This is a genomic window from Bradyrhizobium sp. CB1717, from assembly GCF_029714325.1.
Taxonomy (GTDB): Bacteria; Pseudomonadota; Alphaproteobacteria; order Rhizobiales; family Xanthobacteraceae; genus Bradyrhizobium.
The window spans coordinates 5,209,140-5,430,123 of record NZ_CP121666.1 but is presented as its reverse complement, the minus strand read 5'-3'; the positions used below and the strand labels follow the sequence as shown (position 1 = coordinate 5,430,123).

The 220,984-nt window shown below is 65.1% G+C and carries 227 protein-coding genes, 2 tRNA genes and 3 pseudogenes (1 of these 232 running past the window's edge); 124 read left to right on the top strand and 108 right to left on the bottom strand.

The features are described from left to right. Positions 1-17: 17 nt before the first annotated feature. Together QA649_RS25890 and QA649_RS25885 are read left to right on the top strand one after the other, a co-directional pair. Positions 18-572 carry a MarR family transcriptional regulator gene (locus QA649_RS25890; RefSeq protein ID WP_283019668.1) on the top strand — a complete coding sequence of 185 codons (555 nt, stop codon included), beginning with the start codon at positions 18-20 and terminating at the stop codon, positions 570-572. A gap of 177 nt (positions 573-749) precedes the next feature. Further along, positions 750-1,841 carry a substrate-binding domain-containing protein gene (locus tag QA649_RS25885; protein ID WP_018644682.1) on the top strand — a complete coding sequence of 364 codons (1,092 nt, stop codon included), beginning with the start codon at positions 750-752 and terminating at the stop codon, positions 1,839-1,841. 229 nt (positions 1,842-2,070) lie between these two features. On the opposite strand, the gene QA649_RS25880 is transcribed toward QA649_RS25885, so the two are convergent. The 6 genes from QA649_RS25880 to QA649_RS25855 all read right to left on the bottom strand — a co-directional run bounded on the left by QA649_RS25880 (position 2,071) and on the right by QA649_RS25855 (position 7,279). Next, the gene (locus QA649_RS25880; protein ID WP_283019667.1) at positions 2,071-2,859 is read right to left on the bottom strand and encodes an ABC transporter ATP-binding protein; all 789 of its coding nucleotides are present in this window, start codon (positions 2,857-2,859) and stop codon (positions 2,071-2,073) included. Continuing rightward, positions 2,847-3,902 (bottom strand): dihydrodipicolinate synthase family protein, encoded by a 1,056-nt coding sequence (locus QA649_RS25875; RefSeq protein ID WP_283019666.1) that lies wholly within the window; start codon positions 3,900-3,902, stop codon positions 2,847-2,849. Before QA649_RS25875 ends, QA649_RS25880 begins: the two co-directional genes overlap by 13 nt. Positions 3,903-3,908: 6 nt before the next feature. Beyond that, entirely contained in the window at positions 3,909-4,730 is an 822-nt protein-coding gene (locus tag QA649_RS25870; RefSeq protein ID WP_283019665.1) for a GNAT family N-acetyltransferase, read from the bottom strand. Continuing rightward, the gene (locus tag QA649_RS25865) at positions 4,717-5,754 is read right to left on the bottom strand and encodes an NAD(P)-dependent oxidoreductase (protein WP_283019664.1); all 1,038 of its coding nucleotides are present in this window, start codon (positions 5,752-5,754) and stop codon (positions 4,717-4,719) included. Before QA649_RS25865 ends, QA649_RS25870 begins: the two co-directional genes overlap by 14 nt. Before the next feature lie 26 nt (positions 5,755-5,780). Then, a complete protein-coding gene (locus QA649_RS25860) occupies positions 5,781-6,551 on the bottom strand; it encodes an ABC transporter permease (RefSeq protein WP_283019663.1) in 771 nt (256 codons plus the stop codon). A gap of 65 nt (positions 6,552-6,616) precedes the next feature. Beyond that, positions 6,617-7,279, bottom strand: a complete 663-nt coding sequence (locus QA649_RS25855) for a TetR/AcrR family transcriptional regulator (RefSeq protein WP_283019662.1) — start codon at positions 7,277-7,279, stop codon at positions 6,617-6,619. 100 nt (positions 7,280-7,379) lie between these two features. Here QA649_RS25855 and QA649_RS25850 point away from each other — a divergent pair, with 100 nt between their 5' ends. The 5 genes from QA649_RS25850 to QA649_RS25830 all read left to right on the top strand — a co-directional run bounded on the left by QA649_RS25850 (position 7,380) and on the right by QA649_RS25830 (position 10,946). After that, positions 7,380-8,384, top strand: a complete 1,005-nt coding sequence (locus tag QA649_RS25850; RefSeq protein ID WP_283019661.1) for an ABC transporter substrate-binding protein — start codon at positions 7,380-7,382, stop codon at positions 8,382-8,384. A 391-nt stretch (positions 8,385-8,775) separates the two neighbouring features. Continuing rightward, positions 8,776-9,474: a septum site-determining protein MinC gene (gene minC, locus QA649_RS25845; RefSeq protein ID WP_283019660.1), complete on the top strand. Its 699-nt coding sequence runs from the start codon at positions 8,776-8,778 to the stop codon at positions 9,472-9,474. A 21-nt stretch (positions 9,475-9,495) separates the two neighbouring features. Beyond that, entirely contained in the window at positions 9,496-10,311 is an 816-nt protein-coding gene (gene minD / locus QA649_RS25840; RefSeq protein ID WP_018644673.1) for a septum site-determining protein MinD, read from the top strand. After that, complete coding sequence (gene minE / locus QA649_RS25835; RefSeq protein WP_018644672.1) at positions 10,308-10,589, top strand: cell division topological specificity factor MinE; 282 nt, start codon at positions 10,308-10,310, stop codon at positions 10,587-10,589. The genes minD and minE overlap by 4 nt, the downstream gene beginning before the upstream one ends. A gap of 171 nt (positions 10,590-10,760) precedes the next feature. Then, positions 10,761-10,946, top strand: coding sequence for a hypothetical protein (locus QA649_RS25830; RefSeq protein WP_283019659.1), 186 nt, complete (start codon positions 10,761-10,763; stop codon positions 10,944-10,946). An 18-nt stretch (positions 10,947-10,964) separates the two neighbouring features. Here the strand turns inward: QA649_RS25830 and QA649_RS25825 are convergent, their stop codons facing one another. The 3 genes from QA649_RS25825 to QA649_RS25815 all read right to left on the bottom strand — a co-directional run bounded on the left by QA649_RS25825 (position 10,965) and on the right by QA649_RS25815 (position 12,922). Then, entirely contained in the window at positions 10,965-11,216 is a 252-nt protein-coding gene (locus tag QA649_RS25825) for a hypothetical protein (protein ID WP_283019658.1), read from the bottom strand. Between the two features lie 98 nt (positions 11,217-11,314). Then, complete coding sequence (locus QA649_RS25820) at positions 11,315-12,409, bottom strand: hypothetical protein (protein ID WP_283019657.1); 1,095 nt, start codon at positions 12,407-12,409, stop codon at positions 11,315-11,317. 120 nt (positions 12,410-12,529) lie between these two features. Continuing rightward, complete coding sequence (locus tag QA649_RS25815) at positions 12,530-12,922, bottom strand: hypothetical protein (RefSeq protein WP_212337043.1); 393 nt, start codon at positions 12,920-12,922, stop codon at positions 12,530-12,532. 127 nt (positions 12,923-13,049) lie between these two features. Between QA649_RS25815 and QA649_RS25810 the strand changes: the two genes are divergently transcribed. Then, positions 13,050-13,841 carry an SDR family oxidoreductase gene (locus tag QA649_RS25810; RefSeq protein WP_283019656.1) on the top strand — a complete coding sequence of 264 codons (792 nt, stop codon included), beginning with the start codon at positions 13,050-13,052 and terminating at the stop codon, positions 13,839-13,841. A 43-nt stretch (positions 13,842-13,884) separates the two neighbouring features. Here QA649_RS25810 and QA649_RS25805 read toward each other — a convergent pair whose 3' ends face one another. Then, complete coding sequence (locus QA649_RS25805; protein WP_183239465.1) at positions 13,885-14,115, bottom strand: hypothetical protein; 231 nt, start codon at positions 14,113-14,115, stop codon at positions 13,885-13,887. A gap of 415 nt (positions 14,116-14,530) precedes the next feature. Further along, positions 14,531-15,583: a hypothetical protein gene (locus QA649_RS25800; RefSeq protein ID WP_283019655.1), complete on the bottom strand. Its 1,053-nt coding sequence runs from the start codon at positions 15,581-15,583 to the stop codon at positions 14,531-14,533. A gap of 344 nt (positions 15,584-15,927) precedes the next feature. On the opposite strand from QA649_RS25800, the gene QA649_RS25795 reads away from it, so the two are divergent. Then, positions 15,928-16,524 carry a L,D-transpeptidase gene (locus tag QA649_RS25795; RefSeq protein ID WP_283026098.1) on the top strand — a complete coding sequence of 199 codons (597 nt, stop codon included), beginning with the start codon at positions 15,928-15,930 and terminating at the stop codon, positions 16,522-16,524. Positions 16,525-16,659: 135 nt separating this feature from the next. Continuing rightward, positions 16,660-16,875, top strand: coding sequence for a hypothetical protein (locus QA649_RS25790; RefSeq protein WP_260384184.1), 216 nt, complete (start codon positions 16,660-16,662; stop codon positions 16,873-16,875). On the opposite strand, the gene QA649_RS25785 is transcribed toward QA649_RS25790, so the two are convergent. Beyond that, on the bottom strand, positions 16,872-17,306 hold the full coding sequence (locus QA649_RS25785; protein ID WP_283019654.1) for a hypothetical protein: 435 nt from the start codon (positions 17,304-17,306) through the stop codon (positions 16,872-16,874). The genes QA649_RS25790 and QA649_RS25785 overlap by 4 nt on opposite strands. Positions 17,307-17,423: 117 nt before the next feature. Further along, a complete protein-coding gene (locus QA649_RS25780) occupies positions 17,424-17,879 on the bottom strand; it encodes a MarR family transcriptional regulator (protein WP_283019653.1) in 456 nt (151 codons plus the stop codon). 102 nt (positions 17,880-17,981) lie between these two features. On the opposite strand from QA649_RS25780, the gene QA649_RS25775 reads away from it, so the two are divergent. The 3 genes from QA649_RS25775 to QA649_RS25765 all read left to right on the top strand — a co-directional run bounded on the left by QA649_RS25775 (position 17,982) and on the right by QA649_RS25765 (position 21,544). Next, positions 17,982-19,904: an FAD-binding monooxygenase gene (locus tag QA649_RS25775; RefSeq protein ID WP_283019652.1), complete on the top strand. Its 1,923-nt coding sequence runs from the start codon at positions 17,982-17,984 to the stop codon at positions 19,902-19,904. A 153-nt stretch (positions 19,905-20,057) separates the two neighbouring features. Then, positions 20,058-21,095 (top strand): SH3 domain-containing protein, encoded by a 1,038-nt coding sequence (locus tag QA649_RS25770; RefSeq protein WP_283019651.1) that lies wholly within the window; start codon positions 20,058-20,060, stop codon positions 21,093-21,095. A 170-nt stretch (positions 21,096-21,265) separates the two neighbouring features. Next, entirely contained in the window at positions 21,266-21,544 is a 279-nt protein-coding gene (locus tag QA649_RS25765) for a hypothetical protein (RefSeq protein ID WP_026312244.1), read from the top strand. Positions 21,545-21,563: 19 nt separating this feature from the next. Here the strand turns inward: QA649_RS25765 and QA649_RS25760 are convergent. Next, positions 21,564-21,820, bottom strand: a pseudogene (locus tag QA649_RS25760) (DUF3551 domain-containing protein). 148 nt (positions 21,821-21,968) lie between these two features. Between QA649_RS25760 and QA649_RS25755 the strand changes: the two are divergent. From QA649_RS25755 to QA649_RS25745, 3 genes are all read left to right on the top strand, one after another. Further along, the gene (locus QA649_RS25755) at positions 21,969-22,148 is read left to right on the top strand and encodes a hypothetical protein (protein WP_283019650.1); all 180 of its coding nucleotides are present in this window, start codon (positions 21,969-21,971) and stop codon (positions 22,146-22,148) included. A 133-nt stretch (positions 22,149-22,281) separates the two neighbouring features. Further along, positions 22,282-22,602 (top strand): hypothetical protein, encoded by a 321-nt coding sequence (locus tag QA649_RS25750; RefSeq protein WP_283026097.1) that lies wholly within the window; start codon positions 22,282-22,284, stop codon positions 22,600-22,602. Between the two features lie 1,041 nt (positions 22,603-23,643). After that, positions 23,644-24,414 (top strand): hypothetical protein, encoded by a 771-nt coding sequence (locus QA649_RS25745; RefSeq protein WP_283019649.1) that lies wholly within the window; start codon positions 23,644-23,646, stop codon positions 24,412-24,414. Between the two features lie 26 nt (positions 24,415-24,440). On the opposite strand, the gene QA649_RS25740 is transcribed toward QA649_RS25745, so the two are convergent. The 3 genes from QA649_RS25740 to QA649_RS25730 all read right to left on the bottom strand — a co-directional run bounded on the left by QA649_RS25740 (position 24,441) and on the right by QA649_RS25730 (position 26,208). Continuing rightward, positions 24,441-25,010 (bottom strand): TetR family transcriptional regulator, encoded by a 570-nt coding sequence (locus QA649_RS25740; RefSeq protein WP_283019648.1) that lies wholly within the window; start codon positions 25,008-25,010, stop codon positions 24,441-24,443. Next, complete coding sequence (locus tag QA649_RS25735) at positions 25,010-25,354, bottom strand: multidrug efflux SMR transporter (protein ID WP_018644652.1); 345 nt, start codon at positions 25,352-25,354, stop codon at positions 25,010-25,012. The genes QA649_RS25740 and QA649_RS25735 overlap by 1 nt, the downstream gene beginning before the upstream one ends. Positions 25,355-25,542: 188 nt before the next feature. Next, on the bottom strand, positions 25,543-26,208 hold the full coding sequence (locus QA649_RS25730) for a class I SAM-dependent methyltransferase (protein ID WP_283019647.1): 666 nt from the start codon (positions 26,206-26,208) through the stop codon (positions 25,543-25,545). A gap of 97 nt (positions 26,209-26,305) precedes the next feature. Between QA649_RS25730 and QA649_RS25725 the strand changes: the two genes are divergently transcribed. The 3 genes from QA649_RS25725 to pdxY all read left to right on the top strand — a co-directional run bounded on the left by QA649_RS25725 (position 26,306) and on the right by pdxY (position 28,552). Next, a complete protein-coding gene (locus QA649_RS25725; RefSeq protein WP_283019646.1) occupies positions 26,306-26,950 on the top strand; it encodes a TetR family transcriptional regulator in 645 nt (214 codons plus the stop codon). Positions 26,951-27,043: 93 nt separating this feature from the next. After that, positions 27,044-27,685, top strand: a complete 642-nt coding sequence (locus tag QA649_RS25720) for an FMN-binding negative transcriptional regulator (RefSeq protein WP_283019645.1) — start codon at positions 27,044-27,046, stop codon at positions 27,683-27,685. Positions 27,686-27,733: 48 nt separating this feature from the next. Further along, complete coding sequence (gene pdxY / locus QA649_RS25715) at positions 27,734-28,552, top strand: pyridoxal kinase (protein ID WP_283019644.1); 819 nt, start codon at positions 27,734-27,736, stop codon at positions 28,550-28,552. Positions 28,553-28,556: 4 nt separating this feature from the next. On the opposite strand, the gene QA649_RS25710 is transcribed toward pdxY, so the two are convergent. Then, positions 28,557-29,852, bottom strand: a complete 1,296-nt coding sequence (locus QA649_RS25710) for a hypothetical protein (RefSeq protein WP_283019643.1) — start codon at positions 29,850-29,852, stop codon at positions 28,557-28,559. 254 nt (positions 29,853-30,106) lie between these two features. On the opposite strand from QA649_RS25710, the gene QA649_RS25705 reads away from it, so the two are divergent. Next, positions 30,107-30,310, top strand: coding sequence for a hypothetical protein (locus tag QA649_RS25705; RefSeq protein WP_283019642.1), 204 nt, complete (start codon positions 30,107-30,109; stop codon positions 30,308-30,310). Positions 30,311-30,460: 150 nt separating this feature from the next. Next, positions 30,461-30,709: a hypothetical protein gene (locus QA649_RS25700; RefSeq protein WP_283019641.1), complete on the top strand. Its 249-nt coding sequence runs from the start codon at positions 30,461-30,463 to the stop codon at positions 30,707-30,709. Between the two features lie 462 nt (positions 30,710-31,171). Here the strand turns inward: QA649_RS25700 and QA649_RS25695 are convergent. After that, positions 31,172-31,551, bottom strand: a pseudogene (locus tag QA649_RS25695) (helix-turn-helix domain-containing protein); the annotation flags it as partial. Positions 31,552-31,679: 128 nt separating this feature from the next. Here QA649_RS25695 and QA649_RS25690 point away from each other — a divergent pair. Both QA649_RS25690 and QA649_RS25685 read left to right on the top strand, forming a co-directional pair. Next, positions 31,680-32,096: a nuclear transport factor 2 family protein gene (locus QA649_RS25690; protein WP_283019640.1), complete on the top strand. Its 417-nt coding sequence runs from the start codon at positions 31,680-31,682 to the stop codon at positions 32,094-32,096. 65 nt (positions 32,097-32,161) lie between these two features. Beyond that, the gene (locus QA649_RS25685; RefSeq protein WP_283019639.1) at positions 32,162-33,082 is read left to right on the top strand and encodes a DMT family transporter; all 921 of its coding nucleotides are present in this window, start codon (positions 32,162-32,164) and stop codon (positions 33,080-33,082) included. A gap of 235 nt (positions 33,083-33,317) precedes the next feature. Here QA649_RS25685 and QA649_RS25680 read toward each other — a convergent pair whose 3' ends face one another. Both QA649_RS25680 and QA649_RS25675 read right to left on the bottom strand, forming a co-directional pair. Continuing rightward, the gene (locus QA649_RS25680; RefSeq protein WP_283019638.1) at positions 33,318-33,668 is read right to left on the bottom strand and encodes a zinc ribbon domain-containing protein YjdM; all 351 of its coding nucleotides are present in this window, start codon (positions 33,666-33,668) and stop codon (positions 33,318-33,320) included. 110 nt (positions 33,669-33,778) lie between these two features. Continuing rightward, entirely contained in the window at positions 33,779-33,952 is a 174-nt protein-coding gene (locus tag QA649_RS25675; RefSeq protein WP_018644642.1) for a hypothetical protein, read from the bottom strand. Positions 33,953-34,290: 338 nt separating this feature from the next. Between QA649_RS25675 and QA649_RS25670 the strand changes: the two genes are divergently transcribed. The 5 genes from QA649_RS25670 (at position 34,291) to QA649_RS25650 (ending at position 37,448) form a co-directional block, all read left to right on the top strand. Further along, positions 34,291-34,926, top strand: coding sequence for a cell envelope biogenesis protein TolA (locus QA649_RS25670; protein ID WP_283019637.1), 636 nt, complete (start codon positions 34,291-34,293; stop codon positions 34,924-34,926). 92 nt (positions 34,927-35,018) lie between these two features. Next, complete coding sequence (locus QA649_RS25665; RefSeq protein ID WP_283019636.1) at positions 35,019-35,615, top strand: hypothetical protein; 597 nt, start codon at positions 35,019-35,021, stop codon at positions 35,613-35,615. 16 nt (positions 35,616-35,631) lie between these two features. Continuing rightward, positions 35,632-36,120 carry a hypothetical protein gene (locus QA649_RS25660; RefSeq protein ID WP_283019635.1) on the top strand — a complete coding sequence of 163 codons (489 nt, stop codon included), beginning with the start codon at positions 35,632-35,634 and terminating at the stop codon, positions 36,118-36,120. 89 nt (positions 36,121-36,209) lie between these two features. Further along, positions 36,210-36,494, top strand: coding sequence for a hypothetical protein (locus QA649_RS25655; protein WP_260384169.1), 285 nt, complete (start codon positions 36,210-36,212; stop codon positions 36,492-36,494). A 447-nt stretch (positions 36,495-36,941) separates the two neighbouring features. Then, on the top strand, positions 36,942-37,448 hold the full coding sequence (locus QA649_RS25650) for a hypothetical protein (protein WP_283019634.1): 507 nt from the start codon (positions 36,942-36,944) through the stop codon (positions 37,446-37,448). Positions 37,449-37,757: 309 nt separating this feature from the next. Here the strand turns inward: QA649_RS25650 and QA649_RS25645 are convergent, their stop codons facing one another. Further along, entirely contained in the window at positions 37,758-38,780 is a 1,023-nt protein-coding gene (locus tag QA649_RS25645) for a hypothetical protein (RefSeq protein WP_283026096.1), read from the bottom strand. 374 nt (positions 38,781-39,154) lie between these two features. Here QA649_RS25645 and QA649_RS25640 point away from each other — a divergent pair, with 374 nt between their 5' ends. The 3 genes from QA649_RS25640 to QA649_RS25630 all read left to right on the top strand — a co-directional run bounded on the left by QA649_RS25640 (position 39,155) and on the right by QA649_RS25630 (position 40,127). After that, a complete protein-coding gene (locus QA649_RS25640; RefSeq protein WP_244635820.1) occupies positions 39,155-39,367 on the top strand; it encodes a hypothetical protein in 213 nt (70 codons plus the stop codon). 18 nt (positions 39,368-39,385) lie between these two features. Next, positions 39,386-39,682 carry a hypothetical protein gene (locus QA649_RS25635; protein WP_018644635.1) on the top strand — a complete coding sequence of 99 codons (297 nt, stop codon included), beginning with the start codon at positions 39,386-39,388 and terminating at the stop codon, positions 39,680-39,682. A 163-nt stretch (positions 39,683-39,845) separates the two neighbouring features. Continuing rightward, complete coding sequence (locus QA649_RS25630) at positions 39,846-40,127, top strand: hypothetical protein (protein ID WP_283019633.1); 282 nt, start codon at positions 39,846-39,848, stop codon at positions 40,125-40,127. A gap of 111 nt (positions 40,128-40,238) precedes the next feature. On the opposite strand, the gene QA649_RS25625 is transcribed toward QA649_RS25630, so the two are convergent. Together QA649_RS25625 and QA649_RS25620 are read right to left on the bottom strand one after the other, a co-directional pair. Continuing rightward, complete coding sequence (locus tag QA649_RS25625) at positions 40,239-40,928, bottom strand: phasin family protein (protein ID WP_283019632.1); 690 nt, start codon at positions 40,926-40,928, stop codon at positions 40,239-40,241. A 106-nt stretch (positions 40,929-41,034) separates the two neighbouring features. Then, complete coding sequence (locus tag QA649_RS25620) at positions 41,035-41,829, bottom strand: transglycosylase SLT domain-containing protein (RefSeq protein WP_283019631.1); 795 nt, start codon at positions 41,827-41,829, stop codon at positions 41,035-41,037. 131 nt (positions 41,830-41,960) lie between these two features. Between QA649_RS25620 and QA649_RS25615 the strand changes: the two genes are divergently transcribed. Continuing rightward, the gene (locus tag QA649_RS25615; protein WP_283019630.1) at positions 41,961-42,293 is read left to right on the top strand and encodes a hypothetical protein; all 333 of its coding nucleotides are present in this window, start codon (positions 41,961-41,963) and stop codon (positions 42,291-42,293) included. After that, complete coding sequence (locus QA649_RS25610; protein WP_283019629.1) at positions 42,217-42,903, top strand: nucleotidyl transferase AbiEii/AbiGii toxin family protein; 687 nt, start codon at positions 42,217-42,219, stop codon at positions 42,901-42,903. Before QA649_RS25615 ends, QA649_RS25610 begins: the two co-directional genes overlap by 77 nt. A gap of 339 nt (positions 42,904-43,242) precedes the next feature. Here QA649_RS25610 and QA649_RS25605 read toward each other — a convergent pair whose 3' ends face one another. Beyond that, positions 43,243-47,013, bottom strand: coding sequence for a vitamin B12-dependent ribonucleotide reductase (locus QA649_RS25605; protein ID WP_283019628.1), 3,771 nt, complete (start codon positions 47,011-47,013; stop codon positions 43,243-43,245). Between the two features lie 765 nt (positions 47,014-47,778). Between QA649_RS25605 and QA649_RS25600 the strand changes: the two genes are divergently transcribed. Next, positions 47,779-48,675: a DMT family transporter gene (locus QA649_RS25600; protein ID WP_283019627.1), complete on the top strand. Its 897-nt coding sequence runs from the start codon at positions 47,779-47,781 to the stop codon at positions 48,673-48,675. A 19-nt stretch (positions 48,676-48,694) separates the two neighbouring features. On the opposite strand, the gene QA649_RS25595 is transcribed toward QA649_RS25600, so the two are convergent. Continuing rightward, a complete protein-coding gene (locus QA649_RS25595; protein WP_283019626.1) occupies positions 48,695-50,494 on the bottom strand; it encodes an adenylate/guanylate cyclase domain-containing protein in 1,800 nt (599 codons plus the stop codon). Between the two features lie 8 nt (positions 50,495-50,502). Beyond that, the gene (locus QA649_RS25590; protein WP_283019625.1) at positions 50,503-51,474 is read right to left on the bottom strand and encodes an ABC transporter substrate-binding protein; all 972 of its coding nucleotides are present in this window, start codon (positions 51,472-51,474) and stop codon (positions 50,503-50,505) included. A 521-nt stretch (positions 51,475-51,995) separates the two neighbouring features. On the opposite strand from QA649_RS25590, the gene QA649_RS25585 reads away from it, so the two are divergent. After that, positions 51,996-53,003 (top strand): methyltransferase, encoded by a 1,008-nt coding sequence (locus tag QA649_RS25585; RefSeq protein WP_283019624.1) that lies wholly within the window; start codon positions 51,996-51,998, stop codon positions 53,001-53,003. A gap of 164 nt (positions 53,004-53,167) precedes the next feature. Here QA649_RS25585 and QA649_RS25580 read toward each other — a convergent pair whose 3' ends face one another. The 3 genes from QA649_RS25580 to QA649_RS25570 all read right to left on the bottom strand — a co-directional run bounded on the left by QA649_RS25580 (position 53,168) and on the right by QA649_RS25570 (position 56,760). Further along, on the bottom strand, positions 53,168-55,426 hold the full coding sequence (locus QA649_RS25580; RefSeq protein WP_283019623.1) for a CHASE3 domain-containing protein: 2,259 nt from the start codon (positions 55,424-55,426) through the stop codon (positions 53,168-53,170). Further along, positions 55,423-55,833 carry a response regulator gene (locus QA649_RS25575; protein ID WP_018647517.1) on the bottom strand — a complete coding sequence of 137 codons (411 nt, stop codon included), beginning with the start codon at positions 55,831-55,833 and terminating at the stop codon, positions 55,423-55,425. Before QA649_RS25575 ends, QA649_RS25580 begins: the two co-directional genes overlap by 4 nt. A 246-nt stretch (positions 55,834-56,079) precedes the next feature. After that, complete coding sequence (locus QA649_RS25570) at positions 56,080-56,760, bottom strand: BA14K family protein (RefSeq protein WP_283019622.1); 681 nt, start codon at positions 56,758-56,760, stop codon at positions 56,080-56,082. A 240-nt stretch (positions 56,761-57,000) separates the two neighbouring features. Between QA649_RS25570 and QA649_RS25565 the strand changes: the two genes are divergently transcribed. Further along, positions 57,001-57,408, top strand: a complete 408-nt coding sequence (locus QA649_RS25565; RefSeq protein WP_026312721.1) for an NADH:ubiquinone oxidoreductase subunit NDUFA12 — start codon at positions 57,001-57,003, stop codon at positions 57,406-57,408. A gap of 355 nt (positions 57,409-57,763) precedes the next feature. Here QA649_RS25565 and QA649_RS25560 read toward each other — a convergent pair whose 3' ends face one another. Together QA649_RS25560 and QA649_RS25555 are read right to left on the bottom strand one after the other, a co-directional pair. Continuing rightward, positions 57,764-58,483: a DUF899 family protein gene (locus QA649_RS25560; protein WP_283019621.1), complete on the bottom strand. Its 720-nt coding sequence runs from the start codon at positions 58,481-58,483 to the stop codon at positions 57,764-57,766. An 82-nt stretch (positions 58,484-58,565) separates the two neighbouring features. After that, complete coding sequence (locus QA649_RS25555; RefSeq protein ID WP_283019620.1) at positions 58,566-59,252, bottom strand: DJ-1/PfpI family protein; 687 nt, start codon at positions 59,250-59,252, stop codon at positions 58,566-58,568. A gap of 104 nt (positions 59,253-59,356) precedes the next feature. On the opposite strand from QA649_RS25555, the gene QA649_RS25550 reads away from it, so the two are divergent. The 3 genes from QA649_RS25550 to QA649_RS25540 are packed head-to-tail and all read left to right on the top strand — an operon-like array spanning position 59,357 to position 61,124. Beyond that, positions 59,357-60,295: a GlxA family transcriptional regulator gene (locus QA649_RS25550; RefSeq protein WP_283019619.1), complete on the top strand. Its 939-nt coding sequence runs from the start codon at positions 59,357-59,359 to the stop codon at positions 60,293-60,295. A 23-nt stretch (positions 60,296-60,318) separates the two neighbouring features. Then, a complete protein-coding gene (locus QA649_RS25545) occupies positions 60,319-60,723 on the top strand; it encodes a methyltransferase domain-containing protein (RefSeq protein WP_283019618.1) in 405 nt (134 codons plus the stop codon). Then, the gene (locus tag QA649_RS25540; RefSeq protein ID WP_283019617.1) at positions 60,678-61,124 is read left to right on the top strand and encodes a hypothetical protein; all 447 of its coding nucleotides are present in this window, start codon (positions 60,678-60,680) and stop codon (positions 61,122-61,124) included. Before QA649_RS25545 ends, QA649_RS25540 begins: the two co-directional genes overlap by 46 nt. A gap of 7 nt (positions 61,125-61,131) precedes the next feature. On the opposite strand, the gene QA649_RS25535 is transcribed toward QA649_RS25540, so the two are convergent. Together QA649_RS25535 and QA649_RS25530 are read right to left on the bottom strand one after the other, a co-directional pair. After that, positions 61,132-62,139: a Na+-dependent transporter gene (locus QA649_RS25535; RefSeq protein WP_283019616.1), complete on the bottom strand. Its 1,008-nt coding sequence runs from the start codon at positions 62,137-62,139 to the stop codon at positions 61,132-61,134. A gap of 32 nt (positions 62,140-62,171) precedes the next feature. Next, on the bottom strand, positions 62,172-63,119 hold the full coding sequence (locus QA649_RS25530; protein WP_283019615.1) for an alpha/beta hydrolase: 948 nt from the start codon (positions 63,117-63,119) through the stop codon (positions 62,172-62,174). A gap of 220 nt (positions 63,120-63,339) precedes the next feature. Here QA649_RS25530 and QA649_RS25525 point away from each other — a divergent pair, with 220 nt between their 5' ends. Next, positions 63,340-64,377 (top strand): DUF2155 domain-containing protein, encoded by a 1,038-nt coding sequence (locus QA649_RS25525; RefSeq protein WP_283019614.1) that lies wholly within the window; start codon positions 63,340-63,342, stop codon positions 64,375-64,377. 10 nt (positions 64,378-64,387) lie between these two features. Here the strand turns inward: QA649_RS25525 and aat are convergent, their stop codons facing one another. The 10 genes from aat to QA649_RS25475 form a co-directional block, all read right to left on the bottom strand. Continuing rightward, positions 64,388-65,068, bottom strand: coding sequence for a leucyl/phenylalanyl-tRNA--protein transferase (gene aat, locus QA649_RS25520; RefSeq protein ID WP_283019613.1), 681 nt, complete (start codon positions 65,066-65,068; stop codon positions 64,388-64,390). Between the two features lie 47 nt (positions 65,069-65,115). Then, entirely contained in the window at positions 65,116-66,219 is a 1,104-nt protein-coding gene (locus tag QA649_RS25515; protein WP_283019612.1) for a histidine kinase dimerization/phosphoacceptor domain -containing protein, read from the bottom strand. Then, the gene (locus QA649_RS25510) at positions 66,216-66,656 is read right to left on the bottom strand and encodes a response regulator (RefSeq protein ID WP_283019611.1); all 441 of its coding nucleotides are present in this window, start codon (positions 66,654-66,656) and stop codon (positions 66,216-66,218) included. Before QA649_RS25510 ends, QA649_RS25515 begins: the two co-directional genes overlap by 4 nt. Next, positions 66,653-68,170, bottom strand: coding sequence for a CHASE3 domain-containing protein (locus QA649_RS25505; RefSeq protein ID WP_283019610.1), 1,518 nt, complete (start codon positions 68,168-68,170; stop codon positions 66,653-66,655). Before QA649_RS25505 ends, QA649_RS25510 begins: the two co-directional genes overlap by 4 nt. 107 nt (positions 68,171-68,277) lie before the next feature. Beyond that, positions 68,278-69,636: an acetyl-CoA carboxylase biotin carboxylase subunit gene (accC, locus tag QA649_RS25500; RefSeq protein ID WP_260424242.1), complete on the bottom strand. Its 1,359-nt coding sequence runs from the start codon at positions 69,634-69,636 to the stop codon at positions 68,278-68,280. A gap of 60 nt (positions 69,637-69,696) precedes the next feature. Continuing rightward, positions 69,697-70,191: an acetyl-CoA carboxylase biotin carboxyl carrier protein gene (accB, locus tag QA649_RS25495; protein WP_283019609.1), complete on the bottom strand. Its 495-nt coding sequence runs from the start codon at positions 70,189-70,191 to the stop codon at positions 69,697-69,699. 35 nt (positions 70,192-70,226) lie between these two features. Further along, positions 70,227-70,694: a type II 3-dehydroquinate dehydratase gene (gene aroQ / locus QA649_RS25490; RefSeq protein WP_018646964.1), complete on the bottom strand. Its 468-nt coding sequence runs from the start codon at positions 70,692-70,694 to the stop codon at positions 70,227-70,229. A gap of 225 nt (positions 70,695-70,919) precedes the next feature. After that, a complete protein-coding gene (locus QA649_RS25485; RefSeq protein WP_283019608.1) occupies positions 70,920-71,714 on the bottom strand; it encodes a DUF1236 domain-containing protein in 795 nt (264 codons plus the stop codon). A 215-nt stretch (positions 71,715-71,929) separates the two neighbouring features. After that, the gene (locus QA649_RS25480) at positions 71,930-72,697 is read right to left on the bottom strand and encodes a DsbA family protein (protein WP_283019607.1); all 768 of its coding nucleotides are present in this window, start codon (positions 72,695-72,697) and stop codon (positions 71,930-71,932) included. 98 nt (positions 72,698-72,795) lie between these two features. Continuing rightward, positions 72,796-74,199, bottom strand: coding sequence for a M48 family metalloprotease (locus QA649_RS25475; protein ID WP_283019606.1), 1,404 nt, complete (start codon positions 74,197-74,199; stop codon positions 72,796-72,798). A gap of 206 nt (positions 74,200-74,405) precedes the next feature. On the opposite strand from QA649_RS25475, the gene QA649_RS25470 reads away from it, so the two are divergent. From QA649_RS25470 to QA649_RS25460, 3 genes are all read left to right on the top strand, one after another. Then, positions 74,406-75,593 carry an aminotransferase class I/II-fold pyridoxal phosphate-dependent enzyme gene (locus QA649_RS25470; protein ID WP_283019605.1) on the top strand — a complete coding sequence of 396 codons (1,188 nt, stop codon included), beginning with the start codon at positions 74,406-74,408 and terminating at the stop codon, positions 75,591-75,593. A gap of 87 nt (positions 75,594-75,680) precedes the next feature. Continuing rightward, positions 75,681-76,238, top strand: coding sequence for a biotin transporter BioY (locus tag QA649_RS25465; protein ID WP_283026095.1), 558 nt, complete (start codon positions 75,681-75,683; stop codon positions 76,236-76,238). Between the two features lie 84 nt (positions 76,239-76,322). Next, positions 76,323-77,657 carry a dicarboxylate/amino acid:cation symporter gene (locus QA649_RS25460; protein WP_283019604.1) on the top strand — a complete coding sequence of 445 codons (1,335 nt, stop codon included), beginning with the start codon at positions 76,323-76,325 and terminating at the stop codon, positions 77,655-77,657. Positions 77,658-77,677: 20 nt separating this feature from the next. Here the strand turns inward: QA649_RS25460 and QA649_RS25455 are convergent, their stop codons facing one another. Continuing rightward, complete coding sequence (locus QA649_RS25455) at positions 77,678-78,562, bottom strand: SDR family oxidoreductase (protein ID WP_283019603.1); 885 nt, start codon at positions 78,560-78,562, stop codon at positions 77,678-77,680. A 92-nt stretch (positions 78,563-78,654) separates the two neighbouring features. Between QA649_RS25455 and QA649_RS25450 the strand changes: the two genes are divergently transcribed. Further along, positions 78,655-79,491: a helix-turn-helix transcriptional regulator gene (locus QA649_RS25450; RefSeq protein WP_283019602.1), complete on the top strand. Its 837-nt coding sequence runs from the start codon at positions 78,655-78,657 to the stop codon at positions 79,489-79,491. Between the two features lie 48 nt (positions 79,492-79,539). Further along, complete coding sequence (locus tag QA649_RS25445; RefSeq protein ID WP_283019601.1) at positions 79,540-81,633, top strand: tetratricopeptide repeat protein; 2,094 nt, start codon at positions 79,540-79,542, stop codon at positions 81,631-81,633. Here QA649_RS25445 and QA649_RS25440 read toward each other — a convergent pair. Further along, positions 81,630-82,862, bottom strand: a complete 1,233-nt coding sequence (locus QA649_RS25440) for an FAD-binding oxidoreductase (protein WP_283019600.1) — start codon at positions 82,860-82,862, stop codon at positions 81,630-81,632. The two genes, QA649_RS25445 and QA649_RS25440, sit on opposite strands and share 4 nt — an antisense overlap. Before the next feature lie 27 nt (positions 82,863-82,889). Next, positions 82,890-84,386 (bottom strand): amidase family protein, encoded by a 1,497-nt coding sequence (locus QA649_RS25435; protein WP_283019599.1) that lies wholly within the window; start codon positions 84,384-84,386, stop codon positions 82,890-82,892. A 208-nt stretch (positions 84,387-84,594) separates the two neighbouring features. Here QA649_RS25435 and QA649_RS25430 point away from each other — a divergent pair, with 208 nt between their 5' ends. Further along, positions 84,595-85,275 (top strand): XRE family transcriptional regulator, encoded by a 681-nt coding sequence (locus QA649_RS25430; protein WP_260384138.1) that lies wholly within the window; start codon positions 84,595-84,597, stop codon positions 85,273-85,275. A gap of 62 nt (positions 85,276-85,337) precedes the next feature. Here the strand turns inward: QA649_RS25430 and QA649_RS25425 are convergent, their stop codons facing one another. After that, the gene (locus QA649_RS25425; RefSeq protein WP_283019598.1) at positions 85,338-88,433 is read right to left on the bottom strand and encodes a ribonuclease E/G; all 3,096 of its coding nucleotides are present in this window, start codon (positions 88,431-88,433) and stop codon (positions 85,338-85,340) included. A 701-nt stretch (positions 88,434-89,134) separates the two neighbouring features. On the opposite strand from QA649_RS25425, the gene QA649_RS25420 reads away from it, so the two are divergent. From QA649_RS25420 to QA649_RS25390, 7 genes are all read left to right on the top strand, one after another. After that, positions 89,135-90,433, top strand: coding sequence for an N-acetylmuramoyl-L-alanine amidase (locus QA649_RS25420; protein ID WP_283026094.1), 1,299 nt, complete (start codon positions 89,135-89,137; stop codon positions 90,431-90,433). A gap of 245 nt (positions 90,434-90,678) precedes the next feature. Then, positions 90,679-93,186 carry a penicillin-binding protein 1A gene (locus tag QA649_RS25415; RefSeq protein WP_283019597.1) on the top strand — a complete coding sequence of 836 codons (2,508 nt, stop codon included), beginning with the start codon at positions 90,679-90,681 and terminating at the stop codon, positions 93,184-93,186. Between the two features lie 106 nt (positions 93,187-93,292). Next, positions 93,293-94,424, top strand: a protein-coding gene (prfB, locus tag QA649_RS25410) for a peptide chain release factor 2 (RefSeq protein WP_100234372.1) whose coding sequence is annotated in 2 segments (ribosomal slippage) — positions 93,293-93,361 and positions 93,363-94,424 — 1,131 coding nt in all. Because the reading frame shifts where the segments join, the coding sequence is not laid out codon by codon here. Positions 94,425-94,426: 2 nt separating this feature from the next. After that, positions 94,427-95,308: an NAD(P)-dependent oxidoreductase gene (locus tag QA649_RS25405; RefSeq protein WP_283019596.1), complete on the top strand. Its 882-nt coding sequence runs from the start codon at positions 94,427-94,429 to the stop codon at positions 95,306-95,308. Positions 95,309-95,321: 13 nt separating this feature from the next. After that, positions 95,322-95,615, top strand: a complete 294-nt coding sequence (locus QA649_RS25400; protein ID WP_283019595.1) for a hypothetical protein — start codon at positions 95,322-95,324, stop codon at positions 95,613-95,615. A 57-nt stretch (positions 95,616-95,672) separates the two neighbouring features. Then, positions 95,673-96,593: a DMT family transporter gene (locus QA649_RS25395; RefSeq protein WP_283019594.1), complete on the top strand. Its 921-nt coding sequence runs from the start codon at positions 95,673-95,675 to the stop codon at positions 96,591-96,593. Between the two features lie 106 nt (positions 96,594-96,699). Continuing rightward, entirely contained in the window at positions 96,700-97,935 is a 1,236-nt protein-coding gene (locus QA649_RS25390; RefSeq protein ID WP_283019593.1) for an ABC transporter substrate-binding protein, read from the top strand. On the opposite strand, the gene QA649_RS25385 is transcribed toward QA649_RS25390, so the two are convergent. From QA649_RS25385 to QA649_RS25365, 5 genes are read right to left on the bottom strand one after another with little or no spacing between them, the layout of a single operon-like run. Then, on the bottom strand, positions 97,936-99,216 hold the full coding sequence (locus QA649_RS25385) for an O-antigen ligase family protein (RefSeq protein ID WP_283019592.1): 1,281 nt from the start codon (positions 99,214-99,216) through the stop codon (positions 97,936-97,938). Beyond that, a complete protein-coding gene (locus QA649_RS25380) occupies positions 99,213-100,607 on the bottom strand; it encodes a glycosyltransferase family 1 protein (protein ID WP_283019591.1) in 1,395 nt (464 codons plus the stop codon). The genes QA649_RS25385 and QA649_RS25380 overlap by 4 nt, the downstream gene beginning before the upstream one ends. Further along, entirely contained in the window at positions 100,604-101,344 is a 741-nt protein-coding gene (locus tag QA649_RS25375) for an ABC transporter ATP-binding protein (protein ID WP_283019590.1), read from the bottom strand. The genes QA649_RS25380 and QA649_RS25375 overlap by 4 nt, the downstream gene beginning before the upstream one ends. A 3-nt stretch (positions 101,345-101,347) precedes the next feature. After that, positions 101,348-103,276 carry a glycosyltransferase gene (locus QA649_RS25370; RefSeq protein WP_283019589.1) on the bottom strand — a complete coding sequence of 643 codons (1,929 nt, stop codon included), beginning with the start codon at positions 103,274-103,276 and terminating at the stop codon, positions 101,348-101,350. Between the two features lie 8 nt (positions 103,277-103,284). Then, a complete protein-coding gene (locus tag QA649_RS25365) occupies positions 103,285-103,446 on the bottom strand; it encodes a hypothetical protein (protein WP_283019588.1) in 162 nt (53 codons plus the stop codon). Positions 103,447-103,573: 127 nt separating this feature from the next. Between QA649_RS25365 and QA649_RS25360 the strand changes: the two genes are divergently transcribed. Together QA649_RS25360 and QA649_RS25355 are read left to right on the top strand one after the other, a co-directional pair. After that, complete coding sequence (locus QA649_RS25360) at positions 103,574-104,470, top strand: DUF6502 family protein (RefSeq protein ID WP_283019587.1); 897 nt, start codon at positions 103,574-103,576, stop codon at positions 104,468-104,470. Next, complete coding sequence (locus tag QA649_RS25355; RefSeq protein ID WP_283019586.1) at positions 104,467-105,660, top strand: DUF5666 domain-containing protein; 1,194 nt, start codon at positions 104,467-104,469, stop codon at positions 105,658-105,660. Before QA649_RS25360 ends, QA649_RS25355 begins: the two co-directional genes overlap by 4 nt. 36 nt (positions 105,661-105,696) lie before the next feature. On the opposite strand, the gene QA649_RS25350 is transcribed toward QA649_RS25355, so the two are convergent. Beyond that, positions 105,697-107,064: a peptidoglycan DD-metalloendopeptidase family protein gene (locus QA649_RS25350; protein WP_283019585.1), complete on the bottom strand. Its 1,368-nt coding sequence runs from the start codon at positions 107,062-107,064 to the stop codon at positions 105,697-105,699. 112 nt (positions 107,065-107,176) lie between these two features. Continuing rightward, positions 107,177-107,857, bottom strand: coding sequence for a peroxiredoxin (locus tag QA649_RS25345; protein ID WP_283019584.1), 681 nt, complete (start codon positions 107,855-107,857; stop codon positions 107,177-107,179). Positions 107,858-108,052: 195 nt separating this feature from the next. On the opposite strand from QA649_RS25345, the gene QA649_RS25340 reads away from it, so the two are divergent. Then, entirely contained in the window at positions 108,053-111,859 is a 3,807-nt protein-coding gene (locus QA649_RS25340; protein ID WP_283019583.1) for a DUF3971 domain-containing protein, read from the top strand. Between the two features lie 57 nt (positions 111,860-111,916). On the opposite strand, the gene QA649_RS25335 is transcribed toward QA649_RS25340, so the two are convergent. The 5 genes from QA649_RS25335 to tyrS form a co-directional block, all read right to left on the bottom strand. Further along, positions 111,917-113,611 (bottom strand): methyl-accepting chemotaxis protein, encoded by a 1,695-nt coding sequence (locus QA649_RS25335; protein ID WP_283019582.1) that lies wholly within the window; start codon positions 113,609-113,611, stop codon positions 111,917-111,919. A gap of 270 nt (positions 113,612-113,881) precedes the next feature. Beyond that, entirely contained in the window at positions 113,882-115,576 is a 1,695-nt protein-coding gene (locus QA649_RS25330) for a methyl-accepting chemotaxis protein (protein ID WP_283019581.1), read from the bottom strand. 359 nt (positions 115,577-115,935) lie between these two features. Beyond that, positions 115,936-116,379, bottom strand: coding sequence for a DoxX family protein (locus QA649_RS25325; RefSeq protein WP_283019580.1), 444 nt, complete (start codon positions 116,377-116,379; stop codon positions 115,936-115,938). A 219-nt stretch (positions 116,380-116,598) separates the two neighbouring features. Beyond that, positions 116,599-117,858, bottom strand: coding sequence for an MFS transporter (locus QA649_RS25320; RefSeq protein WP_283019579.1), 1,260 nt, complete (start codon positions 117,856-117,858; stop codon positions 116,599-116,601). A 56-nt stretch (positions 117,859-117,914) separates the two neighbouring features. Beyond that, positions 117,915-119,168 (bottom strand): tyrosine--tRNA ligase, encoded by a 1,254-nt coding sequence (tyrS, locus tag QA649_RS25315; RefSeq protein ID WP_283019578.1) that lies wholly within the window; start codon positions 119,166-119,168, stop codon positions 117,915-117,917. A gap of 165 nt (positions 119,169-119,333) precedes the next feature. On the opposite strand from tyrS, the gene QA649_RS25310 reads away from it, so the two are divergent. The 3 genes from QA649_RS25310 (at position 119,334) to QA649_RS25300 (ending at position 121,544) form a co-directional block, all read left to right on the top strand. Continuing rightward, the gene (locus tag QA649_RS25310) at positions 119,334-120,437 is read left to right on the top strand and encodes an anhydro-N-acetylmuramic acid kinase (RefSeq protein WP_283019577.1); all 1,104 of its coding nucleotides are present in this window, start codon (positions 119,334-119,336) and stop codon (positions 120,435-120,437) included. Positions 120,438-120,532: 95 nt separating this feature from the next. Then, positions 120,533-121,210 carry a glutathione S-transferase family protein gene (locus QA649_RS25305; protein ID WP_283019576.1) on the top strand — a complete coding sequence of 226 codons (678 nt, stop codon included), beginning with the start codon at positions 120,533-120,535 and terminating at the stop codon, positions 121,208-121,210. Between the two features lie 10 nt (positions 121,211-121,220). Continuing rightward, positions 121,221-121,544, top strand: a complete 324-nt coding sequence (locus QA649_RS25300) for a multidrug efflux SMR transporter (protein WP_283019575.1) — start codon at positions 121,221-121,223, stop codon at positions 121,542-121,544. 102 nt (positions 121,545-121,646) lie between these two features. On the opposite strand, the gene QA649_RS25295 is transcribed toward QA649_RS25300, so the two are convergent. Then, the gene (locus tag QA649_RS25295) at positions 121,647-122,294 is read right to left on the bottom strand and encodes an alpha/beta hydrolase (RefSeq protein WP_018641706.1); all 648 of its coding nucleotides are present in this window, start codon (positions 122,292-122,294) and stop codon (positions 121,647-121,649) included. A 339-nt stretch (positions 122,295-122,633) separates the two neighbouring features. On the opposite strand from QA649_RS25295, the gene QA649_RS25290 reads away from it, so the two are divergent. From QA649_RS25290 to QA649_RS25255, 8 genes are all read left to right on the top strand, one after another. Beyond that, entirely contained in the window at positions 122,634-123,773 is a 1,140-nt protein-coding gene (locus tag QA649_RS25290) for a cysteine desulfurase family protein (protein ID WP_283026093.1), read from the top strand. 113 nt (positions 123,774-123,886) lie between these two features. Further along, entirely contained in the window at positions 123,887-125,383 is a 1,497-nt protein-coding gene (gene sufB, locus QA649_RS25285) for a Fe-S cluster assembly protein SufB (RefSeq protein WP_260384116.1), read from the top strand. A gap of 61 nt (positions 125,384-125,444) precedes the next feature. Next, positions 125,445-126,197 carry a Fe-S cluster assembly ATPase SufC gene (gene sufC / locus QA649_RS25280; protein WP_018641709.1) on the top strand — a complete coding sequence of 251 codons (753 nt, stop codon included), beginning with the start codon at positions 125,445-125,447 and terminating at the stop codon, positions 126,195-126,197. Positions 126,198-126,208: 11 nt separating this feature from the next. Then, positions 126,209-127,531 carry a Fe-S cluster assembly protein SufD gene (gene sufD, locus QA649_RS25275; protein WP_283019574.1) on the top strand — a complete coding sequence of 441 codons (1,323 nt, stop codon included), beginning with the start codon at positions 126,209-126,211 and terminating at the stop codon, positions 127,529-127,531. Beyond that, positions 127,528-128,775, top strand: a complete 1,248-nt coding sequence (locus QA649_RS25270) for a cysteine desulfurase (RefSeq protein ID WP_283019573.1) — start codon at positions 127,528-127,530, stop codon at positions 128,773-128,775. The genes sufD and QA649_RS25270 overlap by 4 nt, the downstream gene beginning before the upstream one ends. Further along, positions 128,772-129,143, top strand: a complete 372-nt coding sequence (locus tag QA649_RS25265) for an SUF system Fe-S cluster assembly protein (protein WP_018641712.1) — start codon at positions 128,772-128,774, stop codon at positions 129,141-129,143. Before QA649_RS25270 ends, QA649_RS25265 begins: the two co-directional genes overlap by 4 nt. Before the next feature lie 49 nt (positions 129,144-129,192). Further along, positions 129,193-129,591: an iron-sulfur cluster assembly accessory protein gene (locus tag QA649_RS25260; protein ID WP_026311794.1), complete on the top strand. Its 399-nt coding sequence runs from the start codon at positions 129,193-129,195 to the stop codon at positions 129,589-129,591. A gap of 181 nt (positions 129,592-129,772) precedes the next feature. Continuing rightward, positions 129,773-130,207: a TfoX/Sxy family protein gene (locus tag QA649_RS25255; protein ID WP_283019572.1), complete on the top strand. Its 435-nt coding sequence runs from the start codon at positions 129,773-129,775 to the stop codon at positions 130,205-130,207. 98 nt (positions 130,208-130,305) lie between these two features. Here the strand turns inward: QA649_RS25255 and fabA are convergent. The 4 genes and pseudogenes from fabA to QA649_RS25235 all read right to left on the bottom strand — a co-directional run bounded on the left by fabA (position 130,306) and on the right by QA649_RS25235 (position 135,062). Then, a pseudogene (gene fabA, locus QA649_RS25250) lies at positions 130,306-130,700 on the bottom strand (bifunctional 3-hydroxydecanoyl-ACP dehydratase/trans-2-decenoyl-ACP isomerase). A 326-nt stretch (positions 130,701-131,026) separates the two neighbouring features. Further along, a complete protein-coding gene (locus tag QA649_RS25245) occupies positions 131,027-132,094 on the bottom strand; it encodes a GGDEF domain-containing protein (RefSeq protein WP_283019571.1) in 1,068 nt (355 codons plus the stop codon). Positions 132,095-132,257: 163 nt separating this feature from the next. Beyond that, the gene (locus tag QA649_RS25240) at positions 132,258-133,775 is read right to left on the bottom strand and encodes a DEAD/DEAH box helicase (RefSeq protein WP_283019570.1); all 1,518 of its coding nucleotides are present in this window, start codon (positions 133,773-133,775) and stop codon (positions 132,258-132,260) included. A 300-nt stretch (positions 133,776-134,075) separates the two neighbouring features. Beyond that, complete coding sequence (locus tag QA649_RS25235; RefSeq protein WP_283019569.1) at positions 134,076-135,062, bottom strand: helix-turn-helix transcriptional regulator; 987 nt, start codon at positions 135,060-135,062, stop codon at positions 134,076-134,078. A 187-nt stretch (positions 135,063-135,249) separates the two neighbouring features. Here QA649_RS25235 and QA649_RS25230 point away from each other — a divergent pair, with 187 nt between their 5' ends. Then, positions 135,250-136,764 carry a caspase family protein gene (locus tag QA649_RS25230; protein WP_283019568.1) on the top strand — a complete coding sequence of 505 codons (1,515 nt, stop codon included), beginning with the start codon at positions 135,250-135,252 and terminating at the stop codon, positions 136,762-136,764. Between the two features lie 33 nt (positions 136,765-136,797). Here QA649_RS25230 and QA649_RS25225 read toward each other — a convergent pair whose 3' ends face one another. After that, positions 136,798-137,082, bottom strand: coding sequence for a hypothetical protein (locus QA649_RS25225; RefSeq protein ID WP_283019567.1), 285 nt, complete (start codon positions 137,080-137,082; stop codon positions 136,798-136,800). Positions 137,083-137,262: 180 nt separating this feature from the next. Between QA649_RS25225 and QA649_RS25220 the strand changes: the two genes are divergently transcribed. Both QA649_RS25220 and QA649_RS25215 read left to right on the top strand, forming a co-directional pair. Next, the gene (locus QA649_RS25220) at positions 137,263-138,435 is read left to right on the top strand and encodes an FAD-dependent oxidoreductase (protein ID WP_283026092.1); all 1,173 of its coding nucleotides are present in this window, start codon (positions 137,263-137,265) and stop codon (positions 138,433-138,435) included. A 180-nt stretch (positions 138,436-138,615) separates the two neighbouring features. After that, entirely contained in the window at positions 138,616-139,377 is a 762-nt protein-coding gene (locus tag QA649_RS25215) for an outer membrane beta-barrel protein (protein ID WP_283019565.1), read from the top strand. A 97-nt stretch (positions 139,378-139,474) separates the two neighbouring features. Here the strand turns inward: QA649_RS25215 and QA649_RS25210 are convergent, their stop codons facing one another. The 4 genes from QA649_RS25210 to parE all read right to left on the bottom strand — a co-directional run bounded on the left by QA649_RS25210 (position 139,475) and on the right by parE (position 143,901). Then, positions 139,475-140,245: a glucose 1-dehydrogenase gene (locus tag QA649_RS25210; protein WP_283019564.1), complete on the bottom strand. Its 771-nt coding sequence runs from the start codon at positions 140,243-140,245 to the stop codon at positions 139,475-139,477. A 20-nt stretch (positions 140,246-140,265) separates the two neighbouring features. Then, positions 140,266-140,451 (bottom strand): hypothetical protein, encoded by a 186-nt coding sequence (locus tag QA649_RS25205; RefSeq protein ID WP_061026783.1) that lies wholly within the window; start codon positions 140,449-140,451, stop codon positions 140,266-140,268. A 216-nt stretch (positions 140,452-140,667) separates the two neighbouring features. Further along, complete coding sequence (locus QA649_RS25200; RefSeq protein ID WP_283019563.1) at positions 140,668-141,450, bottom strand: porin family protein; 783 nt, start codon at positions 141,448-141,450, stop codon at positions 140,668-140,670. Positions 141,451-141,855: 405 nt separating this feature from the next. Beyond that, positions 141,856-143,901 carry a DNA topoisomerase IV subunit B gene (gene parE / locus QA649_RS25195; RefSeq protein ID WP_283019562.1) on the bottom strand — a complete coding sequence of 682 codons (2,046 nt, stop codon included), beginning with the start codon at positions 143,899-143,901 and terminating at the stop codon, positions 141,856-141,858. 275 nt (positions 143,902-144,176) lie between these two features. On the opposite strand from parE, the gene QA649_RS25190 reads away from it, so the two are divergent. From QA649_RS25190 to argC, 3 genes are all read left to right on the top strand, one after another. Continuing rightward, positions 144,177-144,707: a DedA family protein gene (locus QA649_RS25190; protein ID WP_283019561.1), complete on the top strand. Its 531-nt coding sequence runs from the start codon at positions 144,177-144,179 to the stop codon at positions 144,705-144,707. 326 nt (positions 144,708-145,033) lie between these two features. Then, positions 145,034-145,702: an FMN-binding negative transcriptional regulator gene (locus tag QA649_RS25185; protein ID WP_283019560.1), complete on the top strand. Its 669-nt coding sequence runs from the start codon at positions 145,034-145,036 to the stop codon at positions 145,700-145,702. Then, positions 145,699-146,682, top strand: a complete 984-nt coding sequence (gene argC, locus QA649_RS25180; protein WP_283019559.1) for an N-acetyl-gamma-glutamyl-phosphate reductase — start codon at positions 145,699-145,701, stop codon at positions 146,680-146,682. The genes QA649_RS25185 and argC overlap by 4 nt, the downstream gene beginning before the upstream one ends. Before the next feature lie 88 nt (positions 146,683-146,770). On the opposite strand, the gene QA649_RS25175 is transcribed toward argC, so the two are convergent. The 3 genes from QA649_RS25175 to phaC form a co-directional block, all read right to left on the bottom strand. After that, positions 146,771-147,094, bottom strand: coding sequence for a hypothetical protein (locus tag QA649_RS25175; RefSeq protein ID WP_283019558.1), 324 nt, complete (start codon positions 147,092-147,094; stop codon positions 146,771-146,773). A 105-nt stretch (positions 147,095-147,199) separates the two neighbouring features. Next, positions 147,200-147,598, bottom strand: coding sequence for an MAPEG family protein (locus tag QA649_RS25170; protein WP_018641729.1), 399 nt, complete (start codon positions 147,596-147,598; stop codon positions 147,200-147,202). A gap of 64 nt (positions 147,599-147,662) precedes the next feature. After that, positions 147,663-149,486 (bottom strand): class I poly(R)-hydroxyalkanoic acid synthase, encoded by a 1,824-nt coding sequence (phaC, locus tag QA649_RS25165; RefSeq protein ID WP_283019557.1) that lies wholly within the window; start codon positions 149,484-149,486, stop codon positions 147,663-147,665. On the opposite strand from phaC, the gene QA649_RS25160 reads away from it, so the two are divergent. The 7 genes from QA649_RS25160 to QA649_RS25130 all read left to right on the top strand — a co-directional run bounded on the left by QA649_RS25160 (position 149,485) and on the right by QA649_RS25130 (position 155,979). Next, positions 149,485-149,673, top strand: a complete 189-nt coding sequence (locus QA649_RS25160; RefSeq protein WP_283019556.1) for a hypothetical protein — start codon at positions 149,485-149,487, stop codon at positions 149,671-149,673. The genes phaC and QA649_RS25160 overlap by 2 nt on opposite strands. 65 nt (positions 149,674-149,738) lie before the next feature. Next, a complete protein-coding gene (locus tag QA649_RS25155) occupies positions 149,739-150,014 on the top strand; it encodes a hypothetical protein (RefSeq protein ID WP_026311798.1) in 276 nt (91 codons plus the stop codon). A 214-nt stretch (positions 150,015-150,228) separates the two neighbouring features. After that, positions 150,229-151,449 (top strand): LL-diaminopimelate aminotransferase, encoded by a 1,221-nt coding sequence (locus QA649_RS25150; protein WP_283019555.1) that lies wholly within the window; start codon positions 150,229-150,231, stop codon positions 151,447-151,449. A gap of 29 nt (positions 151,450-151,478) precedes the next feature. Continuing rightward, complete coding sequence (locus tag QA649_RS25145) at positions 151,479-152,795, top strand: homoserine dehydrogenase (protein WP_283019554.1); 1,317 nt, start codon at positions 151,479-151,481, stop codon at positions 152,793-152,795. An 81-nt stretch (positions 152,796-152,876) separates the two neighbouring features. Next, positions 152,877-153,878 (top strand): class II fructose-bisphosphatase, encoded by a 1,002-nt coding sequence (gene glpX, locus QA649_RS25140; protein WP_211406282.1) that lies wholly within the window; start codon positions 152,877-152,879, stop codon positions 153,876-153,878. Between the two features lie 143 nt (positions 153,879-154,021). After that, a complete protein-coding gene (locus QA649_RS25135) occupies positions 154,022-154,741 on the top strand; it encodes a haloacid dehalogenase type II (protein ID WP_283019553.1) in 720 nt (239 codons plus the stop codon). A gap of 479 nt (positions 154,742-155,220) precedes the next feature. Beyond that, the gene (locus QA649_RS25130; RefSeq protein WP_283019552.1) at positions 155,221-155,979 is read left to right on the top strand and encodes a sulfite exporter TauE/SafE family protein; all 759 of its coding nucleotides are present in this window, start codon (positions 155,221-155,223) and stop codon (positions 155,977-155,979) included. Here the strand turns inward: QA649_RS25130 and QA649_RS25125 are convergent. Beyond that, a complete protein-coding gene (locus QA649_RS25125; protein WP_283019551.1) occupies positions 155,967-156,629 on the bottom strand; it encodes a TetR/AcrR family transcriptional regulator in 663 nt (220 codons plus the stop codon). The two genes, QA649_RS25130 and QA649_RS25125, sit on opposite strands and share 13 nt — an antisense overlap. A gap of 197 nt (positions 156,630-156,826) precedes the next feature. On the opposite strand from QA649_RS25125, the gene QA649_RS25120 reads away from it, so the two are divergent. Then, on the top strand, positions 156,827-158,032 hold the full coding sequence (locus tag QA649_RS25120; RefSeq protein ID WP_283019550.1) for an efflux RND transporter periplasmic adaptor subunit: 1,206 nt from the start codon (positions 156,827-156,829) through the stop codon (positions 158,030-158,032). A 5-nt stretch (positions 158,033-158,037) separates the two neighbouring features. Beyond that, a complete protein-coding gene (locus QA649_RS25115) occupies positions 158,038-161,181 on the top strand; it encodes an efflux RND transporter permease subunit (RefSeq protein WP_283019549.1) in 3,144 nt (1,047 codons plus the stop codon). A 6-nt stretch (positions 161,182-161,187) separates the two neighbouring features. Here QA649_RS25115 and QA649_RS25110 read toward each other — a convergent pair whose 3' ends face one another. The 4 genes from QA649_RS25110 to QA649_RS25095 form a co-directional block, all read right to left on the bottom strand. Beyond that, positions 161,188-161,610 (bottom strand): cupin domain-containing protein, encoded by a 423-nt coding sequence (locus QA649_RS25110; protein ID WP_283019548.1) that lies wholly within the window; start codon positions 161,608-161,610, stop codon positions 161,188-161,190. A gap of 42 nt (positions 161,611-161,652) precedes the next feature. Further along, the gene (locus tag QA649_RS25105) at positions 161,653-162,396 is read right to left on the bottom strand and encodes an SDR family oxidoreductase (RefSeq protein ID WP_283019547.1); all 744 of its coding nucleotides are present in this window, start codon (positions 162,394-162,396) and stop codon (positions 161,653-161,655) included. Between the two features lie 250 nt (positions 162,397-162,646). Further along, complete coding sequence (locus QA649_RS25100; RefSeq protein ID WP_283019546.1) at positions 162,647-163,618, bottom strand: MBL fold metallo-hydrolase; 972 nt, start codon at positions 163,616-163,618, stop codon at positions 162,647-162,649. 193 nt (positions 163,619-163,811) lie between these two features. Next, entirely contained in the window at positions 163,812-164,477 is a 666-nt protein-coding gene (locus tag QA649_RS25095) for a GntR family transcriptional regulator (RefSeq protein ID WP_283019545.1), read from the bottom strand. A gap of 119 nt (positions 164,478-164,596) precedes the next feature. Here QA649_RS25095 and QA649_RS25090 point away from each other — a divergent pair, with 119 nt between their 5' ends. The 8 genes from QA649_RS25090 to QA649_RS25055 all read left to right on the top strand — a co-directional run bounded on the left by QA649_RS25090 (position 164,597) and on the right by QA649_RS25055 (position 172,606). After that, positions 164,597-165,391 carry an enoyl-CoA hydratase/isomerase family protein gene (locus QA649_RS25090; RefSeq protein WP_283019544.1) on the top strand — a complete coding sequence of 265 codons (795 nt, stop codon included), beginning with the start codon at positions 164,597-164,599 and terminating at the stop codon, positions 165,389-165,391. A 10-nt stretch (positions 165,392-165,401) separates the two neighbouring features. Next, on the top strand, positions 165,402-166,655 hold the full coding sequence (locus QA649_RS25085; RefSeq protein WP_283019543.1) for a CoA transferase: 1,254 nt from the start codon (positions 165,402-165,404) through the stop codon (positions 166,653-166,655). A gap of 51 nt (positions 166,656-166,706) precedes the next feature. Then, the gene (locus QA649_RS25080; RefSeq protein WP_283019542.1) at positions 166,707-167,699 is read left to right on the top strand and encodes a tripartite tricarboxylate transporter substrate-binding protein; all 993 of its coding nucleotides are present in this window, start codon (positions 166,707-166,709) and stop codon (positions 167,697-167,699) included. A gap of 253 nt (positions 167,700-167,952) precedes the next feature. Next, the gene (locus tag QA649_RS25075; protein WP_283019541.1) at positions 167,953-168,435 is read left to right on the top strand and encodes a tripartite tricarboxylate transporter TctB family protein; all 483 of its coding nucleotides are present in this window, start codon (positions 167,953-167,955) and stop codon (positions 168,433-168,435) included. A gap of 11 nt (positions 168,436-168,446) precedes the next feature. Beyond that, positions 168,447-169,985: a tripartite tricarboxylate transporter permease gene (locus QA649_RS25070; protein WP_283019540.1), complete on the top strand. Its 1,539-nt coding sequence runs from the start codon at positions 168,447-168,449 to the stop codon at positions 169,983-169,985. Then, positions 169,982-170,980, top strand: a complete 999-nt coding sequence (locus tag QA649_RS25065; protein WP_283019539.1) for a 4-hydroxythreonine-4-phosphate dehydrogenase PdxA — start codon at positions 169,982-169,984, stop codon at positions 170,978-170,980. The genes QA649_RS25070 and QA649_RS25065 overlap by 4 nt, the downstream gene beginning before the upstream one ends. Positions 170,981-171,115: 135 nt before the next feature. After that, positions 171,116-171,331, top strand: a complete 216-nt coding sequence (locus tag QA649_RS25060; protein ID WP_283019538.1) for a hypothetical protein — start codon at positions 171,116-171,118, stop codon at positions 171,329-171,331. A 276-nt stretch (positions 171,332-171,607) separates the two neighbouring features. Beyond that, entirely contained in the window at positions 171,608-172,606 is a 999-nt protein-coding gene (locus tag QA649_RS25055; protein ID WP_283019537.1) for a L,D-transpeptidase family protein, read from the top strand. A 47-nt stretch (positions 172,607-172,653) separates the two neighbouring features. Here QA649_RS25055 and QA649_RS25050 read toward each other — a convergent pair whose 3' ends face one another. Together QA649_RS25050 and QA649_RS25045 are read right to left on the bottom strand one after the other, a co-directional pair. After that, a complete protein-coding gene (locus QA649_RS25050) occupies positions 172,654-174,003 on the bottom strand; it encodes a TAXI family TRAP transporter solute-binding subunit (protein ID WP_283019536.1) in 1,350 nt (449 codons plus the stop codon). 214 nt (positions 174,004-174,217) lie between these two features. Beyond that, positions 174,218-175,294 carry a methyl-accepting chemotaxis protein gene (locus QA649_RS25045; RefSeq protein ID WP_283019535.1) on the bottom strand — a complete coding sequence of 359 codons (1,077 nt, stop codon included), beginning with the start codon at positions 175,292-175,294 and terminating at the stop codon, positions 174,218-174,220. 287 nt (positions 175,295-175,581) lie between these two features. On the opposite strand from QA649_RS25045, the gene recJ reads away from it, so the two are divergent. The 3 genes from recJ to QA649_RS25030 all read left to right on the top strand — a co-directional run bounded on the left by recJ (position 175,582) and on the right by QA649_RS25030 (position 179,192). Beyond that, entirely contained in the window at positions 175,582-177,423 is a 1,842-nt protein-coding gene (gene recJ / locus QA649_RS25040) for a single-stranded-DNA-specific exonuclease RecJ (protein ID WP_283019534.1), read from the top strand. Between the two features lie 65 nt (positions 177,424-177,488). After that, on the top strand, positions 177,489-178,298 hold the full coding sequence (locus QA649_RS25035) for a glucose 1-dehydrogenase (protein ID WP_283019533.1): 810 nt from the start codon (positions 177,489-177,491) through the stop codon (positions 178,296-178,298). Between the two features lie 96 nt (positions 178,299-178,394). Continuing rightward, a complete protein-coding gene (locus tag QA649_RS25030; RefSeq protein WP_283019532.1) occupies positions 178,395-179,192 on the top strand; it encodes an aldolase in 798 nt (265 codons plus the stop codon). A gap of 101 nt (positions 179,193-179,293) precedes the next feature. Here the strand turns inward: QA649_RS25030 and QA649_RS25025 are convergent, their stop codons facing one another. Further along, positions 179,294-180,523, bottom strand: coding sequence for a lytic murein transglycosylase (locus QA649_RS25025; protein WP_283019531.1), 1,230 nt, complete (start codon positions 180,521-180,523; stop codon positions 179,294-179,296). A gap of 147 nt (positions 180,524-180,670) precedes the next feature. Between QA649_RS25025 and QA649_RS25020 the strand changes: the two genes are divergently transcribed. Beyond that, on the top strand, positions 180,671-180,922 hold the full coding sequence (locus QA649_RS25020) for a hypothetical protein (RefSeq protein WP_283019530.1): 252 nt from the start codon (positions 180,671-180,673) through the stop codon (positions 180,920-180,922). Positions 180,923-181,006: 84 nt separating this feature from the next. Continuing rightward, a complete protein-coding gene (locus QA649_RS25015) occupies positions 181,007-181,189 on the top strand; it encodes a hypothetical protein (RefSeq protein WP_283019529.1) in 183 nt (60 codons plus the stop codon). Between the two features lie 6 nt (positions 181,190-181,195). On the opposite strand, the gene QA649_RS25010 is transcribed toward QA649_RS25015, so the two are convergent. Then, positions 181,196-181,726: a MarR family transcriptional regulator gene (locus QA649_RS25010; RefSeq protein WP_283019528.1), complete on the bottom strand. Its 531-nt coding sequence runs from the start codon at positions 181,724-181,726 to the stop codon at positions 181,196-181,198. 54 nt (positions 181,727-181,780) lie between these two features. On the opposite strand from QA649_RS25010, the gene QA649_RS25005 reads away from it, so the two are divergent. Both QA649_RS25005 and QA649_RS25000 read left to right on the top strand, forming a co-directional pair. Continuing rightward, the gene (locus QA649_RS25005) at positions 181,781-182,260 is read left to right on the top strand and encodes a carboxymuconolactone decarboxylase family protein (RefSeq protein WP_283019527.1); all 480 of its coding nucleotides are present in this window, start codon (positions 181,781-181,783) and stop codon (positions 182,258-182,260) included. A 20-nt stretch (positions 182,261-182,280) separates the two neighbouring features. After that, on the top strand, positions 182,281-182,784 hold the full coding sequence (locus QA649_RS25000) for a cupin domain-containing protein (protein ID WP_283019526.1): 504 nt from the start codon (positions 182,281-182,283) through the stop codon (positions 182,782-182,784). Between the two features lie 41 nt (positions 182,785-182,825). On the opposite strand, the gene QA649_RS24995 is transcribed toward QA649_RS25000, so the two are convergent. From QA649_RS24995 to efp, 3 genes are all read right to left on the bottom strand, one after another. Continuing rightward, positions 182,826-183,812: a DUF808 domain-containing protein gene (locus QA649_RS24995; protein WP_283019525.1), complete on the bottom strand. Its 987-nt coding sequence runs from the start codon at positions 183,810-183,812 to the stop codon at positions 182,826-182,828. Between the two features lie 78 nt (positions 183,813-183,890). Continuing rightward, positions 183,891-185,513 carry a M23 family peptidase gene (locus QA649_RS24990; protein WP_283019524.1) on the bottom strand — a complete coding sequence of 541 codons (1,623 nt, stop codon included), beginning with the start codon at positions 185,511-185,513 and terminating at the stop codon, positions 183,891-183,893. Between the two features lie 25 nt (positions 185,514-185,538). Continuing rightward, entirely contained in the window at positions 185,539-186,105 is a 567-nt protein-coding gene (efp, locus tag QA649_RS24985; protein ID WP_283019523.1) for an elongation factor P, read from the bottom strand. A 162-nt stretch (positions 186,106-186,267) separates the two neighbouring features. On the opposite strand from efp, the gene epmA reads away from it, so the two are divergent. From epmA to QA649_RS24970, 3 genes are read left to right on the top strand one after another with little or no spacing between them, the layout of a single operon-like run. Beyond that, a complete protein-coding gene (gene epmA / locus QA649_RS24980; RefSeq protein WP_283019522.1) occupies positions 186,268-187,320 on the top strand; it encodes an EF-P lysine aminoacylase EpmA in 1,053 nt (350 codons plus the stop codon). Further along, on the top strand, positions 187,317-188,411 hold the full coding sequence (locus QA649_RS24975; RefSeq protein WP_283019521.1) for a lysine-2,3-aminomutase-like protein: 1,095 nt from the start codon (positions 187,317-187,319) through the stop codon (positions 188,409-188,411). Before epmA ends, QA649_RS24975 begins: the two co-directional genes overlap by 4 nt. Before the next feature lie 43 nt (positions 188,412-188,454). Continuing rightward, positions 188,455-188,709 (top strand): hypothetical protein, encoded by a 255-nt coding sequence (locus tag QA649_RS24970; RefSeq protein WP_018641769.1) that lies wholly within the window; start codon positions 188,455-188,457, stop codon positions 188,707-188,709. 54 nt (positions 188,710-188,763) lie between these two features. Here QA649_RS24970 and QA649_RS24965 read toward each other — a convergent pair whose 3' ends face one another. The 9 genes from QA649_RS24965 to QA649_RS24925 all read right to left on the bottom strand — a co-directional run bounded on the left by QA649_RS24965 (position 188,764) and on the right by QA649_RS24925 (position 195,473). Beyond that, positions 188,764-189,849 (bottom strand): 3-deoxy-7-phosphoheptulonate synthase, encoded by a 1,086-nt coding sequence (locus QA649_RS24965; protein ID WP_283019520.1) that lies wholly within the window; start codon positions 189,847-189,849, stop codon positions 188,764-188,766. Positions 189,850-190,082: 233 nt separating this feature from the next. Then, positions 190,083-190,661 carry an HdeD family acid-resistance protein gene (locus QA649_RS24960; protein WP_018641771.1) on the bottom strand — a complete coding sequence of 193 codons (579 nt, stop codon included), beginning with the start codon at positions 190,659-190,661 and terminating at the stop codon, positions 190,083-190,085. Positions 190,662-190,731: 70 nt separating this feature from the next. Beyond that, positions 190,732-191,772, bottom strand: coding sequence for a PrsW family glutamic-type intramembrane protease (locus tag QA649_RS24955; protein WP_283019519.1), 1,041 nt, complete (start codon positions 191,770-191,772; stop codon positions 190,732-190,734). 313 nt (positions 191,773-192,085) lie between these two features. Continuing rightward, the gene (locus QA649_RS24950) at positions 192,086-192,241 is read right to left on the bottom strand and encodes a hypothetical protein (RefSeq protein WP_283019517.1); all 156 of its coding nucleotides are present in this window, start codon (positions 192,239-192,241) and stop codon (positions 192,086-192,088) included. Between the two features lie 100 nt (positions 192,242-192,341). Next, positions 192,342-192,584 carry a hypothetical protein gene (locus QA649_RS24945; RefSeq protein ID WP_283019516.1) on the bottom strand — a complete coding sequence of 81 codons (243 nt, stop codon included), beginning with the start codon at positions 192,582-192,584 and terminating at the stop codon, positions 192,342-192,344. A gap of 135 nt (positions 192,585-192,719) precedes the next feature. Next, positions 192,720-193,715 carry an acyl-CoA desaturase gene (locus QA649_RS24940; protein WP_283019515.1) on the bottom strand — a complete coding sequence of 332 codons (996 nt, stop codon included), beginning with the start codon at positions 193,713-193,715 and terminating at the stop codon, positions 192,720-192,722. Positions 193,716-193,837: 122 nt separating this feature from the next. After that, positions 193,838-194,467, bottom strand: a complete 630-nt coding sequence (locus QA649_RS24935) for a PilZ domain-containing protein (RefSeq protein ID WP_283019514.1) — start codon at positions 194,465-194,467, stop codon at positions 193,838-193,840. Between the two features lie 181 nt (positions 194,468-194,648). Then, complete coding sequence (locus QA649_RS24930) at positions 194,649-195,293, bottom strand: hypothetical protein (RefSeq protein WP_283019513.1); 645 nt, start codon at positions 195,291-195,293, stop codon at positions 194,649-194,651. Between the two features lie 105 nt (positions 195,294-195,398). Continuing rightward, a tRNA-Glu gene (locus QA649_RS24925) sits at positions 195,399-195,473 on the bottom strand. A gap of 226 nt (positions 195,474-195,699) precedes the next feature. Between QA649_RS24925 and QA649_RS24920 the strand changes: the two genes are divergently transcribed. Genes QA649_RS24920 through QA649_RS24910 form a run of 3 tightly spaced genes read left to right on the top strand, consistent with a single transcriptional unit; the run spans position 195,700 to position 196,421 of the window. After that, the gene (locus QA649_RS24920; protein WP_018641780.1) at positions 195,700-195,954 is read left to right on the top strand and encodes a PilZ domain-containing protein; all 255 of its coding nucleotides are present in this window, start codon (positions 195,700-195,702) and stop codon (positions 195,952-195,954) included. Between the two features lie 54 nt (positions 195,955-196,008). Then, complete coding sequence (locus QA649_RS24915) at positions 196,009-196,254, top strand: hypothetical protein (RefSeq protein ID WP_283019512.1); 246 nt, start codon at positions 196,009-196,011, stop codon at positions 196,252-196,254. A 5-nt stretch (positions 196,255-196,259) separates the two neighbouring features. Continuing rightward, positions 196,260-196,421: a hypothetical protein gene (locus tag QA649_RS24910; RefSeq protein WP_130367159.1), complete on the top strand. Its 162-nt coding sequence runs from the start codon at positions 196,260-196,262 to the stop codon at positions 196,419-196,421. 134 nt (positions 196,422-196,555) lie between these two features. Here QA649_RS24910 and QA649_RS24905 read toward each other — a convergent pair whose 3' ends face one another. Continuing rightward, entirely contained in the window at positions 196,556-197,194 is a 639-nt protein-coding gene (locus tag QA649_RS24905) for a glutathione S-transferase (RefSeq protein WP_283019511.1), read from the bottom strand. 393 nt (positions 197,195-197,587) lie between these two features. Continuing rightward, positions 197,588-198,040 carry a VOC family protein gene (locus QA649_RS24900; protein WP_283019510.1) on the bottom strand — a complete coding sequence of 151 codons (453 nt, stop codon included), beginning with the start codon at positions 198,038-198,040 and terminating at the stop codon, positions 197,588-197,590. Positions 198,041-198,234: 194 nt separating this feature from the next. Here QA649_RS24900 and QA649_RS24895 point away from each other — a divergent pair, with 194 nt between their 5' ends. From QA649_RS24895 to QA649_RS24880, 4 genes are all read left to right on the top strand, one after another. After that, positions 198,235-198,816 carry a hypothetical protein gene (locus tag QA649_RS24895; RefSeq protein WP_283019509.1) on the top strand — a complete coding sequence of 194 codons (582 nt, stop codon included), beginning with the start codon at positions 198,235-198,237 and terminating at the stop codon, positions 198,814-198,816. 487 nt (positions 198,817-199,303) lie between these two features. Further along, positions 199,304-199,504 carry a hypothetical protein gene (locus tag QA649_RS24890; RefSeq protein ID WP_283019508.1) on the top strand — a complete coding sequence of 67 codons (201 nt, stop codon included), beginning with the start codon at positions 199,304-199,306 and terminating at the stop codon, positions 199,502-199,504. Beyond that, a complete protein-coding gene (locus QA649_RS24885) occupies positions 199,504-199,767 on the top strand; it encodes a hypothetical protein (RefSeq protein WP_283019507.1) in 264 nt (87 codons plus the stop codon). The genes QA649_RS24890 and QA649_RS24885 overlap by 1 nt, the downstream gene beginning before the upstream one ends. Then, the gene (locus tag QA649_RS24880) at positions 199,764-200,021 is read left to right on the top strand and encodes a hypothetical protein (RefSeq protein WP_283019506.1); all 258 of its coding nucleotides are present in this window, start codon (positions 199,764-199,766) and stop codon (positions 200,019-200,021) included. Before QA649_RS24885 ends, QA649_RS24880 begins: the two co-directional genes overlap by 4 nt. A gap of 41 nt (positions 200,022-200,062) precedes the next feature. On the opposite strand, the gene QA649_RS24875 is transcribed toward QA649_RS24880, so the two are convergent. Both QA649_RS24875 and QA649_RS24870 read right to left on the bottom strand, forming a co-directional pair. Then, complete coding sequence (locus QA649_RS24875; RefSeq protein WP_283019505.1) at positions 200,063-200,557, bottom strand: hypothetical protein; 495 nt, start codon at positions 200,555-200,557, stop codon at positions 200,063-200,065. A 171-nt stretch (positions 200,558-200,728) separates the two neighbouring features. After that, entirely contained in the window at positions 200,729-201,001 is a 273-nt protein-coding gene (locus QA649_RS24870; RefSeq protein ID WP_283019504.1) for a hypothetical protein, read from the bottom strand. Positions 201,002-201,312: 311 nt separating this feature from the next. Here QA649_RS24870 and QA649_RS24865 point away from each other — a divergent pair, with 311 nt between their 5' ends. Further along, entirely contained in the window at positions 201,313-201,648 is a 336-nt protein-coding gene (locus tag QA649_RS24865; protein WP_283019503.1) for a GYD domain-containing protein, read from the top strand. Positions 201,649-201,771: 123 nt separating this feature from the next. Here the strand turns inward: QA649_RS24865 and QA649_RS24860 are convergent, their stop codons facing one another. Further along, positions 201,772-202,074: a hypothetical protein gene (locus tag QA649_RS24860; protein ID WP_018641797.1), complete on the bottom strand. Its 303-nt coding sequence runs from the start codon at positions 202,072-202,074 to the stop codon at positions 201,772-201,774. 88 nt (positions 202,075-202,162) lie between these two features. Next, a complete protein-coding gene (locus QA649_RS24855; RefSeq protein ID WP_283019502.1) occupies positions 202,163-203,710 on the bottom strand; it encodes a carboxylesterase family protein in 1,548 nt (515 codons plus the stop codon). Positions 203,711-203,806: 96 nt separating this feature from the next. Between QA649_RS24855 and QA649_RS24850 the strand changes: the two genes are divergently transcribed. Together QA649_RS24850 and QA649_RS24845 are read left to right on the top strand one after the other, a co-directional pair. Beyond that, positions 203,807-204,616, top strand: coding sequence for a helix-turn-helix transcriptional regulator (locus QA649_RS24850; RefSeq protein ID WP_283019501.1), 810 nt, complete (start codon positions 203,807-203,809; stop codon positions 204,614-204,616). 152 nt (positions 204,617-204,768) lie between these two features. After that, positions 204,769-205,065: an HU family DNA-binding protein gene (locus tag QA649_RS24845; protein WP_018323108.1), complete on the top strand. Its 297-nt coding sequence runs from the start codon at positions 204,769-204,771 to the stop codon at positions 205,063-205,065. Positions 205,066-205,668: 603 nt separating this feature from the next. On the opposite strand, the gene QA649_RS24840 is transcribed toward QA649_RS24845, so the two are convergent. Then, the gene (locus QA649_RS24840) at positions 205,669-206,202 is read right to left on the bottom strand and encodes a hypothetical protein (protein WP_283026254.1); all 534 of its coding nucleotides are present in this window, start codon (positions 206,200-206,202) and stop codon (positions 205,669-205,671) included. 503 nt (positions 206,203-206,705) lie between these two features. On the opposite strand from QA649_RS24840, the gene QA649_RS24835 reads away from it, so the two are divergent. Beyond that, positions 206,706-206,903, top strand: a complete 198-nt coding sequence (locus tag QA649_RS24835) for a hypothetical protein (protein WP_018641804.1) — start codon at positions 206,706-206,708, stop codon at positions 206,901-206,903. Here QA649_RS24835 and QA649_RS24830 read toward each other — a convergent pair. Next, positions 206,900-207,025 (bottom strand): hypothetical protein, encoded by a 126-nt coding sequence (locus QA649_RS24830; RefSeq protein WP_283019500.1) that lies wholly within the window; start codon positions 207,023-207,025, stop codon positions 206,900-206,902. The genes QA649_RS24835 and QA649_RS24830 overlap by 4 nt on opposite strands. 77 nt (positions 207,026-207,102) lie before the next feature. After that, on the bottom strand, positions 207,103-207,318 hold the full coding sequence (locus QA649_RS24825) for a hypothetical protein (RefSeq protein ID WP_283019499.1): 216 nt from the start codon (positions 207,316-207,318) through the stop codon (positions 207,103-207,105). A gap of 294 nt (positions 207,319-207,612) precedes the next feature. On the opposite strand from QA649_RS24825, the gene QA649_RS24820 reads away from it, so the two are divergent. Further along, positions 207,613-207,897, top strand: coding sequence for a hypothetical protein (locus QA649_RS24820; protein WP_283019498.1), 285 nt, complete (start codon positions 207,613-207,615; stop codon positions 207,895-207,897). 70 nt (positions 207,898-207,967) lie between these two features. On the opposite strand, the gene QA649_RS24815 is transcribed toward QA649_RS24820, so the two are convergent. Continuing rightward, a complete protein-coding gene (locus QA649_RS24815) occupies positions 207,968-208,138 on the bottom strand; it encodes a hypothetical protein (protein ID WP_018641808.1) in 171 nt (56 codons plus the stop codon). A 378-nt stretch (positions 208,139-208,516) separates the two neighbouring features. On the opposite strand from QA649_RS24815, the gene QA649_RS24810 reads away from it, so the two are divergent. The 4 genes from QA649_RS24810 to QA649_RS24795 all read left to right on the top strand — a co-directional run bounded on the left by QA649_RS24810 (position 208,517) and on the right by QA649_RS24795 (position 210,912). Continuing rightward, positions 208,517-209,278 (top strand): Sir2 family NAD-dependent protein deacetylase, encoded by a 762-nt coding sequence (locus QA649_RS24810; RefSeq protein ID WP_283019497.1) that lies wholly within the window; start codon positions 208,517-208,519, stop codon positions 209,276-209,278. A gap of 198 nt (positions 209,279-209,476) precedes the next feature. After that, positions 209,477-210,139, top strand: a complete 663-nt coding sequence (locus QA649_RS24805; protein WP_283019496.1) for a cold-shock protein — start codon at positions 209,477-209,479, stop codon at positions 210,137-210,139. Positions 210,140-210,256: 117 nt separating this feature from the next. After that, positions 210,257-210,739 carry a DUF192 domain-containing protein gene (locus tag QA649_RS24800; RefSeq protein WP_283019495.1) on the top strand — a complete coding sequence of 161 codons (483 nt, stop codon included), beginning with the start codon at positions 210,257-210,259 and terminating at the stop codon, positions 210,737-210,739. Between the two features lie 96 nt (positions 210,740-210,835). Beyond that, positions 210,836-210,912 (top strand) — tRNA-Pro (locus QA649_RS24795). 52 nt (positions 210,913-210,964) lie between these two features. Here the strand turns inward: QA649_RS24795 and QA649_RS24790 are convergent. Continuing rightward, complete coding sequence (locus QA649_RS24790) at positions 210,965-211,186, bottom strand: RNA-binding protein (RefSeq protein WP_283019494.1); 222 nt, start codon at positions 211,184-211,186, stop codon at positions 210,965-210,967. Positions 211,187-211,337: 151 nt separating this feature from the next. On the opposite strand from QA649_RS24790, the gene QA649_RS24785 reads away from it, so the two are divergent. Next, positions 211,338-211,853, top strand: coding sequence for a hypothetical protein (locus tag QA649_RS24785; protein ID WP_283019493.1), 516 nt, complete (start codon positions 211,338-211,340; stop codon positions 211,851-211,853). A 162-nt stretch (positions 211,854-212,015) separates the two neighbouring features. Here QA649_RS24785 and QA649_RS24780 read toward each other — a convergent pair whose 3' ends face one another. Continuing rightward, complete coding sequence (locus QA649_RS24780) at positions 212,016-212,297, bottom strand: hypothetical protein (protein ID WP_283019492.1); 282 nt, start codon at positions 212,295-212,297, stop codon at positions 212,016-212,018. 323 nt (positions 212,298-212,620) lie between these two features. On the opposite strand from QA649_RS24780, the gene QA649_RS24775 reads away from it, so the two are divergent. Next, positions 212,621-212,815: a hypothetical protein gene (locus QA649_RS24775; protein ID WP_283019491.1), complete on the top strand. Its 195-nt coding sequence runs from the start codon at positions 212,621-212,623 to the stop codon at positions 212,813-212,815. A 12-nt stretch (positions 212,816-212,827) separates the two neighbouring features. On the opposite strand, the gene QA649_RS24770 is transcribed toward QA649_RS24775, so the two are convergent. After that, positions 212,828-214,000, bottom strand: a complete 1,173-nt coding sequence (locus QA649_RS24770; RefSeq protein ID WP_283019490.1) for an OpgC domain-containing protein — start codon at positions 213,998-214,000, stop codon at positions 212,828-212,830. A 253-nt stretch (positions 214,001-214,253) separates the two neighbouring features. Between QA649_RS24770 and QA649_RS24765 the strand changes: the two genes are divergently transcribed. From QA649_RS24765 to QA649_RS24755, 3 genes are all read left to right on the top strand, one after another. Continuing rightward, positions 214,254-214,559 (top strand): ETC complex I subunit, encoded by a 306-nt coding sequence (locus tag QA649_RS24765; protein ID WP_283019489.1) that lies wholly within the window; start codon positions 214,254-214,256, stop codon positions 214,557-214,559. 346 nt (positions 214,560-214,905) lie between these two features. Beyond that, positions 214,906-215,394 (top strand): Lrp/AsnC family transcriptional regulator, encoded by a 489-nt coding sequence (locus tag QA649_RS24760; RefSeq protein ID WP_283019488.1) that lies wholly within the window; start codon positions 214,906-214,908, stop codon positions 215,392-215,394. A 219-nt stretch (positions 215,395-215,613) separates the two neighbouring features. Continuing rightward, the gene (locus QA649_RS24755; RefSeq protein ID WP_283019487.1) at positions 215,614-215,901 is read left to right on the top strand and encodes a DUF3551 domain-containing protein; all 288 of its coding nucleotides are present in this window, start codon (positions 215,614-215,616) and stop codon (positions 215,899-215,901) included. Between the two features lie 91 nt (positions 215,902-215,992). On the opposite strand, the gene QA649_RS24750 is transcribed toward QA649_RS24755, so the two are convergent. Continuing rightward, the gene (locus QA649_RS24750; RefSeq protein WP_283019486.1) at positions 215,993-217,021 is read right to left on the bottom strand and encodes an AraC family transcriptional regulator; all 1,029 of its coding nucleotides are present in this window, start codon (positions 217,019-217,021) and stop codon (positions 215,993-215,995) included. 109 nt (positions 217,022-217,130) lie between these two features. Here QA649_RS24750 and QA649_RS24745 point away from each other — a divergent pair, with 109 nt between their 5' ends. From QA649_RS24745 to QA649_RS24735, 3 genes are all read left to right on the top strand, one after another. Next, complete coding sequence (locus QA649_RS24745; protein WP_349254030.1) at positions 217,131-218,303, top strand: isovaleryl-CoA dehydrogenase; 1,173 nt, start codon at positions 217,131-217,133, stop codon at positions 218,301-218,303. An 80-nt stretch (positions 218,304-218,383) separates the two neighbouring features. Continuing rightward, complete coding sequence (locus tag QA649_RS24740; RefSeq protein WP_283019485.1) at positions 218,384-219,988, top strand: carboxyl transferase domain-containing protein; 1,605 nt, start codon at positions 218,384-218,386, stop codon at positions 219,986-219,988. Positions 219,989-219,992: 4 nt separating this feature from the next. Continuing rightward, positions 219,993-220,984: the 5' portion of an acetyl/propionyl/methylcrotonyl-CoA carboxylase subunit alpha gene (locus QA649_RS24735; protein WP_283019484.1), read on the top strand. 1,012 nt of this gene lie beyond the right edge of the window; 992 of the gene's 2,004 nt are visible here — the first part of the coding sequence; it begins with the start codon at positions 219,993-219,995; its stop codon lies off the right edge, out of view.

The window sequence follows — 220,984 nt, the reverse complement described above, 5'->3', positions numbered from 1 at the left end:
GCGAAAGATCATCGTCGATGGGGCCGGAGAAAGCGGGCGTCAGGAAGCGATCGTCCAAGGGCGGGCAACGCCGCGCGCCGGTTGCAAAGCCGCCGCGGTCCGCGCCGCGCGCTGCGGCGGCCGCAAAGCCCGTCCGGCCCAAGTTGCTCGCCTCCGACGATCTGTCCCGTTCGCTCGGCTATCGCATCCGGCGCGCCCAGCTCTGGGTCTTCAAGGACGTCAGCCGGCGGCTCGCCGCTTTCGACATCAGTGCGGCACAGTTCTCCGTCCTGTCGGTGATCGAGGCCAATCCGGGTGTCAATCAGCTCGCCATTGCGCAATCGCTGTCGATCGAGCGGGCCGGGCTCGGGCGCCTCGTGGATCATCTGGAGCGGCGGGGGCTCGTGCAGCGGTCGGCCTCCGCGATCAACCGCCGCTATTACGTGCTGTATCTGACGCAGGCCGGGGCCGCGCTGCTGGGTCGGTTGCGCCCGGCGATTGCCGAGAGCGAGAAGACGCTTGCAGCCAAGATCGGACCGCGCGCGTTCAAGGAATTGCAGCGGGCGCTCTCGGTCTTTCTCGAGGACGCCTGAGGCCTTCGGCAAGCCCTTGGTTCGGCGCGCCGTTTTGGCGGCCGATGGCCGCGGCGCCATGCATTCTGGCAGCTTGAACTCTGCGCCAGGAACAGGCAAACGGTCCGCCAAGGCCGTGGCCAAAGCCGGTTCACAAGGCCACCCATCTCGAGCCTGACTTCAAGGGAGAGCCCCATCATGAAACGCCGTACATTCCTCAAGGGCGGCGCGGTCGCCGGCGCGACGACGCTGGTTGCAGCACCCGCGATTGCGCAAAGCGCGCCCGAGATCAAATGGCGCCTGACCTCGAGCTTCCCGAAGTCGCTCGACACCATCTACGGCACGGCGCAGACCTTCGCGAAATATGTTGCCGAGGCCACCGACAACAAATTCCAGATCCAGACCTTTGCTGCGGGTGAGCTCGTCCCCGGCCTGCAGGCGCTCGACGCGGTCAGCGTCGCCTCGGTCGAGATGGCGCAGACGCCGCTCTATTTCTACATCGGCAAGGAGCCGGCGCTGGCTTACGCCACCGGTGCGCCGTTCGGCATGAACCATCGCCATCAGGAGTCATGGTGGCATTTCGGCGGCGGCGCCGACCTCACCAACGAGGCGCTGAAGCCGTTCAAGGCGCACGCCATCCTGTGCGGCAATTCCGGCACGCAGATGGGCGGCTGGTTCCGCAAGGAGATCAAGACCGTCGACGATCTCAAGGGTCTCAAATTCCGTATCGCCGGCATGGGCGGCCATGTGCTGGCGCGGCTCGGCGTCGTTCCGCAGCAGCTCGCCGGCGGCGACGTCTATTCGGCGCTGGAGAAAGGTTCGATCGACGCCGCCGAATTCGTCGGCCCCTATGACGACGAGAAGCTCGGCTTCCAGAAGGTCGCAAAGTACTACTACTTCCCCGGCTGGTGGGAAGGCGGCGCCATGCTGCACATGATCGTCAACGACGAGAAGTGGGCGTCGTTGCCGAAGCAATATCAGGCCATTCTCAACCAGGCCGGCTCCGCGGCCGGCGCCTGGATGCTGGAGAAGTACGACAGCGTGAACCCGGCGGCGCTGAAGCGGCTGATTGCCAACGGCGCCGAGCTGAAGGCATTCCCGCAGCCGGTGCTGGAGGCCTGCTACAACGCGACCCAGGAACATCTGAACGAGCTCGCCGGCAAGAGCGATCTGTTCAAGCGCACCAAGGACAGCCACGACGCGTATATGAAGGAACTGCTGTTCTACACGCAGATCGCGGAGAATTTTTACGACAACTACCTGCTCAGCAAGATGCGCAATAAGAGCTGATGGTGATGAGGGGCGCGGTGCTTGCGCCGCGCCCGGCTCTCGTAGGGTGGGCAAAGGCGCCCTTGCGCCGTGCCCACGTTCTTTGCGTCACGTGCACTGGTGGGCACGCTTCGCTTTGCCCACCCTACGGGTTCTGAGTGTGTAGCGCGTAGCCCGGATGGAGCGCAGCGTAATCCGGGACCTCGCACGTCAACGGCACCGTCCCGGATTGCGCTTCGCTCCATCCGGGCTACGGGACTGCCGCGCCCAGCCCCAGCTTCGCATAAATCCGCCTCGCATACGCGCCGAATGCGTCCGTGGTCTTCAACGGCAGATCGCGCGGGAAGGGCAGGTCGATCGGGAAATAGTCGGCCATCTTGGCCGGGCCCGCGGTCAGCACCGCGCAATGCGAGGACAGGAACACCGCTTCCTGGATCGAGTGCGTGACGAAGATGATGGTCTTGCCGCTCTCGCGCCAGATCCGCAGCATCTCCAGATTCATCTGCTCGCGCGTCAGCGCATCGAGTGCGCCGAACGGCTCGTCCATCAGGATCAGCTTGGGATCGTGGATGAAGGCGCGCGCGATGGCGGTGCGCTGCTGCATGCCGCCGGAGAGCTCTCGCGGATATTTCCGCTCGTAGCCGGCAAGCCCGACCAGGTTGAGCAGGTCGCGCGCCCGCTCGCGCGCGGCTTTCATCGGCAGGCCGACGATCTCCGCCGGCAGCAGCACGTTGTCCAGGATGGTGCGCCACTTCAAGAGCAGCGCCTGCTGGAACACCATGCCGATGTCGCGGGTCGGATCGAACGGGCTCTTGGCGTTTCCTATTCTGACGGTGCCGCCGTCGGCGCCGTGCAGGCCGGCAAGAATCTTCATTACCGTGGTCTTACCGCAGCCGGAGGGGCCGACCAGCGAGACGAGCTCACCTTCCTGCACGTCCATGGTGACGTCGGACACCGCGAGAAACTCCGCGCCGCCGCTGCGATAGACTTTTCGCACGCCTCGCAGGCTGATGAAGGGCTCCGCCGTCATGCCAGCCATTTATCCAGATTGGCGGCGACGAAGGAATCGTCGCTGAGGTCGGCGTGCTCGCGGCAGACGCGGTCGATCTCCTCCTTCTGACCGGGGCTGAGATCCTCGCTCGGATCGAGGCACCACAGGCCCCGCATCAGGCCCTGGCGCCGCAGCACCTCGTGGCAGCCGGCGATGCAGCCGTGAAAATCGTTGGCGACGTCGAAGAAGGCGCTGTTGCAATCGGTGACACGGGCATCGAGCGCGAGCAGATCGGCCGGCACGCTGTCCTTGTGCCGCGCCGCCTTGCAGCGGTCGAACTGCTTGATGGCGCTCGCGGTCCAGACCGACCAGTGGCCGAGCAGGCCGCCTTTGAAATAGGTGCGCGTGGTAACGCCCTTGTCGCGCAGGTCGAACGGCAGCATCAGGTCGAGCAGGATGTGGTCGTCATTGCCGGTGTAAAGCGCGACGCGGTCGAGCGCACCGGCCGCCGCGACGCCGCGCAGCACGTCGAGGGTGCGGTAGCGGTTGAACGGCGCGATCTTGATCGCGATGACGTTGTCGATCGCTGCAAAACGCTGCCAGAACCGGCTCGACAGGATGACGCCGCCGACGGCGGGCTGAAGGTAGAAGCCGACCAGCGGGATCTCGGCGGCGACCGCCGTGCAATGCGCGATGATCTCGTCCTCGGAAGCGCTCTTCATCGCGGCAAGGCTCAGCAGGCCGGCGTGATAGCCGATGTCGCGCGCGGTGCGGGCTTCAGTCATTGCCTGCCGGGTCGGGCCGGCGAGGCCCGCAACCATCGCCAGCGGACGTTTTGTCCAATTCGCGGCGGTCTCGGCGGCAAGCTCGAGCACGGGACGATAGAGGCCGACGTCGCGGATCGCGAATTGCGTCGTGTGCACGCCGACGGCAAGGCCGCCAGAGCCGGCGTCGATGTAGTACCGCGTCAGCGCGCGCTGATGCTGTTTGTCGAGCTGGCGTTCGGCGGTGAGGGCGAGGGGATGGGCCGGCAGCACGGTGCCCTCGGCGATCAGCTTGCGGACGTCTGCGTTGATCTGGCTGTGGTGCATGATGTTCTATCCGAATTCGGGGCCGGCGACGGCGAATGGCAATTCCTCGGCCATGGTGGTGGCGGGGCCGAAGCGCATGCGCTGGAACGGACGCTCGATGGTCCAGCCCGAGACCGTCAATCCTTCCAGGAACGCAGCTTGCGACGCAACGGCGTCGATCAGGAGAGGGGCGGTCTCGGAGCGTACGATCGCGTGAACCAGGGCCAGCGCTTCGGCGGCATGATCGGCAAACAGCGGGCCGATATGGCGGGCGGTTCTGCCGTCGCGGACCAGCGCGATGGCGCCATGCGCGGCGACGATGCGCGAGCCGGAGCGCTGCGCGAAGGCGGAGAGGAGCGCAGTTCGATCGAAGCCGGTGGCGCGCCGGTCCCGCGTACGAAGCGCGTCGATGCCCGCCGATGACGATGGCGGCGCGTCGGCCCGCGCGGGCTTCACCAGCCTCAAGCGGCGCAATTGCAGCGTCGGCGTGAACCCGAGCGGCCCGTAGACGGCTGCACCATCAGGCGTGGCGTCGAGCCAGCTGGTCAGGTCGTTCTTGCGCGCAGTTTCCAGGCAGGCATCGACGAGACGGGTGGCGAGGCCGCGGCGGCGATGCGTGGCCGAGACCAGCACCATGCTGATCCAGGCGTTGTTGCCGGAATAGGGCAGCAGCGCCGCGGTTGCGACCAGCCGCTTGCCGTCGCGAATGCCGAACACGACGCCGTCGCGCAGGAAGATGCGCCAGTCCTCTTCGGTCTGGTTCCAGTGCGCCTCCGTCGACAGCGCGAGCCCGGGGATCGCGTCGTCGGCGCCAAGCTTGAGGATGGGCGGATCGTCAGTAGCGTCCATCGCGCACCTCGTATTTGGTGGGCTTGCCGAGGCTCGGCATGGCGCGGGACACCCAATCGGCGGTCCAGGCGATCAGCTGCTCTGTACCGACCACCGGCAGGCCGAACAGCTCGACGGCTTTCGAGGTGTCGGTGAGCCACGCGGTCGGCTGCTCCTCGCCTGTCAGCACTGGTGCGCGGCCGAAGCGGGCGCCGAACTTTTGCGCGAGATCGCGCACGGCGAGGACGTCATGGCCGCTGACGTTGATCGGCGAGGTCGGCGCGGTGCAATGCGCCAGGCACCGCAGCGCCTGCGCTGAGGCATCGCCCTGCCAGATGAAGTTGACATGACCGATGCCGACGTCGATCGGCGAACCGTTGAGGACCTTCGTGGCGATGTCGTGCAGCACGCCGTAGCGCATGTCGATCGCGTAATTGAGCCGGAACAGCCGGCCTGGCGTCGCAAATTTGTGCGAGAAATATTCGAACATGCGCTCGCGGCCGACGCAGGACTGGGCGTATTCGCCGGGCGGGTTCGGCGCCATCTCCTCGGTCGAGCCCTTGCCGTCGACGGGCACGAAGGGATAGACGCAGCCGGTCGAGAACGCCACGATCCGCGACGAGGAGAAGGCCTGCGCCACCAGCGCCGGCACATGCGCGTTCATTGCCCAGGTCAGCGACAGATCGCCCTCGGCGCCGAACTTGCGCCCGGCCATGAACACGATGTTCGGCGCCTTCGGCAGCGCGTTGATCGCGGCCTCATCCAGCAGGTCGCAATTGATGGTCTCGACGCCGCGCGCGTCCAGCCAGTCCTTCACACTCGCGTCGCTGAAGCGGGCGACGCCGATGACGCGGCGATCCGGCGCGGCAGCTTTCGCCAGCCCCGCCAGCGTCGGGCCCATCTTGCCGGCGACGCCGAGGACCATGATGTCGCCCTCGACCTTGTTGAGGTCGTCGATCAGCGCCTGCGTCGGCCGGCACAGGAGATCGTCGAGGGCTGCGATATCGGGAATCGTCTTCGGCAGCGTCTGGCGGGTGAGGAGCATGAGCTGGTCCTTCAGGTTTGCCGTTCTTAGGTTTGTCTTGCGTCGCCCACGACGAACATGCGTTCGAGGGCGAGCACGAGGCCGTAGAGGGCGACGCCGAGCAGCGTCAGCAGCACCACGGCCATCACCATCGCGGGCGTGTCGAGCGAGGATTGCACCTGGATCATGAGGTAGCCGAGCCCGCGCTCGGAGGCGATGAACTCACCGACGATGGCGCCGGCGACGGCGAGGATGGCGCCGACCTTCATGCCGGAGAACACGTAGGGCAGCGATCCCGGCAGCTGGATCTTGCGGAACAGCGTCCAGCGCGAGCCGCGCAGCGATTTGACGAGGTCGAGCAGGTCGGGCTCGACCTCGCGCAGGCCCCGCGCGGTGGTGAGCAGGATCGGGAAGAAGCAGATGCTGAAGGCGATCAGGATGTTCGGCACGATGCCGTAGGAGAACCAGACGATGAAGAGCGGGCCGAGCGCGACCTTCGGGATCATGTTCAGCGTCACGAACAGCGGCAGCAGCACGAGGCTGAGCAGCGGCGCCCAGCTGAAGATCACCGCGAGCGCGACGCCGACGAAGGCGCCGAGCGCAAAGCCGCCGAGGATCTCGACCGCGGTGACCAGCGTGTTGGCACCCCAGGCGTAGCTCGCGGTTCCCAGTGTCTGCACCGTCGCGAGCGGCGAGGGCAGGATGAATTTCGGCACGTGGAAGGCATCGACCGCGACCTGCCAGAGCACGAGCACGGCCAGATGCACGATCAGGACGATCGCAAAGCTGCGCGCAGTGCGTGCCCCGCCGGCTGCCACGGTCTGCTCCCTGTTGTTCGCGGCTCTTCGCCACGATGTCAGCCTAGCCGGCCTTGAGGCAAGTTTCAACCAGTTGGTTGATTAGGCCGGAGCGATTGCAGCACGAGGTCGACCACATGCCGGCGCCGGGCGCGGCGCTGGGCGCGGCTCGACAGGTCCTTGCCGAAGATGGCCGACAGCGTCGGCGTGTTGGAGAAGAAGAAATAGCTGAGGCCCGCGATGGAGATGTAGAGCTGGACGGGGTCGATCCCCTTGCGGAAAAGACCGCTGCGCACGCCTTCATGGAGGATGTGGGAGACGCTCTTGACCAGCGGCGAATGCATTGCCTCGAGCCGGGTGGAACCGCGAACGTGGCGGGCGCCGCCGCGGTTCTCGTCGTTCAGGAGCACGATGAAATCAGGGTTTGCCGCGAGGTGGTCGAACGAGGCCTCGATCAGCCGGCGGATCGCCTTGTCCGGCGGCAGGCCTTCGAGATTGAGCTTGCGCTCCTGCTCGCGAATGTCCTCATAGACCCATTCGAGCACGGCGAGGTACAGCGCGTCCTTGTCGCCGAAATAATGATACACCAGTTGCTTGTTGACGGCCGCGCGCTCGGCGATCTCGTCGACGCGGGCACCGGCCAGGCCGTGCCGTGCGAATTCCAGGCGCGCCGCGGTGAGCAGCTTCTTGCGGGTGGCGACGGGATCGCGCCGCTGCGGCACGGTGTCGCCAGATCGTTTTGCAGGCATTTCCAACCAAACAGTTGACAAGCGGGAGGCGGACTTGTTGCATTGGTATCCTCACAAGGGGAGAGCGACAAGCCGGGTCGCTGGCAATGAGGAGGATGCGATGAAGCGTTTTCAGGCGGCTTTTGTGGCCCTGATGCTCGGTCTGCCAGCAGCGCCCGCGGGTGCGGGCGAGGCGGTCAACCTGATCCTGAACTGGACGCCGACCGCCGATCACTCGCCCTATTATTATGCCAAGGCGCAGGGCTGGTACGAGAAGGCCGGCATCGACCTCACCATCGAGACCGGCAAAGGCTCCGGCGTTTCCGCCGCCAAGGTCGGCTCCGGCGGCTCGCCCTTCGGCGTCGCCGATCTCGCCACCATGCTGGTCGCGAAAAGCAAGGGTGCGGACACCGTCGCGGTGATGAGCGTCTATGCCAATACCGGGCAGACGTTCTACTGGCTGAAGAGCTACGGCGTGAATGGCGTCAAGGACTTCGCGGGCCACAAGATCGGCAATCCGCCCGGCGATGCCTCGCGCGTGATGTGGCCGGCCTTTGCCAAGGCCGCGGGGCTCGCGCCCGATGCCGTCGGCTTCGTCAATGTCGGGCCGACCGCGAAGATCGCGGCGCTGAAGAGCCACACGGTGGATATCATCAGCGACTTCTACAACGAGCACGATCTCAAGGTGATCGAGTTCGGGCAAGACCTCGGCTACGTCAACTGGAAGGACATCGGCCTCAATCCGTACGGCAATTCGCTGATCGTCAACGGCGCGTATCTGCAGAAGAACCCGAAGCTGGTCGAGGATTTCGTGCGCGTCAGTCAGAAGGCCTTTGCAGCCTGCGTCGCCGACGCCGCGCCGTGTCTGAAGGCGCTGCTCGACCAGGTCTCCGGCCTCGACAAGGAGAACCAGGAGCGCCAGTGGGAGCGCATCAAGTTCCTGATGACGGACGAGTTCACCACCACCAAAGGTCTCGGCTGGATCGACGGCGAGCGGATGAAGAAGGACTACGAGCTGGTCCAGACCTATCTCGGCATGGAGAAGCCGTTCGACGTGAGCACGGCGTTCACGACCAAGATGCTGGACCCCGCCATCAAGATGGATGCGAGCAAAGTCAAGAAGTAGGGGGGCAGTAGTCACCCCATACTCGGTCATTGCGAGCGCAGCGAAGCAATCCAGAGTCTTTCCGCGGAGGCAGTCTGGATTGCTTCGCTGCGCTCGCAATGACGGTGCGGGAGCAGTTGCACGTTCCCAATGTCGTCCTGGCGAAAGCCAGGACCCATTACCCCAGCGAGCAGTTTGGCGAAGACTTGTCGCCCGGTACTCCCGCCGTCCGCAACCGATTGATTCCGCGGTATGGGTCCTGGCTTCGCCAGGACGACACGGGAGGTTGGGGCGGCGATCTCGCGTCCATTGCCCACAGACCGATACCCCCCCCCCACGGAGAAATTAACCGGCCGTTAACCATATCCGCCGCATCGTTAACCATTCAATAACAGGGAACGAGTCGGCCGCCATGGAGGCTGCAGCAAAAGTCCAACGCCAGATGGTGCGCTTGCGCGGGCGCTCCTATGTCGCCTTTGTGTTCGTGCCGACGGTTCCGATCCAGGACTGGCTCCAGGAGATCGACGCCACCATCGCGCGCTCGCCGGGCTTCTTTGCCGGCCGGCCCGTGGTGATCGACCTGTCCTCGGTCGATCTCAGCCAGGCCGGCATCAGTCATCTGCTCACCAGCCTGCAGGACCGCAGCATCCGCGTGCTCGGCATCGAGGGCGTCGAGGAGGGGCGGTTGACGGCGATGATGCCGCCGCTGCTGTCGGGGGGACGCAGCTGCGTGGTCGAGCCGACCGCGGCCAAGAAGCCTGAGGCGAAAGCCGAGGCCAAGCCGACCTCGCTGCTGCTCGATGCCCCCGTGCGCTCGGGCCAGACCGTGATCTTCCCCGAAGGCGACGTCACGATTCTCGGCTCGGTCGGCTCCGGCGCCGAGGTCGTCGCCGGCGGCTCCATCCACATCTACGGCGCGCTGCGCGGCCGCGCCATGGCAGGCGTGAACGGCCACACCAGCGCGCGCATCTATTGCCAGAAGATCGAGGCTGAACTGCTTGCAATCGATGGGTTTTACCAGACTGCGGACGACATCGACGCCGCCCTGCGCGGCAAGCCGGCGCAGGCCTGGCTGCAGGGGAATACCATGCGAATTACAGCACTGAACTGACCAGCAAAGGAGACATTTCAGATGAGTAAGGTACTGGTCGTGACATCAGGCAAGGGCGGGGTCGGCAAGACCACGACGACCGCCGCGCTGGGAGCTGCACTGGCGCAGCGAGGCGACAAGGTCGTCGTCGTCGATTTTGACGTCGGCCTGCGCAACCTCGATCTCGTGATGGGCGCCGAACGCCGCGTCGTGTTCGACCTCATCAACGTGGTGCAGGGCGTCGCCAAGCTGCCGCAGGCCCTGATCAAGGACAAGCGGCTCGAGAACCTCTGGCTGCTGCCGGCTTCGCAAACCCGCGACAAGGATGCGCTGACGGAAGAGGGCGTCGGCAAGGTCATCGCCGATCTGCGCAGTCGCTTCGACTGGGTGATCTGCGATAGCCCCGCGGGCATCGAGCGCGGCGCCTCCATGGCGATGCGCTTTGCGGATGAAGCCGTGATCGTCACCAATCCGGAAGTGTCCTCGGTGCGCGATTCCGACCGCATCATCGGCATGCTCGATTCCAAGACCGTGCGGGCCGAGAAGGGCGAGCGGGTCGAAAAGCACATTCTCATCACCCGCTACGATCCCTCCCGCGCCGCGCGCGGCGAGATGCTGACCATCGACGACATCCTCGAGATCCTCGCAACGCCGTTGCTCGGCATCATCCCCGAGAGCCAGGACGTGTTGAAGGCCTCCAACGTCGGCACGCCGGTGACCCTGTCGAATGCGGATGGAGCGCCGGCGCGGGCCTATATGGACGCGGCCAAGCGCCTTTGCGGCGAGAACGTGACGATGCACGTTCCCGCCGAGCGCAGGGGTCTGATGGATCGTCTGCTGCGACGGAGGGCTGCATGAGCATGGGTCTGCTTCGACTTCTCCGCGGCAACAAGGCCTCGGCACCCGTCGCGCGCGAACGGTTGCAGATCCTGCTTGCTCATGAGCGCGGTATGCGCGGCCAGCCCGATCTGCTCGGTGTGCTGCGTGAGGAAATTCTCGCCGTCGTGTCCAAGCATGTGACGCTGGACCCGACCAAGGTCATCGTCCGGCTCGAGCGCGGCGACGAGGTCTCGACCCTCGAGGTCGATATCGAGGTGCCCAACGACATCGAGCGCAAGAAAGTGGCGGTCGCGTAGGGGACGCGGCCGACGACCCGCAGTTTTGGGGTGGGTGAGAAGGCGGTCCGCCGGGCATGGCGGGCCGCCTTTGTCGTGGGGCGGGCGGAACGGGACTCGCGGCGAGTTCGTTGTCAAAGACCGCGGAGCGCCGAGCCGGATGCCGCGGCTTCCTCAAATGGGAGAGCGCCCATGATGTCCGAGGTCCAGGTCCACACCGTCGCGCGCCAGATGCTGGAAAAGCATGGTTTTGCTGCGATTGCGAAGGTCGCGGAGCAGGCCCAGGCTTGCGAGGGCCGCGGCGAGGCCGATGAGGCCAAGGAGTGGCGCCACATCGAGGCCGCCATGAAGATCATGCGCGGTCCCACCCAGGGCTGACCGCTGAACCGGGAGCGCTCAGCGCTCCTCGTGATCCGTTCCCTGTGCCGGGGCGCGGTGTTGCGTCTGTGGCTGCCCGCGTTCGCCGGTTTCCTTGCAGGGGAGCTGTTCCCACGTTCCGTCCGGCGCCTGCTGATAGGCGCTGCACGATGACGACGAGTTCGATTTGTCCTCGCCTTTCTGGGTGTCGGAATTCCTTGCCAGCGCCGGGGCAGTCAGCACGGAGCCGGCCACGAGAGCTCCGGCGAAAACGAGATGGGCAATCCGCATGGGGGTCTCCTGTTCGAAGAGGCCGCATGCTGGCGATGATTGTGACGATTATTTGCCAGCGCGCACAGTTCCGCCGCGCGATGCTTAACGTGGGCGCCTCACTGCCGGGCGGGCTCGATGGCAATCGCATTGCGCCGTGCGCAGGCGCGCAGCCAGCCGATGACCCCTGGCTGCACCGAAAACTCGTAATTGTCTTCGATCGTCTTGGCCTTCATCGCCAGCACGGAGCCGGTCTCGATCGCTTCCGCCAGCGCGGCCCCATGCTTCGGGAACACACCGATTTCGTCGGATCCCTCGACCTGCGCGGAGAACCCCTCGAAGGGCGCATTGCCGATTCTCAGGGTTGCCTCGATCACCTGGCCCTCCGGCCGGTTGAGCTTGGAATCCTTCAGCATCATGGTCAGGCCCTTGGCGCGGCTGACGATCAGGAAGATTCCGAGACGGCGCGGCGGCGCGGGCGCGTCCGCGGCGATGAGGTAGCGGCGGCGGATGAAGCAGGCGACGATCGCCCCGTCGCTGTTGCGCAGCTCGGATGCATCCCAGCCTTCAATCTTCTGCTTGTCCTCCATGCCGGGCGGGCCGGCCGGCGTCGGCTGCATCACCGCGATCTTCGGCGAACGCGGTCGCGCTGCCGGCATCTCCGGTGCATCGGGATCGGTCGGCCTGTCGATCGCGATATCGAAGGTCTTGCCGCATTGCTTCAGCCAGGCCAGCGCATCCGCCGGCAGGTCGAGCGCGATCGGTCCGGAATCGACGCCGGCGCCGTCCGAGCGCAGCGTGACCTCCCGCGCCTTGCCGAGCGCCGCGAGCATGCCCTCGGCATCGCCCGGATGCAGCGCGAAGGCGTTGCCGACCGGGAACGCGACCGAGGGAAAGTTGCGGCCGTCGATGACGATCTCGGCCTGGTCATCCAGCACCCGTTCGCTCGGCATGGCGTCATCCATCAGCGTGATGGAGAGGCCCGAGCCGCGGCTGATGTTGAGCACGAAGGTGGTGTCGACCTTGCCGCCCGCCTTGTTGCGCTGCCTCGGCGCGACCAGCACGCATTGTCTCACCTTGCCGTCAGGGCCGACCTGGGGTAGGGCGCTCCACACGCCTTGCGGAAAGCGCACCTGCCGGCCGGCGATCGGATTGTCCGCGGCCCACGCAGGGGGCGTCAGGTTTGCGGCGACGATGACGGCAAGCGCCGCCATCCGGCGCGTCCAAAACATATGGGCGGGCATGGCCCCTCTCGGATTGTCCAGAGCTCGAAGCATTGGACTCGGAGGGGAGCCCCGAGGTTCACCGCACCCGGGCGGCGGCTTCGTCGGCCGCTAGCCGCCCTTGCTGCGGATCAGGCCGGCGAGGTTGGTCTTCTGCGCCTCGCACCAGCCGGGCATGCCGAGGCGGCGCTGGTCCATGTCGGTGGCCTGTGTCGCGACCGCGACCTCGGCCATCAGATCATCGTCCTGCTTCTCGCCCATCTTGCCGCCGGTGTGCATCCAGGCGATCGCCTTGCGCACCTTCTCGGTGGTGCCGTCGGGCAGCTGCATCTGCTGCGCCTTCTGCACGAGGTCCTGATAGACGAGATCGGTGCCGGGACATTCGACCTTGGCGGCGAAGGCCTGCAAGACCATCGTCACGTAGGTCGCGCGCGGCGGCGCGTCGCCCGCCTGGGCCGGCGCGGCCAGCAGCAAAAGGCCCGTCATCAGAAAACCAGTGCGCATCCTTGGTACCTCCTCGATTTTTGGGGGAGGCTAGCGTCCGGCGCGCCGCTCCGCAATGGTGCCGGGGCGCAATTGTCGCGCCGCGTTGCGGCGCGCTAGATTGGCGGCAGAGGACCCGGAGAGCGACATGAGCCTGTTCAGTGCGCCGTTCGATCCCGCAACCGACACGGCGCTCGTCACCGGCGCGGGCAACGGCATCGGCCGCGCGATCGCGCAGGCCCTGGTCGGTGAGGGCGTGCGAACCGTGTTTGCCGATATCAGCGCGGAACGGGTGAGTGCCGCGATCGGCGCAAGTGTGAGGCCTGAGCTGGCGGTGCCCTGGGTCGGCGATCTCGCCGGGCTGGACGCCTGCGATGCGCTGCTTGCCGCCTCTCATGCCGCGCTGGGCGAGGTCTCGCATTTCGTGCACAGCGCCTCGCCGCCGCGGCGCGAGGCCGATCACGCGCTCGCGGTCGATCGCGGGACCTGGCGGGAGATGCACGCCGTCAATCTCGATGCCGGCTTTCATCTGGCGCGCGAGATCGCAAAGCGGCTGATCGCAGCGAAGCGGCCCGGCTCGTTCCTGTTCCTCACTTCGCTGCATGCGGGCACGCCGCGCAACCTGCCGCATTACTCGACGGCGAAGGCGGGAATGGCGATGCTGGTGAAGGAGCTGGCGAAGACTTTCGGGCGGCACAACATCCGCGTCAACGCGCTGGTGCCGGGTGCAATCGCAGCGGGCGGGTTCGTTGCGGACGCGTCCCTGGCGAGACACATTCCGCTCGGGCGTCTCGGCGCGGCGAATGACCTCGCGCCGATGGCGCTTACGGTGCTGTCGAACAAGCTCTCAGGTTACGTCACCGGCGCGGCCTTCGTTGTCGACGGCGGATTGTCGCTGACGAACTGGTTCGAGGCGCCCGCTCTCGACACTCTTTCTTGACGCGTTTTCTTTACGCGAACCGGTGTCCACTTCGCTGGCCTAGCTAGCGCTGCCAGGCCGGCACGGGATCGAGCGGCGTGCGATAGACCTCCTTGTGATCGCGATCGGTGACACGCACTGCGCAGCCCTTCTGCTGCAGCTCCGGCTTCACCTGCGACAGCTCGCATGCGAGTTGATCGGCGCGATCGGAGGCAACCTCGATGTCCTCGAGGATGATTCCGCCCTGGTTCTTGAACTCTTCACCAACCACAAGATCGAAGGAGTAGTACGGCATCTGAAGTCCCCCGGTGTGACGACCCAAGTCTCAGTTGCGAGTCCTGAAAACAAGTTTTGAAAACAAGTCTTCAGCGGAAGTCCCGACACGTCTTGGATAGTACCACTGAGTCGATCTTTATCGAATGAACAAGCCGCACAATCTCTGTGCCTATGGCGCAGAAATGATGTGCAGCACGCGAGCCCGGTAAGGTTTTATTAAATATGTCGGCGCGATCATAAGGCATGGAATTGCAACAGAACCGGGCTCCGGGAACCGGCAGTTGCAAGAGAAGGCCGGCGGCATAAATCCCGACGGCCTTTTCTCTTTGATGGAAAACGATCGTAGCATCGCTTCCCGTAGTAACCCGGACTCAACGCATCACATCGACTCGGACAGCGTTCGTGACGTTGTTGCTCCAAGGCGCGATGAGATTTTAACGCAGCGGCATCGGCGGACGCACGACCGGTCCATCGTCATCGGCAACCGCTTGCGTCGTCGCGACCGGTGCAGCCGGCGGGACCGCGGCAGCTTGTGACGGTGGCGGCGGCGGTGCGAGCGGCGCCGGTGAATAGGCCGGCATGTAGGTGTGCGACACGACCGGCTTCGGCTTGCGAACCGGCGGCGGCGTTGGAGCCGGCGCGCGCGGCGGCAGCGCGGACACGCGTGCGCGCGGATCGACGGGCGGCTTCGCTTCGACGACCGGCTTCGGTGCAGGCGGCTTCGCCATCTCGCGTGCCATCTGCTCCTGGCCGGCCTTCAGCTCGGCGATGTTGGCCTTGAGTGTTTCGATCTGCTGCGCCATGGCCGCGAGATCTCGCGTCATCGATTGTACCGACTGTGCTGCGTCGGTCGGTGTTGCCGCGGGCGCGGCTGCTGCAACCTGAACTGCAGGCGGACTAGCAGGTTGATCGGCCGCAGCTTGCGCTGCAGGTTGATCGACCGGTTGATCCGTGGCGGCTTGCGCCGCAGGCGGGACGGCCTGCGCGGCGGCGACCGGCGCCGACTGCGACGCCGAAGGCAGCAGCGAGGTCAAGACCGGTGTCCACTCGGCGAGCATCTGTTTGGCGGTATCGCCGTGCTTCTCCCAGGCAACCGTGGCAGCCGCACTGCCGCCGGCAAACAGGAATGTGAGGAAGGCGCCACGCAGCCACTTGCGGGCAGCGGAACGTTTGGGCCGGCTGGGACCATCGCCGGGCGCGAGGCGCACCGCGGTGTCGACCGAGGGCACTGCCGCAGGTGGCTCCAGGACGGGACTGAACTTCGGCTCAGGACTGAACTTCGGCTCGGGACCGGCTTTGGGCTCCGGGGCGAATTTCGGCTCAGGGCGCGGCGTGATGTCAGGTGCCAGTGCCGGCGCCGCGCCGATGGGGCGCGAGGCCATCACGATCTCGGGCGAGATCTGAATCGCATCGTGCGGATCGTTGTCCTTGACCGTGTCCTTCACGATCTCATCGACGATCTGCTTGCTGTTCAACGTTGCGAGCATCGCAGCTCCTTCGAAGCCTTCGTCGTTTCGCATTGGCGCGAGCCGATCTGTTGAGGTGAGCCCCATCCAACCTGGTGTGCCCGGGCAGATGACGCACGAGTCCAGCCGGGTTTGACCAAAGCAAGGCGAGGGGGTGGAGATGATGCGACGCTCTTCCGCCGTTTGTGGTGATGGAACCCGGCTGATCGAACACGCGCAATTGTTCCGGGCTTGCCTTGTTTTCAGCACGATTTGGGCAGCATCTGACGGCGCTGGGGGTGCTGCTATCCGCTATCGGGGGGCCGGTGGTGCCAAGATCTGTTCTCGCTTTCTTCGTCGTTGCCTTGCTGCCGCTCGGCGGTTGCATGCAGACGACGCTTTCGCCGTCGACCGACGCGAGCATGACGCCGCGCGACCGGCAGTTGCTCGCGCACACGCCTTACGCCCAGGCGAGCGTGCCCGAGCAATATCTGCGTCACATCGTCGATTATCCGCGCAAGGAGATGCCGGGCACGATCCTGGTCGATACCGATGCGCGCTATCTCTATTTCGTGCTGCCCGACGGCAAGGCGATCCGCTACGGCGTCGCGGTCGGCGAGGAGGCGATGGCCTTCTCGGGCGTTGCGCGGGTCGGCCGCCTCGCCGAATGGCCCGACTGGGTGCCGACGGCGGACATTCAGGCGCGGCTTGGACCGTATCCGGCGCGCGTGCCCGGTGGTCCCGCCAATCCGCTCGGCGCGCGGGGCATCTATCTCTTTGTCGGCAACAAGGACACGCTCTACCGCATCCACGGCACCAACCAGCCCGAATATATCGGGCAGGCGATCTCGTCGGGCTGCATCCGGATGCGCAACGAGGACGTCATCGACCTCTACGACCGGGTGAAGCTCAATTCGACCGTCGTGGTGCTGCCGCCCGGACAGAATGCGCAGGCCGGACCAGGCGCGCGCTGGCGCGGATAGGGCGTTCGGGCGAGGAGCGCTGGCGGGCTGCTGACGACGATCACATCGTTTTGAAGCGGTGACGGGTGAACGGCTTCACAGCCGATCGGCTCCGACTACGCTATGCCTTGATGGCTCGTTGCCATTGGAGGCATCATGCAAAAATACTTTGATCCATTGAATGAGAACGACCGCCGCATTGTGCGGAAATGGCGCCTGGCCACGTTCGGTTTTTATGGCTCCATCCTGGCCGGAATGGTCCTGTACGTCGCGCTGCACTGGAATCCGGAGGTCAATTATGCCTCTGCCGATTCCGCAGCACACGCGAAGCTCATGGGCAGGCCCGACGGACTCGCGCCGTTCTCGCCCTAGTTTTCAGGGCGCGCGACGTGCCACTGCAGGGTCGTGGCCGTGCCGTTGGCGTCGCCCGGCGCCTTGTCGGCCGGCGAGGTGTAGAGCGGGCGGTAGCGGTACGCCCACATCTTGCTGCCGTCGTTGCGATTGATCACGGTGAAGTCGCCGACGGCCTTGGCGTCGGCGGTTGCGGCCAGCGGCACCCAGGTCTCCGTGCACTTGCCGTTGCAGTTCGAGGTCTTGCCGGTGGTGTCGCGCTCGTAGGTGTAGAGCGTCATGCCCTTGAGATCGACCAGCTTCGGGCCCTGCTTGGTCAGGACTACCTTGGCCGGTGCGGTCGTCGCTTCGGGCTTGGGCGGAGGCGGGGCATCGCCGCCGCCATGGCCGTTCGCGAGTGCAGGGACGGTCGAGAGCGCGATGGCCGCGGCGGCAATGAGGAACCTGAACATCCTGGTCTCCGTAACGGCAAAGTTAATCGCGCGTTAAGCGCCGAATGGGGCCGACCGTAGCAGCCGAAGGTTAGTTCCAGGTTTCGCCGCGCTGCGACGATTACGTACAAAATAGGCTCATTCGCGCAGCGGGGCACGGCTGAGCTCGTTGCCGGCGGCGATCGCCTTGCGCAGGAGCCGCATCAGCTCCTCGCCTTCCTTCGCGCTGAGGCCGCGCAGCATGATGCGCTGTGCGGACTCGACCGCCGGCGTGATCTTGCGCAGCGCGCGCCGGCCCTCGTCGGTGATCTCGAGTTCGCGGGCCCGGCGGTCGCGGGGACTGGCACGGCGCTCGACAAGACCCTTCTGCACCAGGCGATCGATCACGCCCGTGATGGTGGTGCGGTCATAGGCGATCAGGCCTGCGAGCGTCACCTGGTCGAGCCCCGGATTGGCCTTGATGGTCGCGAGTGCGGCGTATTGCACCGGTGTGAGGTCGAAGCCGGCATCCCCGACCTCGGCCAGGAACACTGCCACCGCGATCTGCTGGAACCGGCGCGCCAGATGCCCGGGCATGTCATTGTTGTCTTTCACCGAATTCTCCTTGAGCGCGGGGACGGTGCGGATCATTGACAAGTATACTGATAGTCAGCATACTGATCAATATCGAAGAAGACGTTGACGGGAGAGGTGCTCATGCAATTCCATCTGAATGGATTTCAGCCTGGAGACCCCGAGATCGCCGATCCCGCCGAGCGCGTTCAGGCCCCGAGCGCAGCGGGCGCCGTGCCTGAAGAGGTCGATGTCCTGATCGTCGGCTGCGGGCCGGCCGGACTGACGCTCGCCGCCCAGCTTGCGCAATTCAGCGACATCAAGACCTGCATCGTCGAGCAGAAGCCGGGCCGCCTGCTGGTCGGGCAGGCCGACGGCATCGCCTGCCGCACCATGGAGATGTTCCACGCCTATGGCTTCAGCGAGCGCGTGCTGAAGGAAGCTTATTGGGTCAACGAGACGACATTCTGGAAGCCGGACGAGCGCATGCCGGAGACAATCGTCCGCAGCGGACGGGTGCAGGACGTCGAGGACGGGCTGTCTGAATTCCCGCATGTCATCCTCAACCAGGCGCGCATCCATGACGGCTTTCTCGAAATCATGCGCAAGGCGCCGGGCAAGCTCGAGCCCTATTACAGCCGCCGCCTGATCGATCTCGCGGTCGATCAGGCCGCAGGACCCGCCGACCACGCCGTGACTGTGCGGCTCGAGCGCGTCGATGCCGGAAACGAGGGTAATGTCGAGACCATCAAGGCGCGTTATGTCGTCGGCTGCGACGGCGCGCGCAGCACGGTGCGCAAATCGATCGGTCGGGAGCTGCATGGCGATTCCGCCAACCATGCCTGGGGCGTGATGGACGTGCTGGCGGTGACCGATTTTCCCGACATCCGCTTCAAGTCCCTGATCCAGTCGGCCAAGGACGGCAGCCTGCTGATCATTCCGCGCGAAGGCGGCTACATGGTTCGCATCTATGTCGAGCTTGCCAAGCTCGATGTCGGCGAGCGGGTTGCCAATCGCAACATCACCGCCGCCGACGTGATCGCGAAAGCGCAGCGGATCCTGAAGCCGCATACGCTTGACGTGAAGGAGATCGCCTGGTGGTCGGTTTACGAGATCGGCCAGCGCCTGACCGACAAGTTCGACGACGTGCCGGAGGCGGAGGTCGCCAGCCGCCTGCCGCGCATCTTCATCGCCGGCGATGCCTGCCACACCCACAGCCCGAAGGCGGGGCAGGGCATGAACGTCTCGATGCAGGACGCCTTCAATCTTGGCTGGAAGCTCGCCGCCGTTCTCCGCAAGCAATGTGCGCCGAGCCTGCTGCATTCCTATTCGGCGGAGCGCCAGGCGGTTGCGAAGGAGCTGATCGACTTCGATCGCGAATGGGCCGGCATTCTCGCTTCGGCCGCCAAGGCCGGCGGCGCGGATGCAGCCAAGACGCAGGACTATTTCGTCCGGCACGGCCGCTACACGGCCGGCACCGCGACGCATTACAAGCCCTCGATTCTCACCGGCGCGACGTCACATCAGCACCTCGCCGAAGGTCTCGTGATCGGCAAGCGCTTCCATTCCGCACCGGTGATCCGGCTGGCGGATGCCAAGCCGGTGCATCTCGGCCACGCCGCGCAGGCCGACGGACGCTTCCGCATCTACGCGTTCTCGCCCGCTGAGAATCCCGCAGCGTCCGGCTCGGCCATTCGCGCCTTGTGCAATTTTCTCACGGAGACGAGGCAGTCGCCGGTCCGGCGATACACGCCTGCTGGCGCCGACACCGACAGCGTGATCGATCTGCGCGCGGTGTTTCAGCAGGAGCATCGCGAGCTCGCCGTCGAGGCGATGCCGCCGCTGCTGCTCCCGCGCAAGGGGCGCTATGGTCTGATCGACTACGAAAAGATGTTCTGTCCGGATCTCAAGAGCGGCCACGACGTTTTTGCAATGCGCGGTATCGATCGGACGGCCGGCTGCATGGTCGTGGTGCGGCCGGACCAGTATGTCGCGGGCGTGCTGCCGCTCGACGACTTTGCCGGGCTCGCCTCGTTTTTCGACGCCTTCATGTTGCCGGTGAACTGACGCCGCAATCGCGGCGGTCGCCGGACCGATGAATGGCGGATGAATATTGAACTCCGCGCTGGGCGGTGCACTCAATCTTTCGGCTGTTGCGATGATAACACGCGGAACGCTCGTTCCGCCTGCGCGTTCCGTCTCGCAGAGGAGGAACACGCCATGAAACTCAGAAGCATTTTGGTTGCAGCATTGCTGCTTGCCCCGACGGCCGCGCTGGCCGCACCGGGCATCGTCACCGTCTCGACCGGCCTGCGCGCCGGCCCGGGCTCCGGATTTCCCCTGGTCGATCGCGTCCCCGGGGGCGCCCGCGTCAACATCCACGGCTGCCTGCGCGGCAATGCCTGGTGCGACGTCAGCTTCTCCGACGATCGCGGCTGGGTGTCGTCGCAATATCTCGAATATCTCTATCGCAATCACTACGTCTATCTCCCTGATTATGTCGACGTGATCGACGTGCCTGTCGTCCCGTTCGTGCTGACCTCGTACTGGTCGAGCTATTATGAGGGGCGGCCCTGGTATCGCCGCCACGCCTACTGGAATAATTACTGGACCTCGCATCAGAGCTTGGCGACGCGGATGACGATCGACCCGGGCGCAGCCCGTATCGGTCGTGCGGCGACGCGTGACGCGGCCATCGCACTGGAACGCGAAGGCGTGCGTGGCAGGGGTGCTGCCGCGATCTCCGGACGCGACGCCACGATCTCACGACGCGACGCTGCGATCGCGAAGCGCGACGCCGCGATCACGACAAAGCGTGACGCGGCGATCACGAGGCGTGACGCTGCGATCACGAAACGCGACGCAGCGGTTGCTGCCGACCGGACGCGTGCCGGACGGAGCGAGCGCATCGCGCATGAGCGGACCAACGTGCAGACTCGCAATCCGCGCGATGCTCAGGCGCACATGATGCGCGAACAGGCCGCGAGCCGCGCCGCGGTGCGTGCCCAGCCGATGGCACGCGCGCATGAAGCACCGCGTGTGTCGGCTGCACCTGCCGCACGGCCCGCGACGCCGCATGTCGCGCAGCCGAATGTGAGCCACGGTACGCCGATGAATGCGCGTGCGCAGATGCCGGCGCCGCGTGCCGCTGCGCCTGCAGCGCCGCATGGCGGTGGCGGCGCTCCGCACATCAATGCCGCGCCACGTGGTGGCGGTGGCCCGGCCGGCGGCCCCGGCGGCGGTCACGAGAAGCGCTAGCAAGCCCAAAGGAAAGCCCGGCCCTCGCGCCGGGCTTTCTGCTGATTTGATGCGGGTTCCCTGCGCGTACAATTTAAGAAAGTTCTTCGCGGGCAGATTTCATCGATCGTAAGATGTGTACCCAAAGATGCAATCATCCACTCGGGGCAGCGGGGCACGGGAGGATGACGATGAGACAGAGCCAGGCGGAGACGCGCCGCCAGAATGTCGCGAAGCGGTCGATGACCAAAGAGGCCAAGCAGCTGGCCGGCCTGATCGCCGGACTGCGCAAATCGCTCGATGGGATTCACAAGGAACGGATGAGCACAAAGCTGACCGGTGCCGAGATGGGCATGCTCGACGAGCGCCGCAACAATCTGCTGCTCACCATTGCAGCCCTCGACGACCGTCTCTCGGCGGTGCAGGGGCTGATCGATCTCGGCCGTCCCCACATCATCCGCGTCCACTGATCGGGGCACGGACCTAAGGCTATCGGTTTCGTCGCGGCGGCGACGAGGCCAGGCTTCGCTGCCTGCTCTGGGTGGCATAGGGATTGGCGAAGCACTGCGCGGACTGCCCGGAGGCCGTCGCGGCGCACTGCGCGATCGTCGTAAAACTGCAATTGCTGTCGTCGATGTGTAGACCTCGATGCAGACGGGATAGCGCGGATCGTAGGTCTGCGCCGCTGCCGGCGCGCCAGTCGAAGCGATGCCGAGAAAGCCCGCGACAAGCTGAATCGCATTCATGATCGGGCGCGATCAACCTCCGTCGGCCCGCCGGAGCCAAGCACAATGCTGCCTGCGGATGGCACCAAATTGCCACGCTCCCGGCGAATTGCCGCCAAAGCCCGCTGCCACGAGGGGGCGGGTTCAGGGCAACGCAAGGGGATGCGCATTGGCCTACAAAATGGTCGCAGAACGCGACAATGCGAAGTACAGTTTTGCCCGCGAGAGCCGGCTGCTCATCGTGGCGAAGGCAAAGGTGTGGGTGAGCGAGGGCTGGCAGGTCGTCATCACCGATCAGGACGGCAAGGCCTACGCGCCATCCGAATTCGATCAGTTGCTGGCGGCGTGACCGCAGCACGGGAACTCTAGAGTTTTGACGCGTTTTCTTGACGCGAACCGGTCATCCGCTTCGCTTGAAAACGCTCTGGGGGACGACGTTGATATCGCTATTCCAACCGGGGCGCGGTTTCATGGCGCCCCTGATGATTCTTGCCGCGGCCGCCGCACTGACGGCGACGGTTGCCTCCGCGCAAAACCTCGATGCCGGCAAGTCGCCCGAGAAGCTGTTTGCTGACGGTTGCTCGACCTGCCATCGCAGCCCGCGCGGCCTGGCCAAGGGGCGCTTCAGCCTGACGCTGTCCTGGTTCCTGAAGGACCATTACGCAACCAGTTCCGACTCCGCCAAGGCGCTCGCCGCGTATCTGGAGTCGGTCGATGCGCCGCCGCCGCGGGCCGCGGGCAAGCCTGGGACAAAGCCGCCCAAGTCCGCGCCGCGTCCGCCCAAGCCGGTGACCCCGCAATAGTCACGGCCGGGGACGATCCCGCGCATTTGCGCTTTCAATCAAAGATAGAATGAGATTGTAGGTCCCGCCGAGAGGTGGTATTAACCTAAAGTAGTTTTGATATAGAAAGCAACCGAGGCGCCCCGCAGGGCAAATCTCGGAATTTGGTCGCACATCACATTTGAGCTCGGCGAGGGCGGGGCGGTTGAGCTCGCATCCGTGAGGACCTCCCATGAAGCGTTGGCAGTCTTTGGCCCTGACGTCGCTCGCGTTCGCTGCGGCGATGCTGGCAGCGCCGTTGCGGCCGGCCGCGCAGTCGCAGTCACCGCAAGCGGCGCCGCCCTATATTCCGCAGGCCAAGTTCTGCGCCAACGGCACCGGCGGGCTGTGCTCCATCGTGCCGGCCTATATCGGCCCTGATCCGGGCCTTGCGGAAACACAGGGCTACAACGGCCTTTACGGCCAGCCGCCGCAGAGCGAGAAGGCGGACGTGCAGTCGCCGTTCGACAACATGGCTTGGCAGATGTTCGTCGCACTCAACTGGGTGGCGAGCGGCGTCAAGGAGCCGGCGGCGCAGGGACTGACGCAGCCGGGCCGGCGGGTCTGGCAGACCTATCCGACGGTCTCTTCGCTGTTCGGCAACGCGCCAGTCATCGCCGGCTGCCCGCAGGCGCTGGCGCTTCCGATCTTCCATATCGGCTCGAACGGCAAGGGCCAGCCGATGCCGAACAATGAAGAATATCTGCAGGCCGCAACCAACAAGCCGCTGATCGACGTCAACGGCAACTGGACGCTGTTCGAGCGGCGTGTCAACGAGATCGAGGCGCAATATCTGCGCGCGCCCGGCGGACAGAAGTCGCAGACGCTACGACCAGCGCGGGCCAACAAGAGTTCATCAAGAAAAATCCTGGCGGCGCCGACTTCACGTCGTCGGCCACGGTCCCGGACGGGACCAATGGTTCGATCGAGATCAAGACGTCCTGGCGCATCCTCGATCCGTCCAAGGACGATCCGTCGAAGTTCTTCACCCAGAACATCCTGCTTGCGGTGTCAGGCGATCTCGTGCGCGATGGCCGTCCGTTCTGCCGCAGCGAGCGGGTGGGGCTCGTCGGCATGCACATCCTCCAGCGCAATCCGCTGGACAAGACCAATCCGGCGCTGCGGCCGCAATGGATCTGGGCGACGTTCGAGCATGTCGACAACGCGCCGCTCGCGAACGCGCCCTGCAACGTCGCGGATGGCTGCGGCACCGACAAGGCCACGAACTGGATCAACCAGCCGAGCTGCGGGCCCGCGAGTCCCGCCCCGGGCGCGCATTTCTCGTTCTTCAACACCGGCGCGCCGTCGAGCCTCGGCACCAATATCTCGCCGCAATCGCCCGGCGTCAGCAAGACGACATTCCCCTGGAACCCGCGCAAGCCTTATGCGCAAGGCGGCACCACCAGCGCAACGGCGCAGCCGCAGGCCGTGCGGTGCTGGCGGATCTACCCGACGACGAGCACCCTCAACGAGCAATGGCGGATGGCGCTCGGCTCACTCAAGAGCGTGTTCGGGAATTACATGCTGGTCGGCACGCAATGGGGCGGCAATGTCGAACCTCCGACCCCGCCAAATCCGATTCCATCCAACGCCGTGCCGGGCATGCTGTCCAACATGACACTCGAGACCTACATCCAGAATTATCTGAGCAATGGTCCCGCGGGTCCGGGCTCATGCGTCAGCTGCCACAACTTCGCGACGCTGGTCGATGGCAAGACCTCGGCGAATTTCAGCTTCCTGCCGGGGATCGTAGAACCGGCATCGCTGCGTGCGAAGATCAGGACGGCGCCGTGAGGTCTTTGTAACGGATGAAGTAAGCGCTACGCTCGCCGGTAGGTCTGCGCGATCAGCCGGTCGTGCACGGCGCGCAAGTCGGCGCTCATGCGCGTCTGTCCCGTCGTGACAAAGGTCAGCCAGGCGCCGTCGGCCGCGAGGCGCACGATGTGCAGCTCGGGCGTGCCGTCGGTGGCGCGGTGGCGCTTCAGCCGGGCCTTGATCCAGTCGTTCCAGAGCCGGCGCAGCGACGGATCGGTCACGACGACCATGCTCAGCGCTGCCCATGGCGTGGTGAAGCCGAAGGCCTTGCCGGTGAACACGGCGTTCACATAGGCGCGCGTAAAACTGCCGCGAGGCTTGGGATCGGCTTCGATGGCGGCGTCGATCTCGGCATCGACGCGGGCGAGCAGGTCGGCGAACAGGCCCTCGATCAGGGCCTGCTTGCTGCCGAAGTGGTGAAACAGCCCGCCCTTGGTGACGCCGGCCGCCGCCGCCACCGCCTGCACGGTGACGCCGGCGACCCCATGGTCCATGGCAATGGCCGCGGCGTGATCGAGCAGGGCGCGCCGCACCTGTTCGGGCTGCTTGGCGCGGGTATAGGCGCTTCCCGGCATCAATGCACCGTCGTCTCCGAGAACAGGTTGATGATCACGACCCCCGATACGATCAAGCCGATGCCGACGAAGGCCGCGGCGTCCAGCATCTGCCGGAATAGCACGAAGGAGACGGTCGCGGTCAGGATGATGCCAACGCCGCCCCATATCGCATAGGCGATGCTCAAGGGGATCACCCGGATCGCGACCGAGAGCGCATAGAACGATGCAACGTAGAACAGCACCATGGCCAGCGTCGGCCAGGGGCGCGTGAACTGCGCGGACTGCTGCAGGAAGGCGGACGCAGTGACCTCGAAGACGATGGCGAGGGCAAGCGCTGCGTAGGCATTGAAGGCGGAAGTCATGTCGGGGCTCAGGCATGGCGGCAAGAAAGATACCGCGCGGTAGGTATGTTTAGCATGCGGAGCGCGGCTTTTGACGTCAACCATTATCACGTGTCAGTGACGTGCCTGCGACACGTCGGGAACACACTGAAGCCGCCGCGCGGCGAATCGTGCGGCGGCTCCAGCTTTTGCGGCGGTTCGGGGCGGCGCTAGTCGATCCGCACGGACAGTTCGACGTCTTCGGCGAATGGGGTCGACATGTAGCCGCTGCCGGACGCGCGCATCCGCGCCAGATAGTCGGGGCTGTCGTCGGCGTTGTCGGCGACGATGATCGCACCCGGCCTGAGATGGCCTTCGATCAGATCCAGGATCTCGGGGTAGAGCGCCTTGGCGCCGTCGAGCAGCACGAGATCGATCGTATCAGGCAGATCGGCACTGAGCGTTTGCAGCGCATCGCCCTCACGGATTTCGACGAGGTCGATCAAGCCGCCGGCCGACAGGTTTTCCCGCGCCCGCGCGGCTTTCGACGGCTCGAACTCGCTGGTGATGAGGCAGCCGCCGCCATTGTCGCGCAAGCCTGCGGCAAGGTGCAGCGTCGAGATGCCGAACGAGGTGCCGAACTCAACAATCGCCTTGGCGCGGGAGCTGCGGGCCAGCATGTAGAGCAGCACAGCGGTCTCGCGCGAGACCGCGAGCGGGGCGTCCTTCAGGCGACCATAGAGATCGCGGTAGTCGGTCTTGCTCCGCAGCATCCGGGCCTGCTCGGCATCGGACAGATCCGCGACGGCTGCGCGCGTTGCGCCGCTTGCGGCCTCGGCCTCGCGGAAGAGGCGATCCAGTAGCGGCGTGAGCGATGTGATGGTGGGGGTGGTCATTCGAGGTCTCCGGAGTTGGCGGCGAAAGGTGTGCTTGCGCGGAAGCTGAAATACGACTAATTCGTCGCATTCGCTATTCGCATTGCCCAAGGGTGCCATGGCCGATCGCCGAAGCCGTTCAGTTTCCTCACGAAAACAGCCGCAGCAGGCGCGCTCCACGGAGCTCGTGGCGGCCATTCTGGATGCGGCTGTTCAGGTCCTGGCGAAGGAGGGCGCGCAGCGTTTCACCACGGCGCGGGTGGCGGAGCGGGCCGGGGTGAGCGTCGGATCGCTCTATCAATACTTTCCGAACAAGGCGGCGATCCTGTTCCGCCTCCAGAGCGACGAGTGGCGGCGCACGAGCGACATGCTGCGCGGGATCCTCGCGGACGGTGCGAAGGCGCCGCCGCTGCGGCTGCGCGCGCTGGTCCACGCCTTCATCCGCTCGGAGTGCGAGGAGGCCGCGATCCGCACCGCCCTCAGCGACGCCGCTCCGCTCTATCGCGATGCGCCGGAAGCGCAGGACGCGCGGGCTGCCGGCAAGGAAATCGTCGCGGCGTTCATGCGGGAGGCGCTGCCCAAGGCAACGGACGCGACGCGCGCGCTCGCCGGCGAATTGATCACGACGACGCTGAGCGAGGTCGGCAAGAGATTCTCGGAGGCCCCACGCAGCGAGGCGGAGATCGCGCGCCAGGCCGACGGACTGGCCGACATGTTCTGCGCCTATCTCGGCGAGCTTGCGCGGCGCCGGAATCAGTCCTGACATCGGGGTTTGCGGCCCAATATCGTTTCTGATTTCGGCGCATGATGGGTTAGCCTTGCCTCGTTCTTCGTCGAGCCAATCGAGCGCCGCGCCATGCATGTCCTCCGTCCCCAATTCCGCATCGAGGCGCAGGCTGCGCTGGAATTCGCAGGGCAACGCGGCTTCGGTGTGGTCGTCGCCGCGGATGAGCACGGGCCGCGGGCCTCGCACGTGCCGTTCGTGCTGGAGCAGCGCGACGGGCAGGTGATCGTGCAGATCCATCTCACCGCCAGGAATCCGCTCGTTCCGCTGGCGGATGGCGCGCGGCGATTCCTGCTGATCGTCGCCGGCGACGACGCCTACATCTCCAATGACTGGTATGCCTCGCAGGACAACGTCTCGACCTGGCTCTACGAGGCCGTGCACCTGTCGGGCGTGGCGCATCTGCGCGGGCTGGACGAGAACCGCGGACACGGCGATGCGCTGCTCGCGGTTGCCGAGGCGCGTTTGCCGAAGCCGCCCTGGGACCTCGCACGGATGGAGCCGGAGAAGCGCGAGAGCATGCTGGCGGCGATCCGCGTCATCGATCTCGTGGTCGATACCGTCGAAGGGCAGGCCAAGCTCAACCAGCACAAGAGCGATGCGGATCATGTCGCGGTCGCGGGTCGGCTGGCGCGGTCGCTGGAGACGGGGCATCGTCGGCTGGCGCGGAAGATGCAGGCGCTGCGGCCGGGGCTTGGGTACGATTTTTCGTGATCCGGGTTGCGCTTGCCTTGCACCGCAATTGACCTTACGGACCTCCGCATGCTCGTCATCTCCATTCAAAGCCAGGTGGTCCACGGCCATGTCGGCAACAGCGCGGCCGCCTATGCCATGCAGGCGGAGGGCGTGAACGTCGCGGCGGTGCCGACCACGCTGCTGTCGAACCATCCGCGCTATCCGAGCCTGCGCGGGCGGGTGCTGGAGACCGAGCTCGTCGCCGATCTCCTGAAGGGCGTCGAGGAGCGCGATCTTGTCGACGAGGCCGCGGTGCTGGTGACCGGCTATCTCGGCTCGCCCGGCAATGCAGCTGCCGTCGCCGATTTCGTCGAGCGGGCCCTGATCCGCAATTCCAGGCTCATCTATCTCTGCGATCCCGTGATCGGGGACGATGGCCGCGTCTATGTCGCCGACGGCATCCTGGACGTGGTGCGGCACCGGCTGCTGCCGGCCGCGAACCTGACGACGCCGAACCAGTTCGAGCTCGAGCTGCTGTCCGGCCTCACGATCGCCGATACGCAGGGCCTGCGCGCGGCGTGCACGGCGCTCGCGGGCGAGGGCCGCATCGACGTCGTTGCGACCGGCTGCACGCTTACTGACACGGCTGACGGGCAGATGGAGACGATCCTTTGCTCGGACGGCCAGCTGTCACGCTTTGCAACTCCGCGACTGCCGATCCGTCCCTATGGCACCGGCGATCTGCTCACCGGCCTGATCGCAGCGCATCTGGCCAAGGGCAAGGCGATGGAGGCCGCGGTGCGGCTTGCGGTCGAGACCATCTTTGCCGTGCTGGTGCGTACGCAAGAGGCCGGCACGGCCGAGATGCGGCTTGTGCCGCTGCCCTCAGTTGGACGCAAGCCGTAACGGCTCAGGTCGCGCGCTTGCTGGCCGATTGCGCCGATTTCTGCGCCCTGGCCGGGCCCTTCTGCTCGCGCGCGGCTTGCGCCTTTGGCAGCTTGGCATGCGCTAGGGCCCGCGCCTTCTTCGGCTTGGCGCTGGCGACGTCCTTGCGGTCCGCCGTGCCGCGCTTCGAGATATATTCTGCACCGTCGATCGGGCCGACATGCGGCGGATCGCGGCCGAGATAGGGTCGGCCGATGCCGTACGCCTTGCCGTTGGCGTCGACCCATTTCCACAACACTTCGGTCGAGACCCAGCGCTGCGCGCGGTTATTGCCCTGGGTGCTGACGATGTCGGCCGCCATGCCGTGGCCATAGCCGCCGCGCGTGCTGCCGCCGTGATAGGAGCGGTCGGATGCGGCCTTCAGGCCACTCGCGATCGATTGGCGATAGTCGTCGCGGAACGCGCTGGTGATGCCCGGCGACAGGCCGGCGGCTTCGGCGGCGAGCAACGTGCGGAATAGTTTCCGCTTGAAACTCTTGTCCATGCCGCCGATGACGTAGTCCATCATCGACATGTTCGCGTGCTCGGCCGCCTTCGGATCCTTCCAGCCGAAATCCTCGTCGACCAGTTTTGTGAAGCTGCGCATCACGGTCACCATCTTGCCCTTGCGCTTGACAGTGACGGCGCGACGCTCCTGCACCTTGATCGAGTCCTCCTTGGCCGTGCGCTGGTAGAGCGCCCAGAGATAGCGGTCGATGCAGGCGTCCATGACGAAGCATTCGTCGAGCACGGCGATGGTGTCGGCAGGTGGTGACGGCTTGCTCGCTGCGGGCGCCGGCCCGGTCGCGAGAGAAGCGGGCGACAATGCGTCCGTGGTCACGATCTCGGCGGGATCGGCCGAGGCGAGCTTGACGGGCTCCGGCGCCGGCGCGGCCTCGCTGGCGGCGGGCGCGGGCTCTGGCAGAATTTGTGGCGCGGGCGGCTCGCTCGGCAGGACCAGCGCCGGATCGGCGGAAGCGAGCTTGACGGCGGGGGCGGGCACTTCGGGCGCCGCTGCCTCGGTGACCACCGGAGCCGGCGTCGCGGCTACGGCGGCGGCGATGTCGGCAGTCAGCGCAATGCCATCCTCGATCGTCGCAGCGCGCGGAACGTCGGCGAGATCGAGACGGCTGAGGTCTTTGGCACGCGAGATTGCGGCCGCGTCGGCGCCGCTGTTCTCGATCACGGCAGGGGCATAGGCGGACAGAGAGAGCGCTAGCCAGCCGGCCATGACGGCCGAGGGGCACGCGACCGCCACCAGAAGAGACCGCCGATCATTCATGATCCCTGCCTCCAAACGGTTCTGCCCGAACCAGTCTGGTCGGACAGTCTTGCACAGAAAGGCACGCAGCACGTCAATTGTTCGGGGGACCGTGTGGCGGCGCAATGGCGCAAATCGGCGAAAGGGGGCTTTTTGGGGGAAGTGTGGCCTGGGAGACACGCGCGGGTTCCATTGGGTTCTACGAGCCTGACTTCGATAAATACGAATCGGACGTCTTGCGGCAACTTTCCCAAAGCCGAGCGCGTTGGTCGGCCATGACGCATTCCTCGCTTCGTCCCATGGACGCCTTCGATCCCACCGAGCCCGCCATCCTGCACGATCGTATCTCTGGCAGGATCATCACCTGGACCGCCGATCAGGCTGACGACTATCGGTTGGCCAGCCGCCTTCGCGGCGACGGGACCGTGGCCTGGAAGACCTATGTCTTCGACGGCTGGGGCGACGTCCTCGGTGGCTGACCCGCCGAATCAGAGAATTCGTCCAAGACATTGGGCGCGTTAAACATATTGCCATGCGCAGGGCGCGATGTTGCGTTGCAACGGTGCATATCGCAATGCAGCAAATCAGGCTTAGATGTGCTCCGAAACTTTCCTTCTGGAGCATCACCAATGAACAAGAAGACTTTGTCGATCGCAGCCGCCGTCCTCGCCATCGCGGGCTCGACTGCCACCTTCGCCGCAGAGCTGCCGGCCTATGAGGCCAATGGCATTCCGGCTTCGCCCCTGCAGGTTCGCGTGCTCGGTGCCAACAAGGTCGAGCAGCAGGTGTCGGCGCCCGCAACCAGCGTGACGGCGCTGCAGGCCAGCGTGCTGGCCCCGCGCCACGTCAAGACCGCGACGGTGGGATCGGCCCGCTAAGCTTTCGCGACCAGCACGGTGCGGACGCATCGTGCCTACCGCAAGATTCGGGTTTTAAGAAGGCCTCGTATCGGATTCGAACCGCGCTTCCATCGGGAGCGCGGTTTTTCTTTGTGGCAGGCAGCCGCGCGTTTTGTGCGTTTGTGCGCGGATCGAGAAGCAGTGACTGAAAAAAGAACGCGCGAGCCGAGCGTTGTGTACGGCGGTTCAAGACGCGTGTGATCTTCTTAATAGTTGTTTCGCAGATCGCGGCGCCTGATGCGCGCGCCGCATATTGAGCGGCCAATTCTGGAATCATACTGGAGGTCGTTCATGCCCGTTGCGCAAAAAGTCGTTGTTGCCACGACGTCGACGCGTGAATTCATTCTCAGGCAGCTTGCGCTGCTTTCGGCCGCCGCGCTGTTCGTGTTCGTGCTGAGCCTGACCTACGGCCTCGATCTCAGCCCCGGCTTTTTCTGATGGGCTACGCTTCGATGAGCGCAAGCTCGTCGGCGAGCGGCCGTAGAGCTCGGCGAAGCTGGCGTTGAAGCGGCGCAGGCTGCCGAAGCCGGCCTGGAACGCGATCTCCGTCATGGTGTGATCACCGGCATCGAGCAGGCGTTTTGCGCGCTGGACGCGCAGTGTCTTGGCGAGCTGCTGCGGTGTCGCGCCGACATGCCGCTCGAACAGCCGTGCCAGATGCCGCGAGGAGATGCATAGACGACGTTGCGCGTCAGCGGCTGCTTGGCCGGACACACGGGACGGCAGTAGATGCCCGTCGTCTTCACCGCGGTGAAGAAGCGGCCGTCATAGCGGGGATCGCGGCGCAGGCGCGCGGCGTTGCAGACATCGAAGCTCAGCATGGCCGGATCATAGCGCAGACCTGCGCACGCGGAAGGGCTGCGGGATGACCGAGTCCGATTGTGGCGAGCCGCAATTCGCATCGCGGCCTAGAAGGCAGCTCTCATCTCAATGCATCGGAGAGCCCGCCGTGACCAGCCCTAGGGACGTCGTACTGAACGCCTGGAAGACCTTTTCATCGCGCGATGCCGAACGCATTGCCGCGCTGTTCACCGACGATGCCGAATGGATCGCGCCGAAGTGCAACGCCACCGCGGTCGCGCTCGATCATACCGATCACATGGTCGGGGCGCGGCAGATCGCGCGGTTCATCGCGCAGGAGATGCACAAGCTGTTTTCCGAGGTCGATATCGCCTTTCGCGGCGTTCATGCCGACGGCGACGTCGTGATCGTGGAGGAGCGGATGCGCGCGATGCTTCCCAGCGGCAAGCCGTACGAGAACGACTATTGCTTCGTGTTCACCGTGGCGGGCGAGCGGATCCGCGAGGTGCGTGAATATATGGACACGCGCAAGGGATGGCGGATGGTGTTCGGGGAGGGGGCGTGAGTTGCGTGCCAGCCTTGCAGCCATGCGGGTTGAGCCGATGCCCCCACTGACATAAGGCTTGATCCATGGATCAGCGGACGAGCGGCGCTGACGCTCTCACTCAGAAGGACGATGCGGCACCTGCGCTTCTCGGCGTGGTCTGCGGCCTGTCGGCGGCGCTATTCTGGGCACTGGGCTTTGCCGGTACGCGGCATGGGCTCAAGGTCGGCTTCACGCCGGTCGATCTGCTGGTGCATCGCTATGTCTGGTCGGGCATCGCGTTCCTGCCGCTGGTAGCGCGCGCCGGCATCTCCGATCTCTGCGGCATCGGCTGGGGCAGGGGCCTCGTGTTGATGGTGCTCGGCGGCCCCGTGATGTCGCTGATCTCCTACACCGGCTTCCTGTTCGTGCCGCTCGGCCATGGCAGCGTGATCCAGCCGTCCTGCGCCACGCTTGGCGGCCTCTTGCTCGCAGCATTGATCCTGAAAGAGCGGATCTCGGCCTCGCGGCTCGCCGGCGCCATCATCATCGTCGCCGGTCTCGGCGTGATCGGCGCGGAATCGATCGGCCATATCGGCGCCGAGGGCGTGCAGGGCGATCTGATCTTCGTGCTGACCGGATTGATGTTCGCCGGCTTCGGCGCGGCGCTGCGGCACTGGCGCGTCTCGGCCGTCTCGGCCGCGCTCGTCATCAACGTGCTGTCGCTGTTGCTGCTGCCGCTCTACATCGCCACCGGCGGCCTCGCTCCCGTCGTGGCGATCGGCCTGTGGGAGAACGCGATCCAGGCGCTTGCGCAGGGCGTGCTCGCAGGTCCCGCCGCGCTCTATCTGTTCGCCGTCTCGGTGCAGCGCCTCGGCGTCGCCCGCGCCGCGGTGTTTCCGGCCTGCGTGCCGGCACTGACGCTGCTGACCGGCTGGCTGCTGCTCGGCGAGCCGCCGACGCTGCTGCAGACGGCCGGGCTCGTGACGGTGTTGTGCGGATTCTATCTGGCGCAGCGGCAGCGCTAGGCCGACCCCGAAAACGGGAAGGCCGCCCCAGGGGGCGGCCATTCAAGTCTCAAGCAGCAATGCAATCCAACGCGTCTTCTACAAGCCAGCCCCGGGTTGAAAAAAATAGCTACGCGATACAAAAGCCTCCCCGGCAGAAGCCAGATTACATATTTTTCCCGATTGGATAAGGGGAATTGTGTGTTCCACGGCAGGAACCGGCGTTAGCGTTACCGCGACCGGCCCCGCCCGGTGCTCAGGCCTTCCTCACGAACTCCGATTTCAGGTTCATCGCGCCGATGCCATCGATCTTGCAGGCGATGTCGTGGCCGTCGCTGGCGTCCTGGAGGCGGATGTTGCGCACCTTGGTGCCGCCCTTCACGACCGAGGAGGAGCCCTTGATCTTGAGGTCCTTGATCACGATGACGCTGTCGCCGTCAGCGAGCACATTGCCGTTGGCATCACGCACGCCTGCATCCGGCGCCGTGTCGGTAGCCGCATCCGCCGCACCGCTCCACTCGTGGCCGCACTCCGGGCAGACCCAGAGGTCGCGGTCCTGATAGGCGTGCTCGGAGCTGCACGCAGGGCATTTCATGGTGTCGGTCATGTCTGTCTCGTTCAAAGCTTCGTTCGCGGCGCGACCGTAGGGGCGGGAACCGGGAAAGCAAGCGAAAGCTGAAGGATGGACCGGGCCGGTCGTCGCCTGCCGGTGCGATATCACCGGAACAGCGCCACGAAGATCACGTAGAGCCAGCCCAGGATGCCGTGGATGATCGCCCACAGGATCGAATGGTTGTTGGTGTAGGAGATCGCGATGGCGAGCGCCGAGCCGAAGCCCACGCCGTATTTCGCACCCTCGACGCGGACGCCGTAATAGCGGTTTCCGTTCATGGTGATCCTTCCTCGCGGATTGCGATGACGCGTTGATTGGTGGGTAGCCCGGATGAGCGAAGCGATATCCGGGGAATGCTCCGCAAAAAACATCGAAAACAACCCCATGCACAGTAGAAAATGTCAGGGATCTCAAAGTTCTGCGATACCGAAAATCGTGTGACGCGTCGGCCAAAGCCGGCCCCAAATGATGCGTGGCGAGGGACGAGTCGTGAGAGCCTGCCCTTTGGTCCGACTTCGGCGATACCGAACAGCGTTTGACCCGTCGGGCAAAACAGGGGCATGATGGCATTGTGGCACTGGCGCGACGGCCGGGAGCTGATGCGTCGCGGGGCGACATGCCGAAGCAACTCAAGAGAAAGCTGAAGACCTACCAGACCTCGCTCGGCTTCTACGACCAGGCCGTCGCTGCGCCCTCGATGAAGGCGGCGCTCGAGGCCTGGGGCGCCAGCTCCAATTTGTTCCACCAGGGCGTGGCCAAGGAGACCGACGATCCCGCCATCGTCGCCGCGACCATGGCGAAGCCGGGCGTCGTGCTCAGGCGTCCGGTCGGATCGGACGGTTCGTTCGCCGAGAGCGCGGCGCTGCCGTCCGATCTTGCCGACGCCGAGGACAAGCCCAAACGCAAGTCCAAGCCGGGCAAACGCGCCGCCAAGACGGCGCACAAACCGTCCCGCAAGATCGACGACCAGCAGGCGCGCAAGGCCTCCGCGGCGTTCGAGAAGGAGGAGCGGCGGCGCGAAGCCGAGCGCCGGAAGGAGGAGGCCGCCCGCGCCAAGGAGCGTGCGCGCCGCGACAAGGCGGTCGCCGCGGCCGAGGCGGCGCTCGACGAGGCGAGGCGGGAGCACGAGGCGCGAACGGAGCAGATCGAAGCCGAGCGCGCCGCACTCGACGAACGCGCCGAGGCCGAAGAGACCCGCTGGGGCAAGCAAAGGACGAAGCTGGTGGAGGCGTTGCGCCGGGCGCGCGCGTAGGGCACGACGCCCCCGGTCCTCAGTACATTCCCCGATGGCGGCAAGCCATCGGTCGGGACACGTTGGCGCGGCAAACGTGACGATGGCTTGCAATGGACGCCATGGCCATGCCGACCGGCCGCATCGAGCTGAAGCTTCGGAAGGTGTCGCAGCTCTTCAACACGCTGGATCCGTCGCCATTCAGGGAAAGTGCGCTTGCGCACGACGCCGAAGACTACATCGTGGGCCGTGCGCAGGAATTGCCGATCGATGCGCCCATCGCGATCGTCATTCATCTGCCGTCGGACGAGCTGTCGCAAGCGTCCGCAAGCGACATCGTCATCGCGGTGAAGGATCATTTCGACCTCAGAAGCGAGGCCATGACCCGGGAGATGCGGGAGCTGTTCAGGAACGGGCGGTTCTCGCTCGCGGTTGGCCTTTCCATCCTGTCGTTATGCCTGGTGCTCGGCTGGCTCCTGTTGCGCGAGCTGGGCGCGAGTCCCGTTTCCCGGATCCTGCAGGAGAGCTTTCTGATCTTCGGGTGGGTTGCGATCTGGAAGCCGTCCGACATCTTTCTCTACGAGTGGCCGCCGATAGCCCGCCGCAAGGCGCTTTTTCGCCGGCTTGCTGCTGCGGATGTCGTGCTCGATAGCGACGTCCCCTGGCGTTCTCATTCATCGAAGGAGGAGAAGGATGTCGAGGCCATGTAAATTCGAGTCCAGCATCTTGAACCATGAGGAACAGCAGATTGTCCTGACGTCCCACCATCCCGCGATCGGAGAGGTCGATCGTGCGGCATTGGAGAAATTGCGTGCCGTCCTGCGTGATCTTCGCGACAAGGAACGAACGCTGGCGCACCGCCAACGACGCGTCGCGAAAGGTTCGGCCGACCCCGGCGGTCGCCGCACGCCGGGGGCGGGGGCAAACACCTTCCGGCGCAAGGAAGTTTTTGTTGCCGCCCTCAAGCGCGTCAACAAGGAGCTGAGACGGGTCCAGAACTTTGAAGCAAGGCGCGAGCTGGGAGAGGCCGCCCGACGGGCGCTGGCGCTGCGCCGGGCCAGGCAGTTCGCGCGCCCGGAAAATCATCCCACGTCACATGACGGCATGCGTGCACTGCCGAGCCGTCGTCGAACCGTCAAACTTCCTCCCTCGAAGATTGGGCGGGTTTCGCAGGCCAACAAGAGGGCACAGGCGAGGCGGGACTCGCGGCGCTGACCGGATGTCGCAGCCGCTGCGAGGGGGGCAGCGAATTCGCTTGCCTTGCCTTGAGTCCTTTTGCACTCTGGCGGCAGGGAGACCAACGCATGACAAAGATGACGCTCGCCTGTGCGCTCGGAACAACGGCCCTGGTGCTGTGCAGCCAGGGGATATCAGGCGCTGAAGCCCGGACGCGGAAGGCCGTGGTCGTTCGCGCACCGCAAGAGAGGCTCATCGTCACGGCGCCCGTGCTGAGGCCGACGCCGTGGGATTACAATGTCGTTCCCCGCTATCGCTATCGCCCGGAAGACGACCGCGTCGATCCCTACGGCCCGCCGCTGGTGCCGTCATATGTTCGCTATGAGGGATGGCGCTGGCCGTATTGGTGGTAGTGGCCAAGCGCAGAATTGACGAATGTCTGTAGCCCGGATGGAGCGAAGCGCAATCCGGGGACTTGCCCTGAGCTGCGCTGGTCCCGGATTACGCTTCGCTCCATCCGGGCTACGCTCTCAAGCTCGTAGGTGGGTTAGCAAAGCGACTGCGCGAAGCGCAGCTCGCGCCGCGTAACCCACTACGTCTGTCTCCGCTCCTTCTAATCCCCGTCCTCCGCCGCAAGCCGCAAAAACTGCCGCTTCATCGCGCTGATCCTGGCGGCATCGCCTGCAACCAGGAGAGGTTGCGCGATGATGAATCCCTCATCGCTGCGTGTGGCGCCCACGATCGGGAAAAAATGGCAAAGCTGCGGCTGTCAAGAATACATCAGTGTAGAATGCCACTTACCCCCGTAATAAACCCAATACCGTTTGGGGTTCTGGGTGCGTATTGGGAGGACCAATCAAATGGCAAGTGTTGAACAATTGCGCAGACGGGAAGGCGTGAACCTGGTTCAGCTCGAGGCGGACATTTCGTCGGTACGCCCGGGAAGCTCTCTTACCTCCATTGCTTTGCCTGATTACGTCGAGCACACCGAGGGCGTCACGCGCGTCGGCGCGCTCAGTGCAGAGGCGGTCATTCGTGATTATGAGTCCGCTGCAAAAGAGATCGAGGCCATGGGCACCGAGTTGATCGACGCCGCGCAAAAATGCGAGGCGCTGACAGCCCAGGTCCATGATGCGATCGACTTCATGCGGGAAACGGCGGCGGGGTATCGTGAAGAGGGACGGAAGATCTTCAAGCGCATCGAAGAATGCGCGCTGTTCACCGAGGACGTCCGCAAGACATGCGAACAGGTCAAGCGCAGAATGGCGGAAGTCTCGGTCGGGCCGTCTCCTGATGAGGAGCTTGCACCGGAGGATTCCGAGCTGACCGGGATCGCCGCCAAGGTGACGATGAGCGAAGTAAAGTGAGACGGGCGTAGGTCCGTAGGGTGGGTTAGCTCCGCGACTGCGCGAAGCGCAGCTCGCGCAGCGTAACCCACCATTTCTGCCTCCGCGGAAATCAAAGCTTCGTAGGGTGGGCAAAGCGGAGCGTGCCCACCAACGCTATCTCGACATGAGATGGTGGGCACGGCGCGAGTGCGCCTTTGCCCACCCTACGGCACGCCTGTAGCCCGGATGGAGCGAAGCGCAATCCGGGGCCTCGCCCCATGCCGCGCTGGTCCCGGATTACGCTTCGCTCCATCCGGGCTACGCTCTCAAGCCACGCGTCTTACGGGCTCACCAATCCGGATCGCCGTAATAAGGGCCGTAGGGCGGAGGCATCCAGGGTCCTCGCGGCGGCGGCCTGGGCCGCCGGGGCGCGGCATCCGGCACGTGCGGCCGGGCACGCGGAGCCGCATCATTGTTCATAACGCTGCGCACGGCGGGCTTGGCGGCCGCAGACGTGGATGACGTCGTCAGTTGCGTTTGCAGCGCCTGGACCTGCGCGGCGAGGCGCGCATTGTCCGCCGCCTCCTTCTCCTGCGCCGCCTTGAGCTGTTGAATGGTGGCGGCCTGCTCACGCAGGGTCTGCTCGTTGCTGCTTTTCAGTTGCTCGAGCTTGCCGCTGATGTTCGCGAGCTCGCTCGTGATGGCCTTGAGCGATTGCGCGAGCTCGGGCGATGACATCTCGGGCGCCGTGGCGGCAGGCTTTGCGGCGCTGTCCGTGTCCTTCGCGACCTGCGGCACGGGCACCGGGCTCGGCTCACCCGCGGCAGCCAGCAGCACAGCCTGCGGCGGCGCGGGACTTTCCACGGCGGCGGCTTGCGGGGCGCTGCTCGCGGCCGGCGGAGCCCATCGCGCCATGATCGACTTGCCGATCGATTTGGCCTCATCGCGATATTGCGAAGCGAAGGCGGCACCGAGCAGGCCGATCGCCAGCACGAGGCCGACCAAAGCGCGCATCATGGTCCGATCTCCCTTCAAGCCTTGATCGCGAAGCTTGGCATTCGGAGCCCTGGCATCCGGCATCTTGTTTCCGGACGTTGCGGTTGCCGTCGCAGCGGCGCTTGCGTGCGAGGCCCGCTGGCCCTCGCTGTCGCGTTCCATTCCGGAAACCAGCCGGTCCAGCCGCGCAAGGTCTTCCTCCGCGCTCTTGATCCGGTCATAGGCCCGCGTCAGCCCGCCGTCGGCGCGCGCCTCGTCCGGCTTGGCGGTTTCAGGCTTGGCGGTTTCAGGCTTGGCGGTCTCAGCCTTGGCTGCCTCAGCCTTGTCGGTATCAGGTTTGGGGTCGTTCGTGTCAGGCACCGATGCGCTCTCCATCCGGTCGGGCGTCAATGGGAGGCAGTCCGATCTTGGGAAGGATAGGTCTCGCCGCTATCCGACACAACGCGTGTGCCAAGGAAAAATTATGGCGGGCCGGGGAGCGCGGGCGGAGTGAGCGCGGAGGGCGGGTTGGCTCCGCGACTGCGCAAAGCGCAGTTGGCGCAGCGTAACCCACCGCTTCTGTTTGCGGAGAGACGAAAGAGGTGGGTTACGCCAGCAGACGCGCTTCGCGCATCTGCCGGACTAACCCACCCTACGGAGCTGCGACGTGCTATGCTATTGCGGGAGGAACCGCAATGAGGGTCCCTACCGCGATATTCGCCATGCTTCTTGCAAGTCCGGCCGCCGCCCAGGAGTGCCAGACGTGCTCAATGGCCGACGCCTGCATGAAGGAATACGCCAAGTCGACGTCGGAGGCCCAACGGGCCACCAGGCAAGGCATCCGGGATTGGAAGCAGAACCTGGACAGAAAGGCCTCCGCGGAATTGTCCAGCAGGGGCATCCTCGCATTGCAAGACGCCATGGAGGCACAGGTTCGTACGGAGCTGGAGCGCCTGAAGGAGTGCCTGGCGAAAATCAGGTAGGGTGCAAAGGAGGATCCGATGAAATCGCTTTTGCTGCTTACGGCGAGCGGTCCGCTGCTTGTTCTCACCTCGCATCAGTCCCTGGACGACCTGAAGCTTCTCGGTGTGCTCAGGCAGAAAGGTATCGGCAAGTTCGTCGCGTTCGAGGTTCCCTTGTCGCTCGCCAGGGAGCGCTACGGCGGGCACTTTCAGGCGGTTGAAAGCAATTTGCATGAGACCGATGATTTGAGAGTGCTCGACTTCAATGGCCAGCGGGTGTTTCAGCTCTTTCGTTTCGAAGAGCTCGGTTCACCGATGCTGATCGAACAGTCGTGACCGGTTTTGCCTTGCGGCATGATCCGTTTCGAAAAACCGGTTCATGGCGTTGCGGCGGCGAAAGGGACCGGTTGAACAGCGCTGGTCTCACCATGAACGTTCGCTTAGGAACGGGCGCTGTTCCATTCCGTTTCCTTTGAGGGGCTTGTCAGAGGAGGACAACATGAAAGCAATGATCATCGCGCTTTCGGCTGCCGTTGTCATGGCTGCAGCCCCAGCCGTGTTTGCTCAGGGTGTGTCGAGCAAGACGCCGGGTCATGAGATGCAGCAGACGGGTTCCAAGGGCGCTTCCAGCTACGCTCCTGGACATAAGAAGAAGCACGCAAAGGCGGCGACCTCGAAGAGAACCAGCCCCGGCGCGTCGAACTACGCTCCAGGACAAACGACAGGCCAAACCACCGGCGCGAGCACGAAGTCGACCACCGGCTCGAAGTCAGGGTACTGAACTCCAGGCGGTCCTTAAGTCCAGGCACTGACGGACACAAGGTCGGACGCAGGATGGGTTGCGCCCCTCGCGAAACCCATCGCGTCAAATCGTGGGTAGGGCTTCCGGTCGTCAGTGACGAGTCGCGCGGATTTCGAGCGTCGTCTGGGTGAGCCTGGCCACGAACCCCTCGAGATGCATGACCCTTTGTCTGGTCATTTGTTCATGCAACACGGCGATCTTCTGGGATTCGGCGACAAAGGAGTCGCACGCCTGTTTCGCGTACTCCATCTGAAGCTCAAAGGCCTCGACGGGTGAGCGCGCCGCCGCGAGCTTTCCCAGGAAGGTCCAGGCGTGCTCAAGCGACGTCTTGATGTAGCCGCTATAGGCATCGGCAATCGCCTGCGGGCCGGCCAGGGAGGGTTCCACCGGTGCGACGGGCGCGCTGGCAGCGATCTCCATCCCGGACGGCAAGGCTGCAGCCGAGGGCACCTGCGCAGCGATCGGTCGGCTCGTCTCTGCCTCTTGCTCGGTCTCTTGCTTGTTTTCTTGCCGTTTCTCTTGCTCGTTCTCTCGTTCGTTCTCTTGGCTGATCTCCACCGAGGCATCCGGCAATGGATGCGCTGCAGTTGCGTGTTGCTCGCCGGCCCCGGTCCGTTGCCCGGCCTTCTTCTTCCCGCCGCGCCGGCCGGATTTTTTCATCGGCTTATTTTCTACCGTACTCAACATTGCAAATGGCTCCTGAATATCGCTGAAGCCGCAAGCCTCCGTCGCGTTTGCGCTGAAATCGCGATTGTGGGTTGTCGCTTGCGTGGCGGCCATGTGGTGAGATTTTGCCGGGCATCGGCAGGGGCCGTAGGGTGGCGCGCGCAGAGGTGGTGGGTTACGCCAGCGGACCGCGCTTTGCGCGACCGCCAGCTGATCCACCCTACGGATCCTCCGCCGCCAGCCGCAGAAACTGCCGCTTCATCGCGTTGACCTTCCCGACATAGCCCGCGACGAGGTGATCGCCGCAGCGTGTCCCAGCGATCATCTGAAACTTGCGGCGCGCGAAGGCTGTGGCGGGACCTGCGCCGCAGAGATGGATGAAGGCGGCCAGATCCTGCTTCTGCGCTGCAGTAGCCTTCACATCGCCCGCGAGGCCGAGAACCATGGCCACCTGGCGGTCCAGATACACCGACGTCAGCTCGATGGCGTGGCTCGGGATCGCGCGGATGTAGAGGCTCGTGTATCCGCAGTTGCTCTCCGTAACCGCATTGCCACGGACACAGAACCGCGCGGCCTCCGCGAAGGCCGGATCGGTCATCTGGAAGAGCCCGACGGCGCTGGAGGCAGGCCGGTAGATCGCCAGCGGATTAAAACTCCACCGCCAGCGCCAATAGGTCCGCGCCACCGGATTGCCGGAGCTCTCGACCTGCGCAAGTGCTGCCAGCAGTTCGGGTGTGATGGTGGCGGTGGAATAGGCGCGGAAGAGGGGAGCGTATCTCGCCCAAGTCTCGGCCGGCTCCTTGTCGAGGGTGTTGCCGAGGACGGCGAAGAGTTCGGTTGGCTTGCGGATGACGTGGTAGGCGATGTTCAGGAGGGCGATGGTGGCGAGCAGGATAGCTGCGACGCTTGCGATCCGAATTATCCGCGGTGCGCGTGCGAACCTATTTCGCACCCACCGAGCGCCCCGCCGTATGGTGCGAAGGCGAGGGAGGAGGCTCTTGCGTTTCCTTGGCATGGTCTGGAGTGGCTGCGTACGTCAAAAGGTGAGGATTCTCAATACGCTATCCAGCCAATCTGTGCCCCCAGGTTAACGATGAAGTTGCCGCGCCGGTTGAGGCTTTCTCCGAATGGCCCCATATTGCGGGGATGCTGAAAGATGCGTTGGAGAACCTGACTGCAGCCGTGACGACGATCAACACGCCGATGCCTGACAGCATCGACGAAGGGACTCTGCTGGCGTGTCTCAAGGGAGACATTTCCGAGCGAAAATGGCGCGTGTATGTGCAGGCGTTGTTCGACGAGGTCGATGTATCAGTCATCCACAATCTCGTCGTTGATCATATCGTGACGTTCGGCGAGTTATTGAAGGCAATCGAGACCTGGCAGGTCACGGAGTCCGAGAATGAAAGATGGGTCAGGGAGATGGCTTCCTTCGAGGTGGGAAGATCTCCTGCAGAAGGCGCTGGTCGCCCTCGATAGTCTGGAGCGGGGCGCCGGACCATGGACGTTCGGCGGCGGTACTGCGCTGGCGCAGATCCTGGGGCACCGGATCAGCTACGACGTCGATATCTTCCTGGATTCAAGCGCGGACTTGAAGAACCTCGCACCGAACATGAACCCGGTGACGAAGTCGCTCTGCGATAGTTGGCAATGGCCGGGCAAGTACCTGAAACTCATCCTGCGCGACGTCGGTGAGATCGATTTCCTCAATGCCCCGTCATACACCGCCAATCCGACCTATGAATTGAGATTTGGCGTGCGCTCCATTCCGGCAGAGCGGTCCGCGGAAATCGCGACCAAGAAGCTGGTCTATCGCGCATCGACCTACACGGCCCGCGACGCCTTCGATCTTGCCGCGGTCCAATTGCATGATCGTTCAGCGCTGGGCGAGATCGCGCAATCTCCAGCCATCACCCATCACGTCGTGTCGTCCGCGCTGAACCGGCTGAATCTCGCGAAGGGCCAGTATCAAGCGGAGATGAGGAGCCTGATCAACGCGACTCCGCTAGGCGAGGAGTTTATCGACAGAGCTTGCGAGATGGCTTTGGAGGCGCTTGTGGAGATTCGGGATTTGATCCCTAAGGAATGAGACCGAGCCAAGCTGTTAGTTTGTAGGATGGATAGAGCGTTGCGCAACCCATCGTTTGCCGCCATCGAATGATGGGTTTCGCAAGTGCTCAACTTCAAGTCGCCCCTGGAAACAACCAAGGCTTCGGCTCTGCCGAGCCAAGCCATTTGATCTACCGATAGGACACCAATTCCCGTGAATGCGGGAGCCGACTCGATCAGGCGCCCGACCCGCCTGTAACGCTCTTCTGGCTGCATCTGTTTTGCTGACATTGAGCGTCTACCAAATACGTCGATGGGCGGAGGGTTCGAACCCTCCGCCCATTAGAACGGTCAAACTACGATGTCTGAACCTACGATGTCACGAACACCCCGTCGTGCTTCCGCACGTATCGCACTTCATACACGTCCCATTCCGCACCAGCGTGAAGTTGCCGCACTCCGAGCACATCTCGCCCTCATAGCCCTTGGCCTTGGCTTCGGCGCGGCGCTCGGCCTTGGTGGGGACGATGGTTTGGGCGGTGCCGGCCTTGCTCCACTGCAACTGCTCGAGCTTCTCCGTGGGGGAGAGGTCGTGGCTGGTTTCCTGCTTCAGGGCGACGGCGCCTTCGATGGCATCGCCGACACGGGCACTTGCGCCGTGGGAGGCAAGCGCAGTGACCTTGCTGCCGCCTGATGGAGCGCTGTCGTTGCCTTGGGTGACCGCGGTCGAGCCGCCGCGCATCACGACGAGGTTGTCGGTCCGGGAGCGGGTGAGGCCGCGCGAGACCAGTTTTGTCGCGTGGTGGCCGCCGTCCTCGTCCGGCTCCTTGCCTTCCTCGACGCCCTTGCCGAGCGCGTCAAAGCCCGTCTCGTTGGGATCGACGTGGGCGAGGTCGAAGCGAGAGAGGTAGCTCACCGCCAGCTCGCGGAAGACGTAGTCGAGGATCGAGGTCGCGTACTTGATGCTGTCGTTGCCCTGCACGGGACCCGCCGGCTCGAAGCGGGTGAAGGTGAAGGCGTCGACATATTCATCGAGCGGCACGCCGTATTGCAGACCGAGGGACACCGCGATCGCAAAATTGTTGATGAAGGAGCGAAGCGCTGCGCCTTCCTTGTGCATGTCGATGAAGATCTCGCCGAGACGGCCGTCGTCATATTCGCCGGTCCGCAAGTAGACCTTGTGGCCGCCGACGACCGCCTTCTGGGTGTAGCCCTTGCGGCGATCCGGCATCTTCTCGCGCTCACGCATCACGATGATGCGCTCGACCAGCTTCTCGACGATCTTCTCCGAGACCTGGGCGGCACGTGCCGCCATCGGCTTCTCGTAGAGATGGTCGACCGCATCGTCCTCGTCCTCATCGTCGCTGATGAGCTGCGAGTTGAGCGGCTGGCTGAGCTTGGAGCCGTCGCGATAGAGCGCGTTGGCCTTCAGCGCCAGCTTCCACGACAGCATGTAGGCGGACTTGCAGTCCTCCACCGTGGCGTCGTTCGGCATGTTGATGGTCTTGGAGATCGCACCCGAGATGAAGGGCTGCGCCGCCGCCATCATGCGGATGTGGCTCTCGACCGACAGATAGCGTTTTCCAATTTTGCCGCAGGGGTTGGCGCAGTCGAACACGGGGTAATGTTCCGCCTTCAGATGCGGGGCCCCTTCGACAGTCATCGCGCCGCAGATGTGGACGTTGGCCGCCTCGATCTCGCGCTTGGTGAAGCCTACGGCCTGAAGCAGGTCGAAGCCCGGAGCCGCGATCGCCTCGGCACCGATGCCGAGCTGGTCGCGGATGAAATCCTCGCCAAAGGTCCACTTGTTGAAGGCGAACTTGATGTCGAAGGCGGTCGGCAGGGCCTTTTCCACCTTGGCGATGGCTTCATCGGTGAAGCCTTTAGCCTTCAGCGTCGAGGCGTTGATGCCGGGCGCGTTGGAGAGCGAGCCGTGGCCGACGGCGTAGGCTTCGATCTCCGCGATCTCGCTCTCGCGATAGCCGAGCGCGCGCAGCGCGGAGGGCACCGCACGGTTGATGATCTTGAAGTAGCCGCCGCCGGCGAGCTTCTTGAACTTCACCAGCGCGAAGTCCGGCTCGATGCCGGTGGTGTCGCAGTCCATGACGAGGCCGATCGTGCCGGTCGGCGCGATCACCGTGGTCTGGGCGTTGCGATAGCCGTGCTGCTCGCCGAGCTCGAGCGCCGCATCCCAGGCCGCCATCGCGCGCGTGACGATGTCTGCCTGCGGGCAGGAGGCGTGGTCGAGCGGCACCGGGTTGACGCTGAGCGCCTCGTAGCCGGAGGCCTCGCCATGCGCGGCGCGGCGGTGGTTGCGGATGACGCGCAGCATGTGCGCGGCGTTCTTCTTGTAGCCGGGGAAGGTGCCGAGCTCGGCGGCGATCTCGGCCGAGGTCTTGTAGGTGATGCCGGTCATGACCGCGGTCAGCGCGCCGCAGAGCGCACGGCCTTCCTTGCTGTCATAGGACAGACCCATGGTCATCAGGAGGCCGCCGATATTGGCGTAGCCGAGGCCGAGCGTGCGGAACTCGTAGGAGAGCTCGGCGATCGCGCGGGACGGGAACTGCGCCATCATGACGGAGATTTCGAGCACGATGGTCCAGAGCTGGCAGAGGTGCTCGTAGCCGGCGACGTCGAACTGTTTTGTCGTCGTGTTGTAGAACGTCAGCAGGTTCGCCGAGGCGAGGTTGCACGCCGTGTCGTCCAGGAACATGTATTCCGAGCACGGATTGGACGCGCGGATGTCGCCGGACGCCTTGCAGGTGTGCCAGTCGTTCATGGTGGTGTTGAAGTGCAGGCCCGGGTCGGCCGACGCCCAGGCGGCGTAGCCGATCTTCTCCCAGAGGTCGCGCGCCTTCAGCGTCTTCGTCACCTTCTTGGAGGTGCGGGCGTTCAGGTTCCAGTCGCCGTCGGTCTCGACGGCGCGCAGGAAGTCGTCCTTCAGCGAGACCGAGTTGTTGGAGTTCTGGCCTGAAACGGTGAGGTAGGCTTCGCTATCCCAGTCGGTGTCGTAGGTGTCGAACTGGATGTCCTTGTAGCCCTGCTTCGCAAACTGGATGACGCGCTTGATGTAATTGTCAGGCACAAGTGAGCGGCGCGCGAGCTTGATTTCGCGGCGGAGCGCTGGGTTCTTCTCGGGGTCGAAGCAATCGTCGCCCGAGCCTTCGCAGTTGACGCAGGCCTTCAGCACCAGCTTGAGGTGCTTCTGGTTAATCTTGGACCCCGTGACAAGGGCGGCGACCTTCTGCTCCTCCTTCACCTTCCAATCGATATAGGTCTCGATATCGGGGTGGTCGACGTCGACGACGACCATCTTGGCGGCGCGGCGGGTGGTGCCGCCCGACTTGATCGCGCCGGCAGCGCGGTCGCCGATCTTGAGGAAGCTCATCAGGCCGGACGAGCGGCCGCCACCCGACAACTTTTCGCCTTCGCCGCGCAGGCGGGAGAAGTTCGAGCCGGTGCCGGAGCCGTATTTGAACAGGCGGGCCTCGCGGACCCAGAGGTCCATGATGCCGCCCTCGTTGACGAGGTCGTCACCGACGCCCTGGATGAAGCAGGCGTGCGGCTGCGGGTGCTCGTAGGCCGACTTGGACTTGGTCAGCTTGCCGGTGAAGGGGTCGACGTAATAATGGCCCTGGCCGGGGCCGTCGATGCCATAGGCCCAGTGCAGGCCGGTGTTGAACCATTGCGGCGAGTTCGGCGCGACCATCTGCATGGCGAGCATGTAGCGGAGCTCGTCGTAGAAGGCCTGGGCGTCCTCGTCGGAGGAGAAATACTTGCCCTTCCAGCCCCAATAGGTCCAGCAGCCGGCGAGGCGGTCGAACACCTGTTTTGCCGAGAGCTCGCTGACGAAGCGCTCTTTCTCAGGCAGCTGGCTAAGCGCCTCGGTGTCGGGCACGGAGCGCCACAGGAAGGAGGGGACGGATTCCTCCTCGACCTTCTTCAGGCGCGCGGCGACGCCGGCCTTGCGAAAATACTTCTGGGCGAGAACGTCGGAGGCCACCTGCGACCATTCGGTCGGCACCTCGACGTCATCAAGCTTGAACACGACCGAGCCGTCGGGATTGCGGATCTCCGACGTGGTCTGGCGGAATTCGATTCCCGCGTAAGGTGACTGTCCTACCGTGGTGTGGCGCCGCTCAATCCGCATGGTCTTGCCCCGTCCTTTTCTTTGACCGGTCCCGCCCCTCGTTGGGGGCGTGCCGGGTCGTCATTTCGCTTCGCGATTCCTCCCGGCCGTCTGACCTTCAGGTACCGCAGTTCAGCCGGTGGATCCGGCCCAGTTTCTCCCGACGCGATTCCTCGATGCGTGCATCGATCATCCGCCGGCATGTCCACGCCCATCCGCCCCAACGGGATGCGCGCGACATGCGTTCAACGCCCCACAACGTCACTTCTTCAACCGATGCCATTCGAGCCTTTTGCCGGCCCGTTCTGGCGCCCCAGGAGTCCGCTTTCACTGGGCAGACAAGCCCTCTTTCCGCTGCCTTTGGCTGGCCGGCGGAGTGGTGATTTGCGAGACCCTTTGGGGGAGTGCCGGCGGGACGCAAACTCACTCGCGCCGAACGGACCGAAAGCTAGGACTCTCCGTTGCGCCCGTCAAGAACTAGTGCGAGTTCCTGAATCAAATACTAAATATGGTGGATTGCGGGGGATAACAGGGGGCAAGCCCGCGCCTGTTGTTGAGCCAAGTATCAGTGAGTCCTCAGGGATTCCCAACCGAAAAAATTTCCAACCCGTGATGATCCGGACCTTCATCCCGCTGTTCACAGGGCAGGTATATTTTTCGGGATCGGGATTGCGTCAGCAGGACTCACGTAGCCCTACGGAGGGTGAGGGCAGGCATGCCCGCCGAGGTGGTGGTCCAGCTCCCGAATCCGGGCCAAGCTGACCCCGATTTTGCCGGACTGCCCACATGCATGATTCGACTCGCCGGGATGCGCGGCCGCGCATCGCCCCGGCCGGCCTGATGTTCCTCGCGATCACCTCGATCGGCTGGGGTTTCAATTGGCCGGTGACGAAATTCCTGCTCGCCGAGCTGCCGCCGCTCACCCTGCGCGGGGTCACGGGCGTGCTCGGGGCCGTGCTGCTGGCGGCGCTCGCGCTCATCCGCCGGCAGAGCCTGAAAGTGGAGCCGGGGATCTGGCCGCGCCTCCTCATCGCCGCCATGCTCAACGTCACCGGCTGGATGGTGCTGATGGGGCTGGCGCTGCTCTGGCTGCCGGCGAGCGAGGCAGCGCTGATCGCCTACACCATGCCGGTCTGGGCCTCGATCATCGCCTGGCCGGTGCTGGGGGAGCGGCCGACCGTGCTGCGCACCCTCGGGCTGGTGATGGCCTTTGCGGGCCTCGCCTCGATCATGGGCGGCAACGGCATTGCCACCAGCGCGGAGAAGGCGCCGGGAATCATCATGGCGCTGGGCGGCGCGCTGGGCTTCGCCATCGGCACGGTGTTCTCGAAGAAGTACCCGATCCATCTGCCGCCGATCACGGCCGCGGCCTGGCAGATCGGGATCGGCTGCCTGCCGATCTCGGTCATCGGCCTCCTGGTCGAGACCACGCATCTGGACAAGGTGACGCCGGTCGGCTGGTGGCTGCTGGTCTATTCCACCGTGGTGCAGTTCTGCATCGCCTATGTCAGCTGGTTCGCGGCGCTGTCGCGCCTGCCGGCTTCCGTCGCCGCGATCGGCACCATGGCGGTGCCGGTGATCGGCGTCGTCGCCTCCGCGCTTGCGCTCGGCGAGCCGCTCGGGGCAGGGCAGATCGCGGGGCTGGTCTTCACGCTGGCTGCCGTGGTGCTGGCGACGCGCTAGCCGTCCGGACGCCGGGGTATCAGTGGTCCTGAGGTTCTTTCTCTCGCCGGCGCTGTCCCGAGCCCGGCGGTTTCAACGGCAGGTCAGCAGGTGCGACAGCAAAGACTTCGAGGGCCTGGTCGTAGCCTTTGATGGTCCGCTGTCCGAGCGATGCCAACGGAACGCTATCCCTTACCCTTCCAGCGATGGTGGGATCAGCCAGGATCTGCGCGTCCTTCGCGAGATTGCAGAGCCGCGACGCCAAATTCACCACGGCTCCCATCGCCGTGTAGTCCAGCCGACCGTTATAACCAACCGTTCCCACCGTTGCCGGTCCCATGGCAACGCCCACACCAAAGCCGATCGCGTGGCCGGCGTCGCACCATTTGCCGGCAAGGGACTGCACCGTCATTTGCAGGTCGATCGCGAGTCGGACCGCTTGAGTTGCCGGCTGTTCGCATGCGACCGGGGCATTGACCAGGAGCATGACTCCGTCGCCATCAAAGCCGATGAGCGTTGCCTCGTGACGAGTCGTCACGACGCCGACGGCCTCGTAGTACTCTCGCATGACGGCCATGATGACATCGGGTTCATTGCGCGTGGAGAACGCCGTGAAGCCGCGTAAGTCGCCAAAAATGACAGCCACTTCACGTCGCTGCCCTTCGAGCAGTTCATGAGAGTGCTCGACCAATTCGGCGACCTGTGATGGCAGGAACTGCTTCAGCCGTTCGATCCGCGCAGATTTCTGCTGCGAGATCGCCAGTTCAGAAGCCATTTCATTGAAGCGCAACGCCAGTTGCTGCAACTCGTCGCCGCTGAAGATTTTGATGCGATGCTCGAATTGTCCGGTTCTGATCCGCTCCACGCCCTCTTCCAGTTGCTTGATCGGGCCGGACATTCTGTGCGCGCGCCAATAGGCGAGCGCCAGCGCGATGAGAACACCAAACGCAATGAGAATTGACGAGCGCCACAACGCCGCGCGAATTGATGCAAAGGCTTCCGAGGCCGGCTGCATCGCGATCACCGTCCATCCCACATCGGCGGCCTGAACGGATAGTGCCACCACCGGGTTGCCTCGGTCCCCGGTTATCACCGCCGCTCCGCTCGCCGCGCCGGCGAGATGCTTGATCCGGCCGAAACTGCCCGAGCTGGCGCGGCCGCGCAGAACCAGACTGATATCGGGATGTGCGATCAGATGACCGGAGTCATCGACAACAATGGCGTAGCCGGTCTCGCCAATTCTAATGGCTGCGATGACATCCCAGATCAGCTTCAGATTGACCTCGGCGATCGCAACCCCCGCGGCCGGCAGGCTCCCGGCAACCGCGATCCTCATGTAGGGCTCTGAATCCCTCTGGTACTGAACCGGTCCGTACCAAACCTTGTTGGCGCGTGCGCCCAGGACAGCGGGATCCGTAGACATATCAATGCCGCGCCCGGTCCTGTTCAGATGCAGCCTGGAAACAAAGACCCGTTCGGTGCCGGTCTCATCCAGAAGCGAAACCGAAACGATTGCAGGCACCTGCTGGAGGAGGCGCAAGGCATCGATCTTATGTTGCGCATCGTCTCCGGCAGACCAGGGAAGCTGCACCATCCAACCCAGCTGATCTCGGATGCCGTCGGTGAACGCCTCGATCCTGTCGGACGCCGCGCGAGCATCGGCCTGCAGCACCGCGCTGATCTGGCGGCGCTGGTCTCGGTAACCGAAAGAAGCCTCGACGGCCGCGCCGAGTATCAGAGGCACGACCGCAGCGACAAACAACGTCGCGAAGTACTTGCAGAACAGCGAGCGACGCGGGGGCATCGTACCCGAAGAGGACTGCGCAGCACCGTCCGTCATAACTACTCTCAGGAGATCACCTTGCTGGCGCGAAACAGGATCGACGACACATCCAGGTCGATACCCAGAAGCCTGGCTGTGTTCAGATTGACTGCCAGTTCAAACTTCTCCGGGCGCATCACCGGAAGATCTGACGGATTTTCACCGCGCAGGATGCGATCGGCGTAAGTGGCAAGCCGAAAATAGGTCGTGCGCTGGTTTGCGCCGTAACTTAGGAGACCTCCAGCGTCACAATATTCGGACCAGCCAAACATCGAAGGCAGCCGGTGCGCGATTGCAAACTCCGCAATCTTCGCACGATGCACCAGCGTCACAGCATCGGGAAACACGAGGAGAGCATCCGCGTCCACTTTGCCGGCAGCCATCAACCCATTCTCGATTTCGCGAGCGCCACAGAACGGAACGTAGGCTGCCTCAATGCCGAGATTCCGGCACGACTCCAAAGTCGCTCGCCATTCCAGTGGCTCTCCCGGATGATCCGTGTTCGAGAAGACCGCCAGTTTTCGCAGCTTTGGATAAATGTCCTTGAGCAGCTCGACGCGCTTTCCTGCCAGCTCGAGCGACAGGAATGTGCTGCCGGTGAAATTGGTGCCGGGGTGAGCAAGGCTCTTCACCACACCCAAAGCGACGGGGTCACCGCTCAATGCAAACAGCACGGGGATGTCGGTGACCGCAGTCATCACGCGTGTCGCCGGACCGCTCGAGACCACAAGGTCGATATCCCCTCGCTGCAACTCGGAGACGATCTTGCGCAGTGCCTGCGGATCTCCGGGGGCATAATGCGTCTCGAAGGTTACGGTCTTGCCCTCGACGTATCCCAGCGCGCGCATTCCCTCGCGAAAGCCGTCCAGGAAGGGATCCGGTTCGGACTGAGTCGAGACCCAGAAGATACGATGCAGCTTGGCTCCGCCCTGCGCCCGTGCGATCGCAGGCCAGGCCAGTCCTCCACCAATCAACAAGATGAACTCTCGTCTTTTCATGCGAGCACCTGTCGAAGCTGCGCCGTCAATTCCGGCCGCAGACCAAGATCCCAGCTGTGCATCTGGTGACTGCGCTCGGCATCGCGCTCCGCAAGCGGACTGTGGCGAGACCGGCTCCAACATTTGTCGCCGAGAGCATGTTCAGAGACTGGTCTGGTGAGACGATTTGTCCTTGAGATGCGCTTGATTTTTGCTTGAGGCCGGCCCGATCGAGATCAAAACGGCCTTACTCGTTGCATAGCGCGGTGTCGCAACACCTCCGGCGCGGAATCCGGGCGAGCTACGGGTCTCAAGAGGACAACCGGAACTCACATCCTGAGCCAGTGCCTCGACCTCTTATGTAGTGTGACTGCAGCGCGCCTTCGGCAGTTCACGCGCTCGGGCCTGTATTCATAAAGGCGATGTCCGCTCCTGAGGGACGAGCGGAGGCGCACCGCAATTTCTGAGATATCATCCGTTTGCGGGAAGTCTCGTACTCGATGCATCGTTACTGTGTGCGGGCAGCAGCAGGAGGTGAGACCATGGCCACCAATGCTTTGTCGGACCTTACACGGCTGATTAACGGTTATCAGATTTCGCAGGCCATTCACGTGGCGGCCCGGCTTCGCATAGCCGACCACCTTAGTCGCGGGCCCCTAAGCAGCAACGAACTTGCTCAGCTCAGCGGATCGCACCCGAGGACACTTTATCGCATCTTGCGGGCGCTGGCTTCAGTCGGTGTTTTCCATGAGGCCGAGAACAAAACGTTCTCGCTCAGCCCGATGGGCGCGTGTCTTCGTTCCGACTCGCCGACTCCACTCGACGGCTGGGCCGCATATGTCGGCCGACCTTATGCCTGGCAGGCCTGGGGCCATCTTGAACACAGCGTCCGCACCGGCGAGAGTGCCTTTCGGCATCTCAATGGTCAGAGCGTATGGGAGTATCGAAGCACCCGACCAGATGAGAACGCGATCTTCAACCGAGCCATGACGGCCAATTCCCGCGGCGCGATCGAAGCTATTATCGCCGCCTACGATTTCAGCAGCTTTCGTCACGTCGCGGATATCGGGGGTGGTGAAGGCCAACTGCTGGCGGGAGTTCTCGCCGCAAACAAGGGCCTGCGCGGAACGCTGTTCGATCAGCCGCACATGGTTGGCAAGGCTACCGAAGTTCTGAACCAACATGGTGTCGCCGACAGATGCGAAATCGTCGGAGGCAGTTTCTTTGAAACCATCCCGGAGGGGGCTGACGCCTATGTAATGCGGGCGATTATCCACGATTGGGACGATAAGGAAGCGATTTCTATCCTGAAGACCTGCCGTCGCGCTATGACGGCTGATGCCAGATTACTCCTCATTGAACGTGTGGTGGAGCCGCCGAACGAGGGGCCGATCTCGAAATTCAGTGACCTCAATATGCTCGTCATGCTCGGGGCGCTTGAACGGAGCTACGACGAGTATTCCGCGCTATGTCGAACGGCCGGATTTGAAATGCGCGGCACAGCTCGCGCAGGCTCGCACTTCCAGGTCATCGAGGCAGTTCCCACTTAGACTGAACCAGTGCGGGTGCTTTCTTCGCGGCCGCAGGGGTCTGCATCAGATGCGCTTTCACAACCTGAGGTCTGGTTATGGCCCTTCTCGGACCTCCTGTTATGTCCGCTACTGCGCCGCTGTTGGGGGATAAGCGGACATCGCGGATTATGAGTACACGCGCCCTAGCTCGCCGCCATCCCGCCGCCATTCAGCGCCTTCCGGATCATCTCGGCGAGCTGGTTGCGGCGATAAGGCTTTGTCAGCAGCAGCACGCCGTCATCCAGCTTGCCGTGGTGGACGATGGCGTTGTCGGTGTAGCCGGAGGTGTAGAGCACCTTCAGCCCGGGGCGGAGCTTGGCCACCTTCTCGGCGAGCTCGCGCCCGCTGATGCCGCCGGGGATGACGACGTCGGTGAACAAGAGATCGAAGGCCTGGCCGGCCTCGATCAATTCCAGCGCCGCCCGGCTGTCGGGCGCGGCGATGGTCTTGTAGCCGAGGCTCTGGAGCTGCGCGGTGACGAAGTTGCGCACCAGCGAATCGTCCTCGACCACGAAAATGGTCTCGGCACCGCCTTCGGCCTGCGGCGCGACATTCGCGGCCGCGTCCGGCGCGCCTTCACCCGGCGGCAGATAGAGCTTGATCGTGGTGCCGTGGCCTTCCTCGCTGTAGATCTTGATGTGGCCGCCGGACTGCTTGACGAAGCCATAGACCATGGAGAGGCCGAGGCCAGATCCCTTGCCGACCTCCTTGGTGGTGAAGAACGGCTCGAATGCCATCTGCTGGGTATCGGCCGACATGCCGGTGCCGGTGTCGCTGACCGCGAGCATCACATAGGGGCCGGGCCGAACCTCCGCATTGGCCTGCGCATAGGCCTCGTCGAGAACGACGCGGTGGGTCTCCAGCAGCAGCTTGCCGCCGTTCGGCATGGCGTCGCGGGCGTTGATCGCCATGTTGAGCACGGCATTGGTGAGCCGGGACGGATCGATATGCGCCGTCATCGGCCCCTGTTCCAGCACCGTCTCGATCTGGATCTGCTCGCCGAGCGTGGGGCGCAGCAGTTTGGCGATGTCGGCAATCGCGGCGTTGATCTCGACGTTGCGCGGCTGCAGCGGCTGCCGGCGCGCAAACGCGAGCAGGTGCTGGATCAGCTCGGCGCAACGCTCGGCGGCATCGTCGATCAGGCGCGCCACGCGCTGCAGCTCCGGCTGCTGCTTCAGGCTCGCGACCAGCGTCTCCGTGTTGCCGGAGATGACGGTCAGCATGTTGTTGAAGTCGTGCGCGACACCGCCGGTCAGCTTGCCGATGGCATCCAGCTTCTGCGACTGGTGCAGTTGCCGCTCGGTCTCGCGCGAAGTGGTCGCGTCGTGATAGACCAGCACCGCGCCCGAGATGTCGCCTTGCCCGTCCAGCATCGGCCGGCCGCTGATCATGAGATGGCGGATCTGATTGCCGCTGTGCGGGCGGACGATCATCTCCAGATCTTCGAACTCCTCGCCGCTCAGCACGCGCGCCGAAGGCAGCTCCTTTGCCTTCATCGGCGTGACGCCGTCGCCGTGAAAGACGTCGGACAACGCCCGCAGATTGCCGAGGTTCATGCCGGTGCGATGCAGCAGCATGCGCTCGGCGGCCGGATTGGACAGAAGGACGTTGCCCTCGGCGTCGATGACCAGCACAGCCTCCGCCATGCTGCGAAAGGTGCTCTGGAGCACGTTGACCGACAACCGCAGCTCGTCATGCGCGACGACCAGATGCTCGGTGCGCTCCGCGACCGCGGCCTCGAGCTGCTCCTTGGCGGCCGTGGTCTCCAATAGCGTGCTCTTGAGCGCGAACTGGGTGCGCTGGCTCTCGCGCATCACCATCACGACCAGCAGCAGGATCACCAGCGCGCCGGCGACGTCGATGCCGAGCAGCACGATGCCGGTGCGGCGCGAATCCTGGGAGCGCGCGGCGAGCAGGCGCTCCTCATCTGCGCTCAAATGGTCGAGATTGGCCATCACCGTGTCCATCAGGCCGCGGCCTTCGGCCTTGCTGTTGAGCGCGGTAATGCCGGCCTGGTCGTTCATGGCGCGCAGGCGCATCGCCTCGGCGGCGATCTCGACCCGGCGCAACGCCAGCGGCTCGGTGCCCTCCAGCAGCGCGACCTGATCGGGATTGTCGCGCACGCCGCGCTTGAGATCGGCGAGAGCCGGCGCGATCTGGGCGTGGACCGCCTCGAACTCGTCCTTGAAGCCCGGGTTGCGATAGAGCTCGTAGCCGCGCGCGGCGCTCTCGGCGCGGCGCAGCAGCACGCGCAGATCGGAGATCTTCTTCTGCACCTGGACGGTGTGATTGACCCACGCGGCCTCGGACCGCGACTTCACGTCGAGGGCGATCGAGGCTGCGGTGATGATCAGGAGGATTGCAAGTCCAGCACCGAGAATGACGCGCTGCGTTGGAATCAAGGGGCTTCTTTCTTGTCCTTTGCGCTCTCGCCGGCGAGACATTCCCGGATGCTGGTCAGCAGCGCTTCCGGCGTGAACGGCTTGCGCAGGCAGCGGCTCGCGCCGAGCTCCAGCGCCATGCGCAGGAAATCGGGAGAGGGCGAGGCGGACGAGGCGAAGGCATAGCCGGACATCGCGATCAGCGGAATCGCCGGCGCGCGCTCGTGAAAGATGCGGATGGATTCGAAGCCGCGCATGTGCGGCATGAAGATATCGACCAGCATCACGTCGTAGGCCTGCGCTTCCAGCGCAGCCAATCCCGTTTCGCCGCCGTCAGCCAGCGTGACGTCGAAGCCCTGACGTTGGAGGAGGACCTCGATGGTCGCACCGACCATCGGATCGTCATCTACCACGAGGATACGCGGCATGACACTTCCCAGTAGATCGAAGTCCCCACAGGCAATGGTGATATCCGCGAATCGTGGGTCGGGTCAATTTTGGATTGGATCAGGGTAGATATGCACGGTGCGGTGAATAGGGGTCCCGATGCATCAACTTGTACGCAACGTTGACCCGCTGAGTCCGATACACGCGAAACAGGTGACGGGTATGACACTCGCGAAAAAGGCGCCGCATTGCTGCGACGCCTCTTCCTTCAAACGTGTTCGGTCCGCTTACGGGCAGGGATGACGCTGACCGTCATAGCCGAGATATGTGCCGGAGGCCGGATCATACGATCTGTAACGCTGCGCGCAGTAGGCCGCGGAATCGCCGCCACCGTCGGGCACCACCGCCACTGACGGCTCGTCATAGTAACTGTCGCCATAGTAGTAGGGGTCGTCGTAGTACCCGCCGCCGTAATAGGCATACGAGCCGAGGCCGCCGATCGCGGCACCGGCCGCGAAGCCGGGCCAGAATCCGCCACCACGATGGTGCCAGCGACGACCGCTCCAATTGCCGCTGCCGCCTTGCCAATTGCCCGCGGTTGCGACGCTGCGCGGCCCGCTGAAGGACGGCGCTACGGTGGGACGGCTCGCCATGCCGCCTACGAAACCGCTGCTCGGACGTACCGCCGTGCCGGCCGCGAAACTGCCGCCGCTCGGACGCACCGCTGCGCCGGCCGCGAAGTTGCCACCGCTCGGGCGCATCGCCGCGCCGGCCCCGAAATTGCCGCCGCCGCCGTGGAAGGCCGCGCCGCCGCCGCCAATCCTCGCGCCGCCGCCGCCGCCAAAGTGAGCACCCCCGCCACCGCCACCACCGCCGCGACCACCATGGCCCTGTGCGAAGCTCGGCGTCGCCAGCGGAAGAACCAGCGCCAAGGTGGCTGCCGCGCTCAAGACTTTCAGACTTTTCATGATCAAACTCCTTTCCCGGAAGCCAACCCCACGACAGGGCGGTGGTTCCTGGATCACGCCGGTTTGCGTGTGAGGAAGCGTCTCACCGGACCGCTGTACCCGGCATGAACGGATCGCGTCCGATTTGCGGCGGAAGCCGGTCCAGGGCGCGCATTTGTGGCGGGGCGTGGCCGCACCCGGCGAACTGGACATTTCGCCCTCCGGATGGCATCAGGACCCGACGAAGCAGGGCCTTGCCGCATGAAACAATTCTTTCTCAAGTTCTTCACCTGGTGGAGTGGCCAGACGTTTGGCACCCAGCTCTGGACCAAGCGGTACGGGGAGCTGGTCGGCCAGGACGAGCAGGGCAACCTCTATTATCGCACCCGCGGCGGGGAGATCGATCCGACCCTCGGCTTCGAGCGGCGCTGGGTGATCTATAATGGCTATGCCGAGGCGAGCCGCATCCCGCCGGCCTGGCATGGCTGGATTCATCACGTCGTCGACACCCCGCCGACCGAGATCAACTACCAGCCCCGCGAGTGGGAAAAGCCGCACCAGCCGAATCTCACCGGCACGGCCAAGGCCTACCGGCCCTCCGGCTCGACGCTCGCCAGCGGCAAGCGTCCCAAGGCGACCGGCGACTACCAGCCCTGGACGCCCGGCTAGACCACCCGCGTCTTCCATCGTTCGACTGGATGCACCTGCATCCCGCTACGCCGCTGTGGACAACGGGAACAGCGGGGATGTTGCTTGCGCGGGCGTTGCACTGATACGGGCGATGCGGCTCAATGATCCCATCTTACGGAGATGGGAGACCATCGCGTTCGGTTCGGGCAACAGCTCGCGACTGTCCCGAAATGCAGCGGCCGCCGACAAGGACTCGATCGGGAGATAGGCCCCCGGTCAGGAAGCTCCGAAATCGCCCGATGTGAATGTGCAGCCGCCGTGAGACAGGAAAGGCCGCTTGGGAAACCGAGCGGCCTTTTTCTTTGACGCCACTTCGTCAGCCGGTTTGTGCGCCTCAGTCGTAGCGCACCTTCGGGAAGAAGTCGCCGCGGCCTTCAGGCGTCATGTCGAGCAGGCCCCAGAGCGGATCGACCAGATCACCGGCGCGATGATGCTGCTTCGGCGCGGGCGGCGCGAAGCTCATCTCCGAGCCCCAGAAGTGCCTGATCTTGCCATTCGCTTTCCTGAAGACGTTGAAGATCGTCTCGTCCCAGTTCTGCCCGTCGGGAACGTGGTGCTGCGCACGCATACCCTTGGGGAATTTCGAGGTATCGCCGAAGTAGTCCGCATCAAAGCTGTTGCCGGCGGTGGACAGCAGCGACAGATGTTCCCAACCGCGTTCGTGAGCCCAGGCGGCGAGACGCGCGATCGGCGATTTCGCAACGATGTGAAGCGCTGCACGCTCGCCGATATGCCGTGCGGCGCCGTCGAGCCCGTCAAGCAAATGGGTGCAGCCGGGGCAGGGCAGCTCGCGCTCCGGCCCATACATGAAGCTGTACAGGATCAGCGTGTCATGCGGGCCGAACAGCTCCGACATCCTGACCTGTTCCGGCATGCTCGTTTTGCCGATGCGCTCGAAGACGTAATCCCGGGGCACCTCGCCGCCGAGCGGCAGCGCGCGACGCCTGGCGGAAACGGCCTCAATCTGAGCCCGGAGGGCAATCTCCTCGTCCAGCAACGCATTTCGCGCGGCACGATACTCGGTGCTTTCGTTGGGGTAGTGGAGATGCTCCATGATTGCGCTCCGGATGCCGTGAGTTTCGTGCGGGCTTAACTCGTCCCCCAAAACCTCAGTTCCACCACCGAAGGTGGAATGCCTACATCACTCGCGCCGCCGCGCGTTCGACGGCATCGAGGCGGTAGGCCTGCAAAGGCGCGATGCGCTCCTTGACGCGAGCAAGGACCTCGTCGGGCGCGGTATCGGGCGAGCCGGAATTGAACGGCGGCGCCGGATTGTATTCGATCCCGAGCTGGATCGCCTCCGCCGCGGTGCGGTTGACCAGGATCGACACCAGCGTCAGCGCGAAATCGATTCCCGCGGTGACGCCGCCGCCCGTCACGCGATTGCGATCGACGCAGACGCGCGTCTTAGTCGGCGTCGCGCCGAACTGGCTGAGCATCTCCATCGCGCTCCAATGGGTGGCGGCGCGGTAACCCTTCAACAGGCCGGCGGCGCCGAGCGCCAGCGAACCCGTGCAGACCGAGGTGACGTATTTGGCGCTCCCGGCCTGCCGGCGCAGGAAGTCGAGCACCTCCTCGTCATTGAGCAGGTCGTCAGTGCCGCGGCCGCCGGGCACGCAGATCACGTCGAGTTGCGGGCAGTCGGCGAATGTCGTGGTCGGCGTCACGATGAGCGCGGAATCGCTCGGCACCGGCTCGATCCGCTTCCAGATCAAGTGCAGCTGGGCGCCGGGCACGGCGGAGAACACCTGCAACGGGCCGGTGAAGTCGAGCTGGGTGACGCGCGGGAACACCAAAAGTCCAATCTGGAGTGGCGCCGACATGAGAACCTCCAATGAAGAGCTTGACGGGCGCAAACTGGCATGATGCCCTTCTGTCCAAAATGGCGTAATTCCCTCTATTTCGGACATTTCATTCGGAGCGGCCCATGATTGGCATCCTGATCTTCCCGGACTTCCAGCTGCTCGACGCGGCAGGTCCGATCTCGGTATTCGAGATCGCGGCGCGTGCGTCCGGCAAGCCGCTTGCGCTGCGGGTGCTGGCGGCGAAGGCGGGGCTCGTACGCAGCTCGTCGGGTGTCGAGATGATGGCGCGAGATATCAAGTCGGCGAATGCCATCACGACGCTCGTCATCGCGGGCGGCGCCGGCGTTGCGGAGGCCGCGCGCTGCGAGGTCACGCTGGCCTTCGTGCAACGGCTGGCCAAGCGCCGGGTGCGGGTCGCCAGCGTCTGTTCGGGCGCCTTTGTGCTCGCCGAAGCCGGCCTGCTCGACGGCCGCCGCGCCACGACGCATTGGGGCCGGACGCGCGAGTTCGTCGCGCGCTATCCGAGGGTGAAGTTCGAGCCGGACCAGATTTTTACCCGCGACGGTCACGTGTGGACGTCGGCGGGCATCAGCGCGGGAATTGACCTCGCGCTGGCGATGGTCACCGAGGACCACGGCGAGGAGATCGCGCAGGCGACGGCGCGGCAGCTCGTGCTGTACCACCGCCGCAGCGGCGGCCAGTCGCAGTTCTCCTCGCTGCTGGAGTTGAAGGCGCCGAACGGCCGCTTCGGCGCGCTGCTGTCCTGGGCGCGCGAAAATCTCGACGCGCCGCTGACCGTGGAGGAGCTCGCCGATCGCGCCGGGATGAGCGCGCGGCATTTTGCCCGCGCCTTCGCTGCCGAGACCGGCACCACGCCCTCCAAGGCGGTCGAGCGGCTCCGGCTCGAGGTTGCGCGCGATCGCGTGCAGTCCTCGCGCGAGGCGATCGAGCTCGTTGCGGAAACGACCGGCTTCCGCGACCCCGAGCGCATGCGCCGCGCCTTCATCCGTGCCTTCGGCCAGCCGCCGCAGGCGCTGCGGCGCGCGGCGCGGACGGGGTAGGACGTCTCACTTGCCGTGCGACCATGGAGGCGACGATGAGCGGAATGGAGTACAGCAATGAGAACGCGAAGCGGCTCCAGCGGATCTATCTCACGGGCGATGTGAAGGCCCAGCGCGCGGAGACCATCCGGCAGCTCGATCTGTCTGCCGGCGAGCGTGTTCTCGATATCGGATGCGGTCCCGGCTATCTCTGCGAAAGCATGGCTGAACTCGTCGGGCCTCATGGATCCGTCGTAGGCATCGATGTGTCGACCGATCTGATCGCCGTCTGCAATCGGCAGAAGGCGTCGGAGTGGATTTCATATGCCCTCGGCAACGCGACCGACTTGGGCCAGCCCGACGCATCGTTCGAGCCGTCGTGTGCACTCAGGTCGCCGAGTACGTGCCCGATGTCGACCGCGTCCTCATCGAAACATGTCGCGTCCTGAAACCGGGCGGCCGAACGATTTTTGTCGCAACGGATTGGGACGCCGTGGTCTGGCATTCCGACAACCGGGAACGCATGGCGGCCGTGATGAAATCATGGGAGGCGCATTGCGCCCATCCGCGTCTGCCCAGGTCGATGGCCTTAAGACTGATCAATGCCGGATTTCGTCTGGACGGCGCGTCCGTCTTTCCGATTCTCAATTTGCGGTACGATGACGAGAGCTACAGCAAGGGACTGGCGCAGGGAATCCGGGATTTCGTCGGCCGCACGAACGACGTCTCCGTCGATGATCTCGCTGCATGGCACAGCGAGTTCGAGCGCCTCGACGGGGCGGGACAATATTTCTTCAGCACCAATCGCTATATCTTCAAGGCGTCGAAACCTGCCGGAGCGCCGGCATGAGAGCGGCCTAGCTCGCCCTGTCTGCTGTCGCCGCGCCTGCGCCGCCGCTGCGCGCTGTCAGGCGCCGCGCGATCGGCGTCAGCAGATAGGGCGCAAGATGGATCGGAAACTGCGTCAGCGCGAAATAGAGCCAGGTCGTCGGCGGCAGCGCGCCCGCGGTCGCCGCCAGCATCAGGCCGAGATTGCGCTGTGACACCATCAGGCCGATCGCAAACGCACGCTCGGTGCCGGCGCGGCGGAAGATCAGCGTCGTCACGGCGAGCAGGGTGAAATAAACCGCGAAGGCGAGCAGCGCGACGCCGATCGTGAACACGGGATCGGCGACGAAGTCATGCGCCACGTCGCCCATCACGGCGGAGGCGAAGACCAGCAGGATGAGGATGTTGAAACCGTCGATCGGCCGCTTGTGGCGGCGGATCGCAGCGGCGCCGACAATCCAGCGGATTGCCGTCGCGCCAATCAGCGATGCCGCGAGGATGCCGAGCAGCTTCAGGCCGAGCGTGAGCGGCGAGATGCTGAGCATGCCGCCGAGAAACAGGCTCGCGAACAATGAGGCGGTGAAGGGCACGAGCGCGGTCGCGGTGACCAGCGTGACCAGGGGGAGCGTCGCATCGAGGCCGATCAGCGCTGCGAGCGCGGGCGCTGCCATCATCGGCGAGGCCATGGCCTGGAGCATCAGCGCGAGGAAGAGGCCGGGCGAGCTTCTGTCGAGCCCGCTGCCATGGGCGAGCAGTCCGACGATCAGCGGCACGGCGATCGTGGTCCAGGCCGTCGCGCCGGCGATCAAGGCAGGCCGGCGGAGATGGCCGTACAGCGCCACGAGATCGACCCGCATGAAGGAGATGCAGAGCAGGCAGAGGATCGCCTCGGTCACGTAGGGGCGCAGCAGCGCGCCGAGCGGCGGCACCGCGACCGCGATGAACGCGATGGCCGCCACGGCGCGCGTGCCCTGGTCGCCGAGCCAGGTCAGGGCGCGAAGGGGGAGGGCGAGGAGGGTTTTGAGGAGGGAAGGCATCTGCGTCGTTGGTGCGGAGTGCGACGGGACTGTCATCCCAATCCCTTCAACCACGCGCCGATCTCGCTCACGGCGACATTGGCCTGCTGCAAGAGCTTGCCCATGGTGAAGAAGCCGTGGAACTGGCCGGGATAGTGCTTGTACGCGACGGGCACGCCGGCCTGCTTCAGGCGCGCGGCATATTCATCGCCTTCGTCGCGCAGGGGATCGGCGCCGGCGGTCAGCACATAGGCCGGCGGCAGGCCCGCGAGGTCTTGCGCGCGCGCCGGCGAGGCCCGCCAGTCGTGGATGTCGGTGGCGCCGTTGAGATAGTGATCGCGGAACCAGCGGATCACCGAATGGGTCAGCAGCACGCTGGTCTCGGGCTCGCGGTGCGAGCCGTGCGTCATGGCGAAATCGGTCGCCGGATAGATCAGCAGCTGGCCGGCGATCGCGGGGCCGCCCGCGTCGCGGGCGGCGAGCGCAACGACCGCGGCGAGATTGCCGCCGGCGCTGTCGCCGCCGATCGAGAGGCGGGAGGCGTCGATGCCAAGCTCGCGCGCATGGGCGGCAATCCATCTCGTTGCGGCAATCGCGTCATCGGCGGCGGCTGGAAACTTGTGCTCGGGCGCGAGGCGGTAGTCGACCGAGATCACGATCAGCGCGCCTGAATCCGCAAGCTGGCGGCAGACCACGTCGTGGGAGTCGAGATCGCCGATCACCCAGCCGCCGCCGTGGAAGAATACCAGCGCGGGCGACAGGCCCTCGCGCCGGCGCGGCTCGTTCGGAATGTAGAGGCGGGCGGGAATCTCCCCGTGCGGCGCCGGGATCGCGAGAGAGGTGACGCGGCCGAGTTCCGGCGGCTCCGGGTTGGTGGCAAAGCGCGCCTGCAGGTAATAGGCGCGGGCCTCCGGCGCGGTCAGGGTCTCGTAGGCGGGGCGACCGGCCTCCTGGAAGGCCCTGTAGACTGCGGCGGCATCGGGATCGAGCACAACGGGCATCGGGGGCGACCTCCGAGGTTTCTGGTTATGGTTGAACGTCGTTTCCGGGCGGCGAATGCCCGCCTCATGCCCGCCTTGGGCCCCGGGAGGGGGTATCCGACTATCCCATCCGGGCGCCGGTCTGGCCAGACAGCGCCGGGAAGGGCAGGGATGCCGCCCTTCCCCCGCCGTATTCGGCGTGTTAACCGGAGGGCCTGCGAGCGGCGGTATCCCCTGTAGAATGTCCAACGAGCCCGATTCGCTGTTGAAGCCGCGCGAGATGTTCAAAACCTTTTCCCTGACAGGCCTTGCGGCGCTTTTGGCCGCCACCGCGCTGACGGTTGCGACGCCTGCGCAGGCCCAGATCGGCACCATCTTCTCCGATCCGCCGCCGAGGCCGCCGGGTGCGATTCCGCGCGGCCAGCCGCAGCCGCAGATCCCTGACGACGACGAGGAGGTCCCCGAGCTGCCGCCGCAGGGCCGCGTGCTGCCCTCGCGCCCGATGGCACCGCCGCCGGGCCGGCAGGGGAACGTCATGCCGGGACCGGTGGAGACCCAGCCTCTGGCGCCGCCGCCGGGCTCGACCGTCGCGCCGCCAAATCAGCCGCCCTCCGCCGCGATCGCTCCGCCCAGTCCGCAAGGCGCTCCGGGTGCGCCCGGTCAGCGCCAGCCGCAACAGAAGGGCGGGCCGGGCGGTGCCGTGCCGCAGACGCCGGCGAGCCTGCAGCCGGGCGACGAGGTCGTGACCGAGCCGCCGGCCCAGAAGATCGTCAACAAGAAGGCGACTTTCTCCGGCCTCGACAAGATCACCGGGCGCATCATCAATTTCGACGAGGAGATCGGCGAGACCGTCCAGTTCGGCGCGCTGCGGGTGAAGACCGACGCCTGCTACACGCGGCCGGCGACGGAAGCCGCCAACACCGACGCGTTCGTCGAGGTCGACGAGATCACCTTGCAGGGTGAGGTGAAGCGGATCTTCTCGGGCTGGATGTATGCGGCAAGCCCAGGCCTGCATGGCGTCGAGCATCCGATCTACGACATCTGGCTGACCGACTGCAAAGAGCCGCAGCAGACGATAGCGACCGCCGCGCCGGATCCTGCGAACAAGCCCGCGCCTCCGCCGCCGCCTCCCGCGCAGAAGAAGGCCGCGCCGAAGCAGGCGGTGCAGCAGCGTCCGCCGCAGCCGTTGCCGCCTCCGCCGCAAGCGCAGCCAGCGCCGCCACCTCCGCAGCCGCAGGAGCAGCGGGGTCTGTTCGGCTTGCCCGGCTTCGGCCGCTAGCCTCGTTTGTCTATTGCCTTGAGGCGATGATCTCGAGCGCGCGTGCGCCCGGGATCGCGTCGCCGGACGAGAGCCTCAGGAAGTCGCCGGCATCTCCAGCGAGCGCCTTGTCGAGCAGCGCAGTGTAGCGCCGCCGCGAAATCTCGACCGCACCAAAACTCTTCAGATGCTCGGTGACGTACTGCGTGTCGAGCAGCTCGAAGCCGCCATGGATCAGCCGCGCCACCAGATGCACCAGCGCGACCTTCGAGGCATCGCGCGCTGTGTGAAACATGCTCTCGCCGAAGAAGGCGCGTCCCAGGCTCACGCCGTAGAGCCCGCCGACGAGCTCGTCGCCCTGCCATGCCTCGACGCTGTGGCAATGGCCGAGCTCGAACAGGCCGCCATAGAGATCGCGGATGCGCTTGTTGATCCAGGTGTCCTCGCGCCCGGACTGCGGCGCGGCGCAGCCGGCGATCGTGGCCTTGAAGGCGGTGTTGACGGTGACGCGGAACGCCTCCGAGCGCACGGTGCGCGCGAGCCGCGAGGCCACGCGAAATCCCTCGAGCGGGATGACGCCGCGCAGCTCCGGCTCGACCCAGAACAGCGTCGGATCGTCGGCGCTTTCGGCCATCGGAAAGATGCCGCAGGCATAGGCGCGCAGCAGCACGGCCGGCGTGATCTCAGACGAGGCGGAATCGCGCGAAGTCATGGCTTGCGACAATAGCAGGATCGCAATGCGGTTGCGATGGGGCGAAGTCAGCTCGCGGCGGCGTTGTTGGCCTTGCCGGGCGGTGCGGGCAGGCGCTGGAACCTGAGCACGATGCGGGTTCCGGAATGGGTAGGGTCACGCTCCACCGAGGCGTCGAGCTTGGTGGCCATGGCCGCGACGATGCGCTGGCCCATGCCGGTGGAGCGCGGGTCGGCCTTGACGTTGTCGCCGACGCCGTCGTCGGCGATCGTCAGCAGCAGATCCTCGCCCTGCGAGGTCAGCTCGACATGGATCGGGCCGGCGCCGTCGGGATAGGCGTATTTCACCGCGTTCATCACCAGCTCGTTGACGATGATGCCGACGGCGACCGCGCGGTCCGGGTCGATCTCGATCGGCTCGGCCTTCAGCGTCAGGCGCGACATCCGGTTACCTTCGGCCGAGCGCCTGAGATCCTCGAGCAGCGAATCCAGATACTGGTTCAGCACCACGCTCTTCAGGTCCTGCGAGGTGTAGAGGCGGCGGTGCACCTGCGCGACCGCGGCGACGCGGCCCATCGCGTTGGTCAGCGCGGCCTTGACCTCTTCCTGCGCGGCGGAGCTGGCCTGAAGGTGCAGCAGCGAGGCGATGATCTGGAGCGAATTGCCGACGCGGTGGTTGACCTCGCGCAGCAAGAGCTCGCGTTCGGCGGCAAGCGCGGCGTAGCGGTCGCGCGAGGCGTGAATCTCGGCTTCCGCCTCCTCGCGTGCCCTCTGCAGCTCGGCCTGGCGCAACGCGCCCTCGGCGGCGACGTGGAGCAGGGGGATGAAGTCGCCCTTGACGTCCTTGACGAGATAATCGGCCGCACCCGCCTTCAGCGCGGTGACCGCGATGCTGGAGTCCTGCGAGGCCGTGACGAACACCACGGGAGGAGCGTCCGGGATCGCCATGATCTGCTCGAGCGTCTCGAGGCCGTCGAGGCCCGGCATGTATTGGTCGAGCGCCACGACGTCGATGCCGCCAGTGGCTTCCGCGCGGCGGATGTGTTCGAGGCCCTCTTCGCCGCTGGCGGCGTGGACGACCCTGTAGCCGCGCCGGGTCAGGCCGCGTTCGACCAGGCGCGCGAGCGCGTCGTCGTCGTCGATATACAGCAGTGTCGGCGTTGGCTGGTTCATGGGGCGGCGGGCGGGACCTGGATGACCGAGAAGAACAGCCCGAGCTGCCGGATGGCGTTGGCGAAATTCTCGTAATTGACGGGTTTGGTGATGTAGACGTTGCAGCCGAGCTCGTAGCAGCGCTTGATCTCCTGGGAATCGTCGGTGGTCGTGAGCACGACCACCGGCGAGGCCTTGAGATATCTGTTTTCCTTGATCTGCTTCAGGATGTCGATCCCGCTCATGTCGGGCAGGTTGAGGTCGAGCAGGATCAGGAGGGCGTTGCCCTTCTGGGGCAGTCCGCTGCCGTCGGCGCCGAACAGGTGCTTCACCGCATCGGTGCCGTTCTCGAACGAGATGATCTCGTTGTTGACGCCGGAGCGGCGGATGTTGCGCTCGATCAGCCGGGCGTGCCCCTCGTCGTCCTCGATCATGATGATGGTGACTGGCTGCGTCATCGATCTGTCTTCCGGGTGCTGGCGTTCCAGGCCACGGGCAGCGTGATGGTGAACGTGCTGCCCGCGTTGAGTTCCGACGATACCGACATGGTGCCGCCGAGACGACGCACAAGTGCACGCACATGTGCAAGACCTATGCCCTGTCCCGGCTTGTCCTGGGTTCCCGCCCGGCGGAACAGGTCGAATATCCGCTGATGATCCCTAGCGTCGATGCCGCGGCCATTGTCGCTGATCTCGAAGATAGCGTAGCCGAGCTTGGTCCGCCCGCGAATTCTGATCTCGCCGGGCACGCCATTCTTCAGGTACTTGATCGCGTTGTCGATCAGATTCGAGAATATCTGCTCCAGCGCAAGGCGATCGCTGACGATGTCAGGCAGCGGCTCGACGTGGATCTCGGCCTGCGCTTCCACAGCCTGATGCGCCAGTGTCGACACGATGGCCTCGACGAACTCGCGGATGTCGATCTTTTCGGGCTGGAATTCGCGCCGGCCCTCGCGGGTGAGGTTGAGGATCGCCGAGATCAGCCGGTCCATCTTGGCGATCGACGATTTGATGAAGCCGAGCGCCTCGGAAAAATCCTCGGAAAGCTGCTTGTCGGGACCTTCGAGTGCGATCTCGCCGGAGGCCAAGGGCGGCCCGTCGGCCGGGACGTGGGTGAGGCTGCTGACGCGACGGAAGATGTCGCCGCCGAGCTCTTCGAGCTCGCTGGTGAAGCCCATGATGTTGACGAGCGGTGAGCGCAGATCGTGGCTCACGATATAGGCGAAGCGCTGGATCTCGTTGTTGGCCTCGCGTAGGTCTGCCGTGCGTTCGTCGACGAGGGCCTCCAGATTGGCGTAGGCATCGCGCAGACGCGTCTCGGCCTCGTCGCGAATGCGTGCCGAGCGCCGCAGCAGCCAGATCGAGATCAGGGCGAGCACCACCACGAGGCCCGAGCCGATGCCGGTGAGGGACGCGGCCAGCGTCTGGCTTCGGTCGGCATTGACGGAGCGCTGCCGGAACAGCCGCTCCTCTTCGCGTATCATCGCGTTGGCGAAGTTGGTGATCGTGGTGGTCGTGGTGCCGGCGGCGGCCTCGCGGACGAGCGCCTTGGCATCGTCGGGCCGACCTTGCTTGACGAAATCCATCTCGCGCGCGAACTGGCCGAGGCGGACCTCGATCGCGGCGCTCAGCTTCTCGACGCTGTCGCGCTGCGCCGGACTGTCGCCGATCTGGCGCGTGAGCTTGTCGAGCGCCGGAACGATCGCTGCGACGGCCCGCTCATGATCCGCCTGGAAATCCGGTCCCTGCGTCAGGAGAAAGCCGCGAGCGCTGCTCTCGGCCCGTCGGACCTCGAGCAGCAGCGTGTTGACCTGGTTCTCCACCTCGATGGTGTGGAGCACCCATTTGCTGTCGTCGCGCGCCTTGTTGACGAGGTAGACGGAGCCGGCGCTGATCACGGTCAGCACCACAAGGCCCGCTGCGAACAGCAGGATGTGCCAGAATGCGCGCCGCCGCTGCGCTTCAGCCGTCACGACGGTGTCGCCCAGTCGAGATCAATGGAAATCCAACGCCCCTTTTCAAACAGCTCCCAGCTGCTCAAAACGCCCGTGAAGGCAACGGGTTCCCGGCGGTGGGAGATTTATTTGGGGGCGGGTTCCGCCTTGCCGGCCAGATACTGTTCCAGCCAGTGGATGTGATAGTCGCCGTTGATGATGTCGTCCTGACGAACGAGGTCGCGGAACAGCGGCAGTGTGGTCTCGATGCCTTCGACCACCATCTCGTCCAGCGCCCGGCGCAGCCGCATCAGGCATTCGGCGCGGGTCTTGCCGTGCACGATCAGCTTGCCGACGAGGGAATCGTAATAGGGCGGGATCGTGTAGCCCTGATAGACGGCGGAATCGATCCGCACGCCGAGCCCGCCGGGCGGGTGATATTGCGTGATGCGGCCCGGCGAGGGCCGGAAGGTCTGCGGATTCTCCGCGTTGATCCTGCACTCGATGGCGTGGCCGATGATCTGGATCTCGCTCTGCTTCGCCGGCAGCTCGCCGCCGGCGGCGATGCGAATCTGCTCCAGCACGAGGTCGATGTCGGTGATGCTCTCGGTGACGGGATGCTCGACCTGGATGCGCGTGTTCATCTCGATGAAGTAGAACTCGCCGTCCTCGAACAGGAACTCGATGGTGCCGACGCCGAGATATTTCATCTCGCGCATCGCCTTCGCGCAGGTCTCGCCGATCTTGGCGCGCGCGGCGGCGGCCAGCACGGGCGAGGGACCTTCCTCCCAGACCTTCTGGTGGCGGCGTTGCAGCGAGCAATCGCGTTCGCCGAGATGGATCGCGCCGCCGCGGCCGTCGCCGAGGATCTGGATCTCGATATGGCGCGGCTTCTGGAGATACTTTTCGAGATAGACCGAGGCGTCGCCAAAGGCGGATTTGGCCTCGTTGGCCGCCGTCGACAGCGCCAACTGGAGGTCGGCCTCGCTGTGGGCGACCTTCATGCCGCGGCCGCCGCCGCCCGCCGCCGCCTTCACCAGCACGGGAAAGCCGATCTTCTTCGCGATCGCCATGGCGTCATCGTCGGGGCCGACCGCGCCGTCGGAGCCGGGCACCACGGGGATGCCGAGCTTCTTGGCGGTCTTCTTGGCCTCGATCTTGTCGCCCATCAGGCGGATGTGCTCGGCCTTGGGGCCAATGAAATGCAGATTGTGCTCGCCGAGGATCTCCGCGAAGCGCGCGTTCTCGGACAGGAAGCCGTAGCCGGGATGCACGGCATCGGCGCCGGTGATCTCGCAGGCCGCGAGCAGCGCGGGCACGTTGAGATAGCTGTCCTTGGACGCCGGCGGCCCGATGCAGACGCTCTCGTCCGACAGGCGCACATGCATGGCGTCAGCGTCGGCCGTGGAGTGAACGGCAACGGTCGCGATCCCGAGCTCCTTGCAGGCCCTGAGGATGCGAAGGGCGATCTCGCCGCGATTGGCTATGAGGATCTTGTCGAACATGGTGCCCTTGAGGGACTGGCGCGCGAAAAGCGGCGAGGGCGGACTGGCCGCCCTCAACAATTACTCGATGATGACCAGCGGCTCGCCGTACTCGACCGGCTGGCCGTCCTCGACCAGGATCTGCGTCACCGTGCCGGCGCGCGGCGAGGGGATCTGGTTCATGGTCTTCATGGCTTCGATGATCAGAAGGGTCTGGCCGACCGAAACCTTGCTGCCGACCTCGATGAACGGCTTGGCGCCGGGCTCCGGCGCCCAATACGCGGTGCCGACCATCGGGGAGGTCACGGCGCCCGGATGCTTGGACAGGTCGACGCCGGCAGCCGCCGGCGCGGCGGTGCTTGCCGCCACGGGCAGGGCGGCGGCAGCGGCTGCCATCGGCATCGGCATGGTCGCGGCGACGCTGATGTTGCGGGCGACGCGCAGGCGCAGGCCCGCGCGCTCGATCTCGATCTCGGTGAGGCTGGTCTCATCGAGCAGAAGGGCGAGCTCGCGGACGAGCGCGGAATCCTCGCTGGAAAACTTTGCGGCTGCTTTGTCGTCTGGCTGGCGCGCCATGTTGTTTGATCCGAATGTTCTGTTGGAAGGGAGCGTCAGGCTTTGGGCTTGATGCCGAGCTTGGCGGCAAGGCCCTGGATGGCGAGGCGGTAGCCTTCGATGCCGAAACCGCACAGCGAGGCGAACGCGGCGCGCGCGGTGTAGGAGTGGTGACGGAAGCTCTCGCGGGCGTGGATGTTAGTCACATGCACCTCGACCGTCGGGATCTGCACCGCGAGCAGCGCGTCGTGCAGCGCGATCGAGGTGTGCGAATAGCCGCCGGCATTGATGATGATGCCCTTCATCTTGCGCGCATGCGCCTCGTGGATGAAGTCGATCAGCTCGCCCTCGCGGTTGGACTGGCGGCAGTCGGCCTTGAGGCCGAACGTCGCCGCCGTCTCGCGGCACAGCGCCTCGACGTCGGCCAGCGTCGCATGACCATACTTTTCGGGCTCGCGCGTCCCCAACATATTGAGGTTCGGCCCGTTGAGGACGAGGATCGTGTCGGTTGCTGGTTCTGCCATTCCAATCCCGGAAGAGGTGCTTCGGCGTGGCGGGGTTATAGGTAACAAAGCGCCCTAGGGGAAGCCTTGAAGGACCTCCCAAGGGGCTTCAGGCACCTCATCCGGGGTGCAAAAACCTGTGCGGAAGCTACGGAAATTGCTTGTTAACCAGTCCAAAGCATGACTGTCGGCCAAACGCAAGGAGGCGGGCATTGCTGCCCGCCCCCGAGATAGTTGTGATCAGCCCTAGACGTCGAGAACCGCGACGATCTCGTAGGTGTTCGGATCGATGATCACGATCTGCTCGCGGACCATGACGTAGCGATAGGTCCGCCACTCCGGATAGATCGTCGCAACCCGGGACGGCAGGGCGTGCAGCTCGATGCCCTCGCGCGGAATGCGGGTGCCGACCGAGACCGCGAAGTTCACATTGGTCACGGGAGCCACGCGCTGCTCGCGGATCACCGAGGTGATCTGGGTCCGCTGCTCGGTCGAGAGCTTGGCGGCCGCGCCAACCTGGCCGGTCGTCGTCTGCGACCGCTCGGTTCCGGTCTGGGTCTGGGTCTGGGTTTGCGAACCCTGGTGGCCAGGCGCGTTCATACCGCTGCGGTCTTCCTGACCTTGGGCCTTCATGTCCTTGGTGCCCTTGGTCTCGGTTTCCTTGCTCATGCTACCCTTGGACTTCTCGTCGCTCCGCGGGCTCTGGCCGACCGTCGACGACTTCTCCGACTGCGTCGACTTCTCACGCGTCGCACCCGGCTGGTCCTTGTTCATCTTGTCGGACTGAGTCGACTTGTCATGAGCGCTCGGCTGATCCTTCATGCCACCGGCCTGACCAACCGTTCCCTTGTCATGCTTGTCTTGCTTGTCCATGGACTCTTGCTTGCCCATGGAGCCGCTGCGCTCGCCAGAAGGCTGCGTACTGTGCTGGGTCTGCTGGCCACCCCCGTAGTCCTTGGTTCCGGTTCCTTGCGCGTTGGCAAAACCGGTGCCGGAGATCAGCGCCAAGGCTGCAACCGAGACCAAAAAGCGATTAGTCATTTGAACCTCTCCTCACGTGATTTCTTCGCGTCATTGCCCGCGCCGACAACGAAAGGAGAGCGTGGTCGTTCCGAATTCCAGGAGGTTCCGACGCGCTTTGTTTGTTGAACGCCGGATGAACGGTCGCGCCCGGATTGCGGACAAACTGCGTGCGAACCCGCGCAAAAAAAGAGGCCGGCTGTGAGCCGGCCTCCTTCAACGCAATGTCGTATCGCTCAGCAGGTCGCCTTGCCGCAGCGGGCAATGCCGATCTTTTCCTTCAGGCCTTCAACGCCGACCGCGCCGATCACGATCTGCTTGCCGATCACGTAGCTCGGCGTGCCGTTCATGCCCATCGCCTCGGCGAGCTTGAAGTTCTCCTCGATGGTGGCGCGCACTTCGGGGCTGGTGAGGTCCTTCTCGATTTTCGCGGTGTCGAGCCCGGCGTCCTTGGCCGCCTGCATGGCGCGCGCCTTGTCGGCCGCGCCGCGGCCGCCGAGGAGCTTCTGGTGGAAGTCGAGATACTTCTTGCCGGAGGGATCCTGCATGCGCACGGCGACCGCGACCTGGGCGGCTTCGACCGAGCCCTGGCTCAGCACCGGAAACTCCTTCAGCACGACCTTCAGCTTCGGATCGCCCTTCATGAGGGTGAGCATGTCGTCCATCGCGCGCTTGCAGTAGCCGCAATTGTAATCGAAAAACTCGACGAAGGTGACGTCGCCGTCCTTGTTGCCGAGCACGACCTGGCGCGGCGAGTTGAAGATCGCGTCCGCGTTCTGCGCGATGCTGGCTTCGTGCTTCTGCGTCTCGGCCGCGGCCTGGCGCTTGCTGAGCTCGGTCATCGCCTCCTCGAGCACCTCGGGGTGGGTGACGAGATAGTTCTTGATGATCGCCTCGATGTCGGTGCGCTGGGCATCGGAGAAGCTGTCGGCCGACGCGGGCGCGGCTGCGCCGAACATGGCGAGCGCAAACAACGCGGGGGCAAGCAGACGCAGCGAAGGCATAGGCAAATCCTCTTATCCAAAGCAGGTTTCGAAAAACGTCCCGGCGGACTCAAAGCTCGGTGTCGTGACGTCGTGGTCTCAAGGCGTCGTTCCAGTTTTCAGTTGCGCGGCGGCTTGGCCGCCACGATGTCGTCGGCCTTGACCCATCCGGGCGTGCCGACGGCGAAACGGGTTTTCGCGCGCGTTGCAAGCTCGCGGGCGGTCTTGTTGTCGCCGCGCAAGTAAGCGGCCTGCGCCGATGCGAGATCCGCCTCGGCATAGTCGCCCTTCCGGCCATAAGCCATCGCGAGCTGGGTATAACCGAGAACCGCCTCGGGCTCCCGCGCCACCGCGGCGCGGAGAATCCGAACGGCATCGTCGGTGTAGGCTTTATTATCGGTTCCAACCAGAGCCTGCCCAAGTAACATCTCGATGAGGGGCGAGTTGTTGGAGAGTGCGACAGCCTTGCGCAGCGGAGCGATGGCCTCGGCGGGCTTGCCGCTCTCGAGCAGCGCCTGGCCGCGCACCTCGTAGAAATACGGGTTGTTGGGCTGGACCTGGATCAGGGCGTCGATCTGGGTGAGCGCGCTCCGCAGATCGCCGTGCAGATAGGTGCTGATGGCTCGGGCATAGCGCGCCGGCATGCTGTCGTTGGTCTGCGGATAGCGGCGATACACCGTCTCCGGCCGCTCCATGAAGGCCGAGATCTTGGCGCGCACCATGTCGTGGCGGAGCTGGAGCGCGGGATCGTCCTTCTTGTCCCAATAGGGACTGCTGCTGGCGAACTCCTGCAGTGCCGCGACGCGCTCGGCGGGCATCGGATGCGACTGGAGATAGGGGTCGGCGCCGCGCGCGGCGAACAGGCTCTCGCTGGTGAAGCGCTTGAAGGTCTCGTACATGCCCCTCGGCGACTGCTGGGTCGCGGTCAGGAATTTCACGCCGGCGCGGTCGGCGTTCTCCTCCTGCTGGCGCTGGTAGGACAGCAGCGTGCGGCGGATCATCTCCTGCGGTCCGGCGATCGCGGCGGCGCCCGCATTGGCTAGGCCGTTGTTGCCGGCGCTGCTCGAGCTGCGGGTGCTGCCGGCGGCGATCGCGCCGGCGCCGAGCAGCATCGCGATGATCATCTGGGTCTGCGCGTTGGCGAGCTGCTCGCGCAGCTTGGACAAATGGCCGCCGGCCAGATGTCCGGTCTCGTGCGCGAGCACGCCGATGATCTGGTTCGGCGTCTCGGACTGGAGGATCGCGCCGTAATTGACGAAGATGCGGCGGCCGTCCGCGACGAACGCGTTGAACGCGTTGTCGTTGATGATCACCATCTGGATGTTCTGCTTCTCCAGACCGGCGACGCGCAGGATCGGGCGGGTATATTCGCGCAGCAGCTGTTCGGTCTCGGTATCGCGCAGGATCGGCGGCCCCTTGCTCTGCGCGCGTGCCGCCGGGAGCGGCGCCAGTGCGATCGCCGCGGCCGTGACGAGGGCGGTGAGGGCGGAGGCCTTCCTGCGCAATGCGGTCTGGAGCAACATCAAGCGGTCTTGGTCAAACGGTCTCGGCAAAGGGACCTGGAATGCAGTTTTCGTGATTGGTTTTGGCGATTGGCGGCGGACCGGATACGCGATATGGCCTATGAGCCGTACCCCTTATGAGCCGTACAATGCGGCCAGTCTGGGGCGCAAGCGCCCCGTTTTGAAGGACCGGACGGACCGGTCCGCCAGCGAAATAGCAGAAATCGATGCAGGATGCGACATTGAGGAACCGGTTGGGGCAGTGGCTCGAGCCCTCCCGCCGCAGCGACGTTCCCCCCTTCATGGTGATGGACGTGATGGCCGCCGCCGCCCGAATCGAGGCCGCCGGCGGTCATGTCATCCACATGGAGGTCGGCCAGCCCGCGGCCGGCGCGCCGAAAACCGCGATCGCGGCCGCCCATGCCGCGCTCGAGGCCGGCCGGATCGACTATACCTCCGCGCTCGGCATCCCTTCCTTACGTGAGCGGATCGCGCGGCACTATCGCGACGTCCATGGTTGTGACGTCAGCCCCGAGCGGATCGTGGTGACGACGGGCTCGTCCGGCGGATTCATCCTCGCGTTCCTGTCGATGTTCGAGCCTGGGGACCGCGTCGCGGTGACGGTGCCGGGCTATCCGCCATACCGCCACATCCTGACCGCGCTCGGCTGCGAGCCGGTGCTGATCGAGACCACGAACGAGACACGGCACGCGCTCACCGGCGAGGCGCTGCTGGCCGCCCATCGCAAGGCGCCGCTGAAGGGCGTGCTGGTCGGCAGTCCCGCCAATCCAACGGGAACGATGATGTCCCGCGAGGCGCTCTCCGGCCTGATCACGGCGGCGGAAGACGCCAAAATCCGCTTCATCTCGGACGAGATCTATCACGGGCTGGATTACGCGTTTCCGGCGGTGACGGCGGTGACGCTGTCCGACCACGCACTCGTGATCAATTCGTTCTCGAAGTATTTTTGCATGACGGGCTGGCGTGTCGGCTGGATGGTCGTGCCGGAGATTCTGGTGCGCCCGATCGAGCGGCTGCAGCAGAACCTGTCGATCTCGGTGCCCGCGCTGTCGCAGATCGCCGCCGAGGCCGCCTTCGACGGCGCCGCCGAGATGGAGGAGATCAAGCACGGCTATCAGGAAAACCGGCGCATCCTGATCGAGGGACTGCCCAAAGCGGGCCTCAGCAAGTTCCTGCCGGCTGATGGTGCGTTCTACCTCTATGCCGACGTCTCGGATTTCACCTCCGACAGCTTCGAGTTCGCCAAGCAGATGCTGGAGCAGGCCCATGTGGCGGCGACGCCTGGCGTCGATTTCGATCCCATCCATGGCCGTTCATTCATACGGTTCTCTTATGCCCGTTCGGCAGAAGAGATGCGGGAGGCAGTTGACCGGATCGCTCACTGGCTTAAATAGCCGCCAGTTTTCGCCAGCCTTCCGGAGTGCAACTTGTCTGACCGTTCCGCGCCCAGCGCCGCCACGCATTCTCCTCTCGCCGGATTGATGTGGCCGACCCGTCCGGGCGAAACAGTCGGTGCACTGCGCGCAGTCGTGCTGATTGCGCTCGGCACTGCCTTGATGGCGCTATCAGCCAAGGTCAACCTGCCGCTGCCTTACGTGCCCATGACGTTGCAGACGCTGGTGGTGCTGATGATCGGCGCCGCCTATGGCTGGCGCCTTGGCAGCGCAACCATGATCGCCTACCTCGCCGAGGGTGCGCTTGGCCTGCCGGTGTTCGCCGGTCCCGTGGGTGGGATTGCACCGCTGGTCGGCCCGACCGCGGGCTATCTGTTCGGCTTCGTCCTCGCTGCCTTCGTGACCGGCTGGCTCGCCGAGCGCGGCTGGGATCGCAGCGTGGTGCTGCTGTTCGCCGCGATGGCCGTCGGCCACATCGTCATCCTGGCCGCCGGCTTCGGCTGGCTGGCCTTCGGCCTCGGTCTGGGCGTGGCCAAGGCCTGGCAAGTGGGCCTTGCGCCGTTCATCGCGGCGTCCCTGGTCAAGAACGCGCTGGGCGCGACGCTGATGCCGGCGGCGCGCCGGATCGTCGATCGCCGCGGGTAAAGCGCACCATTCCGATCGGTTCCAATTGACAGGGCCGGCCAAGTTGATCTTGGCTGGCCCCAATGTTCGAGGGGGAGTGAAACGATGACGACGACAACGATGGCGGGGGCGCCGGTCGCGCCGGCCGCAGCCAAGCCGTGGTACAAGATTCTCTATGTCCAGGTGCTGATCGCCATCGTGCTCGGCGCCATCGTCGGCTGGCTCTGGCCGTCGTTCGCCACCAACGACTGGATCAAGGCGATGGGCGACGGCTTCATCAAGCTGATCAAGATGGTGATCGCCCCGATCATCTTCTGCACCGTGGTGTCGGGCATCGCGCACATCCAGGACGCCAAGAAGGTCGGGCGCATCGGCGTCAAGGCGCTGGTCTATTTCGAGGTCGTCTCGACCTTCGCGCTGGTGATCGGTCTCATCGTCGGCAATCTCGTCAGGCCGGGCGCAGGCTTCGGCAATGCGGCGGCGAGCGAGGCGGCCGTTGCGAACTACGCCAAGCAGGCCGCCGGCCAGAAGTCCGTCGACTTCGTGCTGCACATCATTCCGGACACCGTGGTCGGCGCCTTCGCGCAAGGCGAGATCCTGCAGGTGCTGCTGTTCTCGGTGCTGTTCGGCTTCGCCATCATGAGCCTGGGTGAGCGCGGCCACACCATCCGCAGCTTCATCGACGATGCCGCGCATGCGGTGTTCGGCGTCATCTCCATCGTGATGCGTGCGGCGCCGATCGGCGCGTTCGGTGCGATGGCCTACACCATCGGCAAGTTCGGCACCGGCGCGATCCTCAATTTGATCGGCCTGATCGCGACGTTCTACGTCACGGCCGCGCTGTTCGTGTTCGTCGTGCTCGGCACCATCGCGCGCATGGCGGGGTTCTCGATCTTCAAGTTCCTGGCCTACATCAAGGACGAGCTGCTGATCGTGCTCGGCACATCGTCGTCGGAAAGCGCGCTGCCGTCCTTGATGGAGAAGCTGGAGCGGCTCGGCTGCTCGAAGTCGGTGGTCGGCCTCGTGGTGCCCACGGGCTACTCGTTCAACCTCGACGGCACCAACATCTACATGACGCTGGCGACGCTGTTCATCGCCCAGGCGCTCGGCGTCGATCTCTCCTTCGGCCAGCAGCTGACCATCCTGGTGGTGGCGATGCTGACGTCGAAGGGCGCCTCCGGCATCACCGGTGCGGGCTTCATCACGCTGGCGGCAACGCTCGCCGTGGTCGATCCGCGCCTCGTGCCGGGCATGGCGATCGTGCTCGGCATCGACAAGTTCATGAGCGAGTGCCGTGCGCTGACCAATCTGTGCGGCAACGGCGTCGCCTGCGTGATCGTCGCCTGGTGGGAGGGTGAGCTCGACCGCGACAAGCTCAACGCCAACCTCTCCAAGCAGGTCGACCCGACCGACATGGAGACGGCGATCACGACAGACTGATCCGGACGCGAGCCACGCTGTCAGACCTCGAAGTAATAGGGCTGGTCGAGATCCTCGATCAGCCCTTTTTCTTTGGGCTCCCAACCGAGTGCCGCACGCGTCTTCGCGCTCGAGGTCGGAACGTCAATGCTGGCGAACCGTGCGAACCATCCGAAATGGGACTCGGCCTCGTCACTGGACTTCGCGACCACGGGCACGCCGAGCCGTTTGGCGATCACTTCGGCAATCGTCTTGAACGGCACGCCTTCCTCGGCGATGGCGTGATAGCGGCGGGCGGATGCGCCTTGCTCCAGCGCGAGCCGGTAGACACGCGCGGCGTCGAAGCGGTGCGCGGCCGGCCAGCGGTTGCTGCCATCGCCGATATAGGCCGCAGCGCCTTTCTCGCGGGCGATTGCGATGAGGCGCGGGACGAAACCGTGGTCGCCCTCGCCATGGGTCGTGGGCGGCAGCCGCACGATGCTGGCGCGGACGCCTTGCTGCATGAGATCCTCGGCGGTCGCTTCCGAGACGCGCGGAAAGTAGCGCGCCGCGGCATCGTCCTCGGTCGCGAGGCGTCCGGGCGCGAGCAAGGCCACGCCTGACGTGACGATCAGCGGGCGCTCGGAGCCCTTGAGCTCCTCGCCGATTGCCAGAATGGCGCGGCGGTCGAGCTCGCAATTCTCGGTGAATTTCGAGAAGTCGTGGTTGAAGGCGAGGTGGAGCACGCCGTCGGATGCGGCCGCGCCGCTGCGCAAGGAGGCTTGGTCCTCCAGCGAGCCGCGATGGACCGCGGCGCCCATCGCCGCGACGGCGGCCGCACTGCCGTCGGTCCGGGCAAGGCCGGTGACCGCGTGGCCGGCGGCGATCAGGTCGCGAACGACGGCGGAGCCGACAAAGCCGGTGGCGCCGGTGACGAATACGCGCATGAGATATCTCCTCGGGGTTGGTGGCGAGGACCATCTGCGCTAGACTTATCCGGGTAAAGTAGTGACGTTATCGGGGTATAATAGCTAACAGGATGAGCGAGACCGCCCCCGCCGAGAACCTGCTCGGGACCTACCTGAAGGACCGCCGCACCCGGCTCGATGCCGCCGCGTTCGGCCTCAGCGGCAGCCGCAGGCGCACGCCCGGGCTCCGTCGCGAGGAGGTGGCGCAGCGCGCCAATATCAGCCCGACCTGGTACACCTGGCTGGAGCAGGGCCGCGGCGGGGCTCCGTCGGCCGACGTGCTCGATCGCATCGCCCGCGCCTTGATGCTGACCGATGTCGAGCGCGAGCATCTGTTCCTGATCGGCCTCGGCCGCCCACCCGAGGTGCGTTATCAGGCGGCGGAGGGAGTCTCGCCGCGGCTGCAGCGCGTGCTCGATGCGCTCGCGTTCAGCCCTGCATTGGTGCGGACTGCGACCTGGGACGTCGTCGCCTGGAATCGCGCTGCGAGCGTGGTGCTGACCGACTATGGGGCGATCCCGCCGGGCCAGCGCAACATCCTGCGCTTCATCTTCTGCGATCCGCGCGTGCGCGCCGCGCAATACGACTGGGACAGCGTGGCGCGCTTCGTGGTGGCGGCGTTCAGGGCGGATGCCGCGCGTGCCGGCGCCGTCTCGCATGTCGCCGATTTCGTCGACGAGCTGTGCCGCACCAGCCCGGAATTCGCCGCGCTCTGGCGCGATAATGACGTGCGGCATCATGGCGACGGCACCAAGCGGCTGCGCCATCCCGTTCACGGCACCATGTCGTTCGAATATTCGAGCTTCAACGTCGAGGGCCGCTCCGACCTCAGCATGATCGTCTACAACCCGGCGACGCCAGAGGATGCCGACCGGATCAGGACACTGCTCACTGAGCGCGCCGACTGACGGAATTTTCGATCTCGCGCGTTTAACCCGCATCTCGGAGCTTGAGGGGTGGGTATCGTGCGCGATGCGGCTGTGAATCCGATTGTGTTGCAGGCGGCGGAGCATTTTGCGGCGGGGCGTCCGGATAAGGCGGACGCGCTCTGCGCGGAGATCCTGAAGAGCGATCCGGATTACGTCCCGGCGCTGCATCTGGCCGCTGTGGCCGCCTTCATCAGCGACCGTGCGGCTGACGGCGCTGCGCTGCTCGGCCGCATCTTCCGCGTCGATCCCGACCACGCGCCGGCGCTCGTGACGCTCGGTGATGCGCTTGCCGTCAAGGGCGAGCAGGAAGGGGCGGTCGCCGCATTCCGGCGCGCGCTGGTGCGGCGGCCTGACGATGCCGGCCTGCACAACAAGCTCGGCGTCGCGCTCGGCGAGCTCGCGCGCTTCGACGAGGCCGAGGCCGCCTATCGCCGCGCGCTGGCGCTCGATGCGCAACTGACACGGGCGTGCTTCAACCTCGCCGTCGTGCTCGCGGAGCAGGGGCGGCTCGCCGAGGCCGAAGAGGCCTATCGCGCGGTCATCGCGCGGGAGCCTTCGTATCGCGGCGCCTGGCTCAATCTCGGCAATCTCCTCGTGGACCAGGCGCGCCTCGACGAGGCGGAAGTGGCCTTTCGCCGCGCGCTTGCCGAAGACCTCGATGATCCCGGGCTGCTCTGCAATCTCGGCGAGGTGCTCTATCGGCGTGGATTGCTCGAAGACGCCATCGCCCAGTACAGCCGCGCCATCGCGCTTGCGCCGGACAATGGTCCGGCGCTGCGCCTGCTCGGCCTCGTCCTGCACGAGGCCGGTCATCTGCAGGAGGCGGCCGAGATCTATCGGCAGACGTTTGCGCGTGATCCGTCGGACCATTTGATCGCCAGCAATCTCGGTGCCTGTCTCTCCGAGCTCGGTGAACTGGACGAGGCGATCTCCGCCTGCGAGCACGCGCTGCTGCTCAAGCCCGATCACGCCCCGGCCTGGACCAATCTCGGCATCATCTTCGAGAAGCAGGAGCGCGCTGCCGACGCGGTCGCGGCGCACCGCTGTGCGGTCGTCGCCGATCCTGATTATGCCAAGGGCCACGCCAATCTCGCGGTCGCGCTGCGCAATGCCGGCGAGATCGACGAGGCGCTCGCGGTCTCGCATCGTGCGATCGCGCTCGATCCCAGGCAGCCCCTCGCGCAATACAACCATGCGCATTTCCTGCTGATGAACGGCGACTTCGCGGAAGGTTTCGAAGCCTATCGCTGGCGGCGGAAGTGCAAGACGCTGTCGGACGGCGATCCCGTATTCGACGAGCCGGAATGGCAAGGCGAGCCGCTCGAGGGCCGCACCTTGCTGCTCTTTGCCGAATACGGCCTCGGCGATGCCCTGCATTTCGTGCGCTACGTGCCGATGATGACGGCGCGAGGCGGCCGGATCATTCTGCAGGTTCAGCCCGCGCTCGCCGCACTGCTGCAGCAGCTGCCCGACGTGACCGTGATCCCGCGCGGCGTGCCGCTGCCGCCGTTCGATCTGCAACTGCCGCTGATGAGCCTGCCGCGCATCTTCGGCACCGCGCTCGACACCATTCCGGCTGATGTCCCGTACCTCCATCCCGATCCCGCAAAATTGTCGCGCTGGCGCGCGGCGCTTGCGGACGTGACGGCACTGAAGGTCGGCGTGGTCTGGGCCGGCAATGCCAGGCACAAGGGCGACCGGCAGCGTTCGCTGTCGGCCGAAGCCGTGCTGCTGCGTTTCGTGATGCCAGGCGTGCAGCTCTACAGCCTGCAAAAGGAGCCGCGGCCGGAGGATGCTGCGGTGCTGGCCGCGCTCGGCAAGGACATCATCGATCTTGCGCCGGCGCTCGGCGATTTCGCCGACACCGCGGCAGCCGTCGCGGCGCTCGATCTCGTCATCGCCGTCGACACGTCGGTTGCGCATCTTGCCGGCGCGCTGGGACGTCCGGTGTGGATGCTGACGCCGTATGCGCTCGACTGGCGCTGGCTGCGGGATCGCGAGGACAGCCCGTGGTATCCGACCATGCGGCTGTTCCGCCAGCGCAGCCCCCGCGAATGGGACGATCCGTTGCTGCGCCTGTCGGCCGCGCTCGCGGTGCTCGCCGCAAGCGCCGAGGGCTAAAACCGCTCCGGCCGGTACGGTGCAGGATCGATGGACGGCGGCTCGCCGCTCATGATCTCGGCGAGCAGGCGCCCGGTCGCAGGCCCGAGCGTAAAGCCCTGATGGCCGTGGCCAAAGTTCATCCAGAGGCCGGGATGGCGCGGGGCCTGTCCGAGCACCGGCAGCATGTCGGGCGTGCAGGGGCGGGTGCCGAACCACGGATCGGGTTCGACGCGTTTGCCGAGATCGATCAGCTCGCGTGCGGAGGCTTCGGCGCTGGCGAGCTGCACGGGCGTTGCGAGCGCATCCGGACCGGTCAGCTCGGCGCCGGTGGTGATGCGGATGCCCCTGGCCATTGGACCCATGGCGTAGCCGCCGCCCTTGTCGACGAGCGGCAGATCGAGCGAGGCGCCGCCGCTGTAATGCATATGGTAGCCGCGCTTGCGCACCAGCGGGATGCGATAGCCGAACTTGTACAACAGATCGGGCGACCATGGCCCGAGTGTCACGACGGCATGGGCCGCATCGATCCGTCCCTGATCGGTGTCGACCGACCAGCCGCTCGTGGTCTGCTGCAGCGACTGCGCATCACCGAGCACGATCCTGCCGCCGAGGCGCGCGAACAGCTCGGCATAGGCCGTGACCAGCGCGCCGGGATCGGTCACGGTCCAGGTGTCGAGCCAGTGGATCGCGCCGGGCAGATCGTCGCGCAGGATCGGCTCGGCCTTCGTCAATTCGCTGCCCGACAACACGCGAAAGTTCACGCCGAATTCGCGCTGGTCTTGCTCCGCGTCCTTGATCGACTGCTCGAGGGCTGCGGCATCGCGATAGAGCGCGCGATAGCCGGCGCGGCGTATCAGATTGTCGGCGTGGGCCTCGCGGATGAGGATGTCGTGCTCGCTCGTGGCGTAGCCGATCAAGCGCGCCCAGCCGACGATGGCTTCGCGATGCCGCTTCGGCGCCGAATGCCACCAGTAGCGCAGCAGCGGCTCGATGTGACGATGAAGCGAGGACAGGCTGTAGCGCACGTCATTGGTGCGGCCGGTCGCGATCTTCAGCAGTGTGGAGAGGTCGCGCGGCATCGGATAGGGGCGCACGGCTTCCGCCTGGATCATCCCGGCATTGCCGTAGCTGGTCTCGCGGCCGGGCTCCCTGCGGTCGACGAGCGTGACGGCCCAGCCGCGCCGCTGCAGATGCAGCGCTGCACCCACACCGACCATGCCGCCGCCGAGAACGATCGCGCTTTGCATCGGACAAATTCTCCTGTCAGGCCCGGGTCATTCCCAGGTGAGAAAATCAGGCGCGGCCGACAGCGGCGGCGCTGCGGCGAGCCGCGCGAGGTCAGGTACGGGCCGGCACATTTGTGCGTCGTTCGCGAAAGCCGCCTCGATGCTCGCGGCGACCGAGAGCACGATGGCATCGCCGCCGCGCGGGCCGACGATCTGCAGGCCGAACGGCAGGCCGGCCTCATCGAGGCCGAGCGGGATGCTGATCGCCGGGTGGCCGGCAAGGGTAACGGCATAGGCGAGCGCGAGCCAGTGGAAATAGGATTTGGTCGGCACGCCGTCGATCTCGGCGGGATAGAGCTCCGACCAGGGCCGCGGGCTCAGCGTGATGGTCGGGCTGATCAGCACGTCGCAACCCGCGAAGAAGCTCTGGTAGGCGCGGTAGATCCGCGTCTGCGTCGTGGCCGCGCGCGCGTGGTCTTCGAGCGTGTAGCCGAGGCCTTCCTCGACATTGGCGCGGACGTTCGGACCGAGCATGTCAGGCCGTTCTTTGTAGTTCTTGCCATGCGTCGCCAGGAACATGCCCGCGCGCAGCACGGCGAAGGCGTCATCCGCGCCGGTGCAGTCAGGCGTTGCCTCGCGGCTGTCGGCGAACAACGGCGCGAGTTTGCTCACGCGATTGCGGAACACGCGGCGGATTGCCTGCTCGGTCGGCGCGAAGCCGAAGTCTTCCGTGAAGGCCAGACGCAGCTTGCCGAGATCGGTGGGGCGCGGCGCGGCCCAGCGCTCGGCGCGCGCACGCAACGGTTCGCCGGGCAGGGTGTAGGCGAGCGGATCGCGGGCATCGTCGCTCGCCATCACCGACAGCATCAGCGCGGTGTCGGCGACGTTGCGCGCCATCGGCCCGTCGGTCGAGAGGTTCGACCAGCCGAAGATGCGCTTTTCACTCGGTACGAGTCCGTAGGACGGGCGCATGCCGACGATGCCGGAGAAGCCGGCCGGATTGCGCAAGCTTCCGCCGGTGTCGGAGCCCGAGGCGAGCGGGGCCATGCCGCAGGCGAGCGCGACCGCCGAGCCGCCGGAGGAGCCGGCCGCCGAGCGCATGGGATCGAACGGATTGCCGGTGGCGCCGAACACGGGATTGCGGGTGTTGCCGCCGGCCGCCCATTCCGGCGTGTTGGTCTTGCCGAAGATGATGGCGCCGGCGGCGCGTATGCGCGCGACCGAGCCCTGGTCAGCGGTTGGCACGTTATCGCGCAGCAGCGGGCTGCCGTAGGTGGAGCGCATCCCGGCGGTGTCCTGGGTGTCCTTGATCAGGACCGGCAGGCCGTGCAGTGCGCCGCGATCTTCGCCGCGCAGGATGGCTGCCTCGGCCTCCTTCGCCGCAGCGCGTGCGCCCGGCTCGTCCAGCGTCACGACAGCGTTGACGGCGCCATTGATGGCGGCGATGCGCGCGAGGCAGGCATCGAGCAGCTCGACAGGCGAGATCGTCCGCGCGGCCAGCAGGCGGCGCAGCTCAACGGCACTGGAATCGCACAGTTCGGACAACGCCCGCTCCCTTTCAGATTATGAAAACGATTTAGCATATCGGAAAGCGGAGCGGCGCACCAATCTTCGTCAATCGAGTCATTTCGTGCGCCAATGGTGACTTGGGCTGCTCCAGTCGGCACCAAATAGGTCCGATCTGGAGTATATCGGTCGAAAAGATTAGGCCGATCGATCAACTATTTTTCCTTGGTCGTGCTAGCATTCCTCCATGAGCGAGATCACGACATCAGAAACTGCCAATTCCCAGCTCGGCCAATGCCTCAAGGCCGCCCGCCAGGCGCGCGGCCTGACGCTCAAGCAGGTGGCGGAGCGGACCGGCATGGCGCTTTCGACCCTGTCCAAGGTCGAGAACGGCCTGATGTCGCTGACCTACGACAAGCTGCTCCAGCTCACCTCGGGCCTGAAGATGGAGATCGCCGAGCTGTTCAATCCGGCGGTCGCTGCGCCCGCGCAGGGGCGGCCGGTGACTGCGCGGCGGAGCATCAGCCGGGCCGGGCAGGGGCAGGTGATCACCACGAAGTTCTACACCTACACCTATCAATGCACCGACCTGATCGGTAAACGCATGGTGCCGATCGTGGCCGAAGTGCGCGCGCGCTCGCTCGAGGAGTTCGGTCCGCTGCTGCGTCACGGCGGCGAGGAGTATTTCGTGGTGACGCGCGGACGCGTCGCGGTCCACACCGAGTTCTATGCGCCGGAGATCCTGGGCGAGGGCGACGGCATCTATCTCGACAGCACCATGGGCCACGCCTACCTCAATGCCGGCGAAGGACCTTCGGCAACCGGCGTCTGCCTCTGCACCAGCGAGGCGCCCGATCTCTACGACCAGCTCCGCCAGATCGCCGCGCGCGACGTCGCGCCGCTCGGGGATGACGAGCTGCCGTCGTAGCGGCGGCACCCTGAAATGAAAAACGCCCGGCTTGGCCGGGCGTTTTTTGTTGGGCGTTCGGCTTACTCGCCGCCGCCGAAGCGGCGGGACCACCAGCCGGCGCGGCGTGGGGCGGCCGGCGACTCGGTTGCCGCTTCCGGCGCGGGCTCCGGGAGCGGTGCGGGCGGAGCGACCGGCTCGGCTGCCTGTGCAACCGGTGCTGCCGGCTCGCTCGCGCTGCTCGACAGGAAGCTCACCTTTTCGCGGACCGTGGAACGGCGCCGCGTGGCCTTATCGTCGGTGGATTCTTCTTCCGTTGCAACGGGAGCGGGAGCCGGCTCGGGCTGGGCCGGGGCCGCAGCCTGAACCTCGGCACGCGGCTCGGGCTCGGCGATCTGCGGTTCAGTGGTGTATTCGGCCTGCGCGATCGAGGGCGCAGCCTCACCGCTGGCGCCGTCGAAATCGGCGACCGCCTCGGTTGCTTCCGGCGCCGCATTGGCCGCGAGCTCGTCGCTGATGGAGCCGGCGAGACCTTCCTCGTTGCCGCCACGACGGCGACGTCCGCCCCTACGACCGCGCCGGCGCCGGCGGTCGCCGCTGCCCTGCTGCTCGCCACGGGCTGCCTGCTCCTCGCCTTCCTCGCCGTCCTGCTCGGACTCGGATTCCTCTTCGCCTTCGCTGGCTGCCACGGCCGCCTCGGGAAGACTGGGCGCACCATCCTCACGCACTTCGCCCTCGCGCTGGCCACCGCGGCCGCGCCGGCGACGGCGGCGCTTGCGGCGCTGACCGTCCTGCTCGGGGGCAGCCTCTCCAGCAGCCTGCTCCTCAGTGAGACCTTCGGTCTCCTCGGACTCGATCTCGGATTCCAGCTCCGAATCGAACTCCTCGTCGTCATAGGCGTCTTCGACCAAGGGCGGCGGGCTCGCAGCCGCCTGCGCCGCGAGCAGCGCCTTGGCGGCTTCCAGCGTGTGGACCTGCTCGCCGCGGTCGATGAGATAGGCCTGCGGGCCGCTGACGCTGGGATCGGCGATGATCGACAGCGTGACCTTGAAGCTGTTCTCGAGATCGCGCAGATGGCCGCGCTTGTGGTTCAGCACATAGAGCGCGACGTCGGTGCGGGTGCGGACCACGAGATTGTGGGTCGCGCCCTTCATCAGGATCTCTTCGAGGCCGCGCAGGAGCTGCAGCGCCACCGAAGACACCGAACGGACATGGCCGGTGCCGCCGCAATGCGGGCAGGGATCGGTCGAGCTCTCGAGCACGCTGGCGCGGATGCGCTGGCGCGACATCTCGAGCAGGCCGAAATGCGAGATGCGGCCGACCTGGATGCGCGCGCGGTCCTGCCGCAGGCAGTCGGACAGCTTGCGCTCGACCGCCCGGTTGTTGCGCTTCTCGTCCATGTCGATGAAGTCGATGACGATCAGGCCGGCGAGGTCGCGCAGGCGGAGCTGGCGGGCGACCTCTTCGGCCGCCTCCAGATTGGTCTTGAGCGCGGTGTCCTCGATATGGTGCTCGCGGGTCGATCGTCCCGAGTTGACGTCGATCGAGACCAGCGCCTCGGTCTGGTTGATCACGACATAGCCGCCGGAGCGAAGCTGCACGGTCGGCGAGAACATCGCATCGAGCTGGCTCTCGACGCCCATGCGCGAGAACAGCGGCTGGCCGTCGCGATACTGCTTCACCGCGCTGACATTGGCGGGCATCAGCATCTTCATGAAGTCGCGCGCTTCGCGGTAGCCGCCGTCGCCGGCAACCTGGATCTCGTCGATCTCCTTGTTGTAGAGGTCGCGCAGCGAGCGCTTGATCAGCGAGCCTTCCTCATAGACGAGGGTCGGAGCCTGCGACTTCAGCGTCAGGTCGCGCACCGTCTCCCACATCCGGATCAGATACTCGAAATCGCGCTTGATCTCCGGCTTGGTGCGGGAGGCGCCTGCGGTGCGCAGGATGATGCCCATGCCCTCGGGCACGTCGAGATCCTGCACGACCTCCTTGAGACGAGAACGGTCCTGCGCACTGGTGATCTTGCGGCTGATGCCGCCGCCGCGGGCGGTGTTGGGCATCAGCACGGCGTAGCGGCCGGCGAGCGAGAGATAGGTCGTCAGCGCCGCGCCCTTGTTGCCGCGCTCTTCCTTGACGACCTGCACCAGCATCACCTGGCGGCGCTTGATGACTTCCTGGATCTTGTACTGGCGGCGCGGGCGGAAGGTACGCTCCGGCACTTCCTCCAGCACGTCGTCACCGCCGACGGATTCGACGACTTCCTCCTCGGCTTCCTCGCCGTCTTCTTCGTCCTCGTCGTCGTCGTCTTCGCCGGCTGCTTCCGCGGCCTCGGCATGCGGCGCTTCAACGCTCTCGCCGGCAGCGTAGACGGCATCGGCCGGCTCGGTGGCCGACGTCACGGCTTCGGCGAGAGCCTCGGCGTGCGCTTCGAAGGCGTGAGCTTCGACGGTCTGGGCCTCCTGCGGCTCGGCAACGGGCTCGTTCGCCACGACGGGTTCTGCGCCAACCGCGGCGACGGGCGCGGGCGCCTCGTCGGCATGGTCGTGGTCGTGATGATCGTGTTCGCCGTCATGACCATGGTCGTCATGATCGTGAGGGTGATCATCGTCATGGGCGTGGTGATGGTCGTCGTGCCCGTGATCGTCGTGATCGTGCTCGCCGTGCTGCTCCGCCTCGGTGTGCAGATGCTCGCCTTCGAGCGGAGCGCCTTCGGTGTAGTCCGGCTGCGGCGCGCCCTCGAGCGGCTGGGCGGCGGGATCGGCGCCGGCGCCGAGACCCTCGACGATCTCGCTGCGCACGCGCTCGCCATGACCGCGGCGGCGGGCATTGCGGTGGCGCGAGCGGCGGCGGCCGTGGGAACGATTCTCGCTCTCTTCCTCGGCCTCGCGATGAGCCTGCTCCTCGGCCTCGATCAGCGCCTGCCGGTCGGCGACCGGGATCTGGTAGTAGTCGGGATGGATTTCGCTGAAGGCGAGGAAGCCGTGGCGGTTGCCGCCATATTCGACGAAGGCGGCCTGGAGCGAGGGTTCGACCCTTGTGACCTTGGCGAGGTAGATATTTCCGCGCAATTGCTTGCGTTGCGCGGTCTCGAAATCAAACTCTTCGACGCGATTGCCGCGGACCACGACGACCCGGGTCTCTTCCGGGTGGGTGGCATCGATCAACATCTTGTTGGGCATGTCTTAACTCTTGGCGGCGGCGGGCGCGACTCACCGTGGGCGCGATCTGCGCTGCCGGGTGACGCGACGGTCCACCTGATTCGGGGGTGAGGGGAAGGCCGAAACGCCGTCTCTCGCGCCTTGCCGAACCGGAAGCTTCAGGACCACAGCGGCGCGCGGGATTGTCACTCCGCAGCGTCGCGAATGGTCCTTCAGAGTTCGTCGGCACAGTCTGGCGCATCAAGCGTCGGCCCGTATGAAACATTGGGCGGCGGGGCCGCCCCTCAATCAGTTGCTGCAGGCCAGGCATGGCGCGAGCGCGCTCGCCCTGGGGGATCACGAACCGTCCCCTTGGGATCAAGGGACCGGGTAATGGGTTACGTCGCTGTCAGAACCGTCCCGGAAACGAGGTAACCGGAAACCGTCCGCCGCCGGGGCTTGGCCCGCTCCGCCTCGCTGCCGCGCACCGCGCTGGCCTTAGAGGAGAACGGAAAACGCTGGAATTCCCGAATCTTGGGAGCTCCGGCGCTGCACCGGGAGGCTGAATGCGACACAACCGGAAATATCGGCCGTCAGCATTCCGTACATACGAGGAATGGACCATCGGTGCAAGGGAGCGTCGCGCGGCGGTCACAGTCAGCGAGTTTCGCGAATCCGTCATTAAGGATCGATTAACCCTGTGGTTCTATTGCGTTAAAAAGCTGCTCGGAGGCACGGAATCGGTGGCGAGCCGCGCAAAACAAAGGGTCTTGCTGGGATGCGTTCTGTTGTGCGCTGCGGCATTGCCGTGCGCCGATTCCTCGCGCCTGAGCGCGGCGGAGAGCCGGTCGCAACCCGCTGCTGCGGCAGCAAATTTTCCAATCGCCTCAGGCGCCCGGCTGGCCGGTGACGGCAAGCAGACCCGCTTCATCCTCGACATCGACCAGACCGTGACGTTCCGCGCCGTGACGCTCGCCGACCCGTACCGGGTGGTCGTGGACGTCCCGCAGGTCAATTTTCAGCTCCCCGCGGGGACCGGAGCGGCGGGACGGGGCCTGGTCAAGGCCTTCCGCTACGGGCTCGTCATGCCCGGCGGCTCGCGAATCGTGTTCGACCTGACCGGGCCGGCCAAAATTGCCAATTCCTATGTGGTCGAGGCGGCCAACGGTCAGCCCGCACGGCTCGTGCTCGAGCTGGAGGAGGTCGACCGCGCCGCCTTCGTGCAGGCGCTCGGGCCGGAAAACCGCCCCGAGCTGCGGCCTGCGGTCGCCGAGGCGCCGCCTGCAACCGTTCCCGCCGTAGCAGCCCCGGACGCGGCGCAGCAGAAGGCTGACAGCCGGCCGGTCGTCGTGATCGATCCCGGCCATGGCGGCATCGACAACGGCACGCAGTCGAGCGGCGAGAGCGAGAAGAACCTGGTGCTGGCCTTTGCCCGGGCGCTGCGCGACCGGCTGGACAAGGCGGGCAAGTACCGCGTGGTGATGACGCGGGACGACGACACCTTCATCCCGCTCAATGACCGGGTCAAAGTCGCGCGCAACCTCAAGGCCGCGCTGTTCGTCTCGATCCATGCCGATGCGCTGCCGCGGGCCGAGGGCGATGCCCAGGGCGCCACCATCTATACGCTGTCCGACAAGGCCTCCGACGCCGAGGCCCAGCGCCTGGCCGACGCGGAAAACCGCGCGGACGCGATCGCCGGCTTCAACCTCGCGGAGGAGCCGACCGATGTCGCCGACATCCTGATTGACTTGACGCAGCGAGAAACCCGCACGTTTTCAAACCGTTTTGCCCATCTGCTGATGGGCGAAATGAAGTCCGCGGTGCGGATGCACAAGCATCCGCTGAAATCGGCCGGTTTCCGGGTGCTGAAGGCCCCGGACGTGCCCTCGGTGCTGGTCGAGATCGGTTACGTCTCCAACAAGGGCGACCTGGAGCACCTGGTGTCCGAGGGCTGGCGGTCCAAGGCCGTGGGCTCGATGGCGCAGGCGATCGACGGGTTCCTGGCCAAACGGCTGGCGACGTCCGCCGGCGCGTCGAATTGAAGAGGGTTTTTCCGTCCCGCCGCAAAGGCCCTAGTTTGGCCACAGCGGACGCTTTATAAAAATGCCGCAGGGGGTTCCGGAATCGGAGAGAATCCCGCTCGGCGAGCGTCTTTAGGCCCAGCTTGATGTGATTGCGTAGGCCGGTGAATTCGCGACGTGAGGTTGGCGCCAGTTTGGGGTGCCAGTTTTTGGGTCCTGTGGGGCTGATACTGGGCTGATCCAGAGTTTGAACGGATAAACACATAATGCGCTTGCTGGTGCGGTTCATGGGCTTCCTGTTCGCCGCGGGAACAGTGGTGTTCCTTGTCGGTGTCGGGGCCGTGGCAGGCCTGATCTGGCATTTCTCCAAGGACTTGCCGGACTACTCTCAGCTTCAGGACTACGAGCCGCCGGTGATGACGCGTGTGCACGCGGTCGACGGTTCGCTGCTCGGCGAGTACGCCAAGGAGCGGCGGCTCTATCTGCCGATCCAGGCGGTGCCGAAGCTCGTGATCAACGCCTTCCTCGCGGCCGAGGACAAGAATTTCTACGAGCACGGCGGCATCGACTACACCGGCATGGCGCGCGCGGGCGTGCTCTATCTCCAGAACTTCGGCTCCAACCGCCGTCCGCAGGGTGCTTCCACGATCACCCAGCAGGTCGCCAAGAACTTCCTGCTGACCAACGAGGTCTCCTTCTCCCGCAAGATCAAGGAAGCCTTGCTGGCGATGCGGATCGAGAAGACCTATTCGAAGGACAAGATCCTCGAGCTGTACCTGAACGAGATTTATCTCGGCCTCGGCGCCTACGGCATCGCAGCCGCCTCGCTGGTCTATTTCGACAAGTCGGTGAACGAGCTGACGGTGGCGGAAGCCTCCTATCTGGCGGCGCTACCGAAGATGCCGGCGACGCTGCATCCGGTGCGCAACCGCGACCGCGCCATCGAGCGCCGCAACTACGTGATCGACCGTCTCGTGGAGAATGGCTGGATCAAGCAGGCCGACGCCGACAAGTCGCGCAAGGAGCCGCTGGCCGTCACCAACCGTTCCAACGCCGCCCACACCTTCGCCGGCGAATATTTCGCCGAGGAAGTCCGCCGCGACATCTTCGAGCGTTACGGCGAGAAGAAGCTGTATGAGGGCGGGCTCTCCGTCCGCACCACGCTCGATCCCAAGATCCAGGTCATGGCGCGCAAGACCATGGTCTCGGGCCTCGTGAATTATGACGAGCAGCAGGGCTATCGCGGCGCCATGAGCAAGCTCGATATCTCCGGCGACTGGGGCGTGAAGCTCGCCGAGATCAAGTCGCTGTCGGACATCTCGCCGTGGCGCATGGCGGTGGTGCTGGAGACCAGCGACCAGTCGGCGCGCATCGGCTTCCAGCCGAGCCGCGAGCTCGGCGGCGCCGTCAGCAAGCAGCGCGAGACCGGCCTCGTGACCCTCGACGGCGTGCGCTGGGCGAGGGCAGCCCAGGGCAACGCCAAGGGCAAGACGCCGACCTCAGTGGCGCAAGTGCTGGCGCCAGGCGACGTGATCTATGCCGATCCGCTCTACAGCAAGGAAGGACAGCCGGTCGAAGGCCAGTACCGGCTGCGCCAGATCCCCGAAGTCTCCGGCGCGATGGCGGTGATGGATCCCTGGACCGGCCGCGTGCTCGCAATGGTCGGCGGCTTCTCGTTCGACCAGAGCCAGTTCAACCGCGCCACGCAGGCCTACCGGCAGCCGGGTTCGTCGTTCAAGCCGATCGTCTATTCGGCCGCGCTCGACAACGGCTACACGCCTTCGACGGTCGTGCTCGACGCGCCGATCGAAATCGACCAGGGCCAGGGCGCCGGCGTGTGGCGGCCGGAGAATTTTGATGCCGGCAAATATAACGGTCCGATGACGCTGCGTAATGCGCTTCGACTGTCGCGTAACACCGTGACGGTGCGGCTTGCCCAGGACATCGGCATGCCGTTGATTGGCGAGTATGCCAGACGTTTCGGCGTCTATGATGAGCTGCCCAATTACCTGTCGTACTCGCTGGGCGCCGGCGAGACCACCGCGATGCGCATGGTCACAGCCTACTCGATGCTCGCCAATGGCGGCCGCCGTGTGAAGCCGACCCTGATCGACCGCATCCAGGATCGCTACGGCCATACCATCTACAAGCACGACCAGCGCGAATGCCGCGGCTGCGAAGCGCCGGGCGGCTGGAAGAACCAGCCCGAGCCGCAGCTGATCGACCGCCGCGAGCAGGTGCTGGATTCCATGACCGCCTACCAGATCACCGAGCTGTTGGAAGGCGTGGTCCAGGCCGGCACGGCAACAGTACTTAAGGAAGTGGGCAAGCCGATCGCCGGCAAGACCGGCACCACCAACGAGGCCAAGGACGCCTGGTTCGTCGGCTACTCGCCGGACATCGCGGTCGCGGTCTATATGGGCTATGACAAGCCGCGTCCGCTCGGCAGAGGCAATGCTGCGACCGGCGGCCATCTCGCCGCGCCAATCGTGCGTGATTTCCTCAAGCTGGCGCTTGCCGACAAGCCCGCCGTGCCGTTCAAGGTGCCGGCCGGCATCAAGCTGGTGCGCGTCGTCGCCAAGACCGGCATGCGTGCCGGCCCCGGCGAGACCGGTGGAACCATCCTCGAGGCCTTCAAGCCGGGAACGGCGCCACCGGACAACTACGCGGTTATCGGAGTCGCCGACGCCGACGCGCGCGGCGGCATGCCGGCCTCGCAGCAGCAGCCGGATTCCGGCTTCCTGATACGGCCGGGCACCGGCGGGCTGTGGTAGCGGATAACAGCGACGATCGCGGTTCCGGCGGTTGCGCTTTGCAGCCGTCGCCGTTACATCCCGTTGCAATCGAACGCGGACCAATTCCGCGACATCAGAGAACGACATGCGCGCCGAAATCGAACGGTTGGTAGAAGAGATCAAGCAGTCAGTCGGGCTGCTGAGGAGGCATCTTTGACGTCGAGAAATCGACGGCACGCCTCGCCGAGCTGAACAAGCTCGCAGAAGATCCCAACCTCTGGAACGATCCCCAGAAGGCCCAGAAGCTGATGCAGGAGCGCACCTCGCTGGAGGATTCGCTTTCGGGCATCGGCAAGGTCGAGCAGGAGCTCGAAGACGACATCGGCATGATCGAGCTCGGCGAGGCCGAGGGCGATGACGGCGTCGTTGCCGAAGCCGAAGCTGCGCTCAAGAACCTGAAGAAGGAAGTCGCCCGGCGCGAGCTCGAGGCGCTGCTGTCGGGCGAAGCCGACCGCTTCGATTCCTATCTCGAAGTCCATGCCGGCGCCGGCGGCACCGAGAGCCAGGACTGGGCGCAGATGCTCCTGCGCATGTACACGCGCTGGGCCGAAACACACGGCTTCAAGGTCGAGTATCTCGAAGAGTCCGAAGGCGAAGAGGCCGGCATCAAGTCGGCGACCATCCAGGTCTCCGGCCACAACGCCTATGGCTGGCTGAAGACGGAAGCGGGCGTGCATCGCCTCGTGCGCATCTCGCCGTTCGATTCCAACGCGCGGCGGCACACCTCGTTCTCGAGCGTGCAGGTCTTCCCCGTCATCGACGACAGCATCAAGATCGACATCAAGGAATCCGACGTCCGCACCGACACCATGCGCTCGGGCGGCGCCGGCGGCCAGCACGTCAACAAGACCGAATCCGCGGTGCGCCTGACGCACATTCCGACCGGCGTCGCCGTGGTCTGCCAGGCCGGCCGCTCCCAGCACAAGAACCGGGCGCAGGCCTGGGACATGCTGCGCGCGCGGCTCTACGAGATCGAGCTGAAGAAGCGCGAGGAGAAGGCCGCCGCCGACCAGGCCGCCAAGACCGATATCGGCTGGGGTCACCAGATCCGCTCCTACGTGCTGCAGCCCTATCAGATGGTGAAGGATCTGCGCACGGGCGTGCAGACCTCCGACACATCGGGCGTGCTCGGCGGCGATCTCGACGAGTTCATGGCCGCGACCTTGGCGCAGCGCGCCTTCGGCACCACCGCCGGTGACGTCGAGGACGTGGACTAGCCATGCCCCGCGTCGCCTTCATCGGGCTTGGACGGATGGGCCACGGTATGGCCGGCCGCTATCTCGATGCCGGCTTCACGGTGACGCTGTGGAATCGCAGCAGGGCCAAGGCGGAGGATCTGATCGCGCGCGGCGCGCATTGGGCGACTTCGCCTGAGGACGCCGCGATCGATGCCGACGCGGTCGTGACCATGGTTGCCGACGACGAGGCCTCGCGCGCGGTCTGGCTCGGGCCGCAGGGAGCGGCCAAGACGGCGAAGGCCGGCACCATCGCGATCGAATGCTCCACCGTCTCCTATGACCATGCCCGCGAGATGGGCCGCGAGTTCAATGCGCGTGGGCTGATCTACATCGATTGCCCCGTGACGGGTTTGCCGGATGCGGCGGCCGCCGGAAAGCTGACGCTGCTGGTCGGTGCCGACGCGGCTGATCTCGAACGTGCACGGCCCTATCTCGAGCCGATCGGCTCGACCATCCGCCATTTCGGCGCGGTCGGGTCCGGCACCGTCTACAAGCTCATTAACAATCTCATGGGCGCGATCCAGATCGCCGGGCTCGCCGAGGGCCTTGCTATCGCCGAGCAGGCCGGGCTCGACATGAACCTCGTGCTGGAATCGATCCAAGCAGGCGTTGCCGCAAGCCCGCAGGTGCAGCGCCACTCCAAGCGCATGGTCGCCCGCGATTTTTCCGGCGCGACCTTCACGGCAGCGCTGCGGCACAAGGATGCCGCCTACGCCGTGACGCTCGCGGAGAGCCTGCTCGCCGGCAAGCCGCTGGTCGCACGCGCCGCGGTCGAGGCCTACGCGCAGGCGAAAGCGGTGATGCCGGATGACGATGAAGGCAAGATGATCGAGCTGGTGTCGCGGCCGAAGAAGCCATCCTAGCCGGTACATTCACATGGGGCAGCCACGTTCGGAACGCGGTCTCGGTATTGCCCTCGTCGTCGCCGCCGCGGTTGCCTGGAGCACCGCGCCGTTCTTCACCCGGCTGCTGCCGTTCGATCCCTGGACCATCCTGTTCTGGCGCGGCCTGTTCGGCGGCGGCCTCATCACGGTGTTTCTCGTCCTGATGCAGGGGCGCGGCAGCTTGCACCATGCGCTCATTGGCGGGGCTTTGGTGATCGGAGCGGTGGTCGCCGATCTCGCCGGCGATGCGCCAAAGCGTGACGAGAGCCAGAGCGCGAGCCCTTAGGATCGATCGGAAATCGGGTGGCGTCATCCGCCGGTCTGGATTAGGTCGGCCGCCGAGATGAGACGCCATGCCCTCAACGATAACCGGATCGACGCGCGAGACTGGTCGCTGCTCGCTGTGCTCTCGATCCTCTGGGGCGGATCGTTCTTCTTCAATGGTGCGGCGTTGCGGGAATTGCCGCCGCTGACGCTGGTGTTTCTGCGCGTCGCGCTGGGAGCGGCCATGCTGTTGCCGCTGCTCCGCATGCAAGGGATAGGCTTGCCGAAGGGCATTGCGGGGTGGAAGCCGTTCTTCGCGATCGGTCTGCTCAACAACGTCATCCCGTTCTCGCTGATCGTGATCGGCCAGACGTTTATTCCGAGCGGGCTGGCGTCGATCCTGAATGCGACCACGCCGCTGTTCACGGTGATGGTGATGGCGGCCGCGGGCGAAGAAGCCTTGCAGACGCGGCGCCTCGCCGGGGTGGCTCTGGGTGTCGCCGGCGTGGTCATCCTGCGCGGGTGGGGCATCGAGACGCGGCCGGGGCAGGGGGTCGGCATCCTGCTGTGCCTCGGCGGTGCCCTCAGTTACGGCTTTGCGGCGCTCGCGGCGCGGCGGCTGTTGAAAGACTCTCCTCCACTCGGCACGGCGACGTTTCAACTGATGGCGTCGACAGTGATGATGGCGGTGGTCGCCGGCGCTGCAGAGCAGCCGTGGCGTGTTCCAATGCCTGGTGTCACGACGTGGCTCGCGGTGCTCGGCCTTGCGGCTCTATCCACGGCGCTCGCCTACATCGTCTTCTTCCAGATCATCCGACGCTCGGGCGCGACCAATGTCATGCTGGTGACGCTGCTCATTCCCGTCACCGCCATTCTGCTGGGATGGCTGGTGCTGGGTGAGCCGATCTCCATGCGCGAGATCGCGGGTGCGATCGTCATCGGCAGCGCGCTGCTGGTGATCGATGGGCGCGCCCTCGGTTTGCTGCGTCGCGTCGCGTAAGTTCCGCACCAACGTTTCACCGCGCGGAAAATCGTCGCGCTTGCCAGCCGCAATCCTCCTTGCGACACTCTCCTCAAAACAAGACTACAAAATAGGGGAGAGAACGATGCCGGGTCGTCGCAAGAATCTCGCTGCCCTCGCCATGCTTGTTGCCGGAGCGCTCGCCGCGACACCGGCCTCGGCGCAGAAGACATACGACCCCGGCGCTTCCGACACCGACATCAGGATCGGCAACATCATGCCCTATAGCGGGCCGGCGTCGTCCTATGGCGTGATCGGCAAGACCGAGGCCGCCTTCTTCAAGATGATCAACGACCAGGGCGGCATCAACGGCCGCAAGATCAATTTCATCAGCTATGACGACGCCTATTCGCCGCCGAAGGCGATCGAGCAGGCACGCAAGCTGGTCGAGAGCGACGAGGTCCTCCTGATCTTCCAGGCGCTCGGCACGCCCTCGAACTCCGCGATCATGAAATACATGAACGCGAAGAAGGTGCCGCAGCTCTTCGTCGCCTCCGGCGGCACCAAGTTCGGCGATCCCAGGAATTTCCCGTGGACCATGGGCTTCCAGCCCAACTACCAGAGCGAGGGACGGATCTACGCAAAGTACATCCGCGACAATTTTCCGAACGGCAAGATCGCGGTGTTCTGGCAGAACGACGACGCCGGCAAGGACCAATTCAAGGGCCTGAAGGACGGGCTCGGCGATAAGGCGAGCATGATCATCGCCGACAAATCCTACGAGGTCAGCGATCCCTCGATCGACTCCCAGATCGTGGCCCTGCACGATTCCGGTGCCGACATCTTCTTCTCCTGGGCCGCACCCAAAGGCTCGGCGCAGGCGATCCGGAAAGTCGGCGAGCTCGGCTGGAAGCCGAAATTCTTCCTCGCCAACACCGCGACCTCGGTCGCCTCCGTGCTCAAGCCCGCCGGGCTCGAATACGCCAAGGACATCATCTCGACGGTCTATTTGAAAGACCCGACCGACCCGACCTGGGACAAGGATCCCGCCGTGGTGAAATGGCGCGCGTTCATGGACAAGTATTATCCTGACGGCGACAAGGCCAACGCCAACAACGTCTATGGCTATGTTCAGGCCGAGGCGATGGCGCAGGTGCTGAAACAGTGCGGCGACAATCTCACCCGTGAGAACGTCATGAAGCAGGCCGCCAATTTGAAGAACTTCCACACCGACCTGATGCTGCCGGGCATCATGGTCAACACCTCGCCCGACGACTACTTCCCGATCGAGCAGATGCAGCTGATGCGCTTCAACGGGCAGGCCTGGGAGCTGTTCGGCGACGTCATCACCGGCGAGGTCGGCCACGAGCGCAGCCAGTAGTCATTTCTGACTGCTGGCCTTGGCCTTCAGGACCATGCCGCCGGCGACGCCGACGCCGAGCACATACATCCAGCCCTCGTGGAAATCGAACAAATGCGAGTTGAGCAATGAGCTCGCGAAGTTCTGCACGACGACGGCGAGGCCGATCCAGGCGGCCAGGCCTTCGCCGAGGAACAGCCGTAGCTGCGCGATCCACATGGCGTAGAGCAGGACGACGCCCAACAGGCCCCATTGCATCGCGGCGTTGAGGGTCTGGTTGTGCGGGTTGTTGACGACTTCGGCAGCAAGGCTGCTTTCGCTTGTGGCGGCGCGCTCGAACTGGCGCTTGATCGAGCCGGTGCCGTGGCCGATCATGGGCGCCTCGGTGAAGGCGTGGAGCGCCTTGCGCCAGTAGGTCAGCCGCTGCGCGGTCGAGGCGCGGCTGATGTCCTCATGGCCGTGGCGGTATTCGATCGCGACGTCGGCGATGCGCTGGCGCAGATAGGGCGATGTCGTCCAGGCTAGCAGGCTTGCTGTGACCGCGCCCGCAAGCAAGACCAGCGCTGCCCGCCGGCTTAGATGCCTCCAGGCGAACAGCGCCAGCAGCACTGCGATGCAGAGCAGGGCGGTGCGGGCCGCGGCGACGAACACCATGTTGGTGACGAACAGCAGGATCAAGGACAGGCAGGCGAGTGCTGCGACCGCGCGTCCGCTACGCCAGAAAGTCAGAACCGGCAGCGCAAGTGCAAAGGCACACAGCGTGAATTCCTGGCTCTGGTCGATGTAGTTCTTGACGGGAACGCCTGATGACGCCGTCGCAGTGATCTTCCAGGCGGGGTTCAGCAGCACGATCCAGGAGAACACGACAAGCAGCGCGCAGGAGGCGAGAAAGGCGATGCAGACGTGGAGGCCCCGTTCGGACCGGCTGAAATGATAGAGCAGCGGCGGAATCAGCACGAGCTTTGCGACCGGCTTGATCGCATGCAGCCGGTCCGCCCATGCCCCCTCCGACCACAGCGTGCCGACGAGCGCGAGCAGCAGGAGCGCGAAGGGCAGGGCAAACGCCGGCCGCGTCAGCCGGCGCGCATAGTCGCGCCAGGCGATGGTCGGCGTCACCGCGAGCAACCAGAGCCCGGCGAAGATCGATGGCGCCGTCGTGGACCACGGCAGCGATGCCGCGATCAGGATGACGAGCACATCTGCTGCCCGGAGCAGCGCGGCCGGATTACGCCAGGTCCGCCATCCCGTCCGGCCGCCCTTCCGATCAGCAGGACCGGACCACATCGCGGATTCGGCCGTCATCCGTACGATGCGAGCGGCGCGGCCGCCAGTCTGTCCGCGGGGACCTGGCGGCCGAGGAAATCGCGGGCCTGGGTCTCGTAACCGAAGCGCTTCGCAAGCTCCTGGCGCCGCGCCCGGATCTTCCCGCGCCACTCCTCCTGCCGTGTCAGCACGCGGGTGACGGATGCGGCGATCGAGTCCGTCGAATACGGGTCGAAATAATCGGCCAGCTCGCCGGCGACCTCGCGGAAGACTGCGATGTCCGAGCACAGCACCGGCGTGTTCGCGGCCAGCGCCTCGATGATCGGAACGCCGAAACCTTCGGCAAGGCTCGGCATGATCAGGCCGTGCGCTTCCGCGATCAAGGCGGCCTTCTCGTGCTCGTCGACATAGCCGGCGAAGCGGACGTTTTGCGGGAGGTTGCGCATCCGGCTGATCTCGCCGGCATAGCCGATCACGAAGAGATCGGCCTGCGGTACGCCGCGGAAGGCACGGACGACGGCGGCGACGTTCTTGCGCGGCTCGTTCGAGACGATCACGACGAAGCTCGGCCGCCCCGGACGCCCCGACGGGGCTGGAAGGTGCAGGACATCCGGGGCGTCGAACCGGGTGCGGGGATACACGACCCGCGCCGGTAGGTGCGCAAATTGCGGCAACAGTTCCCTGAACCGCAGCATGCTGTAGTTTGAAACGAAGGCGAGTTCGTCGGCCTGGCGCAGGCTGGTGCGGATTCGCGCCAGGAACTGCCGCGTGGCGATGTCGCTGAGCTTGAGATCGGTGAGCGGCAACAGATCGTGGACGACGCAGATCACCTTGGCGTCCGGCCTGCGCTTGATCGCCACGCGGGTCGGGGTGTCCACGACGATCACGTCGTAGTCGCGCGCGTCGATCCGCGGCGGTGGGAGCAGGAAGAAGGCCGAGGAATCCTGGTAGTTGAAGAATCCGGGCTCGAGCTGGAAGTCGCCGAACAATTCGAGGTGGCTCAGATCCGGCGGTATGTATTCGAGCGCGGCGGGCCGGTTCTCGATCTGGTGCGCGTTCAGGCCACGCAGGCCGATCGCGCGCAGCAGGCACAGAATGTTGTCGCGCGACAGCAACATGCCGGCCCTGTGCCGGAGCCAGTCGAATTTGCGGCGCGTGCCGCTGAGCGTCACCGGCCCGCTCACGTTGATTTCGTCGAGGAAGCGATAAAGCGCAAGCAGCTCGATGTTGCGGGACTGGGCCGCGAACAGCTTCGTGCGTCGCTCGCGCCGCAACAGTTTGCGGTAGCGCTTCGAGGTCTCCACCAGCAGCGTGAGTTCGTGGCCCTCCGAGGCGAGCGAACGCACAAGCTCCCGCGTGAAATGGAAGATGCCGCGCTTGTGGTTGGGTTGTCCGAGCGACTCGGAGACGACGAGGATGTTCTGTTTCATGCGCGTTTCTCGCGGAGCTCAAAGGTGTGCGTGGCCGGGGGCTCGACAGTGACGGTCGAGGCGATGCGGCCGTGATCGAGATTGATGATGCTGGTGCAGATGCGGCGCAGCAGCGGTTGGTCGTGCGAGGCGATGATCACGATCGCCGCCTGCGACACCATGTTCAGCAGTCGCTCCTGCGCCTTCTCCGCAAAATGCTCGTCGACCACGCTGAGCCATTCGTCGAGCAGCAGGATGTCGGCCGGAAAGGCGGTCGCGGTCGCAAACAACACCCGCATCAGCATTCCCGAGGAGAACATCCTTAAGGGAAGCCGCTGCATGCGGGGCTCCAGCTCGGTGAAGGCCCAGATCTCGTCGATCACGGCGCGGGTCGGCCTGTGGCCGCTGATCCGCAGCAGCAGCGCGATGTTGTCCTCCGCCACGAAATCGAGGTTGACGCCGGCGTTGAGGCCGAGCAGCGGCACGACGTTGCCCTGCAGCGCGATGCTGCCGCTGCTCGGTGGATACACCCCGGCAATCAGCCGCAGCAGCGTCGACTTGCCGGAGCCGTTGGGACCGGCGAGCCCGATGCGGCTGCCTGCTTCGGCCTCGATCGTGACGTTGTCGACGGCGCGGATGATCCGCATCTCACCCGGCTCGCGGATGAGATGCCCGAGCAGCCGCCGCTTCAGCGAGAAGTCGTAGGCGCCGTAGAGCGGATAGTCGAGACAGACGTTGCGAAGAGTGACCCTGACCATGCGTCAGATCCAGAATGCGGCTTTGCGCAGATGGACTAGCGTCAGCACGCTCGCAAACACCAGGAGCGCCAGCGCGACGATGACGTAGACGATGCTGACGGGATCGACATGGCCGCCCGCCAGCGGCTCGCGCCACACCGCGAACAGATGCGTCAGCGGATTGAGCCGCATCACCGTCGAGCGGTGGTTGATCATGTCGGACGACCAGATCACGGGCGAGGCGAGAAAGGCGAGCATCAGCGTGGATTCGATGATCGGCTTGAGGTCGCGATAACGCGTCGCCATGGCGCCGAGAACGAGGCTCAGGGCGAAGGTGCAGGCGACGAACAGCAGCAGACCGGGCAGCGCCGCCAGCGCGTGAGAGAGGTCGTGCGGCGAGAAGGCGAGCCACAGCAGCAGCGGCACACAGGCGTTATGGAGTGCGAACAGCGCGTGACGGAAGGTGCATTGCAGGAGGAAGATGACGGGCGGCAGGGCACGGTCGCGGATCAGGCTCGCGGAGTTCTGGAGCGCCGTGGTCGCATCCAGCACCACGCCATTGAGGAAGGTCCAGGCCGTCATCGACAGCGCCAGCATCGGCAGGCGGGCCGTCATGTTGGCGTTCGACATCTGGCCGATCACCGAGCCCAGCACCACGACCACGATCGCCATCTGCAGCGACATCCAGAACGGGCCGAGCAGTGAGCGGACGTAGCGGTGCCGCATGTCGGACCAGGCGAGCGCCGCCGCGATCCGGACCGTGTCCAGCCAGCCGGTCGCCTGAGGCGGCTCGGCGGTCGCTGGTCGCTCCGCGTTGGAGGCGGCGACGGCGTCGCGGTAGACGGTCTCCATGCCCTGCTTGAAGGCCGTGGCCGAATAGCGGGAGAGGGCGCGCGAGCGCGCCGCGAGTCCCATGCGGCGGCGGCGCTCGGGATCGCGGATCAGGGTGTCGATGGCCTCACCCAGCTTCTCGGCATCGCCCGGCGGCACAGTGATCGCCTCCATGCCGTGGCGGGCGACGCGCGGCACCGCGGTGTCGAGCGCCGTATTTACGACCGGGCGCCCGGCAGCCATGGCCTCGAGCTGGACGAGGCCGAAGGTCTCGGCATTGGTCACTGATGGCATTACGAAGACGTCGGCGAGGCACATCAGCTTGATGCGCTCGCAATCGTTGACCGAGCCGATCAGGCGAACGCGGTCACCGAGGCCGAGCTCTTGGATCAACTGCTCGAGCCGCGGCCGCTCGACGCCCTCGCCGATGATCCAGGTCTCGAAATTGTGCGCAGCCGCGGCGCGGATGAGCACGTCAAAACCCTTGTAGGGCACGAGCCGACCGCAGGCGAGCACGAGCCGGCCGCGGTCGTTGACGTGGTGCGGCTCGATCTTCGGCCAGTCATAGCCCGAGGTGTCGATGCCGAATGGCACGACGTGGCATTTGTCCTCGAATTCGCGCAGCAGCGGCGTGGTGTCGACCAGCACGTGGTCGGACACGATGATCGCCTTGGCGCGTCGCAGCGTCCGCCGCATCAGCGGCTCGATGAACCAGCGCAGGCCGGCATGGGTGACGATGTCGGCGTGCCAGTGCACCACCAGCGGCCGCCTGACGCCGAAGCCGAAGGCGAAGACGAGGTCGGCCAGCGGGAAGGGGGCGTGGAGCGCGAGCAGATCGTGCTCGGCGCTTCTGCGCCAGAGACGCCAGGGATAGGTCGGGGCGGCGGGCAGCGACAGCACGTTGCCGAACGAGCGCACGCGCTCGACCGGCACGTCGTTGACGACGATCTCGCGCCGCTCGGCCGATTGCGAACAGACCAGCACGGCGGAGGCGAAGGCATCCTTCAGGCTCGCGCAGATGTCGCGGATCACCGTAAGCGTGCCGCCGAACAGATCGGGATAGTAGATCTTGAAGATGTGCAGCACCGACGGACGGCGCGGGGTTTCGCTGGTGTGATGCATGATCGCGGTCAGCCTGCGACAAGCGCTGCGAGGAACGGTGCGGCCAGCACCGAGATGAAGATCACGCCGCGCAGCAGTGCGGGCAGCATCGGCTCGATTGCGCCGTGGCCCCAAGCGGGAGCCGGTACAACACGTGGTGAACTGGAAATGCGGACCAAGCGGTCTGCCATGGGTGTGAGTCCCTCTACGTCGCGCCCCTCAGTGGCGTTTCGTATATGTGGGAAAATTTACCACGTCAATTGGCAAACAGGAAAAAGTGGGATTGTGTCCCACGCCGTAGATCGCTACAATTCAGACATGAATGCCAAGCCCGGGTCGAAAGCAGCGGCACCACAGCCGAATGCCGCCGCGAAGCTGCACGCGCCCCTGGCGCGGCTGCTGCGCCCGCTCGTGCGGCTCTGCATCCGCAGCGGCATGACCTTTCCCGCGCTGGCGCAGTTGCTTCGCGAGCTCTTCGTCAACGTCGCCGAGCATGATTTCGCGCTGGAGGGGAAAGAGCAGACCGACAGCCGCGTCAGCCTGCTCACCGGCATCCATCGCAAGGAGGTGGCGCGGCTGCGCGGCGCGGGCGCGCCGGTGCACGAAGCTCCGGCGGCGGTGTCGCTGACCAGCGCCGTGATCGCGCGCTGGCTCGCCGCGCCCGAGTTCACGGACGCGAAGGGCGAGCCGCTGGCGCTGCCGCGTAACGCCGAAGGCGATGCGCCGTCATTCGAGCAGCTCGTCGCCTCCGTCACCAAGGACGTGCGTCCGCGCGCGGTGCTCGACGAGTGGGTCGATCGCAAGCTCGTCACCATTAACGAGAATGACGAGATCGAGCTGGTCGAGGCCGCCTTCGTCCCATCAGGCGAGGACGACAGCAAATGGCACTATCTCGGCCGCAACCTGCACGACCACATCGCGGCCGCCGCGCAGAACGTCTCGGATGGACCGCGCTATCTCGAACGCGCGGTGCACTACAACAACATCTCGCCGAAGCTCGCGCGGCGCCTCGAGGCGCGCTCGCGCGAGCTCGCCATGGACGCGCTGAAGACCGCCAACCGCGAGGCCAACCGCGCGCTCGCCAAGGACAAGGGCGGTGATGCCCGCTGGAATTTCGGCATCTACATCTACAGCGAGGACGCCGACGAGGAGAGCGAGACGAAGGCAGGCGGCAAGGACGGTGCAAAGGACGCCGGCAAAGAGGGCGGTTCATGAGCCGGCCGCCGCTGATCTCCCGCCGTCTGCTGTTGATGGGATTCTGGCTCGCCGGCACGGCGATGGCCAGCGCGCAGGTCAAGCGCGGCACCGACCAGGGCATCGGCGGCACCGGAATCACGCGTGGCGATGATCACGGCATCGGCGGCACCGGCATTGTCGGCGTGATCCAGCGCTTCGGCAGCATCTACGTCAACGGCGAGCGCGTCACCTATGCCAGCGACGTCCCGGTCCGCATCGATGGCGAGCCGGCCAGCACCAATGCCCTGCGCATCGGCCAGCTCGCGCGCGTGGTCGCGACCCGGCAGGCCGACGGCACGCTGGTCACGCGCAACATCGCGATCGTGAGCGAGGTCGCAGGGCCGGTCGAGCAGGTGAAGGGCAACGAGCTGACGGTGCTCGGCCAGAAGATCGTCGCAGGCGACAAGGAGAGCAAGATTCGTCCGGGCACGCAGGTCGCCGTCTTCGGTCTGCGCCGCACCGATGGCGTCATCGTCGCGAGCCTGGTCGAGCCGCGGCGCGATGCGGTCGCGCGCGTCACGGGCCTGGTCGAGCGCGGGCCTGATGGCCTGCATATCGGCGGCTTGAGGCTGAACGGCGTCGATCCGCTGCTGGTCGGCCAGCGCGTCCAGATCGAGGGCAGCGCGAGCCAGGGCACGATGCAGGCCGCGCGCACGCGGATCGACGATTTCTCGGATCTCGTCGGCGCGAGCCGGTTGTCGATCGAGGCCTATGTGCAAAGGGCGGGCACCAACCTCCAGCTCGGCTCGGGGTTGATCGCACGTGACGGCTCGCGCTTCGGGCCCGCGGCGGGCGAAGCGCGCATGGTGGTCAACGGCGTGTTCGATCGCTCGCGCGGCCTTCAGGTGGATTCGGCGAAGGCCATCGGCCAAGGGCCGGGAGCACCGTCGCCCGGCGGCGGTCCCGGCGGCCGGTCGCCCGGTGGTTCAATCCTGCATCCGAACAGCGGCACGCCGACTCCGGGCGGCGGTCAGCCTGGTGCCCCCGGTGCGCCTGCGTCTGGATCGAGCCCCGGTGCAAATCCCGGCCCTGCGCCGACAGGCCCGAGCGGTCCGTCGGGTCCTGGCGGGTTCGGCGCGCCGGGCGGCGGGCCGATGGGCCCCGGCGGTGGAATGGGTGGCGGAGGCTTTGGTGGTCCCGGAGGCGGGATTGGCGGCGGCCGGCGCTAGGCTCGGCTGCGCGCACTGAAAGAAGATGACGCGGGCTTAGCCCGCGCTGAGGCGCACGCCGGCGCGCAAGAACTTCTGCGGGTCGACGGCGTCGCCGTCGATGCGGGTCTCATAGTGCAGGTGCGGACCGGTGGAGCGGCCGGTCGAGCCGACGAGACCGATGACCTGGCCGATCTTCACGACCTCGCCGACCTTGACGCTGATCTCGGAGAGATGGCCGTAGCGGGTCGAAAGACCGTTACCGTGATCGACCTCGACCATGCGGCCGTAGCCGCCGGACCAGCCGGCCGAGACCACTTTGCCATAGGCGGTGACGCGGACGGGATCGCCGGTCGCGGCGCGGAAGTCGAGGCCGGTGTGCATCGCGGGCCGGCCCAGGAAGGGATCGCTGCGCACGCCGAAACCGGAGGTGAACTCGACCTCGCCGATGACGGGCTTGCGATAGGGCACCAGCGCCAGCGTGCGATTGAGCCGGTCCAGCTCGGCGCGCGTCGTGTTGATGCGATTGAGCTGCTTCTCGAAAGGTCCGGCATTGGCCGTCAGCTTGACCGGGACGAAGGGGCCGCCCATCGCGCTGCGCGGCACGGCAGCTTCGAGGCTGGCGAGGTTCAGGCCGAGATCGCTGACGACGCCGCGCATCCGGCGCATGCGCGAATCCATGCCGTCCTCGACGGCGCTGAGCGCCGCCATCTGGCGGCGCTCGACCTGGTCGAGCGAGGTGGTGAGCCGGACCAGAACGTTGTCGAAACCCTGGTTCTTGGCGAACTGGCTGGTCGGCGGAGCCAGCACGGCAGGCGCGCGCGATTCAAGGCGCGCTTCGCGATCCGGCGGTGCCACGAAGATCACGGTGTCGCTGATCGGCGACGGTTTTGGCGTGCCCTGCGTTGCGCTCGGGTTGGCATCGCTGCGCTGTGGCGCGGTGCGCGGGATCGATCCGGTCACGTCTGGCATGGCGCCCAGCGCCGTCGCCCGGGACTCCAGCGCCGTCTGGCGCTTCATGATCTGGTCGAGCTTCTGGTCGAACTGCTCCTGGTCGAGCAGCTGGCGGCTGGTGGTGCGATCGACCTTGGCGCGCAGCTCGGCGATGCGGTCCTCGTAGGCGTATTGCATCTCGGCCTGGCGGGCGATCAGCCGGGTCAGGACGTCGTCGCGGAAGGCGAAATAGGTGGCGGTCGCGGCCGACCACAGTCCGAGCAAAACGATCGTGCCGACCACGATCCAGAACACGACCGGACCAAGGCGAACCTGCTTGCCGTGATGGACGATGGTGTAGGCGTCATCGGCGTCGGGGAGGGGAATCGCGGCGGCGGCCGCAACAGCGACGGGGCGCCGGTGAATGGCCCGTCCGTGGTCGTGGGGATGATGCTGGGGGTACTGCGAATATTGGGCAGAACTTTTCGACATCGGCACTCCCGGCGCCGGTCGGATGGGTTCCTTGCGGCCTAATTGCCGCAGCAATCTGGGCCGGTCATGGTTAATTTTCCGGAAACGGAACCCTTAGAACTTAACGGGCTGGTTAAAGACTTGTTGCCGCTTCCAGCACCTGATCGGCATGGCCGTCGACCCGGACGTTGCGCCAGATCCTGGCCACCTTGCCGTCGCTCCCGACCAGCACCGTGGTGCGAAGAATCCCGAGGAAGCTCTTGCCATACATGGACTTTTCGCCCCACGCGCCATACGCCTCCAGCATCTCGTGCTTCTCGTCCGAGATCAGGGGGACCTTGAGGCTGTGCTTGTCGCGGAACTTCTCCTGGGCCTTTAACGAATCTGCGGAGACGCCGAGCACGGCGGTGCCGGCGTCGGCGAAGGCGCCTGCAAGGCGGGTGAAGTCGATGGCCTCCCGGGTGCAGCCGGGCGTGTCGGCGCGGGGATAGAAGAACAGGACGAGCTTCCGGCCGGCGTAGTCCGACAGCGTCGCCACGGCGCCGCCATCTCGGGGCAGACGGAAGGCGGGGGCCTTCTGACCTTCGGTCAGGACCGGCTTCGCCGCAGAGGCCGATTTGGAGGATTTTAACTGTTTCGATGCGGCCCCATGCGATGCTGTCTTTGCTATGGTCGCGGTTGATTTGCTGGCCGGTGTCCGCTGTGTTTTCGCGGCCTTTGTTTGAGTCGTTGCCCTGGTTTTCGGGGCCTTCTTTTTAGCTGTTGGACTGCCGGAGGGCGTTTTGGACGATTTCTTTCGGGATTTCTTGGACATACGCCTTCCTTTCGACGCTTTCGGCGGGTCAACCGAAGCGGTATTGCAGCTCTCGTCCGGTGTGCCGGAATCGCGCCCTTGGCTGGGCAAGTCTGACGACGCCGGAGTATGGTTACAAGGAATTCCAAGCACCACCCCACTGCTCGTTGAACGCGCTCCCGGGGCGAAATGACGAACAGCAGGAATATTCAAGGTATGGCGGCAGTGCCGGCGCAGGGGGCTTCGCGTCCCGTGGACGGCTGCGGTCCCGGCGGCGCTCAGTCCTATGATGGGCGCCTGTATCGAGAGGCAATGGCAAGGAATACGTCGCCCCAGGATTACAATCGGGATTTCGATCGGCGCGGCGGTCAACAACAGCCGCAGGAATGGGACGAGGCCGACTGGGATCCGGATCAGGAAGCGGCGGCGGGCCATCGGGCGCGCCGGCTGTTGTCGCGTTCCCATTCGGGCTTCCATCGCTTTGGGTCGCCGCGCCGCTGGCCGGGCGGCGGTCGCTGGCTGAAGCGGCTGGCTGTCGTCGTCGGCGCCCTCATCGTCATCTTCGTCGGCTGCTTCGGTGCGCTGTGGTGGCGGCTCGGCGCCGGACCCATCAATCTCGACATCGCGACGCCCTGGCTTGCCGCCGCCATCGAGGACAATATCGGCCACGGCAACACGGTTGAGGTCGGCGGCACCCAGATCGAGCGCGCCGGGCGGGTCCGTATCGCCGTGCGCATTCGCGACATCATCGTGCGCGACCGCGACCATGCCATCGTCGCCAGCGCCCCGAAGGCCGAGGTGAGGCTGTCGGGCGCGGGCCTGCTGATGGGGCATCTGCGCGCGGAAAGCCTCAACCTGGTCGATGCCGAGCTTGCGATCCGGATCGCGCCGGACGGCACCGTCACGGTCTCGGCCGGCGACACCGCAAAACCGCTGGCAACCGGCGTTGCCTCCAAGAAGGATGCGGGCCTGCCGCCGACATTCCCGCGCAACGGCGTTCCGCCGCCGCCATTCGCCACGGCGCCGGCGGGCCAGGATCCATCTCAGGCCGCATCGCAAGGCGCGCCTCAGGCGACTGCGCAGAGCGGCATTCTCCAGGGCCTCGACTGGCTCGACAGCCTGAGCATGACCGGCCTCGACGGCCAGAATCTCAACGAGATCGGCCTGAAGAACGGCAATCTGATCGTCGACGATCAGCAGCGCGGCAGCAAATGGAGCTTTGAGAACATCACGCTCAGCCTGCGCCGGCCGAGCCACGGCGGCGTCGCGCTCAGCCTCGGCGAGGAGGGTGCGCGTCCCTGGATGCTGCGCGCCACGATCGGTCCCGCCGAGAATGGCGTGCGCTCGGTCGACATCAAGGCCGACAAGGTCTCGACCTCCAACATCCTGCTGGCGCTGCGGGTAAAGGATCTCACCTATACCGCCGACCTGCCGCTGACCGGCGAGCTCAAGGGCGAGCTCGGCCGCGACGGCGTGCCGACCTTCTTCCGCGGCAAGATTGCGGTCGGCGCGGGCAACATCATCGACACCGATACGCCCGACTATCCGATGGCGATCGACTCCGCCGAGATCAATGTCGAGTGGGACGCCAACCGGCGGGTGCTGGTCGCACCATTCAAGATCCTCTCCGGCGCCAACCGCCTGACGCTTCTGGCCCATCTGGAGCCGCCCAACGGCAACATCAACGACTGGCAGCTCGGCTTCAGCGGCGGATCGATCCTGCTCGGCGGCATCGACAACGAGCCGCCGCTCGTCTTCAACCGCATCGCGATCGGTTTCCGCTTCGATACCGACCACAAGCGCCTGTTGCTGACGCAGGCTGATATCAGCAACGGCGAGATCGGCGTCGCCGGCACCGGTGCCATCGACTATTCCGGCGAGCCGCGGCTGACGCTGGGCTTTGCGGGAACGCCGATGTCGGCCTCCGCGCTCAAGCGGATGTGGCCGACGCTTGTCGTTCCCGAGTTGCGTGAATGGGTGATCGAGCGGATCGAACGCGGCACACTCCAGCGCATCGAGATCGGTATCAACTCGCCGACCAGGAATCTTCCGCGCAAGGGGCCGCCGATCCCGGACGACGGCTTGTCGGTCAACATCGTCGCGAGCGGCGTCGCGGTTCGTCCCGTGGATGGCATGCCGGTGGTGCACGATGCCGATTTGAGGGCGCGCGTGACCGGGCGCACGGCGACGGTGAATATCGGGCAGGGCATCGCCGATACGCCGGCCGGTCGCAAGATCACGATCTCCGACTTCACCTTCGAGGTGCCTGACATGGCGCCGAAACCGTCGCCGTCGCGGACCAAATTTCGCGCCGACGGGCCGGTGCCGGCAGCGGCCGAGATTCTGTCCAATGATCGCCTGAGCGATCTGTCGGCGACCGTCGTCGATCCCAACACCAGCAAGGGCACGTTCTCGGCGAACATCCAGCTCGGCATGCCGGTCAAGGGCGAATTGACCAAGTCCGATACGACCTACGCCGTCGCCGCCGACCTCAACGGCTTTGCCGCCGACAAGCTGGTGATGAACCAGAAGCTCGAAGCCAACAATCTGAAGATCGCCGCCAACAACCAGGGCTACCAGGTCAAGGGCGACGTCAAGATCAACGGGCAGGCGGCCTCGCTCGACTACCGCAAGCCGGCCGAGGGCGATGCCGACGTCCGATTGCAGGCGACGCTGGACGATGCGAGCCGCGCGCGCCTCGGCTTCGATCTCAGCCCCGCCGTCAGCGGTTCACTGCCGATCAAGCTGTCCGGCAAGATCGCCGGCGGTGCGGACCAGACGACGAAGCTCGGCGTTGAGGCCGACCTGACCTCGGTCAAGCTCGACAACATCCTGCCCGGCTGGGTCAAGCTGCCGGGCAGGTCCGGCAAGGCCAGTTTCAAGGTGGTGCCGACGGCGCAATCGACCCGCTTCGAGGACATCGTCATCGAAGGCAGCGGGGCCTCGATCAAGGGCTCGCTCGAGCTCGATCCGAATGGCGATCTCGTGAGCGCGAACTTCCCGACCTATGCGCCGTCCGACGGTGACAAGGCGTCGTTGAAGGTCGAGCGCGGCCAGGATGGCGTGGTGCGCGGCACCGTGCGCGGCGACGTGTTCGACGGCCGCGGCTTCCTGAAGTCGGCGATCTCAGGCAATTCCAAGGACGACAAGAGCAAGCTGAAGAACGTCGATTTCGACATCGACGTGAAGCTCGGTGCGGTCGCCGGGTTCAACGGTGAGGCGATGCGCAGCGTCGATGCCAAGATGTCGAAGCGCAGCGGCGCCATCAAGGCTTTCAGCTTGAGCGGCAAGATCGGCCGCGACACGCCCGTTGCGGCTGACCTGCGCGGCGGCCGCGCCCAGGGCAACCGCGAGGTGATCTACCTCCAGACCAACGATGCCGGCGCGCTGCTGCGCTTCACCGACACCTACACCAAGGCGGTCGGCGGTCAGATGGTGGTGGCAATGGAGCCGCCGACATCGGAGCCGAACACCTCGCGCGAGGGTCTCATCAACGTGCGCGACTTCACGGTGAAGGGCGAGGCGCAGCTCGAGCGCGTTGCCGCCGGCGCGCCCAACGGCACCGGCAACGGCGTTTCCTTCAGTGCGCTCCGCGCCGAGTTCACCCGCCAGAACGGCGCGCTCACGATCCGCGACGGTGTCGTCAAGGGCCCGATGATCGGCGCCACCATCGAAGGCTCGATCGACTATCCCGGCAACCAGGTGTGCATGAGCGGCACCTTCGTGCCGATGTACGGCTTGAACAACATGTTCGGACAGATTCCTGTCCTCGGGCTGTTTCTCGGCGGCGGCGACAAGGAGGGCCTGATCGGTGTGACCTACGAGGTCGTCGGCACACCGGCCGCGCCCGTGATGCGCGTCAATCCGGTGTCCGCGATGGTGCCGGGCGTGTTCCGCAAGATCTTCGAATTCAACACCGGCAAGCAGAATACGCCGTTCGAGGAATTCCCGTCCCAGTCCAACGACGGTTCGACCGGCTCGACGCGCCAGCTCTCGAGCGGCTGCAGCCTCGCGCGGCGGTAGGAGCGGGGCTCAAGCGTCCCGCCCGGCGTGACGCTGAGGAGCTTCCGGCGCCGCAGCCTACGCCGCGCGCACGCCTTTGAGGAACGTGCCGACTTCGCCGGAGAGCTGCTCGGCCTGCTTGGAGAGGCTGCTGGCAGCCGCGAGCACCATGCCGGCGGCGTTGCCGGTCTCGTTGGCGGCGGTGGAGACGCCGCCAATATTGGTGGTGACTTCCTTGGTCGCCTCGGCCGTCTGCGAGACGCTGCGCGCGATCTCGGCGGTGGCGGCGCCTTGCTCCTCGATGGCAGCTCCAATCGAGGTGGCGATGCGGCTGACCTCCTCGATGGTGGCGGTGATGCCGCCGATGGCGTCGACCGCTTCCTTGGTGGCGCCCTGGATCTGGGCGATCTTGTCGCCGATCTCGCGGGTGGCTTCCGCGGTCTGGCTTGCGAGCGACTTCACCTCGGAGGCAACGACGGCAAAGCCGCGGCCGGCTTCGCCCGCACGCGCAGCCTCGATGGTGGCATTGAGCGCGAGCAGGTTGGTTTGCGCGGCGATGCTGGAGATCAGCTCGGCGACATGCTCGATCTGCTGGGCGCCGTCCGAGAGCGCACGCACGATGGTGTCGGTGCGGCGGGCGCTGTCCACGGCACGACCGGTCACTTCGGCCGATTGCGCGACCTGGCGGCTGATCTCGGTGATGGAGGAGGACAGCTCCTCGGCGGCAGCCGCGACCGTCTGGACGCGCTGGCTGGCCTGGGTCGCAGCCGAGCCGACCACGGCGGCGCGGCGGTTGGTGCCTTCGGCGGTCGACGACATCGACTTGGCGGTGGTCTCGAGCTCGCCGGAGCCGGAGGCCATCAGGCCGACGAGCTGGCCGACGGAGGCGTCGAAGCGGTCGGCAAGCGCGATCAGGGCCTCGCGCTTCTCCTGCTCGCTGCGGGATTTGGCGGCGACCTGCTCGGCCTCCAGATTGCGCGCCGTGAGCGCGGTCTGCCTGAGCACTTCGAGCGTCTCGGCCATGCGGCCGATCTCGTCGCCGCGGTCGGTCTCCTCGACCGGCTTGTCGATGGCGCCTTCGGAAATCTCCTGCATGCGGTTCTTCTGGCGGTCGAGCGCGCCGAGCACGTCGCGGGCGATCAGCCAGGACAGCGTCGCCATCAGCAGCATCAGGCCGACGCCGATCGCGGCCAGCTCCAGCGTCAGCGCGCGCACGTCGGCGTCGATGTCGTCGACATAGAGGCCGTAGGCAATTGCGACGTTCCAGGGCGCAAAGTAGCGAGCGAACACCATTTTGCGAACCGGAACGGTCTCGCCCGGACGCGGGAAAAGATAGGACAGGACGGCGCCTTCGGGAGCCTGCCTCGCCGTGTTGACGGTGGCGTCGCCGATCACGATGCCATTGGCATCCTTGATGCCGTTGTTCTTGCCCTCGAGCTGAGGCGCGCCGCCGTTCATCATCACGGTTGAATCGGCGGTGTAGACGACGGGATAGCCCTGGCCGCCGCCAAACTTCATCTGCCGGCCGCGCAGCTTGAACTGGGCCTGCGCCTCGGCGAGCGTCATCTTGCCCGCGGCGACCTCGTCGTGAAGCGATTGCGCGAAGCCGTGCAGCAGATCGACCGCCGTCTGCATCTGGCGCGCACGATCATCGAGCATGCGGGTCTTGCTGAGATAGGCGGACGCGACGATGAGCGCTGTGACCGTGAGCGCCGCGAGACAGACCATGCTGGCGAGCTTGGTGCGGATCTTCAGATGGCTGAGCAGCGTCATGACGGCCTCGGGAACGGTTGTAGAATGCTTGTTCTCGCGCAGCCGTATCAGGAAGTTCTTACCATTCCTGAACGCAAGGGGATGGCGCGTTCAGGCGCGCCGCAATCCGCGCAGCCGTGGACACGCATATGCAGGCGTGAGGCCAACGACTGCGGCGACGTGTCCAGAAAAATAGAGATCGTGATCGAGTTTATGCGGCCGAGCGCCGGCTCAATCGATGCAGCGATTCGTCGATGCATCGTCGTGTTCGAGCCACGGATGTCGCGCGGCTCACGCCGCGCGAACGCCCTTCAGGAACGTCCCGACTTCGCCGGAGAGCTGCTCGGCCTGCTTGGAGAGGCTGCTGGCCGCGGCGAGCACCATCCCGGCGGCGTTGCCGGTCTCGTTGGCGGCGGTGGAGACGCCGCCGATATTGGTGGTGACTTCCTTGGTCGCCTCGGCCGTCTGCGAGACGCTGCGCGCGATCTCGGCGGTGGCGGCGCCTTGCTCCTCGATGGCAGCTCCAATCGAGGTGGCGATGCGGCTGACCTCCTCGATGGTGGCGGTGATTCCGCCGATGGCGTCGACCGCTTCCTTGGTGGCGCCCTGGATCTGGGCGATCTTGTCGCCGATCTCGCGGGTGGCCTCCGCAGTCTGGCTCGCCAGCGACTTCACCTCGGAGGCAACGACGGCAAAGCCGCGGCCGGCTTCGCCCGCACGCGCAGCCTCGATGGTGGCATTGAGCGCGAGCAGGTTGGTCTGCGCCGCGATGCTGGAGATCAGCTCGGCGACATGCTCGATCTGCTGGGCGCCGTCCGAGAGCGCACGCACGATGGTGTCGGTGCGGCGGGCGCTGTCCACGGCGCGACCGGTCACCTCGGCGGATTGCGCGACCTGGCGGCTGATCTCGGTGATGGAGGAGGAGAGCTCCTCGGCGGCGGCCGCGACCGTCTGGACGCGCTGGCTGGCCTGGGTCGCGGCCGAGCCGACCACGGCGGCGCGGCGGTTGGTGCCTTCGGCGGTGGATGACATCGACTTGGCGGTGGTCTCGAGCTCGCCGGAGCCGGAGGCCATCAGGCCGACGAGCTGGCCGACGGAGGCGTCGAAGCGGTCGGCAAGCGCGATCAGGGCCTCGCGCTTCTCCTGCTCGCTGCGGGATTTGGCGGCGACCTGCTCGGCCTCCAGATTGCGCGCCGTCAGCGCGGTCTGCCTGAGCACTTCGAGCGTCTCGGCCATGCGGCCGATCTCGTCGCCGCGGTCGGTCTCCTCAACCGGCTTGTCGATGGCGCCTTCGGAAATCTCCTGCATGCGGTTCTTCTGGCGGTCGAGCGCGCCGAGCACGTCGCGGGCGATCAGCCAGGACAGCGTCGCCATCAGCAGCATCAGGCCGACGCCGATCGCGGCCAGCTCCAGCGTCAGCGCGCGCACGTCGGCGTCGATGTCGTCGACATAGAGGCCGTAGCTGATCGTCACGTTCCAGGGGGCGAATTTGCGCGTGAACACGGTCTTGCGCACGGGCTCGGTCTGGCCGGGGCGGGGATAGAGATAGGAGGCCACGCCGCCCTGCGCATTCTGATTGGCCGCGTTGAGGATGGCGTCGGCGATGAGAACGCCGTTGGAGTCGGTCGCGCCGGTGATCTTGCCTTCAAGCTGCTGGTTGGCGCCGTTCACGAACAGCGAGGTATCGGGATTGTAGACGACGGGGTAGCCCTGGCCGCCGTTGAAGCTCATGCGGCGGCCGCGCTGATGGAACTGGGCCTTGGCCTCGGCCTGCGTCAGCTTGCCGGCGGCGACCTCGTCCTGGAGCGATTGGGCGTAGTTGTAGAGCAGCTCCACCGCGGTCCGCATCTGCTGGACGCGATCCTCCATCATGCGGCTCTTGCTGAGCACGGCCGATACGCCGATGATGGCCGTCACCGTGAGCGCCGCGAGACAGACCATGCTGGTGAGCTTGGTGCGGATTTTCAGATGGCTGAGCAGCTTCATCGCGGCCTCTACGAATGGTTGTTATTGCTCGCGTCGGTAGCATGAAGTTATTACCAATTATGAATGGACGCGTGCGGCGCGCTGCCGCGCACAACACCGTTCGCAGCCGGATGCGTAATCCTGCAGGCAAATCGCCGCGCTTGTTGTCCGCCGATGCGGACTGCCCGGGAAAATCGATCTTGGACTTTGGTGGCTATGGAGCGGAGCCGGACCCGCAATGAATCGATTCGTTCATCGCATCATCATGTCCGTGCTGCTCGTCGCGGCCCTCGTTCTGATCTGGAACGTGCTCGGGGCGCGTTGATGCGGCACCGGCGGATGCGTCGGTGCCGCTGCTTGTGGAGTGATCCGGGGGCGCCTTAGCGCCGCGCGAAGGCGCCGCCGGCGGCGCCGCTCTCCTTGCCCATCGCGGCATCGACGCTGATCGGTCCGCCGCCGGCGGCCGACAGGTAGAGGCAGGCGAAGCAGAACAGGATCGCGGCGGTGCCGCCATTGAGCAGCGGCAGGAACACCGGCGCTTCGCCCTTGAACATGTGGCCCATGAAGTAGGCGAAGGCCATTTCACCCGAGAGGATGAAAGCGGCGAGGCGTGTGAACAGGCCGATCATCAGCAGCCCGCCAACCACCAGTTCGATCGTCCCGGCCGCGCCGTAGAGTGACATCAGTTCGACTTTGGCGAACATCGGCACAGGCGGGAACTTGAACAGCTTGGCAATGCCGTACTGGAACAGCAAGAGGCCGGTGATGAAGCGAAACAGGCTCAGAAGAACCGGTTGAAAGCGAGAGAGAAAAGAAAAGTCCATTGGTTTGCCCTCCATCCAATGTAGCGACTTGGACCGCATTCGGTTCCTCCTCGCAAGCCACCCAAGATTATTTTCGCGCTGACATTTTTGTCATGTCGGACAAAACACCGCAGGCTGGGGTTTCAGCCGCGTGCAGCCCGTATTTTTTGCGCGTATTCGCATCTGTCCCACCCGTAATTGTCCGGTGACACGAATGCGATCAGGTTACCCCTGAGAAACCTAGCGCCGCAAGGCGGGCACAATCAGAAATGGAATCATCCCGAGGATCACGCTCGCAAGTGCGAAGGCGAGCAGCGCGTTGTAACCGTGCGTCGCGTCATGGATCAGGCCGCCGCTCCAGGAGCCGAACGCCGAGCCGAGGCCGCTGCCGATCGAGATCGTGCCGTAGATGGTGCCCACGCGCTTGCCCTGGAAGATCCGCATCGCGGTCGCGCTGATCAGCGGGCCGCGCGAGCCCATCATGCTGCCGAAGCAGATGACGAAACCGGTGAGCAGGAGAATGTTCGGCGAATACTGCAGCAGCCAGAGCAGGACGATGCCGAGGATCGAGATCGCGTAGCTCAAGAGCACGGACGGCCGGCGTCCGATCAGGCCGTCGAGCGCGGAGACACCGAGCATGCCGAACACCAGCACGACGCCCGAAAAACCCCAGGCGGTCGCGGCCTGGAGCGGCGGGAAGCCGGCATCGATCAAATAGGCCACGATCTGCGCGGCGATCGCGTACATGCCGACGGCGGTGAAGAAGAAGGTCGAGAACAGCGCCCAGAAGGCGTGGTGGCGCATCGCGCCGAGCAGCGTCCAGCCGTTGTCGACGAAATCAGGATCGGTCTTCTTCACGACATGCGGCGAGCCCGCGGCGAACAGCCGCCACGGCAGCAGCAGCAGCGGCACCAGCAGGCCCAAGGCGGCAAAGCCGAACAGCTGGTAGGTGTCGCGCCAGCCGATGTGATCGATCAGCAGCTGCGAGGCCGGCAGCAGCGCCAGCACGCCGCCGCCCATCGCCGAATACACTACCGACATCGCAGTCGGCAGGCGCGGCCCGAACCAGCGGCCGAGCAGGATCGAGTTCGGCACGATCCCGATGAAGGCGACGCCGATGCCGACGCAGAGGCCGATCGAGAGCTGGAACTGCCACAGCTGCCGGGCGTGCGCCGCGATCAGGAAGGCCGCGCCGAGCAGCACTAAGCCGAGCGCATAGACGATGCGCGGTCCGGAATGATCGAACAGGCGTCCGACGAATGGCGCGGTGAGTCCGCTCGCGAGCCAGGTGAGCGAATAGACCGAGACGATTTGCGCGCGGTCCCAGCCAAAACTTTCCGAGATCGGCTTCAGGAACACCGTAAAGCTGTCGCCGAGCCCGCGTCCCAGCACGGCCAGCGCGAAGCAGAGTGCGAGCACGGTGAGTGCGATGCGCACGGCGCCTTGCGGCGTCGCCGCAACGCCATCCCTGATCGCTCCTCTCGGCGTGTTCTGATCCATTGCCCGTCAGGGAGCGCGCATCCGCGCGCCCTGACAAGCATCAAAAGCTCATACGCCTATGCAGGCTTGATCAGGACGTGCTTCTTCTTGCCGAAGGACAGCTTGACCACGCCTTCCGGCGTCAGATTCGCCACTGACAGTGCCATCTTCTCGTCGGTGACGGGCGCGTCGTTGACGCGCAGCCCGCCGCCCTTGATCTGGCGCCGCGCCTCGCCATTGGAGGCAACCAAGCCCGCCTTGACGAAGGCGTTGAGCACACCCAGGCCGGCGTCGAGTTCGCCGCGCGGAATTTCCACCGTCGGCAGGCTCTCGGCGAGCGCGCCTTCCTCGAAGGTGCGGCGCGCGGTTTCGGCGGCTTCGTTCGCGGCGTCGCGGCCGTGCAGCAGCGCGGTCGCCTCGGTGGCGAGCACCTTCTTGGCCTCGTTGATCTCCGAGCCGCCGAGCGCTTCGAGCTTCTTGATCTCAGCTAGCGGCAGCGTCGTGAACAGTTTCAGGAACTTGCCGACGTCGGCGTCCTCGGTGTTGCGCCAGTACTGCCAGAAGTCATAGGGCGAGAACTGGTCGGCGTTGAGCCAGACCGCACCTTGCGCGGTCTTGCCCATCTTGGCGCCCGATGCGGTCGTCAGCAGCGGCGTCGTCAGCGCGAACAGCTGATGGGTGCCCATGCGGCGGCCGAGATCGACGCCCATGATGATGTTGCCCCACTGATCGGAGCCGCCCATCTGCAATTTGCAGCCGGTGCGCTTGGCGAGCTCGACGAAGTCGTAGGCCTGGCAGACCATGTAGTTGAACTCGATGAAGCTCATCTCCTGCTCGCGCTCGAGGCGCAGGCGCACGGAGTCCATGGTCAGCATGCGGTTGACCGAGAAGTGCCGGCCGACGTCGCGCAGCATCTCGATCCAGTTCAGCTTGGTCAGCCACTCCGCGTTGTCGAGCATGATGGCGTCGCTCTTGCCGTCGCCATAGCGGAGCACCTTTGCGAACACGCCGCGGATCGATTCCTTGTTGGCCTCGATCTCGGCGACGGTGCGCATCGCGCGCGTCTCGTCCTTGCCGGAGGGATCGCCGACCATGGTGGTGCCACCGCCCATCAGGGTGATCGGCTTGTTGCCGGACTGCTGCAGCCAGTGCAGCATCATCATGGTCAGGTAGTTGCCGATATGCAGCGAGCGGGCGGTGCAATCGTAGCCGACATAGGCGGTGGCCTCGCCCTTGGCGGCGAGGGCGTCCAGCCCCTCGAAATCGGAGCATTGGTGGATGAATCCACGTTCCTGCAGGGTGTTGAGGAAATCCGATTTAAAAGCAGTCATCTGTCGGCGTGCCTGACAATTCTTGGTTTACTGTTTCGGGAGCAATTTAAGGGTCTTCCGTGGGAACTCGGTTGCTGCCCGCCACTTGGCGCTGTGGCATTATAAGATGTGTCCCTCTGGCACAAGATCGGCATGCCGGAGGGGGTCTGTTGAGGACGCTGATCCATGATGTTGACGGCACTCGGTTTGATGAGCGGCACCTCGCTGGACGGGGTCGATGTCGCGCTGATCGAAACCGACGGAAAGCAGGTGAAGGCGTTCGGGCCGTCCGGCTACCGGCCCTATAGCCCGGCCGAGCGCAACCTGCTGCGCCAGGCGCTCTCCGAGGCGGTGCACCTGCAGCAGCGCTATGCCCGGCCGGGAATCCTGGCCGAGGCCGAGCGCGCGGTGACACTGGCGCATGCCGAGGCGGTGGCCGCCTTCGTCGCCCAGAACCGGATGCGGCCGGAGGACATCGACATCGTCGGTTTCCACGGCCAGACCGTGCTGCACCGCCCCGAGAAGCGGCTGACGGTGCAGATCGGCGATGCGCCGGCGCTGGCCAGGGCGATCCATATTCCTGTCATGCACGACTTCCGCGCCGCGGACGTCGAGGCCGGCGGGCAGGGCGCGCCGCTCGTACCGGTCTACCACCGGGCGCTGGCCAATTCGCTGGAGCGCGAGGGGCCGATCGTCGTGGTCAATATCGGCGGCGTCTCCAACATCACCTATATCGACGGCAACGACACGCTGATCGCCTGCGACACCGGACCGGGCAATGCGCTGCTCGACGACTTCATGTACCGCACCATGAACCAGGCCTTCGACGCCGAAGGCAAGTTCGCGGCGCTCGGCAAGGCGGATGAAGCCTGGATCGCCCGTGCGCTGGAATTGCCGTTCTTCGCAAGCCCGCCGCCGAAATCACTCGACCGCAATGACTTTGCAGCACTCAAGCTTGGCGACGTGCCGCCGGCCGACGGCGCGGCGACGCTCACAGCCTTCACCGCTGCCGCGATTGCCCGAATCATCCCGCTGCTGCCGCGCCGGCCGCGCAGCTGGATCGTCTGCGGCGGCGGCGCCCGCAACCTCACCATGCTGCGGATGCTGCGGGACCGTGTGGGATCGGCCACCGTCGAGGCCGCCGAGACCCTCGGCTGGGCCTCCGACGCCATCGAGGCGCAGGCCTTCGGTTTCCTTGCCGCGCGCGGCCTGAAGGGTCTGCCGCTGTCCTATCCGGCGACTACGGGCGTGCCGATGCCGATGACGGGCGGGGTGATCGCGCGGCCCTGAGGCGGGGCGGTTAATGCAGTTGCATTGAACTTGACGAGTGCATGCAAATGCATGTATCTTCGATGCAGTTGCATCTAACCGCCGGGATCATTGCCATGACGACTTCGCTCAAACTCATCAGCCACAAGCTTTGTCCCTACGTACAGCGCGCCGTGATCGCGCTGAAGGAGAAGGGCGTGCCGTTCGAGCGGATCGACATCGATCTCGCCAACAAGCCGGACTGGTTCTTGAAGCTCTCGCCGCTCGGCAAGGTGCCGGTGCTGGTGGTGACGACGGAGAAGGGCGAGGTCGCGCTGTTCGAGAGCAACGTGATCTGCGAGTACATCGAGGAGACGCAAGCAGGCCTCAAGCTGCATCCGTCGGATGCCTTGAAACGCGCCGAGCATCGCGCCTGGATGGAGTTTGGCTCGGCGATCCTCGGCGATGTCTGGGGACTGGAGACGACGACGGATCCGGCGACGTTCGACGGCAAGCGCCAGGCGCTTGCGGCGAAATTCGCGCGTGTCGAAGCGGCGCTCGGTGCAGGGCCGTATTTTGCAGGCGAGACGTTCAGCCTCGTCGATGCGGTGTTCGCGCCGATCTTCCGCTATTTCGACCTGTTCGACGAGTTGACTGAGCACGGCATCTTCCGCGATGTGCCGAAGGTGCGGGCGTGGCGCGCCGAGCTCGCGAAGCGGCCGAGTGTGCGCACCGCGGTCGGGGCGGACTATCCGCAATTGCTGCGCGCCTTCCTCGTTCGCCACGACGCCCATCTGCTCAAGCTTGCGGCCTGAGCGCACGCCGATGTCGCCCCCTGTGGCCTGGCTGATGCTGGTGATCGCTGGCGCGCTCGATGTCGGCTGGGCGATCTCGATGAAATACGCGGAGGGCTACACGCGCGTGGGCTGGAGCATCGTCTCGCTGATGCTGCTCGCCGCCTTCGTTTTCCTGCTGGGCCGGGCCTTGAAGGTGCTCGAGATCGGCGTCGCCTATTCGGTGTGGACCGGCATTGGCGCTGCCGGCACCTTCGTCATGGGCGTCGTGCTGTTCGGCGAGACCTTGAGCGCGATGAAGCTAGCGGGCATCGCGCTCGTCTTGATGGGGATCGTCGCGCTGAAGCTGGCTTGAACTCGTAGCCCGGGTGGAGCGAATCGCAATCCGGGGTCACGCCACAAGCGACAGGGGTCCCGGATTTCGCTTCGCTCCATCCGGGCTACAAAGCTGCGGACGTTAGCGCACGTTCGCGAGGCGCATGTCGAGATACGCGGTGATGGTTTCCATCAGCGGCTCGAGCTTGGCGTCGAAGAAGTGGTTGGCGCCGGGGATGATCTGCTGGTCGATCACGATGCCCTTCTGCGTCTTCAGCTTCTCGACCAGCGTGTTGACGTCCTTGGGCGGCACCACCGCGTCCTTCTCACCATGCACGATCAGGCCCGAGGAGGGGCAGGGCGCAAGGAACGAGAAGTCATAGAGATTGGCCGGCGGCGCGATCGAGATGAAGCCTTCGACCTCGGGGCGGCGCATCAGGAGCTGCATGCCGATCCAGGCACCGAAGGAGAAGCCGGCGACCCAGCAGGCGCGCGCTTCGGGATTGATGGTCTGCGCCCAGTCGAGCGCGGCCGCCGCATCCGACAATTCACCGGTGCCGTGGTCGAACGAGCCCTGGCTGCGGCCGACGCCGCGGAAATTGAAGCGCAGCACCGAGAAGCCACGATGCGCAAACGCGTAGTAGCACTGGTACACGATCTGATGGTTCATCGTGCCGTGAAACTGCGGATGCGGATGCAGGATCATCGCGATCGGCGCGTTCTTCTGCTTGGCCGGGTGATAGCGGCCTTCGAGGCGGCCAGCGGGGCCGGCGAAAATGACTTCAGGCATCGATGATCTCTTGATTGATGTGCTGGAACGAGGATCCTCGGCAATCAACCGATTGTGGCTTCATCGGCGGATGCCGATGAAGCGCGAATGAAGGGTGAGAAGGCGTGCGCCTCGCGGTGATGCGCAAACGGCGCGCGGTGACTTGACGGCCGCGTTCTAGCATGGGCGCAGGGGCAAAAAGCAAGCATCTTGAACATCGGCCAATGGGCTCAAGACGTTAGCGTGTCATGGGCCTGTCACCGGAATGCGCGGGGCCGGAATCAGGTTGCCAAGGGCGCGGAGGCGGCCCATGTCGGGCGGGAGGCGCGCCTCTACGAACGTAAGGTAATATATTACTCTATGCCGACCCGTGTATATCTCGACTGGAACGCGACGACGCCGCTTCGCCCCGAGGCGCGCGCCGCGATGCTCGCGGCCTGGGAGCTGATTGGTAATCCCTCCTCGGTCCATGCCGAGGGACGCGAGGCGCGGCGGCTGGTCGAGGACGCCCGTGCCGCGCTCGCGGCTGCGGTCGGTGGGTTGCCGCGCAATGTCGTCTTCACCTCCGCTGGAACCGAGGCCAATGCGCTGGCGCTGTCGCCCGGACTGCGGGGGCCGGCCGGCGGTCCCGTGGAGCGGCTGCTGGTCTCGGCAGTGGAGCACGCCTCGGTGCTGTCAGGCGGCCGGTTCCCGGCGGAGAAGATCGGCCATATCGGGGTGACGCGCGCCGGCGTGGTCGATCTCGACCATCTGAAGACGCAGCTGATGGATGGTCCGTCGGCGCTGGTCTCGATCATGGCGGCCAACAACGAGACCGGCGCGCTCCAGCCGGTCGCGGAGGCCGCACAGATCGTCCATGAGGCCGGCGGCCTCCTGCACATCGACGCGATTCAGGCTCTTGGCAAAATGCCTTTTAATATTAACGCGATAGGCGCGGACCTTGCGACCTTTTCTGCACACAAGATCGGCGGCCCCAAGGGCGTCGGCGCGCTGGTCGTGGCGGAGGGGATTGCCGGGCTTGAGCCCGTACTCCGGGGCGGCGGACAGGAACTCAGCCGTCGCGCCGGAACCGAGAATGTGGCGGGAATCGCCGGCTTTGGCGCCGCGGTGAAGGCCGCGCTTCAGGCTCTGCCGGAGGATGCGGAACGCATGGCAACCCTAAGAGATCGCTTGGAAAATGGCATCCGGACGATCGCCGGGGCGACGATCTTCTCGGATGACGTGGCGCGGTTATCCAATACCACTCTGTTCACGGCGCGCGGCCTCAAGGCGGAAACTGCCGTGATCGGCTTTGACCTCGAAGGGGTCGCAGTGTCCTCCGGTTCAGCGTGTTCTTCCGGCAAGGTCCAGCCGTCCCATGTGCTGTCGGCCATGGGGTACGACCCCGCGGTGGCGCAGGGAGCAGTGCGCCTCAGTCTGGGCTGGTCCACGGAACCTGAAGACATCAATAAGGCGTTAGAGGCTTGGCGAAAGCTCGGTAATACCCTACTTAGAGGCTAAGCGACGAAACACGGCTCGAACGGTTCTAAGCCCGTGCTTTCTGCCAAAAAACATCGTAATACTCGTCCGAGTTTGATCCACCGCGGTCCTTGAAACCGCGAGCGGAGGATGGAATGCCAGCCGTACAAGAGACGGTCGAGCGCGTGAAGCGCATCGACGTCGACCAATATCGTTATGGGTTTGAGACCCTGATCGACTCCGAGAAGGCCCCCAAGGGGCTGTCGGAAGAGATCGTAAAATTCATCTCACAGAAGAAGAACGAACCCGCCTGGATGCTCCAGTGGCGGCTCGAGGCGTATCGGCGTTGGCTCACCATGACCGAGCCGACCTGGGCGCGCGTCGACTATCCCAAGATCGACTTCCAGGATCTTTATTACTACGCGGCGCCGAAGCCGAAGAAGTCGGTCTCCTCGCTCGACGAGATCGATCCGGAGATCCTGAAGACCTACGAGAAGCTCGGCATCCCCTTGCGGGAAGTCGCCATGCTCGAAGGCGTCGAGCCCAAGGTGGGCGAGGAAGATCCGGCGCGCCGCAAGATCGCGGTCGATGCCGTGTTCGATTCGGTCTCGGTTGCGACCACGTTCAAGGCCGAGCTGAAGAAGGCCGGCGTGATCTTCATGCCGATCTCGGAGGCGATCCGCGAGCACCCTGAGCTGGTGCAGAAATATCTGGGCTCGGTGGTTCCGACCTCGGACAATTTCTATGCGACGCTGAACTCGGCGGTGTTCTCCGACGGCTCGTTCGTCTACGTGCCGCCGGGCGTGCGCTGCCCGATGGAGCTGTCGACCTATTTCCGCATCAACGAGCGCAACACCGGCCAGTTCGAGCGCACGCTGATCATCGCCGACAAGGGCTCCTACGTCTCCTATCTCGAAGGCTGCACCGCGCCGCAGCGCGACGAGAACCAGCTGCACGCCGCCGTGGTCGAGCTCGTCGCGCTCGACGATGCCGAGATCAAGTACTCGACAGTGCAGAACTGGTACCCCGGCAATTCGGAAGGCAAGGGCGGCATCTACAATTTCGTCACCAAGCGTGGCGACTGCCGTGGCGCCAACTCCAAGATCTCCTGGACCCAGGTCGAGACCGGTTCGGCGATCACCTGGAAATATCCGAGCTGCATCCTCCGCGGCGACAATTCGCGTGGCGAGTTCTACTCGATCGCGATCTCGAACGGCTTCCAGCAGGTCGATAGCGGCACCAAGATGATCCATCTCGGCAAGAACACGTCGAGCCGCATCATCTCCAAGGGCATCGCCGCCGGAAAGTCGCAGAACACCTATCGCGGTCTCGTCACCGCGCACCGGAAAGCGACCGGCGCGCGCAACTTCACGGCCTGCGACTCGCTGCTGATCGGCGACAAATGCGGCGCGCACACCGTGCCGTACATCGAGGCCAAGAACTCCTCGGCGACGTTCGAGCACGAAGCGACGACCTCGAAGATCTCCGAGGACGTGCTGTTCTACTGCATCCAGCGCGGCCTTTCGCAGGAGGAGGCGGTCGGCCTCGTCGTCAACGGCTTCGTCAAGGACGTGCTGCAGCAGCTGCCGATGGAATTCGCGGTGGAAGCGCAGAAGCTGATCTCGATCTCGCTTGAAGGGTCGGTCGGCTGATCGCTGGCCCTCGCGGCGCGCTCCGGCGCTCCAACATCAATTGAATAGACTGGATACCAAGATGGCTTTGCTTGAAGTGAAAGACCTGAAGGTTCGTGTCGAGGAGCGTGAGATCCTCCACGGGCTGACGCTGACCGTGAACGAGGGCGAGGTGCACGCGATCATGGGGCCGAACGGCTCCGGCAAGTCGACGCTCTCGCACGTCATCGCCGGCAAGCCCGGCTACGAGGTCACCGACGGCCAGATCCTGTTCAAGGGCGAGGACCTCCTCGAGATGGATCCGGACGAGCGCGCCGCCAAGGGCGTGTTCCTGGCGTTCCAGTATCCGGTCGAGATTCCCGGCGTCGCCACCATGACGTTCCTGCGCACCGCGCTGAACGCGCAGCGCAAGGCGCGCGGCGAGAGCGAATATTCGACCCCGGATTTCCTGAAGAAGGTGCGCGAAGTCTCGAAGTCGCTGAACATCCCGCAGGACATGCTCAAGCGTGGCGTGAACGTCGGCTTCTCCGGCGGCGAGAAGAAGCGCAACGAGGTGCTGCAGATGGCACTGTTCGAGCCCAGCCTGTGCATCCTCGACGAGATGGATTCCGGCCTCGACATCGACGCGCTGCGCATCGCGGCGGACGGCGTCAACGCGCTGCGCTCGCCGGGGCGTGCGATGGTCGTCATCACCCACTATCAGCGGCTGCTGAACTACATCGTGCCCGATTTCGTGCACGTGATGTCGAAGGGCCGTGTCGTGAAGAGCGGCGGCAAGGATCTGGCGCTGGAGCTGGAAGCGTCCGGCTACGCCCAGTTCGAGGATGCCGCGTAAGGAATTTTGCGATGAACGTTGCTGTGGCAAAGACCGGGAACGGCCGCGCGGTGAGCGATCTCTTCGCCAGCGCCGAAGGCCGCCTGCCGGGTTCGCCGTCCGTGATCGCGGTGCGCCGCGAGGCGTTCGAGACCTATGAGCGTCTCGGCCTGCCGCACCGCCGGATCGAGGAATGGAAATACACCGATCTCCGCGCGCTGGTCGGCGAGGTGCTGCCGCTGGCGGCCAGTCCCGATGCCGCCGCGCTGAAGCGCGCCGCGGAGGCGGTCAAGGCGCATGCGATCGCGGACGCCCGCAAGCTGGTGCTGGTCGACGGCGTGTTCGCGGCCGATCTGTCTGACCTGAAGGCGCTCGCGTCCGAGATCAGCGTCAAGACGCTGCGTGAGGTCCTGGCGAACGAAGCCAATCCCGCCGCCGGCGATCTCCTCCAGACTGCGTCGACCGATGCGGTCATCTCGCTCAATGCGGCCATGGCGACGGACGGCGTCGTGGTCTCGGTGGCTGACGGCACCCATTTGTCTGCGCCGATCCAGGTCATTCATGTCGCGACCGCGGCGGGTGCGTCCGCGTTCACCCGCTCGCATCTGCGGATTGGCAAAGGCGTGCGCGCCACTGTCGTAGAGAGCTTCGTCGCAGCCGGAAAGGCCGGCGGCTACCAGGTCAACGATGCGGTGATCCTCTGGGTCGGCGACGACGCCGACATCGCGCATATCCGCCTGATGGACGATGCGCCCGATGCGGTGAACGTCTCGTCGCACTTCGTCACTGTCGGCGCCAATGTGAAGTTGAACTTCTTCAACATGACGACCGGCGCGGCGGTCAGCCGCCTGCAGGGCTTCATTACGTTCTCGGGCGAGGGCAGCGAGCTCTCGGCCAATGGCGTGAACCTGCTGCAGAAGACGGAGCATGGCGACACCACGCTGGTGGTCGACCATGCGGTGCCGAACTGCGTCAGCCGCGAGACCTTCCGCGCCGTGATCGACGATCGCGCCCATTCGGTGTTCCAGGGCCGCATCATCGTCCGTCCCGACGCGCAGAAGACCGACGGCAAGATGATGACCCGTGCGCTTCTGCTCTCGGACGAGGCCGAGGCGGACAACAAGCCCGAGCTGGAAATCTTTGCCGACGACGTCTCCTGCGGCCACGGTGCCACCGCCGGCGCGCTGGACGACAGCCTCTTGTTCTATCTGAAGGCGCGCGGCCTGCCGGAGAAGCAGGCCCAGGCGCTGCTGATCCAGGCCTTCGTCGGCGAGGCCATCGAGCAGATCGCCGATGACGGTCTGCGCGAGCACGTGATCGGCATCGCCGAGCGCTGGCTGGAGCGGCGGTCATGAGCACGCATCCGGCGGTCAAGAACGGCGCCTATGACGTCGCGCGCGTGCGCCAGGACTTTCCGGCGCTCGCGATGCAAGTTTACGGCAAGCCGCTCGTCTATCTCGACAACGCTGCCTCTGCGCAGAAGCCGCAGTCTGTGCTCGATCGCATGACGCAGGCCTATACGAGCGAATACGCCAACGTGCATCGCGGCCTGCACTACCTCGCCAATGCCGCAACGGAAGCCTATGAGGGCGGCCGCGCCAAGGTCGCGCAGTTCATCAATGCGTCGCGCACCGAGGAAGTGATTTTTACCCGCAACGCGACTGAGGCGATCAATCTGGTCGCCTCGTCCTGGGGCGGTCCGAACATCGGTGACGGCGACGAGATCGTCATCTCGATCATGGAGCACCATTCCAACATCGTGCCGTGGCACTTCCTCAGGGAACGCCAGGGCGCCGTGATCAAGTGGGCGCCGGTCGACGACGAGGGTAATTTCCTCATCGACGAGTTCGAGAAGCTGCTGACGTCGAAGACCAAGCTGGTTGCGATCACGCAGATGTCGAATGCGCTCGGCACCATCGTGCCGGTCAAGGACGTCGTCAGAATCGCCCATGCCCGCGGCATTCCCGTGCTGGTCGACGGCAGCCAGGGCGCGGTGCATATTCCGGTCGACGTCCAGGACATCGGCTGCGATTTTTACGTCTTCACCGGTCACAAGGTCTATGGTCCGACCGGCATCGGCGTGCTCTGGGCCAAGTACGATCACCTGGTCGCAATGCGTCCCTTCAACGGTGGCGGCGAGATGATCCGCGAAGTGTCGCGCGAGGTCGTCACCTATGGCGATCCGCCGCACAAGTTCGAGGCCGGTACGCCCGCGATCGTCGAGGCCGTCGGCCTTGGTGCGGCCATCGACTACGTCAATTCGATCGGCAAGGAGCGCATCGCCGCGCACGAGCACGATCTCGTCACCTACGCCCAGGATCGCTTGCGCGAGATCAACTCGCTGCGGCTGATCGGCACGGCGCGCGGCAAGGGCCCGGTGATCTCGTTCGAGCTCAAGGGTGCCCATGCCCACGACGTCGCGACCGTGATCGACCGCCAGGGCATCGCGGTGCGCGCCGGCACCCATTGCGTCATGCCGCTTTTAGAGCGGTTCAACGTCACGGCCACATGCCGGGCCTCGTTCGGCATGTATAATACGCGGGAAGAAGTCGATCATCTGGCACAGGCGCTGCTGAAGGCGCGGGATTTGTTCGCATGAGTGACACGGCCGAAATCAAAGCCAATCCGATGGAGACCCATTCGGCTCTGCCGCCGGAGGAGACCGAGCGGTTGACCCGCGAGATCATTGCCGGGCTCAAGACCGTGTTCGACCCGGAAATCCCCGCCGACATCTACGAGCTTGGCCTGATCTACAAGGTCGAGATCAAGGACGACCGCTCCGTCGACGTGCAGATGACGCTGACGACGCCGAACTGTCCGGCCGCCGGCGAGCTGCCGACCATGGTCGAGAACGCGGTCGCCAGCGTCCCCGGCGTCGGCGTCGTGGACGTCAAGGTCGTCTGGGAGCCGCCGTGGTCGCCCGAGCGCATGAGCGACGAGGCTCGCCTCGTGCTCAACATGTGGTGACGGTCTCAACGCGCATTGAATTCGTTCTGCAACGGACCACATAAATAACATGACCCAGGCAACACCAGCATCCTCACCAAAACCCCGGCGGCCGCGCCCGCAGGTGATGCGGCTGACGGATGCCGCTGCCCAGCGCATCACCGAGCTGACCCAGCGCGCCGATTCCGAGATCGTGGGCCTGCGCGTCGGCGTGAAGAACGGCGGTTGCGCCGGTCAGTCCTACACGGTCGAATACGCCCACGAGATCCGCCCGACCGACGAGGTCGTCGAGGACAAGGGCGTCAAGATCCTGGTCGATCCCAAGGCCGTGCTGTTCCTGCTCGGCACCGAGATGGACTACAAGGCCGACAAGATGCAGGCCCAGTTCGTCTTCAACAACCCCAACCAGGTCTCCGCCTGCGGCTGCGGCGAGTCGGTCGAGCTGCGGCCGGCGAAGATCGACGGGTAAGCCCGGCTCTTTCCAATCACACCGCTGTCGTCCCGGCGCAGGCCGGGACCCATACCGCGTGATGCCTCGATCATGGGAGGTATCCGTACCGCGTGGCGCAACTTCTGATCTTCGCTAAACTCCCACCTGGGGGTACGGGTCCCGGCCTGCGCCGGGACGACCCTGCGGAGAGACTTCGGCCATGGACCGCGAATTCCTGATCGACCTGTTCGCCGATTTCGGTCCCGTCACCATCCGAAAGATGTTCTCCGGCTACGGCATCTCCGCCGACGGCACCAACTTTGCCCTGTCGCTGCGCGCCGGCCTGTTCTTCCGCGCCGACGAGGTGACCATCCCGGATTTTGAAGCCGAAGGTTCAAAACCGTTCCAGTACGCGACCCGCGCCAAGACCGTGGTGGTCAACTCCTACTGGGAGTTGCCGGCACGCCTGTTCGACGATTCCGCAGAGCTGGCGCAATGGGCTAGGGCGGCGCTCGCCGCCGCCCAGCGCGCCAAGGTGAAGAAGCGCCCGAAGGGGAAGAAGGCGGCGAGCAAGCCTGCGAAGAAGGCGGCGCCGAAGAAGGCTGCAGCCAAGAAGCGGTCGGCCCACAAGGCAGCCAAGAAGACGGTGCGGTAGGGTGAGCAAAGCGGAGTGTGCCCACGATTAGGATTGTCATCGCGAGAAGTCGTGGGCACGGCGCGATGCGCCTTTGCCCACCCTACGGGACCTGAGAATTAGTCCGCGGCCTTTGTCAGGCCGACCCTCATGTCCTTGGCCGTGAAGACGCAGACGCCGTCCGCAAGCACGCGGCCGTCGGCGATCCCGAGCACCAGTTTGCCGCGCCGGACCATGCGCATCGCGACTTCGTAGCGCACGCTCTTTGTGTCGGGCGTGATCGTGCCCGTGCACTCCACGTCGCCGACGCCGATGGCGCGGCCCTTGCCCGGCCAGCCGAGCCAATAGCCGACCATCTGCCACATGGCGTCGAGGCCCAGAGAAGGCGGCATCATCGCGTCACCGCGAAAATGGCAATCGAAGAACCAGTGGCCTGGCGTGATCCCAGTTCGCCGACGATATGGCCCTTGCCGAATTCGCCGCCGTCGAGGCTGATCTCGGTGATGCGGTCCATCATCAGCATCGGCGGGGCCGGCAATTGCGCATTGCCCGGGCCGAAGTAGCCGCCTTCGCTCGATCTCAGCAGCTCGTCTCTGGTGTACGACGGTTGCGGCGTATGGAAGTCATGGGGATTGGGCACGGCGACAAGTCCTCGCGGGCGGGTGCGGGGGGCCGAAATTGCAGCCTCAGAAGTTGTTCGCCCTGGAAGAATGTCAAGCGGCGGCGCCGTAGGGTGGGCAAAGGGAAGCGTGCCCACCAACGGACATCGCTCCATCGGAGGCATTGCTGGTGGGCACGGCGCTGCGCGCCTTTGCCCACCCTACGGCAGTTGCTGAAAACCTATGCCACCCGGCTGTGGCTCTCGACCGCGAATTCCGGATCGGCTTCGCAGATCACGCGGTTGCGGCCGTTGCGCTTGGCGGCGTAGAGGCAGGCGTCCGCACGCTCGATCAGCGCGTCGGTGTCGTCGCCCTGCTTGAGCATGGAAACGCCGACGGAGATGGTGACGCGGCCGAGAATCTCGCCGGTCGATTTCTTCTTCAATTCCTTCGCCATCACCGCGCGGCGGATGTGATCGGCGACGGTGAGGGCCTGGCGCAGCGCGGTGTTGGGCAGCACCACCGCGAATTCCTCGCCGCCGTAACGGGCGGTGATGTCCTGGCCCTTGATGGTCTGCTTCAGCGACAGGCCGACGAGCCGCAGCACCTGGTCGCCGGTGAGATGGCCGTAGGAATCGTTGAACGACTTGAAGTGATCGATGTCGAACAACAGCAGCGACAGCGGTTCGCCCGAGGCGAGCGCACTCTGTACCGCCATGCCGATCATGCGGTCGAAATATTTGCGGTTGCCGAGGCCCGTGAGCGGGTCGGTCAGGCTTTCGGCGCGGATCGCCTCGAGGCTCTGCTGGAGATTGCTGATCTCGTTCTTCGACAGCGTCAGCCGGTCTTCGAGCGCCTTGTTGGTCTCGCGCATCTCACTGGTCGAACGTATCAGCGTCTCGACGATCGCCTTGATCTGCTCGCGGCTCTTGGCCGACGACAGCTTCTCGGATGCGCCCGACAGGCTGGCATCGTAGGAGCCGGTCATCCCGAGCGCATCGCTGAGCACCCGCATCACGTCGTCGATCTCGCCGATGACGCGCGCGCCGACCTTGTCGATGCGGTCGGTGGTCTTGATGTGGGAGAGGTAGGTCTCGTAGATCTGCTCGAGATCGGCTTCGGTCAGCTTGCCGTGGCGCGCCAGCGTCTCGTTGACGATCTTGTTGAGCGGCGCGTTGTAGCCGGTGGCGTAGACGTACCAGATCTCATAATTGCGGGGGATTGCGGTTTGGCGGAGCGAGCGGATCTGGCCGAGCGCCACTTCGGCGAACGCCATCGTGCGTTCGTGTTCGTCGAGAACCTTGACCACGGAACATACCCCACAGCGGTCGGTGCGCCATCGACCGCAGCAATGCTTAAATTATGTTCGTAGGCTAACGGACGATTGTGAACGCCCCGTAAATATACGTTCACGAATGCGTCTGAAAAATTGTGCGGCAGTCTGTCTCAACCAGCCGGAAGCGCGTCGCGCTTCAGGCGCCTGCGGGGGAGCGAACCGGCCGCAACAGGAACGCCGGCAGGTGCGAGTGATCGCCCGGCTCGGTGTCGACCTCGCGCTGGCGGCGCGGCTCGGGACGGCCGATCGACGGCACATGCGAATTGTTGGCCTGCGCCCGCGCACCATGACGCGGTTCGGATGATGGCCTGGCTTCGCGCGGAGGCCTTGCCTCGCGTGCAGGCCTCGCCTCGGCGGCGGGCCGTGCTTCCGCCGAGTGCCTTGCCTCGCCACGCGCTTCGCGCGGCTCGTGGCTGCGCTCACGATCGCGGCCGCCGCGTTGCGGCTTGCCGCGTCCGCCACGCGAACGCTCACGGCCGCGCTGCTCGCGCGGACGATCGGCCGCATCGCCGGCTTCTGCGTGCACTTCGTAATCGCCTTCGGCGCGCGGAATGCTCTGGCCGATCAGCTTCTCGATCGCCACCATCGACTTCTGGTCGAGCGGCGTCACGATCGAGATCGCGGTGCCGGTGCGGCCAGCGCGGCCGGTGCGGCCGATGCGGTGGACATAGTCGTCGGCGTGGTGGGGAACGTCGAAATTGAAGACGTGGCTGACCTCGGGAATGTCGAGGCCGCGGGCGGCGACGTCGGAGGCGACGAGGAGCGGCAGCTCGCCCTTGCGGAACTGGTCGAGCGCGGCCATGCGGGCCGGCTGGTCCATGTCGCCATGCAGCGCGCCGACGCTGAAGCCGTGCTTCTGGAGCGATTTGTGAACGATCGCGACCTCGCGCTTGCGATTGCAGAAGATGATCGCGTTCTTGAGATCCTTGGCCTCGCGCAGCAGGCGGCGAAGCAATTCGCGCTTCTCATGCGCTTCGCGTCCGGCGGGCACCTGGGCCTGGGTCACGGTGACGGCGGTGGTGGCGGGCCGGGAGACTTCGACCTTCTGCGGATTGTGCAGGAAGGCCTCGGTGATGCGCCGGATTTCCGGCGGCATGGTCGCAGTGAAGAACAAGGTCTGCCGGGTGAAGGGGACGAGCTTGCAGATGCGCTCGATGTCGGGAATGAAGCCCATGTCCAGCATGCGGTCGGCTTCGTCGATGACGAGCAGCTCGACGCCGGTGAGCAGGAGACCGCCGCGCTCGGTATGGTCGAGCAGGCGGCCCGGGGTTGCGATCAGCACGTCGACGCCGCGCATCAGCTTGGCATCCTGGTCGCCGAAGGAGACGCCGCCGATCAGGAGGGCGACGTTGAGCTTCTGGCCGGCGCCGTAGCGGTCGAAGTTTTCCTTCACCTGCGCCGCGAGCTCGCGGGTCGGCTCGAGGATCAGCGTGCGCGGCATCCGCGCCCGGGCTCTGCCCTTCTCGAGGATGGTGAGCATCGGCAGCACGAAGGCCGCGGTCTTGCCGGTGCCGGTCTGGGCGATGCCGAGCACGTCCTTGCGCGCGAGGACGTGGGGGATCGCCTGTTCCTGAATGGGGGTGGGGTTGGTGTAACCGGTGGCCGCCACTGCGGCGAGGACTTTTTCGGACAGTCCGAGATCTGAAAAGGACATTGAGCCTCTGGTCGAAACCGCCGTTCGGAATCGAGGGTAATAAGGCTGGTCGCGTTCCACCCCGAAACGGCGCGCTCTCAAAGAAGCTGGGGGTGCTGACTCACGCGAACAAAGCGCAAGGCCCAGGAATCGCTCTTCGATCTGAGCCGCGTCGCCCCGGAACATAGGCGGGAATTGGCCAAAGTCAATGGAGCAGGCGCGGGAAGGCCCTAAAAACCCTGAGGTTTTTACCAAATCCCGGGCCTGGCTGGGGTTTTCCGCCTCGATCCTGGGCCGGGCGGCGGTCACCGGGAGGACCGGCTAATGCCCTTCGGAACCCTGGGCCCGGAAGTCGCCAGGGGCCATGCCGTAGGCGGCGTTGAAGACCCGGTAATAGGTCGCCAGGCTCTCGAAGCCGCAGGACGTCGCGATGTCGGCGATCAGCCGGTCCGGCGCCTCGCGCATCAGGCGGCGGCTCTGCTTGAGGCGCTCGTCGGTCACGGTCTGCGAAAAGCTCCTCTCGGCGGCCTCGAACAGCATATGCAGGTGCCGGACGGACACACCGAGCAGATCGGCGACCTTTACCGGCGCGAGGTTCGGGTCTTGCAGGTGGCGCGCGATCAGGCGCCGTGCCTGCGACAGGCGGGCTGTCCGCAGGGCAGCCTGTCCGAGCCGGCTACCCGGCCGCACGATTCCGCGCTCGATCAGTGCCAGATGCGCCAGAGCCTGCACCAGGCAGGCCTGAGCCAAGGAGGAGGCCTGGGCGCCGTTGGCCCCGTCGTCAGCTGCGGCGACCTCATCGAGATCGGCAAAGCAGGCCCCGAGCAGGGGTGCCAGGCCGGGATCGTTGAACGTGCGAGCCGACAGCTCGCGCATCCGCTTGTCCTGCGCCGGGATTTTGCTCACAGGGATCTTCAGGATCCGCAGATGGAAGCCGCCGTCCCCGAGCGGGACGGTGCGATAGGGCAGGTCGGTATGGCTGGTGGCGAAGCTGCCATTGGCGATCGAAAAATCGCTGCCGCGCATGCCGCCGAACCAGCCGCCGCTGCCGAGCTGCTGGTAGACGCAGATGCTGTCGCTGGGCGCGTGGGCGATGTCGGAGGCGCTGCGCTCGACCGTGTAGTGCGAGGCCTTCAGCTCGACGAGGCCGGCGCCGCCGAGCTGGCGCAGCGAGAATTCGCCGTAGAAGTCCGCGCGTCGCTCGCGCTCCAGTTCGGCGGTGACGCCGAACAGGCCCTTGGACCGGACTTCGCGCCAATAGTCGAAGCGGTCATGCGGCTCGACCTCGTCGGTACACCAGCGATACACGGCAGTCCCTCGCGCCCGGTGCGATGGCCCGGGAAAACTAAGAAGAAGCAGATTCCGAGGGAATCTGCCATAGGCCAGACGATGGAACCGAAGAGGCGCTGTTGAACCGTCGCTGCGGCTGGGCCGACTATCACATCAACGGCAGGGGTTCCGACCAGCGAGGCCGTTCTATAACGGGATGTTAGCGATGACGCGTCGGCTTTTCAGAATTCTGGCGGCCCTCGGCCTCGCGGCTGGCCTTTGCGGCATCGCGCTGCCAGCTCACGCCGCGAAGCGCGTCGCGCTCGTCGTCGGCAACAACGATTACAAGAACGTGCCGAAGCTGCTCAAGGCGGTCAACGACGCCCGCACCATGGGCGACACGCTGAAGCAGCTCGGCTTCTCCGTGATGGTCGCCGAGAACCAGAGCCGCCAGCAATTCTCCGAGACGCTGCTCGCCTTCGACCGGACCGTCGAGCCCGGCGACACCGCGTTCTTCTTCTACGCCGGCCACGGTTTCGAGATCGCGGGCCAGAACTATCTGCTGCCGACCGACGTGCCGGCGGCGACGGAAGGACAGGAAGAGCTGGTGCGCGACGCCTCGATCCTGGCCGACCGTATCGTCGAGCGCCTCCAGAACAAGAAGGCACGGACCTCGATCCTGGTGTTCGACGCCTGCCGCAACAATCCGTTCGAACGATCAGGCACGCGCGCGGTTGCCGGCGGCGGCGGGCTCGCGCCGATGACGCAGCTGCCCGAAGGCGTGTTCTCTGTGTTCTCGGCAGGGCCCCGGCAGACCGCGCTCGATCGCCTGTCCAACGACGACGCCAATCCCAATTCGGTGTTCACGCGCACTTTCGCCAAGCAGCTGCTCGAACCCGGCGAGAACCTCGTGCAGGTGGCGCAGCGCACCCGCCGTCTCGTCAGCGAGATGGCCGACACCGTCAGGCACAAGCAGGTGCCGGTCTATTTCGACCAGATGGTCGATGACGTTTTCCTGAGCGGCATCGCCAAGGACGCGGCCGCCGCGCGCCCGGCCGACCCGCCGCCCCAGAAGGTGGCGGCGCTGCCGCCGGTGTCAGTGCCGCGCGTGAAGGAGGAAACCACCAACGCGCCGATCGCGAGCTTCTCGCGCCACAATGGCGGCTGGAGCGTGGTGTTCTCCTTCGCCGATCCGACGCTCGGTATTTCCTGGCGCATGGCAGGCAACAGCGATTTCCGCGAGACCGGCTTCATCGACACGCTCGATCCGCGCACGCGCAAGCGGATGCCGAACCCGTCGATCGAGCTGCCGCCTGATGCTGTGGCCGGCACCATCGAGGTCCGCTATGTCGATCAGGCCGGCGACATGCAGGGGCCGTTCCCGATCAGGTTCGATCCCGAGGCCGCGCTGATCCGCGACCAGCGCAAGATCCTCGACATGACTGCGACGAGCTGGCTGTCATTCCGCGAGTTCAACGGGCTATTGGTCTATTACACGCATCTCGTCTCGTATCGCTGCGCGATCCGCGAAGTGCGCATCGGTATCGACACCGCCGTGCCCAATCAGGTGCTGAAGATGCCGAATTGCGACATGCGCGATCCCAGCGCGATCAGCGCCGGCATGCCGCTCTACATGAAGCTCGCCCCGGCCACGCAGTTCGTCTCGGTGGAGCTGACCTATCGCGACGGCAGCGTCTCGGAGATCAAGAGTTTTCGCACCGCGAACCGCAGCAACAATTGAGCGATCCGGTGGGAGTGGGCGGGCGCGCCTCCGCTACGCTTGTCGCTTCCGGATGAAGCGCTTGATCGACTCAACGGCCTCCATCAACGGGGGCGTCAGCGAGAAGAACGCGCCCATGGCGATCGAGATGACGACGTGGCGGAGCAGGAGCTTCTCCTGCTCCTCGAACGGATAGCCGTTCTGGTTGATGGGCACCGTCGCAAGCGTGCCGGTCGGGCCCGGGTCGGGGGTCCGCGGCTTGCGTGGTGGGATCATGATCACGACGAAAAGTACGTTGATCAGGATCCAGACGCCGAGCAGTATGAGGATCGTCTGCACTGCAATTTCCTGAAGGCAAACCGAATTTTGCAGAAACGCTAACGGGCATTCGCAACCGCGGCAAATTAAACTTGCTTGCTGCACCGCACAGAAAACTTAAGTCGTAAATGAGGGCGGCCCTTGAACCCGGGTTCCTCCGTAAAAGTCCGGTGTTGTGTCGTCGGCGGCGGGCCGGCCGGCATGATGCTCGGCTATCTCCTCGGGCGTGCCGGCATCGACGTCGTGGTGCTGGAGAAGCACGCGGATTTCTTCCGCGACTTTCGCGGCGACACCGTGCATCCCTCGACGCTTCAGGTGATGGACGAGCTCGGCCTGATCGACGGCTTCCTGAAGCTGCCGCATCAACGCTTGCAGAAGATGGACGGACTGTTCGGCGGCACGCCGGTGCGGATCGCCGATCTCGGCCGGCTGCACACCAAGTACCCGTTCATCGCCTTCATGCCGCAATGGGACTTCCTGAATTTCCTGCGCGAAGAGGGCCGGCGCTTCGCCTCGCTCAAGGTCATGATGACCGAAGCCGTCGACCTGATCCGCCGCGGCGACACCATCGCCGGCGTGCGGGCGAAGACGCCGGACGGCATCATCGACATCGAGGCCGATCTCACCATCGCCTGCGACGGCCGGCATTCGACGGTGCGCGAGCGCGCCGGCCTCGAGGTCGAGGAGATCGGCGCGCCGATGGACGTGCTGTGGTTCCGCGCCGGCCGCAAGGCTGACGAGACCGAGAACCTGTTTGCGCGCATCGAGCCCGGCAAGATGATGATCACCTTCGATCGCGGCGACTACTGGCAATGCGCCTATGTCATCGCCAAGGGGCAGCACGATGCGGTGAAGGCGAGGGGATTGCAGGCGCTGCTCGACGACGTCGTGCGCATGGCACCGATCCTCAGGTCCGGCATTGCCGAGGTGAAGAGCTTTGACGACGTCAAGCTGCTCACAGTCGCGATCAACCGCCTCAAGCGCTGGACGCAGCCTGGCCTGCTTCTCATCGGCGATGCCGCGCATGCGATGTCGCCGGTCGGCGGCGTCGGCGTCAATCTCGCCGTGCAGGACGCGGTCGCAACTGCCAATCTGCTCGCGGACAAGCTCCAGCGCGGCTGCCCGACCGAGGATGAGCTCGACGCCGTGCGCCGCCGGCGCGAGTTTCCGGTGAGGATGACGCAACGCATGCAGATGGTCGTGCAGAACAACATCATCAGCGGCGCCTTGCAGAGCGGCGAGCGTCCGCTGAAGGTGCCGCTGATCGTGCGCCTCATCACCGCGCTGCCGTGGCTGCAGGGCATTCCGGCGCGGCTGATCGGGCTCGGTGTGCGGCCCGAGCACGTGCAGTCGAAGGCCGCGCCGGCATCGTGAGCGCTGCAATTCGGTAGGGATAATGTCGCGTTAAATCGCGCGTGATGCGTTGCGTGCCTGCAACAGCACGCGCGGATTCACGAGCCGCAATTTGCCAATCCGGCGTCTTAACTTTCTTGATTCAAATTTGAGTAAGAGTTGCGTGTGAGCGTGCGCCCATCAAAGGACACGGGGTGTACCATGCGTAACAAGTTGATTGCTGCCTTCGCCTGCACGAGCGCTCTGGTTTCGACCGGCGCCGCGTCCGCCGCCGATCTCGGTGCGCGCTACACGAAGGCGCCCGCCTATGTCGAGCCGCTGTTCAACTGGACCGGTTTCTATGTCGGCGGCCACATCGGCGGCGCATGGACCAACGAGCAGTTCATCAACAACGGCACTGGCGCGGCGTTCGGCGATTTGCTTCCGGGCGAGGGCTATCGTCAGCGCGGATCCGGAATCATGGGCGGCGCCCAGATCGGCTACAACTGGCAGGCCAACAACTACGTGTTCGGCATGGAAGGCACCATCTCCGGCCTCGACAACAAGGGCACGGTCGTGAACACCGCCTTCGCTCCGGCGAACGACGTGTTCTCCTGGCGCGCCAATGTACTGGTGACGGTCGTCGGTCGCGCCGGCTTCGCCGTGCAGAACAACCTCTTCTACATCAGGGGCGGCTACGCGGGCGTCAACAACCGGCTCTCGGTCACCGATCCGGTTGTGACGGCGACGGGCGGTCAGACTCACTGGGCCAATGGCTGGACCGTCGGCGCCGGCTGGGAGTACGGCGTGACCCGCAACTGGATCGTCGGCCTCGAATACAACTACGCGGCCTTCGGCAGCCAGACCTATCAGCTCGGCGGCCTCGCGGGTAACTACACCTTCGATGCCAAGCCGCGCGACATACAGTGGGCCGTCGTGCGTGCGAGCTACAAGTTCGACGCACCGGTCATCGGGCGCTACTGAGCAACGAACGACCAATCAGCAAAAGAAGACGATCACTGCCAAATTCAAAGCCCCGGCATCGCCGGGGCTTCTTTTTTGCCTGCACTGAGTGCGTGTCTCAGGCCATCACCGAGAATCCGCCATCGACAGGGATCGCAGTGCCCGTGACGAAGTTGGACGCCGGCGAAGCAAGGAACACCGCGATGCCTGCGAAGTCGTCGATGTCGCCCCAGCGGCCGGCAGGCGTGCGCGCCAGCACGCGCTCGTGCAATCCGGCCACCTGTTGCCGCGCGCCGCGGGTGAGGTCGGTGTCGATCCAGCCCGGCAGGATGGCGTTGACCTGGATGTTGTCGGGTGCCCAGGCATTGGCGCAGGCGCGCGTGTACTGCACGATGCCGCCCTTGCTCGCCGCATAGGCGGTCGCAAAGCTCGCGCCGAAGATCGACATCATCGAGCCGATATTGATCACCTTGCCGTTGCCGGAGGCCTTCAGCGCCGGATAGGCCAGCTTCGAGCACACGAAGGCGCTGGTGAGGTTGGTGTCGATCACCTTGTTCCACTCGTCGAGCTCGAGCTCGTGCGGCGGCTTGCGGATGCTCATGCCGGCGTTGTTGATGAGGATGTCGATGCGGCCGAATTCCTTGAGGACGCGGTCGATCATGGCGGCGACCGCCGCCTTGTCGGTGACGTCGGTGGCGACGGCAATCGCCTTCACGCCACGCTGCCTGAGATCGGCAACGGCCGCGGCCGACTTGGCTTCGTTGCGTCCGACCACGGCGATATCGGCGCCGGCATCGGCAAGTCCGTGCGCCAGGCCAAGCCCGATGCCGCCATTGCCTCCTGTGACGACCGCGACCTTGCCGCGAAGATCGAACCGGTTGGATGTCATGCTGTATTCCCTGGTTTCTTCTATTGGTTGCTCTGCCAGATCAGCACCAGTCCGAACCCGGCCATGGCTGCGCCATAGCCGGCCCATTGCAACTGGTTGACCATGAAGCTCGATCGCGGCCAGGGAATGGTGCCTGTGCCCTGTCCGATCCAGAGCAGGCCGACGGCAGTCGCAAACAGGCCTGCCACAAGCAGAAATCTGCGCATGCATTCCCTCCCGTCGGTCTGGTTCTGTCGCGGTCCACGGCATCAACGATGACCGCAGCCACGAAAGCTTGGTGCCAGACTAGCCGTAGCTTCGGTTCGGAGACAATGGGCAGGGGATGCAGACCACCGGGAGGACGCATGTGCTGCGCAAGGTGATCCCACAACGAAAAAGCCCCGGACGATGCCGGGGCTTTGACGTCTGAATGTGAGATCAGATCAGTACTTGGCGACGACCGGACCGGTCCAGTTGAAGCGGTAGACCAGCGAGGTCGAGATCGTCTGGTTCCAGCTGTTGGCGCGGATGCTGTTGGCGAGCGGCACGTTGCCGACGTCGGACAGCTCGGTCTGGGTCTTGGCGTTGTAGAAGGCCGAACGATACTCGGTCTTCATGAACCAGCCGGGCGAGGTGATGCCGAAGATGTTCAGGCTGTTCTCGACGCCGCCGCCGATGAACCAGCCGTTGCGGTTGTAGCTGCCGAGGTGAGCACCGGCCGGCACGCCAGCCAGGGTCAGGAAGTTGGTCTGGCCGAAGTGAGCGCCGGAGTAACCGCCGTTGACGTAGGAGAGAACGTTCGGGGCGACCAGCCAGCCGAGGCGAACACCAGCGGCCCAGGAGTCTTCCAGCTTCTGGTTGCCGGTCCAGCCGTTGATCGGATCCTGAACCGTGGCGCGGATGCTGCCGAACTGACCGTCAGCGAACACGCCGGCGACCCAGGTGCCGCTGAACTGCCAGTCGTAGCCGAGGCCGACGGTGCCGAACCAGCCCGAGCCACCCTGACGCTGGGTGATGGTCAGCGGAACAGCGCCGACCGTGGTCTGGACAGACTGGTCGGCGTTGGAGAGGCCACCGCCGCCGCCGCCGAAGATGTAGAAGCCGGTCCAGTTGGCGACGGGAGCCGCCATCGGAGCCTTGACGTAGGGACGGGCCGCGAGGTCAGCCGCCGAGGCCGAACCGGTCATCGCCGCAACCGCGGTCAGAGCCAGCAAAATCTTCTTCATGATAAAATCCCCAACCTTGGTAGCAGGCGCGAGCGCACTGAAGTCCGTGTCATCTGATGCCCGGACTATAGACGTTTCCCGTCGAAAAGCTGTTGCGTGGCAGGCACAGTCTCCGGAAAACGCCGGTCAGCAGGGTTTTGAGGTGATGATGCGGGGTGTCAAGAAATCTACATAATATCAGCATGTTACGAAGATATCCGAGTTGCGGGCCTAGGTAAGTTTTCGTTAGGAAATTCGGCTTTGTCGGAAGTGGAGGCAGTCCTGCCTCAGCCTTGGGGCCGCTGAGTCGCTGGCCGAGTCGCGCTTCGGCGGGAACCGCTGGGACGAGCGATATCGTCCCCCGACATGAAAAAAGCCCCCGGACCTGACGGAGCCGGGGGCTTTGTTGGACTGGGGCGCGTGACGTCAGACGTCGAGCAGCTCCTCGCTGGCAAATTCGGCCTTGTCCGAGATGAAGGCGAAGCGCGCTTCGGCCTTGGTGCCCATCAGCCGCTCCACCGAATCCGCCGTCGTGTCGCGGTCGTCGGCAAGCAGGACCACCTTGAGCAGCGTCCGCTTGCTCGGATCCATGGTGGTTTCCTTGAGCTGCGCCGGCATCATCTCGCCGAGACCTTTGAAGCGGTTCACCTCGACCTTGGCGTTGGCGTTGAACGCGCTCTTGAGCAGAGCCTCCTTGTGCGCGTCGTCGCGGGCGTAGACCGATTTCGAACCGTGCGTGAGCTTGTAGAGCGGCGGCACCGCGAGGAAGAGGTGGCCCTCGTCGATCAGCCGCGGCATCTGCCGGTAGAAGAACGTGATCAGCAGCGAAGCGATGTGGGCGCCGTCGACGTCGGCGTCGGTCATGATGATGATGCGCTGATAGCGCAGATCCTCTTCGCGATAATGCAGGAGCTGGCCACAGCCGATAGCCTGCACGAGATCGGAGAGCTGCGCGTTCGCCGTCAGCTTGTCCTTGCCGGCGGAGGCGACGTTGAGGATTTTTCCGCGCAATGGCAGCACCGCCTGCGTCTTGCGGTCGCGCGCCTGCTTGGCGCTGCCGCCGGCCGAGTCGCCCTCGACGATGAAGAGCTCGGATCCTTCGGTGCCGGCATCGGTGCAGTCGGCGAGCTTGCCGGGCAGGCGCAGCTTCTTGCCGGCGGTTTTTCGCGCGGTTTCCTTTTCCTGGCGGCGGCGCAGCCGTTCCTCGGCGCGGTCGATCACGAAGTCGAGCAGCCGGTTGGCCATGTTCGGATTGCCCGACAGCCAATGGTCGAACGGATCCTTCATCGCCTGCTCGACGATGCGCTGCGCTTCCGCCGTGGCGAGACGATCCTTGGTCTGGCCCTGGAATTCGGGCTCGCGCACGAACACCGAGAGCATCACGGCCGCGCCGACCATCACATCTTCGGAGGTGATGGAGGAGGCGCGCTTGCCCTGGCCGACGCGTTCAGCGTGATCCTTCAGGCCGCGCAAAAGGGCGCTGCGCAGGCCGGATTCGTGCGTGCCGCCATCCGGCGTCGGCACGGTGTTGGTGTAGGAGGACAGGAAGCCGTCGGCGTCCGCGGTCCAGGCCACGGCCCATTCGCAGGCGCCATGCGCGCCGTTGCGGCCCGACTTGCCCGAGAAGATGTCGGGATGCACCAGCGTGTCGGCGTGGATCGCCGCGGCGAGATAATCCTTGAGGCCACCGGGGAAGTGGAACGTCGCCTCCGCCGGCACGTCCTCGACGCCCTTGAGCAGTTCGGGCGCGCAGTTCCAGCGGATCTCGACGCCGCCGAACAGATAGGCCTTCGAGCGAGTCATCTTGAACAGGCGCTGCGGCTTGAACGCGGCCTTGGCGCCGAAGATGTCGGTGTCGGGCTTGAAGCGCACGCGCGTGCCGCGGCGGTTGTTGACCTTACCGAGGTCTTCGAGCTTGCCCTTGGGATGGCCGCGCTCAAAGCTCATGCGATAAAGCTTCTGGCTGCGTGCGACCTCGACTTCGAGGCGCGAGGAGAGGGCGTTGACGACGGAGATGCCGACGCCGTGCAGACCGCCCGAGGTCTCATAGACCTTGCTGTCGAACTTGCCGCCCGAATGCAGCGTGCACATGATGACTTCGAGCGCCGACTTCTTCGGGAATTTCGGATGCGGGTCGATCGGGATGCCGCGGCCGTTGTCGGTGACGGTCAGGAACCCGTCTGCGCTCAGCTCGACTCCGATGAAGGTCGCGTGTCCCGCCAGCGCCTCGTCCATCGAGTTGTCGATGACTTCGGCGAAGAGGTGATGCAGCGCCTTCTCGTCGGTTCCGCCGATATACATGCCGGGCCGGCGCCGCACCGGTTCGAGGCCTTCGAGCACCTCGATGTCGGCCGCGGTGTAGTCGGCTTCACCGCCGCTTCCGCGCGGTGCTGCCTTGGCGGCGGTGCGGGGCTTGGGCTCATCGCCGCCGAAAAAGTCGTCTTTTGCTTTTGGCTTCAACTGCTTGGACATATATCTTGATGTGCTTAGGGGGCCGCGTGGGCGGCGAATCGGTTAAGCGGACTATGCCACTTCTGGCTTGGAAAGGTTACCGCCGGGGTCGGCCAGGCCACGTGGATTGGGAGCCAATCCCGGCGATTTTACGCCGCCTTGCCATTAGTTCCCGGCAATTTGACGTCTCGGGCCTGTTTGGATCGGCTTTTGTGACTTGATGTCACACAAGCCCTTGGCTTACCAGTCGTTTTCATCGAGCAGCACCTTGAGCGGTCGGGAAGGCTATTTTCGGAATGGAGCAGTTTGCGCACGCCCTGACCGACTTCGTGCGCGCTCACCAGGCCTGGGCGGCTCCAATCGTGTTCCTGCTGGCCTTCGGGGAGTCGCTCGCCTTCATCTCGCTGTTGGTCCCGGCCTGGGGCGCGCTGGTTGCGATCGGCGCGCTGATCGGGGTGAGCGGCATCAGCTTCTATCCTGTCTGGATCGCCGGCGGCCTCGGGGCGGCGCTCGGCGACTGGGTCTCCTATTGGTTCGGCTACCGCTACAAGGAACACGTCGCCCAGATGTGGCCGCTCTCGCGTTATCCGGAGCTGCTGCCGAGGGGCGAGGCCTTCGTGCGGAGCTGGGGGATACCCAGCATCTTCATCGGCCGCTTCTTCGGCCCATTGCGCGCCTCGGTGCCGCTCGCGGCCGGCATTTTCGAGATGCCCTATTGGAGCTTCCAGGCCGCCAATTTCGTCTCGGCCCTGATCTGGTCGGCCGCACTGCTGCTGTTCGGCGACGTGATCGCCAAGGTCATGGAAGGGATCTGGCGGCTGATCTAGCCGCGTCATTCCGGGGCGCTCGCGACGCGAGCGAACCCGGAAATCTCGAGATTGAGGTTCAAGATTCCGGGTTCGACGCTTTGCATCGCCCCGGAATGACAACGGTTACCTTGACGGGAACCGCATCTGGCCTTATAGCCGCGCGCCATGATCAACGCCGCGACCATCCTGTTCGCCCGTCGCCGCCGCCGCACTTTAGCGGTTTGGGCGGTCGATCGCGTTTGAGATCATCGTCTTTGCCGCTGGATCCGATCCGCGGCATTCTCTCTCCTGTCAGCGCGATCTGATCCGGCGGCTCCCACAAGGAGGCCCAGCAGGAGACCACGATGTACACGCCACCCTTTTTCAAGCAGGACCGCGCCGCGAGCCTGAAATTCGCCGAGGAGCGCGGCTTCGGCACCATGTGCGCCTTCGACGGCAAGAGGCCGATCGCCTCGCCGTTGCCGTTCTATTTGACCTATGCGGCTGACGGCACGCCGCAGGCCGCCTTTCATGTCGCCCGTCACAATCCGCTGCTAAAGCTGGCGGACGGCGCGGCCGCCTGGATGCTCGCGGTCAACGGCCCCGATGCCTATGTATCGCCGGACTGGTACGTCTCGCCGGATCAGGTCCCGACCTGGCTCTACCAGTCGGTGCACCTGAGCGGGCCAGTCCGGCCGTTGTCGGATGAGGAGCTCGCGGTGCAGGTCGACACGCTCAGCGACAAGTTCGAGAATTGGCTGCTGCCGAAGAAGCCATGGACCTCGGGCAAGATGACGGCGGGCCGGCTGGAAGCGATGAAGAAGGGGATCGTGGGTCTGGTCATGACGGTTGAAGAGGTCGAGGGCAGCTTCAAGCTCAACCAGCACAAGTCCGACGCCGACTATACGGCGATCGCCAATGCGCTCGGCGCGCAGCCCGCGGCCGACGCCAGGAAAATCGCGCAACTGATGCAGGACGTGAGGCCGGAAGCCTTTGCGGCCGAGACCAACAAGCTCGAAAGGAGCGTTCCATGAGCCTCACGGAAACCACGAAAACCCCGACCACCGGCGCGGCCAAGAAGCCCGCCACCGTCTTCGTCGACGGCGGCTCCGGCACCACCGGGCTCGGCATCAACGAGCGGCTGAAGCTCCAGAGCGACGTTGCGGTGAAGACCATCGCCGACGACAAGCGCAAGGATCCCGCGGCCAAGAAGGCGCTGATGGAAGAGGTGGATCTCGTCATCCTCTGCCTGCCCGACGATGCCGCCAGGGAAACGGTGGCGCTGGTCGACAGCATGGGAGCTTCGGGGCCGAAGGTGCTGGACGCCTCAACCGCCTACCGGGTCGCACCCGACTGGGCCTACGGCTTTCCGGAGCTGACCGCGGACCAGGCCGGCAAGATCAAGGCGGCGAAGAAGGTCTCCAATCCCGGCTGCTATCCGACCGGCGGCATCGCACTGCTGCGGCCGATCGTCGATGCCGGCCTGTTGCCGCCTGACTATCCCGTCGCCGTCAACGCGGTGAGCGGCTATTCCGGCGGCGGCAAGTCGATGATCGCGAGTTTTGAAGACGGCAGCGCGCCGTCCTTCGAACTCTATGGCCTCGGCTTCGAGCACAAGCACCTGCCGGAGCTGCAGCTCTATTCGAACCTGACGCGGCGGCCGATCTTCATTCCCTCGGTCGGCAACTACCGCCAGGGCATGCTGGTCTCGGTGCCGCTCCAGCTCGACACGCTGCCGGGCAAGCCTGGCGGTGCCGACCTTCAGGCCGCGCTGGCCAAGCGGTATGCCGGCTCGAAATACGTCAAGGTGATGCCGCTGCAGAACGAGGCGACCAAGGGCGGCCGGCTCGAGCCGGAGGCGCTCAACGAGACCAACATGCTCGAGCTCTACGTCTTCGCCAGCGACAAATATCACCAGGCCGTGCTGGTCGCCCGGCTCGACAATCTCGGCAAGGGCGCCTCGGGCGCGGCCGTGCAGAACATGCGGCTGATGCTGGGCTTGCCGGAGGAGTAGGGAAGGCTCTCGTGCCATGGACGCAGCGCGGCGCCGCTTCGGCGGTGCGCTGCAAAGGCGGCGCGCGACATGGCTCGCGCGCCGTTCCTCACTGGAGAACGACGTCGGCCGGGAATGGCCGAACAGGTCGGCCCGCACACACATTGTTGCGGGCAGCCACGCTATCGAGATGGTATTTCTCGAGGTCGCTCAGCAAGCGATTGGAAATATCGCACACGTCCTGATGATCGCGCGCGTAGTCGACCGCGGCGCTCCAGGCGAGGGACGCGCGAACATAGGCATCGCAGCGGCTCGACATCAAAGTGCGCGTCATCGGCTTTGAGGCCTCGACGGCCTCGCTGCGCAGGCGGATTAGTTCAGGACATTGCGCCTGCGCGCCGGCCTCGCTGCAAGCTCCGGCGAGCGCGATCATTGCGACGGCTGAAAGAAGGGTCCGCATCGGGCATCCTCGCATCGGTTGCCTCAGCCCGCGTGACAATATCGCAGATTGCAGACCCCTGCAGCTCCTTTCGGATGCTCAGACCACCTTGAAGATCGCCAGCGCCAGCACGGCCTGCGCGAGGAAGCCGACGGTGAAGGCGAGGGTGCGGAACACCGGCAGGCCGAGCGCGTACACGATCAGATGGGCGACGCGGGCCCAGAAATAGACGGCGCAGGCGAGCACGGTCCATGTCGTGGAATAGTCGATCGCGTTCAGGATCAGCACCAGCGGCGCGAAGATCACGAGGTTCTCGACCGCATTGTCATGCGCGAACATCAGTCGGTTCGCCCATTCGGCTTGCGGCTTGTCGCCGCGCGACGGATTGGCCATGGCTCCGGAAAGGCCACGAACCTGGCAGCGGTTGATGATGTAGGGAACCCAGAGGATCCCGGTCAGGATCACCGTCAGTGTCAGCCAGAACAATTCGCGCGTCATAGTCCGGTCCCCTCTGTCGTCGCCGTGTTGAGAGCGAGTCTATACAAGAGCGCGGCAGAGTCCGCTATGCGCGAACCCTGACATAGCTGCCGGGTGCGTCCTCGATCGGCGGCAGCGCCTCGCTGCCGACCACGCGCGCCGGGACTTCCTCGGGATCGAGGCTGCCCAGCCATTCGCGCCAGTCCGGCCACCACGAACCCTTGTGCTCGACCGCGCCCTTCATCCAGTCCGCGACCGTGACGTCCTTGATGTTGTCGTTGGTCCAGTACTGGTACTTGTTCGAGGTCGGCGGATTGACCACGCCCGCGATGTGGCCCGAGCCGGACAGCACATACTTCACAGGCCCGCCGAAGAATTGCGAGCCGTACAGCACCGACTCGGCCGGAGCGATATGGTCCTCGCGGGTGGCGAGGTTGTAGACGGGCACCTTGACCTTGGAGAGATCGAGCAACGTGTTGTCGAGCACCATCGTGCCGGTCGAGAGCCGGTTCTCCAGATAGCAGTTGCGCAGGTAGTAGGAATGGTTCGCCTGCGTCATCCGCGTCGCATCGGAATTCCAGTGCAACAGGTCGAACGCGCTCGGCTGCTGGCCCTTCAGATAGTTGCTGACGACATAGGACCAGATCAGGTCGTTGGAGCGCAGCATGTTGAAGGCCATCGCCATCTTCGAGCCTTCGAGCACACCGGCCGCCTTCATGTCGTGCTCGAGCGCGGCGATCTGCTCCTCGTCGACGAAGACAAGGAGATCGCCCGCATGGGTGAAGTCGACCTGCGCCGCGAAGAACGTCGCCGACGAGACCCGCTGGCGGCGCTTCTCGGCGAGCCAGGCCAGCGTGGTCGCGAGCATGGTGCCGCCGACGCAATAACCGGCGGTGTGGACCTTCATCTCGCCGGTGACCTTCTCGATCACGTCCATCGCCGTGAGCGGGCCTTCCTTCATGTAGTCTTCCCAGCTCTTGGTGCCGAGCCGCTTGTCGGGATTGACCCATGAGATCACGAACACGGTGATGCCCTGGTCGACGCACCACTTGATGTAGGATTTCTCCGGCTTGAGATCGAGGATGTAGAACTTGTTGATCCAGGGCGGCACGATCAGGAGCGGGGTGCGCAGCACCTTCTCCGTGGTCGGCGAGTACTGGATCAGCTGCATCATCTCGTTCTGGTAGATCACCTTGCCCGGCGTCGTCGCCATGTTGACGCCGACGACGAGATTGTCCGGGTTGGACTGGCGGATCTTCAGCATGCCCTTGCCGGCCGCGATGTCCTCGGCCAGCATCTTCAGACCGCGCGCCAGGTTGCCGCCGCTGCTCGCCATCGTCTCGCGCAGCACTTCCGGATTGGTCAGCACGAAGTTCGAGGGCGAGATCGCGTTGGCGACCTGCTGGACGTAGAACTCCGCCTTGCGGCGGGTGTGCGCATCGAGGCCGTCGGCGTCGCGCACCAGCTCCTGCGCCCATTTCGTCGTGAGCAGATAGAGCTGCATCACGAAATCGAAGAACTGGTTCGACTTCCATTCCGGATCGGCGAAGCGCTTGTCGCGCGGCGAGGGCGCGATCGCCGGCTCGGCGTTCTGGCCGGCCATGCGGCGCGCTGCCGAGCCCCAGAGGTCGAGATAGTCCTTGGCGAGCTTGGTCTGCAGATCGGACGAGCGCGAGGAGTCCGACAGCCAGTATTCGGCAACCGCGGTGAAGGTCTTGACCATCTCGGTGAGCTCGGGCGGCGGGCGGTCCTGCACCTCGCCGCTCTCGCGCGGCTTGAGGTAGGCGGCCAGCGCCTTGCCACCGCTTTCCATCGCCTGCGCGACGTTCATCGCGAAGGCTTCCGCATCGAACTTCGTCTCGGACTGGTTTGCCCCGGAGCTGGGCTTGTCGGTCGTGGCGGTACTCATGGCCAGAACAGTAACGATTCATTCCGTATTCGTCACCGCGAAGCTCGCAGGTTTGGCGTTAAACACGCACGAAGATGTGCTGCACTGCGACAAGTTTTCCTGGTTCCGTCATAATCAGGCCGCACCGCTCGGCTTGGTAGTGCCGGGCTGTTTTCTCGCTCGCACCATTTGGGCAGCAATGGTTTGAGCTTGGGCGCGGCGTCGGGTAGGCTTACCCGGGGCCGTGCTTTGGGACGAGTAGGGGATTCCCAAGTGTTGGCGTTAAGGGACCTGCAAAAGACGCTGCCGATCCGCGGCGCGCTGCTGATGGTGGCGCTCGCCCTGGGCGGCTGCTCGAGTCAGCTCGCGGATCTCACGCCTGCGGACGCGCAGGCTCATCCCAAGGAGCCCGGCAGCTATTTGCCGGTGCACGACCTGCCGCCGGATCGCGATCAGGCGATCATCCCGCCGGACCAGCGCGCCAAGATCGAGGCCGAGCTTGCCGCGGCGCGCGACCGCCAGGCCGTTGCCGCCAAAGACGCCAAATGAGGCAGTGCAAGGTAATCGCTGGCGCCCCCGTCTTGCCGTGCTAAAAGACCTGAGTTCAGCCGAGAGTCAGGGCGAACGACTTCAGCTTCCGCCGTCGAAAATTGCTCTAAGTATTTGATTTTGAGCCATTTAGCGGCCGGGCCGGGCGCTTTAACGATCAGCGCTCGTGGCCAGTCGATTCTGTCCTGACCGGTTGCCCGGAGCCCAGAGAGCCATGGAAGAATTTTACCGCATCCGCCGCCTTCCGCCTTACGTGTTCGAGCAGGTCAACCGGGCCAAGGCGGCCGCGCGGAATGCCGGCGCCGACATCATCGACCTCGGCATGGGCAATCCGGACCTGCCGGCGCCGCCGCATGTGCTGGAGAAGCTCAAGGAGACGCTCGGCAAGCCGCGCACCGACCGCTATTCGGCCTCCCGCGGCATCCCGGGTCTGCGCCGGGCCCAGGCCGCCTATTACGAGCGCCGCTTCGGCGTGAAGCTCAACCCCGACACCCAGGTGGTGGCGACGCTCGGCTCCAAGGAGGGCTTTGCCAACGTGGCGCAGGCGATCACCGCGCCAGGTGACGTCATCCTCTGTCCGAACCCGAGCTACCCGATTCACGCCTTCGGCTTTTTGATGGCGGGCGGCGTGATCCGCTCGGTGCCCTCGGAGCCGACGCCGCAATTCTTCGAGGCGGTGGAGCGGGCGATCGTGCATTCGATCCCGAAGCCCTTGGCGCTGGTGGTCTGCTATCCCTCCAACCCGACCGCCTATGTCGCGAGCCTCGACTTCTACAAGGACCTCGTCGCCTTCGCGAAGAAGCACGAGATCCTGATCCTGTCCGATCTCGCCTATGCCGAGGTCTATTTCGACGAGAACAACCCGCCGCCCTCGGTGCTCCAGGTGCCGGGCGCGATGGACGTCACCGTCGAGTTCACCTCGATGTCGAAGACCTATTCGATGGCCGGCTGGCGCATGGGCTTTGCGGTCGGCAATGAGCGCGTGATCGCAGCGCTTGCCCGCGTCAAATCCTATCTCGACTACGGCGCCTTCACGCCGGTGCAGGTCGCCGCGACCGCGGCATTGAACGGCCCGGACGATTGCATCAAGGAGATGCGCGACACCTATCGCAAGCGCCGCGACGCGCTGGTGGAGTCGTTCGGCCGCGCCGGCTGGGAGATTCCGCCGCCGGAGGCTTCGATGTTTGCCTGGGTGCCGCTGCCGGAAGCCTTCCGCAGCGTCGGCAGCATGCAGTTCGCGACCCTGATGGTGGAGAAATCCGGCGTGGCGGTGTCGCCCGGCGTCGGCTTCGGCGAGCATGGTGAAGGATATGTCCGCATCGCCATGGTGGAAAACGAGCAACGGATCAGGCAGGCCGCGCGCGGCGTGCGCCGCTTCCTTGAAAGCGGCATCGAAACGTTGCACAACGTCGTTCCGCTCGCCAACCGGCGCTAATTCTCTTCGACAGGTTTTCTGAAAGCATCATGGTCGCACCCCTGAAAGTGGGCATAGCGGGGCTCGGCACCGTGGGTGCCGAAGTCGTCCGTTTGATTGAAACGCAAGCGCGCGTGCTCGCGGGGCGCAGCGGCCGCGGTATTCGCGTCGTCGCCGTCACGGCGCGCTCGAAGGCCAAGAAGCGCAGCATCGACCTGCGCGGCGTCGAATGGGCCAAGGATCCGCTTGCGCTCGCCACCCATCCCGAGGTCGACTGCTTCGTCGAGCTGATGGGCGGCGCGGGCGATCCCGCGCTCTCCGCGGTCGAAGCTGCGCTCAATGCCGGCAAGTCGGTCGTCACGGCCAACAAGGCGCTGCTCGCCAAGCACGGCATCAAGCTGGCGAAGTCCGCCGAAAAGCACGGCGGCGCGCTGAATTTCGAGGCAGCCGTTGGCGCCGCGATTCCCGTCATCAAAACGTTACGCGAGGGTCTTGCCGGAACCGGCATCAACCGCGTCTACGGCATCCTCAACGGCACCTGCAATTACATCCTGACCCGGATGGAGCAGGAGGGCCTCTCCTTTGCCGAGTGTCTGAAGGATGCACAGCGGCTCGGCTATGCCGAGGCCAATCCGTCCTTCGACGTCGACGGCCACGATACTGCGCAAAAACTCTCGATCCTCGCCAGCCTCGCTTTCGGCACGAAAGTTGCTCAAAGCGCGGTGTATGTCGAAGGTATCTCCTCCATCGCGCCGGAAGACCTGCGCGCCGCCGACGATCTCGGTTACCGGCTCAAGCTGCTCGGCGTTGCCGTTCGCACCGCCAAGGGCATCGAGCAGCGCGTGCATCCGACCATGGTTCCCAAATCCTCCTCGATCGCGCAGGTGATGGGTGTCACCAATGCGGTCACGATCGATGGCGAGGGCATCCCGCCGATCACGCTGGTCGGCCCCGGCGCCGGCGGTGCTGCTACGGCATCGGCCGTCGTCGCCGACATCGCCGATGTTGCGCGCGGCATCCGCGCCAATCCGTTCGGCCGACCGATCGCGCATCTGTGCGACACCAAGAAGGCGCCGATGGAGCGGCATGAAGGCGGCTACTACATCCGCCTGCTGGCGCGAGATTTCCCGGGCACCGCGGCTGCGATCGCGACCCGGCTTGCAGAACAGAAGATTTCGATCGAGTCGATCGTGCAGCGCCATCCCAATGGCGGCGCTGCGCCGGCCGACGGCAAGGCGGTGCCGGTGCCCGTCATCCTGATCACCTACGCAACGCATGAGGATGCCGTGCGACGCGCGCTCGCCGCCGTGCAGAAGGACAAGGTCATCAGCGGACGGCCGCAGGTCATAAGGATCGAGAAGAACTGACACGGTTCGAACGAACTGTTGGTGTTACGAGTTGATACGGACGGAGATTTCCGTCCCAAACGTCTTCGAAGGAGCTAGCCGATGTCGACCCATATTGAAGTCCCCCCGCACGCCTTGCTCGAGCGCATTCTCACGCTGGAGATCGTGCGGGTGACGGAGCGGGCGGCGGTGTCGTCGGCGCGACTGCGCGGGCACGGTAACGAGAAGGCGGCCGACCAGGCCGCGGTCGACGCCATGCGGCGCGAGCTGAACAAGCTGCCGATCCAGGGCACCATCGTGATCGGCGAGGGTGAGCGCGACGAGGCGCCGATGCTCTATATCGGCGAGCAGGTCGGCCTCAAGGCCGGCCCGCAAGTCGACATCGCGGTCGACCCGCTCGAAGGCACCACGCTGTGCGCCAAGAACATGCCGGGCTCGATCGCCACCATGGCGATGGCCGACGGCGGCACGCTGTTGCACGCGCCCGACGTCTACATGGAGAAGCTCGCGATCGGTCCCGGTTATGACAAGGGTGTTGTCGAAATTGATGCCTCGCCCGCCGACAATGTGCGCCGGCTCGCCAAGGCCAAGGGTGTCAAGCCTGATGGCATCACCGTTCTCGTGCTCGACCGTCCGCGCCATGCCAGCATCATCGAGAGCGTGCGCTCGACTGGGGCTGCCGTGCGCCTCATCACCGACGGCGACGTCGCCGGCGTGATCCACTGCGCCGACCCCGACAACACCGGCGTCGACATGTATCTCGGCACTGGCGGTGCGCCGGAAGGCGTGCTGGCGGCCGTGGCGCTGCGTTGTATCGGTGGCCAGATGCAGTGCCGCCTGATCCTCGATTCCGACGAGAAGCGCGAGCGCGCCGCCAAGATGGGCGTCAACGATCCCAAGATGATCTACGGCATCGAGGACATGGCGCGGGGCGACTGCCTGTTCGCCGCCACCGGCGTCACCACGGGCTCGCTGCTCTCGGGCGTGAAATTCCGCAAGGACGGCGTGATCGAGACCGAGACGGTGGTGATGCGCTCCGTCACCGGCACCGTGCGCTACATCAAGGCCGAGCACCGCGAGCTCGCGAAGTTCCACCTGGACTAATTCCTCTGAGTCATTCCGGGGCGACGCGAAAGCGTCGAACCCGGAATCCAGAGATGACGGCGCGAGATTCCGGGTTCTCAGGGCCGCGCTTTGCGCGGTCCTTTCGCCCCGGAACGCCAACAAGAACAACAAGGGAAGCGCACATGTCCGACCTTTCCGCCGTCAAAGCCCTCGTCTTCGACGTGTTCGGCACGGTCGTGGACTGGCGCACCAGCCTGATCACCGACTTCATGTGGTGGGCGAAGGGCCGCGGCATCAGCGCCGACTGGACCGCTCTGGTCGACGGCTGGCGCGGCATGTATGTCGCGTCGATGGATGACGTGCGCAAACATCCCGAGCGCGGCTATGTCATGCTCGACGATCTGCATCGCCGCTCGCTGGAGAAGCTGGTCGAGAAGTTCGAGATCAAGGGCCTCACCGAGGTCGACCTCGATCACCTCACCAAGGGCTGGCACCGCCTCAATCCGTGGCCCGACAGCGTCGCCGGCCTGACCCGGTTGAAGACGAAATTCGTGATCTCGCCGCTGTCGAACGGCAACGTCGCGCTCCTCACCAACATGGCCAAGTTTGCCGGCCTGCCGTGGGATCTCATCATGTCGGCCGAGCTGTTCGAGCACTACAAGCCCGATCCCGAAACCTATCTCGGTGCCGCACGGCTGCTCGGCCTCAAGCCCGAAGAAGTGATGATGGTCGCCGCCCACAACGGCGATCTCGCCGCTGCGCAGAAGTACGGTCTGAAGACAGCGTTCGTGGCGCGTCCGACGGAGTACGGTCCGCTGCAGAAGGTCGATTTCGAGGCGACCGGCAATTGGGACATCGTCGCGAAGGACTTTGGCGGCATCGCCGACCAGCTCGGCTGCTAGCACCGCTGCTCTCGCTCAAAGATTTGCTGCTGGCGTGACCATCAGGTCGCGCGATCACGCCTGCGCGAGGGCGCGGCCGTCAGATGCGTGCCACAACGGCAAAGACCGCAATCTCGTTCAGCTCCATCGGACGGCTACGCTCGGGACGGGGCGCGATCCAGCCTGCCGGTCAACATTGCACCGAGAGCAATGTTCATATTGTACCGATGTGGATATCGGATCATATTCCGGGCAATCAGCAAATTGCACCGGGACCGCCTGGTGCCAGCGGAGTGACGACATTGCCCCTGAGTTATCTCGATCTGTTTCTGGCATTCCTCGGATTGACCTTTGGACTGCCCTCTGTGCTGCCCGGCCTGTTTTTCCGAAACAAGGACGGTCGGCCCCCGAGGTCGCAAGCGGAGTAACGGCGCTGTCCGGACGCGGCTGACGGACTTGGACGCGACTGACTTGGACGCGACGGACTTGGAGACGCGCAGATGGCACTGACGGTCACTACTGTCCTCATCGCCTTTGCCGGGGTGTTCCTGATCTGCTTCATGAAGGGCGCATTCGGCGGCGGGTTCTCGATCGTCGGCATTCCGCTGCTGTCGTTCGTGATGGACCCGGTCACGGCCGGCGGCCTGCTGGCGCCATTGTTCATCGCGATGGACCTGTTCGCGCTGCGCTACTGGAAGCCGTCGACCTGGTCGAAGCCGGACCTCGTGCTGCTGTTGCCCGGGCTCGTGGCCGGCATTGCGCTCGGCTATTTGCTGTTTCGCGTGCTCGACCATCGCGCCGTTGCCATCGTGATGGCGCTCGTCACCCTGGTCTTCGTCGGTCTATGGCTTGTGAGCGACCCGAAGGTCGTCATTCGTCCGCGTTCGTCACCGAAGGCCGTCGCGGCCGGTCTTGCCTCCGGTGTCACGACCATGGTCGCGCATTCGGGTGGACCGCCGTTGGCGATGTATTTGCTGCCGCTCGGCCTCAGCAAGGAAGTCTATGCGGGCACGACCAGCCTGTTCTTTACGGTCGGCAATGCGACCAAGGCGGTGCCGTGGTTGCTGCTGGTGCGGCCGACTGGAAACGTCTGGATCGTCATGGCCGCGTGCCTGCTCGCGATTCCCTCAGGCGTCTGGCTCGGCTGGCGGCTGCACGGCAGGCTCGACCAGCAGCAGATCTATCGGGCCTGCTACGGCCTGCTGGTCATTACCGCGCTGAAGCTGTTGTGGGACGGTGTGTCCGGCTATCTCGCCTGATCCTCAGGTGCACAGAACGTCGCAATGGCGAGGTCGATCCGCCGGTCGAGCACACGGCGGTTGAGCCGGAATTCGGTGTCCGTCAGCAGCCTGAAATGATCGTGGCCGAACACCATGCCGAACAGCATTTCGGCGATGAGGCGCAGCGGCACGCTCTCGACGCGACGTTCCAGGCGAATCGTCTTGAGCAACTCGACGATATGCTCTGTGCCGCTCTCCATGATGACCTCGGCGAACATGCGCCCCAGCTCCGGCGAGGCCTGGCGTTCACCGATGATCAGGCGCTGCAGCGCGATCTCGCCCGGCGATAGCGCCACGTCCGCCGCCTCCCGGAGCATGTTTCGAAGCCGGGTCACCGGCGATCCTTCCGAAGGAGCTTCGGCGTAATCGGCTTCGGGCAGGCTGCGCAGCAGCATGGCGCGGAACAGCTCGGTCTTGCTCGCGAATAGCTTGTAGAGCGTCTTCTTCGACATGCCGGCGGCGCCGGCGATGTCGTCCATGGTCGTCGCGGCAAAGCCCTTGCTGGTGAAGGTGTCCTTCGCCGCCGTCAGCAAATGTAACAGGCGTGCATCGGGTGCGGGACGGGCGGCGTCCCGTTCGGGGGGCAGACTGCCGGCGGCTTGTCGGCGGCTGACGGATTTCCTCGCCATGCAAAACCTGTCGTTCAGTTGGGGGCGGTTCACGACTGCTTGAGCGGACGCATCGGGGCAGCCTAGCACTTGACTTCGGAGAAGGAAACTCCCAAGTTTCCTGATGGAAACTACATAGTTTCCAGATGTGTCAATGTAAATGGCCTCTCCGGGAGGCCCGCAACCTCATCCCAAATCTCAGCCCATGGATCGTCATCATGCGTCCCCCGATCGTTCGCGCTGTTCCGTTACTCGCTCTGCTGTCGCTCGCAGCCTGCGGCGAACAGGGCCAGCAAGCGGGACCACGGCAGATGGTGCCGGAGGTCGGCGTTCTCACCTTGAAGCCGCAGGAGGCGAAGATCTCGACGGTCCTGCCGGGTCGGGTCGTCGCCTACCAGGTCTCCGAGGTCCGGCCGCAGGTCACCGGCATTCTGCTCAAGCGCGATTTCGTGGAGGGCGCCGAGGTGAAGGAAGGCGATCTGCTCTATGAGATCGACCCCGTCCAGTACAAGGCCGCGCTGGCGAGCTCCGAGGCCGCGGTGCAGCGGGCCGAGGCGACGCTGGTCAGCGTCAAGCTGAAGGCGGCGCGCAAGACCCAGCTGCTTCAGACCAATGCGGCGAGCCAGCAGGACGTCGACGATGCCGTTGCCGCCTACAAGCAGGGCGAGGCCGATCTGAAGGCGGCCGAAGCCAACCGCGACACCGCCGCGATCTCGCTCGACCGCACCAAGGTCACCGCCTCGATCTCGGGCCGGATCGGCAAATCGTCGATCACACCAGGCGCGCTGGTCACCGCAAGCCAGGCGACCGCCATGACGACGATCCAGCAGCTCGACCCTGTCTATGTCGACCTCGACCAGTCGACCTCGGAGATGGAGCGGTTGCGCAACCAGATCGCCAGCGGAAAGCTGAAGCGCCCGGCCGAGGGCGTGCAGGTCGAATTGCTGATGGAGAGCGGCAAGACCTACGGCCACAAGGGCAAATACGGCTTCACCGATGCGAGCGTCAACGAGAGCACCGGCTCGGTTTCCTCGCGCGCGATCTTCGCCAATCCCGAGCGGGCGCTGCTGCCGGGCATGTATGTCCGCGCGCGCGTCGTCGCCGGTGTCGATCCGAACGCGATCCTGGTGCCGCAGCGGGCGGTCTCGCGCAATCCGCTGGGGCAGGCGGTGGCGATGTTCGTCGACAAGGACGGCAAGATCGAGCAGCGCACGCTGGATCTCGGCGAGGACGTCGACGGCAACTGGCTCGTCCGTTCCGGCGCCAGGCCGGGCGACCGCCTCGTCCTCGACGGAACGCAGAAAGCCCGTCCCGGCGCACCCGTGAAGACCGTCGAGGTCGCGGTCGACCCCGCAACCGGCCTCACCGTGAATTCGACACGGCAGGCCGATGCGCGGCCCGCACCCGCCACAACCGAGCAGTAATCGTCATGTCGCATTTCTTCATCAAGCGGCCGATCTTCGCCTGGGTCATCGCCATCCTGATCATGCTGGGCGGCGTGCTTGCCATCCTGCGGCTGCCGATCGCACAATATCCGCAGATCGCGCCGACCGTGGTCACGATCACGGCGACCTATCCCGGAGCCAACGCGGAGACCGCCGAGAACTCGGTGACCAAGGTCATCGAGCAGAACATGACGGGCCTCGACTATCTCCAATACATGTCGTCGTCGAGCACCTCGACCGGCCAGGTGCAGATCTCACTGACCTTCACCAACGAGGCGGACGCCGATATCGCCCAGGTGCAGGTGCAGAACAAGCTCCAGCTCGCAACCCCCTTGCTGCCGCAAGTCGTGCAGCAGCAGGGCATCAAGGTGGTGAAATCGTCGGCGAGCTTTTTGATGGTGCTCGGCTTCGTCTCCGAGGATGGAAGGCTCGCCGCCAGCGACATCTCCGATTACGTGGCGTCGTCGATCAATGATCCCATCAGCCGCGTCGCTGGCGTCGGCCAGGTGACGCTGTTCGGTGCCGAATACGCCATGCGCATCTGGCTCGATCCGGACAAGCTGACGAAGTACAATCTGATGCCGGGCGATGTCATCGCCGCGATCCAGACCCAGAACACCCAGGTCACGGCCGGCCAGCTCGGCGGCCTTCCATCGGTCGGCGGCCAGCAGCTCAATGCCACCATCACCTCGCAGAGCCGCCTGCAGACGGTCGAGCAGTTCAAGGACATCATCCTGAGGACCGCCTCGTCCGGCCAGACGGTGCGCATCGGCGACGTCGCGCGCGTCGAGCTTGGCTCGAAGTCCTACGATTCCGCCGCGCGCTACAACGGCAAGCCGGCCGCCGGCATGGGCATCAGCCTTGCGACCGGCGCCAATGCGGTCGCGACCTCGGAAGCGGTGAAGGCGCGCGTGGCCCAGCTCAGCGCCACCATGCCGGAGGGGCTCCGCGTCGTCTATCCCTACGACACCACGCCCTTCGTCAAGCTGTCGATCGAAAAGGTGATCCACACGCTGTTCGAGGCGATCGCGCTCGTCTTCGTCGTGATGTTCGTGTTCCTGCAAAGCTGGCGCGCCACCATCATTCCGACCATCGCGGTGCCGGTGGTGCTTCTCGGCACGTTCGGCGTGCTCTCGCTCGCGGGGTATTCCATCAACACGCTGACGATGTTCGCGATGGTGCTGGCGATCGGCCTCCTGGTCGACGATGCCATCGTCGTGGTCGAGAATGTCGAGCGCGTCATGGTCGAGGAGCATCTCTCTCCGCGCGAGGCGACGGAGAAGTCCATGCGCGAGATCACCGGCGCGCTGGTCGGGATCGGCGTCGTGCTTTCGGCGGTGTTCATCCCGATGGCGTTCTTCAACGGCTCGGTCGGCATCATCTACCGGCAGTTCGCGCTGACCATCGTCACGGCGATGCTGCTTTCGGTGCTGGTGGCGCTGGTGCTGACGCCGGCTTTGTGCGCGACCATCCTGAAGCCGCCGAAGCATCACGGCACGCAAGCCGGCTTCTTCGGCCTGTTCAACCGCGGCTTCGACCGCATGGCGGACGGGTATCAGCGCACCGCAGGCGCCGCGATCAGGCGCATCGCCGGCGTGATCATCGCCTTCGTCGCGATCGTCGCCGGCATGGTCGTCCTGTTTCAGCGGCTGCCGAGCTCGTTCCTGCCCGAGGAGGATCAGGGCACGATCATGACCCTGATCCAGCTTCCGGTCGGCGCGACCTCGGTGCGCACGCTCGACGTGATCAAGCAGGTCGAGCATCAATATCTCGATAACGAGAAGGATGCGGTGGAGGGCGTGTTCGCGGTCAGCGGTTTCAGCTTTGCCGGGCAGGGCCAGAATGTCGGCCTCGCCTTCGTCAGCCTGAAACCGTTCGACGACCGCAAGAGTCCTGCGACCTCGGCGCAGGCCGTGGTCGGCCGCGCCATGGGCGCGTTCATGAAGATCCGCGACGCCATGGTGTTCGCGGTGCTGCCGCCGTCGATCCCTGGCTTCGGCAATGCCGGCGGTTTCGATCTCTATCTCCAGGACACCGGCGGCAATGGTCACGAGGCGCTGATCCAGGCGCGCAACCAGCTGCTCGGCCAGCTCGCGGCGGACCCGCGCGTCGCGCAAGCGCGGCCGAACGGGCAGGACGATACGCCGCAATTCAACCTCGACGTTGACCAGGCCAAGGCCACCGCGCTCGGCGTCAGCCTGAGCGACCTCAACACCACGCTGTCGGCGGCGTGGGGCGGCGCCTATGTCAACGACTTCATCGACCGGGGCCGCGTCAAGCAGGTCTATGTGCAGAGCGACGCGCCGTTCCGCATGGATACCAGCGACATCGGCCGCTGGTACGTCCGCAATGCCTCGGGCTCCATGGTACCGTTCTCGGCACTGGCGACCAACCGCTGGAGTTTTGGCTCGCCGCGCCTCGAGCGCTACAACGGCGTTGCCGCCGTCGAGCTGCAGGGCCAGGCCGGGCAGGGCATCAGTTCGGGCGTCGCGATGCAGGCGGTGGAGGAGCAGATGGCCAAGCTGCCCAAGGGCTACGGCCACGAATGGACCGGTCTGTCGTTCCAGGAGCGGCTGACCGGCAGCCAGACGCTGTATCTCTATTCGATCTCGCTGCTGATCGTCTTCCTCAGCCTTGCCGCGCTCTACGAGAGCTGGTCGGTTCCGTTCGCGGTGATACTGACGGTGCCGATCGGCGTGCTCGGCGCGCTGGCGGGAGCGACGCTGTTCGGCCAAGCCAACGACGTCTATTTCCAGGTCGGCCTTTTGACCACGATCGGTCTCGCCTCCAAGAACGCGATCCTGATCATCGAATTCGCGCTGGAGCAGATCGCGGCCGGCCGCAGCCTGGTCGAGGCGACGCTGCACGCCGCGCGCCAGCGCCTGCGCCCGATCCTGATGACATCGCTCGCCTTCATCCTCGGCGTGCTGCCGCTGGCGGTGGCGACGGGGGCCGGCTCGGCCAGCCAGAACGCGGTCGGCATCGGCGTTGCCGGCGGCATGATCGCGGCAACCGTGCTCGGCATCTTCTTCGTGCCCGCGCTGTTCGTGCTGGTCCGCAGGATATTTCCGGGCAAGCGGACGGATGCCGCCGCAAATCCCGTCGCCGCTGCGGAGCCCGCGGAATAGTGCGCGCTACTTCGCGATCGGCGTCGTCAGCTCGGTATCGGCCGTGTCCACCACGAACACGGCCAGCAGCTTCGCAGGCTCGGTGTCGCTGGCGTTGGAGCTGACGGCGTGGCGATCGCCGGGCTTCTCGAAAAAGTTCTCGCCCTTCTGATAGACTTTTGCGGGCTCGTCATTGACCTGGCTTCGGATCGCTCCCTCCAGCACCGTCGCATAGATGAACGCGGAGCGCGCGTGGATGTGGGCCGGTGAGAAGCCTCCGGGACCATATTCGACCAGCACGCCCTTCATGCTCTTGCCCGGAACATTCGGCAGGGCATGGTCGAACACCACGCTCACCTTGGCCGATTTCGCTGCAGGCTGCGTCTCGGCGGCCTGTGCCGGAAGGAAGACGACGGCGCACGCCGCCGTCGCGATCAACAGTCTGCGCATGGGATGTCCTTCATTGCCAAGGTTGCAGTGACGCGAGGGTCCTCAGACTGTCGCCAGCCATGCCGCGAGCGGCGTTGTCCCGAGCCTGGCCTCGCCGAGCGGGACCAGCGAAGTGTCCTCGATGGGGGAGCCGTAATATCCGGCCTTGGCGTCTCCCACGACGGGACGGCTGTCGCCGGCCGCCTTCAGACGGCGCGCGACGAACTCGTTGAAGGGCGCCTTTTCGGGTCCCGCGATATCGATGGTGCCGTTGAGCGGCTGCCCCGTCGCGACCTCCGCGAGACAAGCGACCACGTCGTCGGATGCGATCGGCTGAAACGCCGCCGATGGCACGACGACCCGCCCCTCAGCCGCACCCGTCTCGGCGATGGCGCCGAGGAATTCGAAGAATTGCGTGGCGCGCACGATCGAGTAGGGGACCGACGATGCCTTGACGATGGTTTCCTGCGCGAGCTTGGCCCGGAAATAGGCGATTTCAGGCGAGCGATCCGTTCCCACGATCGACAGCGCGACGTGATGCTTGACGCCCGCTGTGGCCTCCGTCGTCGCGAGGTTCTTGCTCGATCGCTGGAAGAATTCGAGTACGGCAGCAGGCTCCCAGGACGGCGCGTTGGCGACGTCAACCACGACGTCCGCGCCGGCGAGCACGGCAGCGAGACCTTCGCCGGTGACGGCATTCACGCCCGACTTCGGCGAGGCGGCTACGGCCTCGTGGCCCTGCTGCTTCAGCTTCGCCACAAGCTTGGATCCGATCAAACCGGTACCGCCGATCACGACGATCTTCATGGCATGTCTCCTCGGCATTTTCGAACGCGAGTGCGCGGGGGGCGTTACGCTCTCGCGACGATGAATGATGCGGGCAGAATCTTATCCGAGCAATGCGGCGGGCTCTTGCCTGGAACGGGCCTGCCTTGCCGAAAAATGCTCCAGAGAGCGGGGACAGGAATTGGTCAGGGATCATTCCCCTCCGTCGCGCGCGCGGATCCGATAACGTGCCCGGGCCGCACATGCGCGACCCTGGGCTTGATGGCACCGGCTACAACGTCATCTGCATCGGCTCGGGATAATAGTGGAATCCGTCACCGGCCTTGGCGACATGGCCATAGCCCGGCCAGGCGAAGTGATAGGACATCACCGGCGTCTTGTTGGCCGCCAGCATGGTCAGCAGTTTCACGCGCGACTCTGCCGCCTGCTTCGGATCGGTGTCGTAGGAGAACTCCATGCGCGGCCGCTCCAGCAGCAGCACCGAATGGTGCGAGAGGTCGCCGAGGAAGGCGAACGACTTGCCGGCTGACGAAACCATGAAGATGGTGTGGCCGACGGTGTGACCGGGCGCCGCGATCGCCTGCACGCCGGGCAAGAATTCCTGGCCGTCTTTGAAGAACACGATGCGATCGCGGACCGGCAGCAGGTTCTTGCGGGCATGCACGACAAAATCCTTGGCCGCGCTGCCCATCTTGCCTTCGTCGGTCCAGAAGTCGAAATCGGTCTGGGAGATGTAGATCTGTGCGTTCGGGAACAGCGGCTTGTTGTTGGCATCCACGATGCCGCCGATATGGTCGATATGCGCGTGCGAGCAGACCACCGCATCGATATCCTCCGGCTTGATGCCTGCCTCCATCATGCTCTTCTGCTGCCGGCCAGTTGTGGCGCCGAACATCTTGGATGAGCCCATGCCGGTGTCGAACAGGATCAGCTTGTCGCCGGTGTTCACGATCGGTGAGTTCTGCTCCAGCACGACGTTGTCGGGCGACAGGAAATTGTCCGCCAGCATCTTCTTCACCTCTTCCTTGGGAACGCCGGTGAAGGTGCCGGAGGGATCGCCGAGCGGCAGCGGTCCGTCGGATACGACGGTCACTTCGGCATCGCCGAGAATGAAGCGGTGCCAGTAGGGCGTCTGGGTGCCGAGCTTGGGCGCGCGTGCCATCGCACTGCTGCCAAGAAGCGCACTGGCACCGAGGCCGGCACCGAGCGCGAGCAGGGACCGACGTGAGACATCAAGTGTCATTCGTTCCTCCATTTTCTGTTTTGAACCGCGCGATTGGTCGCGCGTGATGTACGGCCTTGGGCCGGCAGTTGGATGCTGCGCCGGTTCAGACAGGCTCGCAAGAGGAAACGGATTGGCGACGATGGCGGGGAGAGTAAGAAACAATCAATGATTGTGTCGCGATTGTGTTCTCTGAATCTTCCTTACAGGACTCTCACGCAATTCTCAGCGTAAGGTCGCTTGCCTCCGTCTCGGCAAAGCCGGCCTGCAAGACCTCCTCGCGCTTGTGGCGCAGATGCGCACGCAGGATGTGGGAGAGGCCGGCGCCGTCGCGCCGCTGCAGCGCGTTCACGATCGCCTCGTGCTCCTTCACGGCGAGCGCCCAGCGCTGCGGCGTCATCGGCGTGACGTAGCGCGCGCGGCGGATGCGCGCGGTCACGGAGGCATAGAGCCCCGCGAGGACGGGATTGCCGGCCGCGGTGACGATGGCCTCGTGAATGGCGCGGTTGCCGCGATAGTACTGGATCAGATCGCCCTCGCGATAATGCCGCACCATCTCGTCATGCGCGGCGGCGATCGCGCCGATCTCGGCGTCGCTGATGCGCTCGCAGGCGAGCTCGCCGGCGAGCGCTTCGAGGCCCTGGCAGACCTCGAACAGGTCGCGCATGTCCTTGTCGGTCAGCTTTGCCGCGCGCGAGCCGCGATGGGGCAGGAGCTGCACGAGGCCTTCGGCGGCGAGCACCTTGAGCGCCTCGCGCAGCGGCGTGCGCGAGATCTCGAGCCGCTCGCACAGCTCGCGCTCGGGAATCCGCGCGCCCGGTGGGATCTCACCGTCGAGCAGGATGGCGCGGATGCGGCCGACGACCTCCTCGTGAAGCATGGGACGTGTGACTCCAGTTTGAATTCAAAAATCCCGGAAAGCGTGAAAATTTGGAAGTTCCGGCTTGCTAATCGCAAATTTTGCATTCAAAAATGTAAAAAACAAGAGGACGTGAGGAAATGGACCTGGCTGCGGAGGCGGACGACCTCGTTTTTGAATGCAACGACGGCATCGGGCGGATCACCTTCAACCGCCCGCAGGCGCGCAACGCCTTTACTTTCGCCATGTACGAGCGCCTCGCGGCGATCTGCGAGGAGGCCGACGGCGATCAATCGATCAAGGTGCTGGTGCTGCGCGGGGCTGGCGACAAAGCCTTCGCCTCAGGCACTGACATCAACCAGTTCCGCGAATTCAGGACGCCGCAGGACGCGATCGACTACGAGAACCGGATCGATCGTGTGCTCACGACGCTCGAGCGATGCCGGGTGCCGACCATCGCCGCGATCAACGGCTTCTGCACCGGCGGCGGCGCCGGCATCGCCGCGGCCTGCGACCTCCGCATCGGCACCAAAACCGCAAAAATCGGATTCCCAATCGCCCGGACGCTCGGCAATTGCCTGTCGATGTCCAATGTCAGCCGTCTCACCGCGCTGATCGGTGCCGCCCGTGTCAAGGATCTCATCTTCACCGCGCGCCTGGTCGACGCTGCGGAGGCCGCGAGCGTCGGACTGCTCGGCGAGGTCGTCGACGACATCGCAGCGCTCGACAGGCGCACTGAGGAGGTCGCCCGGCTGCTCGCCAGCCATGCGCCACTGACGCTGAATGCGACCAAGCAGGCGGTCGCCCGCCTGCAAAGGCGGCTGACGGCGGAAGAGGGCGAAGACCTCATCCTGATGTGCTACACGAGCCAGGACTTTCGCGAAGGGCTCGATGCTTTCCTCAACAAGCGCGCGCCGCAATGGCGCGGGCAATAGGACGCCCCCGATGCAAAGTTCGCAATCCACCTCTCGCCGTTCGGGGCCGCTCGCCGGCCTCAAGGTCGTCGATCTCACCCATGTCATGGCGGGGCCGACCTGCACCCTGATGCTCGCCGACATGGGCGCCGACGTCATCAAGATCGAGAAATCGCCGAGCGGCGATGACACCCGTCATTCGGTGCCGCCGAAGATCGGCGAGGAGGCGGCGTCCTTCCTGATGATGAACCGCAACAAGCGCGGCATCGTGCTGGATCTCAAGACCGACGGCGGCAAACAGGTGCTGCGCCGGCTGATCGCGGATGCCGACGTGCTGGTCGAGAATTTTGCACCGGGCGCCATGGAGCGCCTCGGCTTCGGCTACGAGGACCTGCACAAGCAGTATCCAAAGCTGATCTATTGCTCGCTGTCCGGCTTCGGCCGCACCGGCCCCTACAAGCACCGCAGGGGATTTGACCTCGTCGCGCAGGCGATGAGCGGCATCATGAGCTTTACCGGCGAGCGCCCGGATGGCCCGCCCGTCAAATGCGGCCCGCCGCTGTCCGACATCACCGCCGGTCTGCTCGCGAGCATGGGCATTTTGGCCGCCTACACCCATCGCCTCAAGACCGGCGAAGGGCAGTGGGTCGAGACCTCGCTCTACGAGGCCGCGCTGGTGCAGACCTATTGGCAGTCGACCATTGCGCTCGCCGCGGGCACCGCGCCGCGCGCGATGGGCTCGGCCCATCCGCTCAACGCGCCGTATCAGGCCTTCGAAGCCTCGGACGGCTGGCTCGTGGTCGGCGGCGCCAACAAGAAGCACTGGCTCTTGATGCTGGAAGCTCTGGGCGCGAGCGAGCTTGCCGCCGATCCGCGCTTCGTCAACGGTTCCGACCGCATGGCGAACCTGAAGGAGCTCGAAGCGGTCCTGAGCGAGCGCTTCCGCACCAGGTCGCGGGCGCATTGGCTCGCGGTGCTGGACGAGAAGGGCGTGCCGTGCGGCCCCGTGCACGACATGCTGGAGGCGCTCGGCGATCCGCAGACGCTGGCGCGCGAGATGGTCGTCGAGGTCGATCACTCCACGCTCGGCCCGGTGAAGACGATCGGGCTTCCCGTCAAGTTTTCGGAGACCCCAGGCAAAGTGCTGTCCGGCGCGCCGGTCTATGGTGAGCATACGCGCGAAGTGCTGGCTGAATACGGGTTCGACCAGACACAAATCGAAGCGCTCGAAAAAGAGGGCGCAATCGTTTCGGCCCTGGAAAGACGCGAGGAACGCGTCGCCTGACCGGACGTCGATACGACAAGAACAAAAGACAAAAATCAGCTGGAGGAAATCATGGGTCGGACGTCAACATTTCTGCTCTCCGCGGCTGCAACCGTGCTCGCCGGCACCATGCCGGCGCTCGCCGCCTGGCAACCGCAAAAGCCGATCGAGTTCGTCGCCACCGCCGGCCCCGGCGGCGGCACCGACAATCTCGCCCGCGCGGTGCAGAACATCATCACCAAGCACAAGCTGACGGAGCAGCCGATCGTCGTCGTCAACAAGGGCGGCGGTAGCGGCGCCGAAGGCTATGTCTACGGCAAGGCCTCGGCGGGCGATCCCTACAAGGTCATCTTCGGCACGTCGAATGCCTGGCAGCAGCCGCTCGTCTCCAAGGTCGCCTTCAACTACACCGATCTCACCCCGATCGCGGCGATGGCGCAGGACGAGTTCCTGCTCTGGGTCAAGCAGGACGCGCCCTACAAGAACGCGGGCGACTATCTGAAGGCGGCCGCGGCGGGCGAATTCAGGATGGGTGGTGCGCAGTCCAAGGACACCGACGAGGTGCTGACCCGCATGATCGAGAAGGCGGGCAAGGTCAAGCTGACCTACATCCCCTTCAAGAGCGGCGCCGAGACCGCCGTGCAGCTCGCCGGCGGCCATCTCGATTCCCACGTCAACAATCCCAGCGAAAGCATCGGCCAATGGCGCGGCGGCACGCAGCGCCCGCTTTGCGTGTTCAGCCCCCAGCGGTTGCCGCAAGGGCCCAAGGTCACCGCGAGCGAAGGCTGGAGCGATGTCCCGACCTGCGTCGAGCAGGGCCTCGACATCAAGCAATACGAGCAGCCGCGCACCGTGTGGCTGCCCGGCAAGGTCACGCCGGACCAGGCCGCGTTCTATGTCGACCTCATGAAAAAGGTACAGGCGACGCCGGAGTGGAAGGACTACATCGAGAAGACCTCCCAGGTTGACACCTTCCTGACCGGCGCCGAGTTTGACAAGTTCATCAAGGAGGACCTCGAGCACGTCAAGCAGGTCGCAGGCGAGCAGGGCTGGCTGGTCAAGTGAGGCGGGTCGGGTGCAACGACTGGGACCGATCGGGTAGGACCGCGCCCCACACACCGCCGTCGTCCTGGCGAAGGCCGGGACCCATACCGCGTGATCTGTCGAGGAGCGGCAGTCGTCGTACCGATATGGCTTCCAGTCCCCGTCAAACTCCTCCCTGGGGTTATGGGTCCCCGGCCTTCGCCGGGACGACGCCTGGGAGAGCGCGTGCCTCGAGCACGACAGCACCTGGCACGCCACCCGACTGGAGCCCTCCATGATCTCACGCCGCGCGCTTGAGCTTGCGACCGCTATCCTCACCGGCAGCTTCGGTGTGGCCGTCGTCGTCTCCAGCCTCGACAACGGCATCGGCTGGTCGAGCGCGGGCGTGGACGCCGGCACGTTCCCGTTCCTGACCGGGACCATCGTCGTGCTCGGGAGCCTCTACAATCTGGTGAGGGGCGTGTGGCCGGCTGCCTCGCTCGCCAATGTGCCCATCGCCATCACTCCGCTCGAGCTGCGCCGCCTCGCGAGCCTGTTCGTGCCGGCCGCGGTCTTCGTCGCCGCGATCCCGCTGCTCGGCATGTATCTCGCCTCGGCGGGCTACGTCTTCGCAGTGCTGGCGATTCCCCGTCACCAGTCCGTGCCGCGTGCGCTCGCCATGGCGGCAGCCACGGCGCTCGCGCTCTACGTCGTGTTCGAGCGCATGTTCCAGGTCAGCCTGCCGCACGGCGCGCTCGCCGCCGCGCTCGGATTCTGAGGGGGAGGCCGGTGGACAATCTCCAGGAGCTCCTGCACGGTTTCACCATCGCGGTGACGGTGCCGCATCTGGTGCTGATGGCGGTCGGCGTGCTGCTCGGCATTCTCGTCGGCGTGCTTCCGGGGCTGGGCGCACCGAACGGCGTGTCGCTGCTCTTGCCGCTGACCTTCGGCATGCAGCCGGTCTCGGCGATCATCCTGCTCTCCAGCATGTATTGGGGCGCGCTGTTCGGCGGCTCCGTCACCTCTATCCTCTTCAACATTCCGGGCGAGCCGTCCTCTGTCGCGACCACCTTCGACGGCTATCCGATGGCGCGCGACGGCCGGCCGACCACGGCACTCGCCACCGCCTTCGGCTCGGCGGCGTTCGGCGCGCTGATCGGCGTCATCCTGATCACCTTCCTCGCATCCTGGGTGGCGCAGGTCGCGCTCGCCTTCGGGCCGCCGGAGTATTTTGCCGTCTATTTCCTGGCCTTTGCCAGCTTCGTCGGCATGGGCGGTGCGGCCCCGATCAAGACCGTCGTGGTGCTCGCGATCGGCTTTGCCATCGCCGCCATCGGCATCGACACCGTCTCCGGCAGCGTCCGCCTCACCATGGGTGTCGACGAGCTGGTGAAGGGGGTGAACTTCGTCGTCGCTGTCATGGGCCTGTTCGGCATCGGCGAGCTCCTGGTCGCGGTCGAGGAGGAATTTCATGCCCGCGCCGTGTCCTCGAAGATCGATTGGCGCGAGGTGTTTCGCGCCGTCGGCCGCCTGCCGAGGCACAGCGTTGCACTGCTGCGCAGCGCCGCGATCGGCTGCTGGATGGGGATCACGCCGGGCGGCCCGACCGCGGCCTCCTTCATGAGCTATGGCATCGCCCGCCGCTTCTCCCGCCGGGGCCGGCATTTCGGCACCGGCGAGGTCGAAGGCATCATCTCGCCGGAGACGGCCGATCATGCCGCCGGCACCAGCGCCCTTCTGCCGATGCTCTCGCTCGGCATTCCCGGCTCCGCCACCGCCGCCGTCATGATGGGCGGGCTGATGATCTGGGGCCTCAATCCCGGGCCGATGCTGTTCGTGGACCAGAAGGATTTCGTGTGGGGCCTGATCGCCTCGATGTATGTCGGCAACATCGTTGCCGTCGCGCTGGTGCTGCTGACCGTCCCGGTCTTCGCAGCCCTGATGCGGATTCCCTTCGTGGTCATCGCGCCGCTGATCGTGATCATCTGCGTCGTCGGCGCCTATTCGGTGTCGAACTCCTATCTCGATGTCGTCATGATGCTCGGATTCGGCATCGTCGGCTATCTCTTCAAGAAGCTGTTCTATCCGCTGGCGCCGCTCGTGCTCGCGATCGTGATCGGCGACAAGGCCGAGGATGCGTTCCGCCAGTCGATGCTGCTCTCGAAGGGATCGCTGGGCATCTTCTTCGCAAACAAGCTGGTGACGTGCCTGATCGTGGGCGGGATCGCCTTGCTGCTGCTTCCGCTCGCGTTGCAACTCGCGCGCCTGCTGCGCAAGCCCGCGCCATCCGCCAACGAGACGACAGTTCAGGAGAAGGTGATCATATGACCGCAAAGCCGCTCGTTGCACTGGCGATGGGAGATCCCGCGGGCATCAGCCCGGAGCTGACGGCGAAGCTGGTGGCGCAGGACGAGATCCGTGCACGCTGCCGCCTCGTCGTGATCGGCGATCGCCGCATCTTCGACGAAGGCGCACGTGTTGCGAGCGTCAAGCCGGAGTTGACCATGACGGAGAAGGGGACTGACCTTCGCGCGGCGCAGGGCGATGCGCTGTTTGTCGATCTTCGCCACCTCGATCCCAAAGACGTCGAGCCGAAGACCGCGACCCTTGCCGGCGGAAAATTCGCGCTGACCAACTATCGGCACGCGCTCGAACTCGGCCGCGACGGCCGTGTCGATGCCGTCTGCTTCACCCCCTTCAACAAGCAGGCGATGCGACTTGCCCGCGCCGAGTATGACGACGAGATCGCATTCTCGGCCGAGGTGGTCGGTCTCAAGACCCCGGCGAGCGAATTCAACGTGCTCGACCGGCTCTGGAACGCGCGCGTCACCTCCCACATCCCGCTGAGGGACGTCGCCGCGAACCTGTCCAGCGAACGCATCCATCGGGCGCTCAGGCTGACCGATGCCTGCATGCGCAACGCTGGCTTCGCCCGGCCACGCATTGCGGTCGCCGGTCTCAACCCGCATGCCGGGGACGGGGGCAATTTTGGCCGCGAGGAGATCGACGTGATTGCGCCCGTGGTCGCGGCCGGGCAGGCGGAGGGCATTGCCGCCGAGGGGCCGTTTCCGGCCGACACCGTATTCCTGCGCGCCAAGGGCGGCGCCTTCGATGCGGTGCTGACGATGTATCACGACCAGGGCCAGATCGCGATGAAGCTGATGGGGTTCGATCGCGGCGTGACCCTGCTCGGGGGCTTTCCTTTCCCGATCTGCACGCCCGCGCACGGCACCGCTTACGACATTGCGGGACAAGGCATCGCCTCGATCGGCGCCAGCCGCGCCGCATTGCTGCTCGCGGCGGAGATGGCTGTGCGCTGCTGATTTGCACGCACCAAGGGAGCGCGTGCTGACTGCGCTCGCCTTACGGTGAGAATTAGACTTTCGGGAAATACTGGAAACTTCCGCCGCCGTGACGAGTTGGCGTTCCATGAACATCTCCACCTCGGAGCTGGGAACATGGTCGACGACGGCCCGCTACGAACAGCGGTTGATACCGCATGGTGCGTGTACCGCGCCCGGCATCGCGATGTCGATGCTGCGGATGGCCGTCGCTGTCTCCTCGAGCGTCATCTGCAAGGGAGGCGGGAAGCGCGTGAGAGTAACGGTGATGCCCAGGACCTTGCAGGCTTCGGGCTCGCCTATCTCGAGCGGCTTTCCGATGACGATTGTTGAGGCTCATTGAGAGCCTTGCGTGGCGCCTGGCGGGGGCAAGCGCGAGGCCGGGCTGGACGTTGCTTGCGATTTCGAACCTTCTGTCCGCAGCCATCGTGCTGATCCTTCGCTCAGCGGTATAGCGGCTCTCATGCGCATCGCTCAGCTCGCACCCCTCGCCGAAAGCGCCCCTCCGAAGCTCCACGCCGGCGCCGAGCGGGCGAGGCAATTTCCGGAGGCAAGCTTCGCGTCCGTTTCCGGCTACGCAATCATCGAAGACGTGAAAGGGAGGCGGCGATGTCGCTGACGAAAACGGGGCAGATCTGCATCTTTCTTGTCTTCGCCCTGGCGACGTTGCCGGCGTTCGCCGCCGAGATGACCGCGGACGCCATCAATTCCGCCGAGCCATCGAAGAAGACGCTCTCGAACAACAAGCCGACCCCGGCGGGCATACGGCTGCAGGTTCTCCTGGACCGGGCGCATTTCTCGCCCGGCGAGATCGACGGCAGGTTCGGCGAAAACGCGAAGAAGGCGCTGCGCGCCTATGCGGAAGCCCGGCAATTGCCGGGTTCGGACACCCCGACAGAGGAGATCTGGAAAGCGCTGCGGGCGGATGACCGGCCGATCACGCTGACCTATGCCATCACGGAGCAGGACGTGGCGGGTCCTTTCCTGAACAAGCTGCCCTCGAAGATGGAGGACATGAAGGACATCCCGAAGCTCGGCTACATCAGTCCGCGCGAGGCTCTCGCCGAGAAATTCCACATGAGCGAGCAGCTCCTGGCGGCGCTCAACCCCGGCCGCCGTTTCGACCGGGCCGGCGACAGCATCGTCGTCGTTGACACCGCGAGCGCAGGCGAGGGGGCGCCTGCCAGGGCCGACCGGGTCGAGATCGACAAGGTCAGGCAGACCGTCAAGCTGTTCGACAAGTCGAATGCGCTGATGGGATTCTATCCGGCGACCGTGGGAAGCGAGGACAAGCCGTCGCCCTCAGGCACGCTCAAGATTACCGAGGTCAACAGAAATCCGTTCTATCGCTACAATCCCGCTTATCGCTTCAAGGGCGTCCGGTCCCGCAAGCCCTTCACCATCAAGCCCGGTCCGAACAATCCGGTTGGGACGGTGTGGATCAATTTGTCTGCCGAAGGCTACGGCATTCACGGTACGCCTTCGCCGGACAAGATCTCCAAGGCGGAATCCCACGGCTGCGTTCGCCTCACCAATTGGGACGCCGAACGTGTCGCTGGCAGCGTCACGAAAGGCACACCGGTCGTGTTCGTTGCGAGCACGATGTGATGCGTTGATCGTGATCGGGAGCCTCAGGCCTAGACTTGCGATTGGCTCTAGGCGGGGGGCGTTGATTGCGAATGGCCGGCGTTCAGCGCGGCCTTACGGTCATGGATGAGGTTTTCGAGGCGGTGCGCCGCCACGTTCAGCGTGGCCGCATCCAGCGTGCTTTCATCCCCATCGGACTTCGCGCGCTGTGCGCGGAGCACGTTGTCGATCTGGTTTTCGATCTCCGAAAGTTCCGCCTCGTTTTGCGAGCGCCGTATCTTGCTGCCCAGCGCATAGAGTGCGTCGAGTGCCGGCTGACGCGGCCTGGCTTCGCCGGACCTGAGAAATTGCCAGAGCGCGGCCCCGACCGACGCCAGTGCGCCCAGGGCCATCGGTGCCAGAAAAATCGCGTTGCTCCACTTGTCGAGGAAGGACTGCTGGTTGCCGTTGTAGAACTCCGCGGCGCCGGCATGAACCGGGAGATAGGCGCCCGCATCGGTATCGGGCGCCTTGAATTGTGCAAGAATCGGCCAGTCCGGCAAAATGTCCCTGCGCGCAGCCGTGAGAGCCTGCGTGAGGTCGGCGATCGTATCGTTATCGAGATCTTTCTTGCCGACCACATAGTAGTTCACGCGCAAGGTGGTCACGTCATCGCCGGGGATTGGAGGCGATCCGCGCAACGTTCCCTTGGGAATGTCGAAACTTTCATAGGCGCGCTCTTTCTCCGCGATCGCTCCCGCGTTCTCGATCGGGATCAGCACCGGCGCGGTCTTGGCGTTCTGCGGGAACAGCCCCCGTACCAGCGACAGATATTTCTCGCTCAGCGGCATGACGAAAAGCACCGCACGCACCTCCTTGCTGTCGAAGGCGCGGCGGACCTCGTCCAGTGCAAGATTTTTGAACACGACGTTGGCGCGGTCGAGATCATAGGATTTGATGAGGACATGGACGATCCTCTGATTGGTATCGGCAGCGACAACGCCTACGGTCGCGCGCTTCAGGCCGGCGACATCCGCGATGGCCGACCCGGGCGGCGCAACGAGCATGGCCACGGCCTCGGCGAGAACGACAATGGCTTGCGCCTGCGACAGGTCGCCGACGTCGCCGCGAACCACGGCGAGATCAGTCTTGCCGGACGAGAAGGCGGTCGCCGACTCCTGCGGGCCGCTGGTCTCGACCACCTTGAGCCGCACCGGCGCCTTGTTCACGACAAGGCGGCTGGCAAGCGCAGACACGATCTTGGGCGCGTCGCCATCCAGCGAGCCCACCGCAATCGACAGCGTGACCGGCTGGGCGTACCAGCGATACGCCAGCACGCCCGCGCCGGTCGTGAGCACGACGAGCGTCGCGACCGCGACGATGCGAAGCCAGATCGGCAGCCTGCCGGCATCAATGCCAAATTTCGACAGTTCGTCCATGACGTCGCTCGTCCGGGAAGGTTGCCCGTCTGCACGAGCATCATTTGCCGGACGGCAGTCCCGTGTTGATTTGCATCAAGACGCCAGCCGACCGGGGCGAGGGACGGGCTGGTCAGAGCTGCTTCAACGGACGAAAAACACGAGCAAAAACAACCCTCGGCCTACTGTGCATGGGGTTGTTTTCGTAGTTTTATTGGAGCGGCCGGCTCACGCCTTACGCGCCGCAGACGATCACGCCGTACCAGCCGAGGCCCCGATAGGTCTCGTAGCCGGGCGTCGCATGGAAGGCGACCATCGCGCCCGAGCGGTCCTGATAGAAGCCGGAGCGCTGGCCATTGAGCGACAGTGAGATGCGCTCGCTCAAAATGCCCTGGCCGTCGGAGGCGGCGATGACGCGGAGGTTCGAGTCGACCAGCAGCACGCGGGCCTTGTCGATGTCGCCGACGCGGACGCCCTGGACGATGGCGCGAGCCTGCGGCTCCCAGTCGAAATGGATGGCGAGCACGCCGACCGGCGCGCCGTTGGCCTGGCCGCCGGCGCGGACGCTGGCGCAATAGGTCGCAACCTGCGCGTTGCCGAGCAGCGCCTGGTTCTCGACGTCGCCGGCGACATAGTCGTCACCGGAGCGCAAGGTGCGCGCCTCGCGAAACCATTTGGTGTGGGCGACGTTCTGGCCGACGATGCGGAAGCGGTCGGCGCGGCCGTTGGCGATGACGTTGCCGTCGAGGTCGCAGAGCCAGAGGTCGAGATAGACCGTGTAGGCACCCAGGATCACGCCGAGGCGCTGCGAGGCATAGGTGACCGCTGCCGGCGCAGGTGAGGCCGCGCAATCGACCACGGCGGAGTCGGTCGCCCACCAGCGCACGTCGCAGGTGCGCTCATAGAGGTTGCGGTCGATCAGCTCGACCGCGTTGAGCGACAGGTCCACCATGCGCTCGCCGCGCGAGCGCTGGCTCATGCGGTCGATCGAGGCGACGAGGTCGCCGGTCCGTTTCGTCAACTGCGTCTCGAGTTCGCGGGCGATGGTCTCGACCTGCTGGCCGACGCCGCGCACCTCCTGCGCCACCACCGCAAAGCCCGCGCCTTGCGCGCCGGCGCGCGAGCTTTCGATCAACGCGTTCAGCGCCAGCATCTTCATCTGGTTGGTGATCTGCTGGATCGCCTTGGTCTTGTCGACCGCGATCTGGTTCACTTCCGCGGTGAGGCGATTGATCAGCGCGGAGATGTCGGAATCATCATCAGTGAGTTCGGTAGCGATCGGCTTGGCTTTCAGACCCAGCGCAGCAGACATCGGGGACTTCCCTTGGCAATGAGGCCAGATCTGCAATGAACCCGGAACAAAATCACGTCAGATCGAATACGATTCTTTTTCGAGGATTCCGCCTAACGCCTGCTTAATTTGCTGTTCGGCGGAATGCCTAAATGATAGTCACTCCGGCCTGCCAGCCGGCCATCCACCGCTTTGTGCGGCCCGGCCGTTGCAAATCGCCGGAGTTTCCCGGCCAATCCTCTAAAGCCAGTCCCGGGCCGCCCAGCGTGATCGCCCGGAATCCGAGTTCCCCAACCGATAGCCTCGTCATGACGCCGCCTGCCACAGCCTTGCCCGTCGAAGCGCCCCAGGCGTTCCTGGGCGTCGCGCGCTCGCTCACCGACAAGCTCTGGCGCGACCGGCTCGACGCCCGCGGGGCGGCCCAGGCGCTCGCCATCGTGCAACGGCACCAGCTGCCGGAGCTGCTGGCGCGGGTGCTGGCGGGACGCGGCGTCGATATTGACGCCGTTGCCGACTTCCTTGATCCGACCATCCGCAAGCTGCTGCCGGATCCCTTCACGGTCACGGAAATGGAGGCCGCCGCCAAGCGCATCGCGGATGCCGCGGCGAGGGGCGAGAAGGTCGCGATCTTCGGCGACTACGATGTCGACGGCGCGACCTCGTCGGCGCTGCTGGCCTGGCATCTGCGCCATTGTGGGCTCGATCCGCTGATCCACATTCCCGACCGGATCTTTGAGGGCTATGGCCCCAATGTCGAAGCGGTGCGTGGGCTGGCGGCAAAGGGCGCGACGCTGCTCGTCACCGTGGATTGCGGCACCACCAGCATCGAGCCGCTTGCGGAGGCAAAACGGCTCGGCATGTCCGTCGTCGTGATCGACCATCACCAGGCCGGCACGGAGCTGCCGGAGGTGGACGCACTGGTCAATCCGAACCGGCTCGATGATCTCTCGGGCCTTGGCCATCTCGCCGCTGTCGGCCTCGTGCTGGTGACGCTGGTTGCGGTCAACCGCGAGCTGCGCCAGCGCGGCTTCTGGAATTCCGAAATGCCCGAGCCCGACCTGCTCGGCATGCTGCATCACGTTGCGCTCGGCACCGTTGCCGACGTCGCGCCGCTGATCGGCCTCAACCGCGCCTTCGTCGCCAAGGGTCTGATCGCGATGCGGCGCCGCGATCATATTGGCCATACCGCGCTGATGGATGTGGCGCGGCTCAACGGTCCGCCGGAGGCCTGGCATCTCGGCTTCATGCTGGGCCCGCGCGTCAATGCCGGCGGCCGCATCGGCCGCGCCGATCTCGGCGTGCGGCTATTGCTGGAGGGCGACAGCGTCGAGGCGGCGCGGATCGCGGCCGAGCTCGACCGTCTCAACAGCGAGCGCCGCGTTATCGAGCAGGCGGCGGAAGCCCAGGCCGAAGCCGAGGCGCTGGCTTCGATTGGGTTGGAAGACAAGCTCGGCGTCATCGTCACGGCGTCCGAAGGCTGGCATCCGGGCGTGGTCGGCCTCGTTGCCTCGCGCCTGAAGGAGAAGTTTTCGCGGCCGGCCTTCGCGATCGCGCTGGAGCCCGGCGGCATCGGCACCGGCTCGGGCCGCTCGATCGCCGGCGTCGATCTCGGCAAGGCGGTACGGCAGGCGGTCGCCGATGGCATTCTGCTCAAGGGCGGCGGCCACGCGATGGCCGCGGGCGTGACGCTGCGGAAAGAGAAGCTCGCCGAATTCCGCGCCTATCTCGAAAACGCCCTGGCCCAGGACGTCGCCGAGGCGCGCCACGTCAACGAGCTCTACATCGACGGCGCGGTCTCCGCGCGTGCGGTGACGCCGGAGCTGGCGACCACACTCAATCGCGCAGGTCCCTTCGGCAGCGGCAATCCGGAGCCCGTGCTGGCACTGCCGGCGCACCAGCTCGTGTTTGCCGACGAGGTCGGCCAGGCGCATCTGCGCCTGCGCTTCAAGTCGGGCGACGGCGCCATCGTCAACGGCATCGCGTTCCGCTCGGTTGGCCAGAAGCTCGGCAATGCACTGCTCGCCAATCGCGGCCAGCAGATGCATGTCGCGGGATCATTGTCGGTCGATCGCTACCAGGGCGCCGAGCGGGTGCAGTTTCGCGTTGTCGACGTCGCGCTACCGGACCAGGGGCCATCCGTGATTAGATAACGCAAGATCCCGATAAGAAGATGCGTCAGAATTAGACCGCTCAAACAACAAAAAAGGGAGTGAACATGGCAGGGCAGGTTGAGGGCAAGGTCGCGCTGGTGACGGGCGGCGCTTCCGGCATTGGCGAGGCCATCGTCGAGCTGTTCGCGCGCGAGGGCGCGACGGTTGTCATCACTGACATCGACGAGCTGCGCGGCCCCGAGCTCGCCAAGCGCGTTACAAAAGCCGGTGGCAAGGCGGTCTTCCTGGAGCAGGACGTCACCAGCGAGGAGCGCTGGGTCGAGGTCGTCGCCGAGATCGCCAAGCGCTACGGCCGGCTCGACGTGCTCGTCTCCAACGCCGGCATCGGCATCGCCGTGCCGTCGATCGTCGACATGACGCTCTCCGACTGGCGCAGGCAGAATGCGATCAACCTCGATGGCGTGTTTCTCTCGGTCAAGCACTGCCTGCCCTTGATGCGCAGAACCGGCGGCGGCTCGATCGTCATGATGTCCTCGCTCGCGGGCCTGCGCGGCTCGCCGGGCCTCTCGGCCTATTCGCTGACCAAGGGCGGCGTACGGCTGTTCGCCAAGTCGATCGCGATGGAATGCGCGGCCGCCGGCGACGGCATCCGCGTCAACTCCGTCCATCCTGGCATCATCGACACGCCGATCTGGGGCAAGATCCCGACCGGGGCGACTGGCGCCGGCCAGAACGCCCCGATCGATCCTGAGGACCGCGCGCGGGTCGTCACGCCATTGGGCCGCGCCGGCCAGGCCGCGGAGATTGCCTCCGGCGTGCTGTATCTAGCCTCCGATGCCTCACGCTACGTCACCGGCAGCGAGCTCGTCATCGACGGCGGCATGAACGCGGGCGGCGTGCCGCGGCGCGCCTGAGCGGCGCAGGGCAGGGTGGCGGTCGCAGGGGCTGACGCGCAGGCGCAGCCCCTGTACAACGCGGGGAGCTTTCGACCGACAAAGGTGTCCTTCGCCATGGCGCACAGCCTTCATTCGTCTTCTTCCACACCCGCGCCATTCCGCTCCAACCGGCCGGACCTTGCCACCGACGCGATCCGCACCGCGCGCGAGGATCTCGCCGCCTGCTTCCGCATGGCCGCGCGCAACGGTTTTGAGGAGGGCGTCTGCAACCACTTCTCGGCCGTCGTGCCGGGCCATGACGACCTCTTCCTGGTCAATCCTTACGGCTATGCCTTCCGCGAGCTGACGGCGTCAAAGCTCCTGATCTGCGACTTCCACGGCAATGTCCTCGACGGCGAAGGCGCGCCCGAGGCGACCGCGTTCTATATCCATGCCGAGATGCACAGGCTGCTGCCGCGCGCCAAGGTCGCCTTCCACACCCACATGCCCTATGCCACGGCGCTGTCGATGACCGAGGGCGATCCGCTGATCTGGGCCGGCCAGACCGCGCTGAAATTCTATGGCCGCACGGCGGTCGACCGCGACTATAACGGCCTCGCGCTCGACAACCGCGAAGGCGCGCGTATCGCCTCCGCCGTCGGCGATGCCGACATCGTCTTCATGAAGCATCACGGCGTGATGGTGCTGGCGCCGACCATCGCGGAAGCCTGGGACGATCTCTATTATCTCGAGCGCGCGGCGGAAGTGCAGGTGCTCGCCATGTCGACGGGGCGGAAAGTGCTCCCGGTCGATCCCGCCGTTGCGGCAGAGACCTACAGGCAGATGCGCGAAGGCGATTCCGAATCCGCGCGACTGCATCTTGCCGCGATCCGGCGCCAGCTCGACGCGGAAGAGCCGCAATACAGGCATTAGTAATGGGAAGTAGCCCGGATGGAGCGAAGCGCAATCCGGGGCGGCAACCGCGGAAGCAACGTCCCGGATTACGCTTCGCTCCATCCGGGCTACGGCTCGCGCTATGATCCCTGCCGCAGCTTCGCCAGCACCTTCAGCCCGCCATAGCCGTCGGCCGGCGTGATCCCTGCGCGCTGCTGAAAATCCTTGATCGCCTTCATCGTATCGTTGCCGACGCGGCCGTCGGTGCCGCCGGTGTCGAAACCGGCCTTGGTCAGGCGTGTCTGCATCTCCTGCACCTCCGCGAGCGTCAGCGCGCGCTCGGAGCCGGGGAAGGGCTGGATGAAGGGCGGCGCGCCGAGGCAGCGGTCGCCGAGATGGCAGATCGCCAGCGCATAGTTCATCGAGGGATTGTAGCTTTTCACCGAATAGAAGTTCGGCCCCAGCAGGAAGGTCGGCCCGCCCGCAACCGGCGTCCACATCTGCGCGGAGGCATTCGGCTGCGGAAACGGCTGACCATCGGCGCGGGTGACGCCCGCTGATGCCCAGGCTGCGTAGGTCCGGCTGCCGCTCATCTCGCCGGATGCGCGCACTTCGTAACCCCAATGCTCGCCCCGATGCCACTTGCCGCGATTGACGAGATATTTTGCGGTCGAGCCCAGCGCATCGTCGGGCTTGCCGAACGGTGAGACCTTGCCGTCGCCGTCATAGTCGATGCCGACATTGAGCCAGACCTCTGGCATCCATTGCGAATGCCCCATCGCGCCGGCCCAGGAGCCCTTCATCTCCTCCGGCGTGCTCCAGCCCTTGTCGACGATGCGGAGCGCATTGATCAGCTCGGTCTCCCAATAGGCCTTGCGGCGCGGCTCGTTCCAGGCGAGCGCGGCGAGCGAGGGAAATACCGGCGTCATGTGGTTCTGCTGCACCAGGGGATCGCCATAGGCGGACTCGACGCCCCACAGCGCCAGCAGCGTGCCGCGCTCGACGCCGAAATCTCGCTCGATGCGTGCGAGCAGCGCCTCGTTGTTCTTCAGCGCGATCTTGCCGTTGATGATGCGCCAGTCCGATACGCGGCGATTGATGTATTGCCAGACCTGCTCGTGGAACTCGGGCTGGTTACGCATCTGCTTGAACACGCTCATGTCGGGCTCGACCCGCGCCATCGCGCGCTGCCAGGTCGCAGCCGAGATGCCCTTGGCCAGCGCCCGTGCGCGGAATGACTCGCGCCATTCGTCGAAGCCGGCAGGCGCGGCGAGGACGCGCGTCGGCAGCGCCAGCAAAGCGGCTGCACCGAGCGTCGACTGGAGCAGGGCCCGGCGGGTATGAGGGGGCGAGGAATCAGCTTGTTTCATGGACCCATTCTAGCGGGAAACAGGGTGTCTGTGGGACGGTTCCTGGAGCACGAAGACCAGGCGACGGCCGGGGTTCACCGGAACAAACTGTCGCACTGCTGCATTCCCTCCAGAACATGGTCTGTTCATCGAAGTATTCGAGGTGGGATGAAGATACGCGCGCATGCGGAAAGTCATGTCGTCGAACTCGACGACGGATCGCAATGGCAGATCTTCCCCGGCGACCTCGCGACCACGCTGAGCTGGAAGCCTGAGACCGATCTGCATCTGGAGCCGAGCGGCGACCGGTTGAGTTCGCATGTGCTGGTGAATGCTGCGGACCAAACCCGGGTCCGCGTGATCGCCGCAGGCGAGAGCTGGCCGGACGGCGAAGTTAAGAAATCGTTGAAGGGTGGATAGGCCGCCCTTCCGCAAGCCTGCATATCCCCAAATTTGAGTCTGGCGCTTTACGGTCGGTTCGCTCTTGTCCAGCAAGATGCGCGCATGCGGGAGCTGTTCGATATCATCCGTGCCAATCCCTGGCCCTTCGGCGCCGGCTTGTTCGTCGTGATCCTGATGATCATCGCCGAGAACTTTGGCCGCGGCATTCAAGGCGATGGCGCCGCCGGCAATCTCCCGGATTTCAATGGCGGCGGGGAATGCGGCGACGGAGGCGGCGGCGACTAGGCCCGCCTAGTCCTGCTGCAAATCGGCCGCGATGCCGGCAAGCCAGCGCCGGACCGCGGTTTCCGCCTTGGCATCCAGAGTCCGGGCAAGACGCTTCTCCAGCGCGATCACCCGCTCCCTGCAGGCCTTCAACAGCGTCGCCCCGCGCGGCGTCAGCGTCCATTGCTGGATGCGGCCATGGACCGGATGGGGCGTCATCACAATCGCGCCGTCACGCTCGAGATTGCGGATGATGACGCCGACGGTCTGCGGCGTCAGGAAGGTGAGGCGGGCGACATCCGCGCCCGACAGGCCCGGATAGGCGTTCAGCATCGTCAGCACCGCGAATTGCGGCGACGTCACGCCGAGATCGGCGAGCGTCCGTTCCATCGTCAGGCGAACCGCGGCGTGTGCCTGACGCAAGAGATAGCCGAGATAGCCGTCTTCGCCGCGCTTGCCTTCGCCGGGAGCGGGCACGCGCACCACGCCGTCATCGGCGGGCGCCGGCGTCTTCCGCGAGGTTTTCGATCTTGTGATGCCGGAGGTCTTGCGTAACATATAAGGGCTCTTATACAGTATCAGTGCTCTTACAATAACACGAGGTGCACGGCAATGTCACACGCCCGCAGCGAATACGAGGATTTCAAGCGGATCGCGCCGGACGCGTATGATCTGGTGCTGGCGCTGGGCCAGCTGGCGGCCAAGGCGGGCCTCGACAAGCAGCTGCTCGAGCTGGTCAAGCTGCGCGCCTCGCAGATCAACGGCTGCGCCTTCTGCGTGCAGCATCATGTCCTGCTGTCGGAGCGCATCGGTGTGCCCGTCGACAAGCTCCATCTGGTCGCGGTCTGGCGCGAGGCACCGATCTTTTCCGCACGCGAGCGGGCGGCCCTGGCCTGGGCCGAGGCGCTGACCTGTCTGCCCGATGGCGTCAGCGAGGAGGTCTACACGGAAGCGTCTGGCGAATTCTCCGAGGCGGAGCTGACGTACCTGACCTCGGCGGTCGCATCGATCAATGTCTGGAACCGTTTTGGCGCAGCGTTCCGCTGGACGCCTGCGAAGCGGCCGGCCGCAGCGGCCACCGCTGCGTCCTGACGGAGATAAGGGAGATCACGATGACAGCCATGAGCTTTTCAGCTGTGCAACGTCCGACGCCGTCACGTTCGGCGACGCTCGCGGTCGTCGCAGGGCTCGCCTGCGCGTTCGCGATCGGCAAGGCGCTGCCGCTGACGATCGACACGGTCTCCGGCGCGCTGGCGCCGCTTTGCGCCACTGCGGCCGAGAGCTCGCCGCTCGACAAGGTCGAGCCGATCGGCTCCTACGCACTGCCGAACGTGCCGGGCAAGCGCGTCACCATCGTGCGCGTCTTCTATGGTCCCGGTGGATTTTCGCGGCCGCATCGCCACGCCGGCTCGGTGACCGCCTACATCACCAAGGGCGAGATCCGCTCCCAGCTCGGCGGCGGCCCGGTCGAGACGTTTGGTGTCGGCCAGTCCTTCTTCGAGCCGCCGGGATCGACGCATCTCGTATCGGCGAACGCGAGCGCCACGGAGCCGGCGGAGTTGATCGCGGTCTTCGTTGCGGACGAGGGTGCGGAGCTCACGACGCTTTTGGAGTGATATGGAGCCGGGATGGAGCGCGGCTCGCGGCTTCGGTCCCTTCAGGCCGCCTGCAATAGCCTCAACCGTTTCCACGCCGGTGAGAGACCGTATTCGACGGCCGGAATCGCAACCGCGCCGACGAGCAGACCAAGTGCGCCTGAGATGGCTGCCTCGACCGACCATTCGATGATGCCGGCAACGGATGGCAGGACGTGTGCGGCAGTCTCGGTTGCGGCATGGACCGTGCGGCCGATCGCGGGCGGTCCATATTTCTCGATGCCATGCAAGATGATGCCGCCGCCGACCCAGATCATGGCGGCGGTGCCGATGGTGCTCAGCACTGTCAGGAAGGTTGGCATGCCTCGGACGAGGCTGCGTCCAAGCAAGCGGATCGCGCCGCCAACGACTGAGGCGCCGTCATAGCGCGCAAGGGCCAAGCCGACATCGTCCGCCTTCACGATCAGAGCGACCACGCCATAGACTCCGGCAGTGATACAGAAGCCGACCAGCGCCAGCACCAGCGCCTGCGTCCAGATGCTACCCGCCGGGAGGGCGGCCAGCGTGATCGCCATGATCTCTGCCGACAGAATGAAATCCGTCTTGATGGCGCTCGCGACCTTCTCGTCCTCGACCGACTTGGCATTCAGCGCGATCGGCTGGAGCTGAGCTTCGTGCTCGCGCGCATGATGCGGCATCACCGCTTCGAGCACTTTCTCGGCACCCTCGTAGCAGAGAAAGGCTCCGCCGAGCATGAGCAGCGGCGTGACCGCGGCGGGAAGGAAATAACCGAGCAGCAGCGCAACGGGCAGGAGAATGAGCAATTTATTGCGCAGCGATCCAACTGCAATCTTGCCGACGATCGGCAGTTCGCGCTTGGAGGCAAAACCGATGACGTAGTTCGGCGTAACGGCCGCGTCGTCGATGACCACGCCTGCCGCCTTTATGCCAGCTTTGGCAGCCTGGCTCGCCACATCGTCGAGCGAGCCTGCGGCGACCTTGGCAATCGCCGCGATGTCGTCGAGAAGACCGAGCAGTCCGACACTCATCAATGCAATTCCTTCTTCGTTCGAGCCGGGAGTGTGCGCGACAACGCGCTCATGCACGGCATTAGAACGAGCGAGCCGTCAATTCTCCTCGCTGCTGGATCCCTCGCGCAGGTCCGGCTTGATCACGTCCTCCGGCAGCGTATGGGCCACCGGCTGGGTCGTGACGGCGATCTCCGGGCCGATCTCGCGGCCGCGGGCGCGGATCAGGCGCTCATAGGCGGACACTAGCGTGACGTAGGGGCTGACCCAGATCCAGCCGTCGCGGGTGAACACCTGGACGTCAAAATGCAGATGCATCGACGTGCCGGCGGGATGGTCGAGATAGTTCGAGACCACGCCGATCTTCTCGCCCTCGGCGACGAGGCGGCCGTTGAGGACGCCATCGGCATTCATCGCCTGCGGATTCATGTGCATGTAGCGGAAGCGGATGTGCTCGGTCCGGCTGTTGACCTGAAGCGTCGCGGCCTGGTCCTTGGAGGAACGGATGACGACGGCGTCGCGCACCGCGACGACGGCGCGCTGCTTGCGATCGCAGGGTTCGCGGCCTTCGCCGGGCGGCGGGCATTCGGCGGCACGGATGTCCTCGCCCTGATGGCCGTAACCGCCGGCGCATTGCCAGACTTCGAAGCTGCGGGATTCGCAGAAATTGTCGCGCCAGGGATAGGCGGTCAGGCCTTCGCTCTTGTCTCGCCTGGCGTAGGACTGCGAGCGCACGAAGGCGGGCGCCTTCTCCAGCGGAAAGCGGATCTGCGCATAGGCCATCACGTCGGGATGGCCGGTCTTGTTGCGATAGCCGGTGTTGGGAATGATGTCGCCGCTCGGACGATAGCTGAAATCGGGTGAGCGTGCCGCGGGGCGATCGAGAACGTTGGACGCTACATCCGTCGGCGGCCGCATGCGCTGGCCGCCGGCGATGCGCAGCGCCTTCAGGAAGCGCTCGGCAACCGGATAGGCTTCCCTGCAGGCAAGGCGCCTCGGCTTTGCGACGCTGTCGAGGCACTGGATCGACACCACATAGGCGACGCCGAAGCGCGTGAAGGCGTAGCGGACGTAACCTTCGCGGATGAACCGGCGCAGGTCCGGATAGGTTGCCGCGAGCGGCTTGACCGGCTCGCCCTTGCCGCCGGTGGGATCGGCGATGTCGTAGAGCAGCGCCGAGCCGGTGATCTGCACCTCGACAGGTCTTGCGAACACACGCGAGGGCATGCCGTCGCCGGCGCCAGGCTCGAGCGAAAAGGTCGCGCTGTAACCAGCGGGACCGGCATCGAACATGTCGACGGGATTGAAGTCGGCCTGGTAACGCGACAGCGACAGGCTCGACGGCGCGCCACTGCGCCGGGCCTCGAGATAGGCGCCAGCGTCGAACGGCAGCAGCACGGGAACGGCGCTGCGGGCAATGCCGGTGAAGAATTGCGAGGAGACCCCGTTGAGCTGCACCAGGGCCGGCGTTGCACGCGGATCGTAGCGCGGCACCGAGCGGCGGGGCACGAAGATGAAATCGCCGGCAACCTGGGGATGGCTGTTGATCTCGGCGCGAAGCTGATCCAGCGCTGCGCGCCAATCGACGCGCAGGGCCGTGAGTGAGGGACTGCGGAACTCTTCCGCCGCCAGCGGAGCGGCAACGAGGAGCGACAGCGACGCCAAAAGGAGCGAGACGAAGCGGAAACTCTTCCAAACCACTGTCTCGCCCCCCGGCGGCACTCTGTTCCGACCCTCGATTGCTGGCTTAGTCCTTGGCGCGCTCGGAGTAGGAGCCGTCTTCGGTCATCACCACAATGCGGGTGCCGACCGAGATGTGCGGCGGCACGGTGGTGCGCACGCCGTTGGACAGCACCGCGGGCTTGTAGGAGGAGGAGGCGGTCTGCCCCTTGGTCACGGGCTCGGTTTCGACCACTTCCAGCGTCACGCGCTGCGGCAGCGCCATCGACACCACGTTGACGTCGTGGGTCGACAGCTTGACGGTCATGTCTGGCTGAAGATAGGCGGCCGCGTCGCCGACGACGTCCTTGGAGACCTGGAGCTGGTCGTAGGTCTCGGGGTTCATGAAGTGGAAGCCGTCGCCATCTTCGTACAAGAAGGTGTAGTTGCGCTCTTCGATCGTGGCCTTTTCGACCTGGTCGGTGGTCTTGTAGCGCTCGGAGATCTTTACCCCGTCCGAGATTCGGCGCATTTCGATCTGGCTGACCGGGGTGCCTTTGCCGGGATGGATGTTCTCGGCGCTCACGACGACATAAAGCTTGCCGTCTTGCTCGATCACGTTGCCCTTGCGAATAGAACTGGCGATGACTCTCAAAGCTGTATTTCCTGCTTGCTTGGCCCGGCTGCGGCCAGGACGTGGTCAAATTGATGGGGGACTTGGGGCCTCAAATCAGACCTCGGCGCCCGTTTCGGGCCGCAACATACTGATTTTGCCGCTGGATGCCAGCTTTTTGCTGCCCTGCGGAGCGGTCGGTTAATGGCTGGGGACAAGCCGATCTCGCCGTTCTGGTCGCCCTTGCGGCACCTCGACCGGCGGCCGTTCCTCCAGGCCAGGGGCGCCGTAACCGGGGCTCTACGGGGCTTTTTCGCCGAACAGGGGTTTATCGAGGTCGAAACCTCGGTCCTCCAGGTTTCCCCGGGCAATGAGACCCATCTGCACGCCCCCCGGACCGAGATCATGCGGCCCGACGGCAGCCGGGCCAGCCGATACTTGCGGACCTCGCCCGAATTCGCCTGCAAGAAGCTGCTGGCGGCCGGAGAGCCCCGAATCTTCGAGTTCGCCCGGGTGTTCCGCGACCGCGAGCGCGGCGACCTGCATCTGCCCGAATTTACCATGCTGGAATGGTACCGGGCCGGCGAGCCCTACGACGCCATCATTGCCGATACCGTCGCCATCATCGCCCGGGCGGCGCAGGAGACTGGCATCGGGACGTTCTCCTTCCGTGGCCGGACCACCGATCCCTTCGCCGAGCCGGAGCTTCTGACGGTCGCGGCTGCTTTCGCGCGGTTCGCAGGCATCGATCTGTTGTCGACAATCTCGGGCGGCGAGGGTAATCGTGCCGCGCTCGCCCAAATGGCCGGCGGCAAGGTCCGCGTCGCCGGGGACGACACCTGGTCGGACATCTTCAGCAAGGTCCTGGTCGAGCACGTCGAGCCCCATCTGGGGCAGGGGTGTTTGACCATCCTGTTCGAATACCCATCTCCAGAGGCGGCGCTGGCGCGGGTGAAGGCGGACGATCCCAGGGTCGCCGAGCGGTTCGAGGTCTATGCCTGCGGCGTCGAGCTCGCCAACGGTTTTGGCGAGCTGACCGACGCCGAGGAGCAGCGCCGCCGCTTCACGGACTCGATGGCCGAGAAGCAGCGCCGTTACGGCGAGGCCTATCCGCTCGACGAGGACTTTCTCGCCGCAGTCGCCGAGATGCCCGAAGCCAGCGGTGTCGCACTCGGCTTCGATCGGCTGGTGATGCTGGCGAGCGGCGCAACACGGATTGATCAGGTGGTGTGGACGCCGCCTGCGGGTGAGACATGACGAAGACCAACCTTGCACGCACCCTGCGCGAGCCAGCCGAGTTCGTGGCCGAGCAGCTTGCTCCCGCCGCGGCGCTGCCCGCGCTCGAGCGCGTCGCCGCGCGCTATGCGGTTGCGATCACGCCGGCGCTGGTGGAGCTGATCGACACCTCCGATCCCGACGATCCCATCGCGCGGCAATTCGTTCCGACCGCCGCGGAACTGGAGATGCGACCCGGGGAGAACGCCGATCCGATCGGCGATCACCCGCATTCGCCGGTTCCCGGCATCGTGCATCGCTATCCCGATCGCGTGCTGTTCAAGCTGGTTCACGTCTGCGCGGTCTATTGTCGGTTCTGCTTCCGCCGCGAGATGGTTGGGCCCGGCAAGGAGAATGCGCTGTCGGAAGACGCGTATCGTGCGGCGATCGACTATATCCGCGCGCATAGCGAGATCTGGGAAGTGATCCTGACCGGCGGCGATCCCTTGATGCTGTCGCCGCGTCGCATGAGCGAGATCATGGCCGATCTCGCTGCAATCGATCACGTCAAGATCATCCGCCTTCACACCCGCGTGCCGGTCGCCGATCCCGCGCGCATCAGCGACGAGATGGTCGCCGCGCTGAAGGTTCCCGGCGCGACGACCTGGGTTGCCCTGCATGCCAATCATGCGCGCGAGCTCACGGAAGGTGCCCGCGCTGCCTGCGGACGGCTCGTCGATGCCGGAATTCCCATGATCAGCCAGTCCGTGCTCTTGCGCGGCGTCAACGACAATGTGGCCGCTTTGTCGGATTTGATGCGAGCTTTCGTCGAATGCCGGATCAAGCCCTATTATCTGCATCACGGCGATCTGGCGCCGGGCACAGCGCATCTGCGAACGACGCTCGCGGAGGGGCAGGAATTGATGCGGCAGCTGCGCGGGCGGGTGTCAGGACTGTGTCAGCCTGACTATGTCATCGATATTCCCGGCGGCGCCGGCAAGTCGCCGGTCGGGCCGAATTACGTGTTGGCGGCACAAAATACCGCACCCGACGCACGTGATGCGGAGGCCGAAACACGTTATCGTATCGTCGATTATTGCGGCGAGGTTCATCTGTATCCGCCCGAGACCTGAGCGGTGATGGTGGGAGCGCCCGTTGAGAACGGAGGATAAGGACATGAAGAAGATCATGCTGGCAGCATCGCTCGTGGTCTTGCTCGGCGGCACGGCGGTTGCACAGACCGGCGGCTCCAAGGGATCGACCTCAAGCGGCGCGTCCTCCGGATCGGTGTTGCCGGCCCCTGTCGGTCATCGCCAGCCGCGCGCCAGTGATGTGCCGAGCGAGAAGAACCTGAGCGATCCGAACAATCCCGTGAACAAGGAAGACGCTCTGCTCGACAAGAAGATCAAGAGCATCTGCCGCGGCTGTTGATCGCAATAGCGGGCAGGGCGCGAACAGCATCGCCCCGCCCGCATTGGCCTTACCTCAGGCCGACCGCTCGTGCAGTCCCGCGCGTTGGGTGTTGCGGCGGATCTCGACCGCGTCAGCAAGCTGCTCGAGCACGGTTGCGGTGGTCGCCCAATCGATACAGCCATCCGTAATGCTCTGGCCGTAGGTGAGCGGCTTGCCCGGAACCACGTCCTGGCGGCCGGCGACGAGATTGCTCTCGATCATCACGCCCATGATGCGGTTCTCGCCGCCGGAGATCTGGCCGGCGATGTCCGCCATCACCAGCGGCTGGTTCTCGGGCTTCTTGCTCGAATTGGCGTGGCTCGCATCCACCATCACCAGCGGCGCGACACCGGATTTCGCCAGCTCGTTGCAGGCCGCCGCAACGCTTGCCGCGTCAAAGTTCGGCTTGCTGCCGCCGCGCAAGATGATGTGGCAGTCCTCGTTTCCGGCGGTCGAGGCGATCGCCGAGCGGCCGAGTTTTGTGACGGCCATGAAATGATGCGGGTGCGAAGCCGACTTCACCGCGTCCGCCGCGATCCGCACATTGCCGTCGGTGCCGTTCTTGAATCCGACCGGGCAGGACAGGCCGGAGGCCAGCTCACGATGGATCTGGCTCTCGGTCGTGCGCGCGCCGATCGCGGCCCAGGACACAAGGTCGGCGATGTATTGCGGCGTCGTCATATCCAGGAATTCGGTGCCGGCGGGCAGGCCGAGATTGTTCACCGCCGACAGCACGTTGCGCGCCAGCCGCAGGCCCTTGTTGATGTCGAAGCTGCCGTCGAGATCGGGGTCGTTGATCAGGCCCTTCCAGCCGACGGTGGTGCGCGGCTTCTCGAAATAGACCCGCATCACGATCTCGAGCTGGTCGGCGAGGTCCTCGCGCAAGGCGGCGAGACGTTCGGCGTATTCAAGCGCGGCCTTGGGATCGTGCACCGAGCAGGGCCCGACCACGACCAGCAGGCGGTCGTCCTGGCCGGTCAGGATGGCATGGATGGCGTTGCGCGCGGCCATGACCACACGGGTCGCCGTGAGCGTGCGCGGGACTTCCCGCATCACCTCATCGGGCGTGCTCAGCTCCTTCAATTCGCGGATGCGAAGATCGTCTGTCGTGCTCAGCACGGCGGGCTCCTGTCTGTTCTAGAACCTGCCGGCCAATAAAAAAGCCGCCAGGTCTGGCGGCTGTTCGGACGTTTGCTTCAATATTCTAGATTGAGCGCGATCCTCCTGCCGCCAGCAAGCTGTCGTAGCTAAAGTACCAAAAATAGCTGGTGGCGACGGTGATCATGGAGGCCATATAGCGTGCCGTTGGCGCCTTGTCACCCCCCAATCGGCCTGTCGGGCGACGAGAGCCCTCAGGTGTTGCTGTTGCGTGCCGCCAGCGCCATGCCGATCAGGGTGGCGCCCCCGAACAGCAGGTTGATACCGACGAGGACGCCGATCGCCCATTCGGCCGAGCTAGGCAGCCCCGTGATCACCATGAACGAGATCGCGATGTCGACGAGGCCCGAGATCAGGAGCCACGACCAGCGGCTGTTGAGCTCGCGGCGGTGCTCCAGTGCGTACATGATTGTGGCGACGCCCTCGGCGAGGAAATAGGCGCCGAGCACGATGGTCAACGTCAGCACGGCCTGCATCGGACGGGCCAGCAGCAGCATGCCGGCGAGGCAGGCCAGCGCAGCCGAGATCAGTGACCACCAGAAGCCCGGCGTGCTGCGCGCCCAATAAGTCACGATCAGGCCGCCGATGCCGCTGATCAAGAACACCCAGCCGAGAAAGATCGCGGTCGCAAGGCTCGCGAGCGGCGGCACGATCAGCGCGGCAATGCCGAGCACGGCGAGCAGGATGCCTTCGAACAGGAAGGCCCTCCAATGCGCTTTCACCGCCTGGCTCATCGCGGATTGCAGCCGTGAAAAATCCTCGGGCGATGGCATGGGTGACCCCCAAATTGGCTACCGATGCGTCCAATCTACCCCGTGCGCAGCGCGCTCGCCAACCCGTGCGTCAACCGCCGCCGTGCGCAGATGAAAAACCTTCGCCACTGGTACGAACGCGGTTGCGGCCAAGAATGTAGATCGCGATCGTGACGATCAGAAGCGCGAGGCCGAGCAGGATCGAGACGAAGCCAATCGGGATCAGGGCCAGCGTCAGATTGCGATCGGGGTTGATCAGCCAGTGATGGATCGAGGTCAGCACGAAGGCGAGGCCGAGGAAGCCGACGCCGCCACCGGCCAGAAGCAGCGCCCACATCCGGCGCAATTGGCTGAGCCTCTCCCGTGCGATCTCGGTGCGCGGCGCGTGATGGCGCGCGACGCGCCGGACCAGGCGAATGGCGAAGGCGATCGAGCTGAAGCCGATCAGGAGGCTCGCGCCGCCCAGCCACATCCGCACGGTGGGATCGAGATCCGGCATTCGCTGCAAGGTCAGCAGCGGAAAGTCGAAGGCCGAATGCAGCGCGAGCGGGCCCGCAAAGATCAGGAGACGGCTGGACAGGCGGGCCCAGTCGCGATGGTGGCGGTTCGCGCCCAGCGCCGTGCCGGCCCGCGCGATGGTCAGGTAGGCCCCGGCGATGATGCCGAGCGCGCCGTGGAACGGCACCGTCAGCACGCTGCGCAAGGCGGCCAGCGAGCGCCACATCTCGGCATGCTGGACGAGGTAGGCGAGGTTCTCGTAGGCGGCGAAGCCGAGGCCGACCGCGGCGCCATACACCACCGTGTCCATCGGATTGGCGAAAGTCCGCCGCTTGGTCGAGGAGACCAGCACGATGGCGATCACCTTCACGGCTTCTTCCGGCAGTGCGACCCCGAATACCGAATGCATGGCCAGCGCCGCCCAGGGGTTGTCGGGGGCCGCAACCATCTTGGCAAAGGGGGCGCGGGCGAGGCCCAGCAGGGAAATGCTGGCTGCGCCGAGCAGGAACGCGGTCCAGACCTGGGCCGGCGGGCCAGGGCGTTCCTCGGCGGCAATGACAAGCCAGAGCATCAGCAGCGCCGGGGCGATGGCGGCAGTTCCGATGACGGTAGGTAACGCTTCAATCAGGTACATCGGCGCCGAAAATAGGTTCCCTTGGTCCGCTTAGCTACTTCTACCGATGCGACCATGTGTCATGCGTAGGCTGTCGCCTCGCTTAACGAGCGCGACAGCAAACGTTCATCAGGGGCGCCATGTGTAGAATACGAGCGCAATCAATTGCATGACAAAGCCACTTCGTCATCAATGGCAATAGCGGCCGCCTTGCGGCGGTGTGCGAATTGGCAAATCAGATCAAGGAAGTGCGCAGGTTTCTTCGATTCGCGATGGATGTCCTTGTCCCGAGCCGGATTGCCCGCCTGGGGGAGCGCACGGCGGCGCGGACGGCCTAGTCGTGCTCCGTCGTGCGACCGCGCCGTGGTGAAGCGATCCGGCGGGCCCGCGCCTGCTCCAATTCCCAGAAGGCGCGCACGAGGCACGTGCCGAGGCAGAAGATGATGAGCAGCAGCAGGAAGGCCTGGTCGACGGCTGGGATGTGTATCATGACGCAGATTAAGCAACGCGCATGCCATGCGTTCCCGCATTGACCTGCGCTGGGTGAAGCCGGGCCCTTCGCAAACTTCCTGGAGCCCGCGTTCTCGGCTTCAGTGCGTGGTGAACGGCGGCGGCTCTTGCGGGGCGATGTCGAAGGCGCCGAGATGGAATTCCTCGCCGACAAACGAGTCCGCCTCGGCAGGGTGCCCGAGCAGCGTGAATGCGGCGTCCGGGTATTGCTTCCAGATCTCGAGATCGTCGGCGGTAATGGTGAGCCAGCCGAACGTGTACATGTAGCGGCCGGGCTCGGTAACCCGGCCGACCCTGTCCCAGGTGATCTTGTTGACTGGCATCCGGTCCCCCGATCGCAAGTCCGCAAAAGACGTCCGGCATGCGGCACGGACCATCAAAAGCTGATCCCGCAATGGGGCCGCGATAGGGCGGCGATGCGGAGGCAAGACGGCCGCAACGCGGCCGCCGCCTGCCGGTCAGCGCGCCGTCGAGGCCGCCTGCGCTTCGGCCCGCTCCAGCTGGCGGTGCGAGGCGTGGAAGACGTCGTGGACGAGGCCGATCTTTTCCAGGCCCAGGATGATCAGGCCGTTGAGATCGATCTCCCACCAGGCGTGCGAGATATAGGCGTCCCGCGGGAAGCGGTGATGGTTGTTGTGCAGACCCTCGCCGAAGGTGAGGATCGTGGTCACGAACTCGTTGGTCGAGGCGTCGTCGACCTCGAAGCGGCGATAGCCGTAGGCGTGGCAGACCGAGCCGGTGAGCTGGCTGGTGAGGATCAGCAGATAGGCGCGGAGCAGGCCGGAGAACAGCACGCAGCCGATCATGCTGTGCACGCCGCCGAAGGTGTAGCCGATCACGCCGGGGATGAAGACGGCCGACATCCCGTACCAGACCCAGCGGGTGCGCACGAAGAACATCGCGATGGGGTCGGCAAGGATGTCCTTGGCGTAGTACTCGTTGTCGGTGGTTGCCTGGTCGAAGACCCAGCTGCCCTGGGCATGCAGGAAGCCCTTGAGCGCGCTGACATAGCGATTGCCGAAGCCGTCGAATTGCGGGCTGTGGGGATCGCCGACGTCATCGGCATAGAGATGGTGGCGACGGTGGTTGGCGACCCATTTGGCGATCGAGCCCTGCACCGCCATCTGCGCAATCGCGCAGAAGAAGACGCGCATGATCGGGCCGGTGCGGAAGCTGCGATGCACGAACAGGCGGTGCATGCCGGCGCCGATGCCGAATGTCGTCAGCGCGAACATCCAGGCGAACGTAAACAGCTCGACCTTGCCGACGCCCTGCGTGACGGCCCAGATGATGCCCGCGACCGCGCCGACATAGAGGATGCCGAGCAGGAGATAGCTCTCGCGCAGCTTGGCCTGGACCAGCGGCCCCTCGGTCACGACGCCGGGAGGTAGCTGTGGCTTGGCGGTGACGGCGGTCTGTGCGATTTCAGCCGGGGCGGCCTCGGCGATGGACATTCCAGGAGTTCCAATACTTAAGGCCCGCACTGATTGCGGACGTATTGGGACACACCCTATCGCGCAGGGGCTCTCGGCTCCAGCGGTTAGTTAAGAAAGAGTTAAGATCGGCCCCGCCGGTATCAGGCTGACTGCGCCAGGGGCGGCGCGCGCACGATCAGGCGGACGAGGTCATCGCGCGACTGCTTCTCGGCGAACTTGACCGCAAAGCCGTCGTCGAATTTGCGGATGACGCGCCCGACACAGGCGCCGACCGCAAGCGCGGTTCCCACCGGCGGATCGTACTCGCAGGATATGGCGACGCCGGCCGTGGAGACGTCGATGATGAAGCAGGGATGGATGCTGCCGTCGGCGAGCGTCAGCAGTGTATGCGAGACCTGCGGAACGAAGCGGGCGTCACGCCGCAGCTCCTGGACGCTGGCGTCCTTCTGCTTCTTCTCGAGCCAGGTCAGCTTTTCCGACATCCACGCCCGCCGCGCTCGAGTCATCTCGAGCTCCATCAGGAAGCCCGCCTTCAGCGTCGCGCTGATGGTGCACTGGAATTCGCCGAAGTCCTGGAAGTAGGAGGTCACGCGCTCGCCGACCTTGCCGACGACGGGCACGTCCACGATCATGCGGAACGGCGAGACACGCTTGGTCCGGCAGGCGAAGGTCCGCAGCTTGCCCTCGCAATCGTACCAGCGCGGCAGCGAGTAGCTGCCGCTCACCGTGACTTCCACTGCGCGCTGCCTGAGGAACTCTGCGACGGACATGAGGGCCAATCGTGGTTTCGGAGTGTTTCCGTAAATCCACGGTAGTCGTCAAATTCTAAGCAAATGATACCGTCGCTCAGGAGTGGGGGTAAATTTCCGGTAAATGCGCGGGGCGTTGTGCACCATGATGCTCTCACAACATCGTCACTGCCGAGCGCGGCAGAAGCAGCGGCTGCGGCACCTATCCGAACAGCACCACCAGAGCCAGCAGACCGAGGGCGATCAGGAATTTGATCGTCGTCCAGATCAGACCATCCGACCGGTCCTCCAATCCGAGCCACGCCAATGCGTGCCGGATCGCAAACGACCCGAACACTTCGAGGCAGGCGAACAGAAGAGCGACGCCGGCGAAGAAGGACCATGACTCGGCCGGGGGCATCCATTGCGCGACCAAGGCAGGGACCGAGCCGTTCAGTGCACCGAGCAGCGCGAACCATCCAAACCAGGATGCAAAGCCCTTGACGATATCGGGCCCGATCGCACCGGGCTCGAACCGGATGCCGGTCGCCGCGAGGATGCGTTCGATCCGTTCGCCGTCGGTCAGGAACAGAAATGCGCCGAGGTAGAGCGGAATACGCGACATGAAGAGGAAGGCGATGATGCCGAACAGGGTGACGTGGGCGATGACGTCGCTGAGGATCTCCACGCCATTCGTGCGCGATGGCTTCGCTGCGGCCTGGCGCTGCGGCAGCGATCTGGCGCGCGCCATGTGCTCCAGCATTTTGGCGCGCCGGCCCGGTGCGTAGGGGACGGCGCGGTGCATCCAGGACGGCGGCTGCGCGGCAACGCCGCGCTGGCTGTCCGAAGGGGATTTGGGCTGCTCCATGGGCCTGCACCGGTTCCAATCGAGCATTGGTCGGAGGCCAGAGGCGGGGAGGTTCACTGCTGAGGGGTAAATTCGCGGGCCGCGTCCGCGCGCCGCCCCGGCGCGTGGCGCTCCCTAGCGGAATCGAACCGCTCTCTCCACCGTGAAAGGGTGGCGTCCTAACCGATAGACGAAGGGAGCAAACGCAGGGCCCCGCCGCTTGTGGCGGCACGGCCGCCGACCGGTCCGAGTCGGGCCCGGCGGCTTGCAGCGGGCGAACGTATAGTGGCCTTTGCGGCGGCGGGCAAGCCGTTCGGGAACGTCTTTTGGAACCGGTGGATAGCCTCGCCCCTGCAGCATTCGGAGGCGATTTCAACGGTTTCTTAGGGTTCCCTGAGCTAGCGCTGGAGGCGGAGAATTTTCGCCGATGCCACAACCCAAGAAGCGGGCAGCCCGCAAGCTGCTGTCGCGGCATGCCTGGATCACGCTCGACGGCGGGTTCGCGGCACGGCATTGCCTGGTCCAGGACATCTCCGACACCGGCGCGAAGATCACGATGGACGAGGACGCGAGCCAGCTGCCGGGCGTGATCCGGATGGCCTTCGCGCGCGACGCCCGCACCGGGCGGAGCTGCCAGGTGATCTGGCGCCGCGGCAAGTCGGCCGGCGTCAGGTTCATCTGACCTCGCCCGCGCGGCCGGATGGCGCGCAGCAGCCGTCCGGGCTAGAAGGTCGGCATGGGTGCACCGCTCCTCATCTTCATCACGTTGCTCATCACGTCCGCGGCCGGGGCCGAGGCGCTGCGGCTTCCGGCATCCGAGCCGCCGCGGGCGGGCAAGGCGTTGCCGTTGAAGGGCACGGCCGGCACTGCGAAGGCGAATGCCTGCGCATCGTATGGCGCCGGCTTTCATCTGGTCGAGGCGACCGGCACCTGCGTGAAGATCGGCGGCGCGATCAGCGTCGACGCCGCGGTCAGGCGCTGACGCGGATGCCGCCGGATCTCTTGCGGCTCGATATCGTCGTCCCCGTGCTGATGTACTGCGCGCTGCTGTGGTGGGTCGGCCGCGGCCTGAGCTGGACGGCAAAGCTCGCCACCGCGGTCGTCACGCTCGTGCTGATCATCTGCGTGGTGCTGGTCGAGCGGCGCTAGTCGCGAGCGCCAAAATAAAAAGTGCGAGAACAACCCCATGCACAGTAGCCGTCAAGCGTGACGGCGACGGCGAAAGTTTGCCGCCTAACGGCGATTTCCCGTGCGCGCGTCGCGCCTTAAGCCGCGCCGCCGCGTCATGACATCGGCGGTGCGACGAACTGTGCAAATCCACCTCGTTTGCCGAGCTCGGCGAGCCAGCGCGTCAGGTTCGGCTGGGCCGGGCGGCTGATGCCCTCGACGCCGAGCCAGCGCCGCGCGTAGGAGCCGATCGCGATGTCGGCGAGCGTGAACTGGTCGCCCTCCATGAAGCGGCGCGAGGCGAGCAGATTGTCGGCGATCGCCCAGACCTCGGCGGCGGCATCGGCATCGCGCTGCACCTGGATCATGTCGCGCTCGGCGGGCGCGGTGCGCACGATGCCCCAGAACACCGGGCGGTCGACCGGCTGCACCGCCGACAGCGTCCAGTCGAGCCAGCGGTCGACGCTGGCGCGAAGCCTCACTGCCTCCGGATAGATCGGCGTGCCGCGTCCATGCGCGAGGCAGAGATAGCGCATGATCGAGTTCGACTCCCACAGCACGAAGTCGCCCTCGACCAGCGTCGGGATCCGCGCATTCGGGTTCATCGCGAGATAGTCCGCCTCGCGGGTCTTGCCGTATTGCATGCCGGCGTCGATGCGCTCGTAGGAAAGGCCGAGCTCGGTGAGGCACCACAGCACCTTCTGCACGTTGACCGAATTGGCGCGGCCCCAGATCGTCAGCTTGGCGTCAGGCATGAAGTGTCTCCCGCGGCGTATCCCGGTGTCGTAGCCCGGATGGAGCGAAGCGTAATCCGGGACAGTCTCGCCGCACGAACGGACCCGGATTGCGCTGCGCTCCATCCGGGCTACGCGTCCGCCGCCTGATAGCGGAATTTCGCCGCGCCAGCGTCGGCGATTGCGCCGGGCCCCTCATGCAAAAAGCTCCGCCCGGGGCGGAGCTTTTCAACGCAAACTGACCCTGATGTCAGTGGCCGAAGAACAGCCACAGCAGGATGATCACCGGGATCGGCACGCCCAGCAGCCACAACAAGATTCCGCGTCCCATCGTGTTCTCCTCCAGTCGCATTGTCCTGGGGTGAACGCCGGGGGCAGGGGCTTGTTCCTGACGCTAGGCCCTACCAATCAGCCCTACCAATGGCCGGTGTTCGGCATCGACAGCCACGGCTCCTGCGGCGGCTTCGGCTCGCCCTTCTGCAACAGCTCGATCGAATGCAGGTCCGGCGAACGGACGAAGGCCATGTTGCCGTCGCGCGGCGGACGGTTGATGGTGACGCCGGCCTTCTGCAGCTTCTCGCAGGTCGCGTAGATGTCGTCGACCTCATAGGCGAGATGGCCGAAGAAGCGGTCCTCGCCGTAACTCTCCTCGTCCCAATTGTAGGTGAGCTCGACCAGCGGCGCGCCGCGGCTCGAGGGCTGCTTCTTCAGCGCCTCGAGATCGTCCGACGAGCACAGGAACACCAGCGTGAACCGCCCCTTGTCGTTCTCGATCCGCCGCACCTCCTTCAGCCCCAGCGCATCCTGATAAAACTTCAGCGCGACATCGAGATTGCGCACGCGCAGCATGGTGTGGAGATAACGCATGGTTGTTGCTCCCTTTGACAGTCGGAGGGTTTTGCTTTGGGCCGGGACGGCGGGGACAGGAGATAGCAGGAAAGTGGAGGGAGGGGCAGGGGATCCCTCGAAGCTATCTTAGTGCGCGGAAGTGCAAGGCGGCGCTTTACTTTCTCGTTAGATTTGGCGAGTGTGCTTACCTTAAGTTGTGATCCGGAGGGGCAATGGCGGATACAAATGAGCAGGTGAAGAAGCCGACTAGTTCAAAAGAACTCTCGATAGCCCAGCTAGTAGAAGAAGTGGGCATCGGCGACAAAGTTTTAGAAATCTACGGACCTACTCAGGTCGCCGACAGCTTGGTATGGGAGGTATGGGTAAAGGATCGCTACAAAGAGCTGGCTACGCGGTTTGTTGAAGAGCTGCCGGACGACGGCACCAAGATCTACGACACATTTCAGCAAATCGCGGTTCGCCTCAACATTCGATACCAGCAGACACTCAGTCGTGCCGGCCAGGCCGAGTGGGAGCGCCAAAAGGAATTGATCGAAATTCAAGCTAAGCACAGCCTCCAGTCGTCCGATATCATCGCTCGACGCACCGATCAGGTAGGAAGGCTTTCGCTAACAGGCTTCGGTTTTGTGGCATCGATACTCATTTCGTTCTATGTGATTTACATTCAGTCCCCTTACGCTAGTTGGGCGGCGGCGTATGTATTCATTTCATTCGTTGCGAACGCGGGTCGGTACTTGCTTGGAGGCAAATTCGAGGGAGTTAAGATTCCAAAGCCTTGGCACACTGGCGCTTAGTAAGGCGTTGCACTTGCGGAAGTCCGCTCATTGCCGCTCTTTGCTTGCAGGCACCTTAGGGAGCCATTCTGCGCGTGCCGAATTGTATTGACAGTGCACTAACGCGCCGCGAACGCAGCGAACTCGCGGAACCGGCCGTCTAGTTAGTGTGAACGAGTTGTGTGCACTGGACTGCAGTCGAGCGCTGTGACCTTAATGTAGTCTGAAGATCGGCTGCCACGCGGCGCCACGGAGGCTGAATTCGCCTACCACACGGTACAATAGCTGAAGTCGGGATCTGATCTGCAAACGCATCAGCCGTACTCGGCGCTGAGCGCGACGATGATGAGGCTCTGACGGAGCGGCAAAGAACCGTTCCCCAAGATAGCGAGCGGGCTGTGCGTGAGATGAACCAGGGCAAGGTCGGACGAGCCAGTGCGCGGGCCGATCCTCTCTGCGGTAGGCCAGCGCAGTTGAACCCCGCCAAAGATGGGGGCGACTAAACGCCATGGCCGCATTCTTTGCAGAACTGCTGTTCGAACTCGTCGGAAGCCTCATTGGTAGCTGGCTGCGACAGGCCGTGGTCGCCATTTGTGCGTGGTTGGACACGAAGATTCACGGCCGCGCTGCACGCTTTGTCGTGGGCGGCCTGCTCGGGATCGCCGCCTATTTCATTATTCCTGTTATCGCCGGGCTGCTGGGTCTCTGATGCCCTCCGTGAAGACGAACCTCATCATCGCACTGGTCATCGGAGCGCTCGTCTCGGGGGTGCTCCTTGCCATCGAGCCGCTGACCGACTTCGCTTATCTTTCGCTGGAGTGGCCTGGCATCACCGTCGCGTACTTTTTCTGGGGCGCGATCGGGGGACCGACCTTCGTCGGCATCGCCATTTCCTGGCTCGTGAATGCGCTCGCCTATGGCTTCGGTGCTTTCGCCATTCTCAGCGCTGTAAAGGTGCTGAGGGAGGCATGAAGCGCTGGCTTCAGAGGCTCGGGAAGGTGGCGCGGGTTGCCGCCCTTTGCGGCACCGTCGCGTGGCTTGTGCTTCTGACGAGCTCCCCTCAAGCGCCTGATGCGGCTCATCCCGAGCGTTACGCGCACCGGCACGACGTCAGGTATGTGAGCGAGGGGATGGAATGGGCTCTCCAAATCCTGCTCGGCGCGTCGTTCACGCTGGCCATGGTGGCGTTTGGATGTCACTTCGCGACCAGGGACATGCGGGAGTGAAATAGCCCGGCGGATTTCGTGGCATCATTCCGGATCATGCTCTAGCGCCTTGATCCGTCCTTGCCGCGCCGGGCCTCCTCGGCCTCGTCCACGAGCGTCAAGGCGGCGCCGTCGTAGCTCAGCCTCAAACCGCGGCCGACGATCCATATCCAACCCTCGCGGGCGTCCTTCGTTGGCTGGGCGTTGAACTGGTCGGAGATCGATTTGACGGCGGCGTCTTGCGGCCCCGGATTGGTCAGCTCCGCATGGACGCGCCAGATCGGATGCCTGGCGTCAACTGCGTCGCTGTCGATCGTGACCTTGGCGCCATCGACTGCGCATTCGAGGGTGTAGGTGTCGCGAAGCTGGCGGCAGCGGTAGCGGCGTTGCGTGATGACCTTGCTGGTCTCCTCGGATGTCATCCCGGGCGAGAAGCCGAGGATGTCGGACTTCTTCACATTGGCCAGCGATGCGGGCTTCAGAAAGTCCGGCTGAATCGCCACGAGGGCGGCAATGGCAACAACGATCAAGCCGGCGACAACAATGGCAATCTTCATCAGCCCCTCGCGAGAAACATCCGACCATACAACAGCCGGAGCCTTCTGCCAGTCGGGCCTGGCGTGATCATGATGGGATCGACGCGGCGACAGTGCGCGCAAATTGACAATGGCCGCGCCGCCTTGTGGGGAGCGACGCGGCCGCGAAGCAAGCCGTACAGGAATTTCGGCTTACCTCATGTTGCTGCGTGTCTTGGTGCCGCCCTGGTCGCTGCCGGGGCCGGAGCCGCCCTGGCCCGATGCGTCGGGCCGCACCATTCCGCTACCGCCCATGCGGTCGCGGCTCATCCCCGTCGTGCCCGTGCTGGTCGAGCCCTTGTGCGTCTTGGTCATGCCGGGCTTCTGCATGTTGTCGGACTGCGGGGCGGGGCCGGTCTGGGTCTGGGCGAGGGCGGAGCCGCACATCAGGCCGACGGCCGCGGCGGCAATGAGGATCTTCTTCATCTCGAACTCCTGGTTGGTTGTGTTGGCCAACGGGAATACGGAGGCCGCGTTCCTAACGGGACCTTCAAGCGGAAGAAATTCTTCGGGAGGTTTGTGGACACCATTTTGGGGCGACCTTCGAAACCGCCTTTCACACGCCGGCTCGCTGAGGTATGTTCCCTGCGAGCCGCCAACGAGGTGTGCCGAAACCTCGTCAGTACCTGGCGGCGTTTATGCCCACGGCGGGCAATGTACTCCATCTATTTTAGCCCAGCGTCGCGACGATCAGCTCGTCACGATGCGCGTCTTCATTTCAGAACGGAGTAAGCCACATGCATTTCTGTCTTACAGGGCAATACACGCCGCGCTCTCTCAATGCCATTTTGGAAAATCCCGCGACCGATCGCCAGGAAGCGGCGCGGAAGCTGATCGAGGCGGCCGGCGGAAAGCTGGTCTCGATGTACAGCGTCGCGGCCGACGGCCCCGGCGTTCTCGTGATCTTCGACGTCCCTGATCCCAGCGCGGCGCCGGCGATCTCCGGCCTCACGGTCACCGCGGGCACCTTGCAGAACGTGAAGCTGACGCGCCTGTTCACGCAGGACGAGATCAAGCAGGTGCGGCAGAATGCAGCCAAGTTGCGCTCGTCCTACAGCGCGCCCGGCAGCTGATCGTTCGAACTGCCTCCACACCATGCGAGGCCGCCGACCGCCGCATCGAGCGGCGGTCTCGCGAACTCATTCTCAGTTCTGCCTCGAACGCTGCGCGCGCCCGCGCGGTAGGACGCGCCGCAGCTACGCGGCCATCCGTTGCGCGACGGGGGTCGTCAGGTATTTGAGCGCTTTCGCATGCTCGAGATCGGGAACCGCGATGGCCGTGTGGCTGTAGATCGCATGGGTCCGCGATGTCGCGATCCTGTCCAGGATCTCCTTGCCCTTGATCACGTGCAGGCCCATGCCTTCCGCGGAGGGGAAGATCGCCAGCACCACGTCATAGGCCGCAATCACGGCTCTCAGCGCCTCGGCCTTGTCCTCGGCGACATCGACAAAAACGCGAACATCGGCTGCGAGTTCACGCAGCTCATCAAAATCCAGCACTGTGGGGTACTCCAACGCAACGATACCTAATGAATCTTGGATGCGTTGGGTTACTGAAGTCTCAACAACACGCCTCTCATCACAAGTTTCATGCGATCTCCCGCCAGCGCATCGGAAGCGCGCCGTTCTCCCTGAAACTGCCGAGGAAGGCGAAGCGATCGGCTTGCGGATTAGAGCCGGGCTCGATCGTCATGCCCAGGATCTGCACGATTTCGGTCTCATCATAGGCGGGCCAGGCCGGCAGTCCGGGCCCGTTGGGATTGCCGCGTGCGGCAAAATTCACCCAATAGCTCATCATCGTCTGCGACAGCGCCAAGTCGGACTCGGCCGGCGGCGCCGTGCTGCCGACGATCTGCTGCGGTGTCAGCGTGCCGAACATGAAGGGGATCTCGGTGACATGCGAGGCGATCGGCGTGTAGGGCGAGGTGTAATTGAAGTGGTAGCCGTAGGTCGGCGCACGGCTTGCGCGATGCAGCCGCAGCCATTGCCAGCATTGCTCGCCGATCACCATGTCGCCCGTGAGCGCGGCGGCGGACGACTTGGCCTCGGCGTCGGTGTCGGCAGGATAAAGCCTTAGAAAATCCGCAAGGCGGGCCCTGCCGAACATCGCTTCGGCAGCAGCGCGAAAGGCTTGCGCGGATTGCGCAGGGAGAGATCGCGCCATGAACGGGAATTCCTCCGCGCCGTTCCAGCCGGCCAGCAGCGGGATGTGCATCTGTTCGCCGTGCAGGAAGCGTCGCGCGGGCACATCCGGTATCACGTGGCGATCAATGCTCGGTGAGAAGGCATCGGCGACGTGGTCGCGCGCAAAACTCCAGGGCGCGGCGGCCATCAACTGATCGGCGGGCAGGGTACGCAAGGCTGCGATCGATGCGTCGGCTTGCCGGCGCGTGAAGGCGAGGCCGCGTGCGCGGGCTTCGTCGAAACTTTGCAACGGGCCATGGCGGCCATCCCAGAACGCGCCGCTCTGGCCGATGGCTTTGTGGAAGAGGCCATGGGCGAGCGGCGAGGCCATCAGGATTCCGACGGCCATGGCGCCGGCGGATTCGCCGAACAGGGTGACGTTGTCAGGATCGCCGCCGAACGCCGCGATATTGGCCTTCACCCAGCGCAGCGCCGCGAGCTGATCCTGCAGGCCGCAATTGCCTGATGGCGCTTCTGCATCGAGATCGGGATGGGCGAGGAAGCCGAGGACGCCGAGGCGATAGTTGAAGCTGACGATGACGACGCCTTTGGCCGCCAACAGGCGGCCGTCGGTGGCGGGGTTGGCCGAGGAGCCGAATTGAAAGCCGCCACCGTGGATCCACACCATCACCGGCTGCTTCTCGTCCACCTCTGTCGCAGCGGTCCAGACATTGAGCGTGAGGCAGTCCTCGCTGCGCGGGCCGGGGCGAGGATCATTCTCGAGCGAGGAGAGACATCCCGCGCCGAAGGTGAGCGCATCGCGCACACCCTGCCAGGGTGACGGCGGCTGCGGTGCGCGCCAGCGCAGCGGCCCAACCGGCGGGGCGGCGTAGGGGATGCCCTTGAACGCCAGCACGCCGTTTGCGTCGCGCTCCCGGCCACGCACATGACCGGCCTGAGTGCGAACGAGCGCGCCCAGTTCGGCGGCTTTGGGGACGGTGAGGGCGGGCACGGTCGCATCTCCTGTTCGGGGCGACCTTGGATTTATCGATTTTCCCATTGGATGAATTTGCGTATTATCGCAACTGATCGTCAAAAACAGTCAAAGATGCGACAGCCGCTTCGTTATCCCTGGCTCGACCTCGATGTGGACGACCGGTCCGCGCCGGTGATTGCCGTGCGCGTCGATGCGGACGGGACCAAAGGCGAGGTGCCCGATCACAGCCATCGCAAGGGGCAGCTGGTGGTCTCGTTTGGCGGCGGCGTGACCTGCCGCGTTTCTGATGGCCTGTGGATGGTGCCGCCGCATTGCGCGGTCTGGATTCCGGGCGGCATGGCGCACAGCAATCGTGCCACGGCGAATGCGCGGCTGTTCTTCGTGTATGTCGAGCCGGAGCTGGTCGATCTGCCGGACCGCTGCTGCACCATTTCGATCTCGCCCTTGCTGCGCGAGTTGATCATTGAGTTGTCTGACGGCGCGCAGCATGACGAGGCGAGGCGGGAGCGCCTGATCGGCGTGCTGCTCGGCGAGCTGCCGCGCATGCCGGTGCAGCAGCTGCATCTGCCGCTCTCCGACGAGCCGCGCTTGAAGCGGATCGCCGCTGCGCTCGCGGACAATCCCGCAGACCGTCGCACGCTGGCGCAATGGGCGGGCCAGCTCGCGCTCAGCGAGAGCAGCCTTGCGCGTCTCGTGGCGAAGGAGACCGGGCTGACCTTCGGACGCTGGCGCCAGCAACTGCATCTGATCGTCGCGATCCGCGAGCTCGCCGCGGGCGCGAGCGTGCAGCAGGTCTCGGCCGCGCTCGGCTATGAATCGGTCACGGCCTTCATCACGATGTTCAGGAAGGCGCTTGGCAAGCCGCCGGCGGCGTATATCAACAGCGTCGCCCGCGAGCAAAAAGTGACGGGATTCACGTGAAACTGCGGCTTGCGTTTTCGGGCTCGATAGGTTCTAAGCCCGGTGACTTCCTGACCGCCGGCATGACCACGAAGCGCGCTGCGCGGTTTTGTCATGTGCCCGGCAGAGTGACCTCAACGCTCACGCCCACCCAATTCAGAAGGATTCCAGACATGGCGAAGATGACCAAGACTCAGTTGATCGATGCGATTGCCGAGGGCACGCAGCTCTCGAAGAACGACGTGAAGTCGGTCATCGAGTACATGGCCACCGTCGGCTACAAGGAGCTCAACGAGTCCGGCGAGTTCGTTATTCCCGGTTTCGTGAAGATGTCGGTCGTGAACAAGCCGGCGACCGAAGCGCGGATGGGCGTCAATCCCTTCACCAAGGAGCCGATGCAGTTTGCGGCCAAGCCGGCGAGCAAGTCGGTCAAGGCCTCGCCGCTGAAGGTGGCCAAGGACGCCGTCTGATCCGGCGCTCGCGCGCCGCTTTGCGTGCCCAAAGCCCCGTTCCGATGGATTCGGAACGGGGCTTTCGCTTTTTGATTTGAAGCGCAGGCCGGCCTCGCGCCGTCCATAGAAAGCGAAAACCCCGCCTGGGGGAAGCGGGGCTTTCTGGTGGGGGAAGCCTGGGGGAAGCTTCTAATAGTTAGACGCGCCAGCCTGCCAAAGGTTCACGGTCTGACGAAGAGATCGTGCTCGGCGACTGCGATCGCGAACAGCCCGGCGAGCGCGAGGATCACCCACGCACGTGCCGGCCGGCCCGCCGAGGGCGTTTTGAGGCTTGCCGCAATAGGGGCCGGCGGCGAGGCCGATCGGGATCTTCCGCTCGCAGAAGTCGCAAATCATTGCCCGCTCCGAAAAAGAAAAACCCCGCGCGATGCGCGCGGGGCTTTCCAAACTGACGGCGTTGGGATTTCAGCGCCTGGCCGTCAGTCATACCTCGAACTTAAGGTTGAAAATCCAAAAAGCAACAGCGCCGCGGTGACGGAGTATGTTCGTCAGGCGGCGCTGCGTTGTTGACTGGGCGCTGAAATCCCCAGCCTTCATGAGTCTGCGCAGCGCCTGGAAGGTTCAAGAGAATTGCGCGGAAATTGCGCACGAGGGCTGGACATTATGTTCTCTGTTTGTTCTAGTTGAGTCACTTGGAGGTGACTCATGACCGTCGAAAAACAGCGCGAAGTGATCCGGCTCTGGAACGAACTCAGGAAGGTCGAAGGCCCCGCTGCGGAAGAGCTCCGCATCCAGATCCTCGAATGCTTTTCCGAGAAGGGCAAAAGCAAGCGAGCGGCCTGAAGGACGTTCGGCCGACATCGACGACATCCGGCAGGCGCGCTCGCGTTCTCGTGGCGCGTGCTTGATCTGATATCGCCGAGGCGCGGGCGTTGCGCTTGGCTCTGCTCTCGCCGGTCGCTTAGGAACCATCATTCTGCACCAGCGTTCGCGCAACATGACATGCCCGCGATGCGCCAGGCCGATGACGGCGAGCTCGGCCAACAGCTTTCGATGCGAACCCTGCCGCGAGATCATCATCGTGTTCGCGGTCGTCTCGACATTCGTGCCGCCGAAGTCATCTGGCGCCGATGCAGCCGCGCCGCGCAACTTCATCGATCGTTAGGAAACGTTGCGCGCTGATTTTCTCGACTCCGATTCGTTCTTCGAGAACGAAATGGAGTCGGATGCAGAACAAGTCGCGGTTGCCCGAAGCCGATGCGAATGCCGAGACCGTTCATCGGTGCTGCATGTGGCGCGGCGAACGCGCTCGGGTCGCGATGACCGGCCATTCGCGCGCACGATCCACATCTCTTGTTAAGGGTTGCTCCGCGCCGGTTTCTTCGATTCCGATTCGTTCTTCGAGAACGAAGTGGAGTCGAATCTGGAACAAAGCCGGACGGCGAATGCAGGTCGATCACCAACGAGCCCGCAGTGCAACGGCGCCGGCGCGATTTCCTAACGAAAGCTTGCGCGCAAGCCGATAACCCTATTCGGTTAGGTTAAAAGCCCAATCGCGTTGCGATCGCCGCGCACTGGAGTAGATATCTCGGAAAGACAAGCAAGAAACGGCTTCGCCAAGAAGCAACTTTTCCAAGATCGACTCCAAGATCGACGTCATGACGCCTTTTTCAGAACCGTCCTTTTATCAAGGCGATCGGCACACCTACCGGCGGGTCGCCATCGTCGGCTCGCTGTTCTGCCTCGCTTTCGTGGTGATCAGCTTCTCGCTGCGGCCGCAAGCCGAGGACATCCGCCTCGCGGTCAAGGCCGACAGGCTGGTGCGCACGGCGGGCCAGGCGCCGCGCGCCAATTAGCGCTCGTCGGTGCGGCTCGGGTCGGTCGCTTGCGCATCGCCGCACGAAGCGCCGCGGGTCGCAAGCGCCACGAAGCCGGCGAAGCCGGACAGGTTGAGCAGAACTTCGAGCCAGGCGGGCATGTCGGGCCTCGCTTTTCGTGAAGACAACCTCAACGTGCGCGAGGGCCACTTGTTCCGCGCCGGCGAAAAAATCCCGGTTAGAGCCGGGATGTGGGGTCGAGCCGCCGGCCGAGGGCCGCGACAGATTCGGATGAGGGCTGGTCCTTGAGGAACTCGGCGATGGCCCGCGCGAGCTCGCCGTCGCTCATCGGCGTCGGCGGCGGGCGCAGCGCGCCGACACCGAAATTGCGCACGATCTGTTCGTAGTGCTGATCATCGGATTTGGGAACGAGCCTGCGGATGCGGGCCAGCAAAGCGGATATGGGCAATCTTTCCTCCCTGGTATCCGCCCCGCTGGCAGCAATTAGCGTCTGCTGCCATTTGCTCCCGTGGAACTGAAAACCCCGCCAGCATCGCGGAGGATACTGACGGGGCTTCCGTGCTTTTGCCTCTACCGGATAGCGGAGGCTCTGCACTTGCAGATTTAATACCGATGAAGAGATTTCGTTCCGCCTTCGCCGCCATTTTTTTGACAGCCCTCGGTTCCGCCGCGCGCGCAACCATCGCAGGCGGCCCGCGTTGTGTCCCCTGTTGCGAAGGAGGAGACCATGAAGAAGACACTGGCAGTTCTCGCCACCGTCGCAGCCGTCGGCGTGACCGCGGTCGCGGCGCCTGCGCCTGCCGAGGCGCGCGGACGCGGCATCGGGCCGGGCCTCGCATTCGGCCTTGCCGCCGGCGCGATCACCGCGGGCGCGGTCGCCGCGTCGCATCCGTACGGCTATTACGGTCCGGGCTACGGCTACTATGACGGGCCGGGCTATTATTACGGACCGGGCCCGTACGCCTATGACGGCGGACCGTACTACCGGCGCCACTACTATCGCCACTGGTAAAGGTTCAATAACGCGAAAAGCCCGGAGCGATGCTCCGGGCTTTTTTTCATGCGTATTGATCAGACGTGTCTTACGGCCAGAGCGAGGGCCGTTCCACCTTGCGGGCATTCTCGAGCGTCGACACGAAATACTCTTCGCGTTCGCGCTTGAACTTCTCCTGGGTGGCACGGAAGGCGGCGACACGGGCGGCGATCTCTTCGCGTTCGCGGATCTTGCGTTGTTCGTCTTCGGTCATGTCCATCCCCTCTGTTCGCACTTGGACTTTGTCTACGGGACTCTGTCTACATGCGGACTCACGCGCTGCCGCCGCATCGCGCGGTGAGTCGCATTCACATATGCATTGGCGCTTCTGATTGGGGCGTCAATGGGGAGGCGGCATTGCAGGATTGTGATAAGCGACGGGCGGAAAAAAATTGCCGAGCGCACGTCTCTCCGCGCGTTTTGTTCGCCGTGGATAAGAGCGTCAGCAATCTTGTCGCTTGGTTGCGACGCAGCTAGCGAACGGCAGCCTGACGCGCGCCGAATCTGCAGCAGGGCAGGGCGCGCCTGACGAGACGACGGCAACGTCCGGCGCGGGGCATGCTATAGAGCCATGCACGAAAGTCAGGATGGCTGGCCCATGATCGCATCAGATCTTCGCAGCGGCGTCGAACGGCTCGGCGACATGATCGCCGAAGCGAGGACCATCGTGCCGTTCACCGGAGCCGGCATCTCGACCGAATGCGGTATCCCAGACTTCCGCTCGCCGGGTGGAATTTGGACGCGCTACCGCCCGATCGAGTTCGGCGAGTTTGTCGCCAGCCAGTCGGCGCGCGACGAATCCTGGCGCCGCCGCTTCGCGATGGAGGAGGTTTTTGCGGCGGCCAAGCCCGGCCGCGGCCATCGCGCGCTGGCATCGCTCTACCGCGCCGGCAAGGTTCCCGCGATCATCACCCAGAACATCGACAATCTGCACCAGGCCTCGGGTTTCGCCAGCGAGCACGTGATTGAGCTCCACGGAAATACCACCTATGCGCGCTGCATCGGATGTGGGCAGTCCTATCAGCTCGACTGGGTGAAGCGACGATTCGACGAAGACGGCGCCGCACCCAACTGTACCGTGTGTGACGACCCGGTGAAGACGGCCACGATCTCGTTCGGCCAGCTGATGCCTGAGGATGAAATGCAGCGCGCAACCGAGCTGTCGCAGCATTGCGACCTCTTCATCGCGATCGGTTCCTCGCTCGTCGTATGGCCGGCGGCCGGCTTTCCGATGATGGCGAAGAACTCCGGTGCACGTTTGGTGATCATCAATCGCGAGCCGACAGAGCAGGACGACATCGCCGATCTCGTCATCCGCCACGACATCGGCGAAACCCTCGGGCCCTTCGTCGGTAATTGAGGCGTTAGTTTGATTCGCGGCTGTGCAAGCTGTTCATAGGTCCCGGCGAATCTCTTTTTTGTCTATGCGTCGCAACCGGGAGTGTTATCTTTTGAGTCGAAAGATTCGCGTCGCGTCGAATTGAGAACATTCTCTTAAGACGCGTGATTCGAGCGCCGCCAATGTGGCGGGTTGCATGGCAGTGTGGGGTCCGGGGTTATGGGGTCGTCGGACGGATTTGAGTCCAAGAAGCTTGGAGTTCCCGGGCAGGGCACTTTGCCGGGGCGGTTGACGCCGGGCGAGCATGGCGGCGCTGGCCGCGACACAGCGCTCAGTCCCTTCACCGGATTGGGCGAGGCCAGCGCCAACCTCGTCGAGGTGACCGGCGTCATCAAATGGTTCGACGCCTCCAAAGGCTACGGCTTCATCGTTCCCGACAATGGCTGGCCCGACGTCCTCCTGCACGTTACCGTGCTTAGGCGCGACGGCTTCCAGACCGCCTATGAGGGCGCACGCATCGTCGTGGAGTGCATCCAGCGCGCCAAGGGCTACCAGGCATTCCGCGTCGTCTCGATGGACGAGTCGACCGCGATCCATCCGGCGCAGATGCTGCCGCCGCGCACCCACGTCACGGTCACGCCGACCAGCGGGTTGGAGCGGGCCCAGGTCAAATGGTTCAACCGGCTGCGCGGCTTCGGCTTCCTGACCTGTGGCGAGGGCACGCCCGACATCTTCGTGCACATGGAGACACTGCGCCGCTTCGGCATGACCGAATTGCGCCCCGGCCAGTATGTGCTGGTCCGCTTCGGGCCCGGCTCCAAGGGCATGATGGCGGCCGAGATCCATCCCGAGACCGGATCGCCGGGCCTGCAGTCGCACTAAGGCGCCAGTTCCCGCAATCGTGAGCAGAGGCGCGCTGGCTGGCCAGCGCGCCTCTGGCTTTTGTGATGGTCGCCGCGTAAGGACTGGTTCAGTCTCACCCGCCTCGAGTACCATCCCATGAACTTTGATCGAAAGGCCGTCTGGTCCATTGCGAGGGGCTGGCTGGTCGCCATCCTCGTCGCCACCTTTGCCGCCGCAAGCGCACCGGTCCGCGCCGCCAGCTTCCAGCCGCTCGAGATCGTCACCAAGAACGGCGTGCAGGTGTTCTCGGTGGAGATGGCGACGACCGAGGAGGAGAAGCAAACCGGCCTGATGTACCGCAAGGAGCTGGCCGACGGCAAAGGCATGCTGTTCGACTTCAATCCCGAGCAGGAAATCTCGATGTGGATGAAGAACACTTATGTCTCGCTCGACATGATCTTCATCCGAGCCGACGGCCGCATCCTGCGCATCGCAGAAAACACCGAGCCCTTGTCGACCAAGATCATCTCGTCCCGGGGCCCCGCCCGGGCGGTTCTGGAGGTGGTGGCGGGAACGGCGCAGAAATACGGCATCCGCCCCGGCGACCGTGTCGGCCACCCGCTGTTCGGCAGCAAATAGGGTCGCCCAAGAGGGGCGTTGCCAGCCTTGCTGGCGCCGGTTTGTAAGCTTGCTGACGCCTTTGGAAGCGTGTATCGACGGGGCTCGCCGGACATTCGGGGTATAGCGCAGCCTGGTAGCGCGGCAGTTTTGGGTACTGCAGGTCGTTGGTTCGAATCCAGCTGCCCCGACCAGTCCCGGTGTCGATGCCTCGAAGCGAGGGCCTGACGGCCCGCTAGCGTCTCTTCAGAACAGCAGCCAATCGACGAGCCGCCAGGCAATCCAGGCGAGGGTGCCGATCCAGCCCAGCATGACGATCCCCGCGATGCCGAGGCCACAGAGCGCGAACAGTGAGCTTCCGCTCTCCGGTGCCTCGGAGAGTTTCTCGGTCGTATCGATCTGGCTCACTGCGCCCCCTTGCCTTGCGGCCTTCTCTTCATTGGTCTCTGCTCGGTCGAAGAAATTCACCGGCCGCGCTCCAGCTCACACGGACGTGAGACGAGATGACTATCCATCCATGAGGGCGCGCGTTGATCGCAGCCGCGCAGATCTCCCGGACAGGTGGGAAGAAGCTGCAACGCGCAGGGCGGCGTTTGGTTGCTGCGGTCGGGGCGGGAAAATGTCCGCGGCGCCGAATTTTTCACGCCTCCAGCGCCTGCTTCGCCCGCCCGCCGCGTTGAAGCAGAAGGGTGGCTACGCAACCGGCGTTGCGCCCGAGGCTCCCCAGGATGAGGTCTTCATGTCGATCATTGCATCGGCCAGCGCGGCGGTGACGGCGACGCCGTCGACCGCTACGGCGTCGTCCTCCGCGGCATCTTCGACATCGGCGGCTTCGTCGAGTTCGACGTCATCGACGTCGGCGACATCCTCGTCGCAATCGGCGGGCGGAAGCTCGGAATCGGGAGGCGGTGGCAGCTCGGCCAAGACCATCGTCAGCGAGGTCTCGATCACCATCGACGGAGTCACCACCACCACGATCACCTATTCCGACGGCACGACGGAGGTCGAGACGTCCGCGAGCTCGCAAGCCGGTCAAAGCGGTCAGGCCGGGCAGACCTACAACGCCCAAGGCGCACTCGGCGCCAATCCCCAGATTGCATCCGCCAGCGCGTCCAGCGCCAGCGCTGCGGTCTAGCCAGGTTGATCGCCGACGCAGGGCAGGCGGCATCCTGATGGTGTCCTCAATCGCGCGCGAGCGGCATGTCCGAAGCTGGCCAAAGCCTTGGCGGTCATTGTCCGCATCGCACGACTTCCGCGCGATTTTTCAAGGCATTGGCGAGGGCCATGGGGCGCAGAATTAGCAAAGATTCATCGAACCTTTGGCTTGTCGCCACAGACAAATCAGTGTTGGGGATTTCAGCGCCCAATGCCTAAACGGACGCCGCCAAGCGATGATATTCCGCTTGCGCGGCGTTGCGCTTTTCAGACCCAACGCGATCAGCTCGACGCGTGCCAGCCGGGCGGAAACGGCACGAATGGCCAGACCATCTGATTGTCGTTGGCGGGCTTGGGCGGCTCCTGAACCGATGTCCGGAGCAGCGGGGCAGGCGGCATCGATCGCACCGCCAGGCGCAGACATGCACACTGCAAGTTCATTGCGATCGCCCCAGCCAGCAAGTCATTTTTCAAAATGCAATGTCAGTTCAAAATCGCCACGCGTCCAAAACGGCGCGCTCATCTCAAATCGTCCGCATTCTAGAAAAGCCGGCGCCGGCTTTCAACCACTCCGGCCATCCGTCCGTGGCAGGTAAGGTTGATCGGTTAGGTTAAGGGCGAGCGGTTGTTGCGGCCGCCTCAAGGGGCGTTATCAGATCGGTCCCGGCTCGCGATGGGCTGCCTGAAATCCGTGCTCACACAAGATCACAGTTCGTCGCGGCGCGCGTATCCTGTGAGTTCTGCGTCATGTCTTTCGATCGCAACTTCAAAACCGTCAGCAAGCAGTCGAGCTGGACCGAAATCTGGCATCTCTGGACCGTGATCATGCCACGCCGCTCGATCAACGGGCAGCTCGTCTACGGCAAGGTCTGGCGCCGGCACGACGGCCGCGACTGGATCTACAAGAAATTCACCGAGTTCGACGGCGAAGAGGCGGCGTAGCTGCCGCCTCTCTCAGGCGGCCTTCGCCTCTGCTGCCGGCTTGGCCGGCGGCGGCTTCAGCGGCTTGTCCTGCTTCTTCGACCACGAGATGTAATAGGCCACGGTCGTCATGATCGCGATGCCGGCGATGCTGACGAAGAGCTGCGCGAACAGCGAGCCCGAGCTCATCGACAGTTCGAAATGGCCGACGAAGGACAGGAACACGCCGACGCAGAACACCGCCAGCGACTGCTGGCCGCACACGATCAGCGGGTCGAACACCTTCCATTCCAGGCCCGGCCAGTCCTTCGGCACGAAGCGGATCACCAGGATCACGATCACGACGAAATGCAGGAAGCGGTAGGGCGCAAGGTTGGTCTTGTCGTTGGGGTTGAAGGCCGAGAACAGCCATTCCGGGAACATGCCGCCGAAGGTGGGGAAGCGGCCGGCCATGGTCATGACCAGCGCGAACAGGAGATAGCCGAGGCAGAGCCACAGCGTGATCGGCGAATTGATCAGCGTCATCGAGCGCCGCGCGCCGCCCATCGAGCACCAGGCGCCGAACACGAACAGCACCTGCCAGCAATAGGGGTTGAAGTACCACTGGCCGGCCGGATAGGCCGTCAAATTCCAGCCGAAATGACGCGCGGCGAGCCACAGCACGATCGACAGCGCCATCGTCAGATCGGGCTTGCGCAGCATGAACCACAGCACCGGCGGGAACAGGCCCATCAGCACGATATAGAGCGGCAGCACGTCGAGATTGAGCGGCTTGAAGCGCAGAAACAGGCCCTGGCGCAGCGTCTCGGTCGCATTGTCGACGAGGCCGGCGACGTTGAACTCGTTGATCATATCGGAATCGCCGAAGCGCAGCGCGAGATAAGAGATCGAGGCGATGTAGATCACGAACAGGATGATGTGGGCGACGTAGAGCTGCCAGACCCGCTTGGTGAGCCGGGTGGCGCCGACGATGAAGCCGCGGTCCAGCATCATCCGCGCATAGACGAAGGAGGCGGTGTAGCCGGAGATGAAGACGAACAGGTCGGCGGCGTCGGAAAAGCCGTAGTTACGCGTGGTGATCCAGTTCACCACGTTGTCGGGGATGTGGTCGAGGAAGATCGCCCAGTTGGCGACGCCGCGAAACAGGTCGAGCCGGAGGTCACGGCCTTTCTCGGGCAGCGTGGCGTTGATGTTCAGGAAGGCCATGCGACGGGAGCTTTCGGAGGGGACGGATACGCGGGCGTCAGCGAGGCAGTGCCGCCGGGCGGGATCCCGGCGCGGAAGGCGGGTACGCAATTGTCACGGTGCAGCATAATGACTATACCGTCGGAGAGGGTTACCGGGGGGCCGGAATCACCAATCAGTTCCCGATCGGTGTCTCTATACTATCCCTGAGGTTTCCACCAACTGCCACCCTGACGCAGCGAAATCGAACGAAAAGACGAGGCCCGGACCACCCATGACCGCACGCATTTTCAAGCCCGCCAAGAACGCGATGCAATCCGGCCGGTCCAAGACGAAGGAATGGCAGCTCGACTACGAGCCGGAGCAGCCGCGCTCGGTCGAGCCGCTGATGGGCTGGACCTCGTCGGGCGACATGAAGCAGCAGATCACCCTGCGCTTCGACAGCAAGGAAGAGGCGGTCGCCTATTGCGAGCGCAAGGGCATCGCCTACCAGGTCATCGAGCCCCAGGATTCGATCCGCCGGCCGGTCGCCTATGCCGACAATTTCTCGTTCCGCCGCGGCGAGCCCTGGACGCATTGAGGGGCGGCACCCTCTCGTTCCGTCAAGCCCGGGCCCGTCCCTCCTGCGGGGCCGAAGCCCCTTTCGCGAGGCGAAGGCCCGGGTATCTGCGTTCTTGGGACCGCATGAGCCTGGCCTGCATAGTTCGAGACGCCCGCTTTGGCGGGCTCCTCACCATGAGGGTCTGATATCTTGCCGCGAAGCGTGACCTCATCCTGAGGGCTCGCCGGAGGCGGGCGTCTCGAAGGATGGCCGGAGGTAAGCTTCCCGCCACGCTTTTCCGGCCGCGGCGACGCTTAAGGTGGTTGGCACCAAATCCGCCCCGTGCTTCGCTGCCGCGCATGACACGACCATGGCGAGGTGGGGGATGGCGGGGCGTGACCAGCTCGACGGCGTCGACCTGAAGATACTTTCCGAGCTGCAGCAGGACGGGCGGGTTCGCAACAACGAGCTGGCGCTGCGTGTCGGCGTCTCCGCGCCGAACTGCCTGCGCCGGCTGAAATCGCTGTTCAGCCGCGGTGTGATCCGGGCGGTGCGCGCTGTCATCGACGAGCGGCTGCTCGGCTACGAGGTGGTGTCGTTCGTCTCGATCCAGCTCGGCAGCCAGGCCCAGCCGGTGCTGGAGGCGTTCGAGAGCTCGATCGCCGCGATCCCGCGGATCCAGCAGTGCTGGCGGATCTCGGGCGACACCGACTATCTCCTCAAATGCGTCGCGCCGAGCGTCGAGAGCATGCGCCAGCAGCTGCTGCATTTCGCGGCCATGCCCGACGTCAAGAACGTCCGCAGCTTTCCGGTGCTGGGCGTCGCCAAGGACGTGCCGCTGCCGCTGCAAGAGGCGGCGGTGCCGGCGAGCTAGCGGATTCGATCTCTATTTCATCGGTCAGCGATTTCACAAAAGCCGAAGTATTATACATGATTAACTCACCTAACTGTGACATGTGATTTGCGAAGTCCTGCAATGCGCTGGATCGTGATTGTCGGTTCTCGTGCGCCGCCTAGATGCAAGGGTGTGACCCTCAGCCTGCGTCGCATGCCGAGGACTCTTTTGTGGGACCCTGAAGCAGGAAAAGACAATATGACATCGATCTCGAAGACGTTCGCGGCTTCCGCTGCGACGCTGTTTGCGTCTGCGTTTCTTGTTCTGTCGGCGCCGGCTGCGAAGGCCGACGATTACTGCATCACCAACGGCGCCCAGGCCGCGCACGGCTGCGGCTATCCGACGATGGAAGCCTGCCGGCAGGCTGCTGGCGGTATCGGCGGTTCGTGCTCGCAGGCCGGCGGTTCGAAGACCAGCAACGACGCGCTCGCTTTCCAGCCGAAGCAGACGAAGCAGCCCAAGGTTCGCTCGGGCGCGCAGAACTAAGGCCTGAATTCAAGACCTGATCCAGGACATTGCGGCCTCCGAGAGTGATCTCGGGGGCCGTTGGTTTATGACAAGCAGGTAACGGGGCGCCTCAGCGATATCTGCCGCGAAACTCGCGCGGGGAGGTGCCGGTCCAGGTCCGAAAGGCCCGCGAAAAACTCTTCTCGTTGCGGAAGCCGGCGATCTCCGCGATCCGCTTGATCGGCGCGCGGCCGCGCATCAGCTCCTGCTTGGCGAGCTCGAACTTTGCTTCTTCCTTGAGATCGCGCAGCGAGGTCGCTTCCTCGCGCAGGCGGCGATGCATGGTGCGGGTGGAGAGCGCGAGCTCGCTCGCGACGTCCTCGGCGCCGAGGACCCGTCCGCGCGCATTGCGCAGCACGCGGCGGACGCGCTCGACCAGCAGCCGGTCGCGCCGATAGGGCAGCACGGTCAGCCTGAGCGCGCCCTTCAGCATGTTGTCGAGATCGGCGGCGCTGCGGGTCAGCGGCAGCGAAAGATAGTGCTTGTCGAAGACGATGCGGGCATGGGCCGCGTCGAAGCGGATGGTCCGCGAGAAGATGGTCGGATAGACGGAGACGTGGCCGGGCTCGGGAAACGGAAACTCGGCGGTGCGGAGCGCGATCCTGGAATCCACCGCCCAGCAGGAGAAGCCGAGCACGTAGCGGAGCAAGGTGACGAGGCAGAATTCGCGAAAGGCTCCGAGGTCGCGCTGCTCGCGGATCGACACGATTGCGGTCTCTTCGCCGACCTCGAGATCGAGCAGCACGTCCTCGGTGAGCAGGCGGTGATGCCGGCACCAGCGCTTGAGCGCGACCTCCAGCGTCGGCGCCGTGATCGAGGCGCGGCACAGCATGCCGTAGGTGCCCCATGGCAGCCGGCGCGAGAACCAGCCGAGCGCCTCGTCGTCGAGCTCGCGCATGGCGTGGCCGGCGAGGGCCTCGAACTGGACGGCCGTGACCCGCCCATCCGGAGAATTGACAAGGTCTGGCGCTATTTGACCCCGCTGCAGCGCCTCAGCGGGGTCCAGTCCGTAGCGCGCATAGGCGGCCACCACGCCGCGGACAAAGGCGGCGGGGGTCACGGCGCGGCGCGGGATCGCGGTTGCGGCTTGGAAAGGCATCGGATTTCTCTCGGAAATCCTCGCCAAGTTTGGCGGAAAATGCAACCTTTTCGACTGCAGAAGGGCCCGGTCCCCGCTAGGTTCGGTCTCAAATTACGGAGGAATCGCCTTGAACATCCCGAGCATCGATTTCGATCTGGGCGAAGACATCGGCATGTTGCGCGACACGCTCCGCGCCTTCGTGGAGGCGGAGATCACCCCGCGCGCCGCCGACATCGAGAAGGCCAATCTGTTCCCGGCGGACCTGTGGAAACGCCTCGGTGACCTCGGCCTGCTCGGCATGACCGCGCCGGAGCAATATGGCGGCTCGAACATGGGCTATCTCGCCCATATCGTCGCCATGGAGGAGATTTCGCGCGGGTCCGCGGCTGTGGGGCTGTCCTACGGTGCCCACTCCAACCTCTGCGTCAACCAGATCCGCCGCAACGGCAACGACGCCCAGCGCCAGCGCTACCTGCCCAAGCTGATCTCCGGCGAATATGTCGGCGCGCTCGCGATGTCCGAGCCTGGCGCCGGCTCCGACGTGGTCTCGATGAAGCTGCGCGCCGACAAGCGCGGCGACCGCTACGTCCTCAACGGCTCCAAGATGTGGATCACCAATGGCGGCGATGCCGACGTGCTGGTGGTCTACGCCAAGACCGATCCGGAGGCCGGCCCGCGCGGCATGACCGCCTTCCTGATCGAAAAGGGTTTTAAGGGCTTCACCCACGGCCAGCATCTCGACAAGCTCGGCATGCGCGGCTCCAATACCTATCCGCTGTTCTTCGACGAGTGCGAGGTGCCGGAGGAGAACGTGCTCGGCAAGCTGGGCGAGGGCGTCAAGGTGCTGATGTCCGGCCTCGACTATGAGCGCGCGGTGCTGTCGGGCGGCCCGCTTGGGATCATGGCGGCCTGCATGGACGCCGTCGTGCCCTACATGCACGAGCGCAAGCAGTTCGGCCAGCCGATCGGCGACTTCCAGCTGATGCAGGGCAAGCTCGCCGACATGTATGCGACCTGGCAGGCTACGCGCGCCTATGTCTACGCGGTCGGGCGCGCCTGCGACCGCGCCGATCACGCCCGCAGCTTGCGCAAGGACGCGGCCGCGGCGATCCTCTATTCCGCGGAGAAGGCGACCTGGATGGCGGGCGAGGCGATCCAGGCGCTCGGCGGGGTCGGCTACACCAGCGAATTCCCTGTGGGTCGTCTCTGGCGCGACGCAAAACTCTACGAGATCGGCGCCGGGACATCCGAGGTGCGCCGCATGCTGATCGGCCGCGAGCTGATGGCCGAGACCGCGTAAGCTCCTTCCAATTGGAATTGCCGCGGAACTGGGCCAACCTGTCCGCGGCCCCTTAGACATCACCAGCACGCGGGACTTGCATGCCGCTCCATTCCAGCATCGATCCTTCTTCGTCGGACTTTGCGCGCAACGCCGAGGCCATGCGCACGCTCGTCGCGGACCTGCGCGAAAAGCTCAGCCAGGTCGCCGGCGGCGGCGGCGAGGCCTCGCGCAACCGCCACACCGCGCGCGGCAAGATGCTGGCACGCGAACGCGTCGACCTCCTGGTCGATCCCGGCACCTCGTTCCTGGAGCTGTCGCCGCTCGCGGCCTACGGCCTCTATAGCGGCGACGTGCATTCGGCGAGCGTCGTCACCGGCGTCGGGCGCATCTCGGGCCGCGAATGCGTGATCGTCGCCAATGACGCCACCATCAAGGGCGGCACCTATTATCCGATGACCGTGAAGAAGCATCTGCGCGCGCAGGACATCGCGCGGCAGAACAATCTTCCTTGCGTCTACATGGTGGATTCCGGTGGCGCCTTCCTGCCGCTGCAGGACGAGATCTTTCCGGACGAGCGCCATTTCGGCCGCATCTTCTACAACCAGGCGCAGATGTCCTCACAGGGCATTCCGCAGATCGCCATCGTGATGGGCTCCTGCACCGCGGGCGGGGCCTATGTGCCGGCGATGTCGGACGAAAGCATCATCGTGCGCAACCAGGGCACCATCTTCCTCGGCGGCCCGCCGCTGGTGAAGGCGGCGACCGGCGAGGTGGTGAGCGCCGAGGAGCTTGGCGGCGCCGACGTGCATTCGCGGCAATCGGGCGTGACCGATCACTACGCCCAGAACGATGCCCATGCGATCGGGATCGCCCGGCGCATCGTCGGCACGCTGAAACCGTCGGTGCGGCCGAATCTCAACATGCATAAGCCGCGCGATCCGCTGTTTGCGGCAGAGGAGATCTACGGCGTGGTGCCGGTCGACGGCAGAAAACCGTTCGACGTGCGCGACATCATCGCGCGTGTCGTGGACGGCTCCGAGTTCGACGAGTTCAAGAAGCTTTACGGCACGACGCTGGTGTGCGGCTTCGCCCATATCTGGGGCTACCCGGTCGGCATCATCGCCAACAACGGCATCCTGTTCAGCGAGAGCTCGCTGAAGGGCGCGCATTTCATCGAGCTGTGCTGCCAGCGTGGCATTCCGCTGGTGTTCCTGCAGAACATCACCGGCTTCATGGTCGGCAAGAAATACGAGGCCGGCGGCATCGCGCGCGATGGCGCCAAGCTGGTGACGGCGGTTGCCACCGCCTCGGTGCCGAAATTCACCGTCGTGATCGGCGGCTCCTACGGCGCCGGCAATTACGGCATGTGCGGCCGCGCCTATTCGCCGCGCTTCCTCTGGATGTGGCCGAATGCGCGCATCTCGGTGATGGGCGGCGAGCAGGCCTCGATGGTGCTGAGCCAGGTCCGCCGCGACAATATCGAGGCCAAGGGCGATAGCTGGTCGAAAGAAGAGGAAGATAAATTCCGCGAGCCCATCCGCGCGCAATATGAGAGCCAGGGGCATCCGTACTACGCGACCGCGCGCCTCTGGGACGACGGCGTGATCGACCCGGCCGACACGCGCCTGGTGCTCGGGCTTGGCCTCTCGGCGGCGTCGAACGCGCCGATCGAGCCGACGAAATTCGGCCTGTTCAGGATGTGATGCGATGGACCGCTCGATGCTCTACCGGCGTTTTCGCACCCTCCTGATCGCCAACCGCGGCGAGATCGCCTGCCGCGTCATCCGCACCGCGCGTACCATGGGCCTGCGCACCGTCGCGGTCTATTCCGAGGCCGACCGCGACGCCATGCATGTCGCGCTCGCCGATGAAGCCGTGCTGCTCGGGCCCGCACGTGCCCGCGACAGCTATCTCAATGTCGAGCGGCTGATCGAGGCCGCGAAAAAGACCGGCGCCGAGGCGGTTCACCCCGGCTACGGCTTCCTGTCGGAGAATGCCGAGTTCGCGCGGGCCTGCCTGGACGCCGGGTTGGTGTTCGTCGGCCCGACCGCCGGGATGATGACGGCCATGGGCTCGAAGTCCGGCTCGAAAGAGCTGATGGAGAAAGCCGGCGTGCCGCTGGTGCCCGGCTATCACGGCGATGCCCAGGATGATGCGACGCTGGCAAAGGCGGCCGAGAAGGTCGGTTTCCCCGTGCTGGTCAAGGCCTCCGCCGGCGGCGGCGGGCGCGGCATGCGGATCGTGCGCTCCGCAGCCGAGCTCGGGCCTGCGATCGTCAGCGCCAAGCGCGAGGCGCTGGCTGCGTTCGGCGACGACCGCATGCTGATCGAAAAGTACGTCGACAATCCCCGCCACATCGAGGTGCAGATCATCGGCGACAGCCACGGCAATCTGCTCTCGCTGTTCGAGCGCGAATGCACGCTGCAGCGCCGGCATCAGAAGGTGATCGAGGAGGCGCCGTCGCCGACGCTGAACGCTGCCCAGCGCGAGACGGTCTGCGCCGCAGCGCGCAAAGCGGCAGGCGCCGTGAACTATGTCGGTGCCGGCACCATCGAGTTCGTCTCCGACGGCAAGGACGTGTTCTTCATCGAGATGAACACGCGCCTCCAGGTCGAGCATCCCGTGACCGAGCTGATCACCGGGATTGATCTCGTCGAATGGCAATTGCGCGTCGCCTTCGGCGAGGCGCTGCCCTTGAA

Excerpts from the sequence above, each read along its gene's own strand:
- QA649_RS25130 (WP_283019552.1), top strand. The coding sequence starts at position 155,221 with ATGGCACTGACGGTCACTACTGTCCTCATCGCCTTTGCCGGGGTGTTC.
- QA649_RS25440 (WP_283019600.1), bottom strand. The coding sequence starts at position 82,862 with ATGCAAAGCGCGATCGTTCTCGGCGGCGGCATGGTCGGTGTGGGTGCA.
- QA649_RS24750 (WP_283019486.1), bottom strand. The coding sequence starts at position 217,021 with ATGCCTTTCCAAGCCGCAACCGCGATCCCGCGCCGCGCCGTGACCCCC.
- QA649_RS25210 (WP_283019564.1), bottom strand. The coding sequence starts at position 140,245 with ATGACATCCAACCGGTTCGATCTTCGCGGCAAGGTCGCGGTCGTCACA.
- QA649_RS24890 (WP_283019508.1), top strand. The coding sequence starts at position 199,304 with ATGGCCGCATTCTTTGCAGAACTGCTGTTCGAACTCGTCGGAAGCCTC.
- QA649_RS25190 (WP_283019561.1), top strand. The coding sequence starts at position 144,177 with ATGGAGCAGTTTGCGCACGCCCTGACCGACTTCGTGCGCGCTCACCAG.
- QA649_RS25885 (WP_018644682.1), top strand. The coding sequence starts at position 750 with ATGAAACGCCGTACATTCCTCAAGGGCGGCGCGGTCGCCGGCGCGACG.
- QA649_RS25050 (WP_283019536.1), bottom strand. The coding sequence starts at position 174,003 with ATGGACGAACTGTCGAAATTTGGCATTGATGCCGGCAGGCTGCCGATC.
- QA649_RS25030 (WP_283019532.1), top strand. The coding sequence starts at position 178,395 with ATGGCGCACAGCCTTCATTCGTCTTCTTCCACACCCGCGCCATTCCGC.
- QA649_RS25150 (WP_283019555.1), top strand. The coding sequence starts at position 150,229 with ATGGAAGAATTTTACCGCATCCGCCGCCTTCCGCCTTACGTGTTCGAG.
- QA649_RS25450 (WP_283019602.1), top strand. The coding sequence starts at position 78,655 with ATGAGCGAGACCGCCCCCGCCGAGAACCTGCTCGGGACCTACCTGAAG.
- QA649_RS25475 (WP_283019606.1), bottom strand. The coding sequence starts at position 74,199 with ATGTTGCTCCAGACCGCATTGCGCAGGAAGGCCTCCGCCCTCACCGCC.
- QA649_RS24815 (WP_018641808.1), bottom strand. The coding sequence starts at position 208,138 with ATGGACATGACCGAAGACGAACAACGCAAGATCCGCGAACGCGAAGAG.
- QA649_RS25095 (WP_283019545.1), bottom strand. The coding sequence starts at position 164,477 with ATGCTTCACGAGGAGGTCGTCGGCCGCATCCGCGCCATCCTGCTCGAC.
- QA649_RS25855 (WP_283019662.1), bottom strand. The coding sequence starts at position 7,279 with ATGCCTGCAAAACGATCTGGCGACACCGTGCCGCAGCGGCGCGATCCC.
- QA649_RS25020 (WP_283019530.1), top strand. The coding sequence starts at position 180,671 with ATGAAGATACGCGCGCATGCGGAAAGTCATGTCGTCGAACTCGACGAC.
- accC (WP_260424242.1), bottom strand. The coding sequence starts at position 69,636 with ATGTTCGACAAGATCCTCATAGCCAATCGCGGCGAGATCGCCCTTCGC.
- QA649_RS25875 (WP_283019666.1), bottom strand. The coding sequence starts at position 3,902 with ATGCACCACAGCCAGATCAACGCAGACGTCCGCAAGCTGATCGCCGAG.
- QA649_RS25080 (WP_283019542.1), top strand. The coding sequence starts at position 166,707 with ATGGGTCGGACGTCAACATTTCTGCTCTCCGCGGCTGCAACCGTGCTC.
- QA649_RS25200 (WP_283019563.1), bottom strand. The coding sequence starts at position 141,450 with ATGAAGAAGATTTTGCTGGCTCTGACCGCGGTTGCGGCGATGACCGGT.
- QA649_RS25460 (WP_283019604.1), top strand. The coding sequence starts at position 76,323 with ATGACGACGACAACGATGGCGGGGGCGCCGGTCGCGCCGGCCGCAGCC.
- QA649_RS25185 (WP_283019560.1), top strand. The coding sequence starts at position 145,034 with ATGTACACGCCACCCTTTTTCAAGCAGGACCGCGCCGCGAGCCTGAAA.
- QA649_RS25560 (WP_283019621.1), bottom strand. The coding sequence starts at position 58,483 with ATGGAGCATCTCCACTACCCCAACGAAAGCACCGAGTATCGTGCCGCG.
- QA649_RS25105 (WP_283019547.1), bottom strand. The coding sequence starts at position 162,396 with ATGAAGATCGTCGTGATCGGCGGTACCGGTTTGATCGGATCCAAGCTT.
- QA649_RS25605 (WP_283019628.1), bottom strand. The coding sequence starts at position 47,013 with ATGCGGATTGAGCGGCGCCACACCACGGTAGGACAGTCACCTTACGCG.
- QA649_RS25740 (WP_283019648.1), bottom strand. The coding sequence starts at position 25,010 with ATGCCGGGAAGCGCCTATACCCGCGCCAAGCAGCCCGAACAGGTGCGG.
- QA649_RS25000 (WP_283019526.1), top strand. The coding sequence starts at position 182,281 with ATGACAGCCATGAGCTTTTCAGCTGTGCAACGTCCGACGCCGTCACGT.
- epmA (WP_283019522.1), top strand. The coding sequence starts at position 186,268 with ATGGCTGGGGACAAGCCGATCTCGCCGTTCTGGTCGCCCTTGCGGCAC.
- minC (WP_283019660.1), top strand. The coding sequence starts at position 8,776 with ATGGAGGCTGCAGCAAAAGTCCAACGCCAGATGGTGCGCTTGCGCGGG.
- QA649_RS25730 (WP_283019647.1), bottom strand. The coding sequence starts at position 26,208 with ATGACCACCCCCACCATCACATCGCTCACGCCGCTACTGGATCGCCTC.
- parE (WP_283019562.1), bottom strand. The coding sequence starts at position 143,901 with ATGTCCAAGCAGTTGAAGCCAAAAGCAAAAGACGACTTTTTCGGCGGC.
- QA649_RS25290 (WP_283026093.1), top strand. The coding sequence starts at position 122,634 with ATGCCGACCCGTGTATATCTCGACTGGAACGCGACGACGCCGCTTCGC.
- QA649_RS25330 (WP_283019581.1), bottom strand. The coding sequence starts at position 115,576 with ATGAAGCTGCTCAGCCATCTGAAAATCCGCACCAAGCTCACCAGCATG.
- QA649_RS25625 (WP_283019632.1), bottom strand. The coding sequence starts at position 40,928 with ATGGCCGCCACGCAAGCGACAACCCACAATCGCGATTTCAGCGCAAAC.
- QA649_RS24895 (WP_283019509.1), top strand. The coding sequence starts at position 198,235 with ATGGCGGATACAAATGAGCAGGTGAAGAAGCCGACTAGTTCAAAAGAA.
- QA649_RS25110 (WP_283019548.1), bottom strand. The coding sequence starts at position 161,610 with ATGCGCAGACTGTTGATCGCGACGGCGGCGTGCGCCGTCGTCTTCCTT.
- QA649_RS25775 (WP_283019652.1), top strand. The coding sequence starts at position 17,982 with ATGCAATTCCATCTGAATGGATTTCAGCCTGGAGACCCCGAGATCGCC.
- QA649_RS24865 (WP_283019503.1), top strand. The coding sequence starts at position 201,313 with ATGCATTTCTGTCTTACAGGGCAATACACGCCGCGCTCTCTCAATGCC.
- QA649_RS25370 (WP_283019589.1), bottom strand. The coding sequence starts at position 103,276 with ATGCATCACACCAGCGAAACCCCGCGCCGTCCGTCGGTGCTGCACATC.
- glpX (WP_211406282.1), top strand. The coding sequence starts at position 152,877 with ATGTCGACCCATATTGAAGTCCCCCCGCACGCCTTGCTCGAGCGCATT.
- QA649_RS24755 (WP_283019487.1), top strand. The coding sequence starts at position 215,614 with ATGACATCGATCTCGAAGACGTTCGCGGCTTCCGCTGCGACGCTGTTT.
- QA649_RS25645 (WP_283026096.1), bottom strand. The coding sequence starts at position 38,780 with ATGGAGAGCGCATCGGTGCCTGACACGAACGACCCCAAACCTGATACC.
- recJ (WP_283019534.1), top strand. The coding sequence starts at position 175,582 with ATGACGCCGCCTGCCACAGCCTTGCCCGTCGAAGCGCCCCAGGCGTTC.
- QA649_RS25735 (WP_018644652.1), bottom strand. The coding sequence starts at position 25,354 with ATGACTTCCGCCTTCAATGCCTACGCAGCGCTTGCCCTCGCCATCGTC.
- QA649_RS24785 (WP_283019493.1), top strand. The coding sequence starts at position 211,338 with ATGTCCGCGGCGCCGAATTTTTCACGCCTCCAGCGCCTGCTTCGCCCG.
- QA649_RS25090 (WP_283019544.1), top strand. The coding sequence starts at position 164,597 with ATGGACCTGGCTGCGGAGGCGGACGACCTCGTTTTTGAATGCAACGAC.
- QA649_RS25650 (WP_283019634.1), top strand. The coding sequence starts at position 36,942 with ATGGCAAGTGTTGAACAATTGCGCAGACGGGAAGGCGTGAACCTGGTT.
- QA649_RS25385 (WP_283019592.1), bottom strand. The coding sequence starts at position 99,216 with ATGACGGCCGAATCCGCGATGTGGTCCGGTCCTGCTGATCGGAAGGGC.
- QA649_RS25160 (WP_283019556.1), top strand. The coding sequence starts at position 149,485 with ATGGCCAGAACAGTAACGATTCATTCCGTATTCGTCACCGCGAAGCTC.
- QA649_RS25610 (WP_283019629.1), top strand. The coding sequence starts at position 42,217 with ATGAAAGATGGGTCAGGGAGATGGCTTCCTTCGAGGTGGGAAGATCTC.
- QA649_RS25320 (WP_283019579.1), bottom strand. The coding sequence starts at position 117,858 with ATGGATCAGAACACGCCGAGAGGAGCGATCAGGGATGGCGTTGCGGCG.
- QA649_RS25465 (WP_283026095.1), top strand. The coding sequence starts at position 75,681 with ATGTGGCCGACCCGTCCGGGCGAAACAGTCGGTGCACTGCGCGCAGTC.
- QA649_RS25725 (WP_283019646.1), top strand. The coding sequence starts at position 26,306 with ATGGCCGATCGCCGAAGCCGTTCAGTTTCCTCACGAAAACAGCCGCAG.
- QA649_RS24930 (WP_283019513.1), bottom strand. The coding sequence starts at position 195,293 with ATGGAGCAGCCCAAATCCCCTTCGGACAGCCAGCGCGGCGTTGCCGCG.
- aroQ (WP_018646964.1), bottom strand. The coding sequence starts at position 70,694 with ATGGCAGAACCAGCAACCGACACGATCCTCGTCCTCAACGGGCCGAAC.
- QA649_RS25325 (WP_283019580.1), bottom strand. The coding sequence starts at position 116,379 with ATGGACTTTTCTTTTCTCTCTCGCTTTCAACCGGTTCTTCTGAGCCTG.
- QA649_RS25135 (WP_283019553.1), top strand. The coding sequence starts at position 154,022 with ATGTCCGACCTTTCCGCCGTCAAAGCCCTCGTCTTCGACGTGTTCGGC.
- QA649_RS25550 (WP_283019619.1), top strand. The coding sequence starts at position 59,357 with ATGATTGGCATCCTGATCTTCCCGGACTTCCAGCTGCTCGACGCGGCA.
- QA649_RS24910 (WP_130367159.1), top strand. The coding sequence starts at position 196,260 with ATGCCGCCGGATCTCTTGCGGCTCGATATCGTCGTCCCCGTGCTGATG.
- QA649_RS25430 (WP_260384138.1), top strand. The coding sequence starts at position 84,595 with ATGAGCGAGATCACGACATCAGAAACTGCCAATTCCCAGCTCGGCCAA.
- QA649_RS25100 (WP_283019546.1), bottom strand. The coding sequence starts at position 163,618 with ATGACACTTGATGTCTCACGTCGGTCCCTGCTCGCGCTCGGTGCCGGC.
- QA649_RS25630 (WP_283019633.1), top strand. The coding sequence starts at position 39,846 with ATGAAAGCAATGATCATCGCGCTTTCGGCTGCCGTTGTCATGGCTGCA.
- QA649_RS25765 (WP_026312244.1), top strand. The coding sequence starts at position 21,266 with ATGAGACAGAGCCAGGCGGAGACGCGCCGCCAGAATGTCGCGAAGCGG.
- QA649_RS24975 (WP_283019521.1), top strand. The coding sequence starts at position 187,317 with ATGACGAAGACCAACCTTGCACGCACCCTGCGCGAGCCAGCCGAGTTC.
- QA649_RS25815 (WP_212337043.1), bottom strand. The coding sequence starts at position 12,922 with ATGCGCACTGGTTTTCTGATGACGGGCCTTTTGCTGCTGGCCGCGCCG.
- QA649_RS25350 (WP_283019585.1), bottom strand. The coding sequence starts at position 107,064 with ATGTCGAAAAGTTCTGCCCAATATTCGCAGTACCCCCAGCATCATCCC.
- QA649_RS25805 (WP_183239465.1), bottom strand. The coding sequence starts at position 14,115 with ATGCCGTACTACTCCTTCGATCTTGTGGTTGGTGAAGAGTTCAAGAAC.
- QA649_RS24955 (WP_283019519.1), bottom strand. The coding sequence starts at position 191,772 with ATGTACCTGATTGAAGCGTTACCTACCGTCATCGGAACTGCCGCCATC.
- QA649_RS25260 (WP_026311794.1), top strand. The coding sequence starts at position 129,193 with ATGACCCAGGCAACACCAGCATCCTCACCAAAACCCCGGCGGCCGCGC.
- QA649_RS25515 (WP_283019612.1), bottom strand. The coding sequence starts at position 66,219 with ATGAACCAGCCAACGCCGACACTGCTGTATATCGACGACGACGACGCG.
- QA649_RS25230 (WP_283019568.1), top strand. The coding sequence starts at position 135,250 with ATGACGCGTCGGCTTTTCAGAATTCTGGCGGCCCTCGGCCTCGCGGCT.
- QA649_RS25125 (WP_283019551.1), bottom strand. The coding sequence starts at position 156,629 with ATGGCGAGGAAATCCGTCAGCCGCCGACAAGCCGCCGGCAGTCTGCCC.
- QA649_RS25665 (WP_283019636.1), top strand. The coding sequence starts at position 35,019 with ATGGACGCCATGGCCATGCCGACCGGCCGCATCGAGCTGAAGCTTCGG.
- QA649_RS25705 (WP_283019642.1), top strand. The coding sequence starts at position 30,107 with ATGACGCATTCCTCGCTTCGTCCCATGGACGCCTTCGATCCCACCGAG.
- pdxY (WP_283019644.1), top strand. The coding sequence starts at position 27,734 with ATGCTCGTCATCTCCATTCAAAGCCAGGTGGTCCACGGCCATGTCGGC.
- QA649_RS25115 (WP_283019549.1), top strand. The coding sequence starts at position 158,038 with ATGTCGCATTTCTTCATCAAGCGGCCGATCTTCGCCTGGGTCATCGCC.
- QA649_RS24740 (WP_283019485.1), top strand. The coding sequence starts at position 218,384 with ATGCCGCTCCATTCCAGCATCGATCCTTCTTCGTCGGACTTTGCGCGC.
- phaC (WP_283019557.1), bottom strand. The coding sequence starts at position 149,486 with ATGAGTACCGCCACGACCGACAAGCCCAGCTCCGGGGCAAACCAGTCC.
- QA649_RS25600 (WP_283019627.1), top strand. The coding sequence starts at position 47,779 with ATGCATGATTCGACTCGCCGGGATGCGCGGCCGCGCATCGCCCCGGCC.
- QA649_RS24835 (WP_018641804.1), top strand. The coding sequence starts at position 206,706 with ATGACGCCTTTTTCAGAACCGTCCTTTTATCAAGGCGATCGGCACACC.
- QA649_RS25255 (WP_283019572.1), top strand. The coding sequence starts at position 129,773 with ATGGACCGCGAATTCCTGATCGACCTGTTCGCCGATTTCGGTCCCGTC.
- QA649_RS25670 (WP_283019637.1), top strand. The coding sequence starts at position 34,291 with ATGCCGAAGCAACTCAAGAGAAAGCTGAAGACCTACCAGACCTCGCTC.
- QA649_RS25365 (WP_283019588.1), bottom strand. The coding sequence starts at position 103,446 with ATGGCAGACCGCTTGGTCCGCATTTCCAGTTCACCACGTGTTGTACCG.
- QA649_RS25065 (WP_283019539.1), top strand. The coding sequence starts at position 169,982 with ATGACCGCAAAGCCGCTCGTTGCACTGGCGATGGGAGATCCCGCGGGC.
- QA649_RS24830 (WP_283019500.1), bottom strand. The coding sequence starts at position 207,025 with ATGCCCGCCTGGCTCGAAGTTCTGCTCAACCTGTCCGGCTTCGCCGGC.
- QA649_RS24760 (WP_283019488.1), top strand. The coding sequence starts at position 214,906 with ATGGCGGGGCGTGACCAGCTCGACGGCGTCGACCTGAAGATACTTTCC.
- QA649_RS25455 (WP_283019603.1), bottom strand. The coding sequence starts at position 78,562 with ATGCGCGTATTCGTCACCGGCGCCACCGGCTTTGTCGGCTCCGCCGTC.
- QA649_RS25590 (WP_283019625.1), bottom strand. The coding sequence starts at position 51,474 with ATGAAAAGACGAGAGTTCATCTTGTTGATTGGTGGAGGACTGGCCTGG.
- QA649_RS25335 (WP_283019582.1), bottom strand. The coding sequence starts at position 113,611 with ATGACGCTGCTCAGCCATCTGAAGATCCGCACCAAGCTCGCCAGCATG.
- QA649_RS25270 (WP_283019573.1), top strand. The coding sequence starts at position 127,528 with ATGAGCACGCATCCGGCGGTCAAGAACGGCGCCTATGACGTCGCGCGC.
- QA649_RS25340 (WP_283019583.1), top strand. The coding sequence starts at position 108,053 with ATGGCGGCAGTGCCGGCGCAGGGGGCTTCGCGTCCCGTGGACGGCTGC.
- QA649_RS25750 (WP_283026097.1), top strand. The coding sequence starts at position 22,282 with ATGATTCTTGCCGCGGCCGCCGCACTGACGGCGACGGTTGCCTCCGCG.
- QA649_RS25060 (WP_283019538.1), top strand. The coding sequence starts at position 171,116 with ATGGTCGACGACGGCCCGCTACGAACAGCGGTTGATACCGCATGGTGC.
- argC (WP_283019559.1), top strand. The coding sequence starts at position 145,699 with ATGAGCCTCACGGAAACCACGAAAACCCCGACCACCGGCGCGGCCAAG.
- QA649_RS25785 (WP_283019654.1), bottom strand. The coding sequence starts at position 17,306 with ATGTTCAGGTTCCTCATTGCCGCCGCGGCCATCGCGCTCTCGACCGTC.
- QA649_RS25510 (WP_283019611.1), bottom strand. The coding sequence starts at position 66,656 with ATGACGCAGCCAGTCACCATCATCATGATCGAGGACGACGAGGGGCAC.
- QA649_RS25720 (WP_283019645.1), top strand. The coding sequence starts at position 27,044 with ATGCATGTCCTCCGTCCCCAATTCCGCATCGAGGCGCAGGCTGCGCTG.
- QA649_RS25570 (WP_283019622.1), bottom strand. The coding sequence starts at position 56,760 with ATGAAAAGTCTGAAAGTCTTGAGCGCGGCAGCCACCTTGGCGCTGGTT.
- QA649_RS25795 (WP_283026098.1), top strand. The coding sequence starts at position 15,928 with ATGCAGACGACGCTTTCGCCGTCGACCGACGCGAGCATGACGCCGCGC.
- sufC (WP_018641709.1), top strand. The coding sequence starts at position 125,445 with ATGGCTTTGCTTGAAGTGAAAGACCTGAAGGTTCGTGTCGAGGAGCGT.
- QA649_RS25035 (WP_283019533.1), top strand. The coding sequence starts at position 177,489 with ATGGCAGGGCAGGTTGAGGGCAAGGTCGCGCTGGTGACGGGCGGCGCT.
- QA649_RS25820 (WP_283019657.1), bottom strand. The coding sequence starts at position 12,409 with ATGGCGGCGCTTGCCGTCATCGTCGCCGCAAACCTGACGCCCCCTGCG.
- QA649_RS24880 (WP_283019506.1), top strand. The coding sequence starts at position 199,764 with ATGAAGCGCTGGCTTCAGAGGCTCGGGAAGGTGGCGCGGGTTGCCGCC.
- QA649_RS25175 (WP_283019558.1), bottom strand. The coding sequence starts at position 147,094 with ATGATCGCGCTCGCCGGAGCTTGCAGCGAGGCCGGCGCGCAGGCGCAA.
- minE (WP_018644672.1), top strand. The coding sequence starts at position 10,308 with ATGAGCATGGGTCTGCTTCGACTTCTCCGCGGCAACAAGGCCTCGGCA.
- QA649_RS24805 (WP_283019496.1), top strand. The coding sequence starts at position 209,477 with ATGGGGTCGTCGGACGGATTTGAGTCCAAGAAGCTTGGAGTTCCCGGG.
- QA649_RS25535 (WP_283019616.1), bottom strand. The coding sequence starts at position 62,139 with ATGCCTTCCCTCCTCAAAACCCTCCTCGCCCTCCCCCTTCGCGCCCTG.
- QA649_RS24845 (WP_018323108.1), top strand. The coding sequence starts at position 204,769 with ATGGCGAAGATGACCAAGACTCAGTTGATCGATGCGATTGCCGAGGGC.
- QA649_RS25380 (WP_283019591.1), bottom strand. The coding sequence starts at position 100,607 with ATGAAACAGAACATCCTCGTCGTCTCCGAGTCGCTCGGACAACCCAAC.
- QA649_RS25395 (WP_283019594.1), top strand. The coding sequence starts at position 95,673 with ATGAGACGCCATGCCCTCAACGATAACCGGATCGACGCGCGAGACTGG.
- QA649_RS25345 (WP_283019584.1), bottom strand. The coding sequence starts at position 107,857 with ATGTCCAAGAAATCCCGAAAGAAATCGTCCAAAACGCCCTCCGGCAGT.
- QA649_RS25220 (WP_283026092.1), top strand. The coding sequence starts at position 137,263 with ATGATGCTCGGCTATCTCCTCGGGCGTGCCGGCATCGACGTCGTGGTG.
- QA649_RS25850 (WP_283019661.1), top strand. The coding sequence starts at position 7,380 with ATGAAGCGTTTTCAGGCGGCTTTTGTGGCCCTGATGCTCGGTCTGCCA.
- QA649_RS24950 (WP_283019517.1), bottom strand. The coding sequence starts at position 192,241 with ATGATACACATCCCAGCCGTCGACCAGGCCTTCCTGCTGCTGCTCATC.
- QA649_RS25055 (WP_283019537.1), top strand. The coding sequence starts at position 171,608 with ATGTCGCTGACGAAAACGGGGCAGATCTGCATCTTTCTTGTCTTCGCC.
- QA649_RS25890 (WP_283019668.1), top strand. The coding sequence starts at position 18 with ATGGGGCCGGAGAAAGCGGGCGTCAGGAAGCGATCGTCCAAGGGCGGG.
- aat (WP_283019613.1), bottom strand. The coding sequence starts at position 65,068 with ATGACTTCGCGCGATTCCGCCTCGTCTGAGATCACGCCGGCCGTGCTG.
- QA649_RS25555 (WP_283019620.1), bottom strand. The coding sequence starts at position 59,252 with ATGTCGGCGCCACTCCAGATTGGACTTTTGGTGTTCCCGCGCGTCACC.
- QA649_RS25870 (WP_283019665.1), bottom strand. The coding sequence starts at position 4,730 with ATGGACGCTACTGACGATCCGCCCATCCTCAAGCTTGGCGCCGACGAC.
- QA649_RS24800 (WP_283019495.1), top strand. The coding sequence starts at position 210,257 with ATGAACTTTGATCGAAAGGCCGTCTGGTCCATTGCGAGGGGCTGGCTG.
- QA649_RS25680 (WP_283019638.1), bottom strand. The coding sequence starts at position 33,668 with ATGACCGACACCATGAAATGCCCTGCGTGCAGCTCCGAGCACGCCTAT.
- QA649_RS24920 (WP_018641780.1), top strand. The coding sequence starts at position 195,700 with ATGCCACAACCCAAGAAGCGGGCAGCCCGCAAGCTGCTGTCGCGGCAT.
- QA649_RS25525 (WP_283019614.1), top strand. The coding sequence starts at position 63,340 with ATGTCCAACGAGCCCGATTCGCTGTTGAAGCCGCGCGAGATGTTCAAA.
- QA649_RS25825 (WP_283019658.1), bottom strand. The coding sequence starts at position 11,216 with ATGCGGATTGCCCATCTCGTTTTCGCCGGAGCTCTCGTGGCCGGCTCC.
- QA649_RS25085 (WP_283019543.1), top strand. The coding sequence starts at position 165,402 with ATGCAAAGTTCGCAATCCACCTCTCGCCGTTCGGGGCCGCTCGCCGGC.
- QA649_RS25205 (WP_061026783.1), bottom strand. The coding sequence starts at position 140,451 with ATGCGCAGATTTCTGCTTGTGGCAGGCCTGTTTGCGACTGCCGTCGGC.
- QA649_RS24940 (WP_283019515.1), bottom strand. The coding sequence starts at position 193,715 with ATGTCCATCGCCGAGGCCGCCCCGGCTGAAATCGCACAGACCGCCGTC.
- QA649_RS25615 (WP_283019630.1), top strand. The coding sequence starts at position 41,961 with ATGCTGAAAGATGCGTTGGAGAACCTGACTGCAGCCGTGACGACGATC.
- QA649_RS25015 (WP_283019529.1), top strand. The coding sequence starts at position 181,007 with ATGCGGGAGCTGTTCGATATCATCCGTGCCAATCCCTGGCCCTTCGGC.
- QA649_RS24905 (WP_283019511.1), bottom strand. The coding sequence starts at position 197,194 with ATGCCTGACGCCAAGCTGACGATCTGGGGCCGCGCCAATTCGGTCAAC.
- QA649_RS24945 (WP_283019516.1), bottom strand. The coding sequence starts at position 192,584 with ATGCCAGTCAACAAGATCACCTGGGACAGGGTCGGCCGGGTTACCGAG.
- QA649_RS25295 (WP_018641706.1), bottom strand. The coding sequence starts at position 122,294 with ATGCCTGAAGTCATTTTCGCCGGCCCCGCTGGCCGCCTCGAAGGCCGC.
- QA649_RS25405 (WP_283019596.1), top strand. The coding sequence starts at position 94,427 with ATGCCCCGCGTCGCCTTCATCGGGCTTGGACGGATGGGCCACGGTATG.
- QA649_RS25790 (WP_260384184.1), top strand. The coding sequence starts at position 16,660 with ATGCAAAAATACTTTGATCCATTGAATGAGAACGACCGCCGCATTGTG.
- QA649_RS25565 (WP_026312721.1), top strand. The coding sequence starts at position 57,001 with ATGAAACAATTCTTTCTCAAGTTCTTCACCTGGTGGAGTGGCCAGACG.
- QA649_RS25415 (WP_283019597.1), top strand. The coding sequence starts at position 90,679 with ATGCGCTTGCTGGTGCGGTTCATGGGCTTCCTGTTCGCCGCGGGAACA.
- QA649_RS24900 (WP_283019510.1), bottom strand. The coding sequence starts at position 198,040 with ATGCGTTATCTCCACACCATGCTGCGCGTGCGCAATCTCGATGTCGCG.
- QA649_RS25865 (WP_283019664.1), bottom strand. The coding sequence starts at position 5,754 with ATGCTCCTCACCCGCCAGACGCTGCCGAAGACGATTCCCGATATCGCA.
- QA649_RS25545 (WP_283019618.1), top strand. The coding sequence starts at position 60,319 with ATGGAGGCGACGATGAGCGGAATGGAGTACAGCAATGAGAACGCGAAG.
- QA649_RS25655 (WP_260384169.1), top strand. The coding sequence starts at position 36,210 with ATGACAAAGATGACGCTCGCCTGTGCGCTCGGAACAACGGCCCTGGTG.
- QA649_RS25305 (WP_283019576.1), top strand. The coding sequence starts at position 120,533 with ATGACGACTTCGCTCAAACTCATCAGCCACAAGCTTTGTCCCTACGTA.
- QA649_RS25830 (WP_283019659.1), top strand. The coding sequence starts at position 10,761 with ATGATGTCCGAGGTCCAGGTCCACACCGTCGCGCGCCAGATGCTGGAA.
- QA649_RS25170 (WP_018641729.1), bottom strand. The coding sequence starts at position 147,598 with ATGACGCGCGAATTGTTCTGGCTGACACTGACGGTGATCCTGACCGGG.
- QA649_RS24820 (WP_283019498.1), top strand. The coding sequence starts at position 207,613 with ATGAAGAAGACACTGGCAGTTCTCGCCACCGTCGCAGCCGTCGGCGTG.
- QA649_RS25005 (WP_283019527.1), top strand. The coding sequence starts at position 181,781 with ATGTCACACGCCCGCAGCGAATACGAGGATTTCAAGCGGATCGCGCCG.
- QA649_RS25310 (WP_283019577.1), top strand. The coding sequence starts at position 119,334 with ATGATGTTGACGGCACTCGGTTTGATGAGCGGCACCTCGCTGGACGGG.
- QA649_RS24935 (WP_283019514.1), bottom strand. The coding sequence starts at position 194,467 with ATGTCCGTCGCAGAGTTCCTCAGGCAGCGCGCAGTGGAAGTCACGGTG.
- QA649_RS24765 (WP_283019489.1), top strand. The coding sequence starts at position 214,254 with ATGACCGCACGCATTTTCAAGCCCGCCAAGAACGCGATGCAATCCGGC.
- QA649_RS24780 (WP_283019492.1), bottom strand. The coding sequence starts at position 212,297 with ATGTCTGCGCCTGGCGGTGCGATCGATGCCGCCTGCCCCGCTGCTCCG.
- QA649_RS25240 (WP_283019570.1), bottom strand. The coding sequence starts at position 133,775 with ATGTCCTTTTCAGATCTCGGACTGTCCGAAAAAGTCCTCGCCGCAGTG.
- QA649_RS25770 (WP_283019651.1), top strand. The coding sequence starts at position 20,058 with ATGAAACTCAGAAGCATTTTGGTTGCAGCATTGCTGCTTGCCCCGACG.
- QA649_RS25710 (WP_283019643.1), bottom strand. The coding sequence starts at position 29,852 with ATGAATGATCGGCGGTCTCTTCTGGTGGCGGTCGCGTGCCCCTCGGCC.
- QA649_RS25620 (WP_283019631.1), bottom strand. The coding sequence starts at position 41,829 with ATGCCAAGGAAACGCAAGAGCCTCCTCCCTCGCCTTCGCACCATACGG.
- QA649_RS25355 (WP_283019586.1), top strand. The coding sequence starts at position 104,467 with ATGAGCCGGCCGCCGCTGATCTCCCGCCGTCTGCTGTTGATGGGATTC.
- QA649_RS25675 (WP_018644642.1), bottom strand. The coding sequence starts at position 33,952 with ATGAACGGAAACCGCTATTACGGCGTCCGCGTCGAGGGTGCGAAATAC.
- QA649_RS25425 (WP_283019598.1), bottom strand. The coding sequence starts at position 88,433 with ATGCCCAACAAGATGTTGATCGATGCCACCCACCCGGAAGAGACCCGG.
- QA649_RS25045 (WP_283019535.1), bottom strand. The coding sequence starts at position 175,294 with ATGTCTGCTGCGCTGGGTCTGAAAGCCAAGCCGATCGCTACCGAACTC.
- QA649_RS25810 (WP_283019656.1), top strand. The coding sequence starts at position 13,050 with ATGAGCCTGTTCAGTGCGCCGTTCGATCCCGCAACCGACACGGCGCTC.
- QA649_RS25585 (WP_283019624.1), top strand. The coding sequence starts at position 51,996 with ATGGCCACCAATGCTTTGTCGGACCTTACACGGCTGATTAACGGTTAT.
- QA649_RS25700 (WP_283019641.1), top strand. The coding sequence starts at position 30,461 with ATGAACAAGAAGACTTTGTCGATCGCAGCCGCCGTCCTCGCCATCGCG.
- QA649_RS25300 (WP_283019575.1), top strand. The coding sequence starts at position 121,221 with ATGTCGCCCCCTGTGGCCTGGCTGATGCTGGTGATCGCTGGCGCGCTC.
- sufD (WP_283019574.1), top strand. The coding sequence starts at position 126,209 with ATGAACGTTGCTGTGGCAAAGACCGGGAACGGCCGCGCGGTGAGCGAT.
- QA649_RS25390 (WP_283019593.1), top strand. The coding sequence starts at position 96,700 with ATGCCGGGTCGTCGCAAGAATCTCGCTGCCCTCGCCATGCTTGTTGCC.
- QA649_RS25400 (WP_283019595.1), top strand. The coding sequence starts at position 95,322 with ATGGGGCAGCCACGTTCGGAACGCGGTCTCGGTATTGCCCTCGTCGTC.
- QA649_RS24770 (WP_283019490.1), bottom strand. The coding sequence starts at position 214,000 with ATGGCCTTCCTGAACATCAACGCCACGCTGCCCGAGAAAGGCCGTGAC.
- QA649_RS25575 (WP_018647517.1), bottom strand. The coding sequence starts at position 55,833 with ATGCCGCGTATCCTCGTGGTAGATGACGATCCGATGGTCGGTGCGACC.
- QA649_RS24995 (WP_283019525.1), bottom strand. The coding sequence starts at position 183,812 with ATGAGTGTCGGACTGCTCGGTCTTCTCGACGACATCGCGGCGATTGCC.
- QA649_RS25025 (WP_283019531.1), bottom strand. The coding sequence starts at position 180,523 with ATGAAACAAGCTGATTCCTCGCCCCCTCATACCCGCCGGGCCCTGCTC.
- QA649_RS24970 (WP_018641769.1), top strand. The coding sequence starts at position 188,455 with ATGAAGAAGATCATGCTGGCAGCATCGCTCGTGGTCTTGCTCGGCGGC.
- QA649_RS24875 (WP_283019505.1), bottom strand. The coding sequence starts at position 200,557 with ATGAAGATTGCCATTGTTGTCGCCGGCTTGATCGTTGTTGCCATTGCC.
- QA649_RS25075 (WP_283019541.1), top strand. The coding sequence starts at position 167,953 with ATGATCTCACGCCGCGCGCTTGAGCTTGCGACCGCTATCCTCACCGGC.
- QA649_RS25880 (WP_283019667.1), bottom strand. The coding sequence starts at position 2,859 with ATGGCTGGCATGACGGCGGAGCCCTTCATCAGCCTGCGAGGCGTGCGA.
- QA649_RS24775 (WP_283019491.1), top strand. The coding sequence starts at position 212,621 with ATGTCTTTCGATCGCAACTTCAAAACCGTCAGCAAGCAGTCGAGCTGG.
- minD (WP_018644673.1), top strand. The coding sequence starts at position 9,496 with ATGAGTAAGGTACTGGTCGTGACATCAGGCAAGGGCGGGGTCGGCAAG.
- QA649_RS25010 (WP_283019528.1), bottom strand. The coding sequence starts at position 181,726 with ATGTTACGCAAGACCTCCGGCATCACAAGATCGAAAACCTCGCGGAAG.
- QA649_RS25145 (WP_283019554.1), top strand. The coding sequence starts at position 151,479 with ATGGTCGCACCCCTGAAAGTGGGCATAGCGGGGCTCGGCACCGTGGGT.
- QA649_RS25265 (WP_018641712.1), top strand. The coding sequence starts at position 128,772 with ATGAGTGACACGGCCGAAATCAAAGCCAATCCGATGGAGACCCATTCG.
- QA649_RS25120 (WP_283019550.1), top strand. The coding sequence starts at position 156,827 with ATGCGTCCCCCGATCGTTCGCGCTGTTCCGTTACTCGCTCTGCTGTCG.
- QA649_RS24870 (WP_283019504.1), bottom strand. The coding sequence starts at position 201,001 with ATGAAGAAGATCCTCATTGCCGCCGCGGCCGTCGGCCTGATGTGCGGC.
- QA649_RS25530 (WP_283019615.1), bottom strand. The coding sequence starts at position 63,119 with ATGCCCGTTGTGCTCGATCCCGATGCCGCCGCAGTCTACAGGGCCTTC.
- QA649_RS24810 (WP_283019497.1), top strand. The coding sequence starts at position 208,517 with ATGATCGCATCAGATCTTCGCAGCGGCGTCGAACGGCTCGGCGACATG.
- QA649_RS24915 (WP_283019512.1), top strand. The coding sequence starts at position 196,009 with ATGGGTGCACCGCTCCTCATCTTCATCACGTTGCTCATCACGTCCGCG.
- tyrS (WP_283019578.1), bottom strand. The coding sequence starts at position 119,168 with ATGACTGCTTTTAAATCGGATTTCCTCAACACCCTGCAGGAACGTGGA.
- QA649_RS25375 (WP_283019590.1), bottom strand. The coding sequence starts at position 101,344 with ATGGTCAGGGTCACTCTTCGCAACGTCTGTCTCGACTATCCGCTCTAC.
- QA649_RS25635 (WP_018644635.1), top strand. The coding sequence starts at position 39,386 with ATGAAATCGCTTTTGCTGCTTACGGCGAGCGGTCCGCTGCTTGTTCTC.
- accB (WP_283019609.1), bottom strand. The coding sequence starts at position 70,191 with ATGGCGCGCCAGCCAGACGACAAAGCAGCCGCAAAGTTTTCCAGCGAG.
- QA649_RS25685 (WP_283019639.1), top strand. The coding sequence starts at position 32,162 with ATGGATCAGCGGACGAGCGGCGCTGACGCTCTCACTCAGAAGGACGAT.
- QA649_RS25640 (WP_244635820.1), top strand. The coding sequence starts at position 39,155 with ATGGCCGACGCCTGCATGAAGGAATACGCCAAGTCGACGTCGGAGGCC.
- QA649_RS25595 (WP_283019626.1), bottom strand. The coding sequence starts at position 50,494 with ATGACGGACGGTGCTGCGCAGTCCTCTTCGGGTACGATGCCCCCGCGT.
- QA649_RS25360 (WP_283019587.1), top strand. The coding sequence starts at position 103,574 with ATGAATGCCAAGCCCGGGTCGAAAGCAGCGGCACCACAGCCGAATGCC.
- QA649_RS24885 (WP_283019507.1), top strand. The coding sequence starts at position 199,504 with ATGCCCTCCGTGAAGACGAACCTCATCATCGCACTGGTCATCGGAGCG.
- QA649_RS25480 (WP_283019607.1), bottom strand. The coding sequence starts at position 72,697 with ATGCCTTCGCTGCGTCTGCTTGCCCCCGCGTTGTTTGCGCTCGCCATG.
- QA649_RS24960 (WP_018641771.1), bottom strand. The coding sequence starts at position 190,661 with ATGCCATCGCCCGAGGATTTTTCACGGCTGCAATCCGCGATGAGCCAG.
- QA649_RS24840 (WP_283026254.1), bottom strand. The coding sequence starts at position 206,202 with ATGAAGTTGCGCGGCGCGGCTGCATCGGCGCCAGATGACTTCGGCGGC.
- QA649_RS25800 (WP_283019655.1), bottom strand. The coding sequence starts at position 15,583 with ATGCTCGCAACGTTGAACAGCAAGCAGATCGTCGATGAGATCGTGAAG.
- QA649_RS25215 (WP_283019565.1), top strand. The coding sequence starts at position 138,616 with ATGCGTAACAAGTTGATTGCTGCCTTCGCCTGCACGAGCGCTCTGGTT.
- QA649_RS25485 (WP_283019608.1), bottom strand. The coding sequence starts at position 71,714 with ATGACTAATCGCTTTTTGGTCTCGGTTGCAGCCTTGGCGCTGATCTCC.
- sufB (WP_260384116.1), top strand. The coding sequence starts at position 123,887 with ATGCCAGCCGTACAAGAGACGGTCGAGCGCGTGAAGCGCATCGACGTC.
- QA649_RS25470 (WP_283019605.1), top strand. The coding sequence starts at position 74,406 with ATGCAGGATGCGACATTGAGGAACCGGTTGGGGCAGTGGCTCGAGCCC.
- QA649_RS24850 (WP_283019501.1), top strand. The coding sequence starts at position 203,807 with ATGCGACAGCCGCTTCGTTATCCCTGGCTCGACCTCGATGTGGACGAC.